General features: G+C 61.7%; 196 protein-coding genes and 4 pseudogenes (1 of these 200 cut by a window edge). 92 read left to right on the top strand and 108 right to left on the bottom strand.

What is annotated here, in order from left to right; genetic code table 11:
- From ACWGTO_RS19665 to ACWGTO_RS19645, 5 genes are all read left to right on the top strand, one after another.
- Positions 1–475, top strand: the 3' end of a protein-coding gene (locus ACWGTO_RS19665; RefSeq protein WP_454576459.1) for a substrate-binding domain-containing protein. 503 nt of this gene lie to the left of the window's left edge; the window shows 475 of its 978 coding nt (coding positions 504–978); the start codon falls outside the window, past its left edge; the stop codon is at positions 473–475.
- 79 nt (positions 476–554) lie between these two features.
- Positions 555–1,532, top strand: coding sequence for an ABC transporter permease (locus ACWGTO_RS19660; protein WP_454576458.1), 978 nt, complete (start codon positions 555–557; stop codon positions 1,530–1,532).
- A gap of 4 nt (positions 1,533–1,536) precedes the next feature.
- Positions 1,537–2,268 carry an ATP-binding cassette domain-containing protein gene (locus ACWGTO_RS19655; RefSeq protein ID WP_454576457.1) on the top strand — a complete coding sequence of 244 codons (732 nt, stop codon included), beginning with the start codon at positions 1,537–1,539 and terminating at the stop codon, positions 2,266–2,268.
- Between the two features lie 11 nt (positions 2,269–2,279).
- A complete protein-coding gene (locus ACWGTO_RS19650) occupies positions 2,280–3,035 on the top strand; it encodes an SDR family oxidoreductase (RefSeq protein WP_454576456.1) in 756 nt (251 codons plus the stop codon).
- A gap of 13 nt (positions 3,036–3,048) precedes the next feature.
- On the top strand, positions 3,049–3,909 hold the full coding sequence (locus ACWGTO_RS19645; RefSeq protein ID WP_454576455.1) for an aldose 1-epimerase: 861 nt from the start codon (positions 3,049–3,051) through the stop codon (positions 3,907–3,909).
- Positions 3,910–4,030: 121 nt separating this feature from the next.
- Here the strand turns inward: ACWGTO_RS19645 and ACWGTO_RS19640 are convergent.
- The 10 genes and pseudogenes from ACWGTO_RS19640 to ACWGTO_RS19595 all read right to left on the bottom strand — a co-directional run.
- Positions 4,031–4,246: pseudogene (locus ACWGTO_RS19640) on the bottom strand (proline racemase family protein); the annotation flags it as partial.
- A 62-nt stretch (positions 4,247–4,308) separates the two neighbouring features.
- Complete coding sequence (locus ACWGTO_RS19635; RefSeq protein ID WP_454576454.1) at positions 4,309–5,640, bottom strand: NAD(P)/FAD-dependent oxidoreductase; 1,332 nt, start codon at positions 5,638–5,640, stop codon at positions 4,309–4,311.
- A complete protein-coding gene (locus ACWGTO_RS19630) occupies positions 5,637–7,154 on the bottom strand; it encodes an aldehyde dehydrogenase (RefSeq protein WP_454576453.1) in 1,518 nt (505 codons plus the stop codon). Before ACWGTO_RS19630 ends, ACWGTO_RS19635 begins: the two co-directional genes overlap by 4 nt.
- A complete protein-coding gene (locus ACWGTO_RS19625; protein ID WP_454576452.1) occupies positions 7,147–8,058 on the bottom strand; it encodes a dihydrodipicolinate synthase family protein in 912 nt (303 codons plus the stop codon). The genes ACWGTO_RS19630 and ACWGTO_RS19625 overlap by 8 nt, the downstream gene beginning before the upstream one ends.
- Positions 8,059–8,160: 102 nt before the next feature.
- On the bottom strand, positions 8,161–9,201 hold the full coding sequence (locus tag ACWGTO_RS19620) for a quaternary amine ABC transporter ATP-binding protein (protein WP_454576451.1): 1,041 nt from the start codon (positions 9,199–9,201) through the stop codon (positions 8,161–8,163).
- The gene (locus ACWGTO_RS19615) at positions 9,194–10,081 is read right to left on the bottom strand and encodes an ABC transporter permease (protein ID WP_454576450.1); all 888 of its coding nucleotides are present in this window, start codon (positions 10,079–10,081) and stop codon (positions 9,194–9,196) included. The genes ACWGTO_RS19620 and ACWGTO_RS19615 overlap by 8 nt, the downstream gene beginning before the upstream one ends.
- 150 nt (positions 10,082–10,231) lie before the next feature.
- A complete protein-coding gene (locus ACWGTO_RS19610; protein WP_454576449.1) occupies positions 10,232–11,224 on the bottom strand; it encodes a glycine betaine ABC transporter substrate-binding protein in 993 nt (330 codons plus the stop codon).
- Between the two features lie 172 nt (positions 11,225–11,396).
- Complete coding sequence (locus ACWGTO_RS19605) at positions 11,397–12,284, bottom strand: dihydrodipicolinate synthase family protein (protein WP_454576499.1); 888 nt, start codon at positions 12,282–12,284, stop codon at positions 11,397–11,399.
- 462 nt (positions 12,285–12,746) lie between these two features.
- Positions 12,747–13,433: a GntR family transcriptional regulator gene (locus ACWGTO_RS19600; RefSeq protein WP_454576448.1), complete on the bottom strand. Its 687-nt coding sequence runs from the start codon at positions 13,431–13,433 to the stop codon at positions 12,747–12,749.
- Between the two features lie 198 nt (positions 13,434–13,631).
- Entirely contained in the window at positions 13,632–14,543 is a 912-nt protein-coding gene (locus ACWGTO_RS19595; protein WP_454576447.1) for a LysR substrate-binding domain-containing protein, read from the bottom strand.
- A gap of 225 nt (positions 14,544–14,768) precedes the next feature.
- Between ACWGTO_RS19595 and ACWGTO_RS19590 the strand changes: the two genes are divergently transcribed.
- From ACWGTO_RS19590 to ACWGTO_RS19550, 9 genes are all read left to right on the top strand, one after another.
- Positions 14,769–15,536, top strand: coding sequence for an SDR family NAD(P)-dependent oxidoreductase (locus tag ACWGTO_RS19590; protein WP_454576446.1), 768 nt, complete (start codon positions 14,769–14,771; stop codon positions 15,534–15,536).
- Positions 15,537–15,544: 8 nt separating this feature from the next.
- Complete coding sequence (locus ACWGTO_RS19585) at positions 15,545–16,309, top strand: SDR family NAD(P)-dependent oxidoreductase (protein ID WP_454576445.1); 765 nt, start codon at positions 15,545–15,547, stop codon at positions 16,307–16,309.
- 255 nt (positions 16,310–16,564) lie between these two features.
- Entirely contained in the window at positions 16,565–18,118 is a 1,554-nt protein-coding gene (locus tag ACWGTO_RS19580; RefSeq protein WP_454576444.1) for a trimethylamine methyltransferase family protein, read from the top strand.
- A 54-nt stretch (positions 18,119–18,172) separates the two neighbouring features.
- The gene (locus tag ACWGTO_RS19575) at positions 18,173–19,216 is read left to right on the top strand and encodes a GlxA family transcriptional regulator (protein WP_454576443.1); all 1,044 of its coding nucleotides are present in this window, start codon (positions 18,173–18,175) and stop codon (positions 19,214–19,216) included.
- Positions 19,171–20,313, top strand: a complete 1,143-nt coding sequence (locus ACWGTO_RS19570; protein ID WP_454576442.1) for a LysR substrate-binding domain-containing protein — start codon at positions 19,171–19,173, stop codon at positions 20,311–20,313. Before ACWGTO_RS19575 ends, ACWGTO_RS19570 begins: the two co-directional genes overlap by 46 nt.
- Before the next feature lie 344 nt (positions 20,314–20,657).
- Complete coding sequence (locus ACWGTO_RS19565) at positions 20,658–22,307, top strand: ABC transporter substrate-binding protein (RefSeq protein WP_454576441.1); 1,650 nt, start codon at positions 20,658–20,660, stop codon at positions 22,305–22,307.
- Positions 22,308–22,386: 79 nt separating this feature from the next.
- Positions 22,387–23,082: a corrinoid protein gene (locus ACWGTO_RS19560; protein WP_454576440.1), complete on the top strand. Its 696-nt coding sequence runs from the start codon at positions 22,387–22,389 to the stop codon at positions 23,080–23,082.
- 16 nt (positions 23,083–23,098) lie between these two features.
- On the top strand, positions 23,099–24,232 hold the full coding sequence (locus tag ACWGTO_RS19555; protein ID WP_454576439.1) for an alcohol dehydrogenase family protein: 1,134 nt from the start codon (positions 23,099–23,101) through the stop codon (positions 24,230–24,232).
- 2 nt (positions 24,233–24,234) lie between these two features.
- Positions 24,235–25,350, top strand: a complete 1,116-nt coding sequence (locus ACWGTO_RS19550; protein ID WP_454576438.1) for a mandelate racemase/muconate lactonizing enzyme family protein — start codon at positions 24,235–24,237, stop codon at positions 25,348–25,350.
- A 280-nt stretch (positions 25,351–25,630) separates the two neighbouring features.
- Here the strand turns inward: ACWGTO_RS19550 and ACWGTO_RS19545 are convergent.
- The 3 genes and pseudogenes from ACWGTO_RS19545 to ACWGTO_RS19535 form a co-directional block, all read right to left on the bottom strand.
- Positions 25,631–25,768 (bottom strand): annotated as a pseudogene (locus ACWGTO_RS19545) (tyrosine-type recombinase/integrase); the annotation flags it as partial.
- A 6-nt stretch (positions 25,769–25,774) separates the two neighbouring features.
- Positions 25,775–26,569 (bottom strand): pyrroline-5-carboxylate reductase family protein, encoded by a 795-nt coding sequence (locus ACWGTO_RS19540; protein WP_454576437.1) that lies wholly within the window; start codon positions 26,567–26,569, stop codon positions 25,775–25,777.
- Positions 26,570–26,582: 13 nt separating this feature from the next.
- On the bottom strand, positions 26,583–27,212 hold the full coding sequence (locus ACWGTO_RS19535) for a TetR/AcrR family transcriptional regulator (RefSeq protein WP_454576498.1): 630 nt from the start codon (positions 27,210–27,212) through the stop codon (positions 26,583–26,585).
- 148 nt (positions 27,213–27,360) lie between these two features.
- Here ACWGTO_RS19535 and ACWGTO_RS19530 point away from each other — a divergent pair, with 148 nt between their 5' ends.
- Positions 27,361–29,397 carry an oxidoreductase gene (locus ACWGTO_RS19530; protein WP_454576497.1) on the top strand — a complete coding sequence of 679 codons (2,037 nt, stop codon included), beginning with the start codon at positions 27,361–27,363 and terminating at the stop codon, positions 29,395–29,397.
- A gap of 49 nt (positions 29,398–29,446) precedes the next feature.
- Positions 29,447–30,049: a dimethylsulfoniopropionate lyase gene (locus ACWGTO_RS19525; protein WP_454576436.1), complete on the top strand. Its 603-nt coding sequence runs from the start codon at positions 29,447–29,449 to the stop codon at positions 30,047–30,049.
- A 60-nt stretch (positions 30,050–30,109) separates the two neighbouring features.
- Here the strand turns inward: ACWGTO_RS19525 and ACWGTO_RS19520 are convergent, their stop codons facing one another.
- Both ACWGTO_RS19520 and ACWGTO_RS19515 read right to left on the bottom strand, forming a co-directional pair.
- Positions 30,110–31,171, bottom strand: a complete 1,062-nt coding sequence (locus tag ACWGTO_RS19520) for a 2Fe-2S iron-sulfur cluster-binding protein (RefSeq protein ID WP_454576496.1) — start codon at positions 31,169–31,171, stop codon at positions 30,110–30,112.
- Positions 31,172–31,175: 4 nt separating this feature from the next.
- A complete protein-coding gene (locus ACWGTO_RS19515; protein WP_454576435.1) occupies positions 31,176–32,414 on the bottom strand; it encodes an aromatic ring-hydroxylating oxygenase subunit alpha in 1,239 nt (412 codons plus the stop codon).
- 157 nt (positions 32,415–32,571) lie between these two features.
- Here ACWGTO_RS19515 and ACWGTO_RS19510 point away from each other — a divergent pair, with 157 nt between their 5' ends.
- On the top strand, positions 32,572–33,450 hold the full coding sequence (locus ACWGTO_RS19510) for a LysR family transcriptional regulator (RefSeq protein ID WP_454576495.1): 879 nt from the start codon (positions 32,572–32,574) through the stop codon (positions 33,448–33,450).
- Positions 33,451–33,505: 55 nt separating this feature from the next.
- Here ACWGTO_RS19510 and ACWGTO_RS19505 read toward each other — a convergent pair whose 3' ends face one another.
- The 4 genes from ACWGTO_RS19505 to ACWGTO_RS19490 form a co-directional block, all read right to left on the bottom strand.
- Positions 33,506–34,501, bottom strand: coding sequence for an isopenicillin N synthase family dioxygenase (locus ACWGTO_RS19505; RefSeq protein WP_454576434.1), 996 nt, complete (start codon positions 34,499–34,501; stop codon positions 33,506–33,508).
- Positions 34,502–34,736: 235 nt separating this feature from the next.
- Positions 34,737–34,955, bottom strand: coding sequence for a LysR substrate-binding domain-containing protein (locus ACWGTO_RS19500; RefSeq protein ID WP_454576433.1), 219 nt, complete (start codon positions 34,953–34,955; stop codon positions 34,737–34,739).
- Positions 34,956–34,957: 2 nt separating this feature from the next.
- Positions 34,958–35,578 (bottom strand): LysR family transcriptional regulator, encoded by a 621-nt coding sequence (locus ACWGTO_RS19495; protein ID WP_454576432.1) that lies wholly within the window; start codon positions 35,576–35,578, stop codon positions 34,958–34,960.
- A gap of 639 nt (positions 35,579–36,217) precedes the next feature.
- On the bottom strand, positions 36,218–37,054 hold the full coding sequence (locus tag ACWGTO_RS19490) for an AraC family transcriptional regulator (RefSeq protein ID WP_454576431.1): 837 nt from the start codon (positions 37,052–37,054) through the stop codon (positions 36,218–36,220).
- A gap of 82 nt (positions 37,055–37,136) precedes the next feature.
- Between ACWGTO_RS19490 and ACWGTO_RS19485 the strand changes: the two genes are divergently transcribed.
- The 3 genes from ACWGTO_RS19485 to ACWGTO_RS19475 all read left to right on the top strand — a co-directional run bounded on the left by ACWGTO_RS19485 (position 37,137) and on the right by ACWGTO_RS19475 (position 41,203).
- Entirely contained in the window at positions 37,137–37,523 is a 387-nt protein-coding gene (locus ACWGTO_RS19485) for an SPW repeat domain-containing protein (protein WP_454576430.1), read from the top strand.
- A 278-nt stretch (positions 37,524–37,801) separates the two neighbouring features.
- Positions 37,802–38,719 (top strand): NADP-dependent oxidoreductase, encoded by a 918-nt coding sequence (locus ACWGTO_RS19480; RefSeq protein WP_454576429.1) that lies wholly within the window; start codon positions 37,802–37,804, stop codon positions 38,717–38,719.
- An 846-nt stretch (positions 38,720–39,565) separates the two neighbouring features.
- Complete coding sequence (locus ACWGTO_RS19475; protein ID WP_454576428.1) at positions 39,566–41,203, top strand: choline dehydrogenase; 1,638 nt, start codon at positions 39,566–39,568, stop codon at positions 41,201–41,203.
- A 409-nt stretch (positions 41,204–41,612) separates the two neighbouring features.
- Here the strand turns inward: ACWGTO_RS19475 and ACWGTO_RS19470 are convergent, their stop codons facing one another.
- The 3 genes from ACWGTO_RS19470 to ACWGTO_RS19460 all read right to left on the bottom strand — a co-directional run bounded on the left by ACWGTO_RS19470 (position 41,613) and on the right by ACWGTO_RS19460 (position 42,719).
- Positions 41,613–41,885 (bottom strand): hypothetical protein, encoded by a 273-nt coding sequence (locus tag ACWGTO_RS19470; protein ID WP_454576427.1) that lies wholly within the window; start codon positions 41,883–41,885, stop codon positions 41,613–41,615.
- 98 nt (positions 41,886–41,983) lie between these two features.
- The gene (locus tag ACWGTO_RS19465) at positions 41,984–42,508 is read right to left on the bottom strand and encodes a hypothetical protein (protein ID WP_454576426.1); all 525 of its coding nucleotides are present in this window, start codon (positions 42,506–42,508) and stop codon (positions 41,984–41,986) included.
- Positions 42,456–42,719 (bottom strand): DUF7665 family protein, encoded by a 264-nt coding sequence (locus ACWGTO_RS19460; RefSeq protein ID WP_454576425.1) that lies wholly within the window; start codon positions 42,717–42,719, stop codon positions 42,456–42,458. Before ACWGTO_RS19460 ends, ACWGTO_RS19465 begins: the two co-directional genes overlap by 53 nt.
- Positions 42,720–43,101: 382 nt before the next feature.
- Here ACWGTO_RS19460 and ACWGTO_RS19455 point away from each other — a divergent pair, with 382 nt between their 5' ends.
- Positions 43,102–44,229 carry an S-(hydroxymethyl)glutathione dehydrogenase/class III alcohol dehydrogenase gene (locus ACWGTO_RS19455; RefSeq protein ID WP_454576424.1) on the top strand — a complete coding sequence of 376 codons (1,128 nt, stop codon included), beginning with the start codon at positions 43,102–43,104 and terminating at the stop codon, positions 44,227–44,229.
- Between the two features lie 66 nt (positions 44,230–44,295).
- Positions 44,296–44,865: an S-(hydroxymethyl)glutathione synthase gene (gene gfa, locus ACWGTO_RS19450; protein ID WP_454576423.1), complete on the top strand. Its 570-nt coding sequence runs from the start codon at positions 44,296–44,298 to the stop codon at positions 44,863–44,865.
- Between the two features lie 432 nt (positions 44,866–45,297).
- On the opposite strand, the gene ACWGTO_RS19445 is transcribed toward gfa, so the two are convergent.
- A complete protein-coding gene (locus ACWGTO_RS19445) occupies positions 45,298–47,382 on the bottom strand; it encodes an oxidoreductase (protein ID WP_454576422.1) in 2,085 nt (694 codons plus the stop codon).
- Positions 47,383–47,674: 292 nt separating this feature from the next.
- On the opposite strand from ACWGTO_RS19445, the gene ACWGTO_RS19440 reads away from it, so the two are divergent.
- The 6 genes from ACWGTO_RS19440 (at position 47,675) to ACWGTO_RS19415 (ending at position 52,990) form a co-directional block, all read left to right on the top strand.
- Positions 47,675–48,559 (top strand): DMT family transporter, encoded by an 885-nt coding sequence (locus tag ACWGTO_RS19440; RefSeq protein ID WP_454576421.1) that lies wholly within the window; start codon positions 47,675–47,677, stop codon positions 48,557–48,559.
- Positions 48,560–48,762: 203 nt separating this feature from the next.
- Positions 48,763–49,965, top strand: coding sequence for a pyridoxal phosphate-dependent aminotransferase (locus ACWGTO_RS19435; RefSeq protein ID WP_454576420.1), 1,203 nt, complete (start codon positions 48,763–48,765; stop codon positions 49,963–49,965).
- A 5-nt stretch (positions 49,966–49,970) separates the two neighbouring features.
- Complete coding sequence (locus tag ACWGTO_RS19430; RefSeq protein ID WP_454576419.1) at positions 49,971–50,405, top strand: acetyl-CoA carboxylase biotin carboxyl carrier protein; 435 nt, start codon at positions 49,971–49,973, stop codon at positions 50,403–50,405.
- 5 nt (positions 50,406–50,410) lie between these two features.
- Entirely contained in the window at positions 50,411–51,784 is a 1,374-nt protein-coding gene (gene accC, locus ACWGTO_RS19425) for an acetyl-CoA carboxylase biotin carboxylase subunit (RefSeq protein WP_454576418.1), read from the top strand.
- On the top strand, positions 51,759–52,169 hold the full coding sequence (locus ACWGTO_RS19420) for an acetyl-CoA carboxylase biotin carboxyl carrier protein (RefSeq protein WP_454576417.1): 411 nt from the start codon (positions 51,759–51,761) through the stop codon (positions 52,167–52,169). The genes accC and ACWGTO_RS19420 overlap by 26 nt, the downstream gene beginning before the upstream one ends.
- A 41-nt stretch (positions 52,170–52,210) precedes the next feature.
- A complete protein-coding gene (locus ACWGTO_RS19415; protein WP_454576416.1) occupies positions 52,211–52,990 on the top strand; it encodes a LamB/YcsF family protein in 780 nt (259 codons plus the stop codon).
- 36 nt (positions 52,991–53,026) lie between these two features.
- Here ACWGTO_RS19415 and ACWGTO_RS19410 read toward each other — a convergent pair whose 3' ends face one another.
- From ACWGTO_RS19410 to ACWGTO_RS19380, 7 genes are all read right to left on the bottom strand, one after another.
- Complete coding sequence (locus tag ACWGTO_RS19410) at positions 53,027–53,935, bottom strand: dihydrodipicolinate synthase family protein (protein WP_454576415.1); 909 nt, start codon at positions 53,933–53,935, stop codon at positions 53,027–53,029.
- Between the two features lie 65 nt (positions 53,936–54,000).
- Entirely contained in the window at positions 54,001–55,029 is a 1,029-nt protein-coding gene (locus ACWGTO_RS19405; RefSeq protein WP_454576414.1) for a trans-3-hydroxy-L-proline dehydratase, read from the bottom strand.
- A 66-nt stretch (positions 55,030–55,095) separates the two neighbouring features.
- Positions 55,096–56,121, bottom strand: coding sequence for a proline racemase family protein (locus tag ACWGTO_RS19400; RefSeq protein WP_454576413.1), 1,026 nt, complete (start codon positions 56,119–56,121; stop codon positions 55,096–55,098).
- 63 nt (positions 56,122–56,184) lie between these two features.
- The gene (locus ACWGTO_RS19395) at positions 56,185–57,219 is read right to left on the bottom strand and encodes an Ldh family oxidoreductase (RefSeq protein ID WP_454576412.1); all 1,035 of its coding nucleotides are present in this window, start codon (positions 57,217–57,219) and stop codon (positions 56,185–56,187) included.
- Positions 57,216–58,208, bottom strand: a complete 993-nt coding sequence (locus ACWGTO_RS19390) for a 5-oxoprolinase subunit C family protein (protein WP_454576411.1) — start codon at positions 58,206–58,208, stop codon at positions 57,216–57,218. Before ACWGTO_RS19390 ends, ACWGTO_RS19395 begins: the two co-directional genes overlap by 4 nt.
- Positions 58,205–58,870 (bottom strand): 5-oxoprolinase subunit PxpB, encoded by a 666-nt coding sequence (gene pxpB, locus ACWGTO_RS19385; protein ID WP_454576410.1) that lies wholly within the window; start codon positions 58,868–58,870, stop codon positions 58,205–58,207. The genes ACWGTO_RS19390 and pxpB overlap by 4 nt, the downstream gene beginning before the upstream one ends.
- 5 nt (positions 58,871–58,875) lie before the next feature.
- A complete protein-coding gene (locus tag ACWGTO_RS19380) occupies positions 58,876–59,652 on the bottom strand; it encodes an SDR family NAD(P)-dependent oxidoreductase (protein ID WP_454576409.1) in 777 nt (258 codons plus the stop codon).
- 220 nt (positions 59,653–59,872) lie between these two features.
- On the opposite strand from ACWGTO_RS19380, the gene ACWGTO_RS19375 reads away from it, so the two are divergent.
- The 7 genes from ACWGTO_RS19375 to lhpI all read left to right on the top strand — a co-directional run bounded on the left by ACWGTO_RS19375 (position 59,873) and on the right by lhpI (position 67,165).
- Positions 59,873–60,505 (top strand): RraA family protein, encoded by a 633-nt coding sequence (locus ACWGTO_RS19375; RefSeq protein ID WP_454576408.1) that lies wholly within the window; start codon positions 59,873–59,875, stop codon positions 60,503–60,505.
- A gap of 205 nt (positions 60,506–60,710) precedes the next feature.
- Positions 60,711–61,820: a branched-chain amino acid ABC transporter substrate-binding protein gene (locus tag ACWGTO_RS19370; RefSeq protein WP_454576407.1), complete on the top strand. Its 1,110-nt coding sequence runs from the start codon at positions 60,711–60,713 to the stop codon at positions 61,818–61,820.
- A 135-nt stretch (positions 61,821–61,955) separates the two neighbouring features.
- Positions 61,956–62,867: a branched-chain amino acid ABC transporter permease gene (locus ACWGTO_RS19365; protein WP_454576406.1), complete on the top strand. Its 912-nt coding sequence runs from the start codon at positions 61,956–61,958 to the stop codon at positions 62,865–62,867.
- Entirely contained in the window at positions 62,867–63,826 is a 960-nt protein-coding gene (locus tag ACWGTO_RS19360; RefSeq protein ID WP_454576405.1) for a branched-chain amino acid ABC transporter permease, read from the top strand. Before ACWGTO_RS19365 ends, ACWGTO_RS19360 begins: the two co-directional genes overlap by 1 nt.
- A 2-nt stretch (positions 63,827–63,828) precedes the next feature.
- On the top strand, positions 63,829–64,593 hold the full coding sequence (locus tag ACWGTO_RS19355; RefSeq protein WP_454576404.1) for an ABC transporter ATP-binding protein: 765 nt from the start codon (positions 63,829–63,831) through the stop codon (positions 64,591–64,593).
- Entirely contained in the window at positions 64,593–65,321 is a 729-nt protein-coding gene (locus tag ACWGTO_RS19350) for an ABC transporter ATP-binding protein (RefSeq protein ID WP_454576403.1), read from the top strand. Before ACWGTO_RS19355 ends, ACWGTO_RS19350 begins: the two co-directional genes overlap by 1 nt.
- 101 nt (positions 65,322–65,422) lie before the next feature.
- Positions 65,423–67,165, top strand: a complete 1,743-nt coding sequence (gene lhpI / locus ACWGTO_RS19345) for a cis-3-hydroxy-L-proline dehydratase (RefSeq protein WP_454576494.1) — start codon at positions 65,423–65,425, stop codon at positions 67,163–67,165.
- A gap of 46 nt (positions 67,166–67,211) precedes the next feature.
- Here lhpI and ACWGTO_RS19340 read toward each other — a convergent pair whose 3' ends face one another.
- On the bottom strand, positions 67,212–69,248 hold the full coding sequence (locus tag ACWGTO_RS19340) for an oxidoreductase (protein WP_454576402.1): 2,037 nt from the start codon (positions 69,246–69,248) through the stop codon (positions 67,212–67,214).
- Between the two features lie 82 nt (positions 69,249–69,330).
- Positions 69,331–70,767: an NAD-dependent succinate-semialdehyde dehydrogenase gene (locus ACWGTO_RS19335; protein ID WP_454576401.1), complete on the bottom strand. Its 1,437-nt coding sequence runs from the start codon at positions 70,765–70,767 to the stop codon at positions 69,331–69,333.
- Between the two features lie 214 nt (positions 70,768–70,981).
- Between ACWGTO_RS19335 and ACWGTO_RS19330 the strand changes: the two genes are divergently transcribed.
- The 3 genes from ACWGTO_RS19330 to ACWGTO_RS19320 are packed head-to-tail and all read left to right on the top strand — an operon-like array spanning position 70,982 to position 74,417.
- A complete protein-coding gene (locus ACWGTO_RS19330) occupies positions 70,982–72,361 on the top strand; it encodes an NAD(P)/FAD-dependent oxidoreductase (RefSeq protein WP_454576400.1) in 1,380 nt (459 codons plus the stop codon).
- A 52-nt stretch (positions 72,362–72,413) separates the two neighbouring features.
- The gene (locus ACWGTO_RS19325) at positions 72,414–73,196 is read left to right on the top strand and encodes a pyrroline-5-carboxylate reductase (RefSeq protein ID WP_454576399.1); all 783 of its coding nucleotides are present in this window, start codon (positions 72,414–72,416) and stop codon (positions 73,194–73,196) included.
- 57 nt (positions 73,197–73,253) lie between these two features.
- Positions 73,254–74,417, top strand: a complete 1,164-nt coding sequence (locus ACWGTO_RS19320) for an NAD(P)/FAD-dependent oxidoreductase (RefSeq protein WP_454576398.1) — start codon at positions 73,254–73,256, stop codon at positions 74,415–74,417.
- 46 nt (positions 74,418–74,463) lie between these two features.
- Here ACWGTO_RS19320 and ACWGTO_RS19315 read toward each other — a convergent pair whose 3' ends face one another.
- Positions 74,464–75,072: a GntR family transcriptional regulator gene (locus ACWGTO_RS19315; protein ID WP_454576397.1), complete on the bottom strand. Its 609-nt coding sequence runs from the start codon at positions 75,070–75,072 to the stop codon at positions 74,464–74,466.
- Between the two features lie 195 nt (positions 75,073–75,267).
- Positions 75,268–75,465 carry a tautomerase family protein gene (locus ACWGTO_RS19310; RefSeq protein ID WP_454576396.1) on the bottom strand — a complete coding sequence of 66 codons (198 nt, stop codon included), beginning with the start codon at positions 75,463–75,465 and terminating at the stop codon, positions 75,268–75,270.
- Positions 75,466–75,645: 180 nt separating this feature from the next.
- Here ACWGTO_RS19310 and ACWGTO_RS19305 point away from each other — a divergent pair, with 180 nt between their 5' ends.
- From ACWGTO_RS19305 to ACWGTO_RS19295, 3 genes are read left to right on the top strand one after another with little or no spacing between them, the layout of a single operon-like run.
- A complete protein-coding gene (locus ACWGTO_RS19305) occupies positions 75,646–77,328 on the top strand; it encodes a choline dehydrogenase (protein WP_454576395.1) in 1,683 nt (560 codons plus the stop codon).
- A 5-nt stretch (positions 77,329–77,333) separates the two neighbouring features.
- Positions 77,334–78,083, top strand: coding sequence for an electron transfer flavoprotein subunit beta/FixA family protein (locus tag ACWGTO_RS19300; protein ID WP_454576394.1), 750 nt, complete (start codon positions 77,334–77,336; stop codon positions 78,081–78,083).
- A gap of 23 nt (positions 78,084–78,106) precedes the next feature.
- Positions 78,107–79,036 (top strand): electron transfer flavoprotein subunit alpha/FixB family protein, encoded by a 930-nt coding sequence (locus ACWGTO_RS19295; protein ID WP_454576393.1) that lies wholly within the window; start codon positions 78,107–78,109, stop codon positions 79,034–79,036.
- 84 nt (positions 79,037–79,120) lie between these two features.
- On the opposite strand, the gene ACWGTO_RS19290 is transcribed toward ACWGTO_RS19295, so the two are convergent.
- Positions 79,121–80,737 carry a trimethylamine methyltransferase family protein gene (locus ACWGTO_RS19290; RefSeq protein ID WP_454576392.1) on the bottom strand — a complete coding sequence of 539 codons (1,617 nt, stop codon included), beginning with the start codon at positions 80,735–80,737 and terminating at the stop codon, positions 79,121–79,123.
- A gap of 338 nt (positions 80,738–81,075) precedes the next feature.
- On the opposite strand from ACWGTO_RS19290, the gene ACWGTO_RS19285 reads away from it, so the two are divergent.
- Complete coding sequence (locus ACWGTO_RS19285) at positions 81,076–82,182, top strand: mandelate racemase/muconate lactonizing enzyme family protein (protein ID WP_454576391.1); 1,107 nt, start codon at positions 81,076–81,078, stop codon at positions 82,180–82,182.
- A gap of 170 nt (positions 82,183–82,352) precedes the next feature.
- Positions 82,353–83,318, top strand: a complete 966-nt coding sequence (locus ACWGTO_RS19280; RefSeq protein ID WP_454576390.1) for a LysR substrate-binding domain-containing protein — start codon at positions 82,353–82,355, stop codon at positions 83,316–83,318.
- 11 nt (positions 83,319–83,329) lie between these two features.
- Here ACWGTO_RS19280 and ACWGTO_RS19275 read toward each other — a convergent pair whose 3' ends face one another.
- From ACWGTO_RS19275 to ACWGTO_RS19255, 5 genes are all read right to left on the bottom strand, one after another.
- A complete protein-coding gene (locus ACWGTO_RS19275; RefSeq protein WP_454576389.1) occupies positions 83,330–84,160 on the bottom strand; it encodes an aldo/keto reductase in 831 nt (276 codons plus the stop codon).
- A gap of 138 nt (positions 84,161–84,298) precedes the next feature.
- Positions 84,299–85,828: an FGGY-family carbohydrate kinase gene (locus ACWGTO_RS19270; RefSeq protein WP_454576388.1), complete on the bottom strand. Its 1,530-nt coding sequence runs from the start codon at positions 85,826–85,828 to the stop codon at positions 84,299–84,301.
- A 43-nt stretch (positions 85,829–85,871) separates the two neighbouring features.
- Entirely contained in the window at positions 85,872–86,198 is a 327-nt protein-coding gene (locus ACWGTO_RS19265) for a cupin domain-containing protein (protein WP_192246511.1), read from the bottom strand.
- 28 nt (positions 86,199–86,226) lie between these two features.
- Entirely contained in the window at positions 86,227–86,901 is a 675-nt protein-coding gene (locus ACWGTO_RS19260; RefSeq protein WP_454576387.1) for a hypothetical protein, read from the bottom strand.
- Between the two features lie 392 nt (positions 86,902–87,293).
- Complete coding sequence (locus tag ACWGTO_RS19255) at positions 87,294–89,303, bottom strand: sigma-54-dependent Fis family transcriptional regulator (protein ID WP_454576386.1); 2,010 nt, start codon at positions 89,301–89,303, stop codon at positions 87,294–87,296.
- Positions 89,304–89,667: 364 nt separating this feature from the next.
- Here ACWGTO_RS19255 and ACWGTO_RS19250 point away from each other — a divergent pair, with 364 nt between their 5' ends.
- From ACWGTO_RS19250 to ACWGTO_RS19220, 7 genes are all read left to right on the top strand, one after another.
- Positions 89,668–90,552 carry a dihydrodipicolinate synthase family protein gene (locus tag ACWGTO_RS19250; RefSeq protein ID WP_454576385.1) on the top strand — a complete coding sequence of 295 codons (885 nt, stop codon included), beginning with the start codon at positions 89,668–89,670 and terminating at the stop codon, positions 90,550–90,552.
- Positions 90,553–90,616: 64 nt separating this feature from the next.
- On the top strand, positions 90,617–91,945 hold the full coding sequence (locus ACWGTO_RS19245) for an NAD(P)/FAD-dependent oxidoreductase (RefSeq protein WP_454576384.1): 1,329 nt from the start codon (positions 90,617–90,619) through the stop codon (positions 91,943–91,945).
- A 187-nt stretch (positions 91,946–92,132) separates the two neighbouring features.
- A complete protein-coding gene (locus tag ACWGTO_RS19240) occupies positions 92,133–92,984 on the top strand; it encodes a glycine betaine ABC transporter substrate-binding protein (protein ID WP_454576383.1) in 852 nt (283 codons plus the stop codon).
- Between the two features lie 88 nt (positions 92,985–93,072).
- Positions 93,073–94,134: a quaternary amine ABC transporter ATP-binding protein gene (locus ACWGTO_RS19235; protein ID WP_454576493.1), complete on the top strand. Its 1,062-nt coding sequence runs from the start codon at positions 93,073–93,075 to the stop codon at positions 94,132–94,134.
- 31 nt (positions 94,135–94,165) lie between these two features.
- A complete protein-coding gene (locus ACWGTO_RS19230) occupies positions 94,166–95,014 on the top strand; it encodes an ABC transporter permease (protein ID WP_454576382.1) in 849 nt (282 codons plus the stop codon).
- The gene (locus tag ACWGTO_RS19225; RefSeq protein ID WP_454576381.1) at positions 95,007–95,849 is read left to right on the top strand and encodes an ABC transporter permease; all 843 of its coding nucleotides are present in this window, start codon (positions 95,007–95,009) and stop codon (positions 95,847–95,849) included. Before ACWGTO_RS19230 ends, ACWGTO_RS19225 begins: the two co-directional genes overlap by 8 nt.
- Before the next feature lie 140 nt (positions 95,850–95,989).
- Positions 95,990–98,233, top strand: coding sequence for an FAD-dependent oxidoreductase (locus ACWGTO_RS19220; RefSeq protein ID WP_454576380.1), 2,244 nt, complete (start codon positions 95,990–95,992; stop codon positions 98,231–98,233).
- Positions 98,234–98,490: 257 nt separating this feature from the next.
- Here ACWGTO_RS19220 and ACWGTO_RS19215 read toward each other — a convergent pair whose 3' ends face one another.
- The 5 genes from ACWGTO_RS19215 to ACWGTO_RS19195 form a co-directional block, all read right to left on the bottom strand.
- Complete coding sequence (locus ACWGTO_RS19215) at positions 98,491–100,113, bottom strand: ABC transporter ATP-binding protein (protein ID WP_454576379.1); 1,623 nt, start codon at positions 100,111–100,113, stop codon at positions 98,491–98,493.
- A gap of 3 nt (positions 100,114–100,116) precedes the next feature.
- Positions 100,117–101,178: an ABC transporter permease gene (locus ACWGTO_RS19210; protein WP_454576378.1), complete on the bottom strand. Its 1,062-nt coding sequence runs from the start codon at positions 101,176–101,178 to the stop codon at positions 100,117–100,119.
- Between the two features lie 11 nt (positions 101,179–101,189).
- Entirely contained in the window at positions 101,190–102,146 is a 957-nt protein-coding gene (locus ACWGTO_RS19205; protein ID WP_454576377.1) for an ABC transporter permease, read from the bottom strand.
- 126 nt (positions 102,147–102,272) lie between these two features.
- Positions 102,273–103,880, bottom strand: coding sequence for an ABC transporter substrate-binding protein (locus ACWGTO_RS19200; protein WP_454576376.1), 1,608 nt, complete (start codon positions 103,878–103,880; stop codon positions 102,273–102,275).
- 186 nt (positions 103,881–104,066) lie between these two features.
- Entirely contained in the window at positions 104,067–105,572 is a 1,506-nt protein-coding gene (locus ACWGTO_RS19195) for an FAD-dependent oxidoreductase (protein WP_454576375.1), read from the bottom strand.
- A gap of 731 nt (positions 105,573–106,303) precedes the next feature.
- Here ACWGTO_RS19195 and proC point away from each other — a divergent pair.
- Positions 106,304–107,173, top strand: coding sequence for a pyrroline-5-carboxylate reductase (gene proC / locus ACWGTO_RS19190; protein ID WP_454576374.1), 870 nt, complete (start codon positions 106,304–106,306; stop codon positions 107,171–107,173).
- Between the two features lie 174 nt (positions 107,174–107,347).
- Here the strand turns inward: proC and ACWGTO_RS19185 are convergent, their stop codons facing one another.
- From ACWGTO_RS19185 to ACWGTO_RS19165, 5 genes are all read right to left on the bottom strand, one after another.
- On the bottom strand, positions 107,348–108,001 hold the full coding sequence (locus ACWGTO_RS19185; RefSeq protein ID WP_454576373.1) for a GntR family transcriptional regulator: 654 nt from the start codon (positions 107,999–108,001) through the stop codon (positions 107,348–107,350).
- A gap of 120 nt (positions 108,002–108,121) precedes the next feature.
- Positions 108,122–109,423 (bottom strand): NAD(P)/FAD-dependent oxidoreductase, encoded by a 1,302-nt coding sequence (locus tag ACWGTO_RS19180; RefSeq protein WP_454576372.1) that lies wholly within the window; start codon positions 109,421–109,423, stop codon positions 108,122–108,124.
- A gap of 63 nt (positions 109,424–109,486) precedes the next feature.
- A complete protein-coding gene (gene glpD, locus ACWGTO_RS19175; RefSeq protein ID WP_454576371.1) occupies positions 109,487–111,001 on the bottom strand; it encodes a glycerol-3-phosphate dehydrogenase in 1,515 nt (504 codons plus the stop codon).
- Positions 111,002–111,154: 153 nt separating this feature from the next.
- On the bottom strand, positions 111,155–111,889 hold the full coding sequence (locus ACWGTO_RS19170) for a 4-hydroxythreonine-4-phosphate dehydrogenase (protein ID WP_454576370.1): 735 nt from the start codon (positions 111,887–111,889) through the stop codon (positions 111,155–111,157).
- Between the two features lie 607 nt (positions 111,890–112,496).
- Entirely contained in the window at positions 112,497–113,258 is a 762-nt protein-coding gene (locus tag ACWGTO_RS19165; protein WP_454576369.1) for a DeoR/GlpR family DNA-binding transcription regulator, read from the bottom strand.
- Positions 113,259–113,874: 616 nt separating this feature from the next.
- Here ACWGTO_RS19165 and ACWGTO_RS19160 point away from each other — a divergent pair.
- From ACWGTO_RS19160 to ACWGTO_RS19140, 5 genes are all read left to right on the top strand, one after another.
- The gene (locus ACWGTO_RS19160) at positions 113,875–114,978 is read left to right on the top strand and encodes an ABC transporter substrate-binding protein (protein WP_454576368.1); all 1,104 of its coding nucleotides are present in this window, start codon (positions 113,875–113,877) and stop codon (positions 114,976–114,978) included.
- Between the two features lie 68 nt (positions 114,979–115,046).
- Complete coding sequence (locus ACWGTO_RS19155; protein ID WP_454576367.1) at positions 115,047–116,156, top strand: ABC transporter ATP-binding protein; 1,110 nt, start codon at positions 115,047–115,049, stop codon at positions 116,154–116,156.
- Positions 116,153–117,067, top strand: coding sequence for an ABC transporter permease (locus tag ACWGTO_RS19150; RefSeq protein WP_454576366.1), 915 nt, complete (start codon positions 116,153–116,155; stop codon positions 117,065–117,067). Before ACWGTO_RS19155 ends, ACWGTO_RS19150 begins: the two co-directional genes overlap by 4 nt.
- Positions 117,064–117,903 (top strand): ABC transporter permease, encoded by an 840-nt coding sequence (locus tag ACWGTO_RS19145; RefSeq protein ID WP_454576365.1) that lies wholly within the window; start codon positions 117,064–117,066, stop codon positions 117,901–117,903. The genes ACWGTO_RS19150 and ACWGTO_RS19145 overlap by 4 nt, the downstream gene beginning before the upstream one ends.
- A gap of 211 nt (positions 117,904–118,114) precedes the next feature.
- Positions 118,115–118,309 (top strand): hypothetical protein, encoded by a 195-nt coding sequence (locus ACWGTO_RS19140; protein WP_454576364.1) that lies wholly within the window; start codon positions 118,115–118,117, stop codon positions 118,307–118,309.
- Here the strand turns inward: ACWGTO_RS19140 and ACWGTO_RS19135 are convergent.
- The 8 genes from ACWGTO_RS19135 to ACWGTO_RS19100 all read right to left on the bottom strand — a co-directional run bounded on the left by ACWGTO_RS19135 (position 118,306) and on the right by ACWGTO_RS19100 (position 126,068).
- Positions 118,306–118,506 (bottom strand): hypothetical protein, encoded by a 201-nt coding sequence (locus ACWGTO_RS19135; RefSeq protein ID WP_454576363.1) that lies wholly within the window; start codon positions 118,504–118,506, stop codon positions 118,306–118,308. The genes ACWGTO_RS19140 and ACWGTO_RS19135 overlap by 4 nt on opposite strands.
- Before the next feature lie 300 nt (positions 118,507–118,806).
- A complete protein-coding gene (locus ACWGTO_RS19130) occupies positions 118,807–120,231 on the bottom strand; it encodes an MmgE/PrpD family protein (protein ID WP_454576362.1) in 1,425 nt (474 codons plus the stop codon).
- A gap of 108 nt (positions 120,232–120,339) precedes the next feature.
- Positions 120,340–121,152 carry an HpcH/HpaI aldolase/citrate lyase family protein gene (locus tag ACWGTO_RS19125; protein ID WP_454576361.1) on the bottom strand — a complete coding sequence of 271 codons (813 nt, stop codon included), beginning with the start codon at positions 121,150–121,152 and terminating at the stop codon, positions 120,340–120,342.
- Positions 121,146–121,991 carry an FAS1-like dehydratase domain-containing protein gene (locus tag ACWGTO_RS19120; protein WP_454576360.1) on the bottom strand — a complete coding sequence of 282 codons (846 nt, stop codon included), beginning with the start codon at positions 121,989–121,991 and terminating at the stop codon, positions 121,146–121,148. Before ACWGTO_RS19120 ends, ACWGTO_RS19125 begins: the two co-directional genes overlap by 7 nt.
- 12 nt (positions 121,992–122,003) lie before the next feature.
- Positions 122,004–123,134 carry a CaiB/BaiF CoA transferase family protein gene (locus ACWGTO_RS19115; RefSeq protein WP_454576359.1) on the bottom strand — a complete coding sequence of 377 codons (1,131 nt, stop codon included), beginning with the start codon at positions 123,132–123,134 and terminating at the stop codon, positions 122,004–122,006.
- On the bottom strand, positions 123,127–123,867 hold the full coding sequence (locus ACWGTO_RS19110; protein WP_454576358.1) for an NAD(P)H-dependent oxidoreductase: 741 nt from the start codon (positions 123,865–123,867) through the stop codon (positions 123,127–123,129). The genes ACWGTO_RS19115 and ACWGTO_RS19110 overlap by 8 nt, the downstream gene beginning before the upstream one ends.
- A gap of 11 nt (positions 123,868–123,878) precedes the next feature.
- Entirely contained in the window at positions 123,879–125,027 is a 1,149-nt protein-coding gene (locus ACWGTO_RS19105) for an acyl-CoA dehydrogenase family protein (protein ID WP_454576357.1), read from the bottom strand.
- A gap of 105 nt (positions 125,028–125,132) precedes the next feature.
- Positions 125,133–126,068, bottom strand: a complete 936-nt coding sequence (locus ACWGTO_RS19100; protein WP_454576356.1) for a LysR substrate-binding domain-containing protein — start codon at positions 126,066–126,068, stop codon at positions 125,133–125,135.
- A 102-nt stretch (positions 126,069–126,170) separates the two neighbouring features.
- On the opposite strand from ACWGTO_RS19100, the gene ACWGTO_RS19095 reads away from it, so the two are divergent.
- The 6 genes and pseudogenes from ACWGTO_RS19095 to ACWGTO_RS19070 all read left to right on the top strand — a co-directional run.
- A complete protein-coding gene (locus tag ACWGTO_RS19095; protein ID WP_454576355.1) occupies positions 126,171–126,746 on the top strand; it encodes a thiamine pyrophosphate-binding protein in 576 nt (191 codons plus the stop codon).
- Between the two features lie 5 nt (positions 126,747–126,751).
- Positions 126,752–127,339 carry a thiamine pyrophosphate-dependent enzyme gene (locus ACWGTO_RS19090; protein WP_454576354.1) on the top strand — a complete coding sequence of 196 codons (588 nt, stop codon included), beginning with the start codon at positions 126,752–126,754 and terminating at the stop codon, positions 127,337–127,339.
- Positions 127,340–127,347: 8 nt separating this feature from the next.
- Positions 127,348–128,826, top strand: coding sequence for an aldehyde dehydrogenase (locus tag ACWGTO_RS19085; protein ID WP_454576353.1), 1,479 nt, complete (start codon positions 127,348–127,350; stop codon positions 128,824–128,826).
- A gap of 92 nt (positions 128,827–128,918) precedes the next feature.
- Positions 128,919–129,698 (top strand): SDR family NAD(P)-dependent oxidoreductase, encoded by a 780-nt coding sequence (locus ACWGTO_RS19080; protein ID WP_454576352.1) that lies wholly within the window; start codon positions 128,919–128,921, stop codon positions 129,696–129,698.
- Between the two features lie 9 nt (positions 129,699–129,707).
- Positions 129,708–130,160 carry a VOC family protein gene (locus ACWGTO_RS19075; RefSeq protein WP_454576351.1) on the top strand — a complete coding sequence of 151 codons (453 nt, stop codon included), beginning with the start codon at positions 129,708–129,710 and terminating at the stop codon, positions 130,158–130,160.
- A 302-nt stretch (positions 130,161–130,462) separates the two neighbouring features.
- A pseudogene (locus tag ACWGTO_RS19070) lies at positions 130,463–130,845 on the top strand (IS110 family transposase); the annotation flags it as partial.
- 628 nt (positions 130,846–131,473) lie between these two features.
- Here ACWGTO_RS19070 and ACWGTO_RS19065 read toward each other — a convergent pair.
- Positions 131,474–132,856, bottom strand: a complete 1,383-nt coding sequence (locus ACWGTO_RS19065) for an FAD-binding oxidoreductase (RefSeq protein ID WP_454576350.1) — start codon at positions 132,854–132,856, stop codon at positions 131,474–131,476.
- A gap of 331 nt (positions 132,857–133,187) precedes the next feature.
- Here ACWGTO_RS19065 and ACWGTO_RS19060 point away from each other — a divergent pair, with 331 nt between their 5' ends.
- Both ACWGTO_RS19060 and ACWGTO_RS19055 read left to right on the top strand, forming a co-directional pair.
- Positions 133,188–136,736, top strand: a complete 3,549-nt coding sequence (locus ACWGTO_RS19060) for an adenylate/guanylate cyclase domain-containing protein (RefSeq protein ID WP_454576349.1) — start codon at positions 133,188–133,190, stop codon at positions 136,734–136,736.
- A gap of 21 nt (positions 136,737–136,757) precedes the next feature.
- Complete coding sequence (locus ACWGTO_RS19055; RefSeq protein ID WP_352546491.1) at positions 136,758–137,018, top strand: DUF4242 domain-containing protein; 261 nt, start codon at positions 136,758–136,760, stop codon at positions 137,016–137,018.
- A 379-nt stretch (positions 137,019–137,397) separates the two neighbouring features.
- On the opposite strand, the gene ACWGTO_RS19050 is transcribed toward ACWGTO_RS19055, so the two are convergent.
- On the bottom strand, positions 137,398–138,516 hold the full coding sequence (locus tag ACWGTO_RS19050; RefSeq protein WP_454576348.1) for an NAD(P)/FAD-dependent oxidoreductase: 1,119 nt from the start codon (positions 138,514–138,516) through the stop codon (positions 137,398–137,400).
- A gap of 116 nt (positions 138,517–138,632) precedes the next feature.
- Between ACWGTO_RS19050 and ACWGTO_RS19045 the strand changes: the two genes are divergently transcribed.
- The 5 genes from ACWGTO_RS19045 to ACWGTO_RS19025 all read left to right on the top strand — a co-directional run bounded on the left by ACWGTO_RS19045 (position 138,633) and on the right by ACWGTO_RS19025 (position 145,360).
- Positions 138,633–139,538, top strand: coding sequence for a LysR family transcriptional regulator (locus ACWGTO_RS19045; RefSeq protein ID WP_454576347.1), 906 nt, complete (start codon positions 138,633–138,635; stop codon positions 139,536–139,538).
- A gap of 90 nt (positions 139,539–139,628) precedes the next feature.
- Complete coding sequence (locus ACWGTO_RS19040; RefSeq protein ID WP_454576346.1) at positions 139,629–141,707, top strand: hydantoinase/oxoprolinase family protein; 2,079 nt, start codon at positions 139,629–139,631, stop codon at positions 141,705–141,707.
- Between the two features lie 4 nt (positions 141,708–141,711).
- Entirely contained in the window at positions 141,712–143,697 is a 1,986-nt protein-coding gene (locus tag ACWGTO_RS19035; protein WP_454576345.1) for a hydantoinase B/oxoprolinase family protein, read from the top strand.
- A complete protein-coding gene (locus tag ACWGTO_RS19030) occupies positions 143,694–143,996 on the top strand; it encodes a (2Fe-2S)-binding protein (RefSeq protein WP_454576344.1) in 303 nt (100 codons plus the stop codon). The genes ACWGTO_RS19035 and ACWGTO_RS19030 overlap by 4 nt, the downstream gene beginning before the upstream one ends.
- A complete protein-coding gene (locus tag ACWGTO_RS19025) occupies positions 143,993–145,360 on the top strand; it encodes an FAD-dependent oxidoreductase (protein WP_454576343.1) in 1,368 nt (455 codons plus the stop codon). The genes ACWGTO_RS19030 and ACWGTO_RS19025 overlap by 4 nt, the downstream gene beginning before the upstream one ends.
- 44 nt (positions 145,361–145,404) lie before the next feature.
- On the opposite strand, the gene ACWGTO_RS19020 is transcribed toward ACWGTO_RS19025, so the two are convergent.
- On the bottom strand, positions 145,405–146,730 hold the full coding sequence (locus ACWGTO_RS19020) for an NAD(P)/FAD-dependent oxidoreductase (protein ID WP_454576342.1): 1,326 nt from the start codon (positions 146,728–146,730) through the stop codon (positions 145,405–145,407).
- A gap of 224 nt (positions 146,731–146,954) precedes the next feature.
- On the opposite strand from ACWGTO_RS19020, the gene ACWGTO_RS19015 reads away from it, so the two are divergent.
- Positions 146,955–147,431 (top strand): Lrp/AsnC family transcriptional regulator, encoded by a 477-nt coding sequence (locus ACWGTO_RS19015; protein WP_135901704.1) that lies wholly within the window; start codon positions 146,955–146,957, stop codon positions 147,429–147,431.
- Positions 147,432–147,457: 26 nt separating this feature from the next.
- On the opposite strand, the gene ACWGTO_RS19010 is transcribed toward ACWGTO_RS19015, so the two are convergent.
- Positions 147,458–148,399 carry a LysR family transcriptional regulator gene (locus ACWGTO_RS19010; RefSeq protein ID WP_454576341.1) on the bottom strand — a complete coding sequence of 314 codons (942 nt, stop codon included), beginning with the start codon at positions 148,397–148,399 and terminating at the stop codon, positions 147,458–147,460.
- 72 nt (positions 148,400–148,471) lie between these two features.
- Here ACWGTO_RS19010 and ACWGTO_RS19005 point away from each other — a divergent pair, with 72 nt between their 5' ends.
- Positions 148,472–150,547, top strand: a complete 2,076-nt coding sequence (locus ACWGTO_RS19005; RefSeq protein WP_454576340.1) for an oxidoreductase — start codon at positions 148,472–148,474, stop codon at positions 150,545–150,547.
- A gap of 36 nt (positions 150,548–150,583) precedes the next feature.
- Here the strand turns inward: ACWGTO_RS19005 and ACWGTO_RS19000 are convergent, their stop codons facing one another.
- The 7 genes from ACWGTO_RS19000 to ACWGTO_RS18970 form a co-directional block, all read right to left on the bottom strand.
- Positions 150,584–152,233 carry an ABC transporter ATP-binding protein gene (locus ACWGTO_RS19000; protein ID WP_454576339.1) on the bottom strand — a complete coding sequence of 550 codons (1,650 nt, stop codon included), beginning with the start codon at positions 152,231–152,233 and terminating at the stop codon, positions 150,584–150,586.
- Positions 152,230–153,075, bottom strand: coding sequence for an ABC transporter permease (locus tag ACWGTO_RS18995; protein WP_454576338.1), 846 nt, complete (start codon positions 153,073–153,075; stop codon positions 152,230–152,232). Before ACWGTO_RS18995 ends, ACWGTO_RS19000 begins: the two co-directional genes overlap by 4 nt.
- A 2-nt stretch (positions 153,076–153,077) precedes the next feature.
- On the bottom strand, positions 153,078–154,028 hold the full coding sequence (locus tag ACWGTO_RS18990) for an ABC transporter permease (RefSeq protein WP_454576337.1): 951 nt from the start codon (positions 154,026–154,028) through the stop codon (positions 153,078–153,080).
- Between the two features lie 88 nt (positions 154,029–154,116).
- Positions 154,117–155,727 (bottom strand): ABC transporter substrate-binding protein, encoded by a 1,611-nt coding sequence (locus ACWGTO_RS18985; protein ID WP_454576336.1) that lies wholly within the window; start codon positions 155,725–155,727, stop codon positions 154,117–154,119.
- A gap of 66 nt (positions 155,728–155,793) precedes the next feature.
- Positions 155,794–156,486 carry an HAD-IA family hydrolase gene (locus tag ACWGTO_RS18980; RefSeq protein ID WP_454576492.1) on the bottom strand — a complete coding sequence of 231 codons (693 nt, stop codon included), beginning with the start codon at positions 156,484–156,486 and terminating at the stop codon, positions 155,794–155,796.
- Between the two features lie 266 nt (positions 156,487–156,752).
- A complete protein-coding gene (locus ACWGTO_RS18975) occupies positions 156,753–158,126 on the bottom strand; it encodes an aminotransferase class III-fold pyridoxal phosphate-dependent enzyme (protein WP_454576335.1) in 1,374 nt (457 codons plus the stop codon).
- A 14-nt stretch (positions 158,127–158,140) separates the two neighbouring features.
- The gene (locus tag ACWGTO_RS18970; protein WP_454576491.1) at positions 158,141–158,974 is read right to left on the bottom strand and encodes a GNAT family N-acetyltransferase; all 834 of its coding nucleotides are present in this window, start codon (positions 158,972–158,974) and stop codon (positions 158,141–158,143) included.
- A 319-nt stretch (positions 158,975–159,293) separates the two neighbouring features.
- On the opposite strand from ACWGTO_RS18970, the gene ACWGTO_RS18965 reads away from it, so the two are divergent.
- Positions 159,294–159,962: a haloacid dehalogenase type II gene (locus ACWGTO_RS18965; protein ID WP_454576334.1), complete on the top strand. Its 669-nt coding sequence runs from the start codon at positions 159,294–159,296 to the stop codon at positions 159,960–159,962.
- Positions 159,963–160,033: 71 nt separating this feature from the next.
- Positions 160,034–161,308 carry an NAD(P)/FAD-dependent oxidoreductase gene (locus ACWGTO_RS18960; protein ID WP_454576333.1) on the top strand — a complete coding sequence of 425 codons (1,275 nt, stop codon included), beginning with the start codon at positions 160,034–160,036 and terminating at the stop codon, positions 161,306–161,308.
- Positions 161,309–161,410: 102 nt separating this feature from the next.
- Here the strand turns inward: ACWGTO_RS18960 and ACWGTO_RS18955 are convergent, their stop codons facing one another.
- The 6 genes from ACWGTO_RS18955 to argE all read right to left on the bottom strand — a co-directional run bounded on the left by ACWGTO_RS18955 (position 161,411) and on the right by argE (position 167,908).
- Positions 161,411–162,865 (bottom strand): NAD-dependent succinate-semialdehyde dehydrogenase, encoded by a 1,455-nt coding sequence (locus tag ACWGTO_RS18955; protein ID WP_454576332.1) that lies wholly within the window; start codon positions 162,863–162,865, stop codon positions 161,411–161,413.
- A 17-nt stretch (positions 162,866–162,882) separates the two neighbouring features.
- Entirely contained in the window at positions 162,883–163,926 is a 1,044-nt protein-coding gene (locus ACWGTO_RS18950) for a tartrate dehydrogenase (protein WP_454576331.1), read from the bottom strand.
- 10 nt (positions 163,927–163,936) lie between these two features.
- The gene (locus ACWGTO_RS18945; RefSeq protein ID WP_454576330.1) at positions 163,937–165,400 is read right to left on the bottom strand and encodes an aldehyde dehydrogenase family protein; all 1,464 of its coding nucleotides are present in this window, start codon (positions 165,398–165,400) and stop codon (positions 163,937–163,939) included.
- A gap of 149 nt (positions 165,401–165,549) precedes the next feature.
- Entirely contained in the window at positions 165,550–165,963 is a 414-nt protein-coding gene (locus tag ACWGTO_RS18940) for a cupin domain-containing protein (protein WP_454576329.1), read from the bottom strand.
- Entirely contained in the window at positions 165,848–166,771 is a 924-nt protein-coding gene (locus ACWGTO_RS18935) for a 2-hydroxyacid dehydrogenase (protein ID WP_454576328.1), read from the bottom strand. The genes ACWGTO_RS18940 and ACWGTO_RS18935 overlap by 116 nt, the downstream gene beginning before the upstream one ends.
- A 12-nt stretch (positions 166,772–166,783) precedes the next feature.
- Complete coding sequence (gene argE / locus ACWGTO_RS18930; protein ID WP_454576327.1) at positions 166,784–167,908, bottom strand: acetylornithine deacetylase; 1,125 nt, start codon at positions 167,906–167,908, stop codon at positions 166,784–166,786.
- Between the two features lie 241 nt (positions 167,909–168,149).
- On the opposite strand from argE, the gene ACWGTO_RS18925 reads away from it, so the two are divergent.
- From ACWGTO_RS18925 to derI, 14 genes are all read left to right on the top strand, one after another.
- Positions 168,150–169,052 (top strand): GNAT family N-acetyltransferase, encoded by a 903-nt coding sequence (locus tag ACWGTO_RS18925; RefSeq protein WP_454576326.1) that lies wholly within the window; start codon positions 168,150–168,152, stop codon positions 169,050–169,052.
- 1,128 nt (positions 169,053–170,180) lie between these two features.
- Positions 170,181–171,707, top strand: a complete 1,527-nt coding sequence (locus ACWGTO_RS18920; RefSeq protein WP_454576325.1) for an FGGY-family carbohydrate kinase — start codon at positions 170,181–170,183, stop codon at positions 171,705–171,707.
- Positions 171,704–172,480, top strand: coding sequence for a DeoR/GlpR family DNA-binding transcription regulator (locus tag ACWGTO_RS18915; protein ID WP_454576324.1), 777 nt, complete (start codon positions 171,704–171,706; stop codon positions 172,478–172,480). The genes ACWGTO_RS18920 and ACWGTO_RS18915 overlap by 4 nt, the downstream gene beginning before the upstream one ends.
- Complete coding sequence (locus ACWGTO_RS18910; RefSeq protein ID WP_454576323.1) at positions 172,477–174,189, top strand: glycerol-3-phosphate dehydrogenase/oxidase; 1,713 nt, start codon at positions 172,477–172,479, stop codon at positions 174,187–174,189. Before ACWGTO_RS18915 ends, ACWGTO_RS18910 begins: the two co-directional genes overlap by 4 nt.
- Before the next feature lie 371 nt (positions 174,190–174,560).
- Entirely contained in the window at positions 174,561–175,583 is a 1,023-nt protein-coding gene (locus ACWGTO_RS18905) for a sugar-binding transcriptional regulator (RefSeq protein WP_454576322.1), read from the top strand.
- A 33-nt stretch (positions 175,584–175,616) separates the two neighbouring features.
- Positions 175,617–176,267, top strand: coding sequence for a DUF2291 family protein (locus ACWGTO_RS18900; RefSeq protein WP_454576321.1), 651 nt, complete (start codon positions 175,617–175,619; stop codon positions 176,265–176,267).
- Complete coding sequence (locus ACWGTO_RS18895; protein ID WP_454576320.1) at positions 176,264–177,805, top strand: sugar ABC transporter ATP-binding protein; 1,542 nt, start codon at positions 176,264–176,266, stop codon at positions 177,803–177,805. Before ACWGTO_RS18900 ends, ACWGTO_RS18895 begins: the two co-directional genes overlap by 4 nt.
- Before the next feature lie 25 nt (positions 177,806–177,830).
- Positions 177,831–178,964, top strand: coding sequence for an ABC transporter permease (locus ACWGTO_RS18890; RefSeq protein WP_454576319.1), 1,134 nt, complete (start codon positions 177,831–177,833; stop codon positions 178,962–178,964).
- Positions 178,965–179,002: 38 nt separating this feature from the next.
- Entirely contained in the window at positions 179,003–179,944 is a 942-nt protein-coding gene (locus ACWGTO_RS18885; RefSeq protein ID WP_454576318.1) for a substrate-binding domain-containing protein, read from the top strand.
- A 110-nt stretch (positions 179,945–180,054) separates the two neighbouring features.
- Positions 180,055–181,614 (top strand): FGGY family carbohydrate kinase, encoded by a 1,560-nt coding sequence (locus ACWGTO_RS18880; protein WP_454576317.1) that lies wholly within the window; start codon positions 180,055–180,057, stop codon positions 181,612–181,614.
- A complete protein-coding gene (locus ACWGTO_RS18875; protein WP_454576316.1) occupies positions 181,611–183,128 on the top strand; it encodes a glycerol-3-phosphate dehydrogenase in 1,518 nt (505 codons plus the stop codon). Before ACWGTO_RS18880 ends, ACWGTO_RS18875 begins: the two co-directional genes overlap by 4 nt.
- Complete coding sequence (locus ACWGTO_RS18870; RefSeq protein WP_454576315.1) at positions 183,128–184,066, top strand: sugar phosphate isomerase/epimerase family protein; 939 nt, start codon at positions 183,128–183,130, stop codon at positions 184,064–184,066. The genes ACWGTO_RS18875 and ACWGTO_RS18870 overlap by 1 nt, the downstream gene beginning before the upstream one ends.
- A 41-nt stretch (positions 184,067–184,107) precedes the next feature.
- Entirely contained in the window at positions 184,108–184,875 is a 768-nt protein-coding gene (locus ACWGTO_RS18865; RefSeq protein WP_454576314.1) for a triose-phosphate isomerase, read from the top strand.
- 26 nt (positions 184,876–184,901) lie between these two features.
- On the top strand, positions 184,902–185,339 hold the full coding sequence (gene derI / locus ACWGTO_RS18860; RefSeq protein WP_454576313.1) for a D-erythrulose-4-phosphate isomerase: 438 nt from the start codon (positions 184,902–184,904) through the stop codon (positions 185,337–185,339).
- A 23-nt stretch (positions 185,340–185,362) separates the two neighbouring features.
- On the opposite strand, the gene dhaL is transcribed toward derI, so the two are convergent.
- The 4 genes from dhaL to oiaX all read right to left on the bottom strand — a co-directional run bounded on the left by dhaL (position 185,363) and on the right by oiaX (position 189,843).
- On the bottom strand, positions 185,363–186,004 hold the full coding sequence (gene dhaL, locus ACWGTO_RS18855) for a dihydroxyacetone kinase subunit DhaL (RefSeq protein WP_454576312.1): 642 nt from the start codon (positions 186,002–186,004) through the stop codon (positions 185,363–185,365).
- Positions 186,005–186,085: 81 nt separating this feature from the next.
- Positions 186,086–187,093: a dihydroxyacetone kinase subunit DhaK gene (locus tag ACWGTO_RS18850; RefSeq protein ID WP_454576311.1), complete on the bottom strand. Its 1,008-nt coding sequence runs from the start codon at positions 187,091–187,093 to the stop codon at positions 186,086–186,088.
- 161 nt (positions 187,094–187,254) lie between these two features.
- Entirely contained in the window at positions 187,255–188,589 is a 1,335-nt protein-coding gene (locus tag ACWGTO_RS18845; protein ID WP_454576310.1) for a four-carbon acid sugar kinase family protein, read from the bottom strand.
- Positions 188,590–188,592: 3 nt separating this feature from the next.
- Positions 188,593–189,843, bottom strand: coding sequence for a 3-oxo-isoapionate-4-phosphate decarboxylase OiaX (gene oiaX, locus ACWGTO_RS18840; protein WP_454576309.1), 1,251 nt, complete (start codon positions 189,841–189,843; stop codon positions 188,593–188,595).
- Between the two features lie 186 nt (positions 189,844–190,029).
- Between oiaX and ACWGTO_RS18835 the strand changes: the two genes are divergently transcribed.
- Positions 190,030–190,743 (top strand): transcriptional regulator NanR, encoded by a 714-nt coding sequence (locus ACWGTO_RS18835; RefSeq protein ID WP_454576308.1) that lies wholly within the window; start codon positions 190,030–190,032, stop codon positions 190,741–190,743.
- A 2-nt stretch (positions 190,744–190,745) separates the two neighbouring features.
- Here the strand turns inward: ACWGTO_RS18835 and apnL are convergent, their stop codons facing one another.
- From apnL to ACWGTO_RS18760, 15 genes are all read right to left on the bottom strand, one after another.
- Complete coding sequence (apnL, locus tag ACWGTO_RS18830) at positions 190,746–192,584, bottom strand: D-apionate lactonase (protein ID WP_454576307.1); 1,839 nt, start codon at positions 192,582–192,584, stop codon at positions 190,746–190,748.
- The gene (locus ACWGTO_RS18825; protein WP_454576306.1) at positions 192,581–193,615 is read right to left on the bottom strand and encodes a Gfo/Idh/MocA family protein; all 1,035 of its coding nucleotides are present in this window, start codon (positions 193,613–193,615) and stop codon (positions 192,581–192,583) included. The genes apnL and ACWGTO_RS18825 overlap by 4 nt, the downstream gene beginning before the upstream one ends.
- Positions 193,616–193,617: 2 nt before the next feature.
- The gene (locus ACWGTO_RS18820; protein WP_454576305.1) at positions 193,618–194,682 is read right to left on the bottom strand and encodes an ABC transporter permease; all 1,065 of its coding nucleotides are present in this window, start codon (positions 194,680–194,682) and stop codon (positions 193,618–193,620) included.
- Positions 194,679–196,226 (bottom strand): sugar ABC transporter ATP-binding protein, encoded by a 1,548-nt coding sequence (locus tag ACWGTO_RS18815; RefSeq protein ID WP_454576304.1) that lies wholly within the window; start codon positions 196,224–196,226, stop codon positions 194,679–194,681. Before ACWGTO_RS18815 ends, ACWGTO_RS18820 begins: the two co-directional genes overlap by 4 nt.
- Positions 196,223–196,861, bottom strand: coding sequence for a DUF2291 family protein (locus ACWGTO_RS18810; RefSeq protein WP_454576303.1), 639 nt, complete (start codon positions 196,859–196,861; stop codon positions 196,223–196,225). Before ACWGTO_RS18810 ends, ACWGTO_RS18815 begins: the two co-directional genes overlap by 4 nt.
- A 95-nt stretch (positions 196,862–196,956) precedes the next feature.
- Positions 196,957–197,898, bottom strand: a complete 942-nt coding sequence (locus ACWGTO_RS18805; RefSeq protein ID WP_454576302.1) for a substrate-binding domain-containing protein — start codon at positions 197,896–197,898, stop codon at positions 196,957–196,959.
- Positions 197,899–198,226: 328 nt separating this feature from the next.
- Entirely contained in the window at positions 198,227–199,054 is an 828-nt protein-coding gene (locus tag ACWGTO_RS18800; protein WP_454576301.1) for a phosphogluconate dehydrogenase C-terminal domain-containing protein, read from the bottom strand.
- A 363-nt stretch (positions 199,055–199,417) separates the two neighbouring features.
- Positions 199,418–200,494, bottom strand: coding sequence for an ABC transporter ATP-binding protein (locus tag ACWGTO_RS18795; protein ID WP_454576300.1), 1,077 nt, complete (start codon positions 200,492–200,494; stop codon positions 199,418–199,420).
- Positions 200,491–201,291 carry an ABC transporter permease gene (locus ACWGTO_RS18790; RefSeq protein ID WP_454576299.1) on the bottom strand — a complete coding sequence of 267 codons (801 nt, stop codon included), beginning with the start codon at positions 201,289–201,291 and terminating at the stop codon, positions 200,491–200,493. The genes ACWGTO_RS18795 and ACWGTO_RS18790 overlap by 4 nt, the downstream gene beginning before the upstream one ends.
- A 1-nt stretch (position 201,292) precedes the next feature.
- Complete coding sequence (locus ACWGTO_RS18785; protein WP_454576298.1) at positions 201,293–202,153, bottom strand: ABC transporter permease; 861 nt, start codon at positions 202,151–202,153, stop codon at positions 201,293–201,295.
- Positions 202,154–202,213: 60 nt separating this feature from the next.
- Positions 202,214–203,218, bottom strand: a complete 1,005-nt coding sequence (locus ACWGTO_RS18780; RefSeq protein ID WP_454576297.1) for an ABC transporter substrate-binding protein — start codon at positions 203,216–203,218, stop codon at positions 202,214–202,216.
- 80 nt (positions 203,219–203,298) lie between these two features.
- Positions 203,299–204,777 carry an aldehyde dehydrogenase gene (locus tag ACWGTO_RS18775; protein WP_454576296.1) on the bottom strand — a complete coding sequence of 493 codons (1,479 nt, stop codon included), beginning with the start codon at positions 204,775–204,777 and terminating at the stop codon, positions 203,299–203,301.
- Positions 204,774–205,823, bottom strand: a complete 1,050-nt coding sequence (locus ACWGTO_RS18770) for an LLM class flavin-dependent oxidoreductase (protein WP_454576295.1) — start codon at positions 205,821–205,823, stop codon at positions 204,774–204,776. The genes ACWGTO_RS18775 and ACWGTO_RS18770 overlap by 4 nt, the downstream gene beginning before the upstream one ends.
- Before the next feature lie 5 nt (positions 205,824–205,828).
- Positions 205,829–207,625 (bottom strand): alpha/beta fold hydrolase, encoded by a 1,797-nt coding sequence (locus ACWGTO_RS18765; protein WP_454576294.1) that lies wholly within the window; start codon positions 207,623–207,625, stop codon positions 205,829–205,831.
- Positions 207,618–208,205 carry an amino acid synthesis family protein gene (locus ACWGTO_RS18760; protein ID WP_454576293.1) on the bottom strand — a complete coding sequence of 196 codons (588 nt, stop codon included), beginning with the start codon at positions 208,203–208,205 and terminating at the stop codon, positions 207,618–207,620. The genes ACWGTO_RS18765 and ACWGTO_RS18760 overlap by 8 nt, the downstream gene beginning before the upstream one ends.
- Before the next feature lie 140 nt (positions 208,206–208,345).
- Here ACWGTO_RS18760 and ACWGTO_RS18755 point away from each other — a divergent pair, with 140 nt between their 5' ends.
- On the top strand, positions 208,346–209,017 hold the full coding sequence (locus ACWGTO_RS18755) for a GntR family transcriptional regulator (RefSeq protein ID WP_454576292.1): 672 nt from the start codon (positions 208,346–208,348) through the stop codon (positions 209,015–209,017).
- A 263-nt stretch (positions 209,018–209,280) separates the two neighbouring features.
- Positions 209,281–209,757 (top strand): annotated as a pseudogene (locus ACWGTO_RS18750) (extracellular solute-binding protein); the annotation flags it as partial.
- An 18-nt stretch (positions 209,758–209,775) separates the two neighbouring features.
- On the opposite strand, the gene ACWGTO_RS18745 reads toward ACWGTO_RS18750, so the two are convergent.
- The 9 genes from ACWGTO_RS18745 to ACWGTO_RS18705 form a co-directional block, all read right to left on the bottom strand.
- Positions 209,776–211,521: an adenylate/guanylate cyclase domain-containing protein gene (locus ACWGTO_RS18745; RefSeq protein WP_454576291.1), complete on the bottom strand. Its 1,746-nt coding sequence runs from the start codon at positions 211,519–211,521 to the stop codon at positions 209,776–209,778.
- A 591-nt stretch (positions 211,522–212,112) separates the two neighbouring features.
- Positions 212,113–213,066 (bottom strand): diguanylate cyclase, encoded by a 954-nt coding sequence (locus ACWGTO_RS18740; RefSeq protein ID WP_454576490.1) that lies wholly within the window; start codon positions 213,064–213,066, stop codon positions 212,113–212,115.
- A gap of 64 nt (positions 213,067–213,130) precedes the next feature.
- The gene (cheB, locus tag ACWGTO_RS18735; protein ID WP_454576290.1) at positions 213,131–214,150 is read right to left on the bottom strand and encodes a chemotaxis-specific protein-glutamate methyltransferase CheB; all 1,020 of its coding nucleotides are present in this window, start codon (positions 214,148–214,150) and stop codon (positions 213,131–213,133) included.
- A gap of 22 nt (positions 214,151–214,172) precedes the next feature.
- Positions 214,173–216,407 (bottom strand): hybrid sensor histidine kinase/response regulator, encoded by a 2,235-nt coding sequence (locus tag ACWGTO_RS18730; protein WP_454576489.1) that lies wholly within the window; start codon positions 216,405–216,407, stop codon positions 214,173–214,175.
- A 26-nt stretch (positions 216,408–216,433) separates the two neighbouring features.
- Positions 216,434–217,138: a chemotaxis protein CheW gene (locus ACWGTO_RS18725; RefSeq protein WP_454576289.1), complete on the bottom strand. Its 705-nt coding sequence runs from the start codon at positions 217,136–217,138 to the stop codon at positions 216,434–216,436.
- Positions 217,138–218,379: a CheR family methyltransferase gene (locus ACWGTO_RS18720; protein WP_454576288.1), complete on the bottom strand. Its 1,242-nt coding sequence runs from the start codon at positions 218,377–218,379 to the stop codon at positions 217,138–217,140. The genes ACWGTO_RS18725 and ACWGTO_RS18720 overlap by 1 nt, the downstream gene beginning before the upstream one ends.
- Positions 218,379–218,843, bottom strand: a complete 465-nt coding sequence (locus tag ACWGTO_RS18715) for a chemotaxis protein CheW (RefSeq protein ID WP_454576287.1) — start codon at positions 218,841–218,843, stop codon at positions 218,379–218,381. Before ACWGTO_RS18715 ends, ACWGTO_RS18720 begins: the two co-directional genes overlap by 1 nt.
- 23 nt (positions 218,844–218,866) lie before the next feature.
- Positions 218,867–220,504 carry a methyl-accepting chemotaxis protein gene (locus tag ACWGTO_RS18710; protein WP_454576286.1) on the bottom strand — a complete coding sequence of 546 codons (1,638 nt, stop codon included), beginning with the start codon at positions 220,502–220,504 and terminating at the stop codon, positions 218,867–218,869.
- 921 nt (positions 220,505–221,425) lie between these two features.
- The gene (locus ACWGTO_RS18705) at positions 221,426–221,620 is read right to left on the bottom strand and encodes a hypothetical protein (protein ID WP_454576285.1); all 195 of its coding nucleotides are present in this window, start codon (positions 221,618–221,620) and stop codon (positions 221,426–221,428) included.
- 24 nt (positions 221,621–221,644) lie between these two features.
- Here ACWGTO_RS18705 and ACWGTO_RS18700 point away from each other — a divergent pair, with 24 nt between their 5' ends.
- Positions 221,645–222,538 (top strand): ankyrin repeat domain-containing protein, encoded by an 894-nt coding sequence (locus ACWGTO_RS18700; RefSeq protein WP_454576284.1) that lies wholly within the window; start codon positions 221,645–221,647, stop codon positions 222,536–222,538.
- Between the two features lie 329 nt (positions 222,539–222,867).
- Here the strand turns inward: ACWGTO_RS18700 and ACWGTO_RS18695 are convergent, their stop codons facing one another.
- The 5 genes from ACWGTO_RS18695 to ACWGTO_RS18675 form a co-directional block, all read right to left on the bottom strand.
- Positions 222,868–223,053 (bottom strand): hypothetical protein, encoded by a 186-nt coding sequence (locus ACWGTO_RS18695; protein ID WP_454576283.1) that lies wholly within the window; start codon positions 223,051–223,053, stop codon positions 222,868–222,870.
- Between the two features lie 49 nt (positions 223,054–223,102).
- A complete protein-coding gene (locus ACWGTO_RS18690; protein WP_454576282.1) occupies positions 223,103–224,830 on the bottom strand; it encodes a tetratricopeptide repeat protein in 1,728 nt (575 codons plus the stop codon).
- A 30-nt stretch (positions 224,831–224,860) separates the two neighbouring features.
- Positions 224,861–226,270, bottom strand: a complete 1,410-nt coding sequence (locus tag ACWGTO_RS18685; protein ID WP_454576281.1) for an HlyD family type I secretion periplasmic adaptor subunit — start codon at positions 226,268–226,270, stop codon at positions 224,861–224,863.
- A 98-nt stretch (positions 226,271–226,368) separates the two neighbouring features.
- Positions 226,369–228,675 carry a peptidase domain-containing ABC transporter gene (locus ACWGTO_RS18680; RefSeq protein ID WP_454576280.1) on the bottom strand — a complete coding sequence of 769 codons (2,307 nt, stop codon included), beginning with the start codon at positions 228,673–228,675 and terminating at the stop codon, positions 226,369–226,371.
- A 226-nt stretch (positions 228,676–228,901) separates the two neighbouring features.
- The gene (locus ACWGTO_RS18675) at positions 228,902–229,081 is read right to left on the bottom strand and encodes a hypothetical protein (RefSeq protein WP_454576279.1); all 180 of its coding nucleotides are present in this window, start codon (positions 229,079–229,081) and stop codon (positions 228,902–228,904) included.
- 307 nt (positions 229,082–229,388) lie between these two features.
- Here ACWGTO_RS18675 and ACWGTO_RS18670 point away from each other — a divergent pair.
- Positions 229,389–230,686: hypothetical protein (locus ACWGTO_RS18670; RefSeq protein WP_454576278.1), on the top strand; the 1,298-nt coding region annotated here is incomplete at its 3' end.

The raw sequence follows: 230,686 nt of genomic DNA, 5'->3' as shown, positions 1-230,686 counted from the left end.
GAACTGGTCGGAAAGTCGCGGCGCCGGCGTCATGCAGTTGCTCGAGGAATACAAGGCCGCTCATAAGGACCGCGACGTGTCGTGGGAGCGCATTGACAGCGGCACCGACCTCGCCATCACCTCCGACCGCGTCGGCGCCTATCTCAACGCGCACCCCGACACCACGGCCTATTTCGACACCGGCTTCTGGTGCGCCGGCGTGGCGCGCGTGCTGGCCGACCGCGGCGTGGCGCCGGGCAAGGTGCTGCTCGGCGGCTTCGACCTCGTGCCCGAGGTGCTGCAGCAGATGCAGAAGGGTTATGTCCAGGCGCTGGTCGACCAGCAGCCCTACATGCAGGGCTTCATGCCGGTGATGGAGGTCTATCTCAACAAGAAGATCGGGCTTGCCCCATCGGATATCGACACAGGACAAGGCATCGTGCGGCCGAAGGAGGCCGACGCTATCATGGCGCTCTCCGCGCAAGGCGTGCGTTGAATCTCCGGCCGACAACCGTTCGATCGGCGGCGCGTGGCGCCGCCGATCCGTCTTAAAAATCAACCGTCGGAGCCTTTCGTTGAAGCGCCTGTTCAAGACCTATCTCGAAAAACCGGAACTTGCCGGGCTGATCCTGCTGGTGCTGCTGATCGTTGTATTCCAGATCCGATCGCATGGCGTGTTCCTCAACGCCGACAATCTGCGCGGCATCCTCGGCATACTGCCGGAGGCCGGTCTCGTCGCCATCGGCGTCACCATCCTCATGATCAGCGGCGAGTTCGACCTGTCCGTTGGCTCGGTCTTCGCGCTGATGCCGATGACGATGGCGGTGCTGATGGTTCATGGCGCTCCGTTCCCGCTGGCGCTGCTCGCCGGGCTGCTGGTCTGCGCGGCGATCGGCTTCATCAACGGCTACGTCACCATCCGTTTCGCCATTCCGAGCTTCATCACCACGCTCGGCATGCTGTTCATGGCGCGTTCTCTCACCGTCGTCGTCTCGGGCGGCTTCCCGCCGCTGCTGCCGGCGGACCTGCCGAACTGGCTGTTCACATCCTTCGTCGGTCCAGGCAACATGTTCCGCATGTCGTTCGTGTGGTTTGCCGGCATCGCCGTCCTCACCTCGCTGATGCTGTCGCGCACCAATTTCGGCAACTGGATCAAGGCCACCGGCGGCTTCCTGCCCGCCGCCGCCTCGATGGGTATCCCGACCGCCAGGGTCAAGATTATCTGCTTCATGCTCTGCTCGATCCTGTCCGGCTTTGCCGGCATGCTGCAGGTGCTGCGGCTGGGCTCGCCGCTGCCGTCGATCGGCGAGGGCATGGAACTGCAGGCAGTGGCGTCGGCCGTCATCGGCGGCGCCTCGCTCGCCGGCGGCATCGGCACGGTCATGGGCGGCATCATCGGCACGACGCTGATCCGCGTCATCGACAACGGCCTTGTGCTCAGCCATGTCGACGCCAACTGGTTCAAGTTCGCCATCGGCTTCCTGACCATCTTCGCCGTCGTCGCCAATGCCTGGATGCGCAAGCGCGCCAAAGCGATCAAGATGGAGGCCTAAGACGATGAGCGACGCGATCATCTCCGTACGCAACCTCCACAAATGGTATTCCGGCGTCCATGCGCTGAAGGGCGTGACCCTCGACTTCAAGCGCGGCGAGGCGCTCGGCCTCGTCGGCGACAACGGCGCCGGCAAGTCTACCCTGATCAACATCCTGTCCGGTGTCCACCGCGCCGAGCAGGGCGAGATCAAGGTCGAGGGCAAGCCGGTCTCGATCGCCACCCCGCGCGACGCGATGGATCTCGGCATCGAGACCATCTACCAATACAATTCCATGGTTCCAACCATGTCGATCGCCAGGAACCTGTTCATCGGCCGCGAGCCGACGCGCTTCTCGGTCCTCGGCGTCGGCATCCTCGACCAGAAGAAGATGGCGCAGGAGAGCATCCGCGCGATTGCCAATGTCGATCTGCATCTGCGCTCGCCCGACGCGCTCGTCGGCGAGCTCTCCGGCGGCCAGCGCCAGGGCGTCGCTATTGCGCGCGCCATGCATTTCAAGTCGAAGGTGATGATCCTCGACGAGCCCACCAACCACCTCTCGGTCAAGGAGACCAACAAGGTGATCGGCTTCGTGCGCGGCCTGAAGGAGCAGGGGGTGACAGGCGTCTTCATCAGCCACAACATGCATCACGTCTTCGACTGCTGCGACCGCATCGTGGCGATGGCGCGTGGCGAGGTCGTGCTGGACAAGCGCATCGAGGACACCTCGATCGATGAAGTGCATGGTGTGCTCTAGGGAACTTCGCAATGAAGGTGCTTGCTGGTCATAAAGTGCTGCTGACGGGCGGCCTCGGCTCGCTCGGCCGGGCGCAAGCGGTGACGCTGGCGCGGGCCGGCGCGCGTGTGCTGGTGCTCGACCGGCCCGAGGCCGAGAACGGAGCGGACATCGTCGCTGGGCTGGCCGGTCAGGCCGGAGGCGACATCGCTTTCGTCGGCTGCGATCTCAACCGCCTGGCTGAGGCGGAAGCGACTGTTGCGGCGCTGGCGAAAAAGGAAGGCGACATCGATATCCTCATCAACAACGCGGCACTGATCATCAACCGGCCTTTCGAGGAGTTCTCGCTCGCCGAGTACGAGGACCAGATCCGCGTCAACTCCTCGGCCGCCTTCGCGCTGGCGCGGGCCTGCGTGCCGGGCATGAAGGCCAAGGGCTACGGCAAGATCGTCAACTTCTGCTCGATCACGCTCAACGGCCGCTGGGCCGGCTATGTGCCTTATGTCGCGTCGAAGGGCGCCATGCTCGGCCTGACCAAATCGCTGGCGCGCGAACTCGGGCCGTATGGCGTCCGCGTCAACGCGGTGTCGCCGGGCGCGGTGGTCTCGGAGGCCGAGGAGCGCGTCTTCGGCGACCGGCTCAAAGAGTACAATGACTGGATCCTCGAGAACCAGAGCCTGAAGAAGCGCATCGAGCCCGACAACGTCGCCGAGCTCGTGCTGTTCCTCGTCTCGCCCGCCTCCGACATGATCAGCGGCCAGAACATCGCCATAGACGGCGGCTGGTGAAGGCGTGGCAGGCATGGTCGAACTGAACGACGCACGGGCGCGGCTCGTCCTGGCACCAGAGCAGGGCGCGGCTATCGCCCGTTACGACGCGCTCGTGATCGGCAGCGCGGCGGTTGCTTTGCTGCGGGCAGGGGACGGCACCGGCACGTCCGGCTGCCAGCTCCTGGTGCCGTGGTCGAACCGTATTTCCGGCGGTGGCTTCATCTTCAATGGCCGCTTCCATGCCGTCGAGCCGAATGCGCCCGGCGAAGCCTTTCCGATCCATGGCGACGGTTTCCAGAAACCGTGGCGGTTTGTCCGCCAAACCGACACCGAGGCGGAGCTGGTGCTCGATGACGGCGCGATCGGTCCTTACCGTTATGCGGCGTCGGTCACCTATGCACTGCAGGACGGCGCGCTGGAGGCGCGCCTCACGGTGGAGAACCGCGCCGGCATACGCCTGCCCTACGGCCTCGGTTTCCATCCCTGGTTCCCGCGCGGCGACACGACCACGCTGGAGGCGAAGGCGAAGCGCGTCTGGCTGGAGGACGAGCGCCATCTGCCGGTCGGCGTCGTGCCGGTGAGCGAGCGCCCAGGGTGGGATTTCGCGCAGGCCTCGCCCTTGCCGCCGGGCTGGGTGAACAACGGTTTCGACGGCTGGGACGGCCGCGCCAAGATCGTGCAACTGGAAGAGGGGATCGCGGTCACGCTCGCCGCCTCGCCGGAGCTCGACGTCTACATCCTCTATTCACCGTCGCCCCATGCCGGCTTCTTCTGCTTCGAGCCCGTGTCGCACACGATTGATGCGCATCACGGCGAGGGGCTGACCCCGCTCCAAGATGGGGCGATCTTGAGCGCTAGCATGCGGCTGAACTGGAGTTCCATCGGATCGTAGCCAAGGACGATGTTGCACCTCTTGTTCGCAGCTGACTGCGATGCCTGCTTCAAGCTCGATTTACAGTCATCTCGGCAGGCCTGTTCTGCGTCGCTGAGGGGTCGAGCGGTCGCCGTTAGTAGTCATCGCGATAGGCAGGGTATATGATGGCGCCCGACATGATGTCGTGCCCCCGCGGCTCGAACATGAGCGCCCGCCGTATCCAGTCATGATCGCGCACGAAAAGCTCACGCCGCTCGGCGATCGGGGCATGGGGAAGCAAGGGATCACCGCCGGCGATAAGCCGAACCGGATTCCCGCAGGCGTGGAAGTCGATGCAGAAAAAGCTGCGGCGCATCATCTTTCCCTTCTGTTGGATCAGTGGACTTTCCCACAGTCTTCACATTGCGCCGCGCGTGCTCATCCCTCGCGGCCAGCGCGCAATTCCTGCAGTCGGATCACGGCGTTGATGCCGAGCCAGGCGAGCGGCTCGGGAGGGAGCCGCGCTGGTCCTGGTTGATCCGAAAATTCGTCGAGCATGTTAGAGTGGGTTCCGGTCGCCAGATCGGCGGCCATGACGCCAGCGAGCGTGCTTTTGACGGTCCCAAGACCGTTTTCGCAGCATGCCGAATAGAGGCCCTCTTCGATCTCGCCAAAAGCGGGCACGTGGTTTCGGCTGAGGCAAAGCCGCCCGGCCCAGATGTATTCGAACGGGACGTCCTTTAGGTCCGGAAACCTGGCGTCAAGCGAAGCCCGCTGCTCGGCAGCGATGCCGGCTAAACGTCTCTCGCTCACCTGAATGGACCAGTCGTAGGTAAATCGGGTCCTGATGACGATGCGCGAGGTTCCATCCGAGGTGATCTTCCTGACCGTTGCGCCCATGGGGTCGGCTGGAAGCAAGGCCCACCTGTCCTTGCCCGTCGATTTCGAGGTGAATGGGGCAGTCATCGACGCATAGGTGAAGATGTGCATCAGGCGGCCGCGGAAGTAGCCGAAGTCGTCGATGTGGCCGTTTACGCCGAGGATCACCTTTGGAGCGGTAACGGTTCCATTGCGTGAGTTTGCCTTCCAGGTCCCGCCCAGGCGTTCGAGTTTGAGCACCGGCGAATGCTCGAACATGTCGACTTTGGAGGCCAGCCCGGCGGCGAACCCCCGGATATAGTCGGCGGGCTGGATCATCACGGTGCCCGGCGTATAGAGGCCGCCCATGTAGTAAGACGAGCCGGTGATCTCCCGCATCTCGACGGCATCGAGGAAGCGGTGCTCCTCGCCGATGGCCTTTAGCGAGCGACCATAGTTGGCATTGAGCGTCATGCCGCGCTCTGTCGCCTCGGCGTTGATCTTGCCCGACGGATCGAAGGTGCGCTCGGACATGCCGTATTCCGCCGCGATGTCGGCGGCGAAAGAGATCGCAAAACGGTTCTGGGCGATCTCAACCTTCGTCGCGGTCTCGTCGGCCACGGAATACTCGCCCGAGGACAGATTGTGCGGGACGTCGATCATGTAGCCGGAGTTCCGGCCCGAGGTGCCTTTGGCGATCTCTCCCGCCTCCAGCAAGACAATCCTGTCGTCAGGCCGGAGTTGGGATAGCCGCCGCGCAGCGGACAGGCCGGCAAAGCCGCCACCCACGATCAGCCAGTCGGCCGAGATGCCGTCATCAAGCGTGCTGACCGGGAAGCCGCGTTTGCTGATCGCCTCCCAGCCCGAGACTCCCGATTGCGCCGGAAGACGTTTGACGACAAGGTCGCTCACCGGATGGTCTCGTCGACCGAGCGGTCAGATACGTCGATCCAGATGGTCTTCAGCTCGCAGTAATTGTCATGCGCGAAGACCGACTTGTCGCGCCCGCCGAAACCGGATTCCTTGTAGCCGCCGAACGGGGTCGTCGCGTCGCCTTCGCCGAAGCAGTTGACGGTGACGACGCCGGCGCGGATCTCGCGCGACAGCTTGATCGCCTTGCGCAGGTTGCCCGTATAGACGGACGCGGTCAGGCCGTAATTCGTGTCGTTGGCAAGCGCGATCGCTTCGGCCAGCGAGTTGAATGTTGTGACCGAAAGGATCGGTCCGAAAATCTCCTCCTGGAAGAGGCGGCTCGAAGGCGTCACGCCGTCGACGACGGTCGGCTCGATATAGATGCCCTTGTGGGTGGCGCCGCCATGGGCGACCGCGAGCTTCTCGGTCTTCACGTCGCCGAGGAAGGATTTCACCTTTTCGAAATGGCTCTTGCTGACCAGCGCGCCGATGCGGTTTTCCGGATCGAGCGGATCGCCGGTCTTCCACTCGCGCATATAGGCGCCGATCCGCTCAAGCAGCTCGTCCTTGATCTTAGCGTCGACGATGAGCCGCGACGTGGCCGAGCAATTCTCGCCCATGTTCCAGAACGCGCCGTTGACCACCTGTTCGGCGACGAGATCGAGGTCCTCGGCATCCTCGAGAACCACCGCCGGGTTCTTGCCGCCACATTCCAGCACGACGCGCTTGAGGTTGGAGTCGGCCGCGTAGTGGAGGAAACGGCGGCCTGTCGGCGTCGATCCGGTGAAGGCCACCATGTCGACGCCCATATGCATGCCGATCGGCTCGCCGACGTCCTTGCCGCTGCCCGGGACGACATTGAAGACGCCCGCCGGGATGCCGGCCTCATGCGCCAGCTCGGCGACGCGCAGCGTGGTCAGCGTCGTTTCCTGGGCCGGCTTGACGATCACCGAGCATCCCGCCGCCAGCGCCGGACCGATCTTCCAGGCCAGCATCAAAAGCGGGAAGTTCCATGGCAGGACGCAGCCGACGACGCCGACCGGTTCGCGCACCACCATGGTCAGCGCCTTCGAGCCGACCGGCGCGGTGTTGTCATAGAGCTTGTCGATCAGCTCGGCATGCCAGCGGATGGTGTGGATCGTGTCCGGCACGTCCACCGTCTGACATTCACGGACCGGCTTGCCGCTGTCGAGGCTCTCCATGACCGCCAGCTCGTGGCGGTTCTCTTCGAGCAGCTTGGCGAATTTCAGCAGCACGGCCTTGCGCTCGCCGGGGGCGAGGTGCTGCCAGCGGCCGTCGTCGAAGGCTTCCCTGGCTTTGGCCACGGCGAAATCGACATCGCTGGCATCGCAGGCCGCGATCTCGGCGAGGATCTCGCCCGTCGCCGGATTGGTGGTCTTGAACGTCTTGCCGGAATTGGCCGGGCGGAACGCCCCGTCGATGAAGGCATTGGTCGGGAATTGCAGCTCCGCGGCGAGAGCCTTGTATTCGGCGGCGGTCAGAGGTTCATGCATGATTGGCTCCCGACGTGATCTGGGCGACCGTGCGCTTCAGCGTGGCGACGACAGTCTGGAGGGTTCGCTTTTCTTCGGAATTCAGAGGCCGCAGCGGCGCGCGCACGCCGCCTGTCTTCAGGCCGATCAGCTCGCATCCATGCTTGATCGACTGGACGAACTTTCCGCATTCGAGGAAGTCCATCAGCGGCAGCATCGCGCTCATGATGGCGCGGCCCTTGTCGAAGTTCTTCTCCAGCACGCAGGCTTCGTAGAGCGCGACATGCTCGCGCGGCAGGAAGTTGGAGCCGGCGCAGACCCAGCTCCTGGCGCCCCAGGCGAAAAATTCCAGCGCCTGGTCGTCCCAGCCGCAGGACAGCCCGATATGCGGGAACTTGCGGGCAAGCCGGTGGAGGTTGCCCATGTCGCCGGAGCTTTCCTTGATGGCGACGACATTGCGGGACTTGCCGACGCGGGAGAAATACTCCTCGCCCATCATCACGCCCATGCGGGCAGGGTAGTTGTAGAGCATGATCGGCAGGTTCGCGGCGCGGTCGACGGTGAGCGCGTGAACCGCATTCTCGCGCTCCGTCGGCAGCGCGTATGGCGGCGAGGAGACGAGGATCGCGTCGGCGCCGATCTCTTTCGCAGCCTTGGCGTATTCGACTGAATCTTCCGTTCTGATGGCGCCCGTGCCGATGATCAGGGGGAGGCGGGTACCGATCACCTGCTTGGCGTAGGCGCCGAGATCGAAGCGCTCCTGGGCGCTCTGGGCGTAATATTCGCCGGTCGATCCGCCGACGATGACGCCGTGCACCTTGGCTTCAATCAGTGACTCGAGAACGTCGGCGAAAGCGGCGTTGTCGATCCGTCCATCGGGGCCGAGCGGCGTGATCGCCGGTGTATAGATGCCTTCGAATTTCAAGATGGTTCTCCATCAATGGAGTTTCGATCAGTATGTTGTTCGGCCAACGGGGTCTTTGCGAAGGGTCGTGTCATTGCTTTCAGAAAAAGGAATTGCGTATCCTCACGCGACCGACCCGGATGACAGAGCCGCCGTGATCTGGCGCAGCGAAATCAGCCCGAGCGGCTGGCCGCTGTCTGCGGTGACGAAGGCTGCGTCATAAGAGGAGTTCGTCAGTTCCTTGGCGGCGGTTTCGAGCGTCAGGCCCGACTTCAGCTTCGGCAGAGATCTGGTCTCGGATTGCGGCGTCGGCTCCATGACGGCGTCGACCTTGATGAAGCGGCCGCGATTGACGTCCTTGACGAACCGCTCGATGTATTCGTCGGCAGGGCGCAGAAGGATATCCTGGCTGTTGCCCTGCTGGATGATCGAGCCGTCGCGCAGGATGACGATCTGGTCGCCGAGCCTCAGCGCCTCGTCGAGATCGTGGGTGATGAAGACGATGGTCTTCTTCAACTCGGTCTGCAGTTCGAGAAGCATGGTCTGCATGTCGGTCCGGATCAGTGGATCGAGAGCCGAATAGGCTTCGTCCATCAGCAGGATCGAGGCATTGTTGCTCAGAGCGCGGGCAAGCCCGACGCGCTGTTGCATGCCGCCGGACAGTTCGTTCGGATAGCGCGTCTCAAAGCCGGAAAGGCCGACGCGATCGATCCAGCGCATGGCTGTATCGCGGCTCTTGGCCGCTTCGACGCCGCGCACCTCCAGCCCGAACGTGACGTTGTCGATGACGGTTCGATGCGGCAGAAGGCCGAATCTCTGGAACACCATCGCCGTGTGGTTGCGGCGGAACTCCCGCAGCTCCAGCTCGGACATATCGAGCACGTCGCGACCGTTGATCATGATCGAGCCGGACGTCGGCTCGATCAGGCGGTTGATGTGCCGGATCAGCGTCGACTTGCCCGAGCCCGACAGACCCATGACGACCTGGATCTTGCCGGCCGGCATGGAGATGTTGATGTTGTTCAGACCCAGGATCTGCCCGTGCGCCTTCGACAGTTCGGCCTTGGTCATGCCGCTGCGGACCGCATCGACATATCGCGCCGGCGACTTGCCGAATATCTTGTAGAGGTCACGGATTTCGATTGACGCGTTGTTGCTAGTCATGTGCTGCACCCCGGTGCTTCTGCAGGCGGTGCCCATAGGCCTGGCTGATGCGATCGAAGATGATCGCGATGCCGACGATGGCAAAGCCGTTGAAGATGCCTTGCGTGAAATACTGGTTGGCGATGGCCTGCAAGACGTTGAGGCCGAGACCCTGCACGCCGATCATCGATGCGATGACGACCATGCCGAGCGCCATCATGATGGTCTGGTTGATGCCGGCCATGATGGTCGGCATGGCGAGCGGGATCTGCACTTTCCAGAGCTTTTGCGAGCGCGAGCAGCCATAGGCGTCCGCAGCCTCCAGGACTTCCTTGTCGACCAGGCGGATGCCAAGGTCGGTCAGGCGGATGATTGGCGGGATGGCGTAGATCACCACCGCGATGAAGCCCGGCACCCGGCCGATGCCGAGCAGCATGACCACCGGAATGAGATAGACGAAGGGCGGCATCGTCTGCATGACGTCGAGCACCGTCTGCATGATCCCGCCGACGCGCTTGTAGCGGTTCATCAGGATGCCGAGCGGAATGCCGATGGCGATGGCGAAGATGGTCGAGGTGAAGACCAGCGAGATCGTCTTCATCGCATCCTGCCACAGGCCGAGAAGACCGATGGCGATGAGGGTTCCGATGACGGCGGCGACCACCGTCCAGCGCCTTGCCGCGAACCAGGCGATGACAGCCAGGGCGATCACGACCAGCGGCCAGGGCGCGGTCGAGATGATGTTCTCGAAGAAGATGAGAACGCGCTGTAGCGGATAAAAGAAATCCTCGATCGATTGTCCGTAGCTGCGCGTCAGCGCCTTCAGGGCGCCGTCGATGGCTCGCTTGATGGCAAGCAGGAATTCAGGGTCGAGTTGAGGGAATTTGAAAAGCCAATCCATTTCACAATGCTCCACCTTGAGTGCGCGCCATTGGCTGCACATTGCCGGCCATGGGCCGAGAGCAGGGAATACAGGCTACGCCGACAGACCGAGCCGCCTGGTGGAAGCCTTGAGTGACCTCAAAGCCCCCACTTGCCCGGTAGCCGGACTTTAGAGCGCGGCCTTGACCTTTTCGGCGACGTCAGCCGGAACCCACTTGGTCCAAACGTCCGGCATGTTCTTGATGAACCACTTCGCGCCGTCCTCGCCATTGGCCTGGTTGTCGGTCATCCAAAGCATCACCTTGCCGACTTCGGCCTGGGTCCAGCTGCGCTTGGCGAGATAGTCCTTGACCGGGCCGACATCGTCACGCGCCAGGAACTTGCTGCTGGCCAGCGTCACCATTTCAGCCGGCTTCCAGTAGTTCGGCTTCGGATCGGGGCAGTCCTGCTTCGACGTGCAGCGCGCCCATTCGGCATCGTCGTGCGCCATTTCGAGGCGCACCATCGGATACTTCACTAGAAGCGACGTCGGCGCCCAATATTGCGCGAGAAGTCCCTGCTTCTGTTCATAGGCCTTGGAGATGACGCCATCGAGCGCCGCCGCCGAGCCGGTCGGGACCAGCTCGAAGCCCTTCTTGTCAGCATCGAGTGCCTTGTAGAGCTGCGCGGTCACGACCGTGTCGCCCCAGCCCTGGGGTCCCTGGATAACGCCGCCTTTCGACGGGTCTTCCGGGGCCGGGAACAGGTCCGGGTGCTTCATGGCGTCGTCGACGGTCTTGATGTCGGGATGCGCGTCCGCGACATATTTGGGAATGTACCAGCCCGAAACCTGTCCGTCGCTGATCGCCGTCCCGATCTGGCTGATCCGTTTTTCGGCGGCGCCCTTGGCATAGACGTCGCCGAGCAGGCTTGGCGTCGATTCCGAGGAAATATCCGGCTGGCCCTTCTCGATCATCGCGGTGATGGTCGGCACGGTGTCGCCCGCAACGGTCGTGGCATTGCAGCCATAGCCGTTCTTCAGGATGAACTGGTCGACATTGGACATGGCCTCGGCCGACTGCCAGCTGAAGACCGCCAGCGTAATGTCGCCGCAGGCCGCGTTTGCGGCTCCGGCGCTCAGCAGAGCCCCGATGGCAACGGCGGGAAATAGCATTTTTCTCATGTTGTTCTCCTCACTTTGCGTGGCTTATTGATTGACCGACACCGAACCCACGCCGTCCGGCGAAACTGCTTCGGATACGAGGCATCACTCCATGCCCGCCCTCCAGTCGCGAACCGTCATCTGGACCTTGGGAGGCGCGAGGTTGCGAAGGCTTTGGCCCTCAGGGTCACGATCAGGCCGCCTCGCACTCGACGAGGATTCCCAGCGCCTGTCGCAGCGCCCCGAGCTTGTCGGCGGGGAGCGCACGCAAGGGCTTGCGGGGACTTCCAGCCCCGTAGCCGACCAACTCGGCCGCGGCATAAACCGACTGCACGTAGTCGCCCTCCCAAAGGAGGGACATGACCGGCTCGAGCGACGCCCAGATTTCACGCACTTGAGCCCAATTTCTTGAGGCCGCCGCGTCAACCAAAGCCAAAGCAGTCTTGGGCGCGAAATTTGCGCCGCCCCATATCAGGCCGCTGCATCCGGCATAGAGCGCATAGGCCACCAGATGGTCCGCGCCATTCATGACCGGAAGGCCGGTCCGAATGAGCGAAGCCTGCTTGCCGAGATCGCCGCCGCTATCCTTGACCGTGCAGAAGCCGGGAATCGCGCACAATTCCCTCAGCAGCAAGGGCGTGATTGCAACGCCCACCGCCTGGGGCACGTTGTAGCCGATGATCGGCAGTCCGCCCTTTGCGGCTTCCGTATAGAAGTCGATTATGCCCCGGTCATCCGTCGGTCCTTCGAAGAAGGGCGGCAGCACCATGACCCCATGGGCGCCGCAATCCCTGGCGTGGCGTGTCCGCTCTACCACGTCCTCGGCGAGCAGCGCGGAAGTCTGCACGATGATCTTCGCGCGCCCGTTGATGATCCTGGCGCCTTTCTCGACCAGAGCCTTCGACTCTTCCGCCGACAGGTAGACGTGCATGCCCGTCCCGGAGCTCAGAACGAAGCCCCGTGTACCGGCCGCGATATAACGCTCGATGTTTTGCTCAAGCCTGCCGAAATCGATGCGACCCTGCGCGTCGAAGGGTGTGGTGATCGCCAGGTTTAGGCCTGAAAAAGCGAAATCGGACAGGACAATTCTCCATCGATGGAGGGGCCGTTTTCAACCGACGCGCCATTCGGCCACAGGAGAGCCCCTGCGAACTCTCCTGCGAGAATCCTCAGCGCCCGAAACCGGTCGATCGCATCTGATGACGGGCAAAATTGCACACCGGTGGGCCGGAGTCAATGAATTGTATTATTGTAGTACACAATTTTTATACGGATAAAACACAGCTCGGCCAGAAGACTACGAACGGAAGCGTCTTCCGGCAGCGCAATGCGACGGGCGCCGCCCTGTCAACCGCCATGCCGCGCCAGCGCATGCAGGGGAACCGTTCGCGACCGAGCGGCGGTGACGGATCGGATGTGAAGGGGGGCATCAAGGGCGCGGCAGGTTCGCTAGCAGTGATCTTTGCAAGCAAAACGGTTCCCGCGGCCGACAGGCCGGGAGGGCGGATACGACGAGACGATGGTGGATAGGCTTGAAGCGGCCTCAGCTATCGCCGACCAGCGCGTCCGCTTTCATTCCCTGCGGCGCTATGAACATCTCCATGTTCTCGCGCGACAGTTCCCAGTGTTCGAATACCAGGTCGACGACGGCGTCCTCGTCATGGGTGCCGATAGCCAAGATGAAGCCGTCATGATGCTCGACCGCCGTCTGCAGCCGCTTGCGCATGTCGTTGTTGCGCGGGCGGAAGAAGGTATGGCCGATGCGGGCATGGTCGATCAGCAGCCGGCCGAGGCTTGGCTGAAGATAGACATTGGCGGACATCTCGCCGATGATCTCGTGAAACCTGTTGTTCTCGACCACCATGGCAAGCGCGTCGCCCGATTTGCTCGCGGCGCGGAAACGCTCCTGCGTGTCCTTCAGGTCCGTCATCTGCGAGGGCTTGAAATTTTGCACCGCCAGCCTGCCGATGGCGGCGTAAACCATGGGGGCGACCAGAAAAAATTGCCGAAGGGTCGAATGGTTCATCGGAACGACCCTGGCGCCCCGGTTCGCACGAATTTCGATGTAGCCTTCACCCTCCAGCCGGCGGAAGATTTCCCTGACCGGGGTGCGCGAAAGGCCATAGCGCTCGCTCAACGCCACCTCGTCCAGATCCTCGTCCGGATCGAGTTCCATCGTCAGGATGCGACGCTTCAGATCGTCGTAGAGATTGCCCTTGCTTCCCTTCATCGCGCACCTTCGGAATCAACTTTGCCAGTCGATCATACTTGGCACTCGTGAAAGAGTCGCACGCACTTATGGGCGAGTCAACGAATTGTATTTTCTTGGTACACAATATTCAAAACGAGTGGACCGACGGCTCGTCCGTCTGAGTGGTGACAAAGCGCCGCCGAAGCTATGGGCAATGCAACGGGGCGGCAGCGAGCTCTAGCTCGCTCGTTCCTGTGCCGCCACTTCCCGGATCCAATTGCGCAGGCTCTCCGCCGCGGGGGAAAGCTTACGATTGTCATTCCAGGTCAGGTAATAGGCGCCGGGCGCCGGCAGCTCCAGATCCGTCAACCTGACCAGCTTGCCTTCGTCGATCTGTGCCTTGACCAGGCGATGCCAGCCAACGGCGACCCCCTGGTCGGCCTGGGCGGCCTGCAGCGCCACGAAGAATTTGCCGAAGCGGCGACCTCTCGTCGAACCGTGCGGCACGCCGGCGCGTCGCAGAACTTCGTCCCAGCCGGCCCAATCGGGATCGACCCAATCAACATGCAGCAGCGGCAGGTCGGCCAGCGAGTCCGCCGTTGTATCGCGATGTCTGCTGGCAAAGCCCGGCCCGCAAACCGGATAAATGGTCTCGTCGAAAAGCAGCTCGGCATTTTCGTCCGGCCACGATCCAAATCCGTAGCGGATCCGCAATTCGACCTCGGCGCGACGGTAGTCACGAGGATTGTCGGAGATTAGGTGGTCGACTGAAATGTCCGGGTGCCGCGTCCAGAAGTCCGGCATGCGCGGTATTAGCCACATCGATGCGAGGGCATCCGAGCAGGCCAGAGTAACGTTCTTCGAACGATCGCCGCGCTTCACATTCCGGACGATGTCGGCGGCTCGCGAGAAGCCGCTAGCCAGCACGCCGTAAAGGTCCTCGCCCGCGCTTGTCAGCGCCACGCCGGTTCCCAGCCGGGTAAAAAGCGGCACTCCGAGCTCGTCCTCGATCGCCTTGATCTGCCGGCTGACGGCGCCGGGCGTGACGTTCAGTTCCGCGGCCGCCAGCTTGAACGACAGGTGTCGGGCCGACGCCTCGAAAACCGCCAGGGCAGTCAAGGACGGCAGGTCGTAGTAGCGGCGAACCATCTCAAGCTCCCAACATTTCAATGATCATAGGAGAACCCGACGAACCAGCCTTCGCAATCCGCGACGCCCTCCAATCAGCGTCCGACGCCGCCGTAGCCCAGTGCAAGCTTCGGGCGTCGCGCAACTCAACAAGCAGTTGAGACTTTTGCAGGCCTGCGCCGCTGGTCTTCGGTGGCGGTTCGGACAATATGCGCCGAACTCTCCGCGAAAAAAATGGCGCTAGCGATGACGGATGTTGAGAAGAAGACGGTCGTGATAACAGGCGCGGCCGGAGGCATCGGGCAAGTGATCTCAAGGCAGTTCATTGCCAATGGCTATCGCGTGATTGCCGGCGACGCCGACCACGCTGGGCTGGACAGGCTCGAGGCCGAACTCAACGGAGGCGAGCGGAATGTCTGGAGCAGGGCCGGCGATCTTCGCGACAAGGCCTATTGCGAGGATTTGATCGACTATTCCATCCAGGCCACAGGGCGCCTGGACGTGCTTGTCAACAACGCCGGCATCATCACCCGCGGAAACATTCTCGAGACGACCGACGACGACTGGGAGCGGACGTTCGACATCAATCTGAAGTCGATCTTCTACACCTGCCGGCGAGCCATTGGTCATATGAAAGGTCACGGCGGCGGCGCGATCGTGAACATCGCATCCTGCTGGGGACTCTATCCCGGGCCGGGCCATGCGGCCTACTGCACCAGCAAAGCGGCCGTGGCGGCATTCTCAAAGTGTCTTGGCCGTGATCACGCTGGCGATGGGATACGAGTAAACGCGGTGTGCCCGAACGAGGTCAACACACCGATGCTGCGCACCGGCTTCGCCAAGCGCGGTTTCAATCCCGACACCGCCATAGCGGAGCTCAACCGGACGGTGCCGCTCGGCCGGATCGCCGAGCCGGAGGACATAGCCGAGGTGGTCTACTTTCTCAGTTCCGACGCCGCCCGCTACATCGCCGGCACGACGGTCGAAGTGAACGGCGCAAAGCCGGTCTATTGAGGGACACCATGATCGGCAGATTGGCAGGCAGGATTGCAATCATCACCGGCGGTGGGCGCGGCATCGGCGCCGGCATCACCCAACGCTTCGCGGAGGAAGGGGCAAAGGTCGCCATTGTCCAAAGGAACTCGCCACCCGAGACGATGCTCAACGAGGGCATCATTTTCGTGCAGGCCGATCTCTCGAACTCTCGTGACATTGCCACGGCCGTCGCGACCGTCGTCGAACGCCTCGGTGGCCTGGATATCCTGGTCAACAACGCCGGCATCATGTTCGAGAAGACGGTCGACGAGATGACCGAGGCTGACTGGGACCTGATGATGGACATCAACCTGAAGGCCCCGTTTTTGTTGACGAAGGCGGCAATGCCTCATCTTCGGAAGCGGCCGGGTGCCAGCATCGTCAACATCGGGTCGATCGAAGGGCTGGCGTCCAATCCGGGGCATCCGGCCTATTCGGCGTCGAAAGCAGGTATTCATGGCTTTACGGCGGCGGTCGCCGTCGACCATGGGCATGAGGGTATCCGCTGCAACGCCATTGCGCCGGGCTGGATCAATTCCGACCTCAGCGATGCCTACATCGACAGCATGGCCGATAGCGACCGCGTCCGCAGGGAACTGCTTGTCATGCATCCGGTCGGGCGTCTCGGTCAGCCAACCGACGTCGGAAACCTTGCGGTCTGGCTGGCTTCGGAAGAAAGCGCCTTTGTCACCGGTCAGGTCTACGTCATCGACGGTGGCCGCACAAAGAAGCTCCCGCTCCCGGTCTCGTGAAGCTGAAACCCGGCAATCCGTTCCAGGCTTTGCGCGCGGATCACCCCTCGATCATCGACGAGACCAACCAAGCCGAAAGTATGCGTCATAGATGTTGGACGGCGACACCTGTTCGACGTCGGGAAGCCTCAGACGCGGTCTTTCCGCGCTTTAGTCAACAGGCGCATGAGACTTTTGCAGTAGGTGAAATCTCCCGGTTCCGGCAATAGTTCCGCCTGGTCCACAGGGGCCGCACAGTTTCTCTCGGAGGCCGGCATGACTGCGCAATTGCAAGTATCTCGTAGGGGCGGTCGGGAAGCGCGGCGGACCATCCGCACGGCACCGAAGATCGACATGCTGCCGACGCTGAAGCGCGGTCTGCCGGTGGTCGAGCCGATGGATGCCGAGCAGGTCGAGCGCATTCACGAGGCTTCTCTCGCGATCCTCGAAGACGTCGGCGTGGTGTTTCGCGATCCGATCGCGATCGAGGACTGGAAACGAGCCGGGGCCGACGTGCGGGCGGATGACCGGGTCCATCTTGATCGCGGCCTCGTCATGGAGCTCATCAAAACTATTCCTTCCAAGATCGAATATTTCGCGCGCGATCCGGCGAAAAATGTCGAGCTCGGTGGGCCGAAGTCGATCTTCGTGCCGATGACTGGCGCGCCTTATATGCGCGACCTCGATGACGTGAGGCGCGGTCCGACGATCGCGGATCTCGGCACCTTCCACAAGCTGGCACACATGATGCCGGCGCTGCATTCATCGGCGCACCACATTGTCGAGCCGATGGACATTGTCGTAGCGCATCGGCACCTGCACATCACCTATTCGTCGATGAGGCATTCCGATAAGATCTTCATGGGCATGACGACCTCGCCGAAGAACGCCGAGGACGTGCTCGACATGTGCGAAATCCTGTTCGGCGAGGGCTTTCTCGAGACGCATGCGGTCACAACCGGCAACTGCAACGGCAATTCGCCGCTGGTCTGGGATCAGGTGATGCTTGGCGCCATGCGCGCCTTCTGCCGCCGCAACCAGCCGGTGCTGTGCTCCCCCTTCGTACTCGGCGGCGCCAACACGCCGGCCTCAACCGCGGCAGCGGTGGCGCAGCTTAATGCCGAGGCGCTTTCGGCACTGGCCTATACGCAGGTGATACGCAAGGGGTGCCCGGCGATCTACGGGCACTACCTTTCGACCGTGTCGATGCAGTCGGGAGCACCGATGGCCGGGACGCCGGAGATATCGCTGATGAACTTCATGATCGGCCAGATGGCCCGCCGCTACAACGTGCCCTGGCGCACGTCGAACCTGCTCGGCGGTGCCAAGGTCTTCGATGCGCAGGCTGGCTATGAGAGCGCCATGACCATGATGGCTGTGCTGATGTCCGGCGCGAACTACATCTGGCATTCGGCCGGTTGGAACGAAGCCGGCATGCATTGCTCGATCGCGAAGTTCGTCGTCGATGCCGAGGTCTGCTCGATGGGCTACCGCATGACGCAAGGCATCCAATGGGATGATTTCGACGAAGCCCTCTCGGCCGTGCGCGATGTCGGCCCGGGCGGCCACTACCTTGGCCATCCGCACACCCAGGCCAATTTCGAGCGGGCCTTCTTCATCCCGAAACTGTTCGACAACAACTCGATCGAGCAGTGGCGTGCGGACGGCGCCAAGGACATCAAGCAGCGCGCGCTCGATCATGCCCGCAAGCTCCTGGCCGAGTACGAAGAACCGTCGCTCGACATTGCGAAAGACGAGGAACTGCGCGCTTACATCGACCGGCGCTCACGTGAGATCCCTGCGGTCGATGCGCTGAATGAGGACTACTGAGATCGTCATGCGCAACGATCGGATCTGCAAACCGCTGGCCGTGTGTGGCCCCTGATGAACGCGCCAGCCAACATCAACGCCGTGAGATCGCAGGCCGCGTCGGCGTCGAGCGATCCGTTTGAGCTCGCGGTCCTCGTTTTGCCCGGCTTCTCCCATCTGGCGCTGCACGCCTATATCGAGCCGTTCCGCATTGCCAATACCGTCTCGCGCCGACGACTGTTTCGCTGGCAGATCCTGGGGGTCGACAAGCAGTCCGTCGCGGGCGCCAGCGGCCTGTCGGTGCCGGTCGATGCTTCGATGGAGGAATTCTCGAACGGTATCGATGACCGCAAGGCCAATCAGCTTGCGATAGTGGCCGGCGAGCCGGTCGAAAAACAACTGACGCCGCAACTGAACGCCTTCCTCAGAAATGTTGCCCGGCGCGGCATTGCGATATCGGGCGTCGGCACGGCACCCTGGCTGCTGGCGCAGACCGGCCTGTTGGGCAACACACGCTGCACCATCCACTGGTCAAGGCTGGCAGCCTTTTCCGAGATATTCCACAGGCCACGTATCCGTGACTCGCTCTTCGTCAAGGACGGGCAATATTCGACCTGCGCCGGCGAGCTTGCCGCGTTCGACCTCGCGGTCGATCTGATCGGAAGTCATGCCGGCGGCTTCATCGCGCAAGAGGTTTGCCGGCACGCGACCGTCGAAGGCCAGCGCTCGGGCTCGAACCGCCAGACCGGCCCTTCGGGACTAGCCTTCGCCGGCGTGAGCGACAAGCTCGTGATGGCGATGCGGATCATGGAAGAAAATGTCGAGTTTCCGCTGTCCATGGATGAACTGGCGCGGCGAACCGGAGTGTCGCGGCGTCAATTGGAGCGCCTGTTCGCGTCGCATATTGGGTTGCCGCCTGTGCGGCATTATCTGCGCATCCGGGTCGACCATGCCAAGCGCCTGATCGAAGGCACCCGAATGCCGATCATCGATATCGCCATCGCCTGCGGGTTCATGTCCGCCTCGCATTTTGCAAAGTGCTTTCGCGCCTTCAACGGCATTTCGCCTCAGCAATGCCGCGCGACGGTCCCCGCCTGGGTAGGCCCCGGACTTGGATAGTTGATCGGCCAACATCCTTGGTTTTCTGGGGAAGGGCGGTTTCGAATCCGTCCGCGTTTGACCCGGCCATTCTGAAACCAGACTGTCCGCTGCCGGCCCCGGAGGTGCCAGGCCGCTTCTGCCCGCCAGTGCCTGCTCTCCGGTTTCAGTTTTCACCCAAGATTCACCTGTTTAGTATGACACTCCAATCGGGGTACTTCGAAATGGTCCGAATTCTTGGGCTACCTTCTCTCAACGCCTTAGCCGCCTTCGAAGCCGCGGCCCGACAGATGAGCCTGACCAAGGCTGCCGAGGAACTTAACGTAACTCCTGGGGCGGTTTCGAAGCATGTGAGAACGCTTGAGGAAGATCTTGGAGCGCCTCTTTTTCTGCGCCTGCATCGCGCGCTTGAGCTCACTCGAGAGGGTGAGGCGATGGCCGCTGCGGTCCGGGAAGGATTCGAACGGGTCTTGGCAACTTATCGCCAGATCAAGATGTCAGGGGGGCAGCCAAGCGTTACCGTGGGGAGCACGATGGCCATGGCTCAGCTTTGGCTCATACCTCGGATGAGTGAATTCTGGGCTGCTCATCAGGACATCGCCGTTGAGCATTTCATCTCCGACCACCCTCGTGGTCTGGATCGGGCAGACATAGATCTGCGCATCCGCTATGGCGCTGGCGAATGGCCCGATGAGGAAGCTGCCAAGCTTTACGATGACATTATTTTCCCCGTCGCAAGTCCGGAATTCGCAAGGAGACACGCGGTGCAGTCGCTTGAAGATATTACCGCGCTGCAGCTGTTGTCGGTTGAGCGCATAGATTTGATTTGGACAGACTGGCCAGATTTTTTTCGTGAACTCGGCTGCCGCGATCGCCGGCTCAACACGCGGCGCTGCAACAGCTATGTGATTGCGATGCAGTCCGCACGCAGCGGTCAAGGAGTTGCCCTGGCTTGGGCAAACCTTGTTAGGCCATGGATTGAAACGGGTGACTTGGTGCGGCTGACAGATGCGCAAATAAATGCGCCCCATTCCTATTTCGTGACATGGAACTCGCGCAGACCATTGAACCGTCAGACAGCTGCGTTGCGGGATTGGATGGTGACCCTAGAGGATTGAGGTTGAGATTATCTCAACCGAGAGGGCTTGTTTATTCGCTTGAACAACGAGTTGCGAAGCATTCTCTTTGCATTGAAGGGAGTGCAGCATGTGGACTTCGGTTTCATTGCCCTCAAGCGAACACGTTAGCCCTTACGTGCGTCTTCGCCACGCTGGGAAGGCGCAGCCTGACAGCGGAATGAACGCTCCGCTGCACCGTGATCCACCAATCTCGTGTCGCGCATTACCCGTTCGCAGTCGCCGAACGTCGTGGGCAGCGTCCACCCCCGCGATTCCGGGGAGCATCAGACTACTCCGTCCTGCGATCAACTGAGCCAAACAAAACCCAAAAAGGGAGGAGAAATATGAGGTATTTCAAGAGCAATGGAAATCGTGTGCCGGCTGTTGTCGAAGAGATGGCCAGGGAGGCTCGGAAAGGTCGGATGGACCGCCGCGAGTTCCTGGCGCTGGCGAGTGTCTTTGGCGCATCGACAGCTTTCGCCTATGGCATGCTCGGCCTTGCCGTGCCGTCCGAGGCGCTGGCCGACGAGCCGAGAAAGGGTGGGACGCTGCATGTCTCGATGGCGATCAAGGGCCAGAAGGACCCGCGCACCTATGACTGGCCGGAAATGGGAAACATCAGCCGCAACTGGCTGGAACAGCTTGTCCGCTACACGCGCAAGTATACTTTCGAGCCGGTCTTGCTCGAAAGTTGGGACGTTAATGATGACGCGACCGAGTACACGCTGCACGTCAGAAAGGGCGTCACCTGGAACAATGGCGATGCCTTCAACGCCGATGATGTCGTCTACAATCTGACGCGCTGGTGCGATAAAGGCGTCGAAGGCAACTCGATGTCTGGACGTGTCGCTGGGCTTGTCGATACCAAGACCAGCAAGGCGAGGGATGGCGCGATCACCAAGGTCGACGACAACACGGTCAAGCTCAAGCTTAGCCAGCCTGATATTGCGTTGATACCGAACTTCGCTGACTATCCGGCGCTGATCGTGCACCGCAACTTCGACAAGGATGGTGCCGATCCAATCAAGAAGCCGATCGGAACCGGGCCGTTCGAACTGGTTTCCTTCGACGTCGGTTCGAAGGCAGTCGTCAAGCGTCGCGAGAACGGCAAATGGTGGGGTGGCGAGGCGCCGCTCGACGGCGTCGAGTTCATTGACTACGGCGCCGAATTCAACGCCTCGGTGAGCGCGTTCGATTCCGGCGAGATCGACTTAGTCTACCAGACGCCTGCCGACTTCACCGATGTTCTCGATAAGATGGGACTGGTGAAGTCAGAGATCGATACAGCCACGACCTTGGTCGCTCGCACCAATGTCGGCAAGAAACCGTATGATGACAAGCGTGTTCGGAACGCCCTACAAATGGCGGTGGACAACAACGTTGTCCTTCAATTGGGTTATAATGGGCGCGGCACGGTCGGCGAAAACCACCATGTCAGCCCGATCCACCCGGAATATTATGCGCTGCCCAAGCAAAAGCGCGACGCGGCCGGCGCCAAGAAACTGATGGCGGAAACCGGCCAAGCCGATTTCGAGCACGAGCTAATCACGCTTGATGAAGACTGGCAGAAGAATACCGGCGACGCGATAGCCGCACAACTCCGCGAAGCCGGCATCAAGGTTAAGCGTACCGTGTTGCCCGGTTCCACCTTCTGGAACGACTGGACGAAGTACCCCTACTCGATGACGATCTGGCTTATGCGCCCCCTAGGCGTCCAGGTGTTGGCGCTGGCTTATCGAACGGGGGAGGCTTGGAACGAGACGGGTTACTCCAATCCGGATTTCGACGCCAAGCTCAAACAGGCGCTTTCAGTGATCGACGTCGACAAGCGCAAAGAGGTCATGAAGGACCTCGAGCAGATCATTCAAGACTCCGGCGTGATCATCCAGCCTTACTGGCAAAAGCTCTACTGCCATATGAACAAAAAGGTCCAGAACTACGGGATGCATCCAACTTTCGAGATGGACTTGCAGAACGTTTGGCTGGCGGCCTGACATTCTCCCTAGGGCTCGCCAGACTTGGTCGGTGCTCCTTCGGGGGTGCCGACCTTCCTTCAATTGAGTGAGGTACGACATGTCCGACGACGAGATCATCCTTTCCGAGCTTTCCGACGAGGAACTCGTGCAGCAGATGCATGACGACCTCTATGACGGGCTGAAGGAAGAAATCGAGGAAGGCACGCGAATCCTGCTCGAGCGCGGCTGGGCGCCCTACAAGGTGCTGACCGAGGCGCTGGTCGAAGGCATGCGCATCGTCGGCGAGGATTTTCGCGACGGCATCCTGTTCGTGCCGGAAGTTCTGCTCTCGGCCAACGCCATGAAGGCCGGCATGTCGATCCTGCGCCCGCTGCTCGCCGCTACCGGCGCGCCGAAGCAGGGCAAGATGGTCATCGGCACCGTCAAGGGCGACATCCACGACATCGGCAAGAACCTCGTCGGCATGATGATGGAAGGCGCCGGCTTCGACGTTATCGACCTCGGCATCAACAACGCCGTCGAGAAGTATCTCGATGCGATCGAACAGCATCAGCCCGACATCATCGGCATGTCGGCGCTGCTGACCACCACCATGCCCTATATGAAGGTCGTCATCGACACGATGAAGGAAAAGGGCATCCGCGACGACTACGTCGTGCTGGTCGGCGGCGCGCCGCTCAACGAGGAATTCGGCAAGGCCGTCGGCGCCGACACTTATTGCCGCGACGCGGCGGTGGCCGTCGAGACAGCCAAGGACTTCATGAAGCGCAAGCATAACGTGCGCGCTCTCTAGACGGGACACATCTGGAATGGGTCTTGGAAATGAACACGTATCGATTACCACCGATCTCCCAAGTACGATGACGGGTGTACTTCTCGTCGGGCACGGCGGTTTTGAAAAACTCGAATACCGCGACGATCTTCCGGTCCCGAAGCCCAACGCCGGCGAAGTGTTGATCCTTGTGGCAGCCGCGGGCGTGAATAACACCGACATCAACACCCGTATCGGTTGGTATTCGAAGGGCGTCACGACGGGCACGGAAGGAGGCGCTGCAAAGGGATTTGAGGCTGCGCACGATGACGATGCAAGCTGGTCGGGTGTGCCATTGGCCTTTCCGCGTATCCAAGGTGCCGACTGCTGCGGTCGCATTGTAGCTATCGGAGATGGAGTCGATATCGGAAGGGTTGGCGAACGCGTAATCGTTCGCAATATGCTGCGCTCATATGTCGATTACCGAGCCTTCGAGTGCTGGACCTTCGGCTCCGAGTGCGACGGCGCGTTCGCCCAATTTGCCAAGGCACCGTCGCGCGAGACCTACAAGGTCGAGTGCGCATGGAACGACATCGAACTTGCATCCGTGCCCTGCGCCTATTCCACCGCTGAAGGCATGATGCATCGCGCCGGAGTTCGGGCGGGAGAGCATGTCGTAATCACCGGCGCGTCAGGCGGGGTTGGTTCCGCTGCAATCCAACTCGCAAAGCGGCGCGGAGCTTTCGTGACAGCCATCGCCGGTCGTGACAAGGCTCCCCAGATGGTGGCACTAGGCGCCGATCAAGTCGTGCCACGGGGAGAAAGCCTGCTAAGAAGGCTCGGAAAGGAGTCGGTCGATATTGCCATCGATGTCGCGGCCGGCCCATCCTTCCCTGAATTACTGGATGTTCTGAAAAAGGGCGGGCGATACGCGGTCGCTGGTGCCATCGCTGGCCCCATAGTCGAGCTCGATGTCCGGACACTCTATCTCAAGGATCTCACCTTTTTGGGCTGTACGTTCCAGGACGACATCGTCTTCGAAAACCTGGTTTCATACATCGAACGCGGCGAGATCCGGCCCGTCATCGGCAAGACGTATCCGTTGAGCCGGATTGTTGAGGCTCAGAAGGATTTCCTCTCCAAGAGCATCGCTGGAAAACTCGTGCTCACCATCCCCCAGCCTCGAGATTGAAGATGACGGATTTGAAGATCAAACGGATCGATGTCTTTCAGGTCGATTTGCCTTACTCCGGCGGCGTGTATCTATTGTCCGGCGGAAGGGAATACCGAAGTTTCGACGCGACGATCGTTCGTGTAACCACCGACAATGGGCTTGAGGGTTGGGGTGAAAGCACGCCGTTCGGATCAACCTGGATCGCTTCGCATGCCCTAGGCGTGCGATCCGGTCTCGCCGAAATATCACCCCGTCTGATCGGCCTCGATCCCAGGCGAGTCGACCGTATCAATGATGCCATGGACGGAGCGCTGGTCGGCCATTTGCACGCCAAGACCGCGATCGACGTCGCGTGTTGGGACGTATTTGGCAAATCCGTAGGGCTACCCGTGTGCGATCTCTTGGGCGGCCACACCAATGTGAAGATGCCCGTGATTTCCTCGATCTACATGGGCGATCCGGAAGACATGCGCCGGCGCGTCGCGGAACACCGTGCACAGGGCTACATTGCCCACTCGGTCAAGATCGGCGACGATCCGGCGCTCGACGCTGCGCGTATCACAGCTTCGCTCGCAGACAAGAAGCCCGGCGAATTCTTCATCGTCGACGCGAATGGCGGAATGACTGTGGAGACTGCGCTTCGCATGCTCAGGCTACTGCCTGCCGGGCTCGATTTCGTACTTGAGGCCCCATGTGCGACATGGCGGGAATGCGTTTCGCTCCGGCGCCGTAGCGATGTTCCGATCATCTTCGACGAACTCGCGACCGATGACGCATCGCTCATTGGGCTCGTCGCTGACGATGCGGCAGAAGGAATAGGACTCAAGATTTCAAAGAACGGCGGTCTCACCAGAGGCCGCCGTCACCGCGATATTTGCCTGGCGGCGGGTTATACCGTCAGTGTCCAGGAGACCACGGGCTCCGACATTGCGTTTGCCGCCATCGTACATCTCGGCCAGACGGTTCCCGAGAAGAACCTCAGATGCTTGCTCGAGTGCAGGGACATGGTGACACTTAAGACGGCCGACGGCGCTTTCGACGTTCAGGATGGCCGAGTTACCGCTCCGACCACACCCGGCCTCGGAGTGATCCCACGGCTCGATACGCTAGGTGAACCTGTCGCGAGTTACTCATAGCAACAGGACGGGCTGGGTGTCAGTCATTTGAGGCGGGTCGCGTCAAACTCCGTCAATATGCCTTTCGCCCAAGGCATCGCGGAAGAAACCTTCCACGTCGCCCCGATAGCTTGGCCATCGGGATCCGAGAGATCGGGAGTGTATATAACGCTAGCCCAGCTGCAGGGAGGTGAGGCATGGCAACTGGCCCATCGCAGGCGGTGCGTCCGCTTTCCGCATTGTATGCCCTGTTTGCGGACCGTCGGCAGTCGGCCCAAACCAGCCGTGCTCATACCCTTGCCCCGAGTGACTTCCTAAGGCCGTGCAGCGTAAGGCTCTTCGGCAATCCGGCGAGGGCGCCCCAGTGTGCCATGGCACCGGTCAGGGATTTCGCCGAGAAAGGCTGGCCATATCCGGTCACCAGAACGGTTTCGCCGCGCGGCAGTCACGTGGCTTGTCCCATAGTCACGGATTTCTGAAGCGCAGCGGCAAGGCCGTCTCGCACGGCAGATTCAAACCCGGCTGCACGCATGGCTTGGATTGCTGCCGCAGTGGTGCCGCGGTAGTCGAGTAAGGTCTGGACGATATCTTTGGGATTTTCTGCGCGAGTCTCGAGGAGTTTACCGGTTCCAACAAGCACGGCGCTGACGCTCCGCCGGGCAATGTCTGGGTTCATTCCTCGGCTGACCGCATCGTCGATCATCGCCGCCGCCAAAAGCGCCGGAAAGGCTGGGCCGGAGCCGGTGAGGCCCGTCAGATAATCGATATCTGCTTCGGTTTTGACCTCATCGGCCGCGCCACAGGCCTCCAGAATCCGGCGAACGACATTGCGGTCATCCGCGGTGACGCCCTGAGAGCCTATCCATGGAGTATAGGAATTCCGCACCTCTGCAGCTGCATTCGGAAGCGTGCGCACGACGCGTTCAGTCTTGAGACGTCGAGCCAGTTGGCCGAGAGGCACCCCGGCCATGACCGACATGGCGAGCTTGCCATACGCCGAGATATCGATGGCAGGCCAGTCCTGGGGGCGGACCGATACGATGATGACATCGGATCTATCCGCCAGTTCCTGATTGTCCCTAGTCCATGCGGCGTTTGGCAGAAAGCGGGGTTGCCCGCTTCTGTAAGAAAGCGTGAGGTGCTCAGCGGCGACTATTTGTGCATCGATGATGGCCTCGGCGACGGCGCGTCCAAGCCAGCCACCTCCGCCAATTATTCCGATGCTCTGGGGTTCGCCCATGTCGAACTCTTCCTTAGCCCGCCGTATAGCCATGTCTGGCGAAGAACCGGTCCAGCTCGCGCTTCTGCGGTGCCTTACCTGTAAAAATCTCCACGTAGCCGGGGATGCGCTTCATGCGGCCGGCGAGATCTTCCTTGGTCTGCATTGAGATGTAGCCGATCTGCACGAGGTAGATGGTGCGCGCTCGAACGTCGGCTGAGCTTTCCTCGCAACCGAAGCGAACGAACATTTGGCTCATTGCGTCGAGCCGCGCCTGGTCGGCTGTCTGTACCTCCGCCAGAATCTCAGGAGATTGAAGGGCCCAGCTTCTGACTGCGAATTCGAACTGGGAATCGAACAGGGCCTTGTCGAGCCAGCAGTCGAAAACGTTGAGCATCGCTTCGGCGACGGTTTCGGCATATGCCTCGGCCTGCTTGACGAGGTTACCAGTGTTCTTGTCCCGCCAGCGGGTCACGAGGGCAGCCAGCAGCTCTTCTCGATCCTTGAAGAACCAATAGAAGCTGGTGCGCGACAAGCCCAGCTTCTTCGCCAATGGCGAAATTCGTACCGAGTCGACACCGGATTCGAGAAGCAAGTCGTAGGCGGCTTCAAGCCATCCCTCCGGCGATCCGCGCCATCCGCTGTCGTTCGAAATCTGCTCCATCAGCGCTCTACCTAACAAAATGTCGAGGTGAAAACCAGCGAAATGTACGTCGATGTCAATTTTGTCGACATGGTGGAACCCAAACTTGACATATATGTACATTTTGGAATAGCGTCCGCCCATGCCGCCCCAGCTCGGAGTCCGCCAGGTGTCGAACGACCCCCTTCTGCAGCCGTACAAACTCAAGCATTTGACCCTGCGAAATCGCATCATCGTGACGTCTCACGAGCCGGCCTATCCGGAGGACGGGATGCCGAAGGAGCGCTATCTCGCTTACACGGTGGAAAGGGCCAGGGGCGGCGTGGCGATGACGATGACGGCCGGCTCAGCGGCGGTCTCGAAGGACAGCCCCCCGGTTTTCAACAACCTGCTCGCCTACAAGGACGAGATCGTTCCATGGGTCAGGCAAATGACCGATGCGGTGCACGAAGAGGGTGCCGCCATCATGATTCAGCTGACCCATCTTGGGCGGCGCACACGCTGGGACAAGGGCGATTGGCTCCCCGTTGTGGCGCCATCCCATCATCGCGAAGCCTCACACCGCGCCTTTCCCAAGAAGATTGAAGACTGGGATATCGAACGCATTATCAAGGACTTCGCAGACGCTGCGGAGCGCATGAAGGCAGGCGGGATGGATGGCGTCGAGCTCGAGGCTTACGGGCACTTGCTCGATCAGTTCACGTCTCCACTCACGAACGAACTTGACGGTCCTTATGGCGGTTCGCTCGATAACCGCATGCGCTTCTGCATGGATGTCCTGAAGGCGATCCGGTCACGGGTAGGCGAGGACTTCATCCTGGGCGTGCGTTATACTGCGGATGAATGTCTCCCGGGCGGCACCGGCAAGTCGGAAGGCCTTGAAATCTCCAAGCGCCTCAAGGAAAGCGGACTTATCGACTACCTCAACGTGATCCGCGGCCACATCGACACCGATGCGGGCCTGACGGACGTCATTCCGATTCAGGGAATGGCAAACTCGCCACACCTTGATTTTGCCGGCGAGATTCGTGCCGCGACCAACTTCCCGACCTTCCATGCGGCGAAAATTCCGGATGTGGCGACTGCGCGCCACGCGATTGCGTCGGGCAAGGTCGACATGATCGGCATGACGCGGGCCCACATGACTGACCCGCACATTGTGCGCAAGATCATCGAAAAGCGCGAAGACGAAATCAGGCCCTGCGTGGGGGCCAATTATTGCCTTGACCGTATCTATCAAGGCGGGGCGGCATACTGCATTCACAACGCCGCGACCGGCCGCGAACTGACCATGCCGCACATCGTCGCCAAGGCCGAGAGACGCAAGAAAATCGTCATCGTCGGTGCAGGTCCGGCTGGCCTCGAGGCCGCCCGCGTCGCGGGCGAGCGGGGACACGAGGTCGTGGTCTTCGAGGCCGCCAGCGGGCCGGGTGGCCAGATCCGCCTGACAGCGCTGAGCCCGCGCCGCAAGGAGATGATGAGCATCATCGATTGGCGCATTGCCCAGTGCGAAAAATACGGAGTGACCATCAAGTACAATGCCTGGGCGGAAGCCGAAACCATCGAGGCTGAAAACCCGGACGTCGTTATCATCGCCACGGGCGGGGTGGCGCACACCGATGTCCTTTCCATGGGCAATGAGTTCGTTGTGTCCTCATGGGACATCATCTCCGGAGACGTGAAGCCGGGAACCAATGTCCTCATCTACGACGACGCGGGAGACCACGCGGCACTCCAGGCCGCGGAATTTCTCGCGGGCGCCGGAGCGAAGGTTGAAATCATGACTCCGGACCGGTCTTTCTCTCCCGAAGTCATGGCAATGAACCTCGTGCCTTACATGAGGTCTCTGCAAAAACTCGATGTCACCTTCACGGTCACCTATCGGCTGGAGTCTGTCGAAAAGAATGGCAACCAGCTCATTGCAAATGTCGGTAGCGATTATGGCGGCATATCCAAACAGCGCGTCGTGGATCAGGTTGTCGTCAATCACGGCACCATTCCGCTCGACGACATCTATTTCGAACTGAAACCGAAATCGACCAACCACGGCGAGATTTCGCATGATGAACTCATCACCGGACAACCGCAGTCGGTGGTACGGAATGCGCAGGGCCAGTTCCAACTTTTCCGCATCGGCGACGCCGTCTCGGCTCGCAACACCCACGCTGCGATCTACGACGCACTTCGTCTGGCGAAAGATATCTGATGGCTGGAGCGGACGACAACGTCCGCTCATTCATAACAAAGGTTCGGCCATGATCAGAAGTGAAGCATTGCAATATTTCGTCGACACCGCGTTCGTGGCGTTCGATCAGTTCTCACACGACCTGCGATCGCGCAGATCGATCATCCAGTTCTTCGCCCAATCGGAAGTTCCCGGGCCTGAAAGGAACAGGGCCGGGAGCCGTTTGCCAGTCTGTTCCTATCTTGGCTTGGCGTTGTCAGAAGAGGTTATTCCGCCCACACTTCGCAATTTGGTCGAACGCTTCAAGGCGATCGAGCCGTTGCTCGACTGGCGGCAGAAACCGAACCCCGCCTTGCCTGCCAGCAGCAATTTTCGCGACGGTCATGCCAACGCGATGATTCTTGGTCCGGGCGGCATCGAGGACAGAAAGGATCTGTGGCTCGGCGTCACTTTGATGGCGCCTCACGTCCGGTATCCCGACCACGATCATCCGCCGGAAGAGACTTACCTCGTGCTTTCACATGGCGAATTCAAGCAGGCCGACAACGATTGGTTTTCGCCGGGCACCGGTGGATCATTCTACAATCCGCCAGGCATCAAACATGCCATGAGATCGCTGGATACTCCATTGTTCGCTTTCTGGCTGGTGTTGGTGGATCAAACTCATCACTGAGCCTGCCCACAACCGGCGGCGACCTTGCCGCACAGCTTCATCGAGTGTCCAGGCTACAGCCTACGCCTCGACCTTCACGCGCCCGATCGGGTTGGAGCAGCAGGCGAGAATATAACCTTCGGCAATATCCTCCTCGGTAATGCCGCCGTTATGCACCATATGAACCTGACCTTCGGTCTTTCGGATCTTGCAGGTTCCGCAAATCCCCATAGAGCAACCCGACGGGATCACCAGACCCGCGGCCTTCGCAGCAGCCAGGATCGTATGCGTCTCGGTACACTTCGCAACTATACCAGACAGGGCAAACTGGATTTCGGCCACGCTTCGTTCATTCGGAACGACGTCCTCGGGGACATTTTCCGCATCTGGAGGGTCTGCCTGGAAGCTTTCCTGGTGATAGCGGCTCATATCGTAGCCGAGACCTGCAAGGGCCTCTCGCACGGCCCGCATGAAGGGTTCGGGCCCGCAGCAGAACACCTCGCGCTCGAGATAATCCTGCGCCATCAGGCCCAACATGATCTGGTTGAACATCCCGCGGTAGCCGGTCCAGGCCCGGAAGGGATCGGCCTCTTCGACGACCCATTTGAGATCGATGCCGACGATGCGCGACGCCATGAGTTCCATCCTGTCGCGCAGAATGATGTCGGACGGGCGGCGCGCGCAGTTGATGAAAACAATGTCCGGCTCGCGCCCGGAATCGTAAAGCCAGGTGGTCATCGCGACCATCGGCGTGATGCCGGAACCGGCCGAAATGAAGAGGTATTTATCGACCGGATGATGGACGATTGAGAATTTCCCAGCCGGCCCTATCGCCTTGATGTGCGTGCCCTTGCGCAAATTGTCGAGCATCCACTTGGTGCCGACGGACCCTTCCTGCGCCTTGACCGTGACCGTCAGGGCAGTCGGACGCGAAGGCGAAGACGAGATGGTATATGTGCGATAGACCGGCCCACCAGGAAGAGGCAGTTCAAGTGTGACGAACTGACCCGGTTCATGATTGAACAGCGTGCCGGACGGGCTCTGAAAGCTGAAGGTCACGACATTCGGCGCCTCCGGGGTGCGGGTGACGCATTCCAGCTCTTCCGCGTCAGTCCAAAAGCTGAGTCTTTTGAATGCGCTCATCGGGTCATTCCGCTGCAACTTGAAGCGGCGAGAGAGCGCGCTCGATCCGGGCCGCATACCAATCGACAAACTGCGTCACGCCACTCTCCTGCCCGGGCGAATAGGGGCCAGGGACATAAGCCGGCGAGAAGATCCCCAACTGGTTGTTTTCGACGATCTCGCGGTCTTCGTCATTGGTAGCCATCCAGACCTCGGTCAGGCGCTTGAGGTCGTAGTCGACGCCTTCGACGGCGTCCTTATGCACAAGCCAGGTGGTAGTAACTTCGGTTTCCGTGGCGCTGATCGGCAAGACCCGGAAAGTCAGGGAATGATCTGGCAGGAAATGGTTCCATGTCGAGGGATAATGGAACACCAAGAGCGAGCCGGCGTCGGGCAGCGCGACCCGCCCAAGCTTCCTGGCAACGGCGGGTTTGCCGTCCATCGTGTAGCTCACGGCAGTTTCCTGAAGCGGCATACGCGCCAGGCGATATTGCCCCTGTCCGCCGAGCTGGAATTGCGCCGGCGCACCGGCGGCCGCGCAGCGGTCGAAATGCGCCTGGAGCTTCGCCGATACCCTGCCATCGGCCTGAACGCCAGCGACCTCCGGATCGAGCGGAAACGAGCGGCACAGCGCCGGATGGTTGCTGCTGCAATGGTAACATTCGCGGTTGTTCTCCCACACGAGCTTCCAGTTGGCCTTTTCGATGATGGTGGAGGTGAACGCCACCTTGGAATCTTTGAGGTCATGGATTTCGAGATAGGGTCGCGCCAACCCGGCGAACACATCGAAATCAGGTGGGGTATCTGACAGGCAAACATAGATCAGGCCGTCGATATTGCGAAGATTGACGGGCTTCAGACCATGTTTCGACGCATCGAAATCGGGGCCCATGTCATTTGCCCAGAGCAGCTTGCCATCGAGTTCATAGGTCCACTGGTGATAGGAGCAAACGAGCTTGGCCACCTGGCCTTCGCGAGCCTTGCAGATCAGCGACCCGCGATGACGGCAGGAATTGTGAAAGGCGCGGATTTCGCCGTCGCGGCCTCGGACGATGATCACCTCGTAGGCGCCAACGCGCAGTGTGACGTAGCTGCCCGTCTTGGCGAGTTGGCCCCCCGGAACCGCGAAGAGCCACTCCTTGTAGAAGATGTGCTCGAGATCGAGCTGGTAAATCGCCGGCGATGTGTAAAACGGCTGCTCAAGGGCATAGCCCGGGACGCGGCGCGCTAACAACGCTTGGATGGACGGCGAGGAGGCGTTCATGCGGAAATTCCATAGATGGCGGCATATTTGAAATGAAATTTTCTTGCCTGGACGCCTTTTGCGCAATAGCAGTAATTTTCAGCTCGATTTAGTTCAGCTAATGTCTCGCACGCCGCGTGCCATCCATGAGCCGAAGAGCGGGCCCGAAGAGGCTTTGATGCCAAGACCATACGATCTCTCCTCGGTGACAGCTCTCATCTGCTTCGAGGCGGCCGCCCGAAATGCGAGTTTCAAGAACGCCGCTCAGGAATTGAACGTGACACCGGCGGCTATCAGCCACCAAATCAAGGCGCTCGAGGGTGACTTGGGATGCAGCCTGTTCCTGCGCATGAGCCGCGGTGTCGAATTGACTGAGAAAGGGGCGTTCTTGTTCGTTGCCGTGCAGCGCGGGCTTGAGACGATTTCCGACGCCGTCACTCACATGCGCGATCGCCCGGAAACCGCTGACGTGACCATCCGAACAACGACGGCCGTCAGCTCGCTATGGCTTACACCGAAGATCTCAGCCTTCTGGAAAAGCCATCCCACCGTCACCGTGTCGCAGATCGTCAGCGATGTGCCCGCAACAGCGATCCGCTGTGATCTAAGTATTCAATACGGAGATGCGCAGGAAAGTCCTGAGGAGTGTCACAAACTCTTTCAGGATCGCATTGTCGCGCTTGGAACTCCAAAATTCGCCGCCGAGCACGGCATTGGCCGAGTTGAGGATCTGCTCATGGCGCCTTTGATTCATATGAACAACGAGGAGACCGACTGGACGAACTGGCCGGAGTGGTTTCAAGCACTTGGACACACCATCCCAAAAGGCCGCAGGTTTAGCGTGAACAACTACATGATTGCCCTTCAAGCCGCTCAGGATGATATCGGGGCGGTCTTGGGCTGGGATGGGTTGGTTAAAAGCCTGATGGAACAGGGCCGGCTGGTCACACTCGTGCCCGACAACATTCCCTCACCTAGGGCATTTTATTTGAAAATCCATCCCAGGGCAGGTTCGAAAGCGCGGCTTTTTGCGAGCTGGCTCGCCAAAAGCTCTTGAACCGCTGCTCTCTTGCTCGCTGACTTCTTCGGGCGGCTTCACATCACCGCGCTCGCTATACCTTCGCCAAGTGGGCGTAACTTGCTGCGAAACGCCCGAATTTGTGCTCGCCACAAGTCACCGGCTTATAGCGACGCGGGTTGCCATCCGTGACGCAGGACGCCAGCGGTTCGATGATTGCATCGAAATCAGCATCGATAAAGAACGGGATCGAATAGCGCTCCCGCCCAGTGGTGTTGACCACGCGATGCATGTTCGCGAGATAGACATCATTGGTGAGTCGCTGGATCAGATCGCCAATGTTGATGACGAAGGTGCCGTGGATGGGTGTCCCCTCTACCCAGTTGCCGTCGCGATTCATGACCTGCAGACCGCCGACGTCGTCCTGTGCCAGGATGGTCAGATTGCCATAGTCCGTGTGCGCACCGATACCGATGATGTCTTCCCCGACATAGCCACCTTGTGGAGGATAGTGGAGAAGGCGCTGGATACTGATCGGGTTGCGCATCAGTTTCTCGAAATGATTTTCCTGCAAGTCCAGGCTGAGCGCGATGCCCTTCAACAATGTTTTCGAGAGGATGACCATTTTCTGATGGTATGCGTATGTCAGCTCGGAAAACTCGGGCAGGGTTGAGGGCCACTGGTTGGAACCAAAAAACGGACCTTCCAGGGTCGAGCGCTCAGGGCCGATGTCAAAGCATTCTTTGAGGTCTTTCGTCTTGCCTGGATCGGTGTTTTCCCCGAATGGCTCGATGTATCCGCGCAGCGCTACATCCGATTTGCTTACGTGCAGTTCCATTTTCTGCGGCATGGGCAAATCGAAAAACCGGCGACTCACATCGAACACGGAGTCGACGAACTCATGGGGGATGCCATGGTTCTTGACGTATAGGAAGCCAGTGTTCGACAGCGCCCAACGTATCTGCTTGGCCACCGCCTGCTTGTTGCTGCCATCGAGAAGGGGCGCGATATCGACCACCGGGATCTTGTCAAAGCTTTCGCGCTTCGCACGCAACTTGTCGTCCAGTCGGGCAACGAGATCTATGGACATTGAACACCTTGTTTGATGGTGAGAGACGGGCCGACCTTGGCCCATTCGTTCCGGCCTCCTCAACTGCAATAATATTGATGTTGGATTACTTATAATAATCTGGCGTCACCGGCGCGGGCGGCTCGGACCATCCGATCCTGATGGGTCTGGCATCTACCTGATCGTGCCTAAGACAGGGAGACGACGAAGACGCCAAGTTCGGCGAGCAAGACGAGCGCTTCGGGGTGGAAGAACTCTAGCTGTCTCGTTCCTGCACAGCGATTTCTCGTATCCAGCTTCGCAGGATTTCGGCAGCGGGCGAAAGCGTGCGGTTATCGTTCCAGGTGAGATAGTAGCTGCCTGGCGCCGGAAGTTCGAGTTCGGTTAGCCTGACAAGTTTGCCTTCCTCGATCTGAGACGTCACGAGGCGATGCCAGCCCACGGCGACGCCGTGGTCGGCTTGAGTCGCCTGCATGGCTACAAAGAATTTGCCGAATCGGCGGCCGCGGGTCGGACCGTGGGGACGGTTGCACGACGCAACACCTCGTCCCAGCCCGCCCAGTTTGGATCAACCCAGTCAACATGCAGCAAAGGAAGATCCGGCAAGGATTCTGCCGTCGCGTCTTGATGCACTTTGGCAAACTCCGCGCCGCAGACCGGATAGATGGTTTCGCTGAAAAGGAGCTCGGCATTCTCGTCAGGCCAGGAGCCGAACCCGTATCGGATGCGCAACTCTACCTCGCCCCTTCGATAGTCACGCGGATTGTCGGAAATCAGATGATCGACTGCAATCTCGCCGTGGCGAGTCCAGAAATCGGGCATACGCGGTATCAGCCACATTGTAGCAAAGGCGTCAGAACAGGCGAGCGTGACGTTCTTGGAGCGGTCGCCGCGCTTGACGGTGCGGACAATTTCGGCTGCGCGCGAAAAGCCGCTCGCAAGGACGCCATAGAGGTCCTCGCCGGCACTCGTCAGCATCACCCCTGAGCCTAGCCTTACAAACAGCTTAACGCCAAGTTCGTCCTCGACCGCCTTGACCTGCCTGCTGACCGCCCCGGGAGTCACATTCAGCTCTCCCGCCGCCAGTTTGAACGACAAGTGCCTCGCGGATGCTTCGAAGACGGCGAGAGCTGTCAGGGAGGGCAGGTCATAATATCGGCGAACCATCCTGGGCTCCAAACATTCCAAAACCGAGCGTCGCAGTGACTGCGTCAAGAGTGCGCGAACCGGTCCCTGACGACTCGCGACACGCTGCGGCTCAGTCGCGAATGCCTCGACGTGCCGTTTATCCTGGAACAGCCTTGCAATACGTTCGAAGAGATCAAGGCCATCCGCAATCAACTACACCATGCCGTGTATCTCGACGAAAACACGAAGGACCTTTCCACTGTGATCCGTGCGATTGGAAGGGAGTATGCGACGGCTTCCGGATGAAGGTGACTCGCGTGGTGGTCTCGATGCAATGGCGACGGTGCGGGATCTTTGCGAGGCACGTTCAATGCCCCACACTGGCGACGACGCGTGGGGCGGCGAGTTGTCGGGCGCCCCCGCAGATACCGGACTGTCCGCTTCTTCGGCCCGAAGCGGACATCAGCCTGCCGACAATCGCCGATCAAACCGTCGAAAATGCCCCAGATCGGACATCCGCGGCGCGGAACAATTATTTTCAATTCTCATCCGCAAAGCTCCCATAAGCATGCCATTGATTGTACGGAGGCTTAGTGCCGAATTCATCGATTAGCGAGATCCATCCCGGAGCGCGTCGAACTCGCGCGGCGGCTGCCCGGTCACCCGACTGAACACGCGCGAGAAGGCGGCCGCGCTGTCGTAGCCGACCTGCGCCGCGACACTCTTGACCGGTTTGCCCTTGCCGAGAAGCTGGCGCGCGATCGTCATGCGCCAGACCGTCAGGTACTGAATGGGCGTCAGCCCGACCAGCGTCCGAAAATGATCGGCGAACCGCGTGCGTGACATGCCCGCAACGTCGGCCAGATCCTCGAGCTTCCAAGGCTTCTTCGGCGCCTCGTGCATTGCGGTCAGCGCCTTGGCCAGGCGTGGGTCGGCGAGCCCGGCGAGCACGCCGGTCGAAATGGCGCCGCTCTCAACGACGTGACGCACGATTAGGATCAGGAGATAGTCGAACAGCCGGTCGAGCGCCGCCTGGCGGCCACCAGCTTCGGAGAAGGCTTCGCCGACCAGCAGATCACAAACCGGGCCCAGCGCCGGATGAGCAGCGAGCGGCAGGACCACACATTCAGGCAGGCCCTGGCCAATCGGGTTGCCCTCCGCACCCCCGAGTTCGACGGTCGCGCATACGAGGTCGGCTCCGCGCTCGGGATCAACTGCGAAACTGTGGGTCCGCCCGCGCGGCAAAAACAGAAGGGCCGGCTCAACGAGTTCGAGATCGGCTTGTCCGTCCTGGGTGACCGTGAGCGCGCCTGCCTTGAAGAGGTGCAAATGGCCCACACCAGTGAACTGCAACGTGTGGCACAGGTTCCCGGTGAAGAACGTCCGGGCCGTCGGCGTTACGTGGGCGAACAGGGCAGCGAAGGGGTCCATCGGGACGATCAGCAAAATTATTGGCACCAAGCGTCACCCATAGTCTTCCATATGAGCGGTGTGCAAGTCCCCAATCCCTGATCAACCGGAGAGTCTCATGAATATTCGTTTCGTCACAAAGACCGTTCACGCCTTCCTCGACTATCCCGTCGCGCTGAGCCTGATGGCAACGCCGTTCCTGCTCGGACTCGGCCATGCCAATCCGCTGGCGCTTTGGGTGTCGGTCGCAACCGGCGTCGCCGCCCTCATTCTGACCCTGTTCACCAATCACAAGACCGGTGTAGTCCGAGTGCTGCCGTATAGGCTGCATGTCGCGGTTGACCGCCTCGTCGGCATTACTTTCGTCGCCGTGCCCTTCGTGCTCGGCCTGCAGGGGCTGGACGCCTGGTACTACTGGGCGAACGGTGCTGCGGTTCTCCTCGTCACCTTCGTGCTTAACGCGCCCGAAAGCGGGGAGCGCGCGCTGAAGTCGGCGCACCCCTAAGAGCCTTTGCTAACGTGGCGGCGGCCGAGTTCACCCCTCGGCCGCTGCCGGTGCTTGAACCACCCAGGTTCGCTCGCCAATAGCGATCCGCTTCTGGGTTCGCGGCGCGGTAACTCCGAGGAACCCGAGCAGCAGTCTCGTCGGCATCACACAGCAATTCAACATCCAGTTCGTCGCGGAAGGCGTCGAGCCGGTAGCCAACTGCGTGAGAGATCGAAAAGACCCTTTCACACCTGCAATTTACCTCGAACCAACAAATCACTGAGGAGACAATTCCCATGAAAGCAATCGTTGTAACGGACCAGACTGCGGGAACGGCCGGAATGAAGCTGGTGGAGCGGCCCGAACCACGGGCAGCGATAAACGACGTCGTCGTTCAGGTTCACGCCGCGGGATTCGTCAACACCGAGCTGGAGTGGCCTTCGACCTGGGCCGATCGGGCTTTTCGTGACCGGACGCCATCGATCCTCGGCCATGAACTGGCCGGTGTGGTCACCGCGCTTGGCTACGGCACCACGGGGCTGTCAATCGGTCAGCGGGTGTTCGGCTTGTCGGACTGGCATCGCGACGGCACACTTGCTGAGTACGTCGCCATGGAAGCACGCAATCTTGCGCCATTGCCCGGCGACGTCGACTTCGCTGTGGGCGCGAGTCTGCCGATCTCGGGCTTGACCGCATGGCAGGGCCTGTTTCAGCACGGCCGCTTTCAGGCAGGACAGAGCGTGCTGGCCCATGGCGCGGCCGGCGCCGTCGGTTCGGTCGTGACGCAGCTTGCGCGGGAAGCCGGCGCCTATGTCATCGGCACCGGACGCGCCGCCGACCGCCAAAAGGCGCTCGACTTCGGTGCAAATGAATTCGTCGACCTCAGGAACGATACCCTGGAGGACGTCGGCGGCGTCGATCTGGTATTCGATGTCATCGGCGGTGACATTCAGAAGCGGTCCGCAGCGCTGGTCCGGGCCGGAGGAACGCTGGTGACCGTCGTCGGGCCTACTCAAGTGAGGCCAGCAGATGGCCTGACAATCGACTTCGTCGTCGAAGCGGATCGCGCCCAATTATCCGAGATAATTCAGCGAGTCCGGGACGGACGGCTGCGCACCAACATCGGCAAGGTCTCGTCCCTCGAAAACGCCATCGCCACCTTCAACTCGAGCGAGCGGCGGGCGGGGAAGACCGTCATTCGTGTCCGTCCGTGAGGACTCTGGGGAGAGAGCGCGGTTCCTCTCTCCTCGATTATCCTCTACGCGTCTCAACGGACCGCGCGCTGAGCTATATGACGACGCGACTGCGACTGAACTTCGAAGATCGGCTGCGGCGTAGCCCATTTCGAACAAGAAAACCGGGCGCATGGCGAAGCACAGCCGAACGGCAGCTTGCAGCTCTTTTGGATCCAAGCCGACGGTCCGGTAACGGCCCCAAACCAGCCGTGCCCATACCCTTGCTCAACAGGCCTTTATCGTCTCTTTTTTGTGGGATAAGGCAGAGACACACCTTGCATTGAAAACTATTCCTCCTCCTTGTCCTTAGGTTCGCCAGACCATACGAGATCATGCGAAGGATATGGGTTGGCTAACCATCCGCCAAACCATTGATTTTCCTTCGCAGTCCCACACCCTCCGCGACTAAAATAACCGTTATCCGTCAATAGCTTACGAAGCGGTTCGCTAAGATCGACAAGGAGCTGGTTCAGCCATTCGCCAACGGCATTTATCTACGCCTGGCAGACCAACAGAATGGGCGCGCTTGGCGCCAAAACCATAAATTTATTGCATACAATCACATAGTATTGCATATATTGTGCAATGGCGACGGGCACCGCTCCACCGTGCTTTCATATCGGCCGCGTCCGGTAGGGTTCACCGCTCGATCAGAGGACTCTGAATGTGGTCTAACGCGATTGAACTGCTGATTGACGGCCACAGGTCTGGGCGGGCAGACGAGCCGACAATGGTCAATCAATCATCCAGCGATTGAGCGAACGAGTCGAGTCGGTTCACGAGAAACCACGCGTTGGTAATGTTGGCAAATCCTAGGGCATTGACATGACCAATCCCGACTACATCATCATCGGAGCGGGGCCGGCAGGTTGTGTTCTTTGCGCGCGCCTCAGCGAGGATGGAGGTACGAATGTCCTCCTGCTTGAAGCGGGCGGAACGGATCGGCGGTTCATTATTTCGATGCCCGCAGCCGTGCCCTTCACGTATCAAGACAAGCGATTGGGCTGGGGCGAAGAGGCCGGGCCGGAGCCGCATCTTGACGGTCGGATGATCGACGAAAAGCGGGGCCGCGTGCTGGGCGGATCTACCTCGATCAACGCCATGATTTTTAACCGCGGTAATCCGCATGACTTCGACAGTTGGGCAGCGCTGGGGTTGGCCGGCTGGGGCTGGCGGGACGTGCTGCCTTATTTCAAACGCATGGAAACCTTTGCCGAGGGTGCGAACGACACCCGTGGAGGCTCCGGGCCCCTCAAGATAAGACGCGCCGAGGCGCGCCACAAACTTTACGACCTCTTTGTTCAGGCCTGTGAGCAGGCGGGACACCGCCGTCCCGCAGATCACAACTCCGGCGATCAGGAAGGTGTGCATATCGCTCAGCAAATGGTCGGCGACGGCCACCGTTGCAACGCGGCGCAGGCCTACCTGCATCCCAATCTACATCGTCCCAATCTTGCTTTGCGTAGAGGCGTTGTTGTGCGGCGCATCCTGTTTGAGGGCGATCGTGCAACTGGAGTGGAGTTGGCCACCGGAGAAAAGATATACGCCGGGCGTGAGGTTCTCGTAGCGAGCGGCACTGTCGGCGCGGCAAAGCTGCTGCTGCTCTCGGGCGTCGGTCCGGCGGATGAACTGCGTGCGCTTGGACTGCCGGTGCTACTGGATCAGCCCAATGTCGGGCGGAATTTGGAAAATCACCCCGGCGTCAATGTGCAGCACATCTGCCGCCACGAGGATTCTCTCGTATCGGAGCTTGGCCTGGTTGGCCGAGCGCGGCTGGGGCTTGAATGGCTACTGTTCCGCCGAGGTCTTGGCACTTCCAGTTTCTTTGAAACAGGAGCTTTCATCAAGAGCCGTGACGATGTCGACTATCCTGATCTACGGTTCGAATTCCTGCCCCTCGCGCGCCGGCTTGTGGGCCACCAGCTCGAAGCAATTCCGGGCTATCAGCAGTGGGTCGAACTCTCGCGCCCGAAGAGCAGGGGCCATGTGCGGCTGCGCTCGGCCGATCCGTCCGCAGCGCCGGAAATCATCTTCAACTACCTCTCCAAGGAAGACGATTGTCGCGACATGGTGCAGGCGGTCCGTCTTGCGCGCGACCTGTTTGCGCAGCAGGCCTGGAATGCGGTGCGTGGACAGGAGATCGGCCCCGGCGCGGAGGCGCAGACTGATGCCGATATTCTCGCCTGGGTGCGCCGTTCTGTAGGGACAGGCTACCATGCCGCAGGTTCCTGTCGCATGGCCGTGAGGCCCGCCGACGGAGTGGTAGATGGCAACGGCAAGGTGCATGGGCTTCAAGGTCTCCGAGTCGTGTGTGCTGCAATCATGCCGCAAATCGTCAACGGGAACCTGTCAGCAACCACTTACATGATGGCCGAAAAGATCGCCGATGATATTCGCGACAGCAGGACCCATCTCGCACGTGGCGAAGCTCGTTCCGCCCACGAGTTGCCGCTTCCACTTTAGAGTGAGTTTGGAGACCAGGAACCGGGCGGTGGAGTCGGCCGCAATTGTGGTTCGCATTCGAGCCACGATCCCATGCATTCCAAAAGCGTGGCGCTGGGTGCGGCTAAGCCCTTTGCCACGTCTGCCACTCTGCGCGCGAGGTGGCGCTCAACCTTCAACTCAACAAATTAAAGGGTCCTGACCCTAGCTACAAGCGTCACCAGGGATCGTGGGTTAGGCCCTTTCAAGCATCTTTCATAAATCCCCGATCGATCTGTAGCATGTCATCAGACCGCCATCGAAATGAGCGAAGACTTCCGACACGGCCAGCGCTCCAGCAAGCACGCCAGCGGGAGCAAACTCGGCACAGTCGGGGAGGGCAGGGGCGTCGAAGGGCACTAGGCCGGCTCGCCAGCCTTCGAATGTTGTTCTAATAGCAAACCCGCGCGATCGATCGCCGGCGGAGTTCCGTGCTGACAAGCGGAACGCCTTGCGGGATGTTCTCGACAACGATGCCCTGAAGGTGTCCTCCCGCGTCAGCCAGGGTCGCACCGGCAACGACCGGCACCGTTAAAGGCGCGTCCAGGACGCCCGACACCGTAACGCCGCCAAGAAAGGTGCGGCGAGCGCAATTGAGAGCGGTGAGCAGCGCCGCCTGATGGGTCGGGCTCGAGGCTGCTCTCTCGTCGATGAAAAGATGCATCCGGAAAGAATGCAACCGCTGCCCGGCTTCCTCCGCGGTAGCGACCGTGCCCCGGTACATGAACAGCTTGGCGGGCCTATTGGGTGTCAATGATATCTTTAGCCATGGATCGTCCCTTCAATGCGCTGTGTGGGCCGCAGAAGCGACCGTTTGAGTGCGGTCCAACGAAAATGGCCCAGGTAGCCATAGAGCCCAATCTCCTCGAAGCTGATCGGCTCGGCGGCAACGCGAGGCAGGATCATCGTAATGTGACCCGGCTCGGCGATCATCGGGTGCAGCCGATCAGATTCGCCTTGCCCGGCACTGCCGGGATGGTTGTGAACGTCGGCCACGACAACCTCGCCACGTTCACGGCAGATGTTCCACAAATCCGCCATCGAGCCGCCGTCGATCTCGATCATGCCGGTATCGAACGCGTGAGGATCGATCTCGTCGTAGAACACGACAGATGTGATCCTGCGGTTCGCGGTATTCGGCCCCAGAAGGAAGGCGCCGCTTTCCCGATGGTTGCCGCCACGCGCCCGCAGTCCGTGAAGAAGTTCGAGCCACAGATCGACCGGGATCGAGAGATCAGGCGGCTGGCTGAACAGGCTCGAAATAAGCGAACGAAGCCAAAAGCTCATGGATGATCTCCATATAATGAACAATTCCGCGGGCGGGCTTCCAGAGCAATTCGGGATGCTCCACGATCCATTGCTCGTGCCCGGGCAACGCCATTCGGTCACACGGCAAATACAGGGCCGGCGCGTTCCAGTTTGGATTGAACGCTGCGGCCAGTCGCCACAGATAGAGCCCTGCGGAGGCCCCGCTCAGCGGTGAAAACAGCGTCAGCAAATTCAGGGTGTCTGGCTCGGATCGAATCCAAAGCGTGCGGTTCTGCGCCTGGTCGGGCTTGCCAAGAACATAGCGGCGGCAAGTCAGGCTCCGGAACCCGCGGACGACCCGTCAAAAACGGGCAGGGTTTCGCGCTCGGGGATTTTTCTAACGATCACCAATAAGGCCGCTACCGGAAACTCACGATTGCATACTATCCAAGAGATGTTTATACAAGATTTGCACGCTGAAACGGGGACAACCTACGGCATTCTACCCGTCGGGGGCCGGCCGTTGAGGCAATTCGGCTGGGCATGGTCTAGACACCGCATTTCACCGCATACTCCTCCAACCGATTGCCGAGCCCGGGGTCAGGAGGTGCGTACTTGGGAGGAAGTGCCTCATGAAAACCCGTGCCGCAGTCGCTGTCGCCGCCGGAAAGCCGCTGGAGATCATGGAGGTCGACCTCGAAGGACCGCGCGATGGCGAAGTGCTGGTCGAGATCAAGGCGACCGGCATCTGCCACACCGACGAGTTCACGCTGTCGGGCGCAGATCCGGAAGGCCTGTTTCCGGCGATCCTCGGCCATGAGGGCGCCGGCGTCGTCATCGATGTCGGCAAGGGCGTCACCTCGGTCAAGAAGGGCGACCACGTCATCCCGCTCTATACGCCCGAATGCCGGCAGTGCCCGTCCTGCCTGTCGAGGAAGACCAATTTGTGCACCGCGATCCGCGCCACGCAGGGGCAAGGCTTGATGCCGGATGGCTCGTCGCGCTTCTCGATCGGCAAGGACAAGATCTTCCACTACATGGGCTGCTCGACCTTCTCCAACTTCACCGTGCTGCCCGAGATCGCCCTGGCCAAGGTCAATCCCGACGCCCCCTTCGACAAGATCTGCTATATCGGCTGCGGTGTCACCACCGGCATCGGTGCGGTCATCAACACCGCCAAGGTCGAGCAAGGCGCGACCGCCGTCGTTTTCGGCCTCGGCGGCATCGGCCTCAACGTCATCCAGGGCCTGAAGCTTGCCGGCGCCGACATGGTCATCGGTGTTGACCTGAACAACGACAAGAAGGCCTGGGGCGAGAAGTTCGGCATGACGCATTTCGTCAATCCGAAGGAGATCGACGGCGACATCGTGCCTTACCTGGTCAACATGACCAAGCGTGGCGCCGACCAGATCGGCGGCGCCGACTACACATTCGACTGCACCGGCAACACCAAGGTGATGCGCCAGGCGCTGGAAGCCTCGCATCGCGGTTGGGGCAAGTCGGTCATCATCGGCGTCGCCGGTGCCGGCCAGGAGATATCGACGAGGCCTTTCCAACTGGTCACCGGGCGGACCTGGATGGGCACCGCCTTCGGCGGCGCGCGCGGCCGCACCGACGTGCCGAGGATCGTCGACTGGTACATGGACGGCAAGATCCAGATCGACCCGATGATCACCCACACGCTGAAGCTGGAGGACATCAACAAGGGTTTTGATCTCATGCACGAGGGCAAGTCGATCAGGAGTGTGGTGGTTTACTGAGGAAACCCACTGGGCCGCAGGCCGAAACGCCCGCGACTCTGTGGTCAAACATGGGAGGAAGTAGGAATGCCGGAAAAACTGCATCCAAAAATCGACAATGGGCTGCCGAAGGAAAGCGCGAGCTTCTCCGGCGGCACGCTGGTCTGCGCCTGCACCAGCAAACCGGTGAAGGTGAAGGTCAAGGGCCAGATCGCCCACAACCATGCCTGCGGCTGCACCAAATGCTGGAAGCCTGAGGGCGCCGTGTTCTCGGTCGTCGCTGTCGCTGGCACTGGCGACGTCACCGTCACGGAAAACGGCGACAAGCTGAAAGTGGTCGACCCGGCCGCGCTGATCCAGCGCCATGCCTGCACCGGCTGCGGCGTCCACATGCACGGCCCGGTCGAGCGCGACCATCCGTTCAAGGGCCTGTCCTTCATCCATCCCGAGCGCTTCGAGGAGGACGGCTGGTCGCCGCCCGGCTTCACCGCCTTCGTCTCCTCGATCATCGAATCCGGTGTCGACCCGAAGCGCATGGACGGTATCCGCGCCCAGCTGAAATCGATCGGGCTCGAGCCCTATGACTGCCTCAATCCCGGCCTGATGGACTACATCGCCACCTGGACGGCGAAGAAGTCCGGCGCCTTGCCGGCCTGATAACTCTCGCCGGCGTTCAACCGGCAAATTGAACGCCGGCTTGCTTCCAAGAGGTCCGGCTCGGAAGTCTAATGCACCTTCTGGCCCCGTCAAACGGCGCCATGGCATCAGGGACGCCCCTCCGAGCGCAGGCCTTTCAATCATGAAGCAGCGAATATTCAGGATGCGGTGAAGTCGCTGCATCTAGGCGATGGCCTTCAAGCCAACATGGTCAGCATTCTCATTGGATGCCCCCTCTGTCTTGAGGGGTTGGGTCCCATCTGTCGATTGAGCCGAGATTGTCTTGCCGTAAATGCGGTGGGCCCCCTTGGCGTCCACTGCAGATACGCAGCCAACTTTCGATCAGGTTTAGAAAAACCGCGCCAAGTGGACAACTCCTCGGCTGGTTTGCTGACGGCGACAGCCTCGTGCCGCGCCACTGACAATCCTATTTCATAGGTCCTTGCATATACGAACGGCATCGTACATTGCGGCATGGATGTCTCTGCTGGCTACAGCGTCCCCCAAACGATACAGTTCGAACTCCCCTTGGGGATTTACATATTCTGTCAGCAGCCGTCCCGCCGCAAAAGCAGTGAGATCGTACACACCTCGGTTCACAGATCGTTCTACAAGATCGAAATAGATGCCGTCGTTCGGAATTGTACCGCACTCGATCACGACTTGCTCGACGCTCCTTTTCTCTATCAAATTCGAGTATTCGTTGCGTATCGTAACCTCAAGAGCGTTGCCTCGCCGTTCGACCTTCGTCACGCGCCGGTCGGGAGCAAGGACGACCCCCTGGCTGTAAAGATATTTGCGATGAACGATGGCATTCGTCGTTCCAATCTGATGCCCTACCTCGACATCCGGGGTGACCAATTCAACCTGGCTCCCCGCCGCGGCCAGATACTGGGCTGCGACGGGGCCCGCGTGACCACCATTGTCGTCATAGACCAGAACGTTATCGGCTGGCTTTACTGAGCGATCCAGGATTTCCCAGCTGCTTACGGCCAGTTCTCCCCCTTCAACGAGAGCCATGTTGGGCAATCCGCCAGTAGCAACGATGACGACCTCGGGGTTTAACGAAGCAATGTCGTCGGCTTCGGCATAGCTATTGTAACGGATGTCGACATCGAGCGCCTGAAGCCGATCTGCCAGCCATCGAGTAATGCCGATCAAATCGCGGCGCCATTCGAGTTGAGAAGCCAAAATAACCTGACCTCCCAATTCATCGGCTGCCTCGAAAAGGGTTACATCGTGCCCCCGTTCGGCTGCGACCCTTGCGGCTTCCATCCCCCCGGGACCACCTCCAACGACGACGACCTTTCGTTTCGCACCACTGGTCCGGGCAATCTTGTGCGGGATGAACGACTCTCGTCCTGTCGCGACGTTGTGCACGCACAGTGCATCTCCGCCCTTGTAAATACGATCGATGCAATAACTCGCGCCAACACACGGGCGGATTTCGGCTTCACGACCCGTCCGATATTTCTCGACGAGGTGAGGATCCGCGATATGGGCTCGGGTCATCCCGACCATATCAACGATTCCATCCTTAATGATCGCGTCCGCGGTCGCAAAGTCGGTGATGCGGGTGGCATGGAGCAGCGGCAGGCGCACAGCCTTGCGCACATCTCGAGCAATGTTTGCATAAGTCGAGCTTGGATAGGCCATGCCTGGGACTGTTGAGGCGACGCCTGCATTGGTCCAGTTGTTTGAGCCGTTGATGTTGAGGAAATCGACCAACCCGGATTTCTCATGGAGGCGGGCGATCTCGATCCCCTCGTCAAGGCCAATCCCACCCTCCAACATTTCGTCCGCAGTGTAGCGGATTCCGACAATGAAATCGGGGCCAACGCGGTCCCTAATCGTGCTCAATACCTCGAAACCGAAGCGGAGTCGGTTCTCCAGCGATCCCCCGTACGCGTCGGTCCTTTGGTTCACCAAGGGCGACCAAAATTGGCCAATTAGATGGCCCGCGATGAGGAGTTCGCACCCATCCAAGCCTCCTTGCTGACATCGTGATGCCGCGTCCGCGTACGATGTCGCCACCCTTTTGAAATCCCCAGCCTCCATTGCCTTTGGAAAAGAACCGTGAGCCGGCTCTTTCAAGTTCGACGCAGACAATGCAGGCAGCCAGCCATCCCGGTTTGCATGTGTGCGGCGACCCACATGGCTCAACTGGCACATCAAAGCGGTGTCGTGCCTATGAATTCGTTCCGAGAACCGCGTAAAATGGGGTATGATCTGGTCGCTTCCGACGTATAGCTGACCGAACGAAGGCGGAGAGTCTGGAGCAATTGCGGAAGCGCCGCCGAACATCGTCAACGCCAGTCCGCCCTTTGCTTTCTCTTCGTGGTATCTCTGGTACCGCTCCGTGGGCATCCCGTGCTCGGCATATGCCGGGGCGTGCGAGGTACTCATTATTCTGTTCTTAAGCGTTAGGTTCTTGATCGTGAACTCCTCGAAGAGCGCACGGTACGCCGCCGGTTTCGCGCCAGAGGTCGTAGTGGCGCCTGGCTGAGCATCACTCATTTTTTGCCCTTCCTTTAACGGGTCACGCAGCCACTCGGCTGGGCGTGCCGTTGGCAGATTTATAAAAAAATGTCGAAACGTATCCAATCATGTCGATTTGAAATATGAAAGAGTTGAATTGCATCCGAATGTCACAACGTGAGCTGAAAGCCGTTCCCGCGCCTGAAAGCGGCAAACGGTTGGGCCAAGGCTTGCTCGCGATTGTATGCAATCAGTTAATTGTGGATAATATTATCAAGCGTTTACCTGCCGTTGGCGCGAATCGACCCACATGAGCTTCGACTGACAAGCTATGAAAGCCAAAACATCCGGCTACGTGTTCGCTCTCCTGACTGCGTGCACGTTCGCAGCCCTCGACGGCTTCAGCAGATTGCTGGGTGAGAAATACTCGCCATTCTTTATCACAATGGTGCGATTTTGGGGCTTTGCCATCTTCGTAAGCATATTGGCCGCGACGTCGCAGGGAGGAATGCGGAGCGCTATTCAAAGCCTGAATCCGCTTCTCCAGATCGCAAGGGGATTGCTTCTGGTTTCGGCAAGCGCCCTTTGCGTTTGGGCCTACAAGTATGCAGGGCTGGCGACGAGCATGGCAATCCTCCAGGTCAGCCCACTGCTCGTGACGTTCCTGTCGGTGCCGTTGCTCGGAGAGATCGTTGGTTGGCGCCGCGCAACCGCTGTCGTCGTTGGTCTGGTCGGGGTCATAATCATCATAAACCCAGCCACCATGCATGGCGACTTTGCACTGCTCCTGCCAGTTGGCGGCGCTGTCTTGAATGCCCTATACGGTGTCGCAACCCGAGCTGTCGGCCGGCGAGACAGCTTTCAAACGAGCGCATTGTACACCGGCGTCTTTGGAGCGGTATTCTCAACCTTACCCGGAGTTCTGTGCTGGGAATCCATCGACCGCTCGGATTGGCTGCCCATGGCCTCGCTCTGCCTGACCGGCGCGCTGGGTCACTACTTTCTCATCCGCGCCTATGCGGTTCTCGAGGCGCTTGAGGTCCAGCCTTTGATCTATCTGCAACTCCTGTTCGGCATCGCCGTCGCTGTCGTCTTCTTCAATGAGGCGCTTACCTGGAACATGGGCGTCGGAGCATTTCTGGTAGTCGGGTCGGGGATGTTTTCAGTGTGGCGGGAGCATTCTCAAGCAAAGCGATCGAGAACAGCGATACCGTAGTTCCCGGGCAGGCTCGCTGAAGCTGTGAAATTGGAAGCTTTTGACCTGAACGACGGGCCATGCGTTGGCAAACAAAGATCGTGATGCCGTCGATGCGCAGCGCGGCCGGTCCGTGGGGAAGAAAGGCGTTTGACGAACGATTTGGAATACATTATCCAATTTTGACCCGATGAGGATCTCGGGTGATAGGCAAGGAAATGTCCGTGGGCCTGCTCGCTCCCCGTCTTGACGTCATCAAGCCAAGCCCGAGCATGGCGGTCACGGCTCGCGCGATCGAAATGCGCGCGGCCGGCATCGACGTCATCGGCCTGAGTGCCGGCGAGCCGGACTTCCCGACGCCTCCGCATGTCGTCGAGGCGGCCTATGAGGCGATGCGCAGGGGAGAGACCCGCTACACGGCGGTGGACGGAACAGCGGCGCTGAAGAAAGCGGTGGCGGACAAGTTCCGGCGCGACAACGGCCTCGACTACAAGCCTTCGGAAATCACCGTCGCGGGCGGCGCGAAGCAGATCATCTACAACGCCCTGCTGGCAACACTGGCGCCGGGCGACGAGGTGATCGTTCCCGCACCCTATTGGGTTTCCTACACCGACATCGTGCTTCTGGGCGAAGGCAAGCCCATGGTCGTTCCGTGCGGAGAGGAGCTTGGTTTCAAGCTAACGCCCCAGGCTCTGCACGCGGCGATCAGTAGCCGCACGAAATGGCTGCTCCTGAACACGCCCTCCAACCCAACGGGCGCCGTCTACAGCCGCGACGAACTGGCCGCGCTGGCCGCGGTGCTGCTCGACCACCCGCACATCCATGTGCTGACCGACGACATCTACGAGCATATCCTGTTCGACGGCCGCGCTTTCCACACGATCGCCGCCGTCGAACCGCGGCTGAAGGAGCGCACGCTGACGGTCAATGGCGTGTCGAAGGCCTATGCCATGACGGGCTGGCGCATCGGCTACGCCGGGGGCCCGGCGCCGCTGATCCGCGCCATGGCGACGGTGCAGAGCCAGAGCACGTCCAATCCGTCGTCCATCTCGCAGGCCGCGACCATCGCCGCGCTGGAAGGACCGCAGGATTTTCTTCGCCCGCGGGCTCTGGAGTTCCAGGCCAGGCGCGATCGGGCATTGGAACTGCTGCGATCAATCCCCGACCTCACCTGCCAGACGCCGCAAGGCGCTTTTTATCTCTATCCGAACTGCTCGGCGCTGATGGGACGCCGGCGCCGGGATGGTTCCGTTATCGAAAGTGACGACGACCTTTCGCTCTACCTGCTCGATCAGGCGCGGGTCGCGGTGGTGCAAGGCTCGGCCTACGGCCTGTCGCCGCATTTCCGCATTTCCATAGCCACGTCGATGGACCTGATCGAGAAAGCGATCGGGCGCATCGCCGAGGCCGTCGAAGCGTTGCGGTAGCGGCCATGGATCTGAAGTTCGTCCAGGAGCTCATCGACCTCGTCTCGCGTTCGCCGATCGGCGAGTTGCAGATCGAACGCGATGGACTTCGCGTTCGCATTGCCAAGCAGGCCTCGCCATCCGCCACGGCGCCGCAGGCCGGATCGCCCTTGCAAACCGCGCCGGTTGCCGCCGCGACTCCGGGAGCCACGGTTGCCCGGCATACGATCCGCGCGCCGCTGACAGGCATGTTCTATCGCTCCGCCGGCGAAGGCGAACCGCCACTCGTCGCGGTGGGCGATGTCGTCGAGGACGGACAGAAGATCGGCGTCCTCGAGGCCATGAAGACCTTCAACGTCGTGGAATCGGATCGCGCTGGACGGATCGTCGAGATCGCCTTCGAGGACCATGCCGCCGTGCAGTCCGGCGACGTGCTGTTTGTTCTGGAAGACGCGAGCTAAGCGCGATGTTCGACACCGTTCTCATCGCCAACCGTGGTGAAATCGCCCTGCGCATCCTGCGCGCCTGCCGCGATCTCGGACTGAAGACGGTTGCGGCCTATTCCGAACCCGATGCGAGCCTGCGCCATGTGGCGCTGGCGGACAAGGCGATCTGTATCGGGCCGGCAGCGTCGGCCGACAGCTATCTCAACATCGCCGAGATCATTTCCGCTGCCCAGCTCACCGGCGCCGGGGCGATCCATCCGGGCTACGGATTCCTCTCGGAGAATGCCGCCTTCGCCGAGGCCGTCGAAAATGCCGGCCTTGCCTTCATCGGGCCATCTGCGGCAGCGATCCGCACCATGGGCGACAAGGTCTCGGCGAAGCGGGCGATGATGGCCGCCGACGTTCCCTGCGTTCCAGGCTCTGAGGGAGCCCTGCCGCAGGATGGGCAGTCGGTGCGCGCCATCGCCGCGTCAGTGGGCTACCCGGTCATCGTCAAGGCGGCGGGCGGTGGCGGCGGACGTGGCATGCGCATCGTGCGCGAGGAAAGCGCGTTGATGGAGGCCGTGGCGCTGGCACGAGAGGAGGCCGGACGCGCCTTTGGCAATCCGCAGGTCTATCTGGAAAAATTCCTCGAGCAGCCGCGCCATGTCGAAATCCAGATCCTGGCCGACCGGCACGGCACGGCCGTCTGGCTTGGCGAGCGCGACTGCTCGATGCAACGCCGCCACCAGAAGATCATCGAGGAAGCGCCGGCGCCTGGAATTTCGCGCGACGCGATCGCCGAGATCGGCGATCTCTGCGCCAACGCCTGTTTGGCAATCGGCTATACGGGGGCCGGCACATTCGAGTTCCTCTATGAAGATGGCCGCTTCTTCTTCATCGAGATGAACACGCGCGTGCAGGTCGAGCACCCCGTCACCGAACTGGTCACCGGCATCGACATCGTACGTGAGCAGATCCGGATCACCCAAGGCGAGCGTCTGTCGTTCAGGCAGGAAGACATCCGCATTCAAGGCCATGCCGTCGAATGCCGTATCAATGCCGAGGACCCTTACAGCTTTCGTCCGCATCCGGGGCGGGTCGAGCGTTGGACGCCGCCCGGCGGTCCCGGCATCCGCGTCGAGTCGCATCTCTATTCCGGCTACACGGTGCCGCCGCACTACGATTCCCTGGTGGCCAAGCTGCTTGCCCATGGCGCAACGAGGGCGGAGGCGATCCGCCGCATGAGCGGAGCGCTGACGGAGATGGACGCGGTCGGCATTGCCACCAACGCGCCGCTGCATGGTATCCTCATGAAGGAACCAGGCTTCGCGGCCGGCGGCTTCGACATCCACCATCTGGAACGCTTGATCGAAGGCGGCCTGCTCGATGGACGAGGCGGCGATGACAATTGAGGACATCGAAAGACTTGCCGCGTGGTGCGCGGCCGCGGGCATTGCGGAGATCGAATTGGCGGAGGCGGGTTTTTCGCTTTGCGTGCGCATTCAATCAGCCAATGCCGAGCCCCCCGCGGTTGTCGCCAAAGTGCCAGCGACCGAGGCGGTGTCGAAGAACGTGCGCGCGCCGGGCGTCGGAGTGTTCCGTCTCGCGCACCCGACGACCGGTCGTCCGGTCGTCGAACCCGGCCAGCCGATCCGCAAGGGCGACACGGTCGGTGTCCTGCAAGTTGGCCTCCGTCTGAAGGCCGTCGTCGCGCCGGCGGACGGCGCGCTGGGCGCCGCGCTGGTCGATGACGGTACGGTCGTCGGCTACGGCACGCCGCTCTACGAGTTGCTGTGACGACCAAGACATGATCGTTGAATAACCCCGGGGAAGACGCCATGACGGACACTGGACTGCGAGTCGATATCAATTCGGATATGGGCGAAGGTTTTGGCGCCTATAAGCTCGGCGACGACGCTGCCATCCTCGATATCGTCAGCTCGGCCAATGTCGCTTGCGGCTTTCACGCCGGCGACCCCGAAATCATGGCTGCCACTTTTTCGATGGCGAAAGAGAAGGGCGTCGCCGTCGGCGCGCATCCGAGCTTTGCCGATCTTTGGGGATTCGGACGTCGCGTCATTCCGCATTCGGCGGGCGAGATCGAAAGGCTGGTGGCATACCAGATCGGCGCGGCACTGGCGCTTTCCGCCTATGCCGGGCACCCGATCCGCTATGTGAAGGCGCATGGCGCGCTGGGCAACCTCACCCAGACCGACCGCAGTGTCGCCGAAGCGGTGACGCGCGCGGTCAAAGCTATCGATCCCGGTCTGATCTGCTTGGCGATCGCGCTTGGCTTCCAGGACAGGATCGCGCGCGAAGCGGGCCTGACGGTCAAGTCCGAGATCTTCGCCGATCGCGCCTATACGGAAGAGGGCTTCCTCGTCTCGCGCAAGCTGGAAGGCGCCGTCATTCATGACGCCGAGAAGGCAGCGGCGCGCGTCGTGCGGATGGTCACGAAAGGCGCCATCGAGACGATTTCCGGGCAATTGCTGAAGACGCCGATCGACTCGATCTGCGTCCACAGCGACACGCCGGCGGCGGTCGCCATCGCCGCCCGCGTACGGGCCGGATTGGAAGAGAGCGGTGTCAAGATCAAGGCGTTCGTCGCTGCGGTCTGACCGCGGCGCGCGCCTTACTTCGACAAGGAAAATTGGTCACGCCCCATCTCTTGTTCGCGCGTCCAGCGCCTCGATTGCCTTTCGGATGGTTGAGACGACGAATTCTCGTTCCTTGCCTACAAGTGGCAGGCGCGGAGGGCGGATCCATTCGGGTGCGCCGTAGACCAGATGCTCAGCAAGCTTGATATACTGGACCAGTTTGACGTGAGTGTCGAGATGGAAGGACGGCGTCAAGATGCGGTAGAGAGCGCGCGCCTCGGGATAGGCGCCGCGCGCGCACAGATCGAACAACTCAACGCATTCGGCCGGCCATACATTGGCCATCCCGGAAACCCAACCTGTCACGCCCAGCGACGAGCTCTCGACGATCAGGTCGTCGACACCGCAGAAGATGCTGAAACGATCGGCGAAGGCGACCTGCAGGTCGGTGACCCGGCGGACGTCGCCCGATTCTTCCTTGATGCAGACGATCTCAGGCGCGTCGACAAGATCTCGAAGCACATCGACTGTGACGTCGACCCCGTAGGCGATCGGATTGTTGTAGATCATGATCGGAAGGGCTGAGGCTCGCGCAACGCCCTTGTACCATTCGGCTGTCTCGCGCGCGTCGGTCTTGTAGCCAAGGCTCGGGAAGACCATCAACCCCTGAGCGCCATAACTTTCGTAGAGCTTCGCATTTGCCTGAGCACTATCAAGCGTCACCTCCGCGAGGCCGGAAAGCACGGGTACCCGTCCCGCGACGACCTCGACGGCACCACGGATGATGGCCTCGCGTTCGGTGAGAATCATCGAGCCATTCTCGCCCAGCATCGGCAAGACTATTACGCCCGAAACTCCATTCCTCACGAGCCTGTCGATACTGTCCACCGTGGCCTTTAGATCGACCTTGCCGTCGCGAGTGAGCTTGGTCGTCACTGCGGGAAATAACCCCGTCCATCTGTTCATCAGTTCATTCCGTTTGTTGCGAATCGTAGGGACCTTGCTTGCGATCCTTGTCGGTGAATGCCTTTTCAGGCCAGCATTGGCCAGGTATCGGATAGCCGATAGCCGGAGGGGAAGGGATCGGCGGGGTCGAGCATATGATGCTGTGTTCCTGTGATCCACGCGCGGCCTGAAATGGTCGGAATGACGGCTGCTCGACCGCCGACGCTGCATTCCGCTTCGAGGCTGCAATCGAACTCCGTTCCAATGACCGACCGCCCTATAAAGCGATCGCCGACCTTCATCTGCCCTCTGGCATGGAGCAGTGCCATGCGTGCCGAGCAACCGGTGCCCGTGGGAGACCTATCGAGCTTGCCCGGACTGCAAACCACGGTACTCTTCCCGGTCAGGATGCCGTTCTCGACCTCGACGGGATTGGTGAACTGGCAGAAGGAGATGTGATCCCAGGCATTCGCAGGGTGCTTGAACCCGAGCTGTTCATTGGCGGCGGCAGTGATTTTCATTGCCGTTTCGGCGATCTCGCGGGCCTCGTCCGGATCGATCTTGAAGCCGACCGATCTGGCCTCGACAACGACAAAACTGTCGCCGCCGAACGCGGTATCCACCGTCAGGGTACCCACCCCGGCGACTTCCAGCTTCACGTCCAGTTTGTCGGCGAAAGACGGCAGGTTGCGTACCCGGATTTTCTCGGCCTTGCCACTTCGGCACTCGGCCGTGACTTCGATCAGGCCACCGGGAGCCTCGAGGACGAAACGCGTCTGAGGCTCCTGCATCGGTATGATGCCGGCATCGAGCAGAACCGTCGCCACACAAATGGAGTTGGACCCCGACATCGGCGGCGTGTCGTTCGGCTCCATGATGATCCAACCCATGGCGGCCTTGGGGTCGATCGGGGGAACGAGCAGGTTCACATGGCGGAAGATGCCGCCGCGCGGTTCGTTGAGGACGAAGTTGCGCAGGCTCTGGTCCCTTGCGATGAAGCGCGATTGCTCCCAGATCGTGGTTCCGGGCGGCGGGGCGACCCCGCCGACGATCACATCGCCGACCTCGCCCTCGGCGTGGCAACCTATAATGTGAATGGATTTGGTGCTTCGCATGGTGGCCTCCCTGGCTGGATCGATATGCAAATTGTAGCGCTCGGCGCGCGATCGGCTGCTGTTGTTTCAGAACCAGACGTCGCTGAGGCGATGCCCGCGCGGATAGGGATCGGTCGGGTCGAGCCCATACTGGCCGATGCTGGTGATCCATGCCTGGCCGGCAATGGTGACCACCACCGCGTCCCGATCCTTGACGCGTGTCTCTGCAATGACGCGGGAATCGAAATGGGTGCCGATGATGGACTTGTTGCGAAACAGCTCGCCCTTGGCGATCTGACCCTTTGCCGACATCACGGCGAGCCGCCCGGTGGTGCCGGTTCCGGTCGGCGAGCGGTCGAGCCGGCCATGCAGGCACACCGTGCCATTGATGCTTTCGACGCGCCCATCGATGCGTTCCACAGGACCTTCGAAGATCACGTTGGAGACGTCTCGGATCTTAGAATTCTCGGGATGCACGACGTCGAGTTGCTCGTTGACCGCCTTCTTGATCCGTTGACCCAGCAGCGACATCTGGTGCGCCTCGTCGGGCTTGACCGCGAAACCCAGCGCGCGGGCGTTCACATGGGCAAACGTCATGCCGCCATAGGACGTGTCGACGGTAATCGTACCCAACCCTTCGACCTCGACCGGCGTGTCGAGATGAAGTGCGAAGGCGGGCACGTTGGTGAATTCGACCTGCACCACCTTGCCGTTCTCGCACGCGCAACGCACCTCGATCATGCCCGCCGGCGCTTCCATGCGCAGACGCGTCTCGGGCTCACGCATCGGCAGGATGCCCGTTTCCAGCGCGACGGTGGCCACGCAGATGGTGTTCGAGCCCGACATCGGCGGGTATTCGGTGCTTTCGAGGATCACATAGCCGAGATCAGCAGTCGGATCGCAGGGCGGCAGAATGATGTTGGCGTTCACATAGGGCGCGCCGCGCGGCTCGAAGAGAACAAGCCCGCGAATGTCGTCCATATGCGCTTCGAGATATTCCTTTTTCTCGAACATGGTCTTGCCCGGCACGTCGATGACGCCGCCGGTGATGACGTTGCCGACTTCGCCCTCGGCATGGCAGCCGACGACGGTGAATGCTTTTGACCAACGCATAATTCTTCTCCTGAGAGGTCGGTTTCCCCGGTCGATGTGGGAATGAAAGGTTTCGGGTTTGGATCAGACGGCGTCGATCCCTCGATCGAGCAGCCGATCGAGTTGCTCAATTTCCTGCCGCGAGAGGCTGATGCCATCCTTTTCCGATTTCGCGCGGGCAAGGAACCGCCGTTGCGAGGGCAGGCGGGCTCCCTGGCCAAGTATGGCATCGAACAAGGTCTCGGCACGGGACAGCGGATCTCCGGGACGGCCCGCGGCAAACGCTTGTGGCGAGAAAGCAATGACCAACTCGCCGTGAGCTGGATAAAGCGTCGTCGTGCCAAGGACATCGAGCGCTTCGGAACTCGTCAGGTCGCCGATCATGATGCCGCCCAGCAATTCGATCATGGTTCCAATCGCGGACCCCTTGTGCCCCCCAAAGGGAAGCATGGCGCCAGCGAGCGCCGCTTCGGGATCGGTCGTCGGTCTGCCTTCGGAGTCTATGGCCCAGCCTTCCGGCAGCGGCTTGCCGGCACGGCGGTGAAGTTCGATCTCCCCACGAGCGGCAACCGAGGTCGCATTGTCGAACACGTAAGGCTGGTGTCCTGCACGCGGCCATCCGAACGCGAAGGGATTGGTGCCGAGCAGAGGCTTGTTGCCGCCAGTTGGAGCGACCGTGGCATAGCTTGGACACATGGCCAGACATGCAAGGCCACGGTCGGTCAACGCCTCGACCTCCACCCAGAGGGCGGAAAAATGCACGGCATCGTTGATGACAAGCGCGGCTGTGCCGCAGGAACGCGCTCGCTCAGCCAGTTCATGCACGCCCAGTTCCAATGCAGGGTTGGCGAACCCGCCCTTCGCATCCACTTTCACGATGCCCGATGCCTGTTGCGGCACCAGTTCGGGAATCGCATTTGTATTCACCTTTCCGGCCTTGATCGTCCTTAGAGCCCCGTCGATGCGGTAGATGCCGTGGGACTTGCAGGCATCGCGCTCCCCAGCGACGATAACGCGAGTGATCGCGCCGGCCTGGATTGCATTCAGCCCGGCTTTGCGGAAAATCGCTTCGACGCGCTCCTGCAGCTCGGCGACGGTAAGCACAGTCATATCGGTCATCTCATCTCCTTGGAGGCCGGCTTCATACTCGTTTTCGGGTTCATGGCCGCCACGAATGTCTCACTCCATTTGCGCCGCGCGCGCAACGCTTCGGTCGCCACCTCGATCGATACCGGCACAAAACGCAGTCGAGCACCGACTGGCGTCTGCGCCAGCCGCCACAGATCGGCCTCGATCACAGTCGCGATCTTCGGGTAGCCGCCGCAGGTGTTGGCGTCGGCCAACTGGATGATCGGCTGGCCGGACGGCGGTACCTGAACAGTGCCCGGCACGATGCCATGCGACAGCAATTCCATCGGTGAGACGAGCGAGAGCGCTTCGCCGGACAGGCGATAGCCCATGCGGTTGGCGTCGCTGGTGACGCTCCAATCGCTGCCGGCGAAGGCCGCATGCGCCTGCGGCGTAAAGTTGTCGAACTCGGCGGCCGGCAGGACTCTGATCTCGATCGTGGAGACGGCACCGTATCTCATGGCCTGCCGCTCCTCCAATACCACGCCGAACCCGTCGACGGGCAATGACCCCTCTGCGACGTTGAGCTGAAGCCGGTCGCCGCGAGATAGGCCGCGCCCTCCAAATCCGCCGAAGCTGCCCTTCACATCCGTCGCGCGCGAGCCCATGACCGGCCGCACGTCGAGCCCGCCGGCGAAGCCGATATAGGAACGCGCGCCCGTCCGCGGCGCTTCAATGGTAAGGATCTCGCCGGCACGGATGGCGACTGCCCACCAGGACGGGTATCGCCGCTCGCCAACGCTGATCGGGCAATCGGCTCCCGTGACGGCGATCGACGTGTCGACATGCGCCTTGAGCCGGAACGGATAGAGAGCAATCTCCATCCCCGCAGCCGAGGGATCGTTGCCCAACATGAGGTTGGCGATTGCCAGCGCCTGCTTGTCCATGGCCCCGCCATGGCTGACGCCCAGCGCCAGATAGCCGGTGCGGCCGAGATCCTGGACGGTGTTGGGTAGGCCGGTGGTGAGGATTTCGATCATGTCGCTATCCCCGCGATTTCGAACCGTACCTTGTCGCCGGGTTTCAACAGCACCGGCCATTGCGCCTGGCTGTCAAAGAGCTTCACGTCCGTATGGCCGATGATGTGCCATCCCGATGGCGCGGTCATCGGCATGACGCCTGCCTGGGCCCCGCCTATGATAACAGCGCCCTCGACTACCTTCAGGCGAGGCGTGCCGCGCCTTGACCATGCAAGCGTTGGGTCGAGGCCGGACAGATAGGGGAAGCCGGGCATGGCGCCGATAGCGGCGACCGTATAGGTGGCGTCCGCGTGGCGCCTGACCACCTCGTCGACGGACATGCCGCAATGCGTGGCCCAACTGGCGAGGTCCTCACCGCGCGCGCCGCCATAGTTGACGGGAACCATATGCGACTTGCCGGCAACGGCGTGGGCATCAGTGCTGGCCCAAAGTGATTTCAGTTGCTCGCCAATGCTAAGTGCGTCCGTAGCGAGTGGGTCGAAAAGCACGAGCAGATTGTTCATGCCTGGAACAGTCTCGCGCACGCCCTCGAGGGTCCGTGCCGCATTCGCCACAGCCCAGACCCGCTCCTGGATAGCGTCGTCGAAGCTCCCCTGCGCCCCGTCGAGAAGCAGCGCGCCTGACCCGGCAAGGCTGATGCGAGGCGCTGGAAGCACGGACATGGGGATCAGTCCTTCACCGGCACCGTATAGTTCAGGATGAGGCGGCCGCCATCGGGATAGATGGTCTGGCCGACGATGTAGGATGCATCGTCGCTGGCGAGGAAGGATGCGACGCTGGCGATCTCCGACGGTTCGCCGCAACGTCCGCTCGGCGTGCGCGACAGGATGGTCTGGCGCTGCTCCTCGCTGGCCATGACCGAACTCTTGACCATGTCGGTAAGGATGGTGCCCGGTCCGATCGCGTTAACCCGGATGTTGTGCGGGATGAGTCCGACCGCCATCACCGCCGTCAGTTGCTTGATGCCGCCCTTGGACACCGCGTAGGCGACGGAGTTGGGAATGGCCAGGATAGCGTTGATCGACGACATGTTGATGATCGAGCCGCCACGTCCCTGCGTGATCATGGCTCGCGCCGCCGCCTGGCCGAGCAGGAAAGGGGCCTTGAGGTTGACGCGCTGGACCCGGTCGAAGGCCTCTTCGGGGAAGTCGACGAAATCGTCCAGATGGATGACGCCGGCATTGTTGATGAGAACGTCAACGCCGCCGAAGCTGTCCTGGGCTTTAGCGATGATGCCGGCGGCCATATCCCTGGTGATTTCAGACAGATCGGCCGAAAGCCAAACGGCACGTTCACCAAGGCGTTCGGCATGTTCGCGTCCGCGATCGGCCTTCACATCGACCAGGACGACGTTCGCACCATCGGCATGAAAGCGCTCGACGCAGGCAAGCCCGAGGCCTTGGGCCGCCCCGGTGACGATCACGACTTTTCCTGCATGCTTCACGACAAATCCTTCCGCAATCTGCATCAAATGCTGGATATGTTATCCAACTTATCGTGAATGCCCGCGCCCTTGCAAGTCCGAATGAATGGGGTGTCGGGCTATCTTTTCCGCGTTTACTCGGACTCCTCGGGTTCGATTTTGGTCGTAGCTGGGGTCAGTTGACTCTTCCAGGTCAATCATGATTGGATAATATATTCACAGTTGGTCAAGGGAGAGCCGGATGGCCTTGGAGCCTCAGGACAACGAACTCATAGAGGCGTTCCGGGCCTTCGCCACCCCGTTGATCAGCGACAATCTCGCTCGTGTGCCTGGTGCCGTCGGGTTGCGGCCGTTCCATCAAGTCACCCGCGCTATGGCGGGGAGGGCGCTGACGGTCAGGACACGTCCGGGCGACAACCAGTTCATCCACCGCGCGCTCGATCTGGTGCGTCCTGGCGACGTCGTCGTGGTCGATGGTGGCGGCTACGAAGGGCGGGCTCTGGTTGGAGAGATCATGACGAGCGTCGCGGCGTCGCGCGGCGCTGCTGGCATCGTAATCGACGGCGCTATCCGCGATTCAGGCGCCATTGGCCGCAGTCCGTTTCCGTGTTTCGCACGGTCGGCAATCCATCTTGGGCCGTACAAGGATGGGCCAGGTGCCATCAATGTGCCCGTGTGCGTGGGCGGCATGGTGGTCGGCCCGGGCGACATCGTCGTCGGCGACGAGGATGGTGTCGTGGCATTTCCGGTCGAAGGCGCGGAGGCCCTCCTAGCCGCCGTCCGCGATCAGGACGCCCGCGAGGCCGTTGTCATGCAGAGCATTCGGGAGAACCGCTACCAGGGCGCGTACGCCCGGGTTCCTGCCGGCCACTGATCGCCGGCGCTGACAAATCACGTAAATCCGATCGTTGACACATCGTATAAAATAATGCATCGATCGTATTAAATATAAACAGCTCCGTATTTGATTCCGATACAGGAGCGTCGATTGCGCCGAACCTTTCGGGGTTCGAAAGCGCGACAGCAGAATGCATCCCGGCAGGTCGCTGGATGCGTCCACAGGGGAAATGGAGAGAATAATGATCGTATCCCTCAAGAAGCTCGCCTGCACAACATTCCTTGCCGGGCTGGCGCTGACCACTGCAGCCGCGGCTGCAGATATCAAGATCGGCATCGTAGCTCCGATGACCGGCCAGTTGGCCAGCGAAGGGCAAGACATGGAGAACGCGGTGAAGATGGCGATCGACGCCGCCAACGCCAAGGGCGGCGTCAATGGCGACAAGATCGTCACCACGACTGCCGACGACGCCTGTGATCCGCAGCAGGCTGTCACCGCCGGCAGCAAGCTTATCTCGGAAGGAGTGACCGCTATCGTCGGCGGTTATTGCTCGGGAGCAGTGCTTCCCACCTTGAAGATCTATGGCGACGCCGGCATTCCGTTCGTCATCATCGGGGCGAATTCGACTAAACTGGTTGCCGCGAACCCGGGCAACGCCTTTCTTGCCAATTCGACGGGCGACATGCAGGCGACGACGGCTGTCGAGCTCTTCAAGAAGAACGGCTACAAGAAGATCGCCGTCATAGATGAAGGCGACGCTTATTCTTCCGACCTGGCGAAACTGACCGCCGAAGCGTTCAAGAATGCAGGCGGCGAGGTTGCAGCCAAGGAAACCACCGCAGCCGGCGAGCAGGACTATTCGGCGGTCGTCACCAAGGTGAAATCAAGCGGCGCGGACGCCGTGTTCTGGACCGCATACCATGCCGGCGGCGCGCTGCTCACCAAGCAGCTCCGCCAGGCCGGCTTCCAGGGCGGCATCGTGCTTGGCGACGGCAACAATTCGCCGGAATATCTGGAGATCGCAGGCTCGGCCGGAGAGGGCGTATTCCTCCTGTCCCCGCCGACCGTCGATCTCCTCGCCGGCGCGGCCGACTTCAAGGCAAAGTACAAGGAAGCCTTCAGCCGTGACGCAGGCGCCTATGCGGCTCTCTCGCACGACGTGGGCGACCTCATCGTCGATGCCATCACGCGGGCCAAGTCGACGGATCAAAAGGCAATCGTGGCGGCGCTCAAGGCCAGTGACTTCAAGGGCCTGGCCGGCGAGATCAAGTTCACCGACAAGAACACGCTGCAGACGTCGAACTTCCGCCCGGTCGTCGCCAAGGGCGGCAAGTGGATTGCCGCCGAGTAACGGCCAAGACAGCTGGACGCCGGGGCGGCTCGTGAGCCGGCCTCGGCGTCATTGCCCCTCGTCTTGCCCTCGTGGCTGGCGCGCATCGTTGCTGCGCCAGGCACGGCATCTTCACGACCCGCAACCGGTGCATCAATGACGCTCGACCTTGTCATCCAGCAACTGATGAACGGCCTCATCGTCGGCTCGTTCTACGCCCTGATCGCGCTTGGCTACAGCATGGTCTTCGGCGTCATCAAGCTTCTGAACTTCGCCCATGGCGACATCTATATGAGCGGCGCCTTCGTCGGCCTCATCGTGTTTTCCTTCGTCGGCATATGGATCGGCAATGGCTGGCTGGGCGTCGTCTGCGCCTTGCTGGTGTCGATGCTGGCCGTTGGCCTGCTTGGTGTCGTCATCGAGCGCTTCGCCTACCGGCCGATGCGCAATGCGCCGCGCCTGTCGATCCTGATCACGGCGCTCGGCGCCTCGATGGTGCTGAACGGGACCGCGCTCGCGCTGACCGGAGGGCGGCATTTTGCCTTCAACACCGATCTTGGCTTTGCCGGCATCGACATCTCGGCTGTCCACGTCACCTACACGCAGATCGTGCTTGTCGGCGCCTCGATCTTGTTGATGGCCGGCATGCAGACCTTCGTCTCGAGCACCATGTATGGCAAGGCGATGCGCGCCGTCTCGATCGACATGGGCGCAAGCCGCCTGATGGGCATCGATGTCGACCGGGTGATCGCGCTGACCTTCTTCATGGGCTCGGCGCTCGCGGCCGGAGGCGGCGTGATGGCGGCAGCCTACTATGGCAGCGTCCATTTCTTCATGGGCTTCGTCATGGGGCTCAAGGCCTTCACCGCGGCCGTCATCGGCGGCATCGGTAGCGTGCCGGGCGCCATGCTGGGTGGCCTGTTGCTCGGCCTGCTCGAGGCCTATGGGTCTTCCTTGCCCTTCGTCGGATCGGAATGGCGCGACGTTTTTGTGTTCGGTGCGCTGATCCTATTCCTGGTCTTCAAGCCGACCGGCATTCTCGGACGCTCTGTCGTGGAGCGTGTGTGATGAGCGAGGAAGTGAGAACCTTGCCCGCCGCCACGCAGCCGCCATTTCTGCGTGGCTTCTTTTTGCTGTCGGGTCTCGCCGCGCTTGCCCTGGCGCTGGTGCTGCCGCAACTCGCCAATGCCTATGTGACGGAGGTGGCGACCACGGCGCTGCTTTATGTCGTGTTGTGCCTCGGCCTCAACATCGTCGTCGGTTACGCAGGTCTGCTCGACCTCGGCTATGCGGCCTTCTTCGCGGTCGGCGCCTACACGACCGGCATCCTGACCGCGGAATTCGGCTTCAATTTCTGGCTCACCATTCCAGTCGCCATGGCGGCTGCATGCGTGGCCGGCATCATCATCGGCGCGCCGACCTTGAGGCTGCGCAGCGACTATCTGGCGATCGTCACTCTCGGCTTCGGCGAGATCGTCCGCATCATCGCCCGCAATCTTGACATTACCGGCGGCGCCAGCGGTCTTGTCGGCATCGAGCGGCCGGAGATCTTCGGCTTCCACCTGATGCAGGTGCAGCATTTCTACTATGCGTTCCTGGCGCTGGCGCTGATTACCCTCTTCGTCTGCCTGAGCGTCGAGCGCTCGCGCATGGGGCGCGCCTGGTTCTATGTCCGCTATGACGAGGATGCAGCCGCCGGCATTGGCATCAACCGTGTCTCAGCCAAGCTCCAGGCCTACATGATGGGAGCGGTGATCGCTTCCGTGGCGGGGTGCCTCTATGCGGCCAAGATGACCGCCATTTCTCCGGAGAGCTTCACCTTTAACCAATCGCTTCTGATCCTGCTTGGCGTGGTGCTTGGCGGTATGGGCCGCATCCCCGGTGTCGTGCTGGGCGCCATTCTCGTGGCCCTACTGCCGGAAGTGCTGCGTGGCGCGGGCACCTATCGTCCGCTGGTGACAGCCGTGGCGCTGCTGGCAATCATGCTCTTCAGGCCGAATGGCCTGTGGCCGGACAAGCGGGTGTAACGATGGCCCTGCTCGAAGTCCGCGACCTGCGTCTCAGTTTCGGGGGACTGAAAGTCCTCCAGGACATTTCATTCTCGGTGGAGAAGGGCGCCATCAACAGCCTTATCGGGCCCAACGGCGCCGGCAAGACCTCACTCTTCAACTGCCTCACCGGCTTCTACAAGCCGAAGGGCGGCTCGATCCGGCTGGGCGGTCGTCCCATCACCGGCCTGCCGCCGCATCGCATCACCGCGCTCGGTCTTGCCCGCACCTTTCAGAACATCAGGCTGTTCAAGGAAATGTCGGTCCTGGAAAACGCCATGTCGGGCCAGCATTGCCGCAGCCGCCACGGCCTCGTTTCGGCGATCCTGCACCTGCCATCGCAACGGCGCGAGGAAGAAACGATACGCGAGGTCGGCATGCGCTGGCTCGATTTCGTCGGCATCGCGGAGCACGCGCACCGTCTTGCCGGCGGCCTTTCCTATGGCGACCAGCGACGGCTTGAACTTGCAAGGGCCCTGGCTTCGAAGCCCGAACTCATCCTGCTGGACGAGCCAGCCGCCGGCCTGAACGAGCGCGAGAAGCTCGATCTCGTGCATCTGATCCGCCGCGTTCGCGACGAGACCGGCGTCACCGTGCTGCTGATCGAGCATGATATGGGCCTGGTCATGCAGGTTTCGGAAAAGATCGTAGTGTTCGACTACGGCCAGAAGATCGCCGATGGCGCGCCGGAGGCAGTGCGCGCGGATCCCAAGGTCATCCAAGCCTATCTCGGTACGGAGGATTGATGGAGCCCGATATTGTCCTTTCGGCCGACCGGATCGTCGCGCGCTATGGCGCCATCGAAGCGCTCCACGGCGTCAGCCTCTCGGTCCGGCGCGGCCAGATCGTGGCGTTGCTCGGCTCGAACGGCGCCGGCAAGAGCACGACCTTGCGCACGCTGTCGGGCCTTCTTGCGGCGTCATCCGGCAGTGTCCGGTTCCTCGGTGAGGACATAACCAAGGTCCCGGCCCATCGCCTGCCTCACCGCGGCCTCGTCCACGTTCCGGAGGGGCGGCGCGTTTTCGGCGACATGACGATCAAGGAAAACCTCGACCTGGGTTCCTTCACGCTGACCGACGATGTCGAGCGGCGCCGGCGGATGGATCATGTGTTCGAACTGTTCCCGATCCTGGCGCGCAGGCACAATGGCGACGCCAGGAACCTGTCCGGCGGTGAGCAGCAGATGCTGGCGATTGGCAGGGCCTTGATGGCGGCACCGAAGGTGCTGCTGCTCGATGAGCCATCGATGGGGCTGGCGCCGCAACTGATCAAAGAGGTCATGAACATCGTGCAACGCCTCAACCGTGAGGGCGTGACGATCCTGCTGGTGGAGCAGAACAGCAAGGTCGCCCTGAAATTCGCCGATTACGGCTATGTTCTCAAGGCCGGGCGCATTGTCCTCGAAGGGCCTGGAAGGGATCTTGCAAGCAACGAGGCCGTCATCAGCGCTTATCTAGGCGGCGTCGCCGCCTGACGGCGAGGCCTTTTGCCCGCCACGCTGGCGTGCTAGCTGAGCCGGCCCGCGGTGTTGGAACGCACAAGGAGGTCATTGTGCAAACTCGACCCGACGATCAGATGCTGTCGCCGGCTGGTTCGACAGCTCTCGTCCGAGGGAACGCGGCTGGAGAAATTCTCTTTAGCGACATGCCGCTCAGCTTCTGGGGAGGTGTCAAATCTGAAACCGGTGAGGTGATAGACCGGCATCACCCACTGAGCGGACAGTTGCTGACGAACAAGATCCTTGCGATCCCAAGCAGCCGCGGTTCCTGCACCGGCAGCGCTGTTATCCTCGAGTTGCTGCTGAACGACCGGGGACCGGCAGCCATATTGTTGGAGAGGCCGGAGGACATCATCACGCTTGGTGTTATCGTAGCCGAAGAAGTATTCGGTAAATCCATTCCGGTTGTTTGCGTCGGATCCGATAACTTCCGCGCGTTGGCGGCGCATCGATACGCAGATGTTTCGGGAACCAGGGTCAAGTGCCTTTCGGCATTCGAGGCCTGCGCCCCTCAAGATGGCGGGCAAGTGCCCGATGAGCCGGCCGCGCGGATCGAATTGACCGAAGGCGACGAGAGGATCGCTGCCGGAGCGCTCGGCAAGGCAGCGCAGGTGGCGATGAAGATTATCGTCCGCATGGCCGAGCTACAGGGCGCGGCATGCCTGAGGGATATCAGCCAGGCGCACATTGACGGCTGTGGCTACACCGGTCCAGGAGGCCTGCAGTTTGCAACCAAACTGCTCGATTGGGGCGCGCAGGTCGTCATTCCAACCACGCTGAATGCAATATCCGTTGATCAACTTCGTTGGAGCGCGCAGGGGATAGAACCCTCATTCGGGGAAGCCGCGAGCCGGCTTGCCGACACCTATGTCAAAATGGGCGCCAAATCGACGTTCACATGCGCGCCTTATCTTCTGGAGAGCGCACCCAAAAAAGGCGATCAAATCGTCTGGGCCGAGTCCAACGCCGTCGTTTACGCGAACAGCGTTCTTGGCGCCAGGACGATGAAGTATCCCGACTACCTCGACATCTGCGTGGCTTTGACAGGCCGCGCGCCGTCCGCCGGATGCCATCTGGATGAAAACAGGCATGCGGCCATCCAGATCGATCTGTTCGAGATTGAGGAAGCCGACGACGCGCTCTATCCCCTGCTCGGATACTGTGTCGGCATGATCGCCGGCGCCGATATCCCGGTGATAGAGGGCTTGAGCCATCACAAACCCACCTCGGATGATCTCAAGGCATTCGGCGCTGCTTTCGCCACCACTTCCGGCGCGCCGATGTTTCACATGGTCGGCGTGACACCGGAAGCTTCGTCACTGGCTGAAGCGACGGGAAATTCGGCTCCGGCGCGCGCCATAAAGGTCTGCCGCAGCGATCTTGCGCGTTGTTGGGAGGAGCTGAACGGCGCCCAGGCAGATGCCATCGACCTCGTGGCACTCGGCAGTCCGCATTTCTCCTTCGACGAATTCGTGAAACTTGCATCGCTGTGCAGGGGACGGTCAAAGCGCGAAGGTATCGTCGTCATCGCAACCTGCGCCAGGGCGACACTTGAGAAGGTACGGGATGTCGGTTTGGCTCCGGAGCTCGAGCAATTCGGCGTTCAATTCGTAACAGATACCTGCTGGTGCATGATCGTCGAACCGGTGGTTCCGCCTTCGGTCAAAGTGATCATGACCAATTCGGCCAAATACGCCCATTACGGCCCCGGTCTGCTGGGAAAGCGGATGCGTTTCGGCAGCCTCGCTTCATGCGTGGAGGCAGCATGCAGTGGCCAGATGACAAATATCCTGCCGCTGTGGCTTCGGGATCCGCCGTGACGTCGCCTGGGAAGGCATTGGTGCTGGTCGGACGCGGCCCTCGTGCTCAGATGTCCTTCACGAGACGGAGCGCGTCATAGATCGCGGCATGGGTGTTGCGTGCCGATACGGCGTCTCCGATCCGGTAGAGCTTGAAGGTCCCTTGCTCGTTCTCGACCCTGGTCTGGGTCTGCCCGTCGATCAGCTCGCCATAGTCGACCGCGCCAAGGTTCTTCGAAAGAGGCTTCAGCGCGAAATAGAGATCGTCGTTAGGCCGCGTACCGTGATTGACGATTATCTGATCGTGCTTCTGCTCCTTGCTTATGCCGCCATAGTCGCTGCCGATGGTCGCGATGAGATGATTGCCTTCCTTGCGAACGGACGCCAGCAGGTAAGTCACCGTGAACGTCACGTCCTTGTTCTGCAGGGCTCGCATGTAAGGCACTAGGTTCATCGCCATCACTTCCGGCGAGAACGACCGGTCGCGGGTCATGATCTCCACCTTCGCCCCGGTATCGGCGATGATCTCGGCGGCCTGAAGCGCGGCGTGGTCTCCGGCGTCGTCGTAGATCAGGACATCGCTGCCCGGCCTGACATCGCCCGCGATGATGTCCCAGGCCGAAACGACCAGCTCGTTGCCGCTGGTGAGAACTTCGACGTGGGGCATCCCGCCCGTCGCAATGATCACAACATCCGGCTTCTCGTCGGTTACGGTTTCGGCCTCAGCCCACGTTCCGTAGTGGAAAGTGACGCCGAGCGCCTCGCACTGCGCGAGCCGCCAGTCCACGATCCCCACCATCTCACGGCGTCTCGGGCTCTGCGCCGTCAGCAAGATCTGGCCGCCTGCCTTGCCCGCTGCTTCGAAGACCACGACTTCGTGCCCGCGCTCGGCGGCGACCCGGGCCGCTTCCAGCCCGCCAGGCCCCGCTCCGACGATGACGATTTTCTTCTTTTCCTGCGCCTTGGGGACGCTGTGCGGTATCGTTTCTTCACGCCCGGTGGCCGGATTGTGGATGCACAGGGCCATGGCGCCTTGGTAGATACGGTCGAGGCAGTAGTTCGCTCCGACGCATGGGCGGATATCGTGCTCGCGATTCTCCAGGATCTTGCGCACGATATGAGGGTCCGCCAGGTGCGCTCGGGTCATGCCGATCATGTCGACCTTGCCCTCGGCGATCGCGAACCGTGCCGTCGCGACATCCTGGATGCGCGTTGCGTGGAAGACTGGAAACTTGGTCGCGGCCCTCACTTCTCCTGCGAGTTCGAGGTGAGGCGCGCTGGCCATGCCCATGATCGGGATCTGGTCGGTAAGACCGGCGTCCGTCTCGATATGCCCCTTCGTCACATTCAGAAAATCAATTAGGCCGCTGTCCTTCAGCCGCCGTGAGATTTCGAGGCCCTCCTTTTTCCCGTATCCGACCGGAGTGTCCTCGTCGGCGACATAGCGAATCCCCAGAATCAAGTCCGGCCCCACGCGCTCGCGGACCGCTGCAAGAACCTCCAGCGAGAACCGCATCCGGTTTTCGAGCGAGCCACCGTACTCGTTCGTCAGTTCATTGCTCATCGGCGACCAGAACTGCGAGAGCAGGTGTCCGAATGACTCGAATTCAACGCCGTCGACGCCACTTGCCTTCATGCGCTCGGCCGCGTCGGCGAAATCCTTCTTGATCCGCTCGATGTCCCACGTCTCCACAAGCTTTGGGAAGGTTCGATGGGCAGGCTCCCGCTCGAGGGTAGGGGCAACAGCGGGAAGCCAATCCCCCTTGTCCCATCGGGTGCGCCGGCCCAGATGCGTCAACTGGATCATCACCGCCGCGCCATGTTCATGACAGGCGTCAGTCAGTTCGCTCATCCAGCGAACGACCTCATCCTTGTAGGCCAGCACGTTGTTGAACACCGGCGGACTGTCTCGGGAGACGGCGGCCGAGCCGGCAGTCATGGTCAATGCAAGACCGGCCTTGGCCCGTTCAACATGATAGGCGCGATACCGTCCTTTCGGCATCCCGTCTTCCGGGTAGGCGGGCTCGTGCGATGTCGTCATGAGCCGGTTTCGAAACGTCAGGTGCTTGATCGTGAAAGGTTGCAGAAGAGGATCGTTCGACATCGAGCTGTGCTCCGATATAGCGGTTGCTCCCGCCAACAATTAGAGGAACGTCCGACCGGGACGCCACCAGCGTGCTGGCGGTTTAGATTCGCTTGTCAGTCACCATCTTTGTCCTGAGATAGGCTTCGAGGCCTTCGGCGCCGCTTTCGGCCCCATAGCCAGATTCGTTGACGCCACCGAATGGGGTTTCGGCCTCGTGCACTGAAGTATGGTTGATGCCCACCACGCCAGCCTCCAGTTCCTCACTCGCCGCGGCGGCGACCGAGCCATTGCGAGCAAATACGTAGGCCGCCAGGCCGTAAGGCAGCGAGTTGGCCCGCCCGATGACCTCGTCGAAAGACCGGAACGGTGTAATTTGCGCTATCGGGCCAAACGGCTCCTCGTTCATGGCACGTGCACCGTCCGGCATGTCGCGCAAAACGGTTGGGGCGTAAAAATATCCCTTCCTGTCGATGCGCTCGCCGCCGAGAGCGAGGCGGGCGCCTTTCGAGACAGCGTCCTGCACCAGTTCGTCCATCGTGCCCAGGCGTCGCCCGGTGATAAGCGGTCCCATCTGCACACCGTCATCGAGGCCGTTGCCGACTATCACCTGGCGGCTGCGTTCGACGAACCTGTCGATGAATGTCTCGTAGACATTTTCGTGGACGTAGAAGCGGGTGGGCGAAGTGCAGACCTGTCCGGCATTGCGGTATTTCGCTGCGGTCAGCACGTTCACGGTGTGGTCAATATCCGCATCGTCGAAGACGATCACCGGCGCGTGCCCGCCCAGCTCCATCGTGCACCGCTTCAGGGTCTCGGAAGCCAGCTTCTGGAGAAGCTTTCCAACAGGTGTCGATCCCGTCAGCGAGACCTTCTTGGGAATAGTCGAAGCGATAAGGTGCTCCGAAATGGGCGCGGACGGGCCGAATACGATGTTCAGCGCGCCGCCTGGGACGCCTGCGTCATGGAAGCACCGACCGATAGCCACCGCCGTCCCAGGCGTTTCGTCGCTCGGCTTGACTATGATCGTACAGCCAGCCGCCAGGGCGGCAGCGATCTTTAGCGTGACGTTGCCGGCCGGGAAGTTCCACGCCGCAAAGCCCAGCGCCGGCCCGACCGGCTCCTTCAGCGCGATCTGCCGAACATTGGGGCTGCGCGCCGGTATCACGCGCCCATAGGCACGCTTGCCTTCCTCGGCATACCAGCGTGTTGCGTCGGCGCAGAACTGCAACTCCCCTTCGGCCTCGCGCAGCGACTTGCCGTTTTCCATGGTCAGCGTGCGGGCGATCATCGGCTTGCGCGACTCGATAAAGTCCGCCGCCCGGCTCAGCACCTCCCAACGAAAGGCCGCCGTCGTCTTCTTCCAGCTCACAAATGCGCGCCCCGCGGCCTCCAGGGCGCAGTCCAGATCCTGCGCCGATGCGCATGGCACTGACGCAATCTGCTCCTCGGTGGCGGGATTGACCAGCGGATGGCTGCGACCATCGCTGGCCGCGGCCCACTCTCCGTCGATAAGGAGCTCGAGCTTTTCGTTATACATCGGTTGTCCTTCCACGTCCTTGCCGACAGAGCTTCGATCGGTGAGGCTCGGCAAGATTTCTGTTTGTTGAGCTTGTAGCATGTTGTATAAAACATATGGGTAATGATATGCAATCAAAAGATATCGCATATCGTGCTTCAGTGGGCTCCAGGTGATAGCCCGAGCGCGTATAGCTATGCATTGGCGGCACTATGCCGCAGCGTAAGGAGACGGAATGAGCGCGAACGAGCAGCACGTTGAGGTAGCAGTGATCGGAGCGGGGAGTGTAGGTCTCGCCGTCGCGTACTACCTCGTCCGCAACCATGGCGTTTCGCGCATTGCGATAATCGACCCACGCGATCCCATGAGCCTCACTTCGGCGCAATCTGGCGAGAACTATCGCAATTGGTGGCCGCATCCGACGATGACGGCTTACACGAACGACAGTATCCGCCTCATGGAGCAAATCGCGCGCGAGACAGACAACAGGATCAGCATGACGCGCCGCGGATATGCGTTGGTGACGCGAAGGAGCAATCCGGACAATCTCATCGAGGATCTCTACCGTGGTTATGCTGGGCAGGCCGAAGATCTCATTCGCATTCATGAGGGCAACGACGCCCACTCAGCCTACAAGCCGGCCTTGTCGGCCAACTGGGAAGATGCGGCTGATGGCGTGGACGTGCTTCGCGACAGATCGCTTATCCGCCAGACTTTTCCTGCATACGCCCACGACGTCGCGACGGTGCTCCACATTCGTCGGGCCGGCTCTATCAGCGGCCAGCAGCTCGGCCAATACATGCTTGAAGCAGTCAAATCAGCTGGGGGGCGCTTGATCCGCGGCGAGGTTGCCGGCATCGAAGCCCCAGCGCCCTTCGTCCTTTCGGTGGAAACAGAGGGGCAGGTTGTTCGTCTTCGTGCCGAGCGCATCGTCAACGCTGCCGGCCCCTTTGTGAAGAACGTGGCCGAGCTGCTGGGAGAAGACTTGCCCGTCTCCTGCGTCTATCAACAGAAGATCGCCTTCGAGGACCATGCGGGCGCCGTTCCGCGCAACCTGCCATTCTCCATCGATCTTGACGGCCAAACTCTGAACTGGACCGATGAGGAGAAAGCCATCCTGGCCGATGATCCAGCCACCGCTCATCTGACGCAATATATCGACGGTGGCATACATTGTCGTCCGGACGGCGCCGAGGCCGGCAAATGGATCAAACTCGGCTGGGCGCTCAACGAACGGGCGGGCGATCCTAGCGGACCAGAGCCGACGGACGAGCATTTCCCGGACATATTGCTGCGCGCTGCAAGCCGCCTCCAGCCTGCGCTTGGCACCTATATCGGCCGCCTGCCGCGCGCTGCGCATCACTATGGTGGCTACTATACGATGGCCAAGGAGAACTGGCCGCTGATCGGTCCGATGACGACGCCTGGGGCGTTCGTGGCGGGGGCATTGTCAGGCTTCGGCACAATGGCTGCCTGCGCGACAGGCGTGATCTGCGCCGCCTGGGTGATGGGGACCGAACTTCCCACCTACGCGAGAATGCTGAGCCTCGATCGCTATAGTGACCCGGCGATCATGGCTGATCTGGCCACTCTTCAAAGCAGCGGCATCCTGTGATGCGATGGCGTTGGCGGCCGTCCGAAGGTCAAACGATCGCATGGCGGACGCCATGAGAATCGGGTTCGTCGGCACGGGCATCATCACCGAGGCGATCGTGAGCGGCCTTCTGAAGGCAGAATTCCCGGTCGTCGAAATCGTGGTCTCGCCACGCTCCAAGCCGACGGCAAAAAAACTGGCCGCCTTGTCGCCTCTCGTGCGCATCGGCAAAGACAACCAGGACGTGGTCAGCGGTTCGGATATCGTTGTGCTGGCCGTGCGCCCGCAAGTCGCGGAAGAGGTTCTTCGCCCCCTGCAATTTGCGCCAGGCAAGATCGTGGCCAGCCTGATCGCGGGCGTTCCGATCGCGACATTGCGCGAGTGGATTGGTCCGGACTTCGATATCTCCAGAGCGGTTCCATTGCCGTTCGTGTCGGACCTTAACGGTGTGACTGCCGTCTATCCTGGATCGGACACGCTGACTGCAGTCTTTGCCGCCTTGGGCACAGTGATCAACTGTGAGACGATTGACGAATTCGATGCTTTTGCGGTGGCCGGCGGATTGATGGGCGCATATTTCGCAATCGCCGAGACTTGCGCGCAGTGGCTCGTCTCCGCGGGAGTGCCTTATGGCAAGGCGAGAGCCTACCTGGCGCCCTTTTTTCATGGGTTGGCGGACAGCGCGGTCAAGAGGCCGGAGAAGAGCTTCGAGGATTTGCGGATCGGCCATACCACAGTCGGTGGCTTGAACGATCAGTTGTTCGAACAATTCCGGAAGGACGGCGGCTTGAAGGCGCTGACAGCCGCGCTGGATGCCGTTGGGGAACGCCTAAGTCGGGCACGCGCAGAGGCATGACGTAGTGAATTCCTCGTGGGCGGGATTTCGATTGCAAAAAAATATGTAGGAGGCGATGTGAAGACCGATATTTTGATCATAGGTGGCGGTGCAATCGGATCGGCGGTCGCCTATTTCGTGAAGCTGAAATCCCCCACTACGGCCGTGAGTGTAGTGGAGCGCGACCCAACCTATGGGCTCGCCTCTACCCCAAGGGCGTCAGGCGGCGTGCGGCGACTGTTCTCGCTTCCCGAGAACATTGAACTGTCGAATTTCAGCATACCGTTCTTCGAGACCTTCCCCGAGACGATGGCCGTTGACGGGGTAGAGGCGGAGATCGGCTTCAAGAAGAACGGTTACCTGTTCATCGTGCCGCCGTCGGCGCGCGACATGTTGAAGAGCAACTTCGAGACTGAACTGAAGCTTGGCTGCAACGTCGTGTGGCTGGAGCCGGACGGGCTCAAGCACCAGTTTCCCTCGATGAATGTGGAGGACCTTGGTGCGGCGGTTTACTCTCCCGATGACGGATGGCTCGACCCGCACAGCGTGCTGATGGGGTTCCGCAAGAAGGCGAGGTCGCTCGGCGTGGAGTATCTTGCCGACGAGGTTACAGGACTGGAATGTGCTGGAAGTCAGGTGGTAGCCGCCACCTTGAAATCCAATGGGCGAGTAGAAGCCGACCATTTCGTCAACGCGGCAGGAGCCTGGGCGAAGGACATCTGCGCCATGCTCGGCATTAAAGTGCCGATCGAACCGTTGCGTCGCTTCGAGCACTATTTCGAATCGGAGGATCCGATCGAACCGCTGCCCTATCTAAAGGATCCCGAACGGCTGGCCTTTCGGCCCGAGGGCAAGGGTTATTCCGGCGGTGTTCCGACACTGGCCGAGCCGCGCGGATACAATTTCGACGTCGATCATGACTATTTCGAGGACGTCGTGTGGCCGGCGCTTGCCCACCGCTTCCCGCAGTTCGAACGAACAAAATGCAAGAACACGCTCCCCGGCCTTTATGACCAGAACGACTTCGACGGCAATGTCATCATGGGGGCGGGCGCTGACGGGCTCGGCAACTTCCATATGCTGGCCGGTTTTTCCGGTCACGGCCTCATGCATGCGCCTGGGTGTGGACGAGCCATTGCCGAGCTTATCCTCGACGGCCGCTACGAGACGATCGATCTGACGCGCTTTGGCTGGCAACGCCTTGTCGACGGCAAGCCGCTTCCCGAGCAGGGCATCATCTGAGGCAGGGAAATATCGGCCACGGCGCGGTGGCCGGTACCGACAACGGCTATCGGCCGGCTTCCATCCGCCGGCTGCTCGCCTGCAATGACTTCTGGGTCTGTTCGATGTGTCTTTCCAACAGATCTACAGCCTGGTCAATCTTTCCCTGCCTGCAAAGGTCGAGCAGTTCATGATGCTCTTTTTGCGGGCGGACCTTGCCGGCGGCACGGGAGACTTGACGGCGTATGAAACGACTGACGTGACCATAGTTAGCCTCAATCATGGCGAGCAGCTTCTGCCTGTTGCATGGCGCGTAGAGTGTCCAGTGGAAATTCCAGTTCATCTCCCCCCAGGCCTCCGGGTCTGACGCGGCGTCATAGCGGTCGAGAATTTCCTGCCCCATTTCCAGATCTTCGATCGCCATGTTCGGGATAGCGAGTTTCAAAGCCCTGGTTTCGAGCGCAATCCGGATATCCAACATTTCGAGGACGTCTTCGAGGGACAGCCCTTTGACGACCGCACCCTTGTTGGCATGGAAGATGATGAGACCTTCGCTCTCCAACTGTCGCAATGCCTCGCGTACTGGAATGCGGCTCGTCCCGAACTGTTCCGCCACCTCGTCCTGGCGCAGCTGGTGGCCGGCTTCGAACTCGCCGGCCAGGATCGATGCTCGCAATCCATCCCTCACAAGTTCAGGCGCGGGTTTGCGAGCTGGTGCTTGCTTGGGAGCCATCGGTGAACCTATGGTCAAAGCTGGAATCAATATTTATGCAATTGTTTAGGATTGCATATGATTGTTTGTCAATCCCTTGGACTTTGGTGCACGACCGACCTTATTCGTGCACCAGGAGCTGCAGGACGCGGCAACGGGTCATTCGTTCTTCCCCTTCTGGGAAATCAGCTTGCCGCCAAAAGCCCAGTTGTCCGCAGTCACGTCGTTGAAGACGATACTAACCGATTCGGGCGTGCAGTTGCAGAACTCTACCAAGGCATTCGTGACCGCTTTTGCGGTTTTCTGCTTCTGCTCCACGCTCCGACCCTCTGACAGATCGATCCTGATCCAAGGCATTTTTATCTCCTCTGCTGGTCCCGTTCGTTGATCATAGTGAAGGCACGGAACCCGGTTAATACGCAAGTTTGAGTTTGACATAACTTTATACGATAAATTAGAATGGTATCCAATATCTGACAATGCATTTGTGAACGGCTGGCCGTGGAGCCTTCCAACATCCATAGGGACGGTATCGCATTGGATCCTGCAAGGGCGCGTTTTGACTATATCGTCGTTGGGGCCGGGTCGGCTGGATGTATCGTTGCCGCGCGGCTAAGCGAAGACCCGGCAATTCGCGTTCTGCTTGTCGAAGCCGGGGGATCCGATCGCAGCCCAATGATCTCCATGCCCGCTGCTTTGCCTTTCACCTACCAGAGCAAGAAGCTCGGTTGGGGCTATCAGTCCGGTCCGGAACCGGAACTCGGCGGAAGAATGATCGACGAGAAACGCGGCCGCGTGATCGGCGGCACGTCGTCCATCAACGCCATGATATTCAATCGCGGTAACCCGATGGATTTCGATGGCTGGGCCGAAGGAGGACTACCAGGCTGGGACTACGCGCATTGCCTGCCCTACTTCCGCAAGATGGAAACGTTTGCCGACGGAACCAACGATTGGCGCGGCGGCGATGGACCTATGTTCATCAGCCGATGCAGGGCCGCGCACAAGCTCTTCGACGTTTTCCTGCGAAGCGGTGAGCAGGCTGGGCACGAGATTGCGTCCGACCACAACGGCTACCGGCAAGAAGGCGTCCACATCGCCCAGGCGTTCGTGCATAAGGGGCTCCGCTGGACTTCGGCACGCGGGTATCTTCATCCCGTCATGGCCCGGGGAAATCTGGAAGTCCTTTCCCACGCGCATGTCAACAAGGTCGTAATCGAGAATGGGGCCGCCATAGGGATCGAGATTTCCAAGGGCAGCAATACCAGAACGGTAACCTGCGAGCGCGAGATCATTCTCTGCGCGGGCGCCTTCAACAGCCCCCAATTGTTGATGCTATCGGGCGTCGGTGACGCCGATGACCTGCGCAAGCACCAAATCGCACTCAAGGCCCATGTACCAGCGGTCGGCCGCAACCTGGAAAATCACCCTGGTGTGAACCTCCAATATGCGACCAGCTATGAGGATTCTCTGGTCTCGCAACTGAACCTTCTTGGCCAAGCCAAGCTTGCAACTGATTGGGTTGTGCGCAAGAAGGGGCTCGGCGCGAGCAATTTCTTCGAGGCCGGTGCCTTTCTTCGGACACGCGCCGACGTGGCTTTTCCAAATATGCAATTCGAGTTTCTGCCGCTTACGCGACAGGTCAAGAACGGCAAGTTGGTCGCAATTCCTGGTTTCCAGTTCTGGATGGATCTCTCGCGCCCCGAGAGCCGGGGTGCCGTCAAGCTGCGATCGGCCGATCCTGCGGCGCCTCCATCGATCGTCTTCAACCACCTGGATTCCCGGCAGGACATTCAGGACTTCATTGACGGCGTGCGGCTCGCTCGCGACATGATCCATCAGCCGGCCTGGGACAAATTCCGGGGCACCGAACTGACGCCCGGCGCGGACGCGCGCACGGATGCGGATATCGAAAGGTTCGTCCGCGCCAATCTCGGAACTTCCTATCATCCCTCGGGCACCTGTCGCATGGGCGCGGACGACCAAGCAGTGGTCGATGCCGAGGCAAGGGTGAAAGCGGTCCGTCGCATTCGCGTCGTGGACGCTTCCATCATGCCCAGAATAGTAACCGCCAACCTCAGTGCAGCGATCATGATGATGGCCGAGAAGATCTCGGATTGCATCCTCGGGATGCCTGCCTTGGCGCCTTCCAGTGCACCATACTACAGCGCACCTGGTAAGGCTGCGCGAACCCAAACTTCGTCGATTAAGCAAAGGTAGCCAGTATGAAGATCCTTGTGCCCGTGAAGCGGGTTGTGGACGCCAACGTCAAGGTCCGGGTGAAGGCCGACGGACTGAGCGTCGAGCTTGCCAACGTCAAGATGGCGATGAACCCGTTCGACGAGATCGCGGTCGAGGAAGCGATCCGCATCAAGGAAGCCGGCAAGGCGGAAGAGATCATCGTCGTCTCGATCGGCCCGCAGCAGGCGCAGGAGACGCTGCGCACCGCGCTCGCCATGGGCGCCGATCGCGCCATCCTGGTCAAGACCGACGAGCAGACCGAGCCGCTGGGCGTCGCCAAGGTGCTGAAGGGCGTGGTCGAGGCCGAGAAGCCCCGCCTCGTCATCCTCGGCAAGCAGGCGATCGACGACGATTCGAACCAGACCGGCCAGATGCTGGCCGCGCTGCTCGGCTGGGCCCAAGGCACCTTCGCCTCCAAGGTGGTGCTCGACGGCGACAAGGCCAAGGTGACGCGCGAGGTCGACGGCGGCCTGCAGACGGTCGAGCTGAAGATGCCGGTGATCGTCACCGCCGACCTTCGCCTCAACCAGCCGCGTTACGCCTCGCTGCCCAACATCATGAAGGCCAAGAAGAAGCCGCTCGACGAAAAGAGCCCGGCCGACTACGGCGCCGACGTGAAACCCAGGCTCAAGGTGGTCAAGACCGAAGAGCCGAGCGGCCGCAGGGCTGGCGTCAAGGTCAAGTCGGTGGCCGAGCTGGTCGAGAAGCTCAAGAACGAAGCCGGCGTGCTGTAAGCGGTCAGGAAAGGATAAAGAAAATGGCAATTCTCCTCATCGCCGAACACGACAACGCAACCCTTTCCGATCAGACGGCCAAGGCGCTGTCGGCGGCCCTCCAGATCGGCTCGGATGTCGACGTGCTGGTCGCCGGCAAGGGCGCCAAAGCTGCGGCCGATGCCGCCGCCAAGCTGAAAGGCGTTCGCAAGGTGCTGCTGGCCGAGGCTGACGAGCTGGCCGAGCGCCTCGCCGAGCCGCTGGCGGCTCTCGTGGTTTCGCTCGCCGGCGCTTATGACACGATTGTTGCCCCGGCGACCTCGTCGGGCAAGAACGTCGCGCCACGCGTTGCGGCCCTGCTCGATATCGCCCAGGTTTCGGAGATCATCGAGGTGGTCTCGCCCGACACCTTCAAGCGGCCGATCTATGCCGGCAACGCCATCCAGACCGTGCAGTCGACCGACGCCAAGAAGGTCATCACGGTGCGCACCGCTTCCTATCCAAGCGCCTCCCAAGGCAATGCGGCTGCCGTCGAAACTGTTTCGACGGCAGCCGACCTGGGCCTGTCCCGCTTGGTCGAGAACAAGCTTTCCGAAAACGATCGTCCGGAGCTGACCTCGGCCAAGATCATCATCTCGGGCGGCCGCGCGCTCGGCTCCTCGGAGAAGTTCCAGGAGGTGATCCTTCCGGTTGCCGACAAGCTCGGCGCTGCCGTTGGTGCGTCGCGCGCCGCGGTCGACGCCGGCTACGCCCCCAACGACTGGCAGGTCGGCCAGACCGGCAAGGTGGTCGCCCCCGACCTCTACATTGCTGTCGGTATCTCCGGCGCCATCCAGCATCTGGCCGGCATGAAGGACTCCAAGGTCATCGTCGCCATCAACAAGGACGAGGAGGCACCGATCTTCCAGGTCGCCGACTACGGCATCGTCGGCGACCTGTTCGTCATCCTGCCGGAGCTGCAAAAGGCTTTGTGATGGAAATCCCCGCCGCCATGTCGATGTGCTGAACGAGGCGGTGCCGGACACAGCGATCGTCCGTGATCCGCGGCGTGGAGGCGATCAATAGGTGGTATTCAGCGCGTCCTCGGCGGGAATTTCGCGTTTCCGCCGGGTCAGATAGTCGCGTAATGCTTCGTCCACGGCTTGGTCGAGTTTCGGCTCTTCATACTCGCCCAAAAGCCGCTTGGCATATTCCAAGGCCCTGCCGGTGATCTCGACGCTACCTTCAGCTTGCCATTGCTCAATCGAGTTGTTGTCGAACAATTTCGGCATGTAGAAGCCACGCTCGAAATTGGCCTGGGTATGTGGATGTCCAAGGAAGTGCCCGCCGGGCCCGACATCGCGGACGGCCTGCATCGCTTCGTCGAAATCGTCCCACCGCACGCCTTCGGCCATTCGATATCCCATGGCGCACATGTCGGCGTCGACGACGAATTTCGCGAGGGAACACTGCAGACCTCCCTCGTTCCATCCGGCAGAGTGCCAGATGTAGTTCGCGCCGGCATGAAGAACAGCGTTCAGCGTCATCGTGCTTTCATAGGCCGCCTGCGCATCGAAGGTCTTGGAGCCGCCCAACAGGTTGGAACTCCGCCACGGCACGCCGTAGAAGCGCGCCATCTGCCCGATCATGAAATTCATGAGGCTGATCTCTGGCGTGCCGGCCATCGGCGCGCCGGACCTCATAGACACTGCCGATAGGAAGTGCCCATAGATCGCCGGGCTCCCTTGGCGGATAACCTGTGTATATGAGAGGCCGGCCAATGCTTCTGCGTTGAGCTGCGCCACCGTCGGGGCGGCAGAGGCCGGCGTGTTCGCGCCGCCGAGGGCGAAAGGCGAACAGAGTATCGGCTGGTTGCGGCGGCTGTAGGCGCGGATCGCCCCAAGCATCGTCTCGTCCCAGAGCAGCGGACTGTTGCAATTGGCGTTGCCCGTTATGACCGGCGTCGTCTCCATCACATCGGCGCCGAACAAGATCTTGGCCATGTCGAGGACGTCTTCGGCGTTGCGCTCCGTGGTCGCCATCCCCATGAACGTCTTGTCCGAGTACTTGATCGAAGAGTAGGCGATCTCCAGGTGGCGATGGCTTACCTTCACATCCATGGGCTCGATGATGTGGTGAGACGTGGAATGCAGAGCGGGCGACATCTGCGTCAACTTCACCAGCATCTGGAGATCCGCGAGCGTGGCCCAACGACGCTCATTGTCGAGTCCCCGGATGTAGGGTGCGCCTCCCATCGGCACGAAGATCGAGTTCCGGCCCCCAAAGGGCAGGTCGTTGGCCGGGTTCCGCGCGCGATAAGTCCAGCCCGAGGGGATCGTCGAGATCAGCTGACGCACTAGCCCGCGATCGAGATGGACCCTTTCGCCACGCACGTCTGCTCCCGCGGCCCGCCAGTCGGCGAGCGCCGCTTCATCGCGAAAGACGATCCCGATCCCCTCGAGGATCGACATCGAGGCGTCGTCGATCCGGGCGATCTGTTCCTCGTCCATCACCTCGCAGGTCGGGATGCCTCGCCTGAGGGCTGGCAACATCCCAAAGACCGGGGCGGTGCGCAGGGCTCGCCTTGCATTGCGGCCGCCGCTCCGCCCGGACTTGGCGTGCTCCGGCCCTGCTTCTGCAACTTGCAACAACGCTTCCGCCATTTCGCCTGGCCGCCCGTCCGAAACGAGATTCATTTTGTGCCCGAATGATTTCACAGAGCGCAAGGGAACTGAAATTCCAAATCCTAGGTCAATGCATGATCTAATATCATGCAAGACGCGCGCGCCGGCCAAAAATCGCTTAGGAACACTTAGAATGAGGAGGCGACGTTGCGCGAGCGTAAGATTTTTTCCATCTTTGATGCAAATGGGGTGGCACTGGCATGATTTTTTCACATGCTGAGGCACAATGACTCTCGTCCGCCCTTACGTACTATCCACGCCTGCTCCCTGGATAGACGCATCCCACTCCGGCGCGCGACGCGTCCCCGCGCCGGAGCAAGACACTGGAACAACGGGCAGGAACTCTTGCAATGAAAATCACGGCGATAAAGCTCTACGCAGTCTCCCTTCCAGTTGTCGGCGGCGAATACAGGATGGCATCGACGACGACCCGGGTGCTTGACTCGACCATAGTGGAGTTGACGACGGACACCGGTATGAAGGGCTATGGGGAGGTTTGTCCCGCGGGATCTGTCTATCAGCCACAACACGCGCTAGGGGCCCGCGCCGCCCTCCACGAGTTTTGTCCTTCCCTGATCGGGCTGAATCCGCTTCATACCGAGACTATCGCCCGCGCCATGGACGCCGCTCTGAATGGGGCACGCTACGCGAAGGCGGCAGTCGATATCGCGCTCTGGGATATTGCCGGGAAAGCCTACAATGCCCGCGTTTGCGATCTCTTGGGCGGTGCGGTCAAGGGGAAGGTCCCGTCCTACTATTCGACGACAGTCATGCCGCCAGAGCAGACGGCATCGCTGGTGGCGGAGAAGCAACGAGAGGGCTATACCCGAATCCAGACCAAGGTAGGTGGCAGGTCGCTGGACGAGGACATCGCCACAATTCGCAAAGTCGGCGAGGTGATCAACACCGGGGTTGGATGGGCAGTCGATGTGAACCGTGGATGGTCGACGCGGGACGCCATCACGGCTTCACGCCTAACGGAGCATCTTGCCTATGTTCTCGAGCAGCCTTGCAACACTTATGAGGAGGTTGTCAGCTTGCGAAATCAAGTCAGGCATCCCTTGTATCTCGATGAGTCCGCCGAACATCTTGGCGTGATTTTGAACGCCGCGGTCAACAAGACCGTAGATGGCTTCGGTCTGAAAGTTACCAGGCTCGGTGGATTGAGCAGCATGCGGACAGTGCGCGACGTCTGCCATTTCGCGCGTCTGCCTTTCAGTTGCGACGATGCGTGGGGGGGCGATATCATCGCAGCCGCCTGCGTCCACCTTGCTGCGACCGTGACACCTTCTCTGTGCGAAGGCGCCTGGATTGCTGCGCCATATATTGATGGCCATTACGACGAGAACGGCGGCATCACGATCAAGAACGGCTGGATCGACGTGCCTGCTGGCCCGGGACTGGGCGTCGTCCCAAATCCTGATGCCTGGGGAAAGCCCATTCAAGAGTACGGCTAAGTAAGTGGTGGCCAGCATGACCGGCGCCGAGACCACAAGCGAGGCGCTGAATGACCGGCGGCTCCGCTCGTGCCGCTTGCACCTGAGAAACTCTGTCCAAGGCCGCGTGCTTTTGCTATTCAGAAAGACACTGGTTCCGCCTCGGCTACAGGCGTCCGAGGTCAGCTCCGATGTCGTTTAAGAAAAGTGTTCCGTCTCTCACATCCCTGGTCGCTCTGGATGCCGCCAGCCGGCATAAGAGTTTCACTCTGGCCGCTCGCGAGCTGGGTGTCACCCAGACCGCCGTCAGTCGTCAGATCATGGCTTTGGAGAGCTATCTCGGGACGCAGCTTTTCATTCGACGTCACCGGTCCATCGAGCCGACGGCGGAGTGCGCGCGGCTCGCCGCCGCCCTCAATCGACACTTCGCGGGAATAGCGGACAGCGTCGCGGAATATCGCGCCGCCTCAACGAATGGCACCATCACGATCGGGGTAACCACGGCCCTGTCGCAGCTTTGGCTACTGCCGAGGCTCGTTCGGTTCCGGAACGACTATCCCAACGCACGAATTCGTGTGCAGTCTTCTGACGAAAGGATCAACCTCGAAGCGGGAGACATCGACGTTGCGATCCGCTATGGGGTCGCCCCTTTCAGGGACGGTGACGTTGTCGAGTCACGCGGCGACATACTGTTTCCCGTTTGCTCACCCGACTACGTCCAAAGACTTGGTCCGACTGCGGCCCGCTTTTGGGAGGGCCACTACGAGCTTATCAACGAAGATATGAAGGAGCCGTCCTGGTACACGTGGCAGGACTGGTTCTCCGAGCTCGGCATCCAGAACAGCGTGTTTGCCCCCGCATTAAGCTTCAACCACTACACAGCCGTGCTGTACGCGGCCCGCACCGGGCAGGGGATCGCCTTGGGCTGGAGCCTGCTGGTCAAGACATTCCTCGACGATGGAACTCTCGTTCGACTTGGCGATGCAAGCATCAGCGCGGCGGGGAGGTTCCACATAGTCGTCGCGCGACGCGCCCGGCGGAATCTGGTCTTGGACCACTTTGTGAACTGGTTGATCCAGGAGTTGAGGGCAGACTTCGACGATGCCGGGGTAGACCGGGACGCCGCCGTGGCTCCGCCGAACGCAGAACTGCTCTAATGGTCGGGATCTCAGAACAGAAACGACGCTATGGCAGGATCTTGCCCGGTGCGGCCGTCGGCGGAATCCATGCCGCGGATCGTCTCGATGTCGCCTTCGTCCAGTTCGAAATCGAAGACGTCGAAATTCCCCGCCATGCGCTCCTGATGGTTCGACTTCGGGATGACGATGAGCCCTTTCTGCAAATGCCAGCGGATGATCACCTGCGCGACGGACTTGCCGTGCTTTTTCGCAATCGCCGCAAGCGTCGGGTCGCCGATCAGCCGGCCGCTGCCTAGCGGGCTCCAGCTTTCGATATGGATGTTATGCTTCTTGTGGAACTCGCACTTGTCGCGCTGTTGGAAGCGCGGATGCAACTCGATCTGGTTGACGACAGGCGTGACGCCGGTCTCGCCGATGATCCGCTCCAGATGGTCCTGGTTGAAGTTCGACACGCCGATCGACTTGATGCGGCCGGCCTTCTGCAGTTCGACCAGCGTCTTCCAGGCCTCGACATATTTGTTCTGGCTGGGCACCGGCCAATGGATGAGAAAGAGGTCGATCTGGTCGATACCGAGCTTGTCCATCGTGTCGTCGAAGGCGCGAAGCGCTGCGTCACGCTGATGCGCGCCGTTGCGCAGCTTGGAGGTGATGAACAGCTCGCCGCGCGGCACGCCGGCGGCGCGGATCGCCTCGCCGACGCCCTCCTCGTTGCGGTAGCCCTCGGCGGTGTCGATCAGCCGGTAGCCGGCCTCGATGCCCCAGCCGACCACCTTGGCGGTGATGTCGGGATCGACCTGCCACACGCCCAGCCCGATCTGCGGAATGGTCGAGCCGTCGTTCAAGGTGAGCTGTTGAGACATTGGGGTATCCTTCTTTACGGTGGGTTACCCGTCCAGCCTGAGTTTTCGGCAATCCATGCCGATGACAGTACGCCGGCGGGCCAGCCCATTGGCCTCGGTCGAGGAGGTTGGCCGCCATCCGGTAATGGCGGCCGCCCGTCAGCGAGACCGGGCAGCTCGGTTGAACGAGGGCGCGAACTCCGTCATCAACGATTTGTATTCTACCAACATATCGTCATAGAGCGGCTTGAGCGCACGGTCCGGGTCGAATTCCGAGTCATATTCCGCGAAGGCGGTTGCCGTCTCTTGCACGGACCGCCACAAACCAGCGGCCACCCCCGCCAATATCGCGGCTCCCAGGCAGGCCGCGATGTCGGTTGTCTTCATCGTACGGAGGGGTAGACCCGACGCGTTAGACTTGATCTGGCACCAGGTCCGACTTTTCGCGCCGCCGCTCAGCGACCTGACCTCAGCAACGTCGACGCCAAGAGCCCGCGTCCCTTCGATCATTCTCAGCAGCACCATGGTGACGCCTTCCATGATCGCGCGCGCAAAATGGGCCCGGGAGTGCGCCAGCGTCACGTTGAGGAACACGCCTTTAGCCTTGGCATTGGTGTCCGGTGGGCCCGATCCCTGCAGATGTGGCAGGGCGAGGAGCCCTTCGGCACCCGGAGCAACGCTTGCCACCGCCTGGTCGATAAGCGAGTAGGCGTTGACCCCTCCGGCCTGTTCCTTCTCCAGCTCCGCGACCCAGAACGTGTCTCGGAACCATCGGATGGCCATCCCGCCGGTAGAGAAGGCATGCAGCATGTACATTCCCGGAATACCGCTCGCGAAACACGGCATTTCTCCAGCAGGATCGATCAACGGATGATCAGTCATCGCCACCGAAGCGAGCGCGGCGCCGGTGCTTTCCGAGAAGATTCCGGGCCGCACGTTTCCAACGCCAATGGCGCCACAAGCCTGGTCGAGGGCGCCAAGGCAGATCAGCGTGTCGGGAGAAAGCCCGAACTCGGCCGCCGCCGCCGCACTTGGCTTGCCTATGGCGGTGCCCGGCGGCAGGATGTCCGGAAGCTGGGATTGCTTCACCCCAAGGGTGTCGAGCATCTCCGGCCAGTACCGACGCGTATTGATATCCCAATACATGGTCGAGCAGAGCAGAGAGTCCTCCGAGACATATTTGCCCGTCAGGAGGAAGGTGAAATAGTCTTCGATGAGCAGGAACTTCGCGGTCCGCGCGAACACGTCGGGCTCGTTCTTCTTCACCCACAATATCTTGGACGCCGGCCAGATAGCATTCATGCCCACCTGGCCGGTTGTCTTGTGGACGACCTCGCGGCCGAGTTGCGCTTCTATCCAGCTTGCTTCGTCGTTCGCGCGGGTGTCCATCCAGACGATGGCCGGTCGCAACGGCGCGCCGTCTTCGTCGACAAGAAAAAGCGTTTCACCCTGGGCCGAAATGCCCAGGGAAACGATATCGTCCTTCGATACATGCGCGGTCGCGATGGCGCTGGAGACGGCCGATTTGAACGCGTCGACATACGATCGCGCGTCGAGCTCCACAGCGCCGGAAAACGGTGTGAGCAAGTTATACTCGCACGTATGACTTCCACGGTCGGAACCACGCTCGTCAAAAACCGCGGCTTTGATGGCGGTGGTGCCGATGTCGACTCCCAGAACAAACTTCACGTTCTACTCCTCCTACTCCCAGTGCCAGCCCAATCGAGCCTGACTATTCGCTTGGCGCCAGGCTCCAGGTCACAAGCGCCACGTCCAAACCGATATTCGTCAGTTGATGCGGCTCGGAAGGAGGTACAAGAACGGCATCGCCCTCATGCATTTCATAGTAGGTTTCACTCACGCGCAGCAGCACGGTGCCACGGGCGCAGAAGAAGACTTCGTGAGAGTTCGGGTGCCCGTGATCCACGGCGCCTGTCTGGCCCGGGTTGAGTTGAGATGAACCAAAAGTCAGCTTTTCAGTCTTGTAATAAAGCCGGCATACCTCCGGCCCTTCCATAAAGATTTTCGTGTCCGAGGGCCTTTTGATTGCGCTGTCCATTGCATTCTCCTGTGCGTGGGGATTGGATTTAAAGGGAGTCCATCAGATCGACGACCTTCTCGAGGTTCCGACGGAAGTCGCCTTCGGGCACGAAGAATTTGTCGAATAGAGCGCTGCCCATCGTGAAGGCGAATGGGTTTATCTCATTCACGATCGCAAGCCGTTCGGCGCTGGAGATACTCCCCGCCATGATGACGTCCGTCGTGGCGGCGGCCACAACCTTCTTGGCTAGGTCGACGGGATCCCCATCGGCGTAACGATAAGCGACAAGATCCAGGCCATGCACGCCCGAGGCTTCAAGGCGCTTGCACTCGTCCAGGATCTCCCTTGTGGTGCCCCTCAAAAGCACCGGGCTGCCGTCGACGTCTCCGACGAACGGAAAGTATTTTACAGGGGTACCCTTCAGAAGCGCCGTGACCGAAGGATAAAACCGGGTGCCTGTCAGATAATCGAAGCCGCACTCGATCGCGAGCTTCGCGTTCTCCAGACAAGACTCTTCGGTGTAGGTGACGACTTCGAGAAACGTGACCTTGCCATTGGCCTTCATTGTCTCGACGAGCGTGCGGGTGTCGTTCTTTGAAATTCCCACATTCTTGAAGCCCCAGAACCTGACCGGCAGGTCCTTGCAGGAATCAAAAACCTCGTCTGCATCGTCAACGGTGATGTCGTTCTGCGTCAGCATCACGATAAGCTGGGATTCCATCGGCATTCTCCGGACTATCTTTTTGGGTCAAACATTCCGAACGGACATTATATGCTCAGGACTCAAGGGCCGCCTGCGCGGTGAGGCTCTGCGAGACTATCTCGTCGATTTCCGATGCAAGCCGTGTGCCAACTGCGTACCCGACGCTTTGGCCGGTATCGCCAAGGGTAACGCCCAGCGGCTCGATCTGGAGAGACACCCGAACGTCGCAATCTGACGCGATGTATCTCGGAAAATTGCGGGGGTTGCCCGACAACTGAATATGATAACGTGTCACAAAGACGCGTTTATGAGTGTGTTTCCGACGTTTCGTCGCAATTAGGAACGAAATGTCGATGCAACCGTCTCTTCAAAGAGCCTTTTCCGAAGGGCGTAGCCGTTCGGCAGAGACATCAAGGTCTCGCTTTTTTTCGCCTGCGAGCGCGGAAGGATTTCACGTCGATCCCATACTCCCGAACCTTGCGATACAGGGTGCTGCGTGAAATGTCGTGCTTTATCGCCAGGGTGGTGAGATTGCCGTGGCAACTTTCCAAAGCGGAGACCAGCCACTTGCGAAAGTTCTCATCGAGCGTTTCGCACTCGCTGGCCAACTGCTCCTTTGGCTCGCTGTCGATACCACCCCTGACCGAGTGCGGAAGGTGTCTGCGGGTGAGAACCTCCTCATCACACAAGATCAGCGCCGTTTCGCACGCGTGTTCAAGCTCGCGAACATTGCCCTGCCAGTGCTGCTGCAGCATCGGGTCAAGCCAGCTGGACGAAATCGTGACCTCCCGACCTTGCGCCTTCGACAGCGTGCGGATGAAGTATTTGATCAGGAACTCGGTGTCGCCGGTCCGCTCACGCAGCGGCGGCACGTTGATTTCAACACTATTAAGTCTGTATAGAAGGTCTTCCCTGAACATGCGCATATTTGCAAGTTCATGAAGGTTCACATTATTGGCTGAAATAACATTTACATTGACCGGGATTGGAACATTCCCGCCTATTCGCGTGATTTCATTCTGCTGAAGCGCCCGCAAGAGCTTACCCTGGGCCTCCATAGGCAGACTACCAATCTCGTCGAGAAACAGGGTGCCGTTCTGCGCGAGTTCGAACTTTCCGACGGCCCCGTTTTTGCTGGCGCCCGTGAAAGAGCCGGACACATAGCCGAAGAGTTCGGCCTCTATCAGATCACGCGGTATCGACGCGCACGAAATGGCGACAAATGGCTGAGCGTGTCGCGGGCCGGCGTTATGAATGCCTTGAGCGAAGAGTTCCTTCCCGGTTCCGCTCTCGCCCGTTATGAGGACGCGGTTCGCCTTTTTGGCGATTTTCTTCGCCAACTGCACGCAGTTTTTCAACTGAGAAGACTCCCCCTGGATGTCTTCGAGGCGATAGTATGCGCGGTTCCCGCCGACCTGCGTTATGCCCTGAACGATTTGCTTTTCCGATGCGAGGAACAGTGTCATGCCGACAGTTTCACGATTGGCATCTTGCAGTGGGAGCGCCCGGCAAAGCCACTTTCCTGTGTTTCGGCTCTTGAGTGTCACTGACACGCTGTTCTTCTTATTCGCGTCGACCTGGTACGATATATCCTTCAGGCTCGGTTCGTCGAAAAAGTCGGCGATATTCTTTCCGACGAGACTCGCCGATTGAGAGTCCAAGAGGTCTTCTGCGGCTCGATTGACGTATGTAATGGCTCTTTCGTTGTTTAAAGCTATCAAAGCATCTGGTAAGGTTTCACAAATAGAATATACCATTGATCGCAAGTAGTTTCCGGATTCATATAAATGTTTTCTATGAATCTGGGAACTTATATTATTGGCAGCTGCAGAAACCATCGATAAGGTTTTCGGATTTGAATTATTCAGAGACGACGCGATAGATACACAGGCAATTACGTCGCCAAAATAGTTAAATACAGGAGCAGCGTAGCATAGCGAGTTATGAAATACCTCCAGGAAATGCTCGCTACCACATAGCGATATTGGTTTTTTCTCCTGCAGCGCCAAGGTGGTTGCGCGAGCACTGAAATATCTACTTTCGCAGTATACGCCGGGGCGATTGTAATAGTTTTCCTGCACACTCAGGCTGTCGAGGTCGCCCGCCACTGACAGGATCACGCCCTCCCGTGACGTGAGCATTGCGATGAACTGAGCGCCACTGGTCGAGAAAAGCACCATCTCCAGGACCGGCTCGGCGATCTCAATGAGTTCCGAATACCTCTCTCTCAACGTCTCGAATTCGTCGTCCGGCATAGTGCGAGCGTCAAGCACCTGGCGCGGGTTTATCTGGTGGTCGCGGCAGTTGGTCCAGGAGCGGTAGACGTAGTCGGGGAGCGACTGGCGATGAATGGGTTTGCCGTCTATGAACTGTTCCCACATCTGGCGAGTGTGGACCGTACGAAGGTCGCCCAAGATCATCGTTCTTTCTCCCGTGTTCCGCTCGTCCTCAACGCCCGTACCGTGGCGCCACAACTGCGGCTACGCCGGCTTTCGTGTCATAAAGACACGTTGTTGAACGTCACGCAAGGGAACGCGTCAAATTTGTACGTTCCGTCGCAGCGAGCGAGGGCGCCCTTCTCAATATCGTCGCATAAAACGTCGTTTTTTGCGACGTTTGTCGCCCTGCGGCCAAGTGGAGGCAAGGGGCGAGCTATCGTTTTCACGTTCCGCGGCCAGCGATTGCTTGCAAAAGGCCTGGTTTTCTTAACTGGCACGGAACCTGCATTTTAGGGGGTACCGGCATTGGTCAGCCGATCATGGCTGAGTGGAAAGGGATGAGAAGATGAGCGAGCTTCGTGGCGTTTTCACCGTTGTTGCAACTCCGTTCAAGGAGGATGGCAGCATCGACTATGGAGCGTTCGGAGACAATCTCGACCACTACACCGAGAAGGGTGGCTATGGCGTATGCGTTGCAGGCACGCTCGGCGAGTACAGCGCGATGTCAATCGAAGAGCGCAAGGCCGTCTTCGAATTCGCTGCCAAGCGGCTGGACGGACGCTGCCCGCTGATGGCGGGGACCATCGCCACCACGACGTCGAAAGTCATCGAACTGACGAAGCATGTCGGCGACAACGGCGGAGCAGGCGTCCTGCTGCTGTCGCACCCTGGTCTCGGTCTCAACGCCGAGGAGCTCTATACGTATTACACCGACGTGGCGAACAGCACCGACGTCAAGATCATGCTGTACAACAACCCGGGTAGCAATGGCATCGACATGCCTTTTGACCTGGTCAGCAAGCTCAGCAAACATCCCAACATCGTTGCGATCAAAGAGTCTTCGAACGACGTGAAACGCATTTCGAGGATTGTAGACGAGCTCAATGGCCATCTGACGCCGGTCTGCGGCTACGAAGACATGTACTACGAGGCGTTCAGCGCCGGCGCTCGCGGCTGGGTCTGCCTCGGGGGCAATATCGCACCGCGGATGGTTCGGGACTTGTTGGAACTGGTTGAAAGCGGCCAGAGCGAAAAGGCACGCGAGCTGTCGAAAAACTACCGTCCCCTGGCACGGTATTTCGAGAACACGTCGAAGTTCATCCAGGCCACCAAGTACGCGATGGACAAGGTTGGCCTCAAGGGTGGCTTCTGCCGCCGTCCCCGGCTGCCACTCTCGCAGGCCGAGAAGTCCCAGATCGACGAGATCCTGGAAAAGACGAAGCTCTACTGATGGGCAACCGCGCCCCGACCACTGCTGCTCCAGGCCTTTGTCGCTAGGAGCTAGGAAGCCGACCATGAAAGAGGTTAGCCGTTTTCCCGCGCCTGTTGGTGATCTGGGCTGGTTCAGCACAGCCACCAACAAGGATCACCGCTTTGCGGATTCGAGTGTGATGGAAGCCGACTATGATTTCATCGTGGTCGGCGCCGGCTTTGCCGGCGTGAACGCTGCGTCTCGCTTGGCCGAGAACAGGCCCGGGGAGAAGATCGCGCTGTTTGAGGCGCTGCAAGTCGGGATGGGGGACAGCGGGCGAAACGCGGGTTTCATGATCGATGTCCCTCATGTGACCTTCGGCGATCCCAAAGTCGACCTCTCGCATCACAGATGGCGTTTCAGGTTGAACATGATCGTGATCAACCGGATGCGAGAACTCAAGAACAGGCACAATCTCCAGTTCGATTGGCGTGAGTCCGGCAAGTTCCTCGCTGCCCGCGAAAAGCGCTTCCTTCCCGCTCTGGACAATCTGGAGCGATTTCTCGACGCGATCGACTCCGAGAGCAAGGTTTTCGAGCGGTCGGAGCTGGGTGCAAAGCTCGGTACCGAGTACTACATCCGGGCTCTTTTTACCCCCGGGACCGTGCTCATCAACCCGGCGGAAGTTGTGCGTGGGTTGGCGTCCGTCTTGCCGCAGAACGTCCACGTATTTGAGAAGACCCCTGTGTTGCAGGTACTGGATGGGCCCACCCCGAGCGTGCGCCTTGTGAACGGCAGGACCATCCGCGCGGGCAAGATCATCCTGACGGTGAGCGCGTTCGCGAACCATTTCGGCATCCCCCAGTCAGGCCGTCTATACGGCATCAACAGCTTTGGCGCCTTCACGCGCGCGTTAGACGATGAGGAACTGACAAAACTCGGAAACGTCGAGCCATGGGGATGCACCGCGGCTCACCCGGCCGGCACCACCGTGAGATATACCGCGTCCAGGCGAATATTCGTTCGCAACGGCTTATCGTTCTCGACCCACCAATGCACTTCACCGGAGCGGGTCCATAGTGCCCGCAAGAAGTTGCGCAAGGCCTTTGTTTCGCGGTTCCCGAGGTTAGAACACGTGAACTTCGAATACGTGTATGGCGGCATGATCCCGCTGACCTTCAACACGCAGTCGCTATTTGGCGAAGTCGGCCGAAATGTCTTCGCCGGCACCGTTGGCGATGGTCTTGGCCTGACGCGCAGCAGCATGCTCGGTCTGTATCTCGCCGACATGGTCTGCGGGATCGACAGCGAGGAACTTCGATATCTCGCCAAGACCAATGCGCCGAGTTGGTGCCCTCCTGAGCCATTTCTGACGATGGGAGCGAACCTGCGGCTCGCCTGGGACGAGTTCCAAGCGGGTGGAGAGATCTGACGCCCGTTCGGGGGCGTCGCACAATTGGGAATTCGGTTGGCAAGCGGAAGCTTGTCCAATTTGGCGCAGCTGATGAGAGCCGGCCGCGTCGGGGAGCCTTCTAAGGCGAAGAGTAAGAGGAGGAGTGAAGCTAGAACAATTCGCAAGAAGTTCAATCGATGGAAACGACTTACAAAGGGAGCATGATATGAAAATCCTCGTTAGAATATTCACAGCAATCGCCTTGATGATGTTCGCCTTGGCACCTGTTAAGGCCGACGAAAAAGTCCTGAAGGTGGGCAGCCTTGCCTGGGAAGACCAGATGGCTGTCTCGCTTGTAACCTCGAAATTCCTTGAGAAAGAGGGATTCAAGGTTGAATTCGTCAAATTTTCCGAGTGGGGCATTGCATATGCCGCGCTTCAGAAAGGTGACGTCGACATCCTTCTTTCCAACGTCGACTACATCGCCTCGGATTACTGGGCCAAGTTCCACAAAAAGCTCGAAAAGGTGTCGATCGTCTCGTTTGGCGTCGTCCAGGGATTGGTGGTGCCGTCCTATGTTCCCGTCGATTCAGTCGATCAGCTGAACACGATCGCCGACAAGGTCGGAGGCAAGATCATCGGTATCGAGCCCGGTTCGGGCCTGATGCGCGAAGCTCACAATGCGCTCAAGGACTATGATCTGAAGTACCAGATCATTGACGGCAGCACCGCGGCGATGGTTGCCCAGCTCAAGTCGTCGCTGGAGCGCAAGGAGCCTATCGTCACCATGCTCTGGACGCCTTCGTGGATGGCCAAGGTGTTCGACGTGAAGTTCCTGAAGGATCCCAAGGGTTCGTTCGCGCCTCCGCAGGCCTACTACTGGATCGCCAAGAAGGGCTTCTCGGAAAAGAACCCCCACGCTCGCGAAAGCCTCGCCTCGGTTTACCTGCCTCTCCAGGACAACGTCGACATCAACTCGGCGATGAACGACGGCAAGACCATCGAGCAGGCGGTCGACGATTGGTGGCAGAAGCACCAGGCGACCGTCGAGAAGTGGTCGGTTATGTCGTCTGAATAGCCTTCAACCAGTTGGCACCCGGCCCCAGGCCGGGTGCCGCACTTAGCTTTGCCGCATTCAGCTATGCCAGGGAGGTACCATGGACAAGATCAAGCAAGCTAACATTGCCGCTCGCCCTAAGGTGGTCGAGTGCCGTTCTGTTTGGAAGTTCTTCGGTGCGAAGAGCTCGGCCGCGGTCGACGCCGCGAAACGGGGGACGCACGACAAAGAGCAGATCCTGAAGGATTTTGGCGTCGTCGTCGCCGTGGCCGATGCCTCGTTCGAGGTGCTTGAGGGCGAGACGTTCTGCATCATGGGCCTCTCGGGCAGCGGAAAGTCCACGCTCATTCGCCATTTCAACCGTCTCATCGAACCAAGCGTCGGCGAGGTGATCGTGCGCGGTGAGGACGTCTGCAAGATGGCCCAGAGCGATCTGAGGGCAATGCGTGCCAAGCACATCGGGATGGTGTTCCAGCATGTCGCGCTCCTTCCCTATCGCACTGTGCTTCAGAACGTTTCCCTTCCGTTGGAAATTCAACAGCTGTCCAAAAGCCAGCGGATGGAGACCTGCCAGACCGCCCTCGAGACGGTCGGCCTCAAGAACTGGGCGGAGCGCTATCCGAGGGAACTCTCGGGCGGCATGCAGCAGCGCGTGGGAATAGCGCGCGCCCTGGCTGCAAACCCCGAGATACTGCTCATGGACGAGCCGTTCAGCGCGCTGGACCCGCTCATTCGCAAGCAGTTGCAGATCGAGTTCAAGCAATTGTCCACCAAGCTCAACAAGACGTCCGTCTTCATCACTCACGACCTTGAAGAAGCCATCAGGATTGGCGATCGCATCGCCATCATGAAGGAAGGACGAATCGTACAGATCGGAACCCCCGAGGAAATTGTGCTGAAGCCGGCCGACGACTATGTCGCCGACTTCGTCGAGGGGATTTCCAGACTGCACCTTGTGAAGGCGCATTCGATCATGACGAAGCCGGGTGCGGTCCACGGCGACAAATCCTCGATGCCCACCGCCCATGTCGACGACGATCTTCAGACCTTGATCGACAGTTCGTTGAAGCACGGCGCCGACCGCATCGCGATCAGCGATCAAAACAGCATGGTTGGCATTGTCACCCGCGAGAATCTTCTCAAAGCCGTGCGGGGCATCGATGTCAACTGAACGAGCGCAGTGAGTCTAGAGGGAGGGCAATATGATGCCGGACATAACAGACTCCTTTGATACGGTCGTGAACGACGGCCTGATGTGGATCAACGACAACGCCACGACGTTCTTTGATTCATTTCGTGCGGTTCTGGACTTCGTGTTCAACCTGATCGACGGACTCTTTGGGTTGACGCCTTACTGGGCGTTCATCCTGATTGTTCTCGTGGTCGGTTGGTTTGCAGTGGGACGCGTTTTCGCCGTCGCCGCGGCAGCGGGCCTGTGGCTCTGCCAGGCGATGGGGTTGTGGTCCGAGACCATGAGTACCTTAACGCTCGTCGTGAGCTCAACGCTGATAGCGCTTCTGATCGCGATCCCAAGCGGTATCCTCGTAGGTCTGGCGGCGGGCTTGACGAAGGCGAGCGACGTGGTGCTCGACTTCATTCAAACGATGCCGGCCTACATCTACCTGCTTCCAGGGATTGCGCTGCTCGGCTATGGACCGGCAACCGCGATGTGCGCGACGACCTTGGTCGCCATACCCCCCGCGATGCGACTGACGGCACATGGCATTCGAATGACGCCCACGCAGTTTCGAGAGCTGGGCACGGCCGTCGGAATGAAACCGCTGCAGGCGCTGTTCAAGATCCGGATTCCGTTTGCGTTCCCCGCGATCCTGGCCGGCGTCAACCAAAGCCTCATGCTCGGCTTCGGCATGGTGGTTATCGCCGGCATCGTCGGTTCCGGCGGTCTCGGCCAGACCGTCTACGACGCTGTGCGAACCCTGCAGATCGACAAGTCGATCAACGCCGGCATAGCCATTGTCGTTCTCAGCATCGTTTTGGACAGATTTTCCCAGCGGCTTGGCTTGCTTGGATCGGGAGGTTCAAATGGATAACGCTCTGATTTCCCCAGGATCGGTCGTAGCGCCTGCATTGACGTGGCTGAACCTGAACTATCATGAAGCCTTCGCCGCGATCACGACATTCTTCGACTTCTTGGTGACCAACATAATCGCGGTGCTGTCCCTCGGTCCGGCGCCGGTAGTGGCGGGCATCCTGGCGGTCATCGCGTGGTTTATCGCAGGGTGGCGCCACGGTCTGCTCACGCTGGGCGGGCTCTTCCTGTGCATGTTGCTTGGGATGTGGGACGCGACAATTCAGACGGTCGCTCTGGTCATGGTGGCCGTTCTGTTCTCTGTCTTGTTTGGTATTCCGCTTGGAATTCTCGTGTCGCGCAGCTCGCGCCTCGAGAGCGCGATACGACCGGTGCTCGACATCATGCAAACCATGCCCCCCTGGGTCTATCTTGTCCCGGCGGTCATTCTCTTCGGGCTGGGTACCGTGCCGGCACTGATCTCGACCATCGTCTATGGCATTGCCCCGATGGTGCGACTGACGGTCTTGGCGATGGCGCAGATACCGAAGGAGCGCATCGAACTCGGCAACGCGATGGGCGCGAACAAGATGGATGTCCTGAAGAAGATCGAATTGCCGTCCGCCCTGCCAACGCTTCTCGTTGGCGTAAACCAATGCATTCTCCTGTCACTCGCCATGATGGTGCTGGCAGGGCTTGTAGGAGCTGGCGGACTTGGTTCCGAGGTGACACGCGGTCTTACCCGGCTCGATTTTGGAGTGGGCCTGCGCGCCAGCCTTGCGATCGTTGCCTTGGCCATCATCATGGATCGGGTGTTTCGCGGTGCTATCCCCAAGGTCTATCTCGCCACGAACTAAGTGGCGAGTGAGGGCCGCAACTCCGCTTCGAGGACTGGTAGAGTTGGGATGACACTCTAAGGTTTGTAAGTGATCCAGGTCGCCGCGGCGATAGTCGCGGCGACCTGTTCGGCCAAATGGTGTTGAAAGGGAGTAGCGGAATGGCGCAGTCGGGTGTGGGCTCGGTATTGGCGCTGTGGCGCTATCCAGTCAGTTCACTCGCCGGCGAAAACCTGCCTCGTGCGCACTTTACCGAACGGGGGCTCTCAGGCGACAGACAATTCGCAATCTTCGACACCGAAACCCAGGAGGCCGTAAACCCGGCCAAGAAGGCTTGGGGCGTTGTGCCGCGGCTCCTGTCCAGGCAGGACCATGAGAGCGGGCGAGTCCTGGTATCCTTGGACGGAAAAGACTGGCGTCATCACGATGATCCGCAACTCAGGGAACGCCTTTCCGCTTTCCTGGGCCGACCTGTCAGCATTCAGCCGTACGGCGCCAAACTCAAGGACAGGATCGCGCAACATCGATACCCGCTGAGCCCAATCCATTTGTTGAGCAGACAGGCGCTCGATGCCCTGAAGAGGATACTCCCGGGAAGCATCATCGATGAGCGGCGGTTTCGACCCAACGTGGTTGTCGACCTGCAGTCCGAAGGCGGCAAGCCCCCGGAATTGAATTTGCTCGGTCAGGAATTCAGCATCGGCAACCTACGGCTTCGTGGCACGCAGCCATGCGGCCGCTGCAGCTTCACCACGTTGGAGCAATTCGGCGTTCCGGAGGATCGCTCGGTTTTGCGGACCTTGATAACGCAGTACGGCAAGAATTTCGGGATCTACTGCGAGGTTCTCAATGACGGCTGGCTTGAGCTCGGCGACGAAGTTGTCGCTGATCTTCATTCCGCCCCGTCCTCAATTGTGATCGTCGGCGCAGGGCAGGCGGGCGGTTCCACCGCAAAGGTCCTCAGGGAGTGCGGGTATGAGGGGTCGATCGAGTTGTTTGGCGATGAACCACACCCGCCATATGAACGGCCTCCATTGTCAAAGAACTTCGCAGTGGACCGCGACCAGCCCGCCCTGACATCTGTGCTCACCTCTGCCGAAGCCGAGGCGATGAACGTCAATGTGCATCTTCGCGAAACCGTAGTGCACATAGACCGGTCAAAGCGGATCGTGGAAACCGCCAGCGGCAGGGAATACCCCTATGACCGCCTGGTGCTGGCCACGGGGGGCACTGCGCGCCGCCTGGCAAAGCTGGACCGTGGGTATGGGCGCATTCATTATATTCGCACGGCGGACGACGCCGAAAGGCTGAGGCGAGCGTTCAAGAATGCGTCGAGCATGTTCGTGCTTGGAAGCGGCTGGCTCGGCCTGGAAGTGGCCGCGGCGGTTCGCAAGAACTCAATCGACGTTACCTTGTTTGGAAGAGACGCCCGCCTCTGCGCCAAGGCACTGCCTGAAGTTGCCGCCGACTATCTCGAACGTGTCCATGTCGAAAATGGCGTACGCTTCGTGCTTGGAAAGGAGCCTCGGTTCACCGAGCATGCTGACCATGTCGAGGTCGTCTACGACGGCAAGGTCGAAAAGGCTGATCTCCTCGTGGTCGCGATCGGGATAGTCGCCAATGATCATCTGGCGAGGCGCGCCGGTCTTGATTGCAAGGACGGCATCCTTACCGATACCAACGGGGCAACCAGCGACCCTGAGATATTCGCCGTTGGCGATGTCTCGCGCCAGCGTAGCTCAGCCAGGCTCGACGGCATGCGTCTGGAGAGTTGGCAGAACGCAACAGAGCAGGCCGGCCGCGCCGCTCACGCCATGCTGGGAACGGACGGCCCCTCCTTGCCGCTCCCGCGCTTCTGGTCGGATCAGTACGATATCACGATCCACATTGCGGGAATGCCCGATCCTTCGGCAATTCCTCAATCTACCGACGACGGACCTTACCCATTCTGGCAATTCGAGAATTTCGCAATCGGGGTCAATCGGCCTCGGGAGGTTCACCAGTTTGCGATCTCGCAAGAGCAGGCGCCCGTAGGCAAGCTCAACGGCAATGTCGGCCTTGCCGAAAAACCCGCGGCCCAGGGAACACGGCGCCATTTGCCGGACATGCGTCCGCTGGGGCAGGGGCAGTTGCAAAGAATCCACGTCGAGCCGATCGGCGAGATCGTCGTGGCCCGGGTCGGTGACGAGTATTTCGGCCTGCAAGATAGATGCCCCCACGCGGAAGCGTCACTGTCGGAAGGTTTCCTCGAGGGGCGACGACTTGTATGCCCGCTTCACTTTGCCGAGTTCGATCTTGCCACGGGCACACCGTACAACGCACCAAAGGGATGCTCCAAGGCCCGATCGTTCCTGATAGAGTCCGAGGCAGATCAGTTCTTCATCTGGGTCCCGGATGCCGGCTAAAGCGCATCGCGCTGAAACGGATTCAGGCGACGCGATTCAAGTTTTTGTTTTGATGCATGTCGTTGCCCCAGAACCGCGCACACTTCTGGGCGACATGCATTAGTGGTCAAAGTCTGACGCTCGGCACCTGCTCGCGATCAACCCACTGCGGGCAGGGCGGGCGGTCGCCCGTGCGCAAAAACCCGATTGAGTGGTCACGCCACCGGGGAGGATCCGAGCCCTCCGAAGTCGCCAATGCCGAGCAGCTTCAGCGACAGCTAACCGGCCCTCGCTTTTGCGAGCAGGTTGGTGAGCCAGTCGAGCTCCATCTGGGGGACCGATGAAAGCAGAAGCTCGGTGTAAGGGTGATGTGGCGGCTGGAATATTTCGTCCTTGGGGCCTTTCTCGGTGACACGCCCCGCCTGCATGACAACAACTTCGTCAGCGATGCTTTTAACGGTCGCCAGGTCATGCGTGATGAACATGTAGGCAAGGCCCAATTCTCGCTGCAGGCGATCGAGAAGCCGCAGAATTCCTTCCGCCACGAGTTGGTCGAGCGCGCTTGTAACTTCGTCACAGATTATGAATGTCGGCTCGGCAGCCAACGCCCGCGCGATGCCGACACGCTGCTTTTGGCCTCCTGAAAGCTCCGATGGCATTCGGTTGTAATATTTCGAGGGATCCAACTCTATCAGATCCAGCAGTTCCTCGACGCGTGTCCTCAGGGCACTCCCCGACAACCCGACGCAGAACGCGGCCGGCCGACCGATGAGTTCACTCACCGGCAGCTTGGGATTAAGAGCGGTATCGGCCATCTGATAGATCATCTGGATCCGCCGCAGGTCGTCACGTCCTCGCAGCTTGTAAGACGGAGGAAGAATGTTGCCGTTATAGCGGATGGACCCGCCTGTCGGCTGCAAAAGACCCGTGATGCATCGACCTACCGTGGATTTGCCGGAGCCGGACTCGCCCACTACCGCCACCGTCATCCCGGGGTAAATATCGAATGAAACATCTTCAAGGACGGCTTTCGTGCCATAGGCTGCAGAAACGCCTTGAACGGATATCAACGGGTGGACGTTCTCGGGGCGCTGCTTTTGCGGGCACTCAAAGCTTCGCACTGCCCACAATGCCCTTGTGTAATCCGCCTTCGGGGCTTTCAGCATATCTTTCGTTGGCGCTTCCTCGACTTCGTTGCCCTTGAGAAGCACCTTCACCGTGTCGGCCATCTGGCTCACGATGGCGAGGTCGTGGGTGATGTATATCGCAGCGGTATGGAAGTTCTTGACGATGTTGCGGATGGCCGCCAGGACCTCCACCTGAGTGGTCACGTCGAGGGCGGTCGTGGGTTCGTCGAAAATGATCAGGTCGGGACGGCAGGCCATGGCCATCGCCGTCATCGCTCGTTGCAGCTGCCCACCCGAGACCTGATGTGGATATCGGAAGCCTATCTCGCGCGGATTGGGCAACCGAAGACGTTCATACAACTCCATGGCGTCTTCCATGGCTGCAGCGCGCTTCTGGACGCCAAAGTGCAACGCCGTCTCGATATGCTGTTCGATGATCTTGTGGGCTGGGTTGAAGGATGCGGCCGCCGACTGGGCGACATAGGCGATGCGTTTGCCGCGCAAGTGACGAAGTTTCGCCTCTGGCGCGTTCCTCAGTTCTTCGCCTGCAAATCTTATGGAGCCGCCCGAGATACGACAGCCGTCTCGCGCATACCCCATCGCGGCCAGGCCGATTGTCGATTTCCCGGCGCCCGATTCACCAATCAGCCCGAGGACCTCGCCACGGTGGAGGGTAAGGTCGACGCCGTGGACGATTTCGGTCCACTTATCGTCGACGCGTCCTTCTATCTTGAGATCGCGGATTTCCAGCAGCACATTTGTTCGATCGACCATCGGTCAGTCCTTAAGTCCGGAGGATCGATGGAGCATCCAGTCGATGACGAAGTTCACTGCAACCGTGAGGAGCGCGATCGCACCAGCCGGAATCAATGGGGTGTAATCGCCGAAGGAAATCAGGGTGGCGTTCTCTCTCACCATTGAGCCCCAATCAGCAGTGGGTGGCTGCACCCCCAACCCCAAGAACGATAGTCCAGCGATCAAAAGGAACACAAAGCAGAACTCGAGGCCGAATTCGGCGATCAGGGGAGCCAGGGCGTTCGGCAGAATCTCTCGCCTGATCAAATACCAGGTGCCTTCACCGCGCAGCTTGGCAGCTTCAATATAGTCCATGACCACAACGTTGCCCGCCACCGCGCGGGTAAGCCGGTAGACGCGCGGTGAATAAATGACAGCGACGACCACGACGATCACCGACAAATCGGTGCCGAATATGGAAAGCATCAGGAGCGAAAAAATAAGCGAAGGAACCGACATTATGGTGTCCGCGATCCGACTCAATATCTGGTCGGGCCATCCACCATATGTCGCAGCCAGAAGCCCGGTGAGGGAGCCAGCGCTAAAGGCCAGGATCGTTGCGATGAGAGCCAATCCGACACTGGTTCGAGCACCAAAGATGATGCGGCTCAGAATATCGCGCCCCAACTGATCGGCGCCAAGCAGCATCTGAGCGTCAGGAGGGGCAAATGATGCGGAAACGATATCAGCCTCGCCGAACGGAGCGACGATTGGAGCGAAGATGGCGCATGCCGCGAAAACAAGAATGATGATAATCCCGAATATTGCGGTAACCGGTGCCTTGCCGAAAGCTTGCGACAATTGCCATGGCAGCACCAGAACCAGAAGCCGGCGAAAAAGATAAGACACCAACGCCAAGGCAAGCAAAATCGCTGCGCAGACGGTGATGACCTGAAGCGGCGTGGCCCCGAAGACAGCCCATACGAGCAACGAAGCCGCCGCGACAAAGCCAAACAAAGAGAGATCCCGCCAGCGCTTGGCAAAGGCCGCCCAGGCACAGACTCCGGCCAGCGCCAGTAAATATCCAATCGATAGTAAACCCATCCCCATCACCACTATTTTTGGAACCGCAGCCGCGGGTTCGTGAGGATGGCACCGACATCGGCTGCCAGGTTCAGGCCGATGAAGGTGGCGGCGAATATCAAACAGCACGCCTGGACGACGGGAAAATCGCGCTTGGCGACAGCGTCAACCAGAAGCTGCCCGATGCCAGGATAGACAAAGACGACCTCAACAAGCACCACGCCTGTAATGAGGTAAGCCAGGTTGAGTGCCACCACGCTTATGATCGGCGCCCAGGCGTTGGGGAGGGCATGATGGACGATAACCTTCCAGGCTGGCATTCCCTTGATCTTTGCCATTTCGATGTAGGGCAAGGCGAGCAGGTTTATGATCGCCGCCCTGGTCATGCGCATCATGTGAGCGATGACGACCAGAACCAGGGTAAGCGCCGGCAGGAAGCCGCGGTCCAGGTACTCTCCAAAGGACATGCCTGGAGTGAGGTTGGAAAGTGCCGGAAAGGCGCGGATCTTTATCGAAAGGAAGAAAATGAGGATGTAGCCGAGGAAGAACTCCGGCGACGAAATAGACGTCAGCGTCAAGACATTGGCAATCCGGTCAAACATCGTATTGCGCAGCAGCGCAACGACGATCCCAAGCGAGATTGCCACCGGCACAGCGATCACTGCGGCATAGGCCGCCAGGGACAATGTATTTATCAACCTTGGCCCGATCGCCTCGCTCACCGGCGTTCCCGAGGCAAGCGACGTGCCGAAATCACCGTGCAGGGCGCCCCCCAGCCACAGGAAATATCGCACCAAGGCAGGCGTGTTCAAACCAAGCTGCTCACGCAATGCCGCCAAGGTCTCGGGCGTAGCGGTCTGGCCCAAAATGGCCTGCGCGATATCGCCCGGCAGCAACTCGACCGCAAAGAAAATGAGAAGGGAAACGAAAAGCAACGTCAAAGCCCCGAAGACCAGTCGTTTCAAAATGAGTTGCGTAAGGTCGTTCATCGCAATCCTCTTGCGCTGAATTTCGTCAGAAGACGGACTAGGTCGAGGCATCGTTGAAGGCGTTCAGGGCGATAGCGGTTCAAGGGACGCCGCGTTTGCCGCGCCGACCCTTGAACGACCTTTCGGTTATGCCATCCACCAGCGGCTCGAAGCGCGGCCGCCGTCCATCTCCCAACTGGCGCCGATCTTTTCTCCGCGCTGGAGATTGCTTCGACGCGCATAGACGAAGTTGTAGAACATCGGCAGGATCGTGCCGCCGTCGTCGCGCGCGATCATCGCCATTTCATGATACTGCTCTGCGCGCAACTTCTCGTTCAGCTCGGATTTGGCCTGTGCAAGCAGGGCATTGAAACGCTCATTCTGCCACCGGCTTTCATTCCATGGCGCACCTGCTCCATAGGCCGTTGTGAACATCATGTCTGGCGTGGGGCGCGCGCCCCAGTTGCACATGACGAACGGCTTCTTCAGCCAGACATTGGCATAGTATCCGTCGTTCGGTTCCCGCACGACCTTGATGTTGATCCCCGCGCGCTTGGCGTTCTCGGCGAAGAGCACCGCGGCGTCAACGGCACCCGTCCCGATCGAGTCACATGTGCTGAGGCTTACCGTCAGCCCCTCGGCGCCTGCCTTCTTGAGCAGGGACTTTGCCTGGTCCGGATCATACTCGCGTTGCGGGATATCGCTCGGCCAATAGGGCTGGACCGGCGAAATATGGAAGTCGTTGCCAATGGTTGCGGTGCCGAAGGCAATCTTTTCGACCAGCTCCTTGCGATTGATGGCCAGTTTCAGGGCGTTGCGGACGTCACGGTTTTTGAATGGATCGGTATCGCAATGCATCGGATAGGTTACGGTCTGACCGGACGGCACGTTTTCGATGATGATATTCTGGTCACGCTTGAGCATGCCCATGGCCTTGGCTTCGATCACGGACACAGCGTCGACGTCGCCCGTGACGATGGCGGTCTGGCGTGCGTTCGGATCGTTGATCGATATTTGCTCAACGCCGTCGAAATAGGCGCCGGTTCCATGCCATCCTTCATGGCGGACCAGGCTCTGGCGCACGCCCCACTCGTTTTCCTTCAGGTGGTAAGGACCCGACCCGTCGCCCGATTGCCAATTGAGAGAGCCGTCCGAGTTGGCCGGACAAATCGCGATGTGATAGTCGGTCATGATCCAAGGCATGTCGGCGTTGCCGCTCGACAGTTTGAAGACGACAGTGTGGTCACCATCCTTGGTGACCTCCTTGATCGAGGACAAGACGGCCTTGGCGCCGGAGGTCGACTTCTCGCCGATGTGATGGTTGATCGACGCAATAACGTCGTCCGCTGTAACCGGCTTGCCGCTATGGAATGAAGCCTTGGGATGCAGCTTGAAGGTCCACTCCGTGGCATCCTTGTTGGCCTCCCAGGAAATGGCGAGATCGGGGCCGAGAGTGCCGTCGGCATTCACCTGGGTGAGATAGCTGCGATAGGTCGGACCCAGGAAGATTGTCTGGCGCGAGTTCCACGTCGCGGGGTCGTGGGAGTCGCCCGTGTTGGAATCATGGGTGGCGTATTTGAGCGTGCCGCCCTTTTTCGGCTCGGCCGCTGCCGCTTTCGTCCATAGGCCGGAGGCCGTCGTGACGGCGAGACCGGCGGCGATGCTGTAGTGCATGAAATCGCGGCGCGTCAGCCGACCCTTGCGGGCCTCCTCGGCCAAACGATCGATGTGGCTGTTATTCGAATGGTCACCCATTGTTGTTCTCCTCTTTATGGGGTTTTACTCTAGAGACCACAGTCAATTCTCTTGAATTGCCATGGTATTTCTTCATTCCAGTCGATATATATGCGTATATTTGTCACGGCTGAAATGAGCGCTTTTTTCATTTCGAGCTTTCCACTACTTTCCAACTGCTTCTGTCGAACGCAGTTGGCTTGCGGCTTAGTCGAGACCCTCCTTCTCCATTACTTTCAGATGTCGATTGGCAACGGGCATGAAATGCTCCGCGCATTCCTCCCGATAGGCCTGACATTCCGCCTGGCGCCGTTCTTCTGTCCATGACAGCACCTGCGCGGCATATCTGGAGACCTTTTCAATGACGGACAGACCGAGATCGGGCTCCCATCCGTGAGGCAGTCGACGTCGCACAAGGTCGCTCAGACTGACAACGTGCTCGGTGCGCACGATCTCTGACACCAGGCCCTCGCTGATATCGAGATTCCCAAACGTCCTGCCGCGGCGGCGCATGGAGGCATCGGGAAGCGGCGTGCGGCTCGGCCGAATTCGTTGGGAAATCGCCCCGCGAACGAGGCGGGCCGCGTGACGGTTGACCATGATCGTCGCGCCGGTGACGGAGAAGACGCCGGGCTGCTCTTTTCGTTCCCTCACGCGCACCGGCGCGAACGGTTTTCCGTCGGCATCCGTCGACCACGGACGAACGCCACACCATCCATGGATCACGTCATTGGTTGTCAGATTGAGGCTGGGAAATATCGCGTTGGCTTCACGCAGCAGGTAGTCAATCTCTTCCGGCGTAACCCTCACCGAATCCGGATCGTCAGTGACCAGCGTTTCGGTTGGGCCGATGAAGTGATGGTCTCCCCAAGGCATGAAATAGAGCCCCAGTCCCTCAGCTTTGCTGGAGAACGTCTGCAGCCCTTGCCCCCGGTATTCTTCGGGGAGCTTGACCAGGAGATTTACGCCCTTCAATGGCGTGACGTGCCGTTCGAGGCTCTGCGTTGACGGCAGCAGCCGATCGATCCAGGGTCCCGTCGCATTGACCACCACTTTCGCCCGAATTTGAGAGGCGCCATGCCTTTCGGGCGATCTGTCTTCCATGGTCAGCTTCCAGCCATCGCCGTCGCGGGCGATATCCTCCACCGCCGTGTAGGTGCGCAGCGCCGCGCCGCATCTTTCCGCTTCGAGTGCCGTCTCGACGCAAATCCGCTCGGCCGAATGGTATTGGTATTCCTCAAGATAGCCGACCGAGTGCAGTCCAGATGCGAGTTGGGCAACGAGGCCGCTCTTCTGCTTCGCCTCAGCTATGGGAATTCGGCGATAGGCGAGGGGGACGTTGTCCGAAAACATCGTCAGCACCCGGAAGCCAAGATCGATCAACCATGCCGGATACTTCTGGTTGCTGCGATAGGGAAAATAGTAGGGCAGCTTTTCGAGCCGTTCGGGCATATCCCTGACCATTTCGGCCCGGCAACGCATGACAACCCAGCACAGGTGCAGACGTCGAGCGACATCCATGGGCCTGAAAAGCATCTGCCACAGGGGATAGTCAGGCTTCAGATAGGAAAGCCCGCAATAGAGGTTGCGGCTTGACCGGGATGACGTGGCGGCGCCGAAGTCGCCGCGGTCAATCAGGACGACGTCATAGCCCGCATTTGCAAGCTCCCTTGCGGTCGCGCAACCGACTATGCCCGCGCCCACGATCGCCACATCGTGAACTGCATTGCCTGCGTCTGCGATATCCCTAGGAGACATTATCCATTCCTGATAGGGCCTCGTCCCTTGCAGGCGAGACTGTATATTATCATTACATTTTGTATACGTTATTGCAAGAAAATATGTCTCCCGACCTCTCTCCCCTGACAACTGCCCGTTATGCGCGCGCCGTGGGCGCCCATGAATGCGGAAGTCGACCCAAATCCCGCCGGTGAGGGGCGTTCAGGATCCGCTGAGATTTGGTCCGGTCGAAGGGAGTTCCGTGATGGGAAAATCGCCCGGCATAGACAGCGGCAGGTGGCGGCATTCAGCGTCGCGCCTCATCACTCCACTTGGCGAAGTTGGCCGACTGGATACCTCAGAAGCCATTCCTCCAGGTCGAAACGTCAACCCCCTCGCAAGTCAGAGGTCGGATCGATGAGCTGCATTTATGGATACGATATTGCAGTTGCGCATATTATATGCGAGACGTGCATCCATGTCTTGGCGGACCTGGGATTTGTTTGGAGACGAAAAAAGGCCTGAGCAGAACGGTAGCGACACCTGATGGATCAGCGCTCCCGCAAGATCCACGTCGCCGCGGCGATTTGGTCTCGGGAAGCGCTTCCATCTGCCGAGAGTGCAGTGCGTTCCGGCCAGTAGCTTCGCCCTGAACGTGTCCTGGTCTCGGTCCTCAGCGACTAACGAGAGCCCGGGTTAGGCCAGTTTTGAAAGAGGAGAAGCCTATGGCACACATCGTTCTCGTGGGTGCTGGCAATATGGGCTTCGCAATGCTCAGCCGATGGCTTGCGGATCCCCAACACACCCCAGCGGTGGTGGAGCCGGCGATTCTGCAGCGATGTTCTGCGAAGGCACAGCACACTTTCTCGGTGGTTGAGCCCGTGGATGCTCTGCGCGAAAGGGCCGCCAAGATTGGTGCGGAGGTCTATGCCGACGCCGATCAGTTGCCGTCAGGCTCGGCGGCGGACGTTGTCGTCATTGCAACGAAACCCCAGACGGTCGGCGACGTGGCCGCGCTTTACGCATCCCGTCTCCTGGCCCCATCCGGATTGATTGTCTCTGTAGCGGCCGGGATCGGCATCGCCACCTTGGAAGGCCGGGCGGGAGGTCCCTTTGCCGTCATCCGCTGCATGCCGAACACGCCGGCCTCGATTGGCGAGGGGATGATGGTCTGCTGTTCGGGCTCGAACGCCTCTGCCCATCACCGCGCGGTCGCGCAGGAACTTCTGTCGGCCATTGGCAAGGTCGTCTTCATAGACGACGAGAACCTGATGGACGCCGTTACTGCCGTTTCGGGGTCCGGCCCGGCATACCTGTTTCTCTTTATCGAGGCTCTGTCCCAGGCGGCAAGAGGCGTCGGCCTTGACGAGGAACTTGCTCTGCAGCTTGCCAAACAGACCGTCTATGGGGCCGCGAAGCTGGTCATGGAAAGCCCTGAGCCTCCGGCAACCTTGAGGAGGCAGGTTACCAGTCCGAACGGGACAACCGCTGCCGCGCTCGATGTCCTTACACGCCCCGGCAGCGGATTGACTTCGCTGATCCATCAGGCCGTCTCCGCAGCAAAAAGCAGATCGGCAAAACTCGGAACGGGGTAGCATAGGGGCGAGCCGAAGGCCCGAGGAGAGGGACGATGGGAGCAATCGAACTCAGCGGGCTGACGGTCGGCTGTGAGCCTGCGCCATCAAGGCTCGGCGAAGATGAGCGACCGAACCCCGCTCCACGGCATTTTTGCCTTGGGCTCTTGTCGCTGGTTGCAACGCGGCATGCGGTCAGCTGCCGCGCAGTTCCTGAAGCCTGTCGACCAGGAACTTGCCGCTGGTGATGATGTGCGTCTCCAGAAGGCTGACGGCGCGCAACGTATCCTTGGCTTCGCACAGCTCAATGAGTTGCCAGTGATCGCGATCGGACTGAATCTGGATCTCGGTGAGCGACACCATCATGCGGGTATAGCGCTCCAACTGCTGGTAGATGCGTCCCACCAGTTCGATCGTCGCCTTGCGGCCGGACGGCGCGTAAAGCGCGGCGTGGAAGTTCCAGTTCAGCTGGTTGGAGTACTCGCCAGCCTTGCCCTGCTCCTGATGTTGTCTTGCCGTTTCCCGGGCGAGCGCGAAGTCGGCATCGGCCATCCTTGGGATGGCAAGGGCAAGCAGCCACGTCTCGATCCGAGCCCGCAATTCAAACAGCTCGAGGATCTCGTCGAGCGAGATCGAGGATACGACGGCACCTTTGTGCGAGACCAACGTGACGAACCCTTCCGAATGAAGCTGGTGCAGCGCCTCGCGCACCGGTATCCGGCTTACACCGAACTCGGTGGCAAGATGCTCCTGCCGCAGTTGGGCATTGGCCTCGAATTCACCGATCAGGATTTTCTGCCTGATAGCGTCGGCGACCTGGGCCGATATGGTTTTCTTCTGTACGAGCATGGATCAGCCTAAGGGGGCGGCGCTTTGTTTGCTAGCGACGCGATTTTGATTTAGGAAACGGACACATAGCATCGCTCACAGGTTGTTGTCACTCCGATGCCGTGGGCCGTTGGTTCCGCTTCAGTAGACATGTTCCTGGATAGGCTGGTTGCCTGCGATACGCTCGTAGCGGAAGGCCGAAAGATCGATGGAGCGGTATTGCCCGTAGACAATCAGATCGCTCACGCCTGAGCCTGTCGCCGCCGCATGCATCATGCCGTGACCGCTGAAGCCTGTGGCCAGCACGAAGTTCGGTATTTCCGGGTGACATCCTATGATGCCGCTATGGTCGAAGGTATTGTATTCATAGAGGCCTGCCCAGGCGCGGAGCATGCGCAATTGTTCGAAGCCGGGCACCCGATGGGCCAGCGCCGGCCAGATCACCTCGTTGAACAGGTCGTAGTCCACTTCCAGGCTAAAATCGTCAGGATCATTCTCTTGCACGGGCGGAACGCCGCACAGGAAGAGCTGGCCTTCCGGCCGCAACCAGAAGCCGCTGGTATCGAAGACGAATGGGCAGTTCTCGATCCGTGCCGGGGTTTCGAAGACGAAGACGCATCGCTTGCTCGGGACGACCGGCAGATCGGTCCCCGCCAGCCGTGCGATGCCCGCGCTCCACGGTCCGGCTGCATTGATGACCGTGCCGGCCGAGAGGCGTTGGCCATCATCCAGCACCACCTCGCCGACCTTGTTGCGAGCAGCCATGGCCAGCCCGGTCACAGTCGCCGCAATATACTCGACCTTCTGGACGCGCGCCTTTCGTTTGAACGCCTGCATCAGGCCCGGTCCGTCGAACCAGCCCTCGCAGCCTCGGCCGAATGAGCCGAGCGCGAGGTCGTCCGCGTTCAGCCAGGGAAAGAGTCGCGCCAGATCGGCCTGCTCGATCAGCTCGATTTCGACGCCCATGTCGCGCTGAACGCGGTTCTTGGCGTGCTGCGCTTCGGCCCGCTCGGGGGTCGTCAGCACAAGATAGCCAGGCTGGTGAAGTCCGATGTCCGCCGGCTCGCCGTCGATGGCAAGTCGCGTGCCCACTTCGCGCAGGAAGTCGAGGCTGAACTTCGACATTGCGATGTTCGGCGGCGTGCCGAACTGTTGACGTATGGCGCTGGTCGACAATGATGAGGAAGAGGCGGTGTAGTAGGGATCTCGCTCGATCACCGCGATGCTGCCGTCAAAATCCGGATTAGCCGACAGAAAATAAGCTATAGAACTGCCGACCACTCCGCCGCCGATGATCACCACGTCATAATGCGTACCCATGACCAAACCGTTGTGATCCTGCCTCGAATGCCATGTGAAATTGGATACTATGAGCGTCCAACTCACTACCATACCCCGGTTTTCAATGCGAAAAAAGGGGGGTCGGCAACAATTGGTATACATTATCCAATTTTCTGACAGTCTCGCGCCGGACATAGAGCAGCGCTGGCACGGCTTGACGTGACCTCACCCGGGGTGCGCCATGAAGGCATCCAACTGCCGGATTTCGTCGTGCGAAAGGCGGAGACCGAGTTTCGTGCGGCGCCAGAGTACGTCTTCGGCGGCGACCGCCCACTCCGTCTCCATCAGGAACCTGACCTCCCGTTCATAGAGATCGCCACCGAAATGACGCCCCAAATCGGCAAGGCGGGTGCAGCCTGCGAGCAGATCGTCGGCACGCCTGCCATAGGTTTGCACGTATCGATTTGCCTGTTGCTCATCCAACCATGCGTGGCGCGATCGAAAGCCGGCTCTGAAACCGGCGAGACCCCCGACCCCCAACTCGCCTCCAGGGAGGACCTCGGCCGCCGTCACACACGTCCTGGGCCAGCGCATGATTGTCGCGAGTTCTCGCATCGCATGCTCCGCTAAGCGGCGATGCGTGGTTAGCTTTCCGCCGAAAATCGTAAGGGCGGGCGCCTCCCCGTGCGGCTTGTCGACCTCGAAGGAATAGTCGCGCGTGAGGGTTGACAGGTCCCCGTCACGTGTTGCGCCCACTTCGAACAACGGCCTTATGCCGGAGAAGGTCCATACAATGTCCGTGCGTCGCACCGGCCGCTTCAGGAAAGCGTTCACCTCGCCTAGGAGGTAGTCGATTTCCTTCTCGGAAATAGCAACCTTCGCAGGGTCGTCTTCCCAAGGCTCATCGGTCGTTCCAATCAGGGTAAAATCGCCCTCATAGGGCAGCGCTTCGATCAGCCGGCGGTCGCTCGTCTGTAGAAAGTAGCCGTGCTCACCGGCCCACTGGCGCGGAACGACAAGGTGGCTGCCGCGCACCATGCGCAGCTTCCTTGCGGTTTGAATGCCTTCAACCTTGCCGGCGACATCGATGACCCAAGGACCACCGGCATTGACCAGAGCTCTTGCCGAGACGACTTGTGCGACGCCGTCCGGGTCGCGGACTTCGACGCGCCATAGCCCGTTCTCACGCCGGGCAGTGGTGAACCGATGGCGGGCCAGGATTTTTGCCCCATGCCGCTGCGCCCCCAGCAGATTCGCTATGACCAGTCGCGCGTCATCCGCTCGGCAGTCGGAGTAGGCGAACGCGTGGCGGTAGTCATCCTTCAGCGCTGTTCCGACCATGTGCTGGCGCAAATTCACCAGCTGAGAGCGCTTCAACACGCGGCGGCGCGCGAGATAGTCGTAGAAGAACAAGCCAAGCCTGATCATCCAGCGAGGCCTCTGCGATGCCACGTGGGGAAGGACGAAGCGAAGCGGCCGCACCAGGTGAGGAGCCTTTGCCATCAGGATTTCCCGTTCGCGGAGCGCTTCGCGCACCAGCCTGAAATCAAAGGTCTCCAGATAACGAAGTCCGCCATGCGCCAGCTTGGACGAACGGGACGAAGTGCCTTGCGCGAAATCTTGCATCTCGGCCAGCGCTACGCTCAGTTCGCGACTGGCGGCATCGCATGCGATTGCCGCGCCGTTGATGCCGCCACCGATCACGAAAAGATCGTAGACCTTGTCTTGTCCAATCGACATGCCTGAACAGTTCCTCCGTCCGACAAACGACAACACGGGACTTCGACCGAGGTGATGGATATCGGCAGTCGCACGCTCATGCGGCTTTTGGCATTTGTGGGACCGGACGCCAAGGCAGGCCGCAATGTCGCCCGCCTTCAGGCGGACGTCGCGTCAGAGAAATCCGGCGTCTCCGTGGGCCCCACTGAGCGACCCCGACCGATGCGGTTCACCTGCCATGGTCTTGCCGGCGGCGTCCAGAATGGTCTGAAGCTGTCCGCGCAGTGTCCTTTCCCCGGCGAAAGCCCTTTCGAAAACGGCACCGCCGACGGTGAAACCCCAAGCCCCGAGACCGGATACGGTTCTGATCTGCTCGACGCTCGCAATGCTCCCGGCTACTATCAGAGGGAGGTCGACACCGGCAACCACGTCGGTTATCAGGGTCTCCACATCGCCATTGAAGCGATAGGCCAGCAGATCGAGGCCGGCAACGCCCTCTCTTGCGCAGAGCGCGCGCGCACTCGCCACGATCTCCTCAGGCTCGCCTGTCAACTTGCTGGGATGGCCCACGATCGTTCCGGGAAAAGGCATATACTTGATGCCGCTGCCGGCAAGTATCTCTGTGGCCTCGTAGGCATGTGTGCCGCCGAGGATGTAGTCAACGCCGATCTCCAAGCCCGCGCGAATGGAACGAAGTTCATCGTCCTTCGTCTGGCTGACGACTTCCAGCATGACCTCCGGGCCGTTTGACCGAATGCTCTCCGCGAGCGCCTTCAGCTCGGGCACGGGCAATCCAATATCCTTGAAGCCGACGAATGGAATTGGAAGGTCGGCAACTTCTTCGAAAACGGCGCGCGCGTCCGGAACCGTGACGTCGTTCTGCGTCAACATGAAAATAAATCGGGACATGGTGAAATCTCCAGTAGGTCAAACCACATGCAGTGTCGGGAGCGGCGCGTGAGCCGATCGCTGCCAGAGTCACGAAGGCGATCAGAGGTCGCCGCCGGCAAACAAATAGTCGGCCAAGCCACGAAAGCCGCGCATCAACTAGGGTCGAAAGTCTGCTGCGCCCGACACGAGCCCGCATGCAATGGCTAGGATAACGACCTTCGCCGCGGCCTTTGACAGTCGCGCCATCCACTCCATGGCCCGCATAGCATCGCGATGTTTCTTACGCAACCAGATTTGTTTGAAGTGATACATTTTGCGCGCTAGTCGCCCATATTATGCTGGAGCCATTCGCGGGCGCTTGCGCGGGCGGGGCCGACCTGGCCACCGGTCCCCGCATGGGCCTCCTTCGCCGGCGGGACGTCGCCCGGCTGTGCCGTTTTCGAAGCCGCCGTTTCTGCAGAGGTTTCCAGACGTCGCCTAACCGGTCCTGCCGCGGCAGGCCCGAATGATCACGCCGCGGCAGGGTCAAGAAGGGGAATAGCCGCCACCATGCCCTGACCGGCTCGCGCACGGCCACGGGGCACGCCGCATCAGGCCACCGACGCGTCTGGGAGACGTTGGAATGTCAAACCATATGCACGCGAACCCCTGCGCGCGCAATCTCCACGGGCAGGGCCGCATCGGAAGCCTCATCCGTTATGAGATGGTCCACGACATCGAACCCGCAGACTCGCGTCATTGCCGCGCGACCGAACTTCTGATGATCGCACAGGAGCATCCGGGTCTTGGCGTTCGCGATCATCGATTTCTTCACCCAGGCAAAGTCGGGATCAATCTCGTAGACGCCGCCGTCGGCCACGCCGGTGCCGCTGAAAACAAACTTGTCGGCGCGAAAATTCGTAAGAAATTCAGTGGTTTCCGACCCTGATACGCCGCCTTGAGCGTGGGAATAAACTCCAGGACATAGGATGAGGCTCAACTGCGATGTCGCGCCGACGGCGGTCACCAGGTTCCAGTTGTTGGTGATGATGCGCACATGCACGCCGCGCATGGCCAGATGACGCGCGAAGCGCGTCGTCGTCGAGCCGGCGTCGACCATGACGACATCGCCCGGTTCAATCATCGAGGCTGCGTATTGCGCTATGCGGCTGCGCTCCTCCACCAACAATTGATCGCGCTCGGCCAGACTTGCTTCGAACCCCATCGGAATCGGGAAGGCGCCGCCATAGGTCCGGTTGATCTTGCCCTCTTCGTGCAGTTCATCGAGGTCGCGCCGAATAGTCTGAACATGGACGTCAAGCCGTTCGGCAATCTCCGAGGCACGTATCGCCGGGCGGACGCTCAACTCCGTGAGGATCTGTCGATGACGATCCGCCTTGCGTGACATCTGCTGGTCTTCTCGGTTGTTCCGACGCCGCGCGCGGGTCGTGCAGTTGATCGATCGAGTTCAACACTCCCGATCATCGATAGCCGGGCGGCGATCAAGATTCAACGGAGGCGGCCCATGCCTCAGTCGATGTTGCGCGTATAACATTCTTGCGTCTAACTGCAACAAATTCGATCGTTCCCAAACATTTCAAGGATGAGAACGCGTATGCTGCCGCACGGTGTGCCGGTGGCGCCCCCCCGCAACCAAGCAAAGAAATTCCCTGTTGTAAAAAAACTTTCTGCATGGTAATGTATCCAAAATTTCAGATGCGTATACAAATTGGCGATCGTCGTAGCCTGATACCGTCAGGACAAGCCGCTCGGACGTGAACCCATATGTCGCGCCGTGCCTTGATCTGGGAGAGTGAAACTGGCGACGACTAAGGCCTGCCGGTTCCTCGGTTCTGAGGTGCTTCAGGACGACTGTTTGGGTGAACACATATTGCTGACATTGTCCCCGGCGCCTTGAAGCCGGGTGCGCAAAGCGCCCTGATGAAGGAAGTTGCAACTCCCTTCAAAAGGCTGGCGCAGCAATCGGAAAACGACACTTTGGCTTGAGAATGGGAGACCGCAAAATGATCCTGCCGCATCGTCCGCTAATCGGCATGAACCGCAGAAAATTCCTTGGCCTGGCGTCGAGCTCGGTGGCCTTCGCCTCGATGGCGCGTTTTGGCACCGCTCGAGCCGAGGGCGTCGAATCCCAGCTCAGCGTGATGGGTTGGGCCGACTATATCAACCCGGCGAATATCGAAGAATGGGAGAAGGCGAACAGCTCCAAGTTCGTCTACGACAATTACGCCAGCAACGAGGAGATGTTTTCCAAGTTGCAGCTGTCGCAGGGCAACAGCGGCTACGACGTCGGCATGAACACCGACTTCATGATCAAGCTCCTGATCGACAAGGGCCTGATCCAGAAGCTCGACAAATCATTGATCCCCAACATCAAGAACATCCTGCCAAGCTACGCCAATCCGCCCTATGATCCGGACAATCTCTACACCGTTCCGAAGAGCGGCGGATCGCAGGGCTTCATCTACGACAAGACGGTGATCACGCGACGGATGAAGACCTGGGGCGACTTCCTGGACGCAATCCAGAACGAGGCGAGCGGCCGGACCTCGCTGCTCGACGACCCACTGGCCGCCGCGCCGATTATCTGGTCGAAGGGCCTTTCGTGGAACACGACCGAGGAATCCGCCTTGAAGGACGCCGAGGCCATGGTCGAAGTGCTGGCCAAGCACATCAAGAGCTTCAACTCCTACCCGGTACAGGACGTGGCATCGGGATCGGTCATTCTGGCCCAATGCTGGAACGGCAATGCCAAGCAGGCAATCGATGCCTCCAAGAACGAGAACCTGGTGTTCGTCTATCCGGAGCCCAAGTCCGAGCTGTGGCTGGACAGTTACCACCTGCCGGTCGGCGGCAAGAGCCTGAAGGCGGCGCATTCCTGGATCAACTTCATTCTCGACCCGGCCGTCGCGGCAAAGGAGACCGCTTACACCGGCTTCCTGTCGCCGGTTGCCGGCAGCGAGGCGCATCTCGATCCTAAGGTTGCCGCGGATCCGCTGATCTTTATGCCACCGGAAGCCTTGGCTCGTGGCGAGCGCACTCAACGCAACGAGACGTACAACCGGCGCGTCGCCATTCTCACTAAGTTCAAGGCAGCGGCAGCTCAATAGAGCGTCGAAGGCGAGACAATGGCGCCGGGCTGCAGCCCGGCGCTTCTATTGTGGAAAGAGCGCAACCGATGTCGGCAGACATTGAAATCGACCAAGTGACCAAACTCTACGGCACGTTCAGAGCCGTGGACGACGTCTCCCTCAAGATCCAGAACGGCTCCTTCATTTCCCTGCTCGGTTCTTCCGGAGCCGGCAAGTCGACCATCCTTCGCATGATCGGCGGCTTCGAATTGCCGGACTACGGAACCGTGCGGATCGGTGGCAAGGACGTCACGCTGCTGCCGCCTTATTCCCGCGACGTGAACACCGTGTTTCAGAACTACGCCCTGTTCCCGCATATGAATGTTGCTGAGAACGTGGCCTACGGGTTGCGCCGGGACGGTGTCGCGCTCGACGAGAGGCGGCGGCGCGTGCGGGAAGCTCTCGATATGGTCGAGATGCTGTCCTACGCCGAGCGGCGGCCAACCCAGCTCTCCGGCGGTCAGCAGCAACGGGTCGCGCTGGCGCGCGCCATCGTCAAACGCCCTTCCGTCCTCCTTCTCGACGAACCGCTCGGCGCCCTCGATCGCAAGTTGCGGCAGCAGATGCAGGTCGAGCTCAAGCTGCTGCAGCGCCAACTCGGGCTGACCTTCGTGTTCGTGACCCACGATCAGGAGGAAGCACTGGCGATGTCCGATCAGATCGCGGTGATGCGACATGGCAGGATCGAGCAGCTCGGCGGTCCGACCGAGCTTTACGACATGCCGTCGACGGCTTTCGTTGCCAGTTTCATCGGCACCCAGAACTTCCTCGCGGGAACAAGGGTCGACTCCACGACCACCATGCGCAGGGAAGGCGGCGCAAACCTGACCGCTGGCCGGATCGTCGGCGATTTGCCGCGCAACGCACAGGTGCTTGGCGCCGTGCGGCCGGAAAACGTCATGCTCTCGATGGACGAGCCGAAGGCTTCGGCCAATCGGTTGCGGGCAACGGTTGCGGCCAGCGTGATGCTTGGCGACACGCTCGAATTCATCCTCATGCTCGATGGCGGACGCGAGTTCATGGCGCGCATGCCCCGGCGTGGCGCTGAAATCCTGCCGTCGGGGGCAGAGATCTGGGCGCATTGGGAGGTGCCGTTCTTCACCATGTATCCCTATGAGGACCTGCAGGCCAAGCCCGGCATGGGAGGGGTTCAATGACCCTCGTCGCGGCACCGCTGCGCCGACGTAGCTCCCTGGTGCCGCGCTGGATCATGGCATGGCCCGCACTTGCCTGGTGGACCTTCTTCTTCGTCATCCCGCTGGCCTGGATCATCGTCTATAGCTTCGGCACCGTGCCGGCCGACAACGCCGCCGGTCCCGTGGCGCTCGACACACTGTCGTTCAACAACTACGCCGAATCGTTGAGCGAGATCTTTTTTCGCGTCTTCGGCATCACGATGCGCACCGCGGGAACGGGGACGCTCCTTTGCGCCCTGCTTGGCTTTCCCGCGGCCTATGCGCTGGCGCTGCATGTGCCGTCGCGCTGGCGTTCGCTGCTGGTCTTCCTGCTGATCCTGCCCTACTGGACGAGCTTCCTACTCAGGACCTTTGCCTGGCGCATCATTCTTGCTCCTGACGGGACGCTTGCTCACATCCTGAAAGGCAGCGGACTGATCAGCGGGCCGCTGCTGATGCTCGACACCAATTCCGCAGTGCAACTCGGTATCGTCTACAACTACCTGCCCGTGATGATCCTTCCTGTCTATGTGGCGCTTGAGAAGATCGATCCCTCGCTTCTCAGGGCGAGCATGGATCTCGGCGCGGGTCCGGTCAGGACCTTCTTGGCCGTGACGCTTCCGCTTGCCACGCCCGGCCTCTTCGGCGGCTTGCTACTCAGCTTCATCCTCGCCGCAGGAGACTATGTCGTACCGACCATCCTCGGCGGTACCAAGGGCCTGATGGTCGGCAATCTGGTCGCGACTCAGACCCTCGCGTCGCATAACCTGCCGCTTGGCGCCGCAATGGCAGTGCTGCTGATCGTGCTCCTGTCGCTCATCGTACTGGCGGCGGGCGTGCTGTTCTGGGTGGCGCGGGCAACGGCTCGCTATCTCAGGGGACCAGCCCTATGACCTTGCCCGCCAACCGCCCAGCGCCGAGCTATGGCCGTCTGCTGCTTCAAGTCTGGCTGGGGGTGGTGTTCCTGTTCCTGTTCCTGCCGATCTTCGTGATTGTCGTTTACAGTTTCAACGGCGGCCGCAACCTCTACGTCTGGACGGAATGGTCGGCGCACTGGTACGCGGAAGCGATCGGCAATCCGCGCGCCGTCGGCGCGCTGTGGGTGTCGTTGCGTATCGCCATCCTCAATTCTCTTATTGCCGTGGCCCTTGGCGTGTTGGCCGGCATTGCATTGGCTCGCCGCAAGGGTGTGTGGACGAGCCCTTATCTGGCACTGATCTTCGTCATTCTGTGCATTCCGGAATTGGTCTCCGCCATCGGGCAGATGATCTGGCTCGATCGCATCGGCCTTTTCAATGGCCTGGCCCGGCTTGCGGTGGGACATTCCCTGTTCAACATGGCGGTGGTGGCGCTGGTGGTGAAGGCGCGCGCCGAAGGGGTGGGCGAAACGCTGGAGCAGGCCGCTGGCGACCTCGGTGCAAGGCCATGGCGCGCCTTCATCGACGTGACGCTGCCGATGATGTTTCCGGCTGTGCTCGCCGGCATGCTGCTATCCTTCACGTTCTCATTCGACGACGTGATCATCTCGTTGTTCGTTCAGCGGCCAGGCTCGTCGACCTTTCCGATCTATATCCTGTCGTCGATGAAGGCGGGCCTCAAGGGAGACGTCGCAGCGCTTGCAGTCATCACCTTGATGGTGAGCGTCGTCGGCATCGCCGTCGCCGCGTTTTTGCTTGCTCGTGGATCCAGCGGGACCAAAGGCAAGACGTTGGGCGGCCTTATCGGCTAGTCGACTCGCCGTTGCGCTCGCTCGCCTTGCGAAACCCCGGACTCGCCACGTTGAACGCCTTGGAGAGTTCAGGGAAATCCTGATCGTAACTCGACGCGAAGGCGTCCGCAACATGCATCATACCCGGGTAGTGTCTCAGTTTGAAATTTCACCGTCTCATCAAAGCTTCATGAACGTTTGCTAAAGCGATCCCCGTTCGGGGGAACAATTGGTGGACGAAGAAAGCCCGTATCGGGAAGCCTATCGATTGCAGCGCGTGGTTGATGGCAACGCCACGACCATAGCGACCTTCCATTCGGCCAAAGAAGCTCTGGCGATCATGCCTAGCTTGGACGAGAGCAATCGGCTCATGCGCGGCGATAAGCAGATTTGGCCGAATGAGGCTTCATCCGGCCGCGCTTCCTAACTGCCAGGTTTCAGCTTGGAACGAATGCTGCCGATGGCATGGACAATGGCATCGGCAGCCTCGCAGTCCAGCGCGATCTCCACAATGCCTTCGGTTGTCTTGATCGATAGGATACCGAGCCCACCCTTGTCATCATCGACCGTGCCGACATGGATTTCTGTCGGTACGAAAGGCGCGGCCTTGTCCTTTGGCTTCATCGTCCACCTGTGCAGAAGGCAACGACAATTGCCGAAAGCCGGCGTCATATTCAAGCCCGCCGGGCTGGCCGGCGCGCACGGGGGTTCTTCTTGAGGGCTTTATGCTGCGCCGGCCAATGCGGGTCTTAAGGTGGCAACTTTCCTCCCGCGCACGCAATCTAGAGACGTATTAGCAATTGCTCAATTTAGACCGAATGCCCAAACTCTATGGGGCCAAACGCTCAAGCGCGCTTTTTGTAGGGGCCGCGCTTGCCCGGCTTAGGCGCAACGGCGTCCATCTTCTCGCAAAGGTCTGGCGGATCAGTGATCCTCTGGACGCTGAACGGCTCTAGCGTCAGGCAAAATCACGGCCCAGCCCTCCACAATGTCTGCCGGGCCGTCGGTGTCTCCCAGGCTCCATATGCGTGATATTAAGGCTCGCATCTCGCCGGCGGAGGCGCCGCCTCGAAATTCTGCGAGCCGTACGGCCTTGGCTTCCAGTTCCTGCCTGGCAAGCGTGTTGCCGGGATCGCCCTTGGGCTCGTCGACGCGTGAGGACAATTTGCGACCGTCAACGGTGGTGACGCTGACTTTCCCCACCCATTGCTTCGGATAGAGCGTGTCGACCTCCTGGTCGAATTCCATGCGTACCTTCTTGCGGAAATGGCCGACACGCGCATCGGACAGCGCGTGCCGCTCGAAGGCGTCGAGATTGGCAACCCCGTGGACGGCGATCAGTCCCAGCACGGTGCCCATGGAGAATTTCGCCTGATGAACCGTCTGCGGCACGTCCACGGCGCCCAGGACATCGATGGCTCCCTGGTGGACATGGGTCACCACCTCCGCCACGTCGCCGGCGCCGAGCCCTTCGCGGCGCATGAGAAGTTGAAGGGCATCGGCAGCGGGATGCGTGTGCCGGCAGGAGGCGTGCCATTTGAAGGACGTCTCCTCCGTCGCCCATCGGCTGCCGAGGCCGTCCGTCAAACGCGCCGGGTCGGCATCGCTGGACATGCCGGCGGCCATGCCTTTCTTCCCTTCGAGGATACGGGCGGCGCCCCTGAAGCCATCGCGTGCCAGATAAGCCGCGGTCAGGCCATTGGCGGCGGCCCGCGCCGTATGGAGCTGCTTGGAATCGGCGGCATCGCGCAGGAATTCCCAGAGGCCGGCGGCCTGGGTGCCGGCGGAGCCGAGAGCGTGGTTGAGGTGGCCGGCGTCCAGCCCGATCAGCTTGCCGACCGCCGCGGCTGCCGCAACCGCGCCGGCCGTGCCCGTCGTGTGGAAGATTTCGTAGTGCGAGCGGCCCAGGAACTCGCCGACGCGGATGCCCACCTCATAGCCCGCGATGCAGGCCGTCAGGATCTCGCGCCCTGTCTTTTCCTCAGCCTCGGCAACGGCCAGAACGGCCGGAAAGATCACAGCCGCCGGATGGAAGACCGAGCCGTTGTGAACGTCGTCCTGTTCCACGACATGCGAGGCGGCTGCGTTGACCATCGCCGCGAAATAGGGGCTGGTGCGGCGTCGGGTCGGAATCACGGTGCTTGGGCCATCCACCGGCCCCATCGCACGAGCGAAACGTTCGATGAGCTCGACCTGCGCAGCGCCCTTACCGGCAAGGGCCGAACCTAGCCAGTCGATCATCAGCCCCTTGGCAAAATGAACAACGCGCGGTGGAATCCGTTCGAAATCGAGCGCGGCGACAAATGAGCAAAGTCTGGCGCTTGGCCAATCAGCTGTTTCCACGATCATCTGCATTCCTCGCAGCAATTCAGCGCTTGGGAGCATCGCTGAACGGCTCCAACTACCGTTCCCACCCTGCTTGCGATCGCAAACCATCGCGCATGCTTCCTTCAGTTGCTAGCCTGGGGCAATCCTGCGCAGGATTTGCCTCGCCCGCTCGATCACCGGCTTGTCCACCATCTCGCCGTTCACCTGGACGGCCTCGCCCGAAGACGCTGCTTCGACGATATCGCGCGCCCAGTCGATTTCGCTCTCGCTCGGACGAAAGGCGCGGCCGATCGGCTCGATCTGCCTCGGGTGAATCGCCATCTTGCCGCCGAAGCCCATCTTCATTGCGTGGCGCGCGTCGTCTTCGGTGACTTCGGGATTGCTGAGATCGGCTGTTACGCCGTCGATCGGCGCCGACTTGTTCGCCGCGCGCGAACGCCAGACGATTTCGCCGCGCGCCTGAAGCAACGTCAATCGGTCATGCGCGCAATTGAGATCGAGCGCGAAGTCGACCGAACCGAAGGCGACGGCATCGACGCCTGGGGCGGCCAGGATGTCCGGCAGATTTGCCAGCCCGACGGCGCTCTCGATCAGCGCGATCACGCTGAGGCTGCGACCGATGCGGCTGGTGACGCTGGCGAAGTCTTCCGGACGCTCCGCCTTGGAAAGCATGACAGAGATGCCGTCTAGATGCCGCACGGCGTCGATGTCGGCCGCATGCCAAGGCGTGCCGACCGCGTTGACGCGAACGATGACAGGAGACCTCAGCGTTCCCGCGTGGGCGACGAACGCCTCGCGAGCGCGGTCCTTGTCGACCGGCGCGACGGCATCCTCGAGGTCGACGATGACGGCGTCGGCCCCGCTGCCGTCGGCCTTGGCGAACCGCTCCGGCCGGGAGCCCGGCACGAAAAGCGGCACGACGGGTGTCACGAAGCTCACCATTGCGCCGTGGCCTTCACCGTCACCTGTCCGTCCGAAGCCCGCACGTCCATTTCCATCTCGTCCCTTCCATGGGGCGTTCCGCTCAGGAGCAGGGTCTGCGGGCCTATCGCCGGGCGCACACCGCGGAACGAGAAGCGGCGCGGCGGCTTTCCGGCAATGATGGCGGCGAAATTCATGAGCAGCGTTGCCTGGAGCGGACCGTGGATGACGAGGCCGGCATAATGCTCGACCCTCGTGGCATAAGGCGCGTCGTAGTGGATGCGATGCGCGTTGAAGGTCAGTGCGGAATAGCGAAACAGCAGCACGGGATCGACGTCGACGATCCGCTCATGCGATGTGGCCAGCCTGGGACCCGCCGGCTGCGCGGGCGCCGGCGCGGCGGCGCCGTCTTCCGCTCCGCGATAGACAATGCTCTGGTCCTCCTCGATAACGAGGCCGTCGGCATTTGCGAATTCGTGGCGGACCGTGACGAAGATCAGCCGACCGGAACGGCCTTGCTTGTCCTCGATGGCGCTTATCGTCGAACGGTGGCGGATGATGTCGCCGTTGCGGATCGGCGCCAGGAAACGTGTGTCGCTGCTCGCCCACATACGGCGCGGAAGCGGCACCGGCGGCAGGAAACCGCCCTTTGCGGGATGCCCGTCCGGACCCAGTTCACGTGCGTCGGCGTTATCGGGCGTCAAGCACCAGTGCAGGCCGGGCGGAGCGTCGTCGAGGCGCACGGCGTGAGGCCCGAGCGTTGCCTCGAAGCTGGCGCGCAGGCGAGGGGTCACGATGTCCTCGACCTCGCGGGTGCGCCCGACCCAATTCTGCAGCGTCGCACTCGAATCCAGGCTCATTCGACCTCCTCGTCAGGCCGTGAATTCGGACCGGATCCGATCCGTGTCGGCGCCAAGGGCAGGTACCGTGGGTACCGTTTCGAACCCCTGCGGCCGACCTGCCGGCATCGGCACGCTGATACGCTTGCCGTCCGGCAGTTCGACCTCGGTCCGGCGCAACGCCTGGTGGCGAGGAAGGTCGCGCATTTCGCTGACCCGCCCCCAGGCGATCTGGGCCGCGCTGAGGCGGCGAATAGCCTCTTCGCAGTCGATGGCCGCGAATACCGGCTCGATCTCGGCGTCGAGGGCGTTGCGATTGGCCACCCGCCAGGCGTTGGTGGCGAAGCGTTCGTCGGCAAACAAGTCCTGCCTTTGCAGCACGTCGTTGCAGAAGCGCTTCCACTCGCTGTTCTGCTGGATGGAGACCACGACGGCGCCGTCGCGGCACGCATAGGGCCGGTAGGGATAGATCGAGGCATGCGCCAGCCCGTAGCGGCCGGTCTCGCGTCCCGCATATTCGTAATGCAACAGCGGCACCGCCATCCAGTCGGCCATGCCGTCGAACATGGCGATCTCGACGATGCGGCCGCGGCCGGTCTTCGCGCGGGCCAGGAGCGCCTCGAGTATCGCCGCATGCGCGTTCATCCCGGTCGCGATATCGGCGGCGGAGACGCCGATCTTGCAAGCCGTCTCGGAGGTGCCCGTCACCGCGCAGATGCCGCTTTCGGCCTGCACGAGCATGTCGTAGGCGCGCATTGCCGCGTAGGGCGTGTCCTGTCCGTAACCGACGATGCTGACGGCGATCAGTTGGGGGAATTTCCGCGCAATCACATCGGCCGAGAGGCCGAGCCGGTCGATCGCTCCCGGCGCGAGGTTCTGCACCAGGACGTCCGCCTTCGCGACCATACGGTGCAACAGCGCAAGGTCGTCCTCGGCCTTGAGGTCGAGCGTCGCGCTCTCCTTGCCGCGGTTCAGCCAGACGAAATAGGCCGACATGCCTTCGACCGTGGAATCGTAATGGCGCGCGGTCTCGCCTTCCGGGCGCTCGATCTTGACGACGCGCGCGCCGGCGTCGGCGAGGCGGACCGTACACAAGGGAGCGGCCACCGCCTGCTCGATCGAAACGACGAACAGGCCCTCGAGCGGGCGGGCGGCGTCAGACATTGCGCTGTACTCCGGAACGGGCGAGGACGCCGGGCTTGAGCCGCTCGTTCGTGCCGTAGTCTTCCGCCGGATGGAAGAACAGGCGCGGCGTGTCGTCGATCTCTTCCAGCCTTTTGCGATAGGCCTCAAGATAGGATTTGCGGCCGTCGTCGCCGACACGGCCAGGCATGTAGGCCACGAAGGGCTGCAGCACGTCGAAGCCGGCGTAGCGCAGCAGGCCGTTGTGAACAGGCCACAGCACAGTGAGGATGTCGCCGTCGATGCCGTCGGGTGCGTAGGTGTCGGCCGAGGTGCCGGTGGTGGCGGCGACCATGGCGAGCTTACCCTTGAACATGCCGGTGTCGTATTTGCGGCCCGGGAGATAGGCAAAGCCTCGCGCAAAGACGCGATCGGCCCAGCCCTTGAGGATGGCAGGCATTCCGAACCACCAGACAGGAAACTGGAAGATTACCAAGTCCGCCCGCTTCAGTTTCTCGATCTCGGCGGCGATGTCAGCCGACAGCCGGCCGGTCTCATAGGCCGCGGTCTGCTCGCGCTGCAGGCTGAAGAATTCCGGATCCTTGCGCTCCCCGGTCATGTCGCCTGGCCCTGCAACGGGGTTGAAGCCCATGGCGTAGAGGTCGCTGACCACCACCTCGTGACCCGCGCGGGTCAACGTCTCGACGGCAAGGTCTTTCATGGCGCCGTTGAAGGAATTGGGCTCGGGGTGGGCGTAGACGACGAGGACGTTCATGGCGACGTATCCTAGTAGGAACGCGGCAGCCCGAGCACGTGCTCGGACAGGAACGACAGGATGAGGTTGGTCGAGATCGGCGCAACCTGGTAGAGGCGCGTCTCGCGGAACTTGCGTTCGACGTCGTATTCCTCGGCGAAGCCAAATCCGCCATGCGTCTGGATGCAGACATTTGCGGCTTCGTTCGAGGCGTCGGCGGCAAGCATCTTGGCCATGTTCGCTTCGGCGCCGGGGTTCTTGCCGGCTTCATAGAGGCTCAGCGCCTCACGCACCATCAACTCGGCCGCGCGCATGTTGGCGTAGGCCCTGGCGATCGGAAACTGGATACCCTGGTTCTTGCCGATCGCCCGGCCGAATACCTGCCGTTCCCTGGCATAGCCGCTTGCCTTTTCGATGAACCATTTGGCATCGCCGACGCATTCCGAAGCAATCAGGATTCGCTCGGCGTTCATGCCGGAAAGGATGTAGCGGAAACCCTTTCCCTCTTCGCCGATCAGGTTTTCGGCCGGAACGCGCAGATCGTCGAAAAAGACCTCGGTGGTGGCATGATTCATCATGGTGCGGATTGGCCGGATAGTGAGGCCGTTGCCGAGCGCCTCGCCCATGTCGACGATAAGCACGGAAAGACCGTCGGTCTTCTTCATGCCTTCCTTGAGGGGCGTGGTGCGCGCCAGCAGCAGCATCAGATCGGAATGCTCGGCTCGGCTGGTCCAGATCTTCTGGCCCTTGACCACGAAATGGTCGCCGTCGAGCCTGGCAGTGGTCTTGAGCGCGCCGGTATCGGTGCCGCTGGTCGGCTCGGTGACGCCAAATGCCTGCAGGCGCAGTTCCCCTGTCGCGATCTTCGGCAGGTAGCGCCGCTTCTGCGCCTCCGAGCCGTGGCGAAGCAGGGTGCCCATAGTGTACATCTGCGCATGGCAGGCGCCGCCATTGCAGCCTGCACGCTGGATTTCCTCCAGCACCGCAGCGGCGGCCGAGAGCGGCAGGCCGGAACCGCCATAGTCCTCGGGGATCAGGATCGACAGCCAGCCAGCTTCCGTCAGCGCCTGGACGAACTCGCGGGGGTAGGACATCTCCCTGTCGAGCGCGCGCCAGTATTCGCCGGGAAACCGCGCGCACAGCTTGGCGACAGCGTCGCGAATGTCCTGATAATGGTCCATGAAATTTGCCCGGCTTCTTGTCTTGCTCCGGCGTCCATTATCATGCGGGCGTGCCTTGACAGCAATGTAAGGCTGATGTGATCAGCTATGCCGGAATTGAAATCCTTACGGGACCGGGCCAAGAAGTTGGCCGACCCACACGGCACGCTCGACAAGATCCCGGGCGGTGTCCTCTATCGCCTGGCCGGCAAAGCGCGCCAGACGTGAGGCCGGCCGGTCGGCGGGATAGGCAAGGATGAGCCGGCGCACCGGTACGGGATCGATGAGCGGCGCGGCGGTAAGCAGTTCGGCGGCGACATCGGCATGGATGGGCGCAAGCGGCAGGATCGTCCAGCCATGGCCGTTGCGGACCAGATCCTTGAGCACAGAGTAGGTATCCGCCTCTATGCCGACGTCGAGCGTGATGCCGATCTCGGCGGCACAGCGTTCGACGATGATGCGCAGCCCGTGCTTTACGCTGGGCAGCAACAGCCGTTTGCCGGCAAGCGAGGCGAACGGCACCGCGCGCACGGTGGAGAAGCCGGCACCGGGCGGGCCGATCAGGAACAGGTTTTCCAGAAGCAGCGAACGGGTGCGAAGCGACCGGGCCATGCGCGGATCGTAGAGCACGGCGATATCTATTTCGCCTCTGTGAAGCCACTCCAGCAAATAGCCGGTATAGGCGCTGACCAGCCTGAGTTTCGCTTTGGGATGCGCCTTGCCGAAGGCCGCGGCGAGCGGCACCGAAATGATGTCGGCGACCGTTGGCGGCAGACCGATCGCCACTTCCCCGGTCAGCGGCGCATCGGCCGGCGTAGCGGTGGCGCGGATCTCGTCGATCTCGGCAAGGACACGAACGGCATGCGCCAGCACTTCCTTGCCCTGCTCCGACAGCACCATGCCGCGGCCGTGGCGCACGAACAGGGCAAAGCCGAGTTCCTCCTCCAGCATGCGCACCTGGCGGCTGAGCGCCGGTTGCGCGATATGCAGCCGGTCGGCAGCCTTGCTGAGGCTGCCAAGCTCGGCGACGTGGATCAGGGTACGCAGTTGGGATAGCTCCATGAGCTATCGAATATCATTATATCTGATCACAAGAAAGAGACGAAGATTGGATCGGACAACTGGAGTAGTCTGACGCCGATCCAATACCTGGAGGTCATTATTGTGACGGCTAGCAGCCTACAAACGAAACACCCGGAAAGCGCTATCGCGGCGGTTCCTCCGGCGGCCTCTGACGACCAGTGGCCCGATCAGGTCTATGACGCGCTGAGAGCCGCGGGCATCAACCACATGTCCTATGTGCCCGATGCCGGCCATACAACGTTGATCCGCCGCTTCAGCGCCGATCCCGAGGTTGTCGCCAATGTGCTGACCACCGAGGAAGAAGGCATCGCCATTGCGGCCGGCTCCTGGCTTGGCGGCAGGCGCAGCGTCGTCTTGATGCAGTCCTCCGGCGTCGGCAATTGCATCAACATGCTGTCGCTGCCGGTGCAGGCGCGCTTTCCCTTGCTGGTCCTGGTGACGATGCGGGGCGAGTGGGCCGAATTCAATCCATGGCAGGTGCCGATGGGGCAGGCCACCGAGGCCTCACTGAAGGCGATCGGCCTGAAGGTGCTGCGCGCCGAAACGGGCGCCGACCTCGTGGAAACCGCGGCGCAGGCGGCCTCGATGGCATTCGACGCCGACCAGCAGATCGCCGTCCTGATCGGCCAGCGCCTGCTCGGCAAGAAGAAGTGGTGAGCGACATGACATTGCCGACGATGGATCGCCGCCAGGCGGTGAAGAAGCTGCTCGACGCCCGCGACGGCGCATTGGTGGTGACGGGGCTCGGTTCGCCGAGCTACGACGTGCACGCCGCCGGTGACCGCGACGACAACTACTATCTCTGGGGCGCCATGGGCGGCGCGGCGCTGGTTGGGCTCGGGATTGCCCAGGCCCAGCCCAAGAAGCGGGTGATGGTCATCACCGGAGACGGCGAACAGCTCATGGCTTTTGGCGCGCTGGCGACGATCTCCGTGGCCGGGCCGAAGAACCTCGACCTCATCGTGCTCGACAATCAGCATTTCGGCGAGACAGGCATGCAGTCCAGCCACACCGGCCGCGGCATCGGCTTCGACAAGGTGGCAGCCGCCTGTGGCTTCGCCGAGGTCGCCGAGTCGCGTTCGCTGGAAGAGGTCGACGGGCTGTGCGAGAAGCTGCGGCTGCCTGCCGAAGGTCCGCGCCTGTTCGTACTGAAGATCGCCGCCGAGAACCTGCCGCGCTCCCTGCCCCCGCGCGACGCCGTCGCGGTCAAGAACCGCTTTCGCGCCCATCTGGGCTTTGCCACCTGTTGAGGCCCGACATGCCACTGGTCAGCTTCCAAAACACTGTTGGCGGTCTGCTGCAATCGAGCGCCGACACATTCGAGAGCCATGACCCCTTCACCGGCAAGCCGTGGGCGCTGATACCGCGCTGCGGCAACGCCGAGGTGGACGCGGCCGTTGCATCCGCCAAGGCGGCCTTTCGGTCGAAGGACTGGGGCGGCATCACGCCGACCGCACGCGGCAAGCTGCTGGTGCGGGTGGCGGAGCTGATCGCCGAGAACGCCGAGCGCATCGCCGCGATCGAGACCCGCGACAATGGCAAGCTGCTCACGGAGATGACGGCGCAGCTGCGCTACATCCCCGAGTGGTTCCGTTATTTCGGCGGTCTTGCCGACAAGATCGAAGGATCGGTGTTGCCGATCGACAAGGCGGGCATGTTCGCCTTCACCCGTCATGAGCCGCTCGGCGTCATTGCCGCGATCGTTCCATGGAACTCGCCGCTGCTGCTTCTGACGTGGAAGCTCGCGCCGCTGCTGGCGGCGGGCAACACCGTGGTCATCAAGCCGTCGGAACATGCTTCCGCCTCGACGCTGGAATTCGTCAAGCTGTTCGCGCAGGCGGGCTTTCCGCCCGGCGTCCTCAACACCGTCACCGGCATGCCGCAGGAGACTGGCGTGCCACTGGTCTCGCATCCCGACGTCGCCAAGATCGCGTTTACCGGCGGCGAGCCAGGCGGGCTCGCCGTCTATCGCGCAGCCGCGGAAGGCTTGAAGACGGTCACGCTCGAACTCGGCGGCAAGTCGGCCAATATCGTCTTCGACGACGCCAATCTCGAGAGCGCCGTCAACGGTGCGATCTCCGGCATTTTCGCGGCCAGCGGCCAGACCTGCATCGCGGGATCGCGACTGCTCGTCCAGCGCAAGATTCATGACCGCTTCGTGGAAGACGTGATCACGCTCGCGGCCAGCGCACGGATAGGCAATCCGGTGCTGCCCGAAACGCAGGTCGGGCCGATCACCACACAGGCACAGCGCGAGAAGGTGCTTTCCTATCTCGGCATCGCACGCCGCGAAGGCGCGTTGTGCGTGCTTGGCGGCGGCAAGCCCGGTTCGCAGGAGCTGGCGGACGGATGGTTCGTCGAGCCTACGATCTTCACCGGCGTGAACAACTCTATGCGTATCGCGCGCGAAGAGGTGTTCGGGCCGATCCTGTCGGTCATTCCTTTCGACGACGAGGAGGAGGCCTACGCAATTGCCAATGACAGTCCCTATGGGCTGGCGGCAGGGCTGTGGACCAGCGACATGGGCCGGGCGCTGCGTGGCGCGGCCGCGATGGAAGCGGGCATGGTCTGGATCAATTCATACCGCGCCGTCTCCTATATGGCGCCCTTCGGCGGCTACAAGAGGAGCGGCATCGGCCGCGAGAGCGGGCAGGAAGCGATCAACGCGTATTTGCAGACCAAGACGGTGTGGATAGATACGGTTGGCAAGACAGCCAATCCCTTCGTGATCCGCTAAGGAAGGCTAAGGCGAGCGGATTGTCCGAACTGCGAAGTTCGCTCGTCGTTCCCGATGACAATGCTCTATTCAGAATTGCGAAGGAACTGGACATGAAACAAGCGGGCAAGGTGGCGATCGTTACCGGCGCGGCGCGCGGCATCGGGCGCGCATGCGCGGAACGCTTTCTGGCCGAAGGCGCCAAGGTCGTGCTTGGCGATATCGATACCGACGAGCTGAACAAATGCTCTGCTGAAATCGGCACCCGGGACACCGTCCTGGCCGTGGCCACGGATGTCGGCAACAAGGATCAGGTCGACGCACTGGTCGCGGCGGCGGTGGCGACGTTCGGCCGGCTCGACGTCATGGTCAACAACGCGGGCATCGCTCCGGTTCAAGACTTTCTCGATATCACCGAGGCCAGCTACGACAGGGTCCTTGCCGTCAACCTGAAGGGAGCCTTCATGGGCACCCAGGCGGCGGCCCGCCAGATGATCGCGCAGGGTCAGGGCGGCGTCATCATAAACATGTCATCGATCAATTCCGGGCTCGCCAACCCGCGCGTCGCTACCTACGCGATTTCCAAGGGCGGCATGAACCAGGTCACCAGCACCGCCGCCGTCGCCTTCTCCCCCTACGGCATTCGCGTGGTCGGCGTCGGTCCGGGCACCATCGCCACGGAGATGGTGATGGATGGCACCTTCATTGACTCCGAAGAAATGCGCCGAGCCATCCTTTCGCGCACGCCGCTCGGGCGCCTCGGCAGGGCGGAGGAAATCGCCTCCGTGGTCGCCTTCCTTGCCAGCGACGACGCATCCTACATCACCGGCGAGACGATCTACCCCGACGGCGGGCGCCGGGTGCTGAACTATACGGTTCCGGTCAAGGAATAGGGAAACAAGGTGTTGGGCAATTTCGACAAGCTGCATCACATCTGCATCGTCGTCCACGATATCGACAAGGCGCAGGCCTACCACGAGTCCATCGGTATTGGCCCGTGGGAAGCCTATCCGCCGCTGACCGAATATGAGGAACTGCAGGTGCCGAGTCCCAAGGGCTTCATGACGATGCAGTACCGGATCTGCAATTTGCCGAATGTCCAGCTGCAGCTCTGCCAGCCGAGTCACGATCCTTCGCCGCAGCGGATCCACCTCGACACCAAGGGCGAGGGCGTCTTCCACATCGGCTTTGAAGTCCGCGACGCGGATGTCGCCGAAAGCAAGGCTGAAGCCGACGGTCTCTCCGTGCTGATGCGCGGACGCCGGGAAAACCGGACCGGCTTCACCTACTACGACACGGCTGAAAAGGCGGGCGTGGTGCTGTTGACCAGGGCGACGAATTTGAGTGCCAAATGAGACCGGACGAGGGATGTCGAGCGCGGCGCGGGCGGGCCGACGGGTCAGCTGCCGCGCAATCCCAAACTCGGGGCCGGGCGGGGGCCATTTCGCTCGCCGCATCAGGAGGAGCCTGTCCGGGTTTTTGTGAGGGTCATTCGGCGCACTGTTAGGGGAAGCCTACCGTCCGCTCCTGATGCGGTGGACGGCTCTCCTCCCTTCCTGCGGTGTGATCGCAGGATTAGATCTGGAGGAGCGCTGGGATGAGAAACGTTACGACGATCGGTCTGGATATCGCGAAATCCGTGTTTTAAGTCCATGGCGTGGATGCGGCCGGCGAGGCTGCCGTTCGCAGAAAGCTTACGCGTGGGCGCATGCTGGCGTCCTTCAAGAGCTTGCCGCGATGCCTGGTCGGGATCGAGGGATGCAGTTCGTCGCACTATTGGGCTCGTGAGCTTATCGCACTTGGCCACGATGGCGGCTGCTGGCGGCAGAGTATGTGAAGCCATATCTGAAGCGGCAGAAGAACGACGCTGCAGACGCAGAGGCGATCTGCGAGGCTGTGACACGGCCGACGATGCGCTTCGTGCCGGTGAAGTCGCCCGAGCAGCAAAGCGTCATGATGCTGCACCGGGTCCGGTCGATGCTTAACCGTCAGCGCACTCAGATATCGAACGCGCTGCGGTCACACCTTTCTGAGTCCGGGTCGTGGCGTCGATCGGACGCAATGGAATTGGGCAATTGCTCGTGGTCATCAACGACGAGAACCACGCCAGGATACCTGCTGACGCACGGTGGCGCCTACGGACATTCGTTGAAACTCGGTATGAAGCGGTCAGGCTTGTCGCGGCCGATGGTCACTCTCTTTCAGGGTTTCGGGTTCGCCAGACCATACGAGATCATACGAAGGATATGGGTTGGCTAACCATCCGCTAAACCATTGATTTTCCTTCGCAATCTCACACCCTCAGCGACTAACATGATCGTTACTTTTCAATAGGTTACGAGCCGGTTCGCCGAAGTCGATTCAAGAAGCCGATTCAGCCGCTTACCCACCCCGTTTGTCGTCTGTCGAATGGCAGCTTTGCGCCTCATCGCAGTCAATCCTGCGGTTCCGTCCATTCACCAAAAGCGGACATCGTAATGCACAAACCATATGCAGCTTGGGCCAGAAGCGGGCGGTCGTCTGCGTTGCAGCAAACGTCTCGATTTGGCGCACGCGGTCATGCGAGATCTTTGACTTTTTGACCCGCACCGACCTTTACGCGCGCCAGATATTTGGTGCGAACTGCGAGCGGCTAAGGAGTCTGCCACTGGCGGGAGACCTCCCGACTTCAAACTGCCGGGCGAATGTTCTGATTGATACGGAATAGGTTGTGCGGGTCGTATTCCTTCTTCACCTGGGTAAGACGCCGGTAGTTGTGTCCAAAGGTCGCCTTAAGGCGCGCTTCGCCTTCGTCCTCCATCATGAAATTCGGGTAGGCGCCACCGAGATCGAAGGGGTGAACCGCCTCCCAGTAATGCTTCGCCCATTTCTTCAAGGCTGGCGCCTGGCCCGGATCGGAATCGACTCCGGCGATCACCATCGACCAGCTCGCATCGCGGCAGTTCCATGCCGTTTCATTGTCTGCCTTGCGATGAACGGCGCCATCAATCGGATAGAGATGCATGCAAGAGGCTTCGCTGGGCACCTTGGCAGCCTGTTCGATATGGGCGTCGATCGCAGCGTCCGGCAGGGTCTTCACGAAGTCGCCCTTCCAATACCACTGCAAGCCTTTCGGATAGAGCCCGTCGAACATGCTCTGCAGCGCCGTATATGGAATCGGGCCGGCAAAATCGATGATCGGCTCAGGAAGCGCCGCGCGGATGGCGTTGACGGCCTCCTCAGCGTCCGCGGCCGCTCCGTTGTGAGAAATGAGAAGCAAGCAGATCTTTTTGCCCCAATGGTTCTTCGGGAAGGGATCCCCGGAAGGAACGGACTGCAGCCCGAGGAAGACGTAGAACTCGTCCGGCGCGCTTGCCTGAAAGTCTCGATACCAGCGCATGACCCTCTTCGCGTCTTTCAGCTCCCAGAAGATCGGGCCACCATAGACTGTGCCCGCGGGATGCGCCTCGAACAGGAAACTGGTGACGACACCAAAATTTCCGCCACCGCCCCGCAACGCCCAGAGGAGATCGGCGTTGGCAGTCTTGCTAGCGGTGACAAACGTGCCATCCGCTAGCACCACATCGGCCTCGAGCAAATTGTCGCTCGCGAGCCCATACTGGCGGCTAAGGTAACCGTGGCCACCGCTGAGGGTCAGGCCCGCCACGCCCGTTGTCGAAACGACCCCAAAAGGGATGGCAAGTCCGAAGCCGTGGGTGGCGTGGTCCACCTCGCCAGTCGTGCAGCCGGCTCCAACACGCACAGTGCGGTGCTTCGGATCGACGCGCACGCCCTTCATAGCAGACACGTCGATCACTAGGCCATCGTCGACACCGCCGAACCCGGGTCCGTTGTGACCGCCGCCGCGGACTGCGATAGTGAGTTGGCTGTCGCGGCCGAAGTTCACGGCGGCCATTACGTCAGCGGCGTCAGCGCAAAGGGCGATCATGAGCGGCCGCTTGTCGATCATGCCATTATAGAGCTTGCGGACCTCATCGTAGTCGATATGGTCACGCCCGATCAGCGAGCCGCGGAGACTTTTCGCGAAACGCTCGATTGCTTCGTTATTCATCGTATCCTCCCGTGAGCACGCCCGTTTCGGAGCGACGGCTAGTCGGGGATGTGCAGCGGCGGCGCTTCCGCTCTCCGGTCCGGAGATCTACCAAGAGCGTGACCTGCGGCCGTCGATTTCCCGGTTAGGCTACCATGCCCGAAGATCGGCGTGTGGTCCAAGTACGATTTGGCGTCTTGCATCCCGCTGAGGTGAGCCAGGCCATTGATGCCTCAGGATATGGAGATAGCCGGGCTAATCCTTCGCGACTTGTCTGATCTTGAATCTACGACGTGGTGTAGTGACGATGTTCGCGCTAGTTTCAGAAGACCAATGCGGGTCATGACACTCGATGCAGGCAATTGAGGATTGGCTGAGCCAGCTCGGCCTTGGCAAATACGTAGAGGCGTTCCTCGAGAACGACGTCGATCTTAGAGCGCTTCCGCATGTCACCGAAGCCGACCTCCAGGAGCTTGGTGTCTCGCTCGGGCACCGGAAGATCATTTTGGCTGCCATCACTCGCCTCGGGGAGGTTGGCCTAGAGGGCGTGCCTTCTGTTCCGCCTGCGCACGAACGGCCAAAGCCTCAGACCGAAATCGCTCAGGAACCGACCGCCGACCGCCGGCTTCTCAGTGTACTCTTCTGTGATCTGGTAGGCTCGACCGCGCTGTCGGCGCAGCTTGACCCGGAGGATATGCACGAGCTGACTCGCCGTTATCAGGATAGCGTCGCCGGCGCGATAACACGCTTTGGTGGCTACGTTGCCAAATATCTTGGAGATGGCGTGCTTGCATATTTCGGATGGCCTATGGCCTACGAGGACCATGCCGAGCGTTCCATTCGGGCAGGCCTCGAGGCGCTCGCTGCCGTCGACGCGCTTCGGTCGCCGGACGGCGAGCAATTGAAAGCGCGTATCGGCATCGCGTCGGGGCACGTGGTGGTCGGCGACATTGCCGGCAGCAGCGCGAATGAGCGCGCCTCGATCGCGGGGGATACGCCCAATCTGGCCGCGCGTCTGCAAGGCGTCGCCGCGCCCGGCGAGATTGTGGTGGCCGACAGCACACGCCGCCTTGCCGGCCAAACTTTTGAGATCGAAAGCCTCGGTGCGCAAGAACTGAAAGGCTTCAAATCACCCATCGCCATTTTCGCTGTCCGCGGCGAACGCGAGGTGGAAAGCCGCTTTGCCGCGCACGCCAGCGCGCTGTCGAAATTTGTCGGCCGAACTAGCGAAATTGGCATACTGCTCGATCGCTGGGAGCTGGCGAAGAGCGGCCAGGGCCAAGCGGTCTTTATATCGGGCGAGGCGGGAATCGGGAAATCGCGCCTCGTTGACGCGCTCGAGGAACAGCTAAATAAGGACAAACACGAGCTGATCCGGCTACAGTGTTCTCCTTATCATGCCACTTCCGCCTTCTACCCCATCATCGAGCGCCTGAGCCGGCTGGCTGGCTTTTCGCCCGCCGACGATCAAGCCGTGCGTGCCGACAAACTACGCACGGTCGTTCAGCGCTACGGAGAAGACCCCTCGGAGGTCGGATCGACATATGCCGAACTGCTATCGCTTGACGTCGGTGATGAGTTCACACCTTTCGACCTCTCCGCCCAACAGGGCAAGGAGTTGATTGTCCGTACACTGACGAGCCGGGTGCTGCTAGCGGCGAAGAGCGCGCCGGTACTGTTCGTCGTCGAGGATGCGCACTGGATTGATCCATCGACGAGCGAGTTTCTGACAGAAGTAGTGAACCGCATGCATGGTGCGGCTGTACTTGTACTTGTGACCCATCGCCCGGAATGGACCGCGAGATGGTCATCCGGCTTGGACCAAGTAACGACCCTAGCCATCGGACGTCTGACAAAACAGCAGATGCGTGAGCTGATCGAATCGATGCTCGTGGATGTTCCTGATCAGCTTGCCGACAAGATAGCAGAGCGAACCGACGGGGTGCCGCTATTCGTAGAAGAGCTGACCCGTTCGATCCTGGAAAGCGGAAAGGCGGCGTCTCTCAACGTCGAGATCCCCGACAGTCTGCAGGGATCTCTCATGGCCAGGCTGGATCGTCTGACGCCGGCAGCCAAGGAGTTGGCACAAATTGCTTCTGTAATAGGCAGAGAATTCGATCGCAGCCTTCTCTCGAAGGTTGCCGGTCTCGAGGAGCGAGCACTCGAAGCAGCGCTCGACCAGCTCATGTCCACCCAGCTCGTGGTGGTCGGCGGCGTGGTAGGGGACGCGCTCGTTTTCCGGCATGCGCTGATACAGGATACGGCCTACCAGTCGCTGCTAAGCCGGCGGCGCCGGCAATATCATGAAGTCATAGCCGAGGCGCTCATCGACGAATATGCCGATCTCATAGTCACCCAGCCCGAGCTCATCGCCCAACACTGCGTTAAGGCACAGCGAAATGAGCTTGCATTCCCCTACTGGATGAAGGCTGGCGAACGCGCGCTGGGACAATCAGCCAACTACGAGGCGGTCGATCATTTCCAGAACGCTCTCGCCACTGCGGAGCACCTGCCTGGAGCATCGCCCCGGCAAAAGGAAGTTCTCGATGCGACGCTGAAGCTCAGCGAGGCTCTCTTTGCCGCCGGCCGCTTGTCTGACTCAGTCGCAAAATACAAGGTAACAGCGCAACTAGCTCGCGAGGCCGGGGATACGAAGGCCTTCATTCGCTGTGCGCTCGGCTTTGATGTCGCTCAGTTCCTCTTAGCGAAGCCGCTCTCCGAATCGCTTCAACTTCTCGAGGAAGCGATGGACAAGATCGACCCGAACGATCAGACGTCGCGGTGCCAGCTTCTTAGCCGTCTTGCACGAGCATATATTTATGTGGGCGACACCGAAAACAGTGTTAAATCCCGTGAAGAAGGGGTCAATTTGGCACGCCAGCTAGGCGACAAAGCCTCACATTTCGACCTGTCTGTCCTGCCTTTCTTGATCCCGTCGACAGTCAAGTCCGCAAGCGAAGCAGACGATCGGACTGCACAGATAGATGAACTGAAACGTCTTGCAGCGGAGATCAATGACGATGATGTGCTGAGCCGAGCCCTATCAATCGACAGCTACGTCTCGACCGAGCTAGGCAATCGTGCGCGCGCTGATCTAGCGGTTGACGGCTTGGAAGAACTTGGGACGCTGCGCCAGCGTCTCAACATCCTCTGGCTGGCTCGCCATGCGCGGGCGATGATGGCCATTCTCGATGGCAGGTTCACGGCTGCAGAGACACTCGCTGAAGAAGCGCTCAGTCTCGGCAAACGAACACACGGCACGCAAGTCGAGGGCGTTTATGGAATGCAGATGTTCGCAATCCGTCGCGAACAAAACCGCCTGTCGGAAGTCGCGCCCATCATTAAGCTTCTCATCGACGAGCATCCGGACGAAACTACCTGGTTGCCAGGATTTGCACTGGTCGCGGCTGATTTGGGTTATCGGGACGCTGCGCAGCGCAGGTTAAGCGAACTGGCGCGCATCGGTTTCGCAATGCCATTGGATGCCAAGCGGAGCACCTCCTTATCGTTCGTAGGGGAAGTCGCCGTCAGCCTTGGCGACATAGAGGCGGCACAAATGATCTATGACCTGATGCTCCCATATAAGGGGATGACGATCACGGCAGGTGTCACAACTGTCTGCTTTGGAGCGGCGACCCGCTATCTCGGAATGCTGTCAGCCGCCCTCGGCGACTTCGAGAAGGCCGCCGAGCACTTCGAGCATGCACTTAAGATGAACGCGGCGAGCGGCTCACGACCATGGTTGGCGCATACACAAGCTGAATATGCGAACTTGCTTATGAAGACAGGTAGCAAAAAGGCGACTGAGAGAGCAATGTCCCTCTCGGAGCAAGCCTCGGCGACTGCGGCCGAATTGGGCATGGTCCGTTTGCAGAAGAGGTTACAGCCGACGCTTCACTAGGTTATCATAAGGAGCATCCTCATGCCACGCTACGTCATCGAACGGGATTTCGCGGAACAGCTCAACCTCACGAAGGAGGGCGTTGAGAGTGTCAATCTCATTAATGACCAAGAAGGTGTGCAATGGATTTTCTCGTTCCTGAGTGCCGATAAGAAGAAAACGTATTGTTTATACGAGGCGCCCAATCCCGAGGCTATTCGGGCTGCCGCTCGGAGGAACAACATCCCAGCGGATGCAATTATTGAAATTGGTGGAGAGATTGGGCCGAACATGTTCGCGTAGCTGCCCGGCGGCGAGCAGTAGGCTATGACCTAGTGTCTGAGGGCCTACCTGAAACCGTAGTGTCCGCTGTTGGCGCAAGCGGTCATGCAGTACTCCGCATACAGAAGTCGCTTTTGGGTCAAGTCAATCGGACCTTCTAGGTTGAAGGTCCGTTATCGTTCTTCCCCTGGTCACAAGCGGACCTACCGCTCCCGGCCCCAAAGCAGCCGCGCTCAAACCGTGGGTAGAAGATACTTCTTCACTTGAATATCAGTCCTCCTGCCGGTCCTTCGGTTCGCCAGACCATACGAGATCATACGAAGGATATGGGTTGGCTAACCATCCGCTAAACCATTGATTTTCCTTCGCAATCTCACACCCTCCGGGCCCGCCAACTTGTTCAGGCTGCGCGGGTGAAGCGATCGACCCTGAAATCGTCGAGCGGCGTTTCGCAACGGTCGGTCATGATGAGTTCGGCCATGGCGTCGCCCACGCCCGGACCGAGCTGGAAGCCGTGTCCGCTGAAGCCGAAGGCGTGGAACAGGCCAGGCGTCGTCGCCGAGCGTCCCATGACCGGCAGCATGTCCCTGACATAGCCCTCGCAGCCGGACCAGGTGCGGATGACCGTAGCCTGCGCGATTGCCGGCAGCACCCGCGCGACAGCGCGCAATTGCAGTGGAAGGCGCATGGGATCGGCGACCGCGTGGCCGGGATCCAGATCCACCGGCACCCTTTCGGCCGCACCGCCGAAGACGATGTTGCCCCGCTCGACCTGGCGCAGATAGGCGCCATAGTCCTTGTCGTGCGTCCAGATGCCGACCACCGGCAGAATCCGATGCGGCAGCGGCTCGGTCACGCCCATCTGTGGGCCATAGGCGTCGAGCGGGACCTCTTCGCCGAACTGCGCGGCGATGCGCGCGCCCCAGGCTCCGGCGGTGTTGAGCAGGCAGCCTCCGGCGAATTTACCTTTCGAGCTGGCGACAAGGAAACCGGAGCCCGTGTGAGTGATCTTCTCGACCTCAGCTCCCTCGATGATCTCAGCGCCCAGCTTGCGGGCAGAATCGGCAAAGGCAGGGGCGATCAGCCGCGGATTGCCACTGCCATCTTGCGGAGAGAACGATGCCGCGATCGCTTCGGGACCGAGGCCGGGAAAGCGGGCACGAATCTCGCGTGGACCGAGTTCCTCCAGTTCAAGCCCCCCGGGGCGCGCCGCCTTGGCGTAGGCCCGCATGTCGGCGAGGCTATCTTCATCGAAGATCAGCCGGATATGGCCGGTAGCGCGGAATTCCACGTCGCGGCCGAGCATTCTTTCGGCCTCGCCCCATAGCCTGAGCGAGCGATGGGCCAGCGGAAGCTGGGACAGATGACGCCCCGTACGCCGTATGTTGCCGAAGGAGGCGACGGTTGCCCCAGTACCGATCCGGTTGCGATCGATCAGCGTCACGCGCGCGCCGCGCCTGGCAAGGAAATAGGCCGAAGCCGTCCCCATCAGGCCGCCGCCCAGCACGATCACATCCATAGTCGTTCCTTAGCGTAGAGCAGCTGATCCTTGGATGTATCCATCTTGTCGGCGCCGCGGCATTGCGTCAAAGATGGGTTTGAACAGAAGCCATAAGCTTTACCTATGGAGTGGCCATGCGGGCCCGGCAGCTCGAAGTGTTCATCGCCGTCATGCGCGCGGGCACCGTGACCGCCGCGGCGCGGATGCTGAACATCTCCCAGCCCGCTTTGAGCCAGATCCTGCTCCACACCGAGGACGAGCTCGGCTTCACGCTGTTCGAGCGCGTCAAGGGCCGGCTGCGGCCGACCCCGGAGGCGCTCGAGATCTTCCCTGATGCCGAAAGGTTGTCGGCGGGGCTTGAAGGCTTGCGCCGCAAGACCACCGACCTGCGTCTGGGCCGGACCGGGCTGGTGCGGGTCGCGGCTTCGCCACCGCCGGCCATGGCCATATTGCCGCGCGCGTTCAACGGATTTCGGGCGCAGCATCCCAATATTCTGCTGCGTTCCCACATGGCGCCGATCGCCGCCATTGTCGACATGCTGCGCGCCGGCGATGCCAGCCTCGGCGTGGCCATGGACGACCGCCTGCCTCCCGATATCGAGGCGGAAGTGGTCGGCAGCGTCGGCTTTTCATGTTTGCTGCCCGCCGGGCATGTGTTCGCCGGGAAAACCGAGTTGACGCTCGCCGATCTCGCCGGCGAAGAATTGATATCCTATCGCGGAAACACCCGTCCCGCCGACGAGCTGGCCCATGCGGTCCGCGCACAGGGCGTCACGCTTTCGCCGTCGCTCGAGATCGACGTATCCATCTCCGCGGTCGGCTTCGTCCAGGCCGGTCTCGGTATAGGCCTCGTCGATGCGCTGCTGCCGTGGCACCAGTTTGCCGGGCTTGCCGTCAGGCCGCTCGCCGCGGGGCCGGAATTTCCGATCGCGCTGCTGACCTCGCGCACACGGCCTCTTTCGCGGGCCGATGAGATGATGCGCGACGAAATCCGCGCCGCCTGTTCCGCCGTGCTGGATGAGCATCGCGCGAACGCATAAGCAAGACTTATATCCTTGCTCATCATACGTCTTGGACCCGCACCGTCCGGTCGTGCCAGCTTTGCGTTGGCAGACAGGAAGGGACGCATCATGGACAGTGCCATCGCGGCGGATGTAGCGCAGAACGGGGCCGACTGGAAGGTCGGCGTCGATATCGGCGGGACATTCATCGATTTCTGCGCACTCGAAGCCCGTTCCGGACGGGTCGCCTCGCTGAAAGTGCTGACGACGCCGGAAGATCCGGGCGCCGAACTGATGACCGGCCTCACCCTTCTGGCCGAACGCGAAGGCTTTGATCCTACGCTCATGAGGCGCTTCGTGCACGGCACGACCGTGGGTATCAACACGATCATCCAGCGCAAGGGCGCGCCGCTGGCGCTGTTCACCAATGCGGGCTTCGAGGACGTGATCGAACTCGCACGGCTGCGCATGCCGGACATGTATTCGCTGTTCTGCTCGCGGCCGGACCCGCTGATCTCGCGCGACATGGTGTTCGGCATTCCGGTTCGCATGCGTGCCGATGGAAGCGAATCCAAGGCGCCGGACATGGCGGTGGTGGCCAGCGCGGTGGCGGCGGCGAAAGCGAATGGGGCGCAGGGGATCATCGTCTCCTTCCTCCATTCATGGCGCAATGCCGCGCAGGAGGCCGCCGTCAAAGCGACGATCGCGCGTCTCGCGCCAGACCTCTTCGTCTTCTCCTCGGCCGAGGTGTGGCCGGTCATCCGCGAATATGAGCGCAGCTCGACCGCCATTCTCAACGGCTATGTCCATCCGCGCGTCTCGGGCTATCTGACGGCGCTGGAAGAGCGGCTGAAGGACCGCGGTGTGCCGGCCCGCCCGATGCTGACGAAGTCGAACGGCGGGCTGATGAACGCTGCCGAAGGCAAGCGCGCCTGCGTCAACATGCTTTTGTCGGGAACGGCCTCTGGCGTCATCGGCGCCTCGTGGCTGGCGCGCCAGGCAGGCGAAGACAAGATTCTTACCCTCGACATTGGCGGGACCTCGGCCGACTTCGCGCTCATCATCGGCGGCGAGGCGCAGTTCGGCACCGGCGAACTGATCGGCGAATTTCCATTGCATATCCCTTCCGTGTCGGTGAGCTCGATCGGCGTCGGCGGCGGCTCGATCGCCAGTGTCGACGCGCGAGGGGTGCTGCGCGTCGGGCCGGAGTCGGCCGGTTCGACGCCAGGACCGGCATGCTACGGCCGGGGTGGCGAGCGGGCGACGGTGACGGACGCCATGGTGGCATGCGGATGGCTTGGCCACAGCGAGATGGCCTACGGCCAGCTCAGGATCGATACCGGACTGGCGCATCGCGCGGTCGGCGACCTTGCCGCCCGGCTCGGCCGCCCGATCGAGCAGACCGCGCAGGCGATCCTCGACATCGCGGTGTCGGAAATGTTCGTCGAGGTCGAGAAACTCGCCTCGCGCGCCGGCGTCGACTTGCGCGATTTCACGCTGATGCCCTTCGGCGGCGGCGGCCCGATGCTTGGCGCCTTCCTGGCCCGCGAACTCGGGATGAGGCGCGTCATGGCGCCCCGCCGCCCTGGCGTGGTGTCGGCGCTTGGCGGGCTGGTGGCGGATCTGCGCGGAGACTTCATCCGCACCATCTTCAGCCCCCTGTCGGGCACGTCGCTCCCCGGAATTCGCGAGACTTTCGAGGCTCTCGCGCAAGAGGGGCGCGATTGGCTTGCGGGGCAAGGTCATGACGGGGAGGCGGAGCTCAACCTCTCCTGCGACATGCGCTATGTCGGACAAAGTTATGAGATCGAGGTCGTCCTTCAGCCGGAATGGCTGACGGACGGGAATGCGGTCGCCATCGCACAGGCCTTCCACCTCACCCATCAGCAGCTCTACGATTTCCACGACCCGGACGGCGAGATAGAACTTGTGAATGTCCGGCTATCCGCCGTAGGCGCGGGGCCGAAGCTCTCCTTCCCTGAGATCGACGAGATCGGCGCTTCGGCCATCCCAGCGCGTCGGCTCCCGGTCTACACCGGCCTGAGCGTCGAGACCGTCGACCTCTATGAGCGGCAGGCCCTCGTACCCGGCAGCACGTTCCACGGTCCTGCCGTGGTCGTGCAGGAAGACACCACCTTCGCCATTCCCGCGGGAGCGCAGGCAAGGGTCGACCGTCACCTCAACCTTTTGCTGACCTTCCCGGAGTAAAGCCATGTTTGACCGGACAAACCTTCAGGTTCTGGCGAACCACGCCCGCGCGGCCGCCGAGAACATGGCCCATACGCTGCACCGCACCGCGCACTCCGCCTTCGTCAAGGAGACGCAGGATTTCACGGTGATGCTCATGGATCGTTCGGGGGCAACCTTCGCCGTCCCGATGGAACTCGGCGCCACCTGGTATCCCGGCCTGTCCTATCGCCGCGCCATTGCGATGGTCGACGACTACCGGCCGGGGGATGTCGCCTTCACCAACGATCCCTATTCCGGCCATGTCGCCACCCATGCGCCGGACACCCATCTGTGGAAGCCGGTCTTCGTCGATAGCGAAATCGTCGCCTGGACCGGAGGCCATATCCACAACACCGATATGGGCGGCGCGGTGCCGGCTTCGCTCAGCCGCGCGCTGACCGAAATCCACCAGGAGGGCATCCGCTTTCCGCCGATGAAGCTGGTGCGGGAGGGCGTCTTCGACGAGATGATCCTGCGCATCATGAGCACCAATGTGCGCAAGCCCGACCTCAACATCGGCGATATCAAGGCGCTGGTCGGCGCGCTCAACACCGGCGAGCGCAAGATCCAGGCGATGGTGAGGAAATTCGGCAAGGCCGGTTTCGTCGAAGGCGTTGCGGCGCTGCTCGACCATGCCGAGGCGCAGGCGCGCGACGTGCTGCGCGCCATGCCCGACGGCACCTGGGAGTTCGCCGACTATGCAGATGAGGATTCGGTCGAGGCCAATCCCTGCCGGCTGAAGCTGAAGCTGACGATCAAGGGCGACGAGGCGGTGCTTGATTTCACCGGTTCCGACCCGCAGCTCGGCTCTTCGCTCAACGTGCCCTCGGGCGGCGACCCGCGCCACACCATGCTGCTCGTCGGCGTCTACTACGTGCTTTACACGCTCAACCCGAAAATCCTGCTCAATACGGGCCTCACCAGGCCGTTCACCTGCATTACGCCCGAAGGTTCGGTGCTCAATCCGGTCCATCCCGCCGCGGTGGGCATGCGCTCGCTCACCTGCGCCCGGCTGCGGTCGGTCATCTTCGGCGCCTTCTCGCAAGCCGTGCCGGAGCGCCTGCCCGCAGCACCTGCCGGTAACAACTGCATCGTCAATGTCATGACCACGGACGAGCGGACCAGCAAGACTGTCATAACGGCGGTGAATCCCGTGGTGGGCGGCGGCGGCGCGATGCCGCATCGCGACGGAACCAACGGATCGGGCGCCGATGCCGCCTATCTCAAGAACACGCCGATCGAGATCACCGAGACCGAGACTCCGGTCGAGTTCGTGAAATACGGGCTCGCCAGGGACAGTGGCGGTGCAGGGCGCTGGCGCGGCGGGCTGGCGACCGAGATGGCTTTCCGTGTCTTCGCCCCCGACTCCAGGATCACGGCGCGCAACCGCGACCGCAGCTTCTTTCGTCCCTGGGGCGTGCTGGGCGGCAAGGCGGCCGGCCTGTCGGACATGGTCGTCAATCCCGGGACCGAGCACGAGCGGCGGCTGGGCAACATCGACACGGCGGTGCTGCAGCCTGGTGACGTGCTCGATATCCGCTCCGCCGGAGGCGGCGGGCGCGGCGATCCGCGTGAGCGCGAGCCCTGGCGCGTCGCGCAGGACGTGCGGCGTGGCTATGTCTCGGCAACGGCTGCCGAGCGCGACTATGGGGTCGTCATCCGCGACGGCGAGGTCGACGTGCAGGCGACGGAAAGACTGCGCGCGCGGCAGGCGCCAGCCGCCGGCCATTTTCATTTCGGTCCGGAGCGCGATGGCTACGAAGCGCAGTGGACGCCGGCGGCCTATGACCTGCTGACCGACATACTGCGGGACTTGCCGATCCACTGGCGGTTTTTCGCCAAGACGGAGATATTCCGTCGTATGAAAGGGCGCTCGGGACCGGAAGGCGTCCAGTCGGCGTTCGATGCGGTCTGCGAACGCTTCCCCGAATTGCCGCGCCCGCGCTCCCTGCAAGAGGCGGCGGAATGAACACTGCCGGCCGTATCGTCCGGCTGGCCGAGCGCGACCGGGCGGAGGTGCAGTTCTTTCTCGATGGGCAGATGCTTTCCGCTCTGGCTGGCGACACTGTGCTGACCGCCATGCTGGCGTCCGGACATGCCTTGCGGCACTCAGAGTTCGGAGCAGAGCCGCGCGCCGGTTTCTGCCTGATGGGTGCCTGCCAGGATTGCTGGATATGGCAGGAGGAAGGCCCGCGTCTGCGGGCATGCTCGACGCCGGTCACCGAAGGCATGCGGCTGCGCACGACCGCGCCGGAGAACTGGCCGTGAGAGACGTCTCGCCGCGACGGATCGCAATCGTCGGCGCCGGTCCCGCGGGGATAAGGGCCGCCGCGACGCTCGTCGAAGCCGGGCTTCACCCGGTGGTGATCGATGAAGGACATCGCGCCGGCGGGCAGATCTATCGCCGTCCGCCGGTCGGGTTCACCCGCACGCTGGAGCAGCTCTACGGATCGGAAGCGGCGAAAGCGCGCGTGTTGCATGCGCTCTTCGATCGGCTGGTCGAAGACGGGAGGCTTACGCATCGCGCGGGCAGTTCGGTCATCGCCATCCACGATGGGCAGTTGCAGGTACTGGGGGAGGGCGGCATGGAGTTGGTCTCCTATGACAGGTTGATCCTTGCCACCGGCGCGTCCGACCGCGTCGCGCCCATCGCCGGCTGGCAGAATGCCGGTGTCTACAGCCTGGGGGCAGCACAGATCGCACTGAAGGCGCAGGGCGTGGCGCTTGGACGACGCATCGTGCTCGCGGGATCGGGGCCTTTGCTGACGCTGGTCGGTGCGCAACTCCTCAAGGCCGGAGCGGATGTAGCTGAAGTGCTGGATACTTCGTCCTGGCGGCAGCAGATGCGTGGATTCTCAGGCCTTGCGGCGAGGCCGTTGGTCGCGCTGCGTGGCCTGGGTCTGCGCGCGAAGCTCGGCCGTCGCTATCATGCCGGCGTGACGCTGGAGCGCATCGAGGCCGGCGAGCAGGGTGTCACAACCTTGCGCTGGCGCGATGCCGGCGGCCGGCAGCGGCATACGCCTTGCGACATGGTCGGCATGGGCTGGCACCTGCGGGCCGAGACCCATCTCGCCGATCTGGCGGGATGCACCTTCACCTACGATGAGCAATGGCGGCAATGGCTGCCGAAGAGCGACGAAATGGGCCGGGCCGGCAAGGGTGTCTACCTCGCGGGCGATGGGGGCCGTATTCTCGGCGCCGATGGCGCCGAGATCGCGGGACGCCTCGCCGCCGCTGCGTGTCTCGCCGATCTCGGCTATCAACCGCCGCCAACCGGCGCCGATCTGCGCAAGCTCGCGCGGCTCAAGCGCTTTGCCGGTGGCCTGGCGCGCGCCTTTCCTTGGCCGGCGGCGATGGTGCGGGCGCTTTCCGGCGAAGCGGTCGTCTGCCGCTGCGAGAACGTCACGGCCGCGGCGGTGCGCGAGGGCGCGGATTTCGGCGGCGGCGAGGCCAACCGGGTGAAGTCGCTGTCGCGCGTGGGCATGGGACGCTGCCAGGGGCGCTATTGCCAGTTGGCCGCCGTCGAACTCGTCGCGGCGCAGGCCGGCTGCGCGCCGGATGCTGTCGGCCGGTTTCGCGGGCAAGCCCCGGTCCGGCCGGCGCCCATCGGCGCCTTTCTCAGGGAGGACTGATGCGACTGACAAAGCCGCGCCCCGATGTCGACAGAGATGATATCTCAGAAATCGGCGACCTTGCCCCAGACCGACCCATCGAAGCGGCGCGGGTCGTAGGATGTCGCATCGACGATCGGTTCCGACCCGGTCACCAGATCGGCGACCAGATGCCCGGCGCCGGGTCCGATGCCGAAGCCATGTCCCGAAAAGCCGGCGGCGAGGAAGAAACCCGGAACGCTGTGGATCGCGCCGATGGCCGGCACGCCGTCCGGCGTGCTGTCGATAAAGCCGGCCCAGGCAGCTTCTATCCTGGTCTGGCGCAGTGCCGGCAGCAGCTCGAGCGCGCGGGCATGGGTCAGGCGAATGGTCGACCGGTCAGGAGCCGGATCGAGGATGCGCATCCGCTCCATCGGCGTCGGCCGGTCGAGCCGCCAGCGCCGCAGCGTTTCGTGGCCCGAACGCATGCCTTGCAAGCCGCCAGGCCCAAGGCTTCGCCAGCGCTTCAGGAACATGGGCACGAACTGCGACGAGAAGCGCAGCAATTGCGGCGTCATGTCGACGCGTCCGCGCCCGCTGATGGCGAGCGTATAGCCGCCATCGCCGCGACGGGTGGTCGATATGCTTTTCGTGTGCAGCGCGTCCGGCAACCCCTCCGCGCCGGGCGATACGGACAGGATGGAAGAACGCACCGATGCCTGCGGAAAGCGGAAACCGAACTGGTGGCAGAAGGAAGAGGCCCAGGCGCCGCCGGCCATCACAGCGACCTTGGTCCGGATCGTTCCGCTCTCCGTGACCACGCCGCTCAGGCGCCCACCCTCGGTTTCGATGCCGCGCGCGGCGCAATTCTGATGCACCGTACCGCCAAGCTTGACGATGGCGCGGGCGACCGCGGGTGCGGCTCGCGACGGATCGGCGGTGCCGTCGGTCGGCGAGAAGACGCCGCCCTTCCAGCTCCGTCCCGTGGCGCGGCCTCGCTCACCGGCCTCGGCGCTGTCGAGCATGTGCGTGGTGACGCCGGCTGTCCTGGCAAAGTCGCGCCAGCGCGCCCAGCCGGCGAGTTCGGCCTCGTCATTGCTGAGATAGAGCAGACCGCAGCGACGAAAGCCGGTGTCTTCCCCGGTCTCCGCCGCAAAACTGTCCCACAGGTCGAGGCTGCGTGTTGCCATCGGCAGCTCGCGGGCGTCGCGGTTCTGCTGGCGGCACCATCCCCAGTTCCTGCTCGACTGCTCGGCGCCGACGTGTCCCTTTTCGACCAGCGCGACCTTCAGACCGCGCCGGGCCAGATAGTAGGCCGCGAAGACCCCGACGATGCCGGCGCCGATCACCACCACATCGGCGGATTGCGGCAGTTGTCCGGACGTTTCGATTTGCTGCAGCGGCGCGCGCATGGTTCTCCCTGCCTTGCAGCGCCACTCTATCGCGTCGCGCTGGCAGGCGCTGCCGCAGTTGCGGTCGAAGCAGAATTTTATTCCGGCAGCCGCATCGAAATCGCGAGTCCCTGCGTTTCAAAGCGGTATCCGCTCGGATGGACAGGCCAGCGGGCTGTGGTAGTCTCGACGGTCACCAGCAAGGCAGCATTTTGTGCTGCTGTACTCTTCCCCGGAGGCAAATCGTGAAACTGGATCGGATCGATATCAAGATTCTTCACGAGCTGCAGAAGAACGGCCGCATCACCAATGTGGAGCTGGCCGAACTGGTGCATCTGTCGCCGAGCCCATGCCTGATGCGGGTCAAGCGGCTGCAGTCCGAGGGCTACATCGAGGGCTATTCGGCTCAGGTCAACATCGGCAAGCTCGGCCAGACGCTGACCGTCTTCACCGAGATCACCTTGAAGAACCACCGCCAGGTCGACTTCGCCCGCTTTCTGGCCGTCGTCGAGAAGATCGAGCAGGTCATCGAATGCCATCTGGTCTCAGGCGGCTACGACTATCTGATGAAATTCGTCACCTCCGGCATCGGCGAGTATCAGACGATCATGGAGCGGCTGACCGACATGGACATCGGCATCGACAAGTATTTCTCGTTCGTCGTGCTGAAGTCCCCCATCGTCAAGGCGCACATGCCGCTGCCCAGCCTGTTTCCGCGGTAGCCGGCGGTTGCGTCGCCGGCAGCCTGCTACAGAATACCGGGCCGCAACATCGCGTTCAAAGCAGTCAGTTCGGCTTGCATCTCGGCGATCATCCAGACGCTGATATCGGAGACGACAGGCCGTACCGGGCGTGAGCGCGGCGCAATCAGCCGATGGATCCGGCCCGTGTTGATCTGCCTGTCCGATGCCGGAACCAGCGTTCCCTGCAAAAGCGCCCTTGAAACGTTGCTCAGCCAGCCGAGCGCCACGCCTTCGCCGTTCATCGCGGCCTGCAGGACAACGGCGTAGTCGGAAAATTCCAGCCATTTTGCCTTGCTGGTCTTACGGTCCGCCACATTGCCCCAGGCGTCCAGCCACTGCTCCTTGGCATCGGTCAGGTGGAGCAGGACATGGCCTTCCCCGGTTCCGGCATGCGCCAGCCTTCCATGGGCCGCCAGATAGGATGGGCTGCACACCGGCACGATGATTTCCGGCGAGAATGGCCAGTGGTGATAGTGCGTGTCGTCATCGGCGAGGATTCTCGTGGCAAGGTCGACAGTCTCGGCAGGCCCGCGCAGGACGCCAGCGATCAATTCGAACCGCAGATCCACATCGGGAAATTTTGCGTTGAACGCGCCCAATCTCGGAACGAACCAGTATGTGGCGAGAGAACTCGACAGCGACAGCGTAACCACCGGCTTCGCCGCGCTTTTCTGCCTGATTTCCCCGATCACCTCCTCAATGCCGTCAAATCCCTTCCTTACCACCGCGTAGAGGGCACGCCCTTGCGGTGTTGGGACCAACCCCGTTGGTCCTCGCGTGAAAAGTGCGACGCCAAAATCGGCTTCGAGCTGGGCGATGCTGCGGCTGACGGAGGGCTGCGTAACATTGAACTCGCGCGCTGCGGCCGTGAAGCTGCCCGTCCGGACAGCGGCCTCGAAGACCAGCAATCCGCGTGCGGAAGGAACGAGTTTTGCAAAACCGGCCATACGCTGAGCGTATAGCCGCCCCAACAATTTTCAAGCTTTCTGTGGCTCTGCAAATGGCGAACTATACAGCTCATGAATGGGGTGGAGCAGAACGTGAAGGCAACCACATCTCAAGCGGGCGGTACATCGACCGATCCCCTTTTGCAGCCATTCCGGCTCAAGGGTCTGACGCTGCGCAATCGCGTCATCAGCACCAGCCATGCCTCGATGCTGGACGAGGGCGGTCTGCCGCTTGAGCGCTACCAGCTTTACCATGAGGAGAAGGCGCGCGGCGGGCTGGCGATGACCATGGTGGGTGGCTCGGCAATGACCTCGCCCGATTCGAGCTGGGGCGGCGGACAGCTCGACCTTTCAAGCGATCGCATCGTGCCTCATCTGCAGTCGCTGTCGCAGCGCATCCACCACCACGGCGCGGCCGTGATGTGCCAGGTCTCGCATCTTGGCCGGCGCGCCACCGCCTATGCTGGGAATTGGCTGCCGCCGGTGGCGCCATCGCGTGTTCGCGAGACGCGAAACCGTAATTTCCCGAAGGAGATGGATAGCGCGGATATCGATCGGATCGTCAAGGATTACGCGAGCGCCGCCAGGCGCTGCCTTGACGGTGGGCTGGACGGCGTCGAAACCGTCACCGGCGGCCATCTGATCGGTCAGTTCCTGTCACGCAGAACCAACAGGCGCACGGATGCCTTCGGCGGCTCGCTCGAAAACCGCGCCCGCTTCGGGCTCATGGTGCACGAGGCGATCCGCCGGGCGGTCGGCGACGATCTCGCCGTCGGTATCCGGTTCGTCATCGATGAAGCGACCGACGACGGTTCGGATTTCGAGGAATGCCTTGCCTTCGCTCGGCTGTTCGAGCGCGAAGGCCATATCGATTTCTTCAACTGCATCTTTGGCCGCATGGACACCGATTTGTCGCTGGCGGAGCAGAACATGCCCGGCATGTTCACCCGCAGTGCGCCGTTTCTGCCGCTGGTCGGGCAGTTCAAGCGGGAGACCCGGCTGCCCGTCATCCACGCCGCGGCCATCAGGGACGTGGCGACGGCGCGGCACGCAATCCGCGAAAACCTTGTCGATCTGGTTGGCATGACGCGGGCGCATATTGCCGACCCGCACATCGTCAACAAAATGATGCGCGGGGAAGAAGATCGCATCCGCCCCTGCGTCGGCGCGTCCTACTGCCTCTACAAGAAGGTGCAGTGCGTTCACAATCCGGCCAGCGGCCATGAGACGATCATCAGCCATACCATCGACCGGGCGGAAACGCAGAAACGGGTGGTCGTGGTCGGTGGTGGTCCAGGCGGTATGGAAGCGGCAAGGGTTGCCGCCGAGCGCGGACACAGAGTGAGCCTGCTCGAAGCCGGTGCACGGCTCGGCGGACAGTTGCTCGTCGCGGCCTCTGCAGTCGATCGCAAGGATCTCATCGGCATCGTCGACTGGCGCGTCGATGAACTCGCCCGGCTCGGCGTGGACGTCCGTCTCAACATCTATGCGGATGCAGAGGCAGTTCTGGCCGAAAAACCGGACGCGGTCATCGTGGCCACCGGCGGCATGCCGGACATGGAATGGCTGGAGGGGGCGGAACATTGCGACAGCGTTTGGGACGTGTTGACCGGGGCCGTGCCGGCGAAGGACGACGTGCTGATCTATGACGAGACCGGACGCCAGGCCGCCATTTCATGCGCCCTGCATCTGGCCCGCCTAGGGCGCACAGTCAGCCTGGCCATGGCGGACGACACCGTGGCGATCGAGACACCCTATCCGGACAAAGTGAGTTTCCGAAAACTTGCCTCGGAACTCGGCATGCGCGTCGTCGGCGACCTGCGCCTCGTCAAGGCAGTGCGCCAGGGCAACGGCATCGCCGCCAGGTTCCGGCACGAGCTCACCGGTGCGGAAACGGAGATGATCGCGGCGCAGCTCATTGTCGAGCGCGGCACCGTGCCCATGGAAGATACCTACCAGGACTTGCGCGCCCTCTCCGCCAACAACGGCATCACCGACATCGCGCTCATGACAGGAGCGAAGGCGAGGGAAGGCGATAGCGCCCAAGTCGCTGGACCATTCGTCCTGCACCGCATTGGCGACGCGGTTGCCAGCCGGGATATCTACTCATCGATCTATGAGGCCTACCGGCTCTGTTCGCAATTGTAGACACGCGGAACGTCGGCAGCATTCCCTGGTAATTGTCTACCGATGGCCGTACTGCTTGACGAGCTCCGGGTCGCGCACCAGGCCGTCGAGCCAGGTCGGGTCGAGCTTCGGCACTGAGGAGAACAGCAGCTTGGAATAGGGGTGGGTGGCCGCCTTGACCTTGTCGGGCGTGATCTGCTCCACGCGTTCGCCATTGTACATGACCATGATCTCGTCGCAGATCGCCTCGACCACGGAGAGGTCGTGGCTGATGAAGATGTAGGAGAGCCCCAGTTCGCGCTGCAGTTCCTTCAGCAGTTCGATCACCGCGGATGCCACCACCGTGTCGAGCGCCGAAGTGATTTCGTCGCATATGATGAGCTTCGGGTTGGCCGCCAGGGCGCGCGCGAAGTTGACGCGCTGCTTCTGTCCGCCTGACAATTCGGATGGGTGGCGGTAGCGCAGCGCCTTGGGCAGGCGCACCATGTCGAGCAGTTCGTCGACGCGCTTCGAGCGCGCCTGCTTGTCGAGCCGGTGATAGAAGGCCAGCGGCCGGGCGATGATGTCCTCCACCGGCTTGGCCGGATTGAGGGCGGTGTCGGCATACTGGAACACGATCTGCATTTCGCGCAGCTGGTCCTGGCTGCGATTGCCTGCCGCGCGCTGCAGTTCCCTGCCATCGAAGACGATGTCGCCGGCCGCCGCCGGATGGATGCCGGCGATGACCCGCGCCAGCGTCGATTTTCCGCAGCCGGATTCGCCGATGACGCCGAGATTGCGTCCTTTTTCCACCACCAGGCTGACGGAATTGACCGCGCGGATGAGCGGCAGTCCGTCCTCCCGCACCGCGCCATAGCCGGCGGTCACATTGTCGATGCGCAGCAGCTGGTTGGTCGCGGCCTCCGCTTGTGCTTGACGCGGTTTTGGCTCGAAAGCGGCCAGCAGTTCGCGCGTATAGGGGTGCTGGGCAGCCGAAAGAATTTGAGCGGTCGTGCCGGTCTCCTGCACTTCGCCACCCTTCAGCACGACGATGCGATCGGCAATCTGGGCGACGACCGCGAGGTCGTGGGACACGTAAACGCCGGCGATGCCGCCCGCACGCATCACCGACTTGAAGGCCTTCAGCACGTCGATCTGCGTCGTCACGTCGAGCGCCGTCGTCGGCTCGTCGAAGATGACCAGCTTGGGGTCGCCAATCAGCGCCATGGCCGCCGACAGCCGCTGCAATTGCCCGCCCGAGACCTGATGCGGATAGCGCGCGCCGATCCCATCCGGGTCCGGCAGCGACAAGGCCCGGAACAGCTCGACCGCGCGTTTTCGAGCCTGCTCGGGCGGCATCAGCCTGTGGATGCGCGTGACCTCGATCACCTGCTCCATGATGGTGGACGCGGGGTTGAAGGAGGCGGCCGCACTTTGTGGGACATAGGCGATGTCGGTGCCGCGCAGCTTCGCCCTTTCCTTTTCGGAAAGTGCCGCCATGTCCTTGCCGTTGACGTTGATCGCGCCACCGGTGATCCGGCAGCCCGGCCGCGCATGGCCCATGAGCGAGAGCGCCACCGTCGTCTTGCCGGAGCCGCTCTCGCCGATCAGCGCGATGATCTCGCCATCGGCGATATCGAGGCTGACGCCCTTGATGATGTCGACGACGCGCCCGGCATCGGTGGTTGCCTCGATCCTGAGATTCCTGACCTCGACGAGATTGGTCATGCGTCCCGGTCCCTGATCTTCTTCGGCAGATTGTCGATCAGCAGGTTTACGCTGATGGTGAGGCTGGCAATCGCCAGCGAGGGCACGAGGACGGCAGGGGCCGCGAAGGGCAGACCGCCGATGTTCTCACGCACCAGCGCGCCCCAGTCGGCGAGCGGCGGCTGCAGGCCGAGCCCGAGGAAGGACAGGCCGGACAGCAGGAGCACGATGAAGACGAAGCGCAGGCCGAAATCGGCCAGCACCGGGCGGATGATGTTGGGCAGGATTTCGGAGCCGATGAGATAGAGGGTGCTTTCGCCGCGCACGCGGGCGACGGTCATGAAGTCCATGGTGTTGATGTTGACGGCGAGCGCCCGCGCGAAGCGGTAGGCGCCAGGGATGTAGATGACGGCGAGCGTCAGGATCAGCACCGGGATCGACGAGCCGACCGCGGCGACGACCACCAGGCCGAACAGCTTGCTCGGGATGGAGTTCATGGCGTCGAGGAAGCGGCTGAGGCAGGTGTCGAGCCAGCCGCCGGTGACGGCCGCGATCATGCCGAGCACCACGCCCGAAAAGCAGGCGATGGTGACGGCGGCGAGCGAGATGCCGACTGTATAGCGTGCGCCCATCAACACGCGCGAAAGCATGTCGCGGCCCAGATAGTCGGAGCCCAGCCACAACCCTTGGCGCATCGGCCCAAAATAGTCGTCGTCGACGATGTCGCCGATCGAATGGGGAATGATGTAAGGCGCGAAAATGGCGATCAGCGTCCACGCCAGGATGATCAGCCCTGCGATGACGCCCACCAGATTGTAGCTATGGCCCAGGAAGGATCGTCGGGAGGCTGCCGCGTGCGCCATGGTTATCTGAGCCTCGGATTAGACATGATGGCGATGATGTCGGCGGCGGTGATGAGCAGGAGATAGCCGAGGCAGAAGATCATCGCGCAGCTCTGGATCAGCGGCAGGTCACGGGTCGCGACCGCATCGACCATCAGCTTGGCGATGCCGGGATAGTTGAAGATCGTCTCGATGATGATGACGCCGCCGACCAGATAGGACAGCGACAGCGCCACCGCGTTGACGATCGGGCCGAGCGCGTTGGGCAGCGCATGCTTCAGCACCATGCGGCTGCGCGACGCGCCCTTGAGAAGCGCCATCTCGACATAGGGCGTGGAGAGCGTCTCGATCACCGCGGCGCGGGTCATGCGGATCATCTGGGCCGAAATGACGAAGGTGAGCGTGATGACCGGCATCGCATAGATGCGCACCAGATCGGTCAGCGAATGAGCCTCATTGACCGAGGACAGCGCCGGCAGCCATCTGAGATAGACGGCGAACACCAGCACCGCCAGCGTCGCGACCATGAACTCCGGCACGGAGATGATGCCGATCGCAAGAATGGTGACGGCGCGGTCGTAGACCGAGCCGCGCAGCATCGCGGCGGTGATGCCCAGCGTCAGCGCAAGCGGCACCGAGAGCAGCGTGGTGATGCCGGCGAGCTCCATCGTGTTGACGAAGCGCCCGCCGATCAGCTTGGCGACCGGCATCTCATTGGCATAGGAGGTGCCGAGGTCGCCGTGGAGCAGGCCGAAAAGCCAGCGCAGAAAGCGCAGGATCGCTGGATCGTTGAGATGCATGGCTTCGCGCAGGCCGGCGACCGCCTCGGGGGTCGCCGCCTGGCCAAGCAGGATCGACGCCGTGTCGCCGGGCAGCATGCTGGTGGCGAAAAACACCGCGAACAGCACGATCAGAAGGGTGACGACGGTGGTCGCCAGCCGCTTCAGCACGAGGTTGAGGACCCCGGATTTCATGGAAGCGCTCCCTGCTGCCGCGTGCGGCCGGTTGATCTCGCGCAAGGCAATGCCGGAGGCCGGCCGAGCGGCCTCCGGCAGGCGCCTCTCAGGCTTCGAGCCAGAGGTATTCCGCCATTGCGTAGCCCATCATGCCACCGAGCGGGTTCGCTTCCAAACCCTTCACCTTGCTGGAAAGCGCATCCACGTTGGAAATGTAGGCGGGGATGATGGTGCCGGCCTCTTCGGAGATCATGGTCTGCATCTGGCCGTAGATTTCCTTGCGCTTGGCCTGGTCGAGCGAGCCGCGCGCCTCGATCATCAGCTTGTCGAACTTCTCCGATTTGTACTGGCTTTCGTTCCAGGGCGCGTTGGAGGCGTAGAGCAGCGAGAACAGGATGTCCGGCGTCGGGCGCGGATTGATGTTGCCGAAATGGATCGGCGCCTTGAGCCAGTAATTGTCCCAGTAGCCGTCGGCCGGGACGCGTTGGACGTCGAGCTTCATGCCGATTTCCGCGCCGGCTGCCTGGATGATGACAGCCATGTCGATCGACGAGGTCGCGGCGTCGGAAGCCACCACCGGGATGGACTGGCCGAGCAGGCCCGCCTTCTGGAAGTGGAACTTTGCCTTGTCCGGGTCGAACGCCTTCGGCTTGAGGTCGGCATTGTGGAAGATATTCGCCGGCGAAACGGGCTGGTCGTTGCCGACTTCGCCAAGGCCGCGCAATGCCGATTTGACGATCTGTTCGCGGTTGACGAGATACTTCATGCCGGCCACGAAGTCGGCATTCTTGCCCGGATCCATGTCGAGCCGGATGTTGAGGTCCGTGTAGTTGCCCGCGGTCGTCTTCGACAGTTCGAAGCCCTGCTGGCTGTCGAGCAACTTCATCGAGCGCGGATTGATCGAGGCGGCGAAATTGATGTCGCCGGAAAGCAGCGCGTTGACGCGGGCGCTGTCGTCGCTGATGGCGATGAACTCGAAGGAGTCGAGATAGGGCCTGCCCGACTTCCAGTAGTTCTTGTTCTTGGTGACCACCGAGCGCACGCCCGGCTCGAACGTCTGCAGCACGAAGGCGCCGGTGCCGTTGCCCTTGGAGAAGTCGGTGGTGCCGTCCTGGACGATCATGAAGTGATGCAGCGCCAGAATGGTCGGCAAGTCGGCATTCGGATCGGCAAGCGTGATCTCGACGGTCGATTTGTCGACCGCCTTGAAGCCGGTCATCTGCGCGGCGATCTTGGCGACCTTGGAGCCGACCGCCGGATCGAGATGACGCTTCATCGAGAAGACGACGTCGTCGGCGGTGAGGTCCTTGCCGTCGTGGAAGGTGACGCCCTTGCGCAGCTTCACCGTCCAGGTCTTGGCGTCCTTGCTGTCGAAGCTTTCAGCCAGCTCCATCTGCGTGACACCGTCCTTGTCGAGAAAGGTCAGGCGATTGTAGAGCGAGCAGCAGCGGACATAGTCGGTGGAGAGCGACGCCTTTGCCGGATCGAGCGTGTCGGCGGTCGAGGACGACCAGCCGGCCGCCTTGAAAGTACCGCCGGAAACCGGCGTCGCGGCGACGGCATTGGTGGCGCGGCCAAGCACCATGCTGCCCGCGGCAACCGCGGCGCCGCCGGCCAGCAGCATCTTGAGGAGTTCGCGGCGGCTCGCGCCCCGCCGGATGGCGCTTTCGACCATGGCATCGTCCGCGCTGGTCCAGTTGGTGATCTTGTCGGTCATGTCATTCCCCTTTCTGTTGATTTCTCTGTCCGGATGCTCGTCTTGCCGCGCGCTTTCCGGCCTGGTTCAGGTTCGTTCCTTCAGGCTTTCCCGCACGGCCGCCGCCAGGGCCGCCATCGAGGTGAAGTGGTAGTCCGGCTTGGTGAAGCGTTCGGGCTCGATCGTGCCGCCATAGCCCTTCTGGGCGTGTCGGCGCTCGATCCAGCAATTGGTCATGCCGAGCGCCCGGGAGATGCCGATGTCGTGGTACTGGCTTTGCGCGACGTGCAGGATGTCGTCCTTGCTGTCGCCTCGGGCAGCCACGAAGTCGAAGACCTTCTGGAAGAACGCCGGATCCGGTTTCTCCGTTCCGGTATCGTCGGCGGTAAAGGTGGCGAAGAAGGGCGATCCGAGCTGCTTCTCGAAATGGTCGAGCGCCCAGCGCCGGGCATTGGTCATGGCGATCAGCTTGTGTGACTTCGCAAGCTCGGCCAATGCCGCTGCGCTGTCGGGAAAGCCTTGCCAGGCGCTGGCGGAGTCCCGCAGGCGGACGCCGTATTTCTCTTCGGCCGGCAGGCCGAGTTGCGGCGCGATGACCATGTAGACACGTACGAGATCATCGGGGAACAGGCCCGCATCGGGCATGTAGCGGGCCTGCCGATACAGGGCCAGCGCGGCTTCGGCATCGACGGAAACGCCAGCGTCGGCGGCAATCCCGGCCAGGCAGGTCGTGATGCCACCTTCGAAGTCAATCAGCGTGCCGACGACGTCGAAGGTCATGTATTTGAATTCGCTAAAGCCCCTGGCCAAGACTGGCTCTCCTCTGCGCGCGGCCGAAATGCATGTGCTGAACAGAACAAAATTCCGTGCTGTCCGGGGCGTCGGCCTTTTTCGAGTGCCCGGAAATACGGGCTTCTGGCCTTGTCTTACCTGTAGTCTGGCACTTCCCCCGCGCTGGATTCGCCGAAAAGCCGCGGGACCGCGGCACAAAATTGCGAAATCGTCCGCCCCGGCGATATTTCGAGATGCGAAGAAATCGCCGCCTTTCATGCCATGGCCTGACGGACATCTGGATCGGCCAGCGTCTGGTCAAGCGTTCGGCGCGTGCGCTCGATGATCGCATCGATATCGCTGTCCGTGCAGCAGAGCGGCGGTGCGTAGCCCAGAACCCCATGCGCAAAGGCACGGATGATCAGGCCGTTGTCCCAGGCCCTGTCGAAGACCCGCCGCGCCGGCATCGCCGAGGCGGGAAGCGGCGTCTTCTTCTGCTTGTCGGTCACCAGTTCGACCGCGGCAAGCATGCCGCGACCGCGCACGTCGCCGACCAGCGGATGGTCGCTCAGTTGCTCCAATCCTGCCATCAGCCGGGCGCCGGCCTTGATGCCGTTCTCCAAAAGGCCGGTCTCATAGAGCTTCAGCACTTCGAGCGCGACGGCGGCGCTGACGGGGTGGGCGGAATAGGTGTAGCCATGGCCGACCGCCGAATTGCCGGCGCCATCGGCGATCACGTCATAGACATGATCGGCCATGAACACGGCGCCCATCGGAACATAGCCCGAGGTCAGCCCCTTCGCCGTCGTCATGAAATCGGGAACGATGTCCTCTTCCGTGCAGGCGAACAGGGGACCGGTACGGCCGAACCCGGTGATCACCTCGTCGGCTATGAACAGGATGCCGTACGACCGGCAGAGTTCGCGTATCGCCTTGATCCAGCCCTTCGGCGGCACGATGACGCCGCCCGAGCCCTGGATCGGCTCGGCATAGAAGGCGGCAACCCGCTCCGGTCCGATCGTCTCGATCTTGACCTTCAGCGCGGCAAGCGACGCGGCGATGATCGAGCTGCCGTCTTCGCCAACCGGGTTGCGGTAGGGATAGGGCGACGGGATCTTGTGCTGCCATTCGAAGGGAATGCCGAAACCGGCGTGAAAGGCGGGGAGCGCAGTCAGGCCCGCGCCGACCACCGATGACCCGTGATAGCCCTGCTCGATCGAAATGAACTGGTCGCGCTGCGGCTCGCCCTTGGCATTCCAGTAGTAGCGCACGAAGCGGATCGTGCTGTCGACCGCGTCCGACCCCCCGAGCGTGAAATAGACATGATTAAGATCCCCGGGCGCGCGCTCGGCGAGCTCCGAAGCGAGCCGGATGGCCGGCTCCGAGCCGAGGTCGAAATAGGCGGTGGCATAAGGAAGCTCGCGCATCTGCCGGGTGGCGGCCTCGACGATGCTGTCGTGGCCGTAGCCGGCATTGACGCACCACAGCCCTGCGAAACCGTCGACGAGCTGCTTGCCGGATGCATCGGTCACGGTTGCGCCCCTCGCCGATTTCAGCACCCGTACGCCAAGCGCCTCATGGCCGCGATAGGACGAGACCGGATGGATGAGATGGGCGCGATCGAGTTCGATCAGGGAATTGGCGAGCATTGATATCCTCCGAACTAACCGAGCGCCTGGTTGGCGAGGGCGTAAACTTTTGGCCGGGCCGCGTCCTGCCTAGACGGACGGTCCATGGTCACGCCGCCGCCGACATGAGCGAGGCCGATTTCAGTGAGCCAATCGGCGAGGCCGGTCCTGCTGTCGGTATCCAGACGCAGGAAGGCGCCCGTGCGCGACGCGGCGAAGAAGCTGATCAAGGCCCTGGCGTCGTAGATATTTCCGGCGATGACCGGGCCGATCACCTCGCCGCGCCCGAACGGACGGATCGCAGCATAGGCCTCGATGTCGCCATTGCGGCGGATGACCGCGAAATGCCCGCGCTCGGCCAGCGCATCGATCAGGGTTTCGCGGTCGGCGCCATAGGCGTCGCGGTCCATGGCCTTGATATCAGGCAGGTCGTTGGCGCCTGCAGCCTCCACGCCGCCGGGAGCGCTCAGCGCTGCGACGCTGCCTTGATGCTGCACGATGGTACCGGAAGGCACGAAGCCCAGTTTCTCGTAGAGAGGCATGCCGTCTCGCGTCGCCACAAGCCGCAGCGGACGGTCCTCGGCAAGCGCGATGGCCTGTTCCATCAGCCGGCGGCCGAGCCCCTTGCCCCGCACATTCCTGTCGACGATCACCATGTTGATCATGGCGCAATCATCGCCATAGGGCGTCACCAGGATGGTTCCGGTGACCTGACCCTGGTCGCCGAGCGCAACCACGCCGCTGGAGAGCTGCAACGCCATCTGCCAGTCCTGCGGGCGATGCGGCCAGTTCTCCTGACGAGAAAGCGCCACGGCACCCTCGATATGATCCGGTCCGAAGTCGCGGATTTCGATCTCGTCCTGCTGCATGAGCCGTCCTTCCGTCTGCCCATAAGTCTCGACCATCATCGCGCCGCAGATCGTCTGAAGGCGTCGGCTTCGGCGATATCTTTCGCCGTAGCGCGAGGCGTGCGCCGCATCTTGTGCTGGCGCCGTCTGCTGCGGACGTGTTTCCAGGTCTAGGAAGGCGCTCCGATTGGCCGTCAACATGCTACAGCGTGCCAAACCGGACGGCGGATACGGAACTTTCTGCTTTCGGAAGGGCCATTTCGGTCAGTTGGCTCGACGCCTGCCCGCTTATGATGAAGGACATCCATCCTTTGTGTGCTTCCACCGGAGATCGACTGCTATGGCTTCCTTCAGGCCCAAATACATCACCTTCGACTGTTATGGCACGTTGACCAATTTCCAGATGGCGGAAGCGGCGCGCGATCTCTACGGCAGCCGGCTCGACGAACCGCGCATGCTGGAATTCATCAAGAACTTCGCCGCCTATCGGCTCGACGAGATCCTCGGCGACTGGAAGCCTTATGCCGACGTCGTCCACAATTCGCTTGAGCGGGCCTGCAAGCGCAACGGCGTCGCCTTCAGCCCCGGCGATGCCAAAATGGTGTATGAGCGTGTCCCGACCTGGGGCCCCCACGCAGACGTTCCTGCCGGCCTGGCCAAGGTCGCCAAGGAAATTCCGCTCGTCATCCTGTCAAACGCCATGAACGCGCAGATCATGTCCAATGTCGAGAAGCTCGGCGCGCCCTTCCATGCCGTCTACACCGCCGAGCAGGCGCAGTCCTATAAGCCCCGCTTCAGGGGATTCGAATACATGCTCGACATGCTGGGCTGCGGCCCTGAAGATGTCCTTCACTGCTCGTCCTCGTTCCGCTACGACCTCATGTCGGCGCACGATCTCGGCATCAAGAACAAGGTCTGGGTCAATCGCGGCCACGAACCGGCCAATCCGTATTATGGCTATGTCGAGATCCCGGATATATCGGGCCTTCCGGGCGTGGTCGGTCTCTAGAACAACAAGCGCGTAGCGCTTGCCCTTGGGAATTGCGTCAAGACAAAAAGTCTAGAACAGGCGGGTTGCCGATGAAACTGCTCTCCTACTGGCACGACACGGCCCCTGTCTTTACCGGCGGGGCACCAGGCCCGGTCGAGGGGCACTACGATGTCGCTATCGTCGGCGGCGGGTTCACCGGCGTTGCCGCCGCGTACCGGCTGGCCAAGGCCGGCGCCAAGGTCGTCGTGCTCGAGGCGGAGCGGGTCGGCTGGGGGGCGTCCGGCCGCAATGGCGGCCATCTCAACAACGGCCTCGCCCACAGCTATCTCTCGGCCAAGGCGGAGCTCGGCAAGGAGCGCGCCATCGCGCTTTATCGGGCGCTCGACGATTCCGTCGACACAATCGAGGCGCTGGTCGTCGAGGAGGGTATCGACTGCAATTTTCGCCGCGCCGGCAAGCTGAAGCTCGCCTCCAAGCCGCAACACTTTGAAGCGATCGCCCGCAACTTCGAAGCCATCCACGCCGAGGTCGATCCAGACACGGCGCTGCTGTCGGCGGCCGATCTCAAATCGGAGATCGGTTCGCCCTTCTATGGCGCGATGCTGTCGAAGAAGAGCGCCATGATGCATATGGGCCGCTATGTCACCGGCTTGGCCACGGCCGCAGCCCGCCATGGCGCGGTCATTCACGAGCACACTCGGGTGACGGAGCGCAAGCAGGTTGGCGTCAGGCATGAGCTGACGACCTCGCGGGGCAAGATGAGCGCCGACAATGTGCTGGTGGCGACCGGCGCCTACACGACGCCCAATTTCGGCTATTTCCGCCGCAGGATCATTTCGGTCGGCAGCTTCATCATCGCCACGCGGCCGCTGAGCGAGACCGAGATCGCTGCCACCATGCCGGGCAACCGGACCTGCGTGAACTCGATGAACATCGGCAACTACTTCCGGCTTTCGCCCGACAATCGCCTGATCTTCGGCGGCCGCGCCCGCTTCTCGGCGACATCGGACCAGCGCTCAGACGCCAGGAGCGGCCAGATATTGCAGGCGAGCCTGGCCACGATCTTCCCGCAGCTGGCCAAGGTCGATATCGACTATTGCTGGGGCGGGCTGGTCGACATGACCAAGGACCGCTTCCCGCGCGCCGGCTATCATGACGGGGTCTGGTACGCGATGGGCTATTCCGGCCACGGCGCCCAGCTGTCCACGCATCTCGGCATGATCATGGCCGATACCGTGCTCGGCCGCGAGGACCGCAATCCGCTGAAGGGGCTCGAGTGGCCCGCCATTCCCGGCTATTCCGGCAAGCCCTGGTTCCTGCCGATGGTGGGCCTTTACTACAAGGCGCTGGACCGGATTCAGTAAGGCAGTAAGGCAGTAAGGCAGTAAGGCAGTAAGGCAGTAAGGCAGTAAGGCAGTAAGGACTCTATTCCCTACTGCCCTACTGCCTTACTGCCCTATTCCCTACTACCCTATTCCCATATGAAAACTCTTCATCTCCAGATATTCCTCGATGCCGGCCTGCGCGCCCTCGCGTCCAAGACCTGACTGCTTGACGCCGCCGAAGGGGGCGACCTCGATCGAGACTGAGCCGGTGTTCAAACCCACCATGCCGAACTCCAGCGCCTCGCCGATCCGCCAGGCACGTCTTAGGTTTTCGGTGTAGAAGTAGGAGGCAAGCCCGTAGGGCGTGCCATTGGCCAGCGCGATCGCTTCCTCTTCCGTCTCGAACCGGAAAAGCGGCGCGACCGGGCCGAAGGTTTCCTCACTGGCGAGCTGCATGTCATGCGTGGCGCCGGTCAGCACCAGCGGCGCGACATATTGCGAACCATCCGGCAGGGCCGGCTTGTTTGTGATGATCGACGCACCCTTTGCGAGCGCGTCCTCGACATGGCGGTTGATCTTCTCGACCGCTGCCATGTTGATCATCGGCCCGATGGCAACGCCGGGCTGCGTGCCTGGCCCCACCGTCATGGCGTTGACGCGGGCTGTCAGCTTCGCGGCGAACACATCATAGACGCCGGCCTGGACGAGGATGCGGTTGGCGCAGACGCAGGTCTGGCCGCCATTGCGGAATTTCGAGATGAGCGCGCCCTCGACGGCGAGATCGAGATCGGCGTCGTCGAAGACGATGAAGGGCGCGTTGCCGCCGAGTTCGAGGCTGAGCCGCTTCACGCTGTCGGCGGCGCCGCGCATCAGCAGCGAGCCGACCCGCGTCGAGCCGGTGAATGAGATCTTGCGGACCGTCTCGTTGGCCATGATCTCGTTGCCGATTTCCGTCGGCATGCCGGTGACTATGTTGATGACGCCGGCCGGGATGCCCGCGCGTTCGGCGAGCACGCCGAGCGCCAGCGCGGAATAGGGCGTGAACTCGGACGGCTTGATGACCATGGTGCAGCCGGCGGCCAGCGCCGGCGCGACCTTGCGGGTAATCATCGCGTTGGGAAAGTTCCACGGCGTGATGATGCCGCAGACGCCCACCGGCTCCTTCAGCACGATGATGCGGCGGTCCGAGGTGGGCGAGGGTATGGTATGGCCGTTGATGCGACGCGCTTCCTCCGCGAACCATTTGACGAAGGAGGCGCCGTAGCGGATCTCGCCCTTGGCCTCGTCCAGCGGCTTGCCCTGCTCGGTGGTCAGGATCAGCGCCAGATCGTCGAGATGCGTCAGCATCAGCCCATGCCAGGCTTCGAGCAGCGCCGCGCGCTCGGCATTGGTCTTCTTGCGCCAGTCCCGATAGGCGGCAGCCGCGGCTTCGATGGCCGCGCGGGTCTCCGCGCCGCCCATGTCGGGCACTGTGCCGATTGCCGATTGGGTCGCCGGGTCGAGAACGTCGACCGTCTTGCCGGAGCCGGCGGCAACCCAGTTGCCGCCGATCAGGCCGGCTTCGCGAAACAGATTTTTGTCTTTCAGGTTTTTCATCGGAAACGACCTTGCAATCAGGCGAGCGCGGCGACGACGGCGGCCGTAATGGCCTCCGTCCTGTCCTTGCCCGGAGTGGTGCCGATGCCGCGCGCGGTTGTCGCTTCCACGGCTTTCATGATGTTGCGGGAGGCGGCTGTTTCGCCGAGATGTTCCAGCATCATCGCGCCGGACCATATGGTGGCGATCGGGTTGGCGATGCCGAGATGCGCGATGTCGGGCGCCGAGCCATGCACCGGTTCGAACATGGACGGCGCCGAGCGAGTGGGATTGATGTTGGCGGAAGCGGCATAGCCGAGCCCGCCCTGGATCGCCGCGCCGATGTCGGTCAGTATGTCGCCGAACAGGTTGGAGGCGACGACCACGTCGAGCGTCTCGGGCGCCATGATCATGCGCGCGGCGAGCGCATCCACGTGATAGCTGGTGACAGTGACATCAGGATACTCCGCCGCCAGCTTGCGCGTGATCTCGTCCCAGAACACCATCGAATATTTCTGCGCGTTCGACTTAGTGACGGAAGCGAGCTTGCCGCGCCGCGCCCGCGCCTGTTCGAAGCCGAAGCGCAGGATGCGCTCGACGCCGGTGCGGGTGAAGATCGAGGTCTCCACCGCCACTTCGTCGAGCGAACCGTGATGCACGCGCCCGCCGGCGCCCGAATATTCGCCTTCGGTGTTCTCGCGGATGCACAATATGTCGAAGCTCTCGGCGCGCAACGGACCCGTCACACCCGGCAGCAGCCGGTGCGGCCGGATGTTGGCGTACTGCACGAATGCCTTACGGATCGGCAGCAGCAGGCCGTGCAGCGAGACCGAATCCGGCACTTCCGCCGGCCAGCCGACGGCGCCCAGAAGAATGGCGTCGAAGCCACGCAAGGTTTCGATGCCGTCTTCCGGCATCATGCGGCCGGTTTCCTTGTAGAATTTGCAGGACCAGGGGAACTCGGTGCCCGTCAGCTTGAAGCTTCCCTGTTTGGCCACCGTTTCCAGCACCGTCCAGGCGGCGGCAGTGACATCAAAGCCGATGCCGTCACCGGGGATCAAGGCGATCGAATAGGATTTCATCGGCGTCTCTCTAGAGGCTGATCAGGACGCTCTTGGTCCTGCGATTGGCGAGATAGGCTTCGCGGCCGAGGTCCTTGCCGATGCCGGAGCGCTTGTAGCCCCCCGTCGGCAGGATGTGATCGCGCGAGCGGCTGTAGCGGTTGACCCAGACGGTGCCGGCTTCGAGCCTGCGCGCCAAGCGGATGGTGCGCGACAGATCGGACGTGAACAGGCCGGAAGCCAGTCCGTACGTCGGATGGCTCGACAGCGCCAGCGCCTCTTCCTCGCTCTCGAAGGTCTGTACGGTCAGCACCGGGCCGAAGATTTCCTCAACGATGGCGGGGTTGGCCTGGTCGACATCAGTGATAAGCGTCGGCTCGTAGAAATAGCCGGGATGGTCCATGCTGTTGCCGCCGGTCAGGCATTCGCCGCCGGCCGCGACCGCGTCGCGCACGATGCTGTCGATACGCGCCCGTTGGCGCTCCGAGATGATGGGCGAATACTGCGTCGCCGCGTCCCAGGTCGGGCCGGGCCGCGCCGCCTTAATCTTCTCCAGGATGGCCGCTATCAGCCTGTCGGCGACGCCCCTCTCGACGATCAGGCGCGTACCGGCCACGCAGGCCTGGCCGGCATTGAAGGTGACGCTGCCGGCGATCGCGGATGCCGCTTTGTCGAGATCGGCATCGGCAAAGACAAGCTGCGGGCTCTTGCCGCCGAGTTCGAGCGTCATCGGCTTGACGCCGGTGCGGGCGACATTCTCCATGATCGCCGAGCCGGCGCGGGTCGAGCCGGTGAAGCTGACCTTGGCGATCTCGGGATGACCGGTCAGCGCCGTACCAGTCGTCGGACCGTCGCCGAGCACCACGTTGATCAGCCCGGCAGGCAGGCCAGCCCTGACGGCGAGCTCTGCCATATATACGGCTGAGAAAGGTGTCATTTCCGACGGCTTCAGCACCACCGCATTGCCCGCGGCCAGTGCCGGACCAAGTTTCCAGCCGGCCATCGAGATAGGAAAATTCCAGGGCGTGATCGCGCCGACCACACCATAAGGTTCGCTCATGATCATGCCAAGGGTGACGTCGTCCGTGGGTACGAGCTCGCTGCCTTCCTTGTCGGCGAATTCGGCAAAGAAGCGGATCTGCTCGGCGGTCACCGCGATGTCGCCGGCGACGAGCTGGCCGACGGGCCGTGTCGAGCACAGAGCCTCGATCTTTGCCAGCGTTTCGGCTTCCGCCTCGATCAGGTCGGCCCAGACCTGGAGTGCCTTTGTGCGCTCGCGCGGCCGAACACCGCCCCAGTTGCTGGCCTTCAACGCCGCCTTGGCGCTCTCCACAGCCCGGTCGACCATATCGACGTCGGCTACGGGGCTGGCGGCGTATGCCTTGCCATCCGAGGGTCGGCGCATCTCGATCGCACCCTCCGCCGCGATGAGCTCTCCGCCAATGAAATGGCCGACAGGAAGGGAGACGGTATCCGGATCGAAGCTCAACTTCATAGGCGACCACCTTGCAGCATTCTGCGGGAGCCTAGCGCGGGCAGGAGCGTAGCATGCACCGTTCGACGATCAGTCGCGGATGATTGTTGCGTGCTAGCGATGAAGGACGGCAAAATCTTTTGCGGGGCCAGCACCTCGCTCGCACGCCATTACCCTACCGTGACGTAGATCTTGCGCACCGTTTCAATGGTCTTCCAGACACCGGTGAAGCCGGGTTTCATCACGAAGCTGTCGCCGGCGCGGTAGGTCACCGCCTCGCCGCCGTCGGGCGTGATTTCAATCACGCCAGTGAGGATATGGCAGAACTCGAAAGTCTCCCCCTTGATCGAGCGCGTCTCGCCGGGCGTCGCTTCCCAGACGCCGGTATGGACGAGATCGCCCTTGGCCGCGTCCTGCGCCCAGGTCTTGAAAGCAGGCTCGCCAAGGGATGGCCTTTCAGGTTGGATTTCAATAACCGCGCGACCGGTCGACGAGCCCGATGGGGTCGAGGCCGGCGCGGTGGCGTCGGATGTTTTCGATGACGGCGCGCGCAGCGGTCGCGGGCTGGGTGACGCTGGCGACATGCGGAGTCAGGATGATCTTCGGATGCGGCCAGAACGGATGGCCCGCGGGCAGCGGTTCGGGATCGGTCACATCGATCATCGCCGCCGAAAGGTGGCCGCTGTCCAGCGCGACGAGAAGCGCTTCATGATCAAGCTGCTGCCCGCGACCCGTGTGGACGAGCGCCGCGCCCTTGGGCAGTCTCGCGAACAGGTCGGCATCGAGGAAACCGCGCGTGTCTTCGGTCAGCGGCAGAAGGCAGATGAGTATGTCGCTGGCCGCGAGCATCTCCTCCAGCCCCAGTTCGCCATGATGACAGGTCACGCCCTCGATCCGCCGCGGCGAGCGGCTCCAGCCCGCGAGCGGAAAGCCGAAGGGCTTTAGGCGATCGAGGACGGCTTGGCCGAGTTGCCCGAGTCCGAGGACGCCGATCAGGCGCGACCCGGCTTGGAGTTGCCCGATGTCGCGCCATTGGCCGGCGCGCTGCTGCGCCAGATAGGCGGGCAGGTTGCGATGCAGGGCGAGCACGGCAAGCGTCACATATTCCTGCATCATGCGCACGATTCCTTCCTCGATCGTCCGCACGATCTTCACCTTCGCCGGCACGGCATCGAAGCGAAACTGGTCCACGCCCGCGCCCAGGGAAAACAGGATTTCCAGGTTCCTGTAGCGCGCGAGGTCTTCTGGCGCGGTCCAGGTAATGAGATAGCGTACCGCGTCGGGATCGACCGTTGTGGAATCGATGGTAAAGGGGACGTCCGGCAGTTCTTTGGCGAAGGCTTCGGCGAAGATCGCCCCGCGCCGCGCATCGGAATTGAACAGGAATGTCATTCCGGTTCCCCTTCAGGCCGCGCAACGCGCGCCCAGCGCCTCGATCAATCGCTGGCAGGCGGCGAGTTCGCTGGTGAGGATGTATTCATCCGGCTTGTGGGCTCGGCCGATGTCGCCGGGACCACAGATGATCGCATCGATCCCTGCCGCCTGGTAGAGCCCGGCCTCAGTGCCGTAGCTGACGGCGGCGATCGGTGTTTCGCCGGTCAGCTCTTGCAGCAGCGCCGCCACCGGCGCGTCCTGTGGCAGCGACAGCGCCGGATAGGCGCTGAGCGGCGTCCATTCGACCCGAAAGCCGTCGGCCTCACAGGCCTCTGCCTTCGCCCTTGCCGGTGCAAGCAGGCTGGCCGGGTCGACGCCCGGAATGGCGCGCGCCTCCAGCTCCAGCGTGCAGCTGTCGGGAATGATGTTGACCGACCGTCCGCCCTTGATCACGCCAGCCTGCAGCGAGGAATAGGGCGGCTCGAAGGCCGGGTCGAACGGGCCATACGTCAGCCGCTCGGCTTCGCTCACGATCGCAGCCAGCGTTTTGGCCATGGCGTGGAGGGCGTTGAGGCCGAGGTCGGGTCGCGAGGAATGGCCGGAGCGCCCGTTGATCGTCACACGGGCGGCCGCCTTGCCCTTGTGGCCGCGCACGGCGCGCAAGCCGCTCGGCTCGCCGACGATCACGCCGAGCGGCTTGGCGCAAAGTTCGGCAAGGCGGGGGATCAAATGCGGCACGCCGCGGCATCCCACCTCTTCGTCATAGGAGAAGGCGAAATGGATTGGCCTGGCAAGGCGCAGCTTCGCCAGCATGGGCACGGCCGCGAGCACCGCGGCCAGAAACCCCTTCATGTCCGTGGTGCCGCGCCCATAGAGCCGCTCGCCCTCCCGGCGCAGCGTAAAAGGGGCCGAGCTCCACTGCGGTTCGCCGGCGGGGACGACGTCCATATGGCCGGACAGGATGTAGCCCGGGACATCGGCAGGGCCGATCGTCGCGAAAAGATTGAAACGGTCGCCTTCCGGCCCCGGCAGCACCGTGACCTGCGCCCCGTGCCCCGCGAGGTAGGCCTCGATCCAGTCGGTGATGTCACAGTTCGGCTTGCCGGCGACCGATGGGAAGGCGACGAGACGGTCGAGGATGTCGAAGACGTCCATTCCAGCCCTCAAAGCATATCGGGATCGCCGGGATCGATGCCGACGATTGTGTGCTGCTACATTTCCGCAGAGGATGTCTGCGTTCTCGCGCGATTGCGTGCCGAAAGCGGAAATGTTTCAGTTGAATCTTGCGTTGGCAGGGGGCTTTCGAGCAAATCGTACGGGCCTGTTTGTTTAGCGTTGGTGGACAAAGGGCTGTTGCGGCGTGTCGCCGGTCAATTTGCGGGGATATTTCAGAGGCATGGACTTGAAGCCGTCCGGAAACTTGAAAATCGACACCTTCTCGATGCGTATCGGCGACATCGAAGGCGTCGAGCTGGACCGGCTGCATGCACTCTCGCTCTCCGTGGGATGGCCGCACCGCGCCGAGGATTGGCAATTCCTGCGCGAATCGGGAGAGGGGTTCGTGGCGCTCGACGAGATCGGTCGGGTTCTCGGCTCGGCCATGTGGTTCGCACATGGCACCGATTTCGCCACCGTGGGGATGGTCATCACCTCGCCGCGACTCCAGACGCTGGGAGCGGGGCAATGGCTGATGAAGCGGGTCTTCGACAAGGTCGCCGGGCACGATTTGCGCCTTAATGCAACGCGCGCGGCAAGACGGCTCTATCTCTCGCTCGACTTCCAGCCGGAGAAGACCGTTTATCAATGCCAGGGCATCGCCCGGATGCAGACGATGGCTGGGCCGGCAGATATTCGAGGCGATGTCCGGACTTTGGACGCAAGGGACATTCCCGCGACAATCGCGCTCGACGCGGCAGGATTTGGCGTGAAGCGGGCGGCACTCATCGAAAGGCTTTTCGCGCACTCCGCCGGCTATGGTCTTTTCAAGGGTGACAAGCTGAACGCGTTCGCGCTTTGTCGGCCGTTCGGGCGGGGCCATGTCGTAGGGCCGGTCGTGGCGGAAAGTGACGCCGACGCCGTGGCGATCGTGCGGCCGCACGTGGCCGAGCATTCGGGGTCATTCCTGCGCATAGACACCCACATGGACAATGGCGAGTTCGCCGCGTTTCTGTCGCACAGCGGAATGCCGGTTTTCGACACGGTGCTCACCATGTCGATGGGCAAGCCCCTCGACGATTTTGCCGTCGGCGGCTCAACTGGACTGGTGACCTATGCGCTTGCCAGTCAAACTCTCGGGTAGTTGAGTCGAGGCAGGCGCGGCTGTTCAGGCCTTCACAGGCACTCTTGTGGCGCTAGGATAACTAACATCCAAAAGTACGGTTTCTGCAGCTATACCTGGACCAAACGCAGCAGACCAAAGTGGATTGTCACAGCCTTCGAAGTTACCCAAGGCAGGCGTGCATCAATGCATATCTAGCCAAGTTTTGACGATGAAAGCGTCGCGGAACCATACGGAACGATACGGGAAGACTTCTGATTTTGGCCCACGAAAAAGCCAATGAAATCAACGATCTTATTACGTCCTCCGGGCCCACCATTAAGTCTGCCAGTTTTGGTGTGTTTTCGGCCGTCTCAGAATAGTGCCGACATTTCCGTAGGTTAGCGGCGCCTTGGCGGCAACGCTTGGCGGAGACGCCGCCTCCTAGGCCCATAATGTCCCGAATTCTGGGGTTCGTCTCTGGGGGCCCATTTCCGTAGCCAACTCTTTGGAAAAGCGATGCTCGCCTGATGGTCAGAATCAGAGGCCGATGAGGGCAGCCTGATCGGTCCAGGCGAGGGGAAGTGCCGACAGCCGTGTCAGCCGATGGGCTTCGATCGGCTGGTCACCAGCAATGATCTTCGAAACGATTTTCGGCGATAGAAATGCCAGCGGCAGTAGCCTGCTTACCTCAGAGACTGGTCGCATTCGCGATGCCCGCCATCGCTTTCCGTTTGCCGCCGGGCAGCGATTGCACGGTCGAATTCGACACAAACTGAAGCGCTCCGACCTCCAGCCTTTCTTATGTGTGCACCGGATTCGCCATTTTGCTGCGAGATCCAAGAAGCAGACGCTCGAAGGGCGAGCTATGGGATCGTGGGCGTGAATGAACGAATCATGATGAGATATGGAAACTAGGAAAAAACGCAATTAAGTCAGATACCTTTGTAGACGGATACCGCTCTCAACAGCCAAAACAGCGTCGACTTACGTGGCAATGTCCCACATATTGACGTTAAATTAACATCGCGCTATGGTTCGTTTGATCCGTCGGGTGCCATCGCTTGTATCATCGTTACTCGTTGATTGTCGCCATTTCCGCCACCCTTGCCCCAGCCTGCAGGATTGCCCTGCAGTGCGCATCGCCAGTAGCTGAAAGAGGCGGTGACCATGCCCTGTTTGCTCGGTATCGATAACGGTCTCACGGTTACCAAGGCGGTGATCTTCGACGCCGACGGCACGCAGTTGTCGGTGGCGCGTCGGCGGGTTGCGCAGTCGATGCCCCATGCGCGCTGGGTGGAGCGTGACATGGCCGGTCTCTGGCAAGCGACCGCCGACGCAATCAAGGAGGCGATCGCGCTCTGTGGCCGCCAGGCAGACGATATCGGGGCGGTGGCGGCGACCGCGCATGGCGACGGTCTCTACCTGCTCGACGAGGATCGTCGGCCGCTAGGGCCTGGAATCCTGTCGCTCGACAGCCGCGCTGGCGAGATTGTCGAACGATGGTCGGCCGAGGTCTTCGAAGACGCGTTGGCGCGCACCGGCCAGGCGCCGCACGTCTCGGCGCCATCGGCGCTGCTGGCATGGATCAGGCAGAACGATCCGGACCGCTACGGGCGCATCGGCCACGTGCTGGCCTGCAAGGACTGGCTGCGCTTTTGCCTGACCGGCACCATCGGCACCGACCGGACGGAGGCCAGCACCTCATTCACGGATTTCCGCACCCAAGCCTTCGCGCCGGAAGCGATGCGCATCTTCGGCCTGGACGATCTTTTCGAGGCGCTGCCGCCGGTGGCACATTCGGCCGACATCGTTGGGCATGTCACCGCCGAGGCCGCCGAAATGACCGGTCTGTCCAAGGGCACGCCCGTCGCCTGCGGCCTGCATGACGTGACCGCCTCCGCACTTGGCATGGGCGGCCATGAGGAGCGCACGCTCGCCATTGTTGCCGGCACCTATTCCATCAACGAAGTCGTTTCGTCAGAGCCGCGCGTCGACAGGCGCTGGTTCTGCCGCAACGCCCTTGACGCCGGACGCTGGAATAACATGGCGATCTCGCCGGCCTCGACCGCCAACTATGACTGGTTTCTCGACACGTGCTGCCGCTCGGAACAGGACAGGACAAACGCGGATGGCGGTTCCATCCACGAAACGCTGGCAGGAGAGATCGACGCCGCGCTGAAGAGGCCTTCGACCATCCTGTTCCACCCCTATCTGTTCGGCTCCCCTCACGGCGAAATCGCCAGCGGCAGCTTTGTCGGCCTGCACGGCTGGCACAATCGCGGCGATATGCTGAAGGCGGTTCTGGAAGGCATCGTCTTCAATCATCGGACCCATGTCGAAGCCTTGCGCGACGGCTTTGCTATCAGCGAGATCCGCCTGACCGGGGGCGGTTCGCGCAACCCCGCCTTCGTGCAGATGTTTGCCGATGTGCTGAACGCCCCGGTCACCGTCACCTCGACCGATGAGGCCGCCGCTCTGGGCGCCGCCCTTTGTGCCGGTGCCGCGGTCGGTTTGTTCGAGACGCCACAAGAAGGTGCAAGGCAGGTCGGCATGACGGCACGGAAATGTCAGCCCGTGCCAGCCTCAACTGCTGTGTTCAACGAGCGGTTTTCGCTCTACTGCCGCATCGCCGAGCAGATGAAGGCGCATTGGCCGGAAATCGAAAGGCTGGCGCGGCCGGAGGGAAACGCATGATCAAGGCCGACGAACGACGCGAAGAGATCGCCGACTATGTGATCAAGCTCGGCCAGGTGCGCATCGACGATCTGGTCGAGCATTTCGGCGTGTCGCGCATGACCATCCACCGGCACATCGACCGGTTGGCGCAGCAGGGCGTGCTGCGCAAGCTGCACGGTGCGGTGACGGTTCAGCCGTCCGGTCTCTACGAAAGCGCCTTCCGCTACCGGGTGACGGTCAACAGGGCCGAGAAGGATGCGCTGGCGCGGGCAGCACTGGATTATGTCGAAGCCGGCCAGGTGGTGATGCTCGACGATTCATCGACGGCAAATGCTGTTGCGACGCTGCTGCTCGATGTAAAGCCGCTGACAGTCGTCACCAACAGCGTGTCGACGGCTGCGCTGATGATCAATGTCGACGACATCGATTTCATCTGTCTCGGCGGCCAGTACCACGGCACCTACAATGCCTATATCGGCATCGTCTGCGAGAACGCCGTGGCGCAGCTGCGTGCCAATGTGCTGATCTGTTCGGCTTCGGCCATCACCGGCACCACGGCCTTCATCCAGGATCCGAATGTTGTGCGGGTGAAGCAGGCGATGATGGCCGCATCGGCCAAACGCATCCTTTTGGTCGACCACGCAAAGTTCGACCGGATCGCGCTGCATGTCTTCGACGATCTGACCAGTTTCGACGCCGTGCTGGTGACCGAGGGCCTGGGCGATGCGCAGGCGCAGAGCCTCGAGCGGTCGGGCGTGAAGCTGCGCATCGTCAAGACGAAAGCGCCATGAGCCCAGCCGACGGAGCAGGGGCGGACAATCGCGCCGGGCGTCTCGCCGCAATGGCTGCGGCCGGCGAGGTCGACGTCGTCATTCTTGGCGCCGGCATCAACGGGGCAGGGCTGTTTCGCGACCTGTGCGCGCAAGGCGTCAGCTGCCTGATCGTCGACAAGGCGGATTTCGGCTCGGGCACCAGTGCCGCGCCGTCGCGGCTCATCCATGGCGGCCTGAAATATCTCGAAACCGGCGAGTTCGGGCTGGTGGCGCAGTCGACGCTCGAACGCAACCTGCTTCTGCAGAACGCGCCGCACTATGTCAGCCCGCTGCCGACCGTCATCCCGATCTTCTCCTGGGGCAAGGGCATGCTGGCGGCGCTGCGCACGCTGTTCGGCTCGACCAGCGCACCGCGTAGCCGGGGCGCCATCCTGATCAAGATCGGCCTGATGATCTATGACTTCTACGGCTCGCGAAACCAGGTCATGCCACGCCACCGCATGGTCGGGCGGCGGCAGGCGCTAGGCGAGATGCCGGCACTGAGCCCCGCGATCGTCGCCACCGGCACCTATTACGATGCCAAGATAAGCCATCCTGAAAGACTGGTGCTGGAACTGATCCTCGACGGGCTGCAGGCAAATACAGCCTGCGCCAGCGCCAACTACACGGCACTCGGTACTTCAGCCAATGGGGTGCTCACCTTCCAGCCGGAAAACGGCAGCGCATTCTCGGTGCGGCCGAAGCTGGTGGTCAACGCCGCCGGTCCGTGGATCGACGACGTCAACGCGTTGCTTGGCGCGCCGTCGAAGATGATCGGTGGCACCAAGGGTTCGCACATCCTGTTGAAGCACGACGCGCTGGTCGAAAGCCTGGCCGGGCGCATGCTCTATTTCGAGGCCGATGACGGCCGCATCTGCCTTGTCTACGACTACCTCGGCCTGGCGCTGGTCGGCTCGACCGACATCAAGGCCAACAATCCGGACGCGGTGCGCTGTGAACCCGAAGAAGTCGACTATCTGCTCGACAGCGTGCGATCGCTGCTGCCGGGCATGGCGTTCGAGCGCGACCAGATCGTCTATGCTTATAGCGGCATCAGACCGCTGCCGACGTCCGAGGCAGCGACGCCCGGACTGATCAGCCGCGATCATTCGGCACCGGTCGCCGAGCCGGACGGCAACAGGCCGTTTGCGGTCATTTCGCTGGTCGGCGGCAAGTGGACGACCTTCCGCGGTTTTGCCGAGGAAGTCGCCGACACCGTTCTCAAGCGCCTGCAGCGCAGCCGCAAGGTGTCGACACAGTCGATGCCGATCGGCGGCGGGAGGGATTTTCCGGCCAATGCCGCGGCGCGCGCAAACTGGCTGGCTGAGGCACAGCAGGCAACGGGCGCCGGGGAAGGGCGCCTCGACCAGTTGCTGTCGCGCTACGGGACCAGAGCAGTGCAGATCGCCAAGTGGGGGGCGAATGATGAGGGTTGCCTGCCGGACTCCGACGGCTACGGCAAATCCGAAATCGACTACATCGTCCGCAACGAATTCGTCGAACATCTGGCCGATATCGTCATGCGGCGCAGCACGTTGGCGATAGGCGGTTCGCTGACATGTCGCGATTTGCAGAAGATTGCCGCCATCGCCGGGCGGGCGCTGGAGTGGGGCACCGAGCGGCTCACGCGGGAAGTCGAAGCCGCGATTGTCGAGCTCGAAGGCAGGAACCTGATGCGGCTGGACTGATCGCGCTATCGCCGATGCCGATAGCTGTTCCTGAGGCAATCGATCGTTTGGCTTTGTGCGCAAAACTTCCCATCTCACAGCCAGATTGGGATTTTCCAGAGCCACGATGCATTTGAACAAAAACAAACACTTAGCAATGACTTCGGCTGCCGTCACCTACGCGTCACAGTTGTCTTTAGCACGAGATAACACAGATTGACGTTAAATTAACACCTGCCTATGATCGCCTAATATGCTGAGCTCCTAATAGGCCCGCTTTGGCTTCCGATCCGTCGGCTGGGGCAACCATCCGCGAAGGGATTGACAGCGATGCAAAGGTATGAAAATTTTTGCACACAAAGATAATAATATCATCTCGAGGAGGAGATGGCTTGAAATCCGGTGGAGCCGCGAACCGCGACCATGAGTCCAGCCTCGCCACGCGTGCGGCCTGGCTTCATTATGCCGGGGGTCTGACGCAGGCTCAGGTGGCCAAGCGGCTTGGCCTGACCAGCCTCAAGGCGCACCGGCTAATCACCAAGGCCAACCAGGAAGGACTGGTCAGGGTTTTCATAGACGGCGACGTCGCCGAATGCGTCGACCTGGAACAGCGCCTGACCGCCGCCTACGGGCTCGACTATTGCGAAGTGGTTCCCGATCTCGATCAGGACGAACTGCCGTTGAAGGGGCTGGGTATTGCCGGCGCCCAGTTTTTGAAGCGCGAAATTGATCGCGGCGAAGACATGCTGATCGGCGTCGGCCATGGCCGCACGCTTGCGGCCAGCGTCGAATATCTGACGCGCACCACTGCTGCGCACATACGTTTCGTCTCGCTGCTTGGCGGCGTGACGCGCAAATTCGCCGCCAACCCGCACGACGTCATGCATCGCCTGGCCGAGCGGACCGGCGCGCAGGCCTTTGTCATGCCGGTGCCTTTTGTCGCCAACACCGCCGAGGACCGTGAAGTGCTGCTTGGCCAGCGCGGCATCAGCGATGTCTTCGCTCTCGCCAGCCGGTCCGACCTGATGTTCGTCGGAATAGGCACGGCCGAGCGGGAGGCATCGCTGGTCGCCACAGGCATGATCGAGCCCTCCGAAATCGATGAGGTCAAGCGTGACGGCGGCATCGGTGAATTGCTGGCACATTTCTTCGACGACAAGGGGCGCCCTGTCGAAACGGCGCTGTCGGAGAGAATACTGGCGCTTCCGCGAGACCAGTTGAAGGGCCGCAGGATCGTTGCCGTCGCCGGCGGCAAAGTGAAGGTGCGGGCCATCAAGGCAGTGCTCGAAAGCCGCTATCTCAGCGGCCTGATCACCGACGAATGCACGGCCCGCGCGCTTGTCGAGCAAAGCCGGCTCGATGATGCAGCCGGTGCCACGAAGCGCCGCGCGAACGGAGGATCGACGAATGCGTGACAACCGAAAATCCGTATCGCTGGTGATTGCGTCATGAGCGCGAAGGCTGCCTCCGCCCGGCAGGCTTCGCCCGGCCTGCGCCGGGCACTAGCCGGCGCTGCGGTTCTGGTTCTGCTCGGCGCGATGGCGCTTGACACCAAGGTGATCAAGATCGGCTCCGCCGGCGATGTTCGCAATGCCGTCTTTTCGGCCCCCGAATATGGCAAGTCAGAATTTCCCAAGGTGCAGGCCGATGTCGAGGCGCGTGCCGCCGACGCCGCGACGGTCGCGACGGCGATCGCCAAGGACAGGGCGACGGCCGAAAAGGAATATGGCGTGCCTGCGGGTGTCGGACCGGTCATCTCGGTCAAGTTCACCGGCGTTGTCGGCGAGGGAAAGTCTGGCATCTACAAGGTCGCCGTCGACGGTTTGCCGGACACGTTGACGGTCCGCGTGCAGACAGGGCCGGCCATCAACGGGACCGAGCTTCGCGACGCCACCGGCAAGATCACCTTCGGTCAGTTCACCAATCAGATCGAATATCAGGATGCCGGCTCGGCGCTGAACAACGAGATGAAGAAGGAGGTGCTGGCGAAAGTCGATACCAGCGCCTTGACCGGGAAGACCATAGCGGTGGTCGGCGCCTTCAAGCTGGTCAATCCGAAGAGCTGGCTGGTTACGCCTGTGAGGCTGGACGTCAAATGACAATGGCTGCCGGCACAGAGCCCGCGACTGGCGATGCCGTGCTTTCGGCGCGCAATGTCGTCATGTCGTATGGTGGCGTTCACGCGCTCAAAGGCGTCAACTTCGACATCCATCGCGGCAAGGTCACCACCCTTTTTGGAGAGAATGGCGCCGGCAAGTCGACGCTGATGAAGATCCTGTCCGGCGTTGTGACGCCGACATCCGGCGACATCGTGCTCGACGGCAATCTCGTCAGCTTTTCCTCGTCCTCGGACGCACGCGATCGCGGCATTTCTATCATCCACCAGGAGCTGAGCCTGGCGCCGAACCTGAGCGTTCGCGACAACATCTTCATGGGTCGCGAACTGCGCACCAGAACCGGCCTCGACTTCGCCGAGGAGTCGCGCCAGGCGCGGGCGCTGATGGCCGACCTCGAGGAAGACATCGATCCGATGACCCTGGTCGAGGACCTGCGCCTGGGGCAGCAGCAGATTGTCGAGATCGCGCGGGCGCTGTCGGTCGATTCCCGCATCCTGATCATGGATGAGCCGACCTCCGCGCTCAGCGCGACAGAGGTGGAGGTGCTGTTCAAGGTGATCCGCGACCTGACCAGCCGCGGCGTCTCGATCGTCTACATATCGCATCACCTCGAAGAGGCGCTGCAGATCACCGACTACGCCGTCGTGCTGCGCGACGGTGCTATAACGGCAACGGCCGAAGCCAGGGACATCGATCTCGAGTGGATCGTCCGCAACATGGTGGGCGAAAACTTCGATCTCGGGTCGCCCCCGACTGCTCATGCGTTCGGCGACGTCGCCCTGTCGATCGAGGACGTCAGCGTCATAGACGCTTCGGGTTCAGGCTATTCCATCGTCGATCACCTGTCGCTGGATGTCAAAGCGGGCGAGATCGTCTGCATCTATGGGCTGATGGGCGCCGGGCGCACGGAGTTGCTGGAATCTGTTGCCGGCCGCGTGCCGATGGCAGGCGGACGGGCTCTGCTGGAAGGCGAGGACGTCTCGGGGTTGACCATTGCCCAGCGCATCGGCAAAGGCCTTGTGCTCGTCCCCGAGGACCGCCAGCGCGATGGTCTGGTCCAGACGATGACCGTCGGCCGCAATCTGTCGCTTGCCAGCATCGAGGCATTCGCCAAAGGCCTGTTCCTGTCCCGGCCCAGGGAACGCGCGCTGATCGAGGATTCGATCCGCAAGGTGACCATCAAGACCGCCGGCGGCAACGCCATGATCGGATCGCTGTCGGGCGGCAACCAGCAGAAGGTCGTCATCGGCAAGATGCTGACGACCAACCCCAAGGTCATCCTGCTGGACGAGCCGAGCCGCGGCATCGATGTCGGCGCCAAGGCCGAAGTCTTTCGCTTGCTCAGCGAGCGCGCCGCGCAGGGCTTGGCGGTCGTCTTCTCGACCTCGGAGGTCAATGAGTGCCTTAGCATCGCGCACCGCATCGTCGTCATGCGGCGCGGCAAGATTTCAGCCGAATTCGGCGCGAACGCCACCAAAGAGCAGATCATGGCCGCCTCCGGCGAAGCCGTGGTCGCCTGATCATAGAATTTCGGAGCCCCGATCCATGACCGATGTCAGCCAGGCCAGCAAACAGTCCAGTCCCAGTGCGGGCGCCGAAGGCTTCGACGTGGCCAAGCTGCTGCTCGAGGGCCGGGCCTTCTTTGCCCTGATCGTCATCATCGTCGTCTTCTCGATCCTGTCGCCCTACTACCTCTCGGTGGCGAATTTCCTGACCATGGCCTCACATGTCGCCATCTTCGGGATTCTCGCCGTCGGCATGCTGCTCGTCATCCTCAATGGCGGGATCGACCTGTCGGTGGGATCGACGCTCGGGCTTGCCGGCGTCGTCGCCGGATTCTTGATGCAGGGTGTGACGCTGACCTGGCTGGGTGTCGTTCTCTACCCGCCGGTCTGGGTGGTCGCGGTGCTGGCCTGCATGCTGGGCGCCGGCGTCGGGCTGATCAACGGCGTGCTGATCGCGCGGTTCAAGGTTCCGGCCTTCGTCGCCACGCTCGGCGTCATGTACATGGCGCGCGGCCTGGCGCTGCTGATGACCAGCGGCCTGACTTACAACAATCTCGGCGGCAAGCCGGAACTGGGCAACACCGGCTTCGACGCGCTCGGCTTCAACCGGCTGTTCGGCGTACCGACCGGCGTTGTGGTGCTGGCGGTCATCGCGCTGATCGGCAGCATCGTGTTGAACCGCACCGCCTTCGGTCGCTGGCTCTACGCCTCGGGCGGCAATGAGCGTGCCGCCGAACTCTCCGGCGTTCCGGTCAAGACGGTGCAGATTTCCGTCTATGTGCTTTCGGGCATCTGCGCCGCCATTGCCGGCCTGATCCTGTCCTCGCAGCTGACCTCGGCAGGACCGACCGCCGGCACCACCTACGAATTGACGGCCATCGCCGCCGTCGTCATCGGCGGCGCGGCCCTGACCGGTGGCCGCGGCAACATCCGCGGCACTCTGCTCGGGGCCTTCGTCATCGGCTTCCTGTCCGATGGTCTGGTGATCATCGGCATCTCATCCTACTGGCAGACAGTGTTCACCGGCGCCGTGATCGTGCTCGCCGTGCTCCTCAATGCCGTCCAGTATCGCCGCCGTAGCAAGCTCCCAGCTTCGACGGGCGGCCAACCGACTTCTCAGAAACGGGGGAAGGCCGAAGCGGCCAATCCTGCCCAAGGGAAGACTGCCAGGTGACTGGCAGCAACACCGCGTAGATCATTGGAGGAATGTACATGAAAATCGTGCTTAGAAGTTTGCTTGCTGCCGCGATGGTGGTTGGGTTTAGCGCAGCCGCATCGGCCGCGGGCCTGATCTCGATCATCGTCAACGATCCGGCCAACCCGTACTGGCTGACCGAGGGCAACGTCGCCAAGGCTGAGGCCGAAAAGCTCGGCTATACGGCCAATGTCGCTGCCCATAAGGGTGACACCAACACGGAAAGCAATCTGATCGACACCGCCATCACCAACAAGTCGGTGGCGATCATCCTCGACCCGGCCAATGCCGATGGTTCGGTCGGCGCGGTGAAGAAGGCGATTGCCGCCAACATCCCGGTTTTCCTCGTCAATGCCGAGATCAACCAGGAAGGCCTCGCCAAGGGACAGCTTGTCTCCAACAACGCCCAGGGTGCGGCTCTCGGTGCCCAGCAATGGGTGCAGGCAGTCGGCGAAAAAGGCAAGTATGTCGAACTGCTCGGCGCCCCGTCGGACAACAACGCCGCCACGCGCTCGAACGGCTACGCGACCGTGCTGAGCCAGTACCCGGACCTCGAAAAGGCCGCCTCGCAGGTCGCCGACTGGGATCGTACCAAGGGTCACGACAAGATGCAGAGCATGCTGCAGGCCAACCCCGACATCATCGCTGTGATCAGCGGCAATGACGAAATGGCGCTCGGTGCGGTTGCTGCACTGAAGGAAGCCGGCAAGCTGGCCGGCATCAAGGTCGGCGGCTTCGATGGCTCCCCGGATGCGGTTGCGGCCATCAAGTCCGGCGAACTGCAGTACACCGTACTTCAGCCAGTCGCCATCTTCTCGGCCAAGGCCGTGCAGCAGGCAGACTCGTTCATCAAGTCGGGCGCTACCGGTGCCACCAGCGAGAAGCAGCTGTTCGATTGCCTGCTCATCACCAAGGACAATGTGGACAAGTACACCGCACCCTTCGTGCTGTCGGAATAAATCGTGCACAGGGGGTGTCCTTGCGGACACTCCCTGCCTCCTCTACGGCTTCCAGACCAAACAAAGACTGTTGCTTTGAACTGCCTTCATAGCCATCCGGAACTCTTCGCATGAAAGACCTGCTGATCGGGATCGACGCGGGAACCTCCGTGATCAAATCGGTCGCTTTCGATCTTTCGGGGGGGCAGCTTGCCATGGCGTCGGTGACCAACAGCTTCGTCACGCTGGAAGGTGGCGGCGCCGAGCAGGATCTCGATCAAACCTGGCGCGATATGGTTCAGACGGTTCGCGAACTGGCGACGAAAATTCCCGATCTCGCGCGGCGAATTGCGGCGGTGGCGATCACCGGGCAGGGCGACGGTACCTGGCTTATCGATGGCGACGGCATCCCGGTCGGGCGCGCCTGGCTCTGGCTCGATGCGCGCGCCGGTCACCTGGTGGACGAGATGCGGGCCGATGCCCGGGATCACACGCGGTTCGAGATCACAGGCACCGGGCTCAACGCCTGCCAGCAAGGCGCTCAGCTGAGCTGGCTGAAAAGGAATAGCCCGGAAATCCTCGAGCGGGCGGCCACTGCTTTTCACTGCAAGGACTGGCTTTACTTCAAGATGACCGGCGAGCGCGCCACCGACCCCTCGGAAGGTACGTTCACCTTCGGCGATTTCCGCTCGCGCAGCTATTCCGACGAGGTGCTCGACATCTTGGATCTGACGACGCATCGCCGCCTGTTGCCGCCCATGCTTGAAGGCACGACCGACCATCATCCGCTTTCTGCGTCGGCAGCAGGCGAGACCGGGTTGCTCGCAGGCACGCCGGTGGTGTTGGGTTACGTCGACATGGTCAGCACCGCGCTTGGCGCCGGCCTCTACGATCCGAGCGGCAATGTCGGCTGCACGGTCATCGGCTCGACCGGAATCCACACGCGCCTGGCGCGCACTCCTGACGATGTCGTGCTTAACGACAACGCATCCGGCTACACGATCGCCATGCCGGTACCTGGCGCCTATGCGCAATTGCAATCCAATATGGCGGCGACGCTCAACATCGAATGGCTGCTTGGGCTGGCGCGCGACGTTCTGACAGCCAGCGACGCAAAACCTTCGCGCGACGAGCTGCTGATAGCGCTCGATGTCTGGGTCGAAGGATCGGATCCGGGATCGTTGGTCTATCAGCCCTATATCTCGCTCGCCGGCGAACGCGGACCGTTCGTTGATCCCGATGCGCGCGCCGGCTTCATCGGTCTTTCGGTCAAGCACGGTTTTGGCGATCTGGCACGCGCGGTTCTCGAAGGATTGGCCTTTGCGGCACGCGATTGCTACCAGGCGATGGGCACGGTGCCGGGCGAAATCCGCCTGTCTGGCGGTGCGGCGCGCAGCCCATCGCTACGCCGCATCATCGCAGCCGTGACCCGCGCGCATGTCAGAACCAGCAGCCGCCAGGAAGCAGGCGCCGCGGGTGCAGCGATGATGGCCGCGGTCGGGCTCGGCGTCTATCGCTCCATGGATGAGTGTTGCGCCGAATGGGTGACGCCGCTTCTGGGCGAATGCGACGCCTATGACGAGGCGCTTTCCCAGACCTACGAGGCGCTGTTTCCATCCTTCGTTGCGGCGCGGCAGGCGCTGCGGCCGGTGTGGAAGAGCATGGCACACCGCACAGGAGCAAAGTCTTGAGCGATACGTCTGATGTTGTCGATCTCTTCGTGGTTGGCGGCGGCGTCAACGGCGCCGGCATAGCGCGCGATGCAGCCGGTCGCGGGCTGTCGGTCATCTTGTGCGAGAAGGACGATCTGGCGCAAGGCACCAGCTCGCGCTCCGGCAAGCTGGTGCATGGCGGGCTGCGCTATCTCGAATATTACGAGTTCCGGCTGGTGCGCGAAGCGCTGATCGAACGCGAGGTGCTGCTTGAGGCGGCGCCGCACATCATCTGGCCGATGCGCTTCGTGCTGCCGCATAGCCCCGAGGACAGGCCGGCATGGCTTGTCCGGCTCGGGCTGTTTCTCTACGACCATCTTGGCGGCCGCAAGCGGCTGCCGGGAACGAGGACACTGAACCTAAGAACGGCACCGGAAGGGGCGCCGATCAAGGACGAATTCAAGCGCGGCTTCGAATATTCCGACTGCTGGGTCGATGACGCCAGGCTGGTGCTTCTCAATGCGCTTGACGCCAGTCAGCGCGGCGCAAAAGTCTTCACTCGCACCGCCTGTATTGCTGCCAGGCGCGAAGGCGGCCTGTGGTCGATAGACATGCAGGACGGTCGCACCGGTGCTCTGACGAAGGTCCGAGCGCGGGGGCTGATCAATGCGGCGGGGCCGTGGGTGAACGACATCGTCAGCCGCGTCGCCGGGCAGAATTCCACCCGCAACGTTCGCCTGGTGAAAGGCAGCCATATCGTCGTGCCCAAATTCTGGGAGGGACGGCAGGCCTATCTCATTCAGAACAACGACAAGCGGGTGATCTTCGTCAACCCGTATGAGAACGATCTGGCGCTGATCGGCACCACCGACATTCCCTACGAAGGCCGACCCGAAGAAGTGGCGGCCGAAGCCAGCGAAATCGATTATCTGATCAAGGTGGTTAATCGCTACTTCAAGCGCCAGCTGACTGCGCAGGACGTGGTCTACAGTTTCTCGGGTGTCCGTCCGCTCTATGACGACAATGCCGACAACCCAAGCGCGGTAACACGCGACTACATCTTTGAACTCGATGCCCCGAATGGCGGTGCGCCACTGCTTTCGGTGTTCGGTGGCAAGATCACCACCTTCCGCAAGCTGTCCGAACACGCGCTGGAAAAAATCCAGCCATTCTTCCCGGCGATGAAGAAGGCCTGGACGGCCAAAATTCCGTTGCCGGGGGGCGACCTGCCGAACGCGGATTTCGAGCAGTTCCTAGGCGACTTGCATGCCGAGTTTTCGTGGCTTGGCCCTTCGCTGGTGAAGCATTACGCTCGAAGCTACGGCACGCGCACGCGCGCCTTGCTGAAAGGGGTCAAGAACGAAGCCGATCTCGGCCGACGTTTCGGCCCGAATTTCTATGAGCGGGAAGCGGTTTTTCTGTTCGAGACCGAATGGGCGATGACCGCTGCCGACGTACTCGAACGGCGGACCAAGCACGGCCTGCATATTAACGCGGCCGAGCGTAAGACATTCGAAGACTGGTGCACCAAGATCATGGCGGCGGCAAACTGATGGCCTTCACGCTCTCCCTCAACACCAACCCGCTGGTCAGTCGCTTCGCCGATCCGGACGATCTGATCGACGCGATTGCTTACGGCATCGGTATTCGCGACGTGCAGCTGACGCATGAATTCGTCAATCCGGGCTGGCCGGCGCCAACGATTGCCAAGTTCCTGCGCCTGTTCAACAGCGCCCTGGCGCGGACCGGCGTGCGCATCACCTCAGGGATGACCGGGCCCTATGGCCGGCTCAACCATTTCGGTCATCCGGACGCCGATGTGCGCCGCTATTATGTCGACTGGTTCAAGACCTTTGCCGACATTTCCGCCGAGCTTGGCGCTTCAAGCATGGGCACGCAGTTCGCCATATTCACCTACAAGGATTTTGATGATCCGCAGCGGCGCGCCGCACTTGTCGACATCGCGCTCGAATGCTGGCGCGAGGTGGCCGAACACGCCAAGGCTGCAGGTCTGACCTATTTGTTCTGGGAGCCGATGTCGGTGGGCCGCGAGTTTGGCCACACGATCGAAAGCTGCATCACGCAGCAGGGCGCCATCGATGGGGCCAAGCTGCCCATCCCGATGCAGATGATGGTCGACATCGATCATGGCGACGTGACATCGCCCAACCCCGACGACACCGATCCCTATGCCTGGGCGAAAGCCTTTCCATTGCAATCGCCGATAATCCACATCAAGCAATCTTCCATGAACAAGGGCGGCCACTGGCCGTTCACATCTGTTTACAACAAGGACGGCCGCATCCTGCCGGAGAAGTTGCTCGACACCGTGCGGGCGGGTGGCGGAACCGACAATGAAATCTGCCTCGAACTTTCGTTCAGGGAGAGGGAACCGGTCGATCATCAGGTGATTGAAATGATCCGCGAGTCGGTGGACTTCTGGGCGCCTTACATTGATAGCGGCCGCGACAGCCTCAAGCCTCGAAATTAATGAATCGAGCGCCGTCCGGATTCGGATCGAAGGAGAAAAGAATGACCCCATATTGGGTCGGCACCAGCTGGAAAATGAACAAGACGCTCGCGGAGGCGCTGCAGTTCGCCGAGGCATTGGCTGCCTTCGTGCCTGGTTTCGACCCGGCGATACAGCCTTTCGTCATTCCGCCGTTCACTGCCGTGCGTCAGGTCAAGGCGGCACTGGCCAAGACCCGCGTCAAAGTCGGCGCCCAGAACATGCATTGGGCGGACGCCGGCGCCTGGACCGGCGAGATCTCGCCGGTGATGCTCAAGGATTGCGGGCTCGACCTGATCGAACTCGGGCACAGCGAGCGCCGCGAGCATTTTGGTGAGACAGACAAAACCGTGGGATTGAAAACGGCGGCGGCCGTCAGGCATGGCTTGGTGCCCCTGATTTGCGTCGGTGAGACGCTGGACGAGCGTGAGACCGGCCGCGCCGATGAAATCCTGACCGCGCAGGTGCTTGGCGCGCTGCAAGGCCTCGCGGACAATGAAATGTCGGCGGAAGTCCTGTTTGCCTACGAGCCGGTGTGGGCGATCGGCGAGAAGGGCATCCCGGCCAGCGCCGACTATGCCGACAAGCAGCAGGCCCTGATCAAACAGGTCGCTGCAAGCCGGTTGCCGGCCGCCCCGCTGGTGCTCTACGGCGGCAGCGTCAATCCCGGCAATGCCGCCGAACTGATCGGCCAGCCGCATATAGACGGCCTTTTCATCGGTCGCTCGGCATGGCAAGCGGAAGGCTATATCGACATTCTGAAAAAGGCGTCGGCCGCGATCCCGCGCTGACCACGAAAACAAAGGAGATTATTGCCATGAAGATCGCACTTGGAGCCGACAGCGCCGGCAAGCCGTTGCTCGACGTCATCGCCAAGCATCTCGCCAGCAAGCCCGAGCTGCAGGTGGTCGATCTCAGCCAGGCCGGATTTTACGCCGATATCGCCGCCGCAGTTGGCCACGAGATTGTCGACGGCAAATACGACCGGGCCATCCTGTTTTGCGGCACCGGCATCGGGGTCAGCATCTCGGCCAACAAGGTGCCTGGAATCCGCGCTGCGCTCACCCACGACACCTATTCGGCGGAGCGCGCCGCAAAGTCGAATAACGCGCAAATTATCACCATGGGCGCCCGCGTCATCGGTCCGGAACTGGCGAAATCGATCGCCGATGCGTGGCTGGCTTCGGAGTTCGATCCGAACGGACCCTCTGCCGCCAACGTGCAGGCCGTCGACAGGCTCGACGCGAAGCGCTGAGATATCCCTCGGATCGCTCCTGGTCAGTCGGTCAAGGCGATCCGCATGGCCTCGATCACGGTCAGGGCGGACGCAGCGCCTGGATCCATATGGCCAAGCGAGCGTTCGCCAAGGCGCGATGCCCGGCCCTTGGTGGCGACCATCGCCTTGGTCGCTTCCGCGCCTGCCCTTGCCGCTCCGGCTGCGGCCATGAGGCTGCCGGCTAGGCCCCTGCCGGCAGCCAGGGCTTCGCCCGCCGCCGCCGCTGCAGGCGCCCAAGCATCCATCATTGTCTTTTCGCCAGGTGCGGCCTTGCCTCGATCCTGAATGCCCTTGGCCATGGCTTGGAACAGCGCGACAACGTCGGCGTCGTCGAGCGTCGTCTTGCCCTTCACGGCTGCCGCGCCGCGCATGAGCGCGGTGGCATAGAGCGGACCCGAAGAGGCCCCGACAGCATTCAGGAACGATTTTGCCGCGGTGTTCAGCAAGGTGGTCGGATCGGTCTTGCCGGCGTCCAGGGCTGCGACCGCGTCGCGAGCGGCGGAAAAGCCGAGCTCCATCGCGATGCCGTGGTCGGCATCGCCAATCACCCCGTCGAGCGCGCACAGCCGGTCCCTGTCGGCTGACATGGCGTCCGCGATAGCCACGAACATCGCGGCAAGGCGGGCGGTATCGATTGTCGTCATGTCTTCATCCCTTGCCGCTGAAGTCTACTGTTTGACGATGATCATTCCGAAGACCGGAACCCCACTTTTCGGGGTCACGGTCTAGCCGGCGCGAAACATAGCGCAGTCGCATGGGTGGTCCAGCATCGTCTGCAACTCGCCGTCGAGCTGGTGCAGCGTGATCGAGGCGCCGGCCATTTCAAGCGAGGTGCAGTAGTTGCCGACCCAGGTCGCGTGAATGGACACGCCGATATCGTCAAGCCTCTGCTTAACCCGACGGTTCATGATGTAGAGCTCCATCAGTGGCGTCGAGCCGAGCGAGTTGACGAGCACGGCGACTTTGTCGCCATGCACCGGCGCCATTTCGTCGAGAATCCGGTCCAGCATCTCGTCGGTGATCTCATTGGCTGTCTTCAGTTTTCCCCGCGCGATGCCGGGCTCGCCATGGATGCCCATGCCGATCTCCATCTCATCCGGGCCGATTTCGAAATTCGGCCGGCGGGTCTGTGGCAGTGAGCAGGGCGACAACGCCACGCCCATGGTGAACGTGTGGTCGTTGGCCTTTTTTGCGACGCGCTCGCACTCGTCGAACGACAGCATCAGGTCGCAGGCCGCACCGGCCGCTTTGAAGATGAAGAAATTGCCTGCGACGCCGCGCCGCCTGTGCCTGTCGCCAACGGGCGCGGAAGCGACATCGTCGGTGCTCAGCACCGTGCGCACCTCGATGTCGTCCATCGCTGCCATCTCGGCCGCCATGTCGAAATTCATCACGTCGCCGGCATAGTTGCCGTACATGAACAGAACCCCGGTGCCGCCGCTGACTGCCTTGGCGCATTCGAGGATCGGATCAGGGGGTGGCGAGGCGAAGACGTTGCCGATTGCCGCGGCATCGGCCAGCCCCTTGCCGACGAAACCGAGAAAGGTCGGCTCATGGCCCGAGCCGCCGCCGATGACGAGCCCGACCTTGCCGGGACGCGGCCCCGCGCGGGCAATTATCGAGCGTGGACTGCCGCCCACGCATTTGAGATGGCGCGGATGCGCGGCGAGAATGCCTTCCAGCATCTCGTCGACGGCGCGGTTGCCGTCGTTGATGATCTTCTTGGTCTGCACCGGCATCCTCCCGATCTCGGTATTCCGCAGATACTATCGAGTGTTGTCGTGATTTCCACCCGGCAGGAAAGGTTTACGCGGCAAGTTCTTCACCTGCCGCCAGGATATGCACGCAGGCCCTGGCTGCTTCTTTCCCTTAACCTGTGTGGGGCAGGGCGCCGCTAGCCGCCAACGCCATCACGGATGGCTGAGAAATAGCGATCGGTTCCGACCTGTCCGCCCTTCAGCGCCACTTCCAGCCCGTCGATTGCCTTGGTGCGCGAATGGGCGACGCACAGCGGGGAGCCGGGCGAGGCGGGCAGCGGCATCCTGACCGTCAGCGCATCGACGCCCATCTGTCCCAGCGCATGGCTGGACGTATCGCCGCCTGCAATGATGACGCGCTTCAGGTCCTGCTCTTCGGCCAGTTGCCGCAGCAGCGTGCCGAGGCCGCGGCCGAGCTTATGGCGAGCGCCTTGCTCACGGTCGATCTCGGCGCCGCGATCGGCCGTGGGTCCGAGCGCGGTGTAGAGGATGACGCTGCGCCCGGCTTCCAGGCCGGCGCGGCCGCTTGCTGCCGCACGCGCTATCGCCTGTTCGGAATTCTCCGAGACCAGTTCGATAGGATCGACTTCGATGCCGTCGAATCCATCGGTCAGCGCATGGCGAATCTGCCGCTCGGTCGTCGGTGAGCAACTCCCCGAGACCACCGCGACGCGGCCGGCAGTGCCGGGTGGCGAAAAGCGGGACTCGGCGTCAACGGCGGCAGTCTCCGCCCATTCGGCAATCAGCGCGTACTCGATGCCGGACGAGCCGACGGCGAAGGAACCACCGCGCTTGCGGCTGCGCCAGATCTCCCTGCCGGCAAGCGCCTGGCTTTCCGGACTGTCGACATCGATGAGCACGATCGCGGCACCATCCTCGGCGAGGCGATCGAAGGCCGCCGACCGGTTTGTCGAACGCAGCGTCGCGAGGTCGAGCAATCCCGAGGGCAGTGCGGTCTGCCGCGACAGGTGGATCAGAAGATCGGCCTCGTCCATCGGCGTCGCTGGATGCCGGCTCATCACCGGATGGCGATCGATGCGGTAGTATCTGTCGCGATAGGCCGCGAACAGATGGCCGAAGGCGGTGTATCGCTTGAGCTGCGGCGCGCCGACCAGCAGTGGCACGCTGGCCTGCGCGAAGACCGAACGGCCGATCTCGATTGCCCGGCCGATGCTGCCGATCGTCGGGCTGGAATCGAAGGTCGAGCAAACCTTGTAGTGACAGATGGCGGCGTTTAACGTCTTCAGCCAGGCGAAGGCATCCTTGAGATGCGTGTCCATCCATTGCGGTGTCTCGCTGCGGCTGGTGCCCGCGAGGCCAACCGCGCGGCAGTGCGGGAATTGCGCCAGCTGCGCCGCGTCCGGCTGGCGCATGAACAGCACGGTCGGCACGCCACCGAGCTCCAGCGCCTCCATCACATCGGTCGAGCCGGTGAGGTCGTCGCCATAATAGCTGAGCAGAAGGTCCTGCATGGCTCAGGCCGCCTTGCCGTCGCCAAATTTCTCGATCGAGCGCGCCAGCTCGGCATGGCTCTTTGCGAAGTCCGTGAGCGCAATGCCCTCGACCGCCGCCTGCCAAGCCTGCTGCACGGCGCGCACGCCGGCGCCGGGTCCGTCCGGATGGCTAACGATGCCGCCGCCGCACAAATAAAGAAGATCGACGGTGCGGCCGGTGCGTTCGTAGGTTTCAGGCGCCTGTCCGCCCCACTGCCCGGAACCTGCCACGGGCAGGGCGCAATCATCGGGCGAAAAGAGCGGTGTCGTCACCGCCTCGAAGGAGCGGATGAAGGACTCGTCCGGCTCCCAGTATTTCGAGGCGATGCCGTTGATCTGGAACTGGTCAACGCCGAGCAGCCGCCAGAACTGCTGCCACACGCTGAAATCCATGCCGAGCCCGGGATGTCGGGTGAGGATGTCCCAGCCATTGCGGTGCGCATGCAGCACCAGGCCGGAACGTTTTCTCAGGTACGCCATGCCGCCGAAGCCGATGGAGTTGATGTTGACGACGGCGCAATTGCCGCCGGCTTCGACCACGAGATCGTGGTTGCGCATCATTTCGTCGGGATCGGCATGAGAGATGCCGAAGGCATGCATCACCTTCTTGCCGGTCTTCTGCTCATGGTCGAGGATCAAAGGCATGATGGCCTTCACCCGTTCAGCCAGCGGCGAATAGGCCGGGCTCATCAGCTTCTCGTCGTCCTTGATGAAATCGACGCCGGCCTCGATCATCTCGCCCACCATCGCGGCCGTCTCATGCGGCCGCAACCCCAGCGCCGGCTTGACGATGGTGCCGATAATCGGGCGGCCCTGGACGCCGGTCAGCCGGCGGCTGCCGGCGACGCCGAATTGCGGGCCGGGATGGGCGCCCTTGAATTCCGGCGGCAGCTTCATGTCGACGATACGGATGCCTGACAGGCCCTTGATCGAGTAGGTGCCGCCAATGGCGATGGTCATCAGTGCCGACAGGTCGGTGCCGACGGCGTCGAACGGAAAGGCGATGTCGACATCGGCGCGCCGGAAAGGCCCGCTGCCGGCCTCGGGAATGGACGGCTGCGCGGCATCGGGCAGAGGCCGGATCGCCAGCACGCGGGCCGCGACGCGCGCCTTCAGCTCTTCCGTCTCACCAGGCAGCGCGACGAAGGTTCCAGTCGACTGGTCGCTGGCGATCTTGGCCGCCAGTGCCTCGATGCTGCCGGATGTTTCGATGCGGTAAGTGAGGGTGATCATGGAATGCCGGCCGGCCGAAAAGGGTTCGAAAAAAGTTTCGTCATGCGGCAAATCTGGTATAATGAGTACATGAGTAAAGCAAGCAAATATTCCAATCTCGCGTCGTGGCACGGGTAAGGCGCAGGCATTCCGGTAATCCGGCCGGAAATGCTAAACAGGAACCGGGCCAGGGAGTGATTCGCCACGATGAACCGTTCGGAGCCGATCGTCCGGCGCAAGCTTTCCGATGAAGTCTTTGCACGGCTGCAGCGGCTGATCACCAGCGGCGAACTGCAGCCGGGTGACGACATGCCGTCGGAGCGTGAATTGATGGAGCGCTTCGAGGTTGGCCGGCCGGCGATCCGTGAGGCGATGCAGGCGCTGAACAATATGGGGCTCGTCGCCATCTCGCATGGCGAGCGCGCCAAGGTGTTGCAACTGACCGCCAAGTCGATCATCAGGCAGGTCGATGGCGCCGCCAAGATCATTCTTTCTTCATCGAAAGACACGCTCGAGCACCTCAAGAGCGCGCGCATTTTCTTTGAGCGCGGCATGGTCAGGGAAGCCGCGGAAAAGGCCACCGCCGAAGACGTGCAGCGGCTCAAGGCAACGGTTGCCGAGCAGCGCGCCGCGCGTGGCGATTCCGAGGCTTTCATTTCGGCCGACATGAAGTTCCACACCCAGATCGCGATGATATCGGGCAACCCGATCTACGTCGCCGTCAGCGAGGCAATGCTCGGCTGGCTGAAGGAATACCATACCGAGATGCTGATCTGGACCGGCAAGGAAAAGTACACGCTGACCGAGCACGAGGAGATCGTCGATCGCATCGAGCATAGGGATGCCGAGGGCGCCGAGAAGGCGATGATCAAGCACCTCGAGCGCTCGCGCGCGCTCTACGTGATGAACTCCGAGAAATAGCCCTAACCGAGCCTGGTAATGGCGTAGGGCGACATCACCAGATGACCATGGCCAAATGCTGAAGCGTCGACCTGGACATCGTCACCCCTGAGATTGGCGAGCCACACAATGGTCTCGCCCGAGCCGGAGCGGCCGGCGAGCGCAGCAACGTGCGTCTCGTCGCTCGTGCCGGTCGAGACATGCGCGAGCCCGGCCAGTTCGCAGAGCCCTTTGATAGCTTGGAAGATCGGTCGCGGTGATCCCTCTACGGCGGGTTCGCCCGACGCCGCCAGCACACCGAACGGACCGGCCAAGCTCGACAGCGTCAGCATCTCCAGCCCGGCCGGCGCGACGCGCGCGGCATAGCCGATCGTCCACGCGGCGGCGAATTGGCCGTTGTGGCGCGGATCGCGGTTGGCCATGGCGATGCGCTGTTCCTGGGGATTGTCCTTGGTCGCGCCGCCATAGGGGTTCTGCCGCATGGCGATCGTCGACGGGCCGATCCGGTACGGCGTCGCGCCGAAGATCGCGCGCGCCGACCGCGTGATGAAGGGCAGAGCCTCCAGCGATTGCATGACGCTGAGATCGTCGGCGGCATGCACGAGCGGGCAGGTGCAGTGAGTGACGAAATCGAGCAGCCCGGCCGGCACCCGCTTGCGGTTGAGCTCGGTGAAATAGCTGAACATGCCGCCGCCGAGCCGGATATCGGGAAAGGCGCGCCGCGCGGCGGCATAGACGTCTTCGAGCGGCGGACAGTCCGGCCACGCGCTGCCCGGCGGCGTCGACTGCCGGTCGACGGAAGGCGAGACGGCAATGGCCGAAAGTTTTAGCCCGGCCTGGCGCACCATGTCGGCGACGGCTGAAAGGTCAGCTTCGAGATCGCCCGCGCAGGCAACGACGCATTCCAGCGTCGTCTGCACTGGATAGGCGGCGGCAAGTTTTGCAAAGGACTGCAACGCACCCAGCCCATGGCCACGTGTCGGGTCGTAGTGGAAGACAAGTTGCTGCGGGCCCAGCGCGGCCAATGTCGGAAGGTTTGCGAGCGCGGCCTCCACGTCATCCGGGTAGATGATCACGCCGATATCCGGCAGCCTCTGCCCGGCCTCGCCGAGTTCGATGCGCACCGGTTCGGTGCTTGTCGCGACAGCCGTTATTTTCCCCTCGCCGATGATGCGCAGGCTGATCGTCTGCCTGACGGTTTGACCGACAGGCAACACATAGGGCCATGGCAGCGCCAGCGGCCGGACATAGGTCTTGTAGGACGCATCCGACCAGTTGCGCTGGTCTTCCATCTCGAAAGTGTCGCCCTCCATCCGGCATTCGGCGGTGACGCCGGGCCGGACCTCATGGGTAATGGCGCGCAAATCCTTGAAAGGCTGCCAGGGATCGATCAACAGCGGCAGCTTCGTCGCCACCAAGCTGCCATCGGTATGCTCGACCGTGACCGGGCTGCCAGCCAGGCCGGCGATCGGATGCAGGATGCAGAAGCCGCAGCGATTGGTCTCAAAGTCGCTCTCGGGCAGAGCGCTGACGTCGAACACCAGTTCGCCGCTGGCGGAGCCCTTGATGGTGGCGCGAAAGCCGAGCCGGCTTGCGTCCGGCCCCGTGCAGCTTGCTGAATAGCTGACCGAAAAGGCGTCTGCGTCCTGGTCGATGACAAGGTCGGTCAGTACAGGCTCGTAAGTGCCCCAGTGGCGGTCGCGCACGATATAGGCGATGGCCCGGAGCACTTCGGTGCCGCCATGGCGGATGGTGCGCAGATTGCCATTGACGAAGTCCGCGCTGAGCGCGCCGGCGCTGAGCCTGACCGGCGCGGCTTCGACCACATGCGTGCCATAGAGGAGGAAGCCGTCGGTGGTCATCTCAACAAGGCGTCGAGCTGCACCGGTTCCCGGCTCGCCGCACCCGTATAGGCGGCCTCGACCAACGCGAATGTCTTGAGATTGTCGGCGCCCGAGGTCGCCGGTTCGATCCCCCTAGCCAGGCAGTCGACCCAGTGCTGCTGGATGGCAACGACGCTCTCCTGGATGTTGTGCCATGGGCGCGATGCCCAGGGCAAGAGCGGCGGCGAGACGTCGGTGACCCTTGTGCCGTTCCTGCCGGTGACGGTGAGCCGGTAGCCCTGCGCCAGCCGGATTGTGCCGTCGCTGCCGTCGATCTCGATCAGCGTTTCGGGAAACGGCTCGACGGCAAGCTTCGTCGCGTAGCTGCAGTCGACGACCGACGTCACGCCGTTCTTGTGGTCCATCAACATCGTCGCGACATCTTCGCCAGCGATATCAGGGTTGATGCGCGCGGTTCGTGTCGTGATCGTCGACACATCGCCCAGCAGGAACCGGGAAATGTCAAGGCTGTGGATGCCGAGGTCCTCGATGATGAAGCGCTTTCCCTTGGCGAGATAGGGCTGGCCGGAAAACACGTCATAGGCGGAGCGAAAGGAGATACGGCCGAAGAAGGGCGTGCCGATCTCGCCGCTGTCGAGCACGGCGCGCACCGCCTGGATCGGCGACTGCCAGCGAAAATTCTCATGCACCATCAGCGGTATGCTGGCTCCCACGCAAGCCTTCACCATCGCCTTGGCGTCGGCAAGCGTCGGCGCGAACGGCTTTTGGCAGATTGCAGGCACACGGTGCCGCGCCGCCATCTCGACCAGCGGCCGATGGCTGGGCGCGGTGGTGGCGATATCGACGAAGTCCAGCGTCTCGCTTTCGAACAAAGCAGCCGCATCGGTGTAGCGCTTGGCGATGCCGAACTGGTCGCCGACGATCTTCAGCCGTTCCGGGTCGCGGTCGCAGATGGCGACGATTGAGGGGCCCTCTATGTCGCGCCAGGCATGCATCTGGTTGACGGCAAAGAAGCCGCAGCCGATCAGCGCTCCGCGCAGCTCCGCCATGTTCAGCCTGCCTTCGCCATCTGCATCAGCGTCACCCGGCTCTGCAGCCGGCGCTGCGCCTGGTCGACGACGACGGCGACGATGATGACCAGGCCCTTGACCACCATCTGCCAGAATGAACTCACGCCCATCATCACCAACCCGTCCGAAAGAATACCGATGACGAAAGCGCCGACGATGGTGCCGCCGATCGTGCCGCGCCCGCCCGACATCGAGGTGCCGCCAAGCACGGCCGCCGCAATCGCGTTGAGCTCGAAACTTTCGCCTGTCGCCGGATGCGAGGCCATCAGTTCCGACGAGATGATCAGGCCGACGATCGCCGCGCAGAAACCGGAGAACATGTAGACGAACATCTTCACCATGTTGACACGAACGCCCGAAATTCGCGACGCCCGCTCATTGCCGCCGACAGCGAAGATGTGGCGGCCGAGCGGCGTGTATTTGGCGAGATAGGCCGCCGCCAGCGCAACGACGATCAGGATCCAGATCGCCACCGGCAGGCCGAGCAACCGCCCGGCGCCGAGGAAGCCAAAGCCGGTGGTGCCGAGCGCAGGCTTGCCGACCAGGTTCGGGAAGGTGCGGCCATCCGACGACAGCAGCGCCAGGCCGCGCGCGACATAGAGCACGCCAAGCGTGGCGATGAACGGCGCGACATTCAGCCGGGTGATCAGCAATCCGTTGACGGCGCCGATCAGGATGCCGACCGCCAGCGTGATCAGTGCGATCTCGACGACGTTGAAATAGATTGTGTAGCCGATCTGCAGGTCGATGCCGTTGAGCACGAGATAGCCGGCCACCATGCCGCACAGGCCGACGATCGAGCCGACCGACAGGTCGATGCCGCCGGTGATGATGACGAAGGTCATGCCCATGGCCAGGAACGCGTTCAGCGCCACATGTTTCGACATCAGGATCAGATTGGCGGTCGACAGGAAATTCGGCGCCGCGATCGAAAAGAAGATCAGCACAGCGATCAGCGCAATGAAGGTCCTCGCCTTCATCAACGTCAGCAACAGCGAGCCGCTCGGGACGGAGGAGGAGGCCGCCTTGGCCGGGATATCAGTCATGGGCTCTCCGTGTGCGGGGCCGGTCCGTGGCCAAGTGCCGAGGCGGCGACAAGGGCTGCCTCCGTCGCCTCGGCGCGATCGAACATGCCGGTCAGTTTTCCGTTGCTCATCACCGCAATGCGGTCGGACAACGCCATCACCTCGTCGAGGTCGGAGGTGGCGAACAGAATGCCCAGCCCGTCGCGCGACAGTTTGCGCATGGTGCGGAAGACGTCGGCCTTAGCGCCGACATCGATGCCACGGCTCGGCTCATCCATCAGCAGCACCTTGGGGCCGGTGAGCAGCGCCTTGCCGATCACCACCTTTTGCTGGTTGCCGCCGGACAGCGAAGAGACCTCCTGCGCCGGGTCGGCGACCTTGATCGCCAGTTCCTTCACCATCTGCGTCACCGCCTGTCGTTCGGGGCCGCCACGGATGTGGAACAGGCGCACAAACCGCGACAGGCTGGCCAGCGTCAGATTGCTGGCCACCGACAGGATCGACACCAACCCTTCGCGCTGGCGGTCTTCGGGAATCAGCGCCAGCCCGCGCCGGATGCGCCGCGTCGTATCGCGCTCCTTGACCTTCTTGCCGGCAATGAAGATCGCTCCGGTGGCCTGGCCATGGCGGCCCATGATGCAGTCGAACAGCTCGCTGCGTCCGGCGCCCATCAGGCCGTATATACCAAGAATCTCGCCGGCGCGCAGTGACAGCGAGACGTGGTCGACCGCCAGCCCGCCGGTCGCGCGCGGCAGGCAGATGTCCTCGGCGCGGAATATTTCTTCGCCGGGAACATGGCCGTCGGCCTTAGCGAAATCCTTGGCGTCGGAGCCGATCATCTGCCGCACGATCCAGCGCGTGTCGACGTTTCTCATCTGCTCCTGGCCGGTGATGTGCCCATCGCGCAGCACGGTGATGTAGTCGCCGATGCGGATCAGCTCTTCCAGCCGGTGCGAGATGTAGACGATGGCCACGCCTCGCGCTTTGAGGTCGGCAATCACCTTGAATAGTATCTCGACTTCCGCCGCACTCAGCGCCGAGGTCGGCTCGTCCATGATCAGGATGCGCGCATCCAGCGAAACCGCCTTGGCGATCTCGACCAGCTGCTGCTGGCCGATGCGCAGATCCTCGACCAGCATGTCAGGCCGGATCCCGGCCTGCAGGCGTTCGAGAAATTGCGCCGCGCGGCGCTCCTGCTCCTTGCGGTCGATCTTGCGGAACCGGTTGGTGATTTCGCGGGTAGCGAAGATGTTTTCGGCGACGGTCAGATTGCCGAACAGGTTCAGCTCCTGGAACACCATGCCGATGCCGCGGTTCACCGCATCTCCCGACGATGAGAAGGAGACCTCCTCCCCTTGCAGAAGAATCCGGCCGAGCGTCGGCTGTTCGACGCCGGCGATGATCTTCATCAGCGTAGATTTGCCGGCGCCGTTTTCGCCGACCAGCACATTCACCGCGCCCTTGCGCACCTCGAAATTCGCGCGCTTGACCGCGACGGTGCCGGAATAGACCTTGGAGACGTCTTCCAGCTTCAGGATGACATCGTGAGCGGAGGCGGCACTCATGGTTTCGGCCCGATTTCTGCCTCCGCCGGCGTCACCAGCGGCAGGTCCTGGCCGCTTTCGAGCGTATAGGCGCCGAGAACCTTGGCGGTCCGGCCTTCCAATGCGTCGCGCGGCAGTTTGGAAAGCACGGTTTTGTCGGCATAGGCGTTGAACGCCTTGCCGAACTGGGCGAAGTCGATCTGATTGGTAAAATCGTTGAACTGGATGAAATCGAGGCTGTCGCGCAGCGCGGTTCCCCGCATCGCGGGTCCGATCTGCACCCGCGCATCGGCCTTGCCGTCGCCATCGACATCGATATCCATCGTCGCCGCGCGCGACGCTGTGTTGGCGGCGATGATTTTGCCCTCGACGCGCACCGCGAAAGTCCATGGCGAATTCGCCTGCTTGTTCGGATTGCCATATTTGGCGCCGGCGGAAGCGGGATCGGTTTTCGCCAGCACGTGGACCTCGGCAAACGGTCCGGCTTTCCGCTGGAGATAGGGCACCACCTTCGCCACCCAGATCTCCTCGACCATCTTGTCGGGGTTGAAGGCGTTGCCGCTGTCCCCCGAAGGCGTCGGGAGAATCTTGCAGGCGGTCAGGCTGATGCCGACTGCAACGACAAGGATCGGCCAGGTCGGCTTGTTGTTCAGCATGATGGCCTGTTGTTCAGCATGGCGGTCGGCACCCACGGAAAATGGCGGCGAGGGACGAACCGAGATTCGCCCCTCGCTATTCATGTCACGCCGGCTCAGTTGGTCAGCGCAAAAGTTTCCAGCTTGGGAGCATTGTCGCCATTGACTAGAACGCAGTCCATCAACTGCTTTTCCTTCTCGGGCGACTTCTTGTTCTTGATGAAATCGTTGGCCTGCTCGACCGCCATCTGCGCCTGCGCATAAGCCGGCTGCAGCACGGTTGCCTTGATGCCGCCCGCGGTGATCGAATCGCGCACGTCGTTCGATCCGTCGAAGCCGACGACGATGACGTCCTTGCGGTTTGCTGCGACCAGCGCCGCATAGGCGCCCATCGCCATCGTGTCGTTGCCGGAGATGACGCCCTTGATGTCGGGATTGGCTTGCAGGATCGATTCCATCTTGGCGTAGGCCTCGGTCTGGCTCCAGTTGGCCGACTGCTGGGCGACCATCTTCAGATCCGGATAGTCGTCGATGACGTCGTGATAACCCTTCGAGCGGATGCCGGCATTGGTGTCGGATTCCTTGCCGACCAATTCGACGAAATTGCCCTTCTCGCCCATCAGCTTGACGAACTCCTGCGCGCCGAGCTGGGCGCCCTGGTAGTTATTGGAGACGATCTGCGCCACGGCAACGCCGGTGGCGTTGATCTCGCGATCGATCAGGAACGAAGGCACGCCCGCGTCCTTGGCCTTCTGCACGGCTGCGACGGTGGCGTCGGCGCCGGCATTGTCGAGAATGATCGCCTTGGCGCCGCGACCGATCGCCGTGTCGATCAGTTCGGACTGCTTGTTGGCATCGTCGTCATGAACGAGCACCAGCGCTTCATAGCCGAGTTCCTTGGCCTTGGCTTCGGCACCGACAGCTTCCGCCTTGAAGAACGGATTGTCGTGCGAAGGCGTGATGATGGCAATAAGGTCCGCCGCATAGGCGGGTGCCGCCGTGCCAAGCGCCAGCATGCCGGCGAAAGCCGCAAGTGTCATTCTGCGTGTGAGTTTCATGATGTCCTCCCGTTTGAAAAATTGCCTTGATCAACCAAGGCCACTGTCTGCATTCGAATTCATCGCGCGGCGCAGGTCGCTGATCGGTTCAGGCTCAAAAGCCGTTTGCCGGCTTCCCGAACGGATCGTTGCTCTCCCCGCCGTCCCTCCGCTCGTCCAGGCCCTGCGAAACTTTGTCGATCCAAGCCACCAACAGCTAAGCCAACTGGTATGATGAGTCAATCACAAATTCAGATGATATGTACCTGATGAGCGGCCGGGAGTCAGCGACAGCGGCTCCTGCGCCGAGGCATCGAGACGCTCCGGCGAGCACCTGACTTGGCCTTTCTCAGGTGATGCGCTGAATGCTCGCGGCGATCTCTTCCGGCTCGAACACCCGCTTCCAGTCGTCGCGCATCAGCACCGGCTTGCCAAATTCGATCGCCTTGTTGCAGGCGTCGGAGAACACGCCCTTGGTTTCGCCGAAGATGACGGCGCCCAGCACGTTCATATGGCCGAGCAGGAAGTCGAGCGCGGCCTGCTGGTCGACGCCGCGCGCCACGACCTCGTCGACGGCTTCCTTCATGACGACGAGCAGCGAAGCGCATACGGTTTCCGAAAGGCCGGGCTCCAGCAACGCCATCTGATCGACAGTGACACGGTGCGAGCGCATCACCGGCGCCCAGATGATCTTGGCGATTGCCTCGCCCTTGGCGTAATCCTCTTCCGGACCCTGCATCAGCGCGCTGACCATATGCTGCTTGGCCTTGACGCCGCCGAAATAGTCCTTCTTGGCCGCCATGTCGGTTTCGTCGTTGAAGATCGGCGGATGGCAGGGATGGGTGACGAAATAGGTCAGGTCCGGCCGCTGCGGCAAATGGCCGGCGAACGGTGCGGCAGCGTCAAGCACGACGACCATCGTGCCTGGCGCGAGCTTGCTCTCGATGCTGGCCGCCACCTTGCCGATATGCGTATCGGGTACCGCCAGGATCACCACATCGGCGCCGTTGAGCGCTTCATCGGCACTGACGGCATCAAAGCCCAGCCCCGATTTCAGCCGCTCGCGGCCGGCATTGCTGACCTCGACATGGCGTATCGTATACGGCGAGCCACGAAAATTGGTCGACAGGCGGTAACCCATTTTCCCGCCGGCTCCGAACAGCGCAATCGTCGTCATCTATGCTTGCTCCCGATTTCCAACGATGGCCGTGCCTATCGTCATGTTATTTACTGGTATGATCACTCTACCACAACCTCCGGGTTTGACCAGAGCCTTCATTGCCGTGTCATGCCTGCCGGTCGCCTGGCTGCATGGCGGGACTAGCATCGTCGGCTGGCGGTTCGGGCGGCGTTCGCCGTGTCAGGCTTGGCGTCCGGCCAGCGCGAGCACGAAGATGACGACGTCCTGGACGCCCGGCGGCAGGCCGATGATCTGCATGGTGGGCGACAGCCGGGCCTGCGCAACCTTGCCGTCCGCCGCCTTGCCCCAGCCAGCGGCAACTCGTCGAACTGCTGGCTGACCTCCATCCGGTGTGGTGAGTCAGGCGGGAAACAGGAACGCTGCGCTCGGGTCGAAAAAGACCTGACGTTGGCTCGGCGCCACATCATGCGAAGCGGTGGCGGAGAATGTCGGCCTGATGTCGATCTCCTGTCCAGTGCTGGTACGCGCAACGATGCGCCGCCGTTCGCCATAGAAGGCAACGTCGATGATATCTACGACCAGCTCCACACTTTTCGGTCCCCGGTCCAGACGAAGGGCCTCCGGTCTGATCATCAATCTGGTTTTTTGCCCCGGTGCGAGGCTGCCATTTGCGTTGATACCCGAGACCAGCGAGCCGTCGGCAAGGCGGATGGTGGCGGCACCGCCGACGGTTTCCAGATGTTCCGCAGCCAAAAAATTCGAATTGCCGATGAAGCCGGCGACGAAATCGGTCGCTGGCCGGAGATAAAGGTCCTCGCCGGTGCCGATCTGCTCGATACGGCCGTCCCTGAAGAGCGCGATCCGATCCGAGAGGTGCAGCGCTTCCTCCTGGTCATGCGTGACATAGAGGATGGTAACGCCGGTCTCGCGGTGGATGCGGCGGATCTCGGCCTGGATCTCCTCGCGCAGTTTCTTGTCCAGCGCCGACAGCGGCTCGTCCATCAAAAGGATCGGCGGATCGTAGGCCAGCGCCCGGGCCAGCGCGACGCGCTGCTGCTGGCCGCCTGACAGCGCGCCAGGCAGTCTCGCGGCAAAGCTTTCCAGCCGTACCAGGGCCAGCATGTCGCCGACCTTCTTCTTCACCTGGGCTTCCGGCCGGCGCCGGACCCGAAGCGGAAAGGCAATGTTTTCGGCGACCGTCAGATGCGGAAACAGCGTGTAGCGCTGAAAGACCATGCCGATGTTGCGCTTGTGCGAGGGTATCGCTAGCAAGGATTTGCCCTCCAGCTGGACATCGCCGGAGCTCGGATCCTGGAAGCCGGCGATGGCATAGAGCGTCGTTGATTTTCCCGAACCCGACGGCCCGAGAAAGGTCAGGAACTGACCCTTTGGAATGTCCAACGTGACGTCATGCACTGCGGTGATCGCGCCGAACGCCTTGCGCAGATTGCGGATGGAAAGGAAGGGCTGGGTCATGTCTGGAACTTTCGGCGCAGGAGTGCCGCCACTACCATCAGGGCAAGCGTCAGACCGACGAGCAGGCTGGAGGCGGCGGCGATGACCGGGCTCAGATCCGAGCGCAGGCTGCCCCAGATCTTGACCGGCAAGGTCTGCAAGGTCGGGCTGGCCATGAAGATCGCCACGACGACTTCATCCCAGGAGGCGAGGAAGGCAAAGATGGCGGCGGAAAAGATGCCGATGCGGATCGACGGCAAGGTGATCCTGAGCTTTGCCACGAGCGGGCTCGCGCCGCAGACGATCGCGGCATCCTCGATCGACTTGTCGAAGCCTTCGAGCGCCGTGGCGATCGGGATGATCGCGAAGGGCAGGGCAAGCACTGTGTGGGCGATGACGAAGCCGATCGTCGTACCGCCGAGACCGAGGCGCAGGAAGAAGGCGTAGATGGCGATGGCGAACACCACCACCGGCAACACCATCGGCGTCAGCAGCAGACCGCGAAGGATTTCACGGCCGCGAAACTGGCCGCGAACCAGCGCAAACGAGGCAAGCAGGCCGATCACCACGGCAAGGATCGCCGTCATCGTGGCGATGCGGGCGCTGGTCAGCGCCGCCTCCAACCAAGACGGATCGGCAAACAGTTCCTGGTACCATTTCAGCGTCCAGCCAGGTGGCGGAAAGGCCAGCCAGCGCGACGAGCCGAACGACAGCAGAACGATGAAAACTACCGGCAAGAGGAGAAAGGCGGCGACGAGCACGGTGAAGCCGAGCAGCGCAATTTTCAGCCATCCCATGCGGTCGTAGTCGAGCAGCATCTCAGACGCCTCCCGTCACGCGCCTGGCGCCGACAAGGCGCAGCTGCAATGCGTAGAGGGCCATGGTGACGACAAGGAGGATGAAGGCGGCGGCGCTGCCCAGCCCCCAATTGAGCAGCGACTGGATCATCTGCGTGATCATTTCGGCCAACATCATGTTCGACGTGCCGCCGAGCAGTGCCGGCGTGACGAAATAGCCGAGCGACATAACGAACACCATCAGGCCGCCGGCGGCGATGCCGGGCAGCGACAGCGGCAAGAGGATGCGACGGAAGGCCTGGAAAGGGCCGGCGCCGCACAGGGCCGCGGCGCGCAGCGTCATCGGGTCGATCGCCCGCAAGGTGCCGACCAGCGGCAGGATCATGAAGGGCAGCATGATGTAGACCATGCCGATGGTGACGCCGGTGAGATTGTTGATGAGCGGCAGCGGCTGGTCGATGATTCCAATGGCGATCAGCGTCCGGTTGATGACGCCGGTGCGCTGCAGCAGCACCATCCAGGCATAGGTGCGGGTGAGCAGATTGGTCCACATCGACAGGATGATGACGCCGAAGACGATCGAGGCCAGCGCCGCCGGCATGATGGCGAGCATCCAGGCGACCGGAAAGGCGACCAGAACAGTAACGACTGTGACCACCGCCGCGACCAGGAAGGTGTTGAAGAACACCCTGGCATAGGTGCCGTCACCCAGCAGCGTCGCGTAGTTCTGCAGGCCGGGTGCGGGCTCGGTGATGCTGCGCAACAGCAGGGCCAGCACCGGGACAACGAAGAAAAGCGCGATCAGGGTCAGTGCCGGCAGCAGGCCACCGAAGCCTGCCGGCATCTTTAATGTTCCGAAGCTCTGACGCGTTTCGACCGACATGGCGGGAACCTGATTGTGGACGAGACAGCCTGCGCCGTCTCGTCCCGTTCTGTTGCGGTGTTACTTCGCCTGCCAGGCGTACCAGCGCGTCGCGATGGCATCGCGGTTCTCAGCCCAGTAGTTCATGTCGAGGTTGATCTGCCCCTCCACATGAGCGTCCGGCAATGACTTCACGACGTCGGCGGGCATCTCGGCCTTGGCCTTGGTGTTGATCGGCGCGTAACCGCTTGCCTCGGCAAATTTTGCCTGGCCGGCCGGGCTGCTCGCCGCAGCGAGGAACTTCATTGCGGCATCCTTGTTCTTGGCGCCCTTCGGCACCACCAGAACGTCGGCCGCAGTCAGGTTCTGGGCCCAGGACACGCCGACATCTGCCTCGTCATGCTGAAGCGCAAAGACGCGGCCGTTCCAGAGCTGGCCGAACGCTGCTTCGCCGGAAGCGATCAGCTGCTGCGATTCCGCGCCGCCACCCCACCAGACGATGTCCGACTTGATCGTGTCGAGCTTCTTGAAAGCGCGGTCGAGATCGAGCGGATAGAGCTTGTCGGCGGGAACGCCATCGGCGAGCAAGGCGATCTCGATGACGCCGGGCGCCGACCATTTGTAGAAGGTGCGCTTGCCCGGGAATTTCTTGGTGTCGAACATGTCGGCCCAGCCGGCAGGTTCGCCCGAAACGGCGCCCTTGTTCCAGGCGAGCACGAAGGAATAGTAAAAGCTGCCGACGGCATGGTCGGTGGTGAAGCGCGGATCGAGATCGGCCTGCGGCACCGCTTTGAAGTCGATCGGCTCCAGCAGCCCGTCCTTGGCCGCCTTGATGGCGAAATCCATCTCGACATCGACGACATCCCAGTTGACGCTGCCGGCGTCGACCATGGCCTTCAGTTTGCCGTAGTCGGTCGGCCCGTCCTGCAGGACCTTGATGCCGGATGCGGCGGTGAAGGGCTCGGCCCAGGACTTGGTTTGCGCTTCCTGCGTCGTTCCGCCCCAGCTGGTGAAGACCATTTCGTCGGCCTTGGCGGCCGTCGTTGCGAGCAGTCCGGCAATGATGCCGGTGAAGATCAGTTTCATATCGTTCTCCTCTGTTTGTTTTCGTTGTGGCTGTTCGCGGTCGGCGTTTTCGCCTTGATCGCGAATCCCCGTCCGCGGCGCTACCGCATGACAAAAGGATCGGGAATTGGGTCGTCCGAGGTGCGTATCCAGACCGATTTCGAACGCGTGTAGTCGCGGATCGCGTCCATGCCGCCTTCGCGGCCGAGGCCGGACTGGCCGTAGCCGCCAAACGGAACCAGCGGCGAGACGGCGCGGTAGGTGTTGATCCAGACCACGCCGGCGTGGATGCCGCGCGCCATGCGGTGGGCCTTGGCAAGATTGGTGGCGAAGACGCCGGAAGCCAGGCCGAACTTCGTATCGTTGGCGAGCGACAGCGCCTGCTCCTCGGTGTCAAACGCCAGCACGCTCAGCACTGGGCCGAAAAGCTCTTCGCGCACGCAGGCGAGGTTTTGATCAGGCGCCTCGATGATCGTCGGTGCATAGTAGAAGCCGTCCGCCTTGCCCTCGGGGCGCTTGCCGCCGGTCACCAGCCGGCCGCCACTGGTGAGGCTTTCGGCGACGGTCTTTTCGATCCACTCGCGCTGGCGTGCCGTGGCGAGCGGCCCCATTTCGGTGGTCGGATCCTGCGGGTCGCCGATCCGGATCGCCTCGGCCTTGCACTTGAGCCGGGCGAGAAACTCGTCCTTCACCGAGCGCTCGACCAGCAGCCGCGAGCCGGCGACGCAGCTCTGGCCGGTGGCGGCAAAGATGCCGGCGACGACGGCGTTGGCGGCGCTGTCCAGATCTGCATCGGCAAACACCACGACCGGGCTTTTGCCGCCGAGTTCGAGCGTGGTGTAGGCGAGATTTTCCGCCGTGTTCCTGACGATCTGCCGCGCCGTCCCAGGACCGCCGGTGAAGGCAACGCGGGCAACCAGCGGATGGCTGGTCAGGCGGTGGCCGCAATCATGGCCGAAGCCGGTCAGGATGTTGACGCTGCCTTCGGGAAATCCGGCTTCGTGGACGAGTTCGGCAAAGGCGAGCAGCGGTGCAGGGCCATCCTCGGACGCCTTGAGGACGATAGTGCAGCCAGCTGCCAGCGCCGGCCCGAGCTTGACGGCCGACAGGAAGAGCTGTGAATTCCACGGCACGACGGCGGCAACGACGCCGATCGGCTCCGGCCGGATCGTCACCTCCATATCCGCCTTGTCGATAGGAACAAACGAGCCTTCGTGCTTGTCGGCGAGACCACCATAGTAGCGGTAGTAATCGCCGACATAGGCGATCTGGGCGCGGGTCTCGCGGATGATCTTGCCGGTGTCGCGCGTCTCGAGTTCAGCCAGCCGATCGGCATTGGCGACGACGAGATCGCCGAGCCGCACCAGAAGCTTGCCGCGCGCCGTTGCGGTCATCGCTGCCCATGGGCCGGAGCGCAGTGCCCGATGTGCGGCCTCGACGGCGCGGTCGACATCGGCGGCTGAAGCAGTGGGCATTTTTGCCCATGTTGCACCGGTCGACGGGTCGATGCTGTCGAAGGTCGAGGCGGCCTCCACGAACTGGCCGTCTATGTAGTTCCTGAATTCGCCGGTGCTCGTCACGCGCGCGGTCCCTGGAAGGCCGGCATCACTTTGTCGATGAACAACTGCAGCGATTTCTTCTTGCGCTCGTGCGAAAGGCCGCTGTCGATCCAGATCGAATACTGGTCATAGCCGAGCGCTTCGTAGGCCTTGAGCCGGGCGATCACCTCGTCGGCCTCGCCGATCACCAGATTCTGTCTGATCTTGTCCGGCGCATATTGCGGCATGGCCGCAATCTCGGCCTCGGTCAGTTCTTCCAGAACGCCCTGGTGCACCGGCTTCTTGTTCTGGAACCAGGCGCCGAACTGGCAGTAGAATTGCGACAGGTCCTGCGTCAGGCGATCGGCATCGGCCGCGTCCTCGGCGACGAACGTATGCATCAGGAGCATGATTTCCGGCCGCGGTATTTCGGGATGGGCGGCACAGGCCGTGTTGAAGCGCTCCATCAGGCTCGCCACTTCGCCGTCGCCTGAGGCAAGCGGCGTCACCTGCACGTTGCATTTGTTGGCCACGGCAAAGTCGTGCGAGTTAGGGTCACGCGCCGCCACCCAGATCGGCGGATAGGGCTCTTGCAGCGGCTTGGGCGATGAGGTGGTCGACGGGAACGACCAGAACTCGCCGGACAGTTCGAAGTCGCCATCCCACAGGCCACGGATCGCCGGCACCATCTCGCGCATGCGCTGACCCGCGCCCCAGGCTTCGAGCCCGGGGAAAAGCCGCTGGTACTCATAGCTGTAGGCGCCGCGCGCAATGCCGATATCGAGCCGGCCGCCGGTAATGACGTCGGCCATTGCTGCTTCGCCGGCGAGCTTGATCGGGTGCCAGAATGGCGCGACGATGGTTCCGGTGCCGAGCCGGATGCGTGTCGTCTTTGCGCTCAGATAGGCGATGTTGATGAACGGGTTGGGCGAGATGGTGAATTCCATCCCGTGGTGCTCGCCGATCCAGGCGGTCGCGAAGCCGGCCTGTTCGGCCTGCAGGACCAGATCCTCCAACTCGGCAACAAGCTCGGAATGCGGCTTCGTCAGATCCGAGCGCTCCATATGGACGAACAGCGAAAATTTCATCGGCGTTACCTGCGACCAGTAAGAGCTTGGGAAGGCGCGGCCCTGGCGAGCGGCCGGACCTCGCCTTCGACCTCGTTGCCGACATAGACACCGAATGCATCTTCCGTGCGTTCGCGGACATAGCGGGTCAGCATGGAACGAACCGCAGGATCGGCGATCCTGAGATCGGCGATATGGTCGATCTCGACAAGCCTGACCTGGCGATCCCCGGAGGCGGGGGTGGTGACCGTTCCCCGGTAGTAGACGTGCGAGCGCGACGGATCGGCCGCGTCATCCCACACCGCAAACAGGAAGCCGAGCTGTGCGTCGACCGCCTTGGCGGCGAGGCATCCCTTGAGGCTGCGGGCATCCTTCGGCGAGCCCAGCCCGCGCCCCGCCGGCAATTCGTGGAAACCGTCCGGGGTTTCGAAGAACAGCACTCGGCCTTCATTTTCGAGAATGGCGCCGACTTCGGTCCCATGAGGTGCTGCCGCCAGCGCCTCCTGGCTAAGGCCGGGCGTGACATAGGTGCCGCGGCAATAGCCGAGCGGTTGCGCACCATTGTGGGCGAAATCGCGCACGCGGCCGATCAGGATCGAGTGATCGCCGGCGTCGACCAATTGTTCCATGGCGCAATCGAACACGGCGACGGAGCCGTCGATCAGCGGATTGCCGGTTTGCCCGGATTGCCAGTCAACGGTAGCGAACTTGTCCGCGGCCTTGGATGCGAAGATGCCGGATTCGGCCTTCTGGCTCTCCGACAGGATGTTGATGGCGAAACCTCTTGAGGTCGAAAAGGCGCTGTGCCCCAGTGCTTTCTTGGCGATGCAGACAAGGACGAGCGGCGGCTCGAGCGAAACAGATGTGAAGGAGTTGGCGGTGAAGCCGCGCGGCTCGCCTTCCGCGCCGATCGTGGTGACGATGGTGACGCCGGTCAGAAACGAGCCTAGCGCCCGCCTGAATTCGCCGGCGTCAAATGCCGGCGCCGTCTCCGGCCTGGCGACAGCGTCTTTCCCAGCATCGAGAAAAGCCATTATGTGGTGGGTCACCTTTTCGGGCGAAGCGATTGTCATCATGTGTCTTTCGCCGCTCAGAACGAGACATCGGCCGCGCGGTGCAAGCCGTGCCATCGCCGCCGACATGGCGGGCGTCGAATTCCTGTCTTCCGATCCGGTCACGAACAGCGCCGGCACGGCAAGGTCGGCCAGGCGATCGACATGCTGGGTATCGGCTCGGGCAAACAGGCGATAGGTCCGCGCGTACCCCTCGGCGCTGACATCTTCAAGCGCGGCGCGGGCGGTTTCGGCAGCACCAGCCAGACTAGCCGGCAGCGGGTCGCCGAACCAACGCGCAAGCGTTGCGACGATGGCTGAAGGATCGCCGTGAGAGCCGAGCGCTGCCGCCCGTTCACGCACAGCCTGCGCCAGGGCCGGAGGGCGGCGGAAGACGGCATTGAGACAGACGACGGAGCTGACACGCGACGGTGCGCGAAGGGCGATTTCCAAGGCGACCAGCGCCCCCATCGAATGACCGACGATCGAAACGGAGGCGAGACCGAGGTGATCGAGCAAGCGGATAGCCTGATCGGCAAAGTCCGACAGGTTGGCGTTTTCCGGCGGCAGCGGCGAACTGCCGTGGCCGAGCATATCGATGGCGATCAGGTCGTGGCGGTTCCTCATCAACTCGATCTGCGGCTGCCAGATCACAGCATTCATGCCGACGCCGTGGATGAGCAGCACCGGCGTGCCGGAGCCGGCTCTGATGAAGCCGGTTCCGTCCGGAGCCGTGTCCCGAACCCATGCGGGGGCGGCGGCGTCAGCCATGCAGGTCCCCGACCTCCTTGAGATCCTGATAGCGATCGCCGATGCGATGATGTGGGCGGCCGCCAATGGAAGCGCCGAGCGCCACCACCAACTCGTCCGGCGACGGCGCATCGCCGATCTGGAAATGCACGGTCAGATAGTGGGAGCGGCGGCCTTCGTCGTTCTTGTCCATCAGCGGGATCATTATCGGCGTGTTCGGCCCGCCACGCAGATTGGTAAAGGCCAGATAGGTCTTGGCGCCAACGGCGCGGCGGTAGTGATTGCCGAAATGCAGCGTGTGGATCAGCGCGGAAGCGTGCTCGATCTCGCCCGAAGTGCCGCAGATGGCGGCCTTGCCGTAGCCTTCGATCGCCTCACCCGAACCGGCGACGGCGATGATCTCGCGGGTCAGCATTTCGCCAAGGATGGGAGCGATGGCGCGGATCTCGGGAGAAAGATCCTCGGTGAAACCACGGCCAGCCCAGGGGTTCGTCAGCACAGCCGCTACACCGACCAGTCGCAGCGGCTGGGGTGCTGCCTTTCCGCCTTCGATCAGCGTGTTCTCGATGTAGGTGACGATCTTTCGAATGGCCGGCTTCATCAAAATCCTCGGTCGGATAGCGCAGTTCAGCGCCGTCACGTCTATCGCGTCTTATGGTATACCATGCTATGGAGCGCCAAGAACCTTGTCAATTGGCCATGAAATCTGTTTTGTGGCCGTACCAGGGAGGCAGAGAAAAAATGTCAGAAGATGCGCTGCGGATCGACCGCTCCGCCAAGACGTTGCGGACGCTGGCGCTGGAGCGCATGCGTGAGGCGATCATGGATTTCCACTTCCAACCCGGCGAGAGACTGGTCGAGCGGCCGCTTTGCGATCAGCTCGGGGTCAGCCGTTCGGTCGTGCGCGAGGTTTTGCGGCAATTGGAGGCCGAAGGCCTGGTGCAGATGATACCGGGCCATGGACCGGCCGTGGCCAAGCCGGATCTCGGCCGCACCGACGAGATCTATGAATTGCGAGCGCTGCTGGAGGGCATCGCGGCGCGAGCTTGCGCCATGTCGGCCACGAGCGAGCAGATTGCCTTGCTCGATGGCGCTTTGACCAACCTGTTCGAAGCCTGGGCTTCGGGCGTGCCGGTCGCGGTGATGCGGGCGACGACCAAATTCTACGAGGCGCTGTTCGAAGCGGCCGACAAGCGTATTGCCTGGGAAATCGTCACCGGGCTGAATGTCCGCATCAACCAGCTGCGTTCGATGACCATCGCCTCGGACAACCGCCGCGAGCCGGCGATCGCCGAAATGACCGAAATCATGGACGCAATCAAGTTGCGCGACCCTGACAAAGCTGAGGTCGCCGCTCGACATCATGTCGAACAAGCTTGGTTTATCGCGCAGCAGTTGTTGCGACCGAGGTGACGACGCGTTTTGTTGTGCAGCTCAAGCGTCAATGTGAGCTCAAGACCGGTCCTGGCGCGAAGGAGGCGTAGGGGCGCTATGTTCGACTGTGGCGGAACCATACGGAACGATACGGGAAGATTTCTGGTTTTGGCCCGCGAAAAACCCCATGAAATCAACGTTCTTGATACATCCTCCGGGCCTACCATTATCGTTATTTATCAATGCTTACAGGTAGGTTCGCCAAAAGGTTCGCCAAGTAGTGGCTTGCGCGCCACCAGCCGTTTGAGTCATCCGAGTACATCAACGCTTTGGCGGACGGCGACATCTGCCTGCCGATCGGTTGGTCGGGCGACGTCCTGAAGGCGCGCGACCGTGCCGCTCAAGCCGGTAAGGGCGTCACAATCGCCGACTCGATCCCTCGGGAAGGCACTGTGATGTGGTTCGATCAACTGGCAATCCCCGCAGATCCGCCGCACGTGGACGAAGCGGATGCCTTCATCAACTAGCTCATGAAGCCTGAAGTCGCCGCCAAGAACACGAACTATGTATTCTTTGCTAATGGTAACAAGGCATCACAAAAATTTGTTGAAAGAAGCATTCTCCGCGATCAGTCGATCTATCCTGACGATGCCACGCTCAAGAAGCTTTTCACCGTCTTTCCGTACGACCCGAAGACGCAGCGCGTGGCGACGCGCACCTGGACCAAAATCGTTACGGTCAGTAATTGGATGCAGTTGCTCTTCCGACGAACCGCCTGATTGTTCATCGGTCATCCGTCAATCGGCGATGCCCGCTTTCTGCAGGCCATCCAGCCAGTGCTCTAGGTCCTCCTGCCGCCGATATGGAGAGTCGCGCTTGTAATCAGACAGAGTGAAACCTGGCTTCCGTTCAAGGCATCTGCCCCAGGCCAATCGTGCCTCTTCGGCGCGTCCTAGCTGGCCCAAACACGCAGCCAGATTGGCGAATCCCCGATCATAGTTGTTGTTATCCCAGCGGCGGAACGACTGCAGTGACGCCTCATAGTCGCCGAGCAGATAATGCGTAAATGCGAGCAGTTCGTGGATATCGCGGTCTTCTAGTGGATTGAGCCGTTGCAGCCGCTCGCCTACCTCGCGAGCCTTGGCGAGTTGACCGTCCCAAAGAGAGATGTAGCCAACCCAGTTTAGTGCCATCGCATTTGTGGGTCCGAGCACGAGCGCGCGTTGCCAATGGGTCTCAGCAGTCTCGAAGTCGCCTTTCCATGCATGTAGAGCGGCAACAACCGCCTCTGCGAGTCCGCTGGCATCGCCGAGTTCAATCGCCCGCAAGGCCGACTGCATCGCCAACGCTTTCAGACCTCCGTCGGCCCTGAAGGCGGAGAGCGTCGCGTAGGCGTCCGCGAGGCACGCATGCGCCCGCGCCGAATCGAGCTCCCAGCGAAGGGCCAGCTTAAAGAACTCGATAGCGGCGATGGTGTCGTCTTCCGTAAAACGGTGCGTAGCCTCGACTCCGCGCAAGAATGCGTCATAGGCACCAAGGCTTGCTTTGGCTTGCCTGGTCCGCGCGACTTCGGCAGCTCCAACCCTACCGACCAACGCCCAGGCGATCCGTTCTGTCACCTCGTCTTGCACGGCGAAGAGGTCGTCGATGCTTCGATCGTAACGCTCGGCCCAGACGTGATTGCCGGATGATGCTTCTATCAGCTGCGCAGTGATCCTTACGCGTGCTCCAGCCTTCCGAACGCTTCCCTCGACGACGTAGCGTACCCCGAGCTTCCTTCCCACCTCGGTAGTGTTTACGGACCGTCCTTTGAAAACGAATGAGGAATTGCGAGCGATCACGAACAGGCTTTGGCTACGGCTAAGCTCCGTGATTAGATCCTCGGTTATTCCGTCCGAGAAATATTCCTGTTCAGGATCCGCCGACATATTAGCGAAGGGAAGCACGGCAACAGACGGCTTAAACGGAAGCGGCAAATCCTTCGCCGAGGCGATAGCGACCGAAGCTTCTTGTCCCCCCTCTCCCGTTTCGACCCGGTAGGCGCGAACCGCCCCAGCTATGTTCTTCATCGTTTGATCGCCAAGGTCGACGAGCTCGTAAGGAAGTTTGCCATTTACCTGATCATAAACGCTGCGCCCAATGATGACGCCTCCGGGCTCGCTGACCTTTTCCAGTCTCGCCGCAATGTTCACGCAGTCGCCGTAGATGGTCGTCTCATCCAGGATGACCTCACCAGCGTTGATACCCATTCTGAAGGCCATTCGCCGGTCTTCAGGAAGATCTGTATTGCGTACCGTTATGCGCTCTTGCGTCTCGACTGCGAACTGCAACGCATCGACAGCGCTGGCGAACTCGATCAGCAGACTGTCGCCCGCGGTGCTGACCAGCCGACCCCTGAATTGCGCGACCTTTGGATCGATCACTTCCGCGCGCAGTGCCTTTAGATGGAAGAGAGTCCCGGCCTCATCGGCCCCCATCAAACGCGAGTAGCCAGCTACGTCCGCTGCCAGAACCGCCACAAGCTTTCGTTCCGGGCGCGCCACAATGCCTCCTGAACTACAAAGACGCCACGTGGGTTTGCTGAGAGCGTAGCACTCGCGTGTATGCGCAACTAGCCGTCAGAGACGCGCGCTCAACAGGTGAACGTCCGCTATCGTTTTTCGGAGGCCAGAATCCGCCATTCCGCAGTCGGCCCACTCACGACATTCAGCACGCTCAATGTAAATGTCCGTTCCTGATACTATCACTACCTCACGCAAACACTTCAGACGCTTCTCGCACCGCCATGCGGGACACTTTGGGCGAGGCGCATTTGATCGACAGGCAGAAGCAATCGTGTTGAGTGGGACAAAAAGATTGAAAAGCATTGGAACAGATTTGAATGTCGGATGGTCCCACCGGATTCTAATTTGTTGATTATGTTCGTTTTCCAAGCATCCTCCGGGCCCACCATTGGCATAACTATCTGATTTAATTGTAAGCGAATTTAAACCTGTCTTTTGGGGATTTATTGACTCCTCCCAGCCTCTTCGCTCCCATCCACGAGTGGGTCGAGTTCGCGGAGTATGGAAAGGATCGAGCCGCGAACGGCCGACATCCAAGAATACATCGACCAGGCCCTCCATCGAGCTTCTCTAGCTGCGGGGGACGTGAAGCGCCACTCGATCTCGTCCTTCCGACTTAGCGCGGAAGAGCGCCAGATCGGCGGCATTGACGAAATCGTTTGGTGTCTCGTTCTCCTTGGGCACTGTTGTCGCGACGCCGACGCTGATGGTCACCCGATCCGGGCCGTGCGGGATGTTCAGGTTCCGCACGCTCTGGACGAGCCGCTCCGCGATGCTGCTCGATTGTTCCAGCAAAGTGTCGACCAGAACGATGACAAACTCTTCGCCTCCGTAGCGCGCAGCGAGATCGGTGGAGCGGCCGGAACTGCCCTGGATTACCCGGGCGATTTGCTTGAGCACCTCATCGCCGGCCATGTGGCCATAGGCATCGTTGTATCGTTTGAAGTTGTCGGCATCGATCATCAATAGCGACAATGGGGACTGTGCGCGAAGAGCGCGTTTCCACTCAGCCGCCAGATATTCGTCGAAATAGCGCCTGTTGCCGAGACCCGTCAGGCCATCGATCCGCGTCAAACGCTCAAGCTCGAGATTTGCGCTGATCAGCTGTCGCTGGCTTTCCCTCAGCGCGCGGTACGCCGCGTCTCGCTGGACATGATCCAGATAGGCCCGCGTGTGATATCGAATGCGCGCAATCAGCTCGATGCGATCCGGCAGTTTGACTAGATAGTCGTTGGCTCCGGCAGCGAAGGCTTCGCCCTTGGTAGCTGGATCTTCCTTGCTCGACAGCACAATGACTGGAACCGAGTGTGTCGACGAATGCTTCCTGTATTCCTTCACCAGATGCAGCCCGTCGACCCCGGGCATGACGAGGTCCTGCAGGATAACGGTTGGCTTTACCTCATCCGCGACGGCCATCGCCTTCAACGGGTCGGTGCAGAAGTGCAAGGCGATATCGGGCTCGTTGGCCAGGGCGCGCCTGACCGCCTCGCAAACCATGACCTGATCATCGATGAGCAGAACCATCGACGAATAATTATCTGCCAGTGGCGGCACCGGCTCTGGATCTTGCGTCATCAGAAGAGCCCTTTCACGTGGGGCGCCCGCAGGCTTCGATAATGCGTAAGCCGATAGCGCTCAAAGGAAGAATATCTACCGCCGCACCGATCGCAGCGGCGGCCTTCGGCATGCCATAGACGGCGCTGGTTGCTTCATCCTGCGCGATTGTGAGATGCCCCTTGTCGCGGAGTTGTTTCAGCCCGCGCGCCCCATCCCTGCCCATGCCGGTAAGCAGGACCCCAATTACCGAACCCGGCCACCATTGCGCCGCGCTTTCGAAAAACACATCCACGGACGGCCGATAGACGTTGTCCTTGGGGCTGGACGTGTAGCCAAGTTGCTGAGCCGACTTGAAAACCAGATGATCATCCGAACTGGCGATAAGAACGGTGCCCGCTTGAGGCCTGTCCTTTTCCTGCGCCGCACGGATCGGAAGCCGGGTATGCTGCCCGAGCCAATCGGCAAGGCCTGGAATGAACTGAGCATCGAGATGCTGGACGAGCACGATTGCGCCGCCAAAATCAATGGGAAATGCGCTGAGCACCTTTGCAACGGCAGCCGGCCCGCCCGCCGAGGCGCCGATCGCAACCAGGCGTCGAGGGGAGGGGTCGGCTGCGACTGATATCCGCCCGCCTGCCTTGGATGGCACATCACGGACCAGCTTACCGATCGTTGCAATCTTGTTGGTCAGAAGCCGTGCGGATTGCGAGGAGGCGTTGCCAGCGATGCCCACCGACGGAATATCAACTGCATCGAGCGCGCCATGACCCATTGCTTCGTAGACCCCGGCGACGTTGGCTTCGATACTGGCGGTTACCAGCAAGATCGAGCACGGGGTTTCTGCCATGATTTTGCGGGTCGCTTCCACGCCGTCCATCTCTGGCATTGCTAGATCCATGAGTATCAGATCCGGCAGGTCACGTCTGCAGGCATCGACCGCCTCACGCCCATTGGTCGCCATCCATGCGACCTGATGTTCGCGGGTCGACACGACCAGCCGGCGCAGAAGCTCGACCGCCATCGGCATATCGTTGACTATGCCGATTCTCATTCGTTGGCTTCCAATTTCGATCTCATCCGGTCGCCTCGCCAATCATGTCCACGACGGCATGAATCAGCGCCTCGTCCTGAAAGCTGCCCTTGGTCAGATAGTAGTCCGCGCCGGCGTCAAGTCCGCGCGAGCGGTCTTCCTCGCGATCCTTGTACGAAACGATCATGATCGGCGTGTTCTTGAGATGAGCGTCCTTGCGGATCAAGCTCACCAACTCGATGCCGTCCATACGCGGCATGTCGATGTCGGTGACGACAAGATCGAAGGGGCCGGAGCGGACGGCATTCCACCCGTCCATGCCGTCGACCGCCACTTCGACCTCATAACCATGATTGCCCAGCATCTTGCGCTGGAGTTCGCGAACCGTGAGTGAATCGTCAATCACCAGCACGCGCTTGCGCCTGCCGGGTTCTGGACCGCCCGCGGCACGCCGAAGGGCTCGAAATCCGCCGGATGATGCAAGCTTCTCCACCGATCTTACCAGATCATCCACGTCGAAGATCAGGACAGGCGAACCGTCTTCCATCAGGGCCGCCGCGCTGATGTCCTTGATCTTGGCAAAGCGGGGATCGAGAGGCCGGATCACCAGCTCGCGTTCGCCGAGGAAACGATCGACGATCATGCCGTATGCTCCGCCCTGACCGGCATCCACGACGACGACCGAGAGAGCGTCCGGTTCGGGTCCGGGCTCACCCCGGTTCAGCACCTCGCGTGCCGTGACCAGCCCGATCTGTCGGTCGTTCAGACGAAAATGCGGCCGGCCCTGAAGGAGATTGATCTGCGTCCGCTGCAATTTCAGTGTCTTCGAAATGGCAGCGAGCGGAAACGCATAGGGCTCGCCATCGACATCGACGAGCAGCGTGCGCAGGACCGACAACGTCAGCGGCAGTTGCAGTTGAAACCTGGTTCCGTGCCCGAATTCCGAGGAGACGCTGGTGATACCGCGGACCTCCTTGGTCATCGCCTGCACAGCGTCGAGCCCCACACCACGGCCGGAGACGTCGGTAAGGCCCAGTTTCATCGAAAAGCCCGGCAGAAACAGGAAGGCGAGCAATTCCGTTTCGCTGAGTGTGTCGGCACTTTCCCTGGTTGCGAGCTGCCGGGCGACGATCGTCTCGCGCAGCTCCGCCAGGTCGATGCCCCTGCCGTCGTCCACCACGGTTATTTGCAGCAGGCCGGCATTGTGCCGCGCTTCGAGCCTGATGAGACCCTCTGCCGGTTTGCCTGCCGCGACCCGCTCCTCGGGCGGTTCAAGCCCGTGGTCTACGGCGTTGCGCAGGAGATGCCCCAGAGGTGCGTCGAGTTGTTCGAGGATGTCGCGGTCGATGCCGGTGGAGCCGCCTACGATCTCCAGCCGCACCCGCTTGCCGAGGGTACGACCGAGGTCGCGGACCATCCTCGCATAGTGCCGCACGCCGTCTTCAAACGGCCGCATCCGGCTCGCCAACGTTTCGTCGTACAATCTGTTGGCAAGATCGGTGGCTTTTCGATCGACTGAATCCAACTCATCGAGACGCTCCGCCAGGAACGCCTGGCTCAGCCGAAGCTTTCGCTGCGCTTCGGCCAGCGCCTCCACCACTGCTTCGTCCTTTGAAACAGCCGGCAGCACTGCATGAAGGTCGTCGAACGCACTTGCGACGTCCGATTGAAGTCGCTTCAGCCGCAGCAGCCCGTCGGCGAACGGCCTGAGCCGCCGCGCTTCCATCAGCGACTCGCCGGCCAGCCCGAGCAATCGGTTCAGGCTGTCCGCCGTCACCCGAACCATTCTGTCGGAGCCGATGCTTCCTTGCCTTTGCGGTTCCGCGCCCACCAGGAGGCTCGCTGAAAGGGTCGTCGCCAGCTCCCCCTGGGCATCCGCGAAATCAATTTCGGATTTGCCGGGCAAGTGGGTGGCGTCGGGGAGAGACAATTTTGCGAACTTGGCGAGAAAGGCTTCGACTTCAGGGGACACGCTCTCGCTCGATGGTCCCGATGCGATCAACTTCAGAAGGTCTGTGCCTTGCAGAAGCGCATCGATATGCTCCCGTCGCACCCTGAGATGCCCGCGTTGCGCGGCGACCAGGCAATCTTCCATGGCGTTTGCAACTTTGACCGCGGGCATCAGGTCAATGATGCGGGCGGCTCCTTTCAGGGAATGCGCGGCCCGCATGCATGCTTCCAGGGCATCGGCGGCCACAGGATCGCGTTCGAGTGCCAGAAGACCGGAGGTCAAAGCCTGCGATTGCGACTCCAGTTCGGCCTGGAAGAGGCTCAGCATCGAAACCTGGCTGAAGTCCTCGTCTGTCATGCGATGCTCCGATCCAGCATCGTGAGCAATTGTCCCGGGTCGAGACAGCCAACGGCTCGTCCCTGCCAGGGCAACACGGCAACCGTGGCGGCCGACAGCGCCTTGCCGATCGTGGCCGGCACAGCGAGCGTGTCTTGTTCCCGGTAGCGGTGTAAGCCGTGGATCTCGTCGACCGTAAAAGCAACCCGCTTGTCGCGCTCGCCCACCACGACCAGCCGGCGAAATGCCTTGGTTCGTGCGCCTTGTTCGCCCTCCTTGCGCTCGTCTATGCCCAGCAATTCAGCGAGCGACAGGCAGATCAGCAGTTCACCACGGACATTGGCAATGCCGAGCACCGCGCTGTTCCTGCGATGTGGAAGCGAATGAACGCGACGGGATTCAGCCACTTCATGAAAAATACCGACTGGAAGCGCCAGCCATTCCTCTCCCAAACGGAAGAGGACGGCAGTCTGCAGCGCCTCGTCGTTCGCCAAACCGAGCTCGGCACGACCAGACTTGTCAGGCCATTCGCCGCGATATGCCGAGGGCGCTGCACGGTCGAGGAGGCGCCGTGCAATCTTCTTGTAGGTGGGGCAATTTCGGCAGTGGAGATGCTGCTCCAGCAGCGGACATGACTTGTCGCCGCGCACGCCGATCCGGCGCCAGCAGTCGTCGATTTCAATCTCCTCCACCGGCTGAGCGATCCCTGTCGAAGCCGCCATCAGCTGCCGCTCCTTTTCTGGGCCCGATCCAGCCGGCCGGCCAATGCCTCGGCGCCGCTATGGTCGCCTTGCTTTCGAAGCAGCAAAGCCAGATGGACGAGAGCTTCCCGATGATTTGGCGCGAGATAGAGCGCCCTCCGATAGCTTTGCGCAGCTTCGGGCGCAGCGCCATCCGCATCCTGAACGAGGCCCAGCAGGTAGAAGATTTCCGCCGAAGGACCGAATGCCTTGAGATGCGCTAGGGCGACTTCCTGTGCCTCCTTTACCCGGCCCGCATTGGCGATCCGCTCAACCGCAATCAGGCTTTCCGCGAGTTGGTCAAGCGGCTTGGCTGTGGCCTGCACGCGACCTTCCTTACCGATTGCCGGCCGAGGCGGAGCAACAGGCTTGGCCTTGTTGACCTTCGGGGTTGGGGGCCGCACAGGAACGGCGGCGGAAACTTTCGGGGCCGCGGTCTTCATGGGCTCAGACTTCAGGAAGGCGAAGGCCAGTGGCCATTCAGCGGAAACGAGGCCGTGCAGCCTTGGAAGCGCCGCTTCCGCCGGACCGACCAGAAGAAGTCCGTCCTTGGCCATGAGGTCCTTCAGGCAGATCAATGCGCGATCCTGCAGCTCTCGATTGAAATAGATCAGCAAATTGCGGCAGAGCAGGATGTCATAGACCTCTTGCCCGAAAGACACGCGAGAATCGAACAGGTTTCCGACCCTGAACCGAACCTGTTTCAGCACCGCAGCATTCGGGCGCAACCCGCCCTCGGCCGCTTCGAAATAGCGATCCTTGAAATCGAGATAGCTGCCCCGAAACGAATTGCGCCCATAGACAGCGCGTTCAGCCATCGCGATATTGCGGCTGCTGACGTCGACGGCATCGATCTTGAATTCGTGTGCCGCAAAGCCGGCATCGAACAGGGCCATGGCGACTGAATAGGCCTCCTCGCCGGTTGAACATGGCAGGCTCAAGACCTTTATTGGCTGGGCACACTTGTGTTTGCGCGCATGCCGCGCCAGCATCGTGAACGCTTCCCGGTCGCGAAAGAACCAGGTCTCCGGTATCACCACCGCATTGATCAGCTCTTGCAGCTCCTGCGCGGAACCGATCAGATGTTCCCAATAGGCCTGAGGGTCGGTTATCCGGCATGCTGCCATCCGGTCTTTGACCGCCTGACGGACCACGGTTGGACCAACGCTGGCAGTGTCCAGTCCGATGGTTTCCGTCAGGAGCTTTTCGACTGCACCGGTCATCAACCACCCATCTCGGCCTGGCGGAGCAACGCGGTACGGATCTCTTCCGAAAGCAGCGCTTCCGCCTTGACCCACTGAATGATCTCCGGGCCATCCGAAGCCACCGGACCAAGATAGGGCGGCGTTCCCGGCTCAAGTCCGAAAGGCGCGAAATCGGCAGGGTCCCGTTCGAGCGTATCCGTCACCCGTTCCGCGATCAGCCCCAGCAGGCGTTGCTCGCCATCTTGCGCCGGATAGCGCGTCACAACGATGCGCGTGCTCAACCGCGGCTCGGATGGGCGGCCAAGCGCCAGAAGAGTAACATCGATCAGTGGGATGGGTTTTCCGTTATAGCTGACCAGACCGACCACACCGGTCGGCGCGCCAGGCAACGCTTTAACATCGATATAGGGCAACACCTCTTCAATCTGGTGCACATCGATCAAGTAGCGATCCGTACCCATGCTGAAGGCGAGGAATAGCATTGTCACCTCCGACAGCGAGCTTGCTATGCTCTCAGCTTGAACCTTGAAATGCTGCCTCGCAGCCCGCCCGAGACTTGATTGAGCTCGTCGATCGCGAGCGTCGATTGCTGAAGAGATTCGACTGTTTGCTGAGCCGCCTCGCTCAACTGGGTCAGCGTGTCGCTGATCTGGCCGGCGCCGGTCGCCTGGGCTTGCATGCCTTCATTGGCGACTTCGAAACGTGGCACCAGGCCCTGAACCTGCTGAATGATTTCGAACAGTTGCCCGCCGACCTGCTGGATTTCCTGCATGCCCCTGCGGACCTGTTCTGAAAATTTGTCCATTCCCATCACCCCGGCCGCGACCGCCGACTGGATGTCCTTGACCATCTGCTCGATATCGTAGGTGGACACGGCCGTCTGGTCCGCGAGCCTTCGGATTTCGGTCGCCACCACAGCAAAGCCCCGGCCATATTGGCCTGCCTTCTCCGCCTCGATGGAAGCGTTGAGCGACAAAAGGTTCGTCTGATCGGCGACTTTGGTGATGGTCGTCACCACCTGATTGATGCTGCCGGCTTTCTCGCTCAGGATCGCGAGTTTGGAATTGATTGCGGCCGCAGCTTCCATGACTTGGTGCATGGTTTCTTCCATGCGCGTCAGTCCCGCTTGCCCTCCGCCGGCGACGGCGGCCGTCTGCTCGGCAACTGTGGAGACCTCGTTCATCGTGCGCACGAGCTCGTTTGACGTGGCGGAGATTTCCTTGGCTGTCGCGCGGATCTCCGTGGTGGTCGCCGCGATTTCAGTGGCGGTCGCCTGCTGTTGCTTGGAGGTGGCGGCGATCCCCGTGATCGACGTGCTGACCTGGATGCTGGACCTTTGAACCTGACCAATGAGGGTGGTGAGATCGTCCGCCATTGCGTTGAAGCCGTCGGCAAGCACGCTGAATTCGTCCCGGCGCTTCAGCTCGATGCGGTCGCTGAAGTCGCCCTGCCGCATCAACTGAACCGCGTCGACCAGACGAGTGAGCGGACCTGTGATGGCGCGAAACAGCTGGTAACCCAAAAGCAGGGCCAGCCCGAGGGCTGCCAGCAAGCCAACGCTCAAGCCCAATTCCGCCGTTCTCACGATCGAGCTGATCCGCTCCGTCGCGCTGTTTGCCTCGCCTTTGTGATCCTCGACCATGGCCTGCAGAGCAGACTGCAATTTCAGAAAGATCGGCTCTACGGTGTTCTTGATGGCCGGGCCTTCATCGGGAGTTTCGCCTTTCGACAAGGCAGCCCGGCTTGCGTCCAGCACAGCAGCTTCAGCTTGGCGAAATTGGTTGGCTAGTTCTTTGACGGCTGCATAATTCTGTTTGTCGACATCGGAGACAATTGTCGCTTCATAGTCGTCCATCTGCCGCTGCACCTGGTCGCGATTGGTCGCGATCGCGCTTTCAAGCGTGCGTTTATCCGATGGGTTGTCTTGGAGCGCATACTCCTGAAGCAGGCTATGGGCCGTCATCTGGCCGATCATGATCTCGGTGCTGTGATAGAGGTCCGGGAGGATGCCCTTTTCGACCTCTGTCGCCTCCTGCTCGGCCTGGAGAAACCAGGCATACGCGACGACGGCTATCACGCACATCACCACCAGGACGGCAGCGAAACTGACGAGGATGCGGTGGCGTATTGTCAAACTCTTCATGGGTACCGTTCACCTGGGGGCATCGTTGTCGGCTCGACCAGCGCTCGTTCCGACGTTTCGAAAGGTGCATCAAAAAGCAGTAGTTTGATGCTGAATGGTTTCTTTTCCGTTCAACCGCTGATGACGGCCAATCGGCTCGCCAATCGAAGCGTTGTCATTGGGCAGAAGTGATAAGCCGCCGGGCATCGCCACTCACTATGTCATGCTGTGTGGAAAAGCTGTCGCCGCACTGTACCCGCCGGTAATCATCATAGCCGGCGCTCAGCGGCGCGCTTGAGGGCGTGTCGATCGGACGTTCGACTAAAAAATGGTGTGGGCAGATGGCTTCCGATGCCGACTGGACCGAATTTCGTCGTTTAAAGACGTTAGTTATCCCTTGGAGCTACAGCCGCGACATAGGTGTCGAGGTACCCTGTTAGCCAACGATCATTTCCCTGTTCGCCTTCATAGGGATATCGCAGCAAATCCTTGAATCTGATGCAAGATTTCGGACCCGAATTGGCCAAGCTTCTCAAAATCGTTGTAAATTCGCTGTTTTTCCACGCCTAAGAGGGAAATCTGATAGAGACTGGTTCGCTAAACGACTGCCTGCACCACCATTCAGTCTGCCAGTTTTGGCGTGTTGTCGACTGTCTCAGAATAGTGTCGACATTCCGCAGGTTAGCGGCACGCTCGCTGGAACGATTGGCGGAGATGCCACCTTCTGGACCCACCCTGGCCCGATTTTGGGCATCCGTCTCTGCGGGCCCATTTCCGTAGCCAACTGTTTGGAAAAGCGATGTCTGGCTGATGGTCGGAATCAGAGACCGAGGAGGGCGAGATACCGCCCGCCATGGCGCGTTTCGGTAGCCGGGACTTCGCGCTTTCATTCATCGAATGTGGCAGCGTCGGTGACTTCGACGTCGGATAAGCAGCCATCGCCTATGCTCCTTCTTCAGTGACGCTGACGCGGTCTTCTGTGACCTGGTGCTGCACCTTGGCCCTTATTGCGACCTCATCGCCGATCTTGATGCCCTCCGCCAGGGCTAATGACTCTGGCCCGGCAAAGGGCTTCGTCAAGATGTTGCTAATATTCTGCTGGAGGCGCAAAGTTTGATCGCGCTCGCCGTCGCTCACATCTGAAGCTGCCGGGAGGCAACTATGCGCGCTGGAATGCTGTGGTTGATATGTTTCTGTTTGCTCCCGCTGACATCGCAGGCGGCAGCCATTCATGACGCCGCCAAGAAGGGCGACGTTGCGGCGGTCGCGGCAGCACTCGACTCGGGTGTCGGCGTCGATGAAAGCGACGGAAGCGGGACACCACTCTATCTTGCTGTCAGAGCCGGGCATCTCGCGGTAGCAAAACTGCTCATAGAACGCGGTGCCGACGTCAACGCCGCCCCGACGCTAGCCTTGGGTCCTGCCCTCATGCCGGCTTTGGCTAAACGCAGGATCGATCTGATCAAACTGTTGCTGGACGCCGGCGCAAATCCGAATTCGCCGCGCAACCGCGAAAACGCCATCCACATCGCCGTCACTGCCGGTTGTCTCGACTGCGTAAAGGCACTGGTCGAGGCCGGAGCGGACGTGAATGCGAAGACGAAGGACGGCAAAACGCCGCTCCATTTGGCAAAACTCAAGGGGCGCCGCGAAGTTGCCGACTATCTCTTGTCTCACGGCGTGATCTTGCCGACACCAGCGCCGATTTCGGCGAAGTTGGCTTCTGCGGATGTCGAAAAGGGCAGGAGCACCTTCACCCACACATGTGGCGGTTGCCACAGTGTCGAGCCACAGGGCGGAATCAAGACGGGACCGAATTTGTGGGGGGTCGTCAGCCGCGACAAGGCATCTGTGGCAAATATGCGTTACTCCGAGGCCTTGTCGAGCTGGGAGGGGGTATGGACGTACGAGGACCTGAATAAATATCTCTTCGGGCCTATGCTAACCACGCCGGGCGTTTACATGGAGATCCCGGGTCTTCCGGACGAAACTGAGCGAACAAACTTAATTGCCTACTTGCGCACACTCAGTGATAAGCCGATCCCGTTGCCCTGACTCATCGACACGGCCAGCAAATCCTCTGTCAAGCTGATAAGCAGGCCGGGCCGCTCCTGTTTCGCCAGGACTTGGTTCTACGAAGGAGACGAGCAAGGCGCATCTCATCTCGGTCGACAAGCTCACCCGCAAACTCATTGCTGACTACTCCCAACACGAAAGCTGCCCGGCCATTAGCGGGGGAAAACGTCCGAACAAGGTTCTGCTGCAGACTTGCGAACACCCCCCAACAGACTGTCGGGCCGCTGACGGCGCAAGTTTAATGCCGGCAATTCTCTCCTGAATTGGGACATTCGCAGGCGCATCTCGAGCCGGCCCCGGCGTTTTGCCTAACCCGCCAAATCTGACGCGCGATCCTCGAGCGTACACATGATCGCTTCATAGACGCTTGCGATCTCTTGATCGATCTCTTGGTGCGTCATGCCTTGGACCTCGGCAGCCCGCACGGCGTCGGCCGCCATGGTGGTCACGACAAGGGCGGGGTCTTCAATTCGCGGCGGCAGATGGTCGAGCATCCATCTGCGTAGAAAGTCTGCGGCGCGCCTGCTCATATTCTGACCTGCTTCAACCCGGGGCAAAATCGGCGAGCTCCTCGACCGCTTCCTGGATGCCGTGCGCTGCCGCGCGCTCGAGCCAAAGGCGGCCGGCCACCGGGTTGCGCTCTCCGGCAAGACCTCTGGAGAGATACCGGCCCAGCATGAATTGGGCCTGTCCGTGCCCACGTTCGGCGGCGGCGGCAAACCATTTCTGCGCCGCCACCTGATCGATGGGCAGGACCTCGCCGGAACTGTGCAGCGCCCCCAGGGCAAACATTGCCCCAGCATGACCGTCGGCGGCGGCCCGTTCGAACAGCTTCACGGCGGCCTCCGGCAAACGCTTGCCGCCGCCCCCGTTGAGCAGCATCTCCGCAAGTGCCACTTGGGCGTCGAGCACGCCACCTTCGGCTGCCTCGGCAAACCAGGCGCGGGCGTGATGCGGGTCGGCCACCACGCCACGCCCATCCCTGAGCATACGCGCATACATGTATTGAGCCTCGGCCACGCCTTCGGCCGCGCGTCTTAGCCACTGCGCAGCCCGACCTTCGTCCTGGCGTACACCGACGCCGTTGGTGAAACAGAGCCCTAGATTGAACGCAGCGGTCAAGTCGCCTGACAATGCGGCAGCCTCGAACCATCGGGCTACACTTGCAGTATCTGCCGGCTCGCCAGCCCCTCGAAGCACCAGGTTGGCCAGGTCTACTTGTGCTGCCTGGTTCCCGCTGGCCGCTGCAGTGCGCAGCCAGCGTGTCCCCTCTTTCTCATCCCTGACAACACCGTTTCCCGTCAAGTAGAGAGATGCCAGCGCGCGCGCGGCGGCCTGGTGACCCGCCTCGGCGGCCCGTCGATACCATGTTGCGGCTTCCGCAAAATCCGGCGGCCGGCTCTTGGCGTTACGATCACCCAGGAAGTGGGCTGCCTCTACGTTGCCGGCCAGCGCGGCGCGCCGCATCCACGCCCCCCCGGCCACGGGATCCGGGTCGACGAGACTCCCGTCGATCAGCGCCAGCCCTAACCGGTACTGGGCCGAGGGAAGGCCTTTCTCCGCAGCTTGCTGATAAAGCCCCGCGGCCGCGGCAAGATCGCTCGTGACTCCGAACCCATGTTCGGTGAGGACCGCGAGAAGGTAGGTTGCGGTCGGCAGGTCGGCATCTGCCGCGCGCCGTACCTCGTCGGCGATCCTGCTCCGTTGTTCCGGCCTGCCGCGCCGGGCCAGCGAGAGGGCAAGGCCGAGACTTCCTTCGGCGCAGCCAGCTGCGGCCGACCTTTCGTACCAGCGCTGCGCAGCATCCGCATCCCGCATCGGCTCGGGGCCGCTGGCCAGAATGTAACCGAGGACCGCCTGTCCCGTTGCCGAGCCTGCCTCGGCCGCCTTGGTGGCAAAACCGAGTGCAGCAGCGAAGTCAGGTTCGCCAGAGTATTCTCGTTCGAAGAGACTCACGGAGCCGGCATCGCGGCCGTCAGCATCCGCGGGCACCAGCCCGGCCAGATAGAGGGCAGCCAGAAGAGCCTGCGCGTCAGCACTTCCGTGGTTCGCCGCCCGCAGCAGCCAACGCCTACCTTCCGCCCGGCTCGCCGGCACGCCTGAGCCCTCTAGATAGCAACGGGCGACCCGATACTCGGCATCGACGAGACCGGCGCGTGCCGCGACCGCCAAGTGCGGAAAGGCTTCTGCCGGCTTGTCGCTGAGCTGGATTGCCCGGCGCAAGGCCGCTGCCGGGAAGGCGCGATCAGTCAGCCGATTCAGGATTGCCATCGATGCGACCCCTCCGTAGTCCCAACTGCCCTAGGGTTCCCGCATGGCTTCCTGGCCGATCGGGAGCATCACGCCAAGAATGTATTTGAGCACGGTGCGCCGGCCGACTTTCACATCTGCCGTCACCGGCATGCCGGGGCTGACCACGAACCCGGCGGGCACGTCGTGCAACGCGACCTGGTCGATGGAAATCCGCGTGCGATAGAACGGCTCAGCATCCGAAGGCAGCATGGCCCGGGAGCTGTTCTGATCGCGCACTTGGTCTCGTGCCGAGAAGGAATCAGGGCTGAGCGCTCGCACGGAGCCGTGGGCGAGGCCGTATTGCGAATAGGGAAAGGTGTCGAACTTGATGACCACCGGATCGCCGACATGAACGAAGCCGCTGCTCCGGCCGACGATGTTTGTCTCGATCTCGAGAGGCGCGTTGACCGGCACCAGAGTGATCAAGCGCTCACCAGACTGCAGAACCGACCCAACCGAAACCTTCGCCACCGACTGGACGATAGCGTCGGCTTCGCTCCGCAGTTCGACCAACTGCTTGCGCAGCTTCGCCTTGTTGAGGAGTTCGCGGGCGTCGGACAGTCGCGAGTTCGCCTCCGACAGGCCCTGCGAGACTTCCGCTCGCCAGCTCTGAATGTAGCCGTTGCGGTCCGCGGCCGCCCCCGCCTGCTGGCGTTTGGCGGCTTCTGTTGTCTGCTCGGCATTGCTGAGCGAGCGGGACATTTCCGCCCAGTTGTCCTCGGCGAGGAGTGTATTGAGGCGACTTCCCACCTGTCTTGCTTCCAGCTGTTTTCGCATCTGTTCGATCGAGGCCGCGACTTTGAGCCGCTGGCGATAGCCTTCCGCATCAGATTGTGATCGCGAGATCACGGAACTGAGTTCGTCAAGCTGTCGGTCAAAACTATCCAGCTTGGAGTCATAGACCGCCTTACGACGCTCGAAGATGGACGCCTGCAGGGTCCAGCTTGGATCGAGACCGTCATAGTTGAAGGCTTGCCCGTCGGCCTCTGCCTTCAACCGAGCCACTTCGGCCTCAAGCGTCGAGACCTGAATTGCCAGCGACTGGAGGTCGGCTGAGGCAAAGGTAGCATCGAGGCGGGCCAGCAATTGACCGGCTCGCACATTCTGTCCTTCGCGCACGTCGATCGAGCGAACGATCGCCGTCTCCAGTGGCTGCACAATGATGTTCGGCGATTGTGAGACCACTAGCCCTCTGGTCGTCACCACCTGGTCGACGGGGATCAGCCCCGCCAAGGCAATCAAGGCGATTACCAAACTCGAAATAACCCAGACGATGCCCCGCGCCGTTCTCGGAATTGGCGCATTGGCGATCGCCGTCGACGGCCACTGGAATTCGAGGATGACCGGTGTGGTCGGATCGTTCGTTTTGGTCCGCTGCCAGCGGGCTGGGCGGATGGCGACTGAGGTGCTGCTGCTCATGGCTTGCTATCCCATTCCACCTTTTGGCGTGCCGCCAAGCACTTTCGCGCCGGTATGGATCGCCGATTTGCCGGCGATCTCGCGCTCAATCGACATCGTCAATCCAGCCGCGACGGTACTGCCACCGGACGCCCGGCGCGGCCGTCGAGGTGCCGGTTCTGCTGCAACCATAGTTGCCTGTAGAGGGGGCATCGTTCGAGCAGGGTCGCGTGCGGGGCCACGTCGAGTACCTTACCTTGCTCCATTACCAGGATCTGGTCACACTCCGTGAGCGAGGAGAGCCGGTGCGAAACGATGATCATCGTGCGTCCGCTGGCAATGCGCATCAGGTTGTTGCTGACGACCGCTTCGCTCTCCGGGTCGAGTGCACTGGTCGCTTCGTCGAGGATGAGGATGGTCGGATTGTGGATGAGTGCGCGCGCGATCGCCAGCCGCTGCTTTTGACCGCCCGACAGATTGGGCGATCCTTCCTCGATGTAGGTGTCGTAGCCATTGGGCATTCGTTCGATAAATTCTTCGGCGCCGGCCAGATGTGCGGCACGCATGGCGTCGGAAAGCGTCAGGCCTGCGCGCCCGGCAATGATGTTGTCGCGAATCGATCCGCGGAACAGGAAATTGTCCTGGAGCACCACGCCGAGCCCCTGGCGCAGGTGGCGCAGGTTGAATTCCTTGAGGTCGACACCATCCAGCTTGAGGAATCCGCTATAGTCTCGGTTGATCCCCTGCAGGAGACGCGCGATCGTCGATTTTCCCGACCCGCTGCGCCCGACGATGCCGAACATGGACCCTGCCGGAATGTTGAAGCTGACCCGGTCGAGTGCGGGCGTCTTCGTACCGATATAGCTGAAGGTCAGATCGCTGAGCGTGATCTCGCCGACGAGCCTTGGTCTCAGGCCGAGGGAATTCGAACTGCTCTCCAGCGGCCGGTTCAGGACAGACGCCGCCTCGCCGATCGCTGCCCCGACCTCCTCGTAGTCTTCGATCAGTCGTGCAAGCCCGACGAGGGGTTGTGCGACGCGCTGGGAGATCATCATGAAGGCGAACAGGCCGCCTACCATATATCCCGAACTGTCGTTCATCGCGAGATAGGCGCCGATCAGCATAGTGCCAAGCACCATGGCACGTTCGATCGGCGTAACCAGGGTCTGCGGCCAGCTGGCGAACTGGCCGAAGGCCAGGCGCGCCCTTCCCGACTCCGCCACCTGCTCGTCCCAAAGCGCCTTGCGTTGCGGCTCGAGACCAAGTGCCTTCACGGTCTTTATCCCGACAACAGTTTCGCCGAGCGCGGCCGCTTTCCATGTCTCGGCTTCGATCACCCGCTGGTACCTGCGGCGCATCGGCTTGAGGAAGGCGAGAATGATCACCACGATCACGCCTGCGCAGGCGATCACGATCCAGGCGAGCTTGGCGTTGATGTAGAACATCACCGGTATCAGCACGCACAGCGTAATCAGGTCGAGCAACGTGCTGAGCAGTTTGCCGGTCAGGAACTCGCGGATGCGATAGACCTGGGCGAGACGGTACATCGTCTCGCCGGCCGGATGACGCTCGAAATAGTCCAGTGGCAGGCGCAGGAGCCGACTGAAAACGTGCAGCTGCAGTTTGGTGTCCAGACGCGCGCCGACGACGTTGATGATCAATCGTCGCGCGTGGCCCAGGAGCGTCTCGTAGGCGAAGACGACGGCAATTATGGCCGATAAGAGCAACAGCGTGGAGACACTGTTGAACTGCAGCACCTTGTTGACGACCGTCATGACGATGAGCGGCGGCAGAATGGTAAGCACGCTGAGCGTGAACGAGGCGATAGCGACGTCGCGGAGCGGCCGACTTTCGAGCCGCACCAGTTCGACGAGCCAGCCGAGAGTGAAAGGCGCATCCGCCTCAACAGAGGATCGCGCCTGTCGCAGCAGCACCGCCTCGCCCGTCCACACCTGCGACAGCCGCAACTCGTCGATCGCGGTGGATTGACCATCATCAGGCGCGTCCGCGCTTTTGAGGAAGACCAGGTTGCGCTCCGCACTCGCTCCGGTGAGGAGCCCCGCGCCCCCATCGTTAAACAACAGAACGACCGGTCCGGTGTCCTGAAAGCGCAAGAGGTGAGACCAGCGAACGCGGACGGCGCGAGACCACATGCCGCCATTACGGGCCCATTCAGACAGATCAGTGGAGGTTGGAAACGGACTTGCACTTGCCGCCCTGAATTCGTTCGGGTCGAGCTCGACCCCGTAATATCGGGCGACCGCGAGGATTGCCTTGAGGCGCGGCCCGACCTGGTCAAACTCGGCGGGGCCACCCGGAGTCCGCCCCACTGCGCTCTCGCCGCCGGCCTTGCCGGTCCCGTCGGCTTCGGTGTCGGTGCCGATTTGGACGGGCTGGATTTCGGCGTTAAAAGGGATGCTCACCATGGACTTCCCTTCCGGCACGCAAGCCAAGGTTCAGTGGTGCCCAGGGCAGACCGTCCCCGTCGGGATTTCCGGCGGCACTGACTACACCTTTCGCCACTTGCTCGCACGAGCCCTTTGTCCTTTCGGAAATAGTGGACGCGCAGGCCTTGCTCTCTCGCAAAGCCCGCGCGACCATTTCTATCCTTGGACCGGCTTCTATTGCGGTTTGTCCGGTCACCATTCCTGCTCACTCATGCGGCTTCAGAACATCCTTCAGAGCCTTCTTCACTGTGTCGTCGGTGTTGGTGTAGCCGGCGCCCTGCTTGGTCTTGTCCGAGATCAGGTCGGTGCTCGCACCCAACGGCTTGTTCTGGTTCTGACCAAATCCCCTGATCGTGTTGAGGACATTCAGGAGGTCGGTCGTCACCGAACTGGCCGCCAGGCCGACAAGCTGCCGGAACGACGCATGGCTGACGGCACCACTGTCGGTAGAGCCGGATTGCAGGAACTGCGTCGAGTCCTTTAGGCCCAGCGTACTGGTCGTGAGGTTGGCTTTGTGACCAGGGCCGTTTTCGGCATTGTTATGGTTCCCGGAATTACCAGGTGCATCCTGATCTCCATTGCCAAAGCCGTTATTGCCATGGTGGTCACCAGTCTCACCGCCCGGGCCGGTCGCTCCGGTCGCACCCGTCGCTCCGGCTGAGCCAGTCGCTCCGGTCGAACCGGTTGCACCTGTGGCGCCGGTTGCGCCAGTCGAGCCGGTTGCTCCGGTATCACCTGTTGCTCCCGTCGAGCCAGTTGCACCAGTCGAGCCAGTCGCTCCGGTCGAGCCCGTTGCACCAGTCGAGCCAGTCGCTCCGGTCGAACCGGTTGCACCGGTAGAGCCTGTTGCTCCAGTCGAGCCAGTCGCACCGGTATCACCTGTTGCTCCCGTCGAGCCAGTTGCACCAGTCGAGCCAGTCGCTCCGGTCGAGCCCGTTGCACCAGTCGAGCCAGTCGCTCCGGTCGAGCCCGTTGCACCAGTAGAGCCGGTTGCTCCCGTCGAGCCAGTCGCACCAGTAGAGCCGGTTGCTCCGGTCGAGCCCGTCGCACCGGTCGAGCCGGTTGCACCTGTCGAGCCAGTCGCCCCGGTCGAGCCAGTCGCTCCGGTCGAGCCCGTTGCACCAGTCGAGCCAGTCGCTCCGGTCGAGCCCGTTGCACCAGTAGAGCCGGTTGCTCCCGTCGAGCCAGTCGCACCAGTAGAGCCGGTTGCTCCGGTCGAGCCAGTCGCACCGGTCGAGCCAGTTGCACCGGTCGAGCCCGTTGCACCTGTCGAGCCGGTTGCTCCCGTCGAGCCGGTGGCGCCGGTCGCGCCAGTTGCTCCGGTCGAGCCGGTTGCTCCGGTCGAGCCAGTTGCTCCGGTCGAGCCAGTCGAGCCCGTTGCACCAGTCGAGCCGGTTGCTCCGGTCGAGCCTGTTGCACCTGTCGAACCAGTCGCCCCGGTCGAGCCAGTTGCTCCGGTCGAGCCGGTTGCACCAGTCGAGCCGGTTGCTCCGGTCGAGCCAGTTGCACCTGTCGAACCAGTCGCCCCGGTCGAGCCAGTTGCACCGGTCGAGCCAGTTGCTCCGGTCGAGCCGGTTGCACCTGTCGAGCCGGTGGCGCCGGTCGAGCCAGTTGCTCCGGTCGAGCCAGTTGCCCCGGTCGAGCCAGTCGAACCGGTCGAGCCAGTTGCGCCGGTCGAGCCAGTTGCACCTGTCGAGCCGGTGGCGCCGGTCGAGCCAGTTGCTCCGGTCGAGCCGGTTGCCCCGGTCGAGCCGGTTGCTCCGGTCGAGCCGGTTGCACCAGTCGAGCCGGTCGCTCCAGTGGAGCCAGTCGCCCCGGTATCACCTGTTGCTCCGGTCGAGCCAGTCGCTCCGGTGGAGCCTGTTGCTCCAGTCGAACCTGTCGCTCCCGTGTCGCCAGTTGCCCCTGTGGCTCCGGTGGAGCCTGTTGCTCCAGTCGAGCCCGTCGCTCCAGTCGCTCCGGTATCACCTGTTGCTCCAGTCGAGCCAGT

The sequence above is a fragment of the Mesorhizobium sp. PL10 genome (genome assembly GCF_053714315.1).
The sequence above is the reverse complement of the archived record's forward strand: the minus strand, read 5'-3'. Positions and strand labels throughout refer to the sequence as shown.

What these genes read in the sequence shown, in the direction of transcription:
- ACWGTO_RS19655 (WP_454576457.1), top strand. Translation starts at nt 1,537, where the DNA reads ATGAGCGACGCGATCATCTCCGTACGCAACCTCCACAAATGGTATTCC.
- ACWGTO_RS19650 (WP_454576456.1), top strand. Translation starts at nt 2,280, where the DNA reads ATGAAGGTGCTTGCTGGTCATAAAGTGCTGCTGACGGGCGGCCTCGGC.
- ACWGTO_RS19645 (WP_454576455.1), top strand. Translation starts at nt 3,049, where the DNA reads ATGGTCGAACTGAACGACGCACGGGCGCGGCTCGTCCTGGCACCAGAG.
- ACWGTO_RS19630 (WP_454576453.1), bottom strand. Translation starts at nt 7,154, where the DNA reads ATGCATGAACCTCTGACCGCCGCCGAATACAAGGCTCTCGCCGCGGAG.
- ACWGTO_RS19620 (WP_454576451.1), bottom strand. Translation starts at nt 9,201, where the DNA reads ATGACTAGCAACAACGCGTCAATCGAAATCCGTGACCTCTACAAGATA.
- ACWGTO_RS19615 (WP_454576450.1), bottom strand. Translation starts at nt 10,081, where the DNA reads ATGGATTGGCTTTTCAAATTCCCTCAACTCGACCCTGAATTCCTGCTT.
- ACWGTO_RS19610 (WP_454576449.1), bottom strand. Translation starts at nt 11,224, where the DNA reads ATGAGAAAAATGCTATTTCCCGCCGTTGCCATCGGGGCTCTGCTGAGC.
- ACWGTO_RS19600 (WP_454576448.1), bottom strand. Translation starts at nt 13,433, where the DNA reads ATGAAGGGAAGCAAGGGCAATCTCTACGACGATCTGAAGCGTCGCATC.
- ACWGTO_RS19595 (WP_454576447.1), bottom strand. Translation starts at nt 14,543, where the DNA reads ATGGTTCGCCGCTACTACGACCTGCCGTCCTTGACTGCCCTGGCGGTT.
- ACWGTO_RS19590 (WP_454576446.1), top strand. Translation starts at nt 14,769, where the DNA reads ATGACGGATGTTGAGAAGAAGACGGTCGTGATAACAGGCGCGGCCGGA.
- ACWGTO_RS19585 (WP_454576445.1), top strand. Translation starts at nt 15,545, where the DNA reads ATGATCGGCAGATTGGCAGGCAGGATTGCAATCATCACCGGCGGTGGG.
- ACWGTO_RS19580 (WP_454576444.1), top strand. Translation starts at nt 16,565, where the DNA reads ATGACTGCGCAATTGCAAGTATCTCGTAGGGGCGGTCGGGAAGCGCGG.
- ACWGTO_RS19575 (WP_454576443.1), top strand. Translation starts at nt 18,173, where the DNA reads ATGAACGCGCCAGCCAACATCAACGCCGTGAGATCGCAGGCCGCGTCG.
- ACWGTO_RS19570 (WP_454576442.1), top strand. Translation starts at nt 19,171, where the DNA reads ATGCCGCGCGACGGTCCCCGCCTGGGTAGGCCCCGGACTTGGATAGTT.
- ACWGTO_RS19565 (WP_454576441.1), top strand. Translation starts at nt 20,658, where the DNA reads ATGAGGTATTTCAAGAGCAATGGAAATCGTGTGCCGGCTGTTGTCGAA.
- ACWGTO_RS19560 (WP_454576440.1), top strand. Translation starts at nt 22,387, where the DNA reads ATGTCCGACGACGAGATCATCCTTTCCGAGCTTTCCGACGAGGAACTC.
- ACWGTO_RS19555 (WP_454576439.1), top strand. Translation starts at nt 23,099, where the DNA reads ATGGGTCTTGGAAATGAACACGTATCGATTACCACCGATCTCCCAAGT.
- ACWGTO_RS19550 (WP_454576438.1), top strand. Translation starts at nt 24,235, where the DNA reads ATGACGGATTTGAAGATCAAACGGATCGATGTCTTTCAGGTCGATTTG.
- ACWGTO_RS19540 (WP_454576437.1), bottom strand. Translation starts at nt 26,569, where the DNA reads ATGGGCGAACCCCAGAGCATCGGAATAATTGGCGGAGGTGGCTGGCTT.
- ACWGTO_RS19535 (WP_454576498.1), bottom strand. Translation starts at nt 27,212, where the DNA reads ATGGAGCAGATTTCGAACGACAGCGGATGGCGCGGATCGCCGGAGGGA.
- ACWGTO_RS19525 (WP_454576436.1), top strand. Translation starts at nt 29,447, where the DNA reads ATGATCAGAAGTGAAGCATTGCAATATTTCGTCGACACCGCGTTCGTG.
- ACWGTO_RS19520 (WP_454576496.1), bottom strand. Translation starts at nt 31,171, where the DNA reads ATGAGCGCATTCAAAAGACTCAGCTTTTGGACTGACGCGGAAGAGCTG.
- ACWGTO_RS19515 (WP_454576435.1), bottom strand. Translation starts at nt 32,414, where the DNA reads ATGAACGCCTCCTCGCCGTCCATCCAAGCGTTGTTAGCGCGCCGCGTC.
- ACWGTO_RS19510 (WP_454576495.1), top strand. Translation starts at nt 32,572, where the DNA reads ATGCCAAGACCATACGATCTCTCCTCGGTGACAGCTCTCATCTGCTTC.
- ACWGTO_RS19505 (WP_454576434.1), bottom strand. Translation starts at nt 34,501, where the DNA reads ATGTCCATAGATCTCGTTGCCCGACTGGACGACAAGTTGCGTGCGAAG.
- ACWGTO_RS19500 (WP_454576433.1), bottom strand. Translation starts at nt 34,955, where the DNA reads ATGCAGGCGACTCAAGCCGACCACGGCGTCGCCGTGGGCTGGCATCGC.
- ACWGTO_RS19485 (WP_454576430.1), top strand. Translation starts at nt 37,137, where the DNA reads ATGAATATTCGTTTCGTCACAAAGACCGTTCACGCCTTCCTCGACTAT.
- ACWGTO_RS19480 (WP_454576429.1), top strand. Translation starts at nt 37,802, where the DNA reads ATGAAAGCAATCGTTGTAACGGACCAGACTGCGGGAACGGCCGGAATG.
- ACWGTO_RS19475 (WP_454576428.1), top strand. Translation starts at nt 39,566, where the DNA reads ATGACCAATCCCGACTACATCATCATCGGAGCGGGGCCGGCAGGTTGT.
- ACWGTO_RS19470 (WP_454576427.1), bottom strand. Translation starts at nt 41,885, where the DNA reads ATGCATCTTTTCATCGACGAGAGAGCAGCCTCGAGCCCGACCCATCAG.
- ACWGTO_RS19465 (WP_454576426.1), bottom strand. Translation starts at nt 42,508, where the DNA reads ATGAGCTTTTGGCTTCGTTCGCTTATTTCGAGCCTGTTCAGCCAGCCG.
- ACWGTO_RS19455 (WP_454576424.1), top strand. Translation starts at nt 43,102, where the DNA reads ATGAAAACCCGTGCCGCAGTCGCTGTCGCCGCCGGAAAGCCGCTGGAG.
- gfa (WP_454576423.1), top strand. Translation starts at nt 44,296, where the DNA reads ATGCCGGAAAAACTGCATCCAAAAATCGACAATGGGCTGCCGAAGGAA.
- ACWGTO_RS19445 (WP_454576422.1), bottom strand. Translation starts at nt 47,382, where the DNA reads ATGAGTGATGCTCAGCCAGGCGCCACTACGACCTCTGGCGCGAAACCG.
- ACWGTO_RS19440 (WP_454576421.1), top strand. Translation starts at nt 47,675, where the DNA reads ATGAAAGCCAAAACATCCGGCTACGTGTTCGCTCTCCTGACTGCGTGC.
- ACWGTO_RS19430 (WP_454576419.1), top strand. Translation starts at nt 49,971, where the DNA reads ATGGATCTGAAGTTCGTCCAGGAGCTCATCGACCTCGTCTCGCGTTCG.
- accC (WP_454576418.1), top strand. Translation starts at nt 50,411, where the DNA reads ATGTTCGACACCGTTCTCATCGCCAACCGTGGTGAAATCGCCCTGCGC.
- ACWGTO_RS19420 (WP_454576417.1), top strand. Translation starts at nt 51,759, where the DNA reads ATGGACGAGGCGGCGATGACAATTGAGGACATCGAAAGACTTGCCGCG.
- ACWGTO_RS19415 (WP_454576416.1), top strand. Translation starts at nt 52,211, where the DNA reads ATGACGGACACTGGACTGCGAGTCGATATCAATTCGGATATGGGCGAA.
- ACWGTO_RS19410 (WP_454576415.1), bottom strand. Translation starts at nt 53,935, where the DNA reads ATGAACAGATGGACGGGGTTATTTCCCGCAGTGACGACCAAGCTCACT.
- ACWGTO_RS19405 (WP_454576414.1), bottom strand. Translation starts at nt 55,029, where the DNA reads ATGCGAAGCACCAAATCCATTCACATTATAGGTTGCCACGCCGAGGGC.
- ACWGTO_RS19400 (WP_454576413.1), bottom strand. Translation starts at nt 56,121, where the DNA reads ATGCGTTGGTCAAAAGCATTCACCGTCGTCGGCTGCCATGCCGAGGGC.
- ACWGTO_RS19395 (WP_454576412.1), bottom strand. Translation starts at nt 57,219, where the DNA reads ATGACCGATATGACTGTGCTTACCGTCGCCGAGCTGCAGGAGCGCGTC.
- ACWGTO_RS19390 (WP_454576411.1), bottom strand. Translation starts at nt 58,208, where the DNA reads ATGATCGAAATCCTCACCACCGGCCTACCCAACACCGTCCAGGATCTC.
- pxpB (WP_454576410.1), bottom strand. Translation starts at nt 58,870, where the DNA reads ATGTCCGTGCTTCCAGCGCCTCGCATCAGCCTTGCCGGGTCAGGCGCG.
- ACWGTO_RS19375 (WP_454576408.1), top strand. Translation starts at nt 59,873, where the DNA reads ATGGCCTTGGAGCCTCAGGACAACGAACTCATAGAGGCGTTCCGGGCC.
- ACWGTO_RS19370 (WP_454576407.1), top strand. Translation starts at nt 60,711, where the DNA reads ATGATCGTATCCCTCAAGAAGCTCGCCTGCACAACATTCCTTGCCGGG.
- ACWGTO_RS19365 (WP_454576406.1), top strand. Translation starts at nt 61,956, where the DNA reads ATGACGCTCGACCTTGTCATCCAGCAACTGATGAACGGCCTCATCGTC.
- ACWGTO_RS19360 (WP_454576405.1), top strand. Translation starts at nt 62,867, where the DNA reads ATGAGCGAGGAAGTGAGAACCTTGCCCGCCGCCACGCAGCCGCCATTT.
- ACWGTO_RS19355 (WP_454576404.1), top strand. Translation starts at nt 63,829, where the DNA reads ATGGCCCTGCTCGAAGTCCGCGACCTGCGTCTCAGTTTCGGGGGACTG.
- ACWGTO_RS19350 (WP_454576403.1), top strand. Translation starts at nt 64,593, where the DNA reads ATGGAGCCCGATATTGTCCTTTCGGCCGACCGGATCGTCGCGCGCTAT.
- lhpI (WP_454576494.1), top strand. Translation starts at nt 65,423, where the DNA reads ATGCTGTCGCCGGCTGGTTCGACAGCTCTCGTCCGAGGGAACGCGGCT.
- ACWGTO_RS19340 (WP_454576402.1), bottom strand. Translation starts at nt 69,248, where the DNA reads ATGTCGAACGATCCTCTTCTGCAACCTTTCACGATCAAGCACCTGACG.
- ACWGTO_RS19335 (WP_454576401.1), bottom strand. Translation starts at nt 70,767, where the DNA reads ATGTATAACGAAAAGCTCGAGCTCCTTATCGACGGAGAGTGGGCCGCG.
- ACWGTO_RS19330 (WP_454576400.1), top strand. Translation starts at nt 70,982, where the DNA reads ATGAGCGCGAACGAGCAGCACGTTGAGGTAGCAGTGATCGGAGCGGGG.
- ACWGTO_RS19325 (WP_454576399.1), top strand. Translation starts at nt 72,414, where the DNA reads ATGAGAATCGGGTTCGTCGGCACGGGCATCATCACCGAGGCGATCGTG.
- ACWGTO_RS19310 (WP_454576396.1), bottom strand. Translation starts at nt 75,465, where the DNA reads ATGCCTTGGATCAGGATCGATCTGTCAGAGGGTCGGAGCGTGGAGCAG.
- ACWGTO_RS19300 (WP_454576394.1), top strand. Translation starts at nt 77,334, where the DNA reads ATGAAGATCCTTGTGCCCGTGAAGCGGGTTGTGGACGCCAACGTCAAG.
- ACWGTO_RS19295 (WP_454576393.1), top strand. Translation starts at nt 78,107, where the DNA reads ATGGCAATTCTCCTCATCGCCGAACACGACAACGCAACCCTTTCCGAT.
- ACWGTO_RS19290 (WP_454576392.1), bottom strand. Translation starts at nt 80,737, where the DNA reads ATGAATCTCGTTTCGGACGGGCGGCCAGGCGAAATGGCGGAAGCGTTG.
- ACWGTO_RS19285 (WP_454576391.1), top strand. Translation starts at nt 81,076, where the DNA reads ATGAAAATCACGGCGATAAAGCTCTACGCAGTCTCCCTTCCAGTTGTC.
- ACWGTO_RS19280 (WP_454576390.1), top strand. Translation starts at nt 82,353, where the DNA reads ATGTCGTTTAAGAAAAGTGTTCCGTCTCTCACATCCCTGGTCGCTCTG.
- ACWGTO_RS19275 (WP_454576389.1), bottom strand. Translation starts at nt 84,160, where the DNA reads ATGTCTCAACAGCTCACCTTGAACGACGGCTCGACCATTCCGCAGATC.
- ACWGTO_RS19265 (WP_192246511.1), bottom strand. Translation starts at nt 86,198, where the DNA reads ATGGACAGCGCAATCAAAAGGCCCTCGGACACGAAAATCTTTATGGAA.
- ACWGTO_RS19260 (WP_454576387.1), bottom strand. Translation starts at nt 86,901, where the DNA reads ATGGAATCCCAGCTTATCGTGATGCTGACGCAGAACGACATCACCGTT.
- ACWGTO_RS19255 (WP_454576386.1), bottom strand. Translation starts at nt 89,303, where the DNA reads ATGATCTTGGGCGACCTTCGTACGGTCCACACTCGCCAGATGTGGGAA.
- ACWGTO_RS19250 (WP_454576385.1), top strand. Translation starts at nt 89,668, where the DNA reads ATGAGCGAGCTTCGTGGCGTTTTCACCGTTGTTGCAACTCCGTTCAAG.
- ACWGTO_RS19245 (WP_454576384.1), top strand. Translation starts at nt 90,617, where the DNA reads ATGAAAGAGGTTAGCCGTTTTCCCGCGCCTGTTGGTGATCTGGGCTGG.
- ACWGTO_RS19240 (WP_454576383.1), top strand. Translation starts at nt 92,133, where the DNA reads ATGAAAATCCTCGTTAGAATATTCACAGCAATCGCCTTGATGATGTTC.
- ACWGTO_RS19230 (WP_454576382.1), top strand. Translation starts at nt 94,166, where the DNA reads ATGATGCCGGACATAACAGACTCCTTTGATACGGTCGTGAACGACGGC.
- ACWGTO_RS19225 (WP_454576381.1), top strand. Translation starts at nt 95,007, where the DNA reads ATGGATAACGCTCTGATTTCCCCAGGATCGGTCGTAGCGCCTGCATTG.
- ACWGTO_RS19220 (WP_454576380.1), top strand. Translation starts at nt 95,990, where the DNA reads ATGGCGCAGTCGGGTGTGGGCTCGGTATTGGCGCTGTGGCGCTATCCA.
- ACWGTO_RS19215 (WP_454576379.1), bottom strand. Translation starts at nt 100,113, where the DNA reads ATGGTCGATCGAACAAATGTGCTGCTGGAAATCCGCGATCTCAAGATA.
- ACWGTO_RS19210 (WP_454576378.1), bottom strand. Translation starts at nt 101,178, where the DNA reads ATGGGTTTACTATCGATTGGATATTTACTGGCGCTGGCCGGAGTCTGT.
- ACWGTO_RS19205 (WP_454576377.1), bottom strand. Translation starts at nt 102,146, where the DNA reads ATGAACGACCTTACGCAACTCATTTTGAAACGACTGGTCTTCGGGGCT.
- ACWGTO_RS19200 (WP_454576376.1), bottom strand. Translation starts at nt 103,880, where the DNA reads ATGGGTGACCATTCGAATAACAGCCACATCGATCGTTTGGCCGAGGAG.
- proC (WP_454576374.1), top strand. Translation starts at nt 106,304, where the DNA reads ATGGCACACATCGTTCTCGTGGGTGCTGGCAATATGGGCTTCGCAATG.
- ACWGTO_RS19185 (WP_454576373.1), bottom strand. Translation starts at nt 108,001, where the DNA reads ATGCTCGTACAGAAGAAAACCATATCGGCCCAGGTCGCCGACGCTATC.
- ACWGTO_RS19180 (WP_454576372.1), bottom strand. Translation starts at nt 109,423, where the DNA reads ATGTATACCAATTGTTGCCGACCCCCCTTTTTTCGCATTGAAAACCGG.
- glpD (WP_454576371.1), bottom strand. Translation starts at nt 111,001, where the DNA reads ATGTCGATTGGACAAGACAAGGTCTACGATCTTTTCGTGATCGGTGGC.
- ACWGTO_RS19170 (WP_454576370.1), bottom strand. Translation starts at nt 111,889, where the DNA reads ATGTCCCGATTTATTTTCATGTTGACGCAGAACGACGTCACGGTTCCG.
- ACWGTO_RS19165 (WP_454576369.1), bottom strand. Translation starts at nt 113,258, where the DNA reads ATGTCACGCAAGGCGGATCGTCATCGACAGATCCTCACGGAGTTGAGC.
- ACWGTO_RS19160 (WP_454576368.1), top strand. Translation starts at nt 113,875, where the DNA reads ATGATCCTGCCGCATCGTCCGCTAATCGGCATGAACCGCAGAAAATTC.
- ACWGTO_RS19155 (WP_454576367.1), top strand. Translation starts at nt 115,047, where the DNA reads ATGTCGGCAGACATTGAAATCGACCAAGTGACCAAACTCTACGGCACG.
- ACWGTO_RS19150 (WP_454576366.1), top strand. Translation starts at nt 116,153, where the DNA reads ATGACCCTCGTCGCGGCACCGCTGCGCCGACGTAGCTCCCTGGTGCCG.
- ACWGTO_RS19145 (WP_454576365.1), top strand. Translation starts at nt 117,064, where the DNA reads ATGACCTTGCCCGCCAACCGCCCAGCGCCGAGCTATGGCCGTCTGCTG.
- ACWGTO_RS19135 (WP_454576363.1), bottom strand. Translation starts at nt 118,506, where the DNA reads ATGAAGCCAAAGGACAAGGCCGCGCCTTTCGTACCGACAGAAATCCAT.
- ACWGTO_RS19130 (WP_454576362.1), bottom strand. Translation starts at nt 120,231, where the DNA reads ATGATCGTGGAAACAGCTGATTGGCCAAGCGCCAGACTTTGCTCATTT.
- ACWGTO_RS19125 (WP_454576361.1), bottom strand. Translation starts at nt 121,152, where the DNA reads ATGGTGAGCTTCGTGACACCCGTCGTGCCGCTTTTCGTGCCGGGCTCC.
- ACWGTO_RS19120 (WP_454576360.1), bottom strand. Translation starts at nt 121,991, where the DNA reads ATGAGCCTGGATTCGAGTGCGACGCTGCAGAATTGGGTCGGGCGCACC.
- ACWGTO_RS19115 (WP_454576359.1), bottom strand. Translation starts at nt 123,134, where the DNA reads ATGTCTGACGCCGCCCGCCCGCTCGAGGGCCTGTTCGTCGTTTCGATC.
- ACWGTO_RS19110 (WP_454576358.1), bottom strand. Translation starts at nt 123,867, where the DNA reads ATGAACGTCCTCGTCGTCTACGCCCACCCCGAGCCCAATTCCTTCAAC.
- ACWGTO_RS19105 (WP_454576357.1), bottom strand. Translation starts at nt 125,027, where the DNA reads ATGGACCATTATCAGGACATTCGCGACGCTGTCGCCAAGCTGTGCGCG.
- ACWGTO_RS19100 (WP_454576356.1), bottom strand. Translation starts at nt 126,068, where the DNA reads ATGGAGCTATCCCAACTGCGTACCCTGATCCACGTCGCCGAGCTTGGC.
- ACWGTO_RS19090 (WP_454576354.1), top strand. Translation starts at nt 126,752, where the DNA reads ATGACATTGCCGACGATGGATCGCCGCCAGGCGGTGAAGAAGCTGCTC.
- ACWGTO_RS19085 (WP_454576353.1), top strand. Translation starts at nt 127,348, where the DNA reads ATGCCACTGGTCAGCTTCCAAAACACTGTTGGCGGTCTGCTGCAATCG.
- ACWGTO_RS19080 (WP_454576352.1), top strand. Translation starts at nt 128,919, where the DNA reads ATGAAACAAGCGGGCAAGGTGGCGATCGTTACCGGCGCGGCGCGCGGC.
- ACWGTO_RS19065 (WP_454576350.1), bottom strand. Translation starts at nt 132,856, where the DNA reads ATGAATAACGAAGCAATCGAGCGTTTCGCGAAAAGTCTCCGCGGCTCG.
- ACWGTO_RS19060 (WP_454576349.1), top strand. Translation starts at nt 133,188, where the DNA reads ATGCAGGCAATTGAGGATTGGCTGAGCCAGCTCGGCCTTGGCAAATAC.
- ACWGTO_RS19055 (WP_352546491.1), top strand. Translation starts at nt 136,758, where the DNA reads ATGCCACGCTACGTCATCGAACGGGATTTCGCGGAACAGCTCAACCTC.
- ACWGTO_RS19050 (WP_454576348.1), bottom strand. Translation starts at nt 138,516, where the DNA reads ATGGATGTGATCGTGCTGGGCGGCGGCCTGATGGGGACGGCTTCGGCC.
- ACWGTO_RS19045 (WP_454576347.1), top strand. Translation starts at nt 138,633, where the DNA reads ATGCGGGCCCGGCAGCTCGAAGTGTTCATCGCCGTCATGCGCGCGGGC.
- ACWGTO_RS19040 (WP_454576346.1), top strand. Translation starts at nt 139,629, where the DNA reads ATGGACAGTGCCATCGCGGCGGATGTAGCGCAGAACGGGGCCGACTGG.
- ACWGTO_RS19035 (WP_454576345.1), top strand. Translation starts at nt 141,712, where the DNA reads ATGTTTGACCGGACAAACCTTCAGGTTCTGGCGAACCACGCCCGCGCG.
- ACWGTO_RS19030 (WP_454576344.1), top strand. Translation starts at nt 143,694, where the DNA reads ATGAACACTGCCGGCCGTATCGTCCGGCTGGCCGAGCGCGACCGGGCG.
- ACWGTO_RS19020 (WP_454576342.1), bottom strand. Translation starts at nt 146,730, where the DNA reads ATGCGCGCGCCGCTGCAGCAAATCGAAACGTCCGGACAACTGCCGCAA.
- ACWGTO_RS19010 (WP_454576341.1), bottom strand. Translation starts at nt 148,399, where the DNA reads ATGGCCGGTTTTGCAAAACTCGTTCCTTCCGCACGCGGATTGCTGGTC.
- ACWGTO_RS19005 (WP_454576340.1), top strand. Translation starts at nt 148,472, where the DNA reads ATGAATGGGGTGGAGCAGAACGTGAAGGCAACCACATCTCAAGCGGGC.
- ACWGTO_RS19000 (WP_454576339.1), bottom strand. Translation starts at nt 152,233, where the DNA reads ATGACCAATCTCGTCGAGGTCAGGAATCTCAGGATCGAGGCAACCACC.
- ACWGTO_RS18995 (WP_454576338.1), bottom strand. Translation starts at nt 153,075, where the DNA reads ATGGCGCACGCGGCAGCCTCCCGACGATCCTTCCTGGGCCATAGCTAC.
- ACWGTO_RS18990 (WP_454576337.1), bottom strand. Translation starts at nt 154,028, where the DNA reads ATGAAATCCGGGGTCCTCAACCTCGTGCTGAAGCGGCTGGCGACCACC.
- ACWGTO_RS18985 (WP_454576336.1), bottom strand. Translation starts at nt 155,727, where the DNA reads ATGACCGACAAGATCACCAACTGGACCAGCGCGGACGATGCCATGGTC.
- ACWGTO_RS18980 (WP_454576492.1), bottom strand. Translation starts at nt 156,486, where the DNA reads ATGACCTTCGACGTCGTCGGCACGCTGATTGACTTCGAAGGTGGCATC.
- ACWGTO_RS18975 (WP_454576335.1), bottom strand. Translation starts at nt 158,126, where the DNA reads ATGCTCGCCAATTCCCTGATCGAACTCGATCGCGCCCATCTCATCCAT.
- ACWGTO_RS18970 (WP_454576491.1), bottom strand. Translation starts at nt 158,974, where the DNA reads ATGCAGCAGGACGAGATCGAAATCCGCGACTTCGGACCGGATCATATC.
- ACWGTO_RS18965 (WP_454576334.1), top strand. Translation starts at nt 159,294, where the DNA reads ATGGCTTCCTTCAGGCCCAAATACATCACCTTCGACTGTTATGGCACG.
- ACWGTO_RS18960 (WP_454576333.1), top strand. Translation starts at nt 160,034, where the DNA reads ATGAAACTGCTCTCCTACTGGCACGACACGGCCCCTGTCTTTACCGGC.
- ACWGTO_RS18955 (WP_454576332.1), bottom strand. Translation starts at nt 162,865, where the DNA reads ATGAAAAACCTGAAAGACAAAAATCTGTTTCGCGAAGCCGGCCTGATC.
- ACWGTO_RS18950 (WP_454576331.1), bottom strand. Translation starts at nt 163,926, where the DNA reads ATGAAATCCTATTCGATCGCCTTGATCCCCGGTGACGGCATCGGCTTT.
- ACWGTO_RS18945 (WP_454576330.1), bottom strand. Translation starts at nt 165,400, where the DNA reads ATGAAGTTGAGCTTCGATCCGGATACCGTCTCCCTTCCTGTCGGCCAT.
- ACWGTO_RS18940 (WP_454576329.1), bottom strand. Translation starts at nt 165,963, where the DNA reads ATGTCGCCAGCGTCACCCAGCCCGCGACCGCTGCGCGCGCCGTCATCG.
- ACWGTO_RS18935 (WP_454576328.1), bottom strand. Translation starts at nt 166,771, where the DNA reads ATGACATTCCTGTTCAATTCCGATGCGCGGCGCGGGGCGATCTTCGCC.
- argE (WP_454576327.1), bottom strand. Translation starts at nt 167,908, where the DNA reads ATGGACGTCTTCGACATCCTCGACCGTCTCGTCGCCTTCCCATCGGTC.
- ACWGTO_RS18925 (WP_454576326.1), top strand. Translation starts at nt 168,150, where the DNA reads ATGGACTTGAAGCCGTCCGGAAACTTGAAAATCGACACCTTCTCGATG.
- ACWGTO_RS18920 (WP_454576325.1), top strand. Translation starts at nt 170,181, where the DNA reads ATGCCCTGTTTGCTCGGTATCGATAACGGTCTCACGGTTACCAAGGCG.
- ACWGTO_RS18915 (WP_454576324.1), top strand. Translation starts at nt 171,704, where the DNA reads ATGATCAAGGCCGACGAACGACGCGAAGAGATCGCCGACTATGTGATC.
- ACWGTO_RS18910 (WP_454576323.1), top strand. Translation starts at nt 172,477, where the DNA reads ATGAGCCCAGCCGACGGAGCAGGGGCGGACAATCGCGCCGGGCGTCTC.
- ACWGTO_RS18900 (WP_454576321.1), top strand. Translation starts at nt 175,617, where the DNA reads ATGAGCGCGAAGGCTGCCTCCGCCCGGCAGGCTTCGCCCGGCCTGCGC.
- ACWGTO_RS18895 (WP_454576320.1), top strand. Translation starts at nt 176,264, where the DNA reads ATGACAATGGCTGCCGGCACAGAGCCCGCGACTGGCGATGCCGTGCTT.
- ACWGTO_RS18890 (WP_454576319.1), top strand. Translation starts at nt 177,831, where the DNA reads ATGACCGATGTCAGCCAGGCCAGCAAACAGTCCAGTCCCAGTGCGGGC.
- ACWGTO_RS18885 (WP_454576318.1), top strand. Translation starts at nt 179,003, where the DNA reads ATGAAAATCGTGCTTAGAAGTTTGCTTGCTGCCGCGATGGTGGTTGGG.
- ACWGTO_RS18880 (WP_454576317.1), top strand. Translation starts at nt 180,055, where the DNA reads ATGAAAGACCTGCTGATCGGGATCGACGCGGGAACCTCCGTGATCAAA.
- ACWGTO_RS18870 (WP_454576315.1), top strand. Translation starts at nt 183,128, where the DNA reads ATGGCCTTCACGCTCTCCCTCAACACCAACCCGCTGGTCAGTCGCTTC.
- ACWGTO_RS18865 (WP_454576314.1), top strand. Translation starts at nt 184,108, where the DNA reads ATGACCCCATATTGGGTCGGCACCAGCTGGAAAATGAACAAGACGCTC.
- derI (WP_454576313.1), top strand. Translation starts at nt 184,902, where the DNA reads ATGAAGATCGCACTTGGAGCCGACAGCGCCGGCAAGCCGTTGCTCGAC.
- dhaL (WP_454576312.1), bottom strand. Translation starts at nt 186,004, where the DNA reads ATGACGACAATCGATACCGCCCGCCTTGCCGCGATGTTCGTGGCTATC.
- ACWGTO_RS18845 (WP_454576310.1), bottom strand. Translation starts at nt 188,589, where the DNA reads ATGCAGGACCTTCTGCTCAGCTATTATGGCGACGACCTCACCGGCTCG.
- oiaX (WP_454576309.1), bottom strand. Translation starts at nt 189,843, where the DNA reads ATGATCACCCTCACTTACCGCATCGAAACATCCGGCAGCATCGAGGCA.
- ACWGTO_RS18835 (WP_454576308.1), top strand. Translation starts at nt 190,030, where the DNA reads ATGAACCGTTCGGAGCCGATCGTCCGGCGCAAGCTTTCCGATGAAGTC.
- apnL (WP_454576307.1), bottom strand. Translation starts at nt 192,584, where the DNA reads ATGACCACCGACGGCTTCCTCCTCTATGGCACGCATGTGGTCGAAGCC.
- ACWGTO_RS18825 (WP_454576306.1), bottom strand. Translation starts at nt 193,615, where the DNA reads ATGGCGGAGCTGCGCGGAGCGCTGATCGGCTGCGGCTTCTTTGCCGTC.
- ACWGTO_RS18820 (WP_454576305.1), bottom strand. Translation starts at nt 194,682, where the DNA reads ATGACTGATATCCCGGCCAAGGCGGCCTCCTCCTCCGTCCCGAGCGGC.
- ACWGTO_RS18815 (WP_454576304.1), bottom strand. Translation starts at nt 196,226, where the DNA reads ATGAGTGCCGCCTCCGCTCACGATGTCATCCTGAAGCTGGAAGACGTC.
- ACWGTO_RS18810 (WP_454576303.1), bottom strand. Translation starts at nt 196,861, where the DNA reads ATGCTGAACAACAAGCCGACCTGGCCGATCCTTGTCGTTGCAGTCGGC.
- ACWGTO_RS18805 (WP_454576302.1), bottom strand. Translation starts at nt 197,898, where the DNA reads ATGAAACTCACACGCAGAATGACACTTGCGGCTTTCGCCGGCATGCTG.
- ACWGTO_RS18800 (WP_454576301.1), bottom strand. Translation starts at nt 199,054, where the DNA reads ATGACGACGATTGCGCTGTTCGGAGCCGGCGGGAAAATGGGTTACCGC.
- ACWGTO_RS18795 (WP_454576300.1), bottom strand. Translation starts at nt 200,494, where the DNA reads ATGACCCAGCCCTTCCTTTCCATCCGCAATCTGCGCAAGGCGTTCGGC.
- ACWGTO_RS18790 (WP_454576299.1), bottom strand. Translation starts at nt 201,291, where the DNA reads ATGCTGCTCGACTACGACCGCATGGGATGGCTGAAAATTGCGCTGCTC.
- ACWGTO_RS18785 (WP_454576298.1), bottom strand. Translation starts at nt 202,153, where the DNA reads ATGTCGGTCGAAACGCGTCAGAGCTTCGGAACATTAAAGATGCCGGCA.
- ACWGTO_RS18780 (WP_454576297.1), bottom strand. Translation starts at nt 203,218, where the DNA reads ATGAAACTGATCTTCACCGGCATCATTGCCGGACTGCTCGCAACGACG.
- ACWGTO_RS18770 (WP_454576295.1), bottom strand. Translation starts at nt 205,823, where the DNA reads ATGAAATTTTCGCTGTTCGTCCATATGGAGCGCTCGGATCTGACGAAG.
- ACWGTO_RS18765 (WP_454576294.1), bottom strand. Translation starts at nt 207,625, where the DNA reads ATGGCTGACGCCGCCGCCCCCGCATGGGTTCGGGACACGGCTCCGGAC.
- ACWGTO_RS18760 (WP_454576293.1), bottom strand. Translation starts at nt 208,205, where the DNA reads ATGAAGCCGGCCATTCGAAAGATCGTCACCTACATCGAGAACACGCTG.
- ACWGTO_RS18755 (WP_454576292.1), top strand. Translation starts at nt 208,346, where the DNA reads ATGTCAGAAGATGCGCTGCGGATCGACCGCTCCGCCAAGACGTTGCGG.
- ACWGTO_RS18740 (WP_454576490.1), bottom strand. Translation starts at nt 213,066, where the DNA reads ATGGTTCTGCTCATCGATGATCAGGTCATGGTTTGCGAGGCGGTCAGG.
- cheB (WP_454576290.1), bottom strand. Translation starts at nt 214,150, where the DNA reads ATGAGAATCGGCATAGTCAACGATATGCCGATGGCGGTCGAGCTTCTG.
- ACWGTO_RS18730 (WP_454576489.1), bottom strand. Translation starts at nt 216,407, where the DNA reads ATGCTGAGCCTCTTCCAGGCCGAACTGGAGTCGCAATCGCAGGCTTTG.
- ACWGTO_RS18725 (WP_454576289.1), bottom strand. Translation starts at nt 217,138, where the DNA reads ATGGCGGCTTCGACAGGGATCGCTCAGCCGGTGGAGGAGATTGAAATC.
- ACWGTO_RS18720 (WP_454576288.1), bottom strand. Translation starts at nt 218,379, where the DNA reads ATGACCGGTGCAGTCGAAAAGCTCCTGACGGAAACCATCGGACTGGAC.
- ACWGTO_RS18715 (WP_454576287.1), bottom strand. Translation starts at nt 218,843, where the DNA reads ATGCTATTCCTCGCCTTCAGCATGGGTACGGATCGCTACTTGATCGAT.
- ACWGTO_RS18710 (WP_454576286.1), bottom strand. Translation starts at nt 220,504, where the DNA reads ATGAAGAGTTTGACAATACGCCACCGCATCCTCGTCAGTTTCGCTGCC.
- ACWGTO_RS18700 (WP_454576284.1), top strand. Translation starts at nt 221,645, where the DNA reads ATGCGCGCTGGAATGCTGTGGTTGATATGTTTCTGTTTGCTCCCGCTG.
- ACWGTO_RS18695 (WP_454576283.1), bottom strand. Translation starts at nt 223,053, where the DNA reads ATGCTCGACCATCTGCCGCCGCGAATTGAAGACCCCGCCCTTGTCGTG.
- ACWGTO_RS18690 (WP_454576282.1), bottom strand. Translation starts at nt 224,830, where the DNA reads ATGGCAATCCTGAATCGGCTGACTGATCGCGCCTTCCCGGCAGCGGCC.
- ACWGTO_RS18685 (WP_454576281.1), bottom strand. Translation starts at nt 226,270, where the DNA reads ATGAGCAGCAGCACCTCAGTCGCCATCCGCCCAGCCCGCTGGCAGCGG.
- ACWGTO_RS18680 (WP_454576280.1), bottom strand. Translation starts at nt 228,675, where the DNA reads ATGGTGAGCATCCCTTTTAACGCCGAAATCCAGCCCGTCCAAATCGGC.